The 225338-nt window shown below is 49.1% G+C and carries 252 protein-coding genes, 3 tRNA genes and 10 pseudogenes (2 of these 265 only partly in view); 145 read left to right on the forward strand and 120 right to left on the reverse strand.

Annotated elements, in window-relative coordinates; translation table 11 throughout:
* Positions 1-103, reverse strand: the 5' portion of a protein-coding gene (locus PISL_RS10750; protein ID WP_167827626.1) for a hypothetical protein. Its footprint begins 38 nt before the window's first position; 103 of the gene's 141 nt are visible here — the first part of the coding sequence; it begins with the start codon at positions 101-103; the stop codon falls past the left edge of the window.
* A gap of 200 nt (positions 104-303) precedes the next feature.
* Between PISL_RS10750 and PISL_RS11620 the strand changes: the two genes are divergently transcribed.
* The gene (locus PISL_RS11620) at positions 304-549 is read left to right on the forward strand and encodes a hypothetical protein (protein ID WP_011762805.1); all 246 of its coding nucleotides are present in this window, start codon (positions 304-306) and stop codon (positions 547-549) included.
* Positions 542-682: a hypothetical protein gene (locus PISL_RS11625; protein ID WP_342364416.1), complete on the forward strand. Its 141-nt coding sequence runs from the start codon at positions 542-544 to the stop codon at positions 680-682. Before PISL_RS11620 ends, PISL_RS11625 begins: the two co-directional genes overlap by 8 nt.
* A gap of 225 nt (positions 683-907) precedes the next feature.
* Here PISL_RS11625 and PISL_RS05445 read toward each other — a convergent pair whose 3' ends face one another.
* Both PISL_RS05445 and PISL_RS05450 read right to left on the reverse strand, forming a co-directional pair.
* Positions 908-1078, reverse strand: coding sequence for a hypothetical protein (locus PISL_RS05445; RefSeq protein ID WP_245218327.1), 171 nt, complete (start codon positions 1076-1078; stop codon positions 908-910).
* A 249-nt stretch (positions 1079-1327) separates the two neighbouring features.
* A pseudogene (locus PISL_RS05450) lies at positions 1328-1759 on the reverse strand (zinc ribbon domain-containing protein); the annotation flags it as partial.
* Positions 1760-1927: 168 nt separating this feature from the next.
* Between PISL_RS05450 and PISL_RS05455 the strand changes: the two are divergent.
* Positions 1928-3319 (forward strand): FAD-dependent oxidoreductase, encoded by a 1392-nt coding sequence (locus tag PISL_RS05455; protein ID WP_011762808.1) that lies wholly within the window; start codon positions 1928-1930, stop codon positions 3317-3319.
* A gap of 28 nt (positions 3320-3347) precedes the next feature.
* Here the strand turns inward: PISL_RS05455 and PISL_RS05460 are convergent, their stop codons facing one another.
* A complete protein-coding gene (locus PISL_RS05460; RefSeq protein WP_011762809.1) occupies positions 3348-4637 on the reverse strand; it encodes a phosphomannomutase/phosphoglucomutase in 1290 nt (429 codons plus the stop codon).
* 47 nt (positions 4638-4684) lie between these two features.
* Between PISL_RS05460 and PISL_RS05465 the strand changes: the two genes are divergently transcribed.
* Positions 4685-5806: a DUF763 domain-containing protein gene (locus tag PISL_RS05465; protein ID WP_011762810.1), complete on the forward strand. Its 1122-nt coding sequence runs from the start codon at positions 4685-4687 to the stop codon at positions 5804-5806.
* 86 nt (positions 5807-5892) lie between these two features.
* Here PISL_RS05465 and PISL_RS05470 read toward each other — a convergent pair whose 3' ends face one another.
* From PISL_RS05470 to PISL_RS05480, 3 genes are all read right to left on the reverse strand, one after another.
* The gene (locus PISL_RS05470) at positions 5893-6489 is read right to left on the reverse strand and encodes an orotidine 5'-phosphate decarboxylase / HUMPS family protein (RefSeq protein WP_053240355.1); all 597 of its coding nucleotides are present in this window, start codon (positions 6487-6489) and stop codon (positions 5893-5895) included.
* 103 nt (positions 6490-6592) lie between these two features.
* Positions 6593-6784: a hypothetical protein gene (locus tag PISL_RS05475; protein ID WP_053240356.1), complete on the reverse strand. Its 192-nt coding sequence runs from the start codon at positions 6782-6784 to the stop codon at positions 6593-6595.
* 193 nt (positions 6785-6977) lie between these two features.
* Positions 6978-8243 carry a zinc ribbon domain-containing protein gene (locus PISL_RS05480; protein ID WP_053240549.1) on the reverse strand — a complete coding sequence of 422 codons (1266 nt, stop codon included), beginning with the start codon at positions 8241-8243 and terminating at the stop codon, positions 6978-6980.
* Between PISL_RS05480 and PISL_RS10755 the strand changes: the two genes are divergently transcribed.
* Positions 8242-8517, forward strand: coding sequence for a hypothetical protein (locus tag PISL_RS10755; protein ID WP_167827627.1), 276 nt, complete (start codon positions 8242-8244; stop codon positions 8515-8517). The genes PISL_RS05480 and PISL_RS10755 overlap by 2 nt on opposite strands.
* Positions 8518-8705: 188 nt before the next feature.
* Positions 8706-9071 (forward strand): annotated as a pseudogene (locus tag PISL_RS05485) (zinc ribbon domain-containing protein); the annotation flags it as partial.
* 103 nt (positions 9072-9174) lie between these two features.
* On the opposite strand, the gene PISL_RS10760 reads toward PISL_RS05485, so the two are convergent.
* Complete coding sequence (locus PISL_RS10760; protein ID WP_167827628.1) at positions 9175-9312, reverse strand: hypothetical protein; 138 nt, start codon at positions 9310-9312, stop codon at positions 9175-9177.
* A gap of 187 nt (positions 9313-9499) precedes the next feature.
* On the opposite strand from PISL_RS10760, the gene pyrB reads away from it, so the two are divergent.
* On the forward strand, positions 9500-10414 hold the full coding sequence (gene pyrB, locus PISL_RS05490) for an aspartate carbamoyltransferase (protein ID WP_011762814.1): 915 nt from the start codon (positions 9500-9502) through the stop codon (positions 10412-10414).
* A 474-nt stretch (positions 10415-10888) separates the two neighbouring features.
* Here pyrB and PISL_RS05495 read toward each other — a convergent pair whose 3' ends face one another.
* A complete protein-coding gene (locus tag PISL_RS05495) occupies positions 10889-12139 on the reverse strand; it encodes an RNA-guided endonuclease InsQ/TnpB family protein (RefSeq protein WP_011762815.1) in 1251 nt (416 codons plus the stop codon).
* A 382-nt stretch (positions 12140-12521) separates the two neighbouring features.
* On the opposite strand from PISL_RS05495, the gene rimI reads away from it, so the two are divergent.
* The 6 genes from rimI to tgtA are packed head-to-tail and all read left to right on the forward strand — an operon-like array spanning position 12522 to position 18334.
* Positions 12522-13052, forward strand: a complete 531-nt coding sequence (gene rimI, locus PISL_RS05500; RefSeq protein WP_011762816.1) for a ribosomal protein S18-alanine N-acetyltransferase — start codon at positions 12522-12524, stop codon at positions 13050-13052.
* Between the two features lie 43 nt (positions 13053-13095).
* The gene (locus PISL_RS05505) at positions 13096-14619 is read left to right on the forward strand and encodes a hypothetical protein (protein ID WP_011762817.1); all 1524 of its coding nucleotides are present in this window, start codon (positions 13096-13098) and stop codon (positions 14617-14619) included.
* A gap of 3 nt (positions 14620-14622) precedes the next feature.
* Positions 14623-16107 carry a type II/IV secretion system ATPase subunit gene (locus tag PISL_RS05510; RefSeq protein ID WP_011762818.1) on the forward strand — a complete coding sequence of 495 codons (1485 nt, stop codon included), beginning with the start codon at positions 14623-14625 and terminating at the stop codon, positions 16105-16107.
* Positions 16085-16297: a hypothetical protein gene (locus tag PISL_RS05515; RefSeq protein ID WP_053240358.1), complete on the forward strand. Its 213-nt coding sequence runs from the start codon at positions 16085-16087 to the stop codon at positions 16295-16297. Before PISL_RS05510 ends, PISL_RS05515 begins: the two co-directional genes overlap by 23 nt.
* Positions 16294-16800: a hypothetical protein gene (locus PISL_RS05520; protein ID WP_011762819.1), complete on the forward strand. Its 507-nt coding sequence runs from the start codon at positions 16294-16296 to the stop codon at positions 16798-16800. The genes PISL_RS05515 and PISL_RS05520 overlap by 4 nt, the downstream gene beginning before the upstream one ends.
* A 49-nt stretch (positions 16801-16849) precedes the next feature.
* Positions 16850-18334: a tRNA guanosine(15) transglycosylase TgtA gene (gene tgtA / locus PISL_RS05525; protein WP_011762820.1), complete on the forward strand. Its 1485-nt coding sequence runs from the start codon at positions 16850-16852 to the stop codon at positions 18332-18334.
* Here tgtA and PISL_RS05530 read toward each other — a convergent pair.
* Genes PISL_RS05530 through PISL_RS05545 form a run of 4 tightly spaced genes read right to left on the reverse strand, consistent with a single transcriptional unit; the run spans position 18323 to position 21175 of the window.
* Complete coding sequence (locus tag PISL_RS05530; protein WP_011762821.1) at positions 18323-19039, reverse strand: proteasome assembly chaperone family protein; 717 nt, start codon at positions 19037-19039, stop codon at positions 18323-18325. The two genes, tgtA and PISL_RS05530, sit on opposite strands and share 12 nt — an antisense overlap.
* Positions 19036-19548: a transcription factor gene (locus PISL_RS05535; RefSeq protein WP_011762822.1), complete on the reverse strand. Its 513-nt coding sequence runs from the start codon at positions 19546-19548 to the stop codon at positions 19036-19038. Before PISL_RS05535 ends, PISL_RS05530 begins: the two co-directional genes overlap by 4 nt.
* A gap of 33 nt (positions 19549-19581) precedes the next feature.
* Positions 19582-20700 (reverse strand): GTPase HflX, encoded by a 1119-nt coding sequence (gene hflX, locus PISL_RS05540; protein ID WP_011762823.1) that lies wholly within the window; start codon positions 20698-20700, stop codon positions 19582-19584.
* A complete protein-coding gene (locus tag PISL_RS05545) occupies positions 20690-21175 on the reverse strand; it encodes a multiprotein bridging factor aMBF1 (RefSeq protein ID WP_011762824.1) in 486 nt (161 codons plus the stop codon). Before PISL_RS05545 ends, hflX begins: the two co-directional genes overlap by 11 nt.
* Positions 21176-21221: 46 nt before the next feature.
* Between PISL_RS05545 and PISL_RS05550 the strand changes: the two genes are divergently transcribed.
* Entirely contained in the window at positions 21222-21671 is a 450-nt protein-coding gene (locus PISL_RS05550; RefSeq protein ID WP_011762825.1) for a PUA domain-containing protein, read from the forward strand.
* Positions 21672-21684: 13 nt separating this feature from the next.
* On the opposite strand, the gene PISL_RS05555 is transcribed toward PISL_RS05550, so the two are convergent.
* Positions 21685-21963 (reverse strand): hypothetical protein, encoded by a 279-nt coding sequence (locus tag PISL_RS05555; protein ID WP_053240359.1) that lies wholly within the window; start codon positions 21961-21963, stop codon positions 21685-21687.
* Positions 21947-22240, reverse strand: coding sequence for a tRNA-intron endonuclease family protein (locus PISL_RS05560; RefSeq protein ID WP_053240550.1), 294 nt, complete (start codon positions 22238-22240; stop codon positions 21947-21949). Before PISL_RS05560 ends, PISL_RS05555 begins: the two co-directional genes overlap by 17 nt.
* A gap of 94 nt (positions 22241-22334) precedes the next feature.
* On the opposite strand from PISL_RS05560, the gene PISL_RS05565 reads away from it, so the two are divergent.
* From PISL_RS05565 to PISL_RS05580, 5 genes are all read left to right on the forward strand, one after another.
* Positions 22335-22760: a zinc ribbon domain-containing protein gene (locus PISL_RS05565; RefSeq protein ID WP_053240360.1), complete on the forward strand. Its 426-nt coding sequence runs from the start codon at positions 22335-22337 to the stop codon at positions 22758-22760.
* 205 nt (positions 22761-22965) lie between these two features.
* Entirely contained in the window at positions 22966-23208 is a 243-nt protein-coding gene (locus PISL_RS05570; protein WP_011762828.1) for an LSm family protein, read from the forward strand.
* Complete coding sequence (locus PISL_RS10770; protein WP_011762829.1) at positions 23205-23363, forward strand: 50S ribosomal protein L37e; 159 nt, start codon at positions 23205-23207, stop codon at positions 23361-23363. The genes PISL_RS05570 and PISL_RS10770 overlap by 4 nt, the downstream gene beginning before the upstream one ends.
* Positions 23364-23407: 44 nt before the next feature.
* Positions 23408-24025 carry a MarC family protein gene (locus tag PISL_RS05575; protein ID WP_011762830.1) on the forward strand — a complete coding sequence of 206 codons (618 nt, stop codon included), beginning with the start codon at positions 23408-23410 and terminating at the stop codon, positions 24023-24025.
* A gap of 82 nt (positions 24026-24107) precedes the next feature.
* Positions 24108-25031 carry an Mrp/NBP35 family ATP-binding protein gene (locus PISL_RS05580; protein WP_011762831.1) on the forward strand — a complete coding sequence of 308 codons (924 nt, stop codon included), beginning with the start codon at positions 24108-24110 and terminating at the stop codon, positions 25029-25031.
* Here PISL_RS05580 and cdd read toward each other — a convergent pair.
* Both cdd and PISL_RS05590 read right to left on the reverse strand, forming a co-directional pair.
* The gene (gene cdd, locus PISL_RS05585; protein WP_053240361.1) at positions 25028-25402 is read right to left on the reverse strand and encodes a cytidine deaminase; all 375 of its coding nucleotides are present in this window, start codon (positions 25400-25402) and stop codon (positions 25028-25030) included. The two genes, PISL_RS05580 and cdd, sit on opposite strands and share 4 nt — an antisense overlap.
* Before the next feature lie 234 nt (positions 25403-25636).
* A pseudogene (locus PISL_RS05590) lies at positions 25637-26304 on the reverse strand (zinc ribbon domain-containing protein); the annotation flags it as partial.
* Positions 26305-26933: 629 nt separating this feature from the next.
* Between PISL_RS05590 and PISL_RS05595 the strand changes: the two are divergent.
* A complete protein-coding gene (locus PISL_RS05595) occupies positions 26934-27872 on the forward strand; it encodes a hypothetical protein (RefSeq protein WP_011762835.1) in 939 nt (312 codons plus the stop codon).
* 36 nt (positions 27873-27908) lie between these two features.
* Positions 27909-28691 (forward strand): SDR family oxidoreductase, encoded by a 783-nt coding sequence (locus tag PISL_RS05600; protein ID WP_011762836.1) that lies wholly within the window; start codon positions 27909-27911, stop codon positions 28689-28691.
* Here PISL_RS05600 and glyA read toward each other — a convergent pair.
* The 5 genes from glyA to PISL_RS05625 are packed head-to-tail and all read right to left on the reverse strand — an operon-like array spanning position 28680 to position 32896.
* The gene (gene glyA / locus PISL_RS05605; protein ID WP_011762837.1) at positions 28680-29972 is read right to left on the reverse strand and encodes a serine hydroxymethyltransferase; all 1293 of its coding nucleotides are present in this window, start codon (positions 29970-29972) and stop codon (positions 28680-28682) included. The genes PISL_RS05600 and glyA overlap by 12 nt on opposite strands.
* A 30-nt stretch (positions 29973-30002) precedes the next feature.
* Positions 30003-30737 (reverse strand): cyclic pyranopterin monophosphate synthase MoaC, encoded by a 735-nt coding sequence (locus PISL_RS05610; protein WP_011762838.1) that lies wholly within the window; start codon positions 30735-30737, stop codon positions 30003-30005.
* Positions 30734-31063, reverse strand: a complete 330-nt coding sequence (locus PISL_RS05615; RefSeq protein WP_011762839.1) for a TFIIB-type zinc ribbon-containing protein — start codon at positions 31061-31063, stop codon at positions 30734-30736. The genes PISL_RS05610 and PISL_RS05615 overlap by 4 nt, the downstream gene beginning before the upstream one ends.
* 28 nt (positions 31064-31091) lie before the next feature.
* Positions 31092-32156 (reverse strand): type 2 isopentenyl-diphosphate Delta-isomerase, encoded by a 1065-nt coding sequence (gene fni / locus PISL_RS05620; protein WP_011762840.1) that lies wholly within the window; start codon positions 32154-32156, stop codon positions 31092-31094.
* A complete protein-coding gene (locus PISL_RS05625) occupies positions 32156-32896 on the reverse strand; it encodes a 50S ribosomal protein L2 (protein WP_011762841.1) in 741 nt (246 codons plus the stop codon). The genes fni and PISL_RS05625 overlap by 1 nt, the downstream gene beginning before the upstream one ends.
* 46 nt (positions 32897-32942) lie before the next feature.
* Here PISL_RS05625 and PISL_RS10775 point away from each other — a divergent pair, with 46 nt between their 5' ends.
* The 5 genes from PISL_RS10775 (at position 32943) to eno (ending at position 36964) form a co-directional block, all read left to right on the forward strand.
* Complete coding sequence (locus tag PISL_RS10775) at positions 32943-33134, forward strand: hypothetical protein (RefSeq protein ID WP_167827629.1); 192 nt, start codon at positions 32943-32945, stop codon at positions 33132-33134.
* Positions 33135-33915: 781 nt separating this feature from the next.
* Complete coding sequence (locus PISL_RS05630; protein ID WP_011762842.1) at positions 33916-34131, forward strand: 30S ribosomal protein S17e; 216 nt, start codon at positions 33916-33918, stop codon at positions 34129-34131.
* Between the two features lie 3 nt (positions 34132-34134).
* Positions 34135-34824, forward strand: coding sequence for a peptidylprolyl isomerase (locus tag PISL_RS05635; protein WP_011762843.1), 690 nt, complete (start codon positions 34135-34137; stop codon positions 34822-34824).
* A gap of 114 nt (positions 34825-34938) precedes the next feature.
* The gene (locus tag PISL_RS05640; RefSeq protein ID WP_011762844.1) at positions 34939-35541 is read left to right on the forward strand and encodes an archaeal proteasome endopeptidase complex subunit beta; all 603 of its coding nucleotides are present in this window, start codon (positions 34939-34941) and stop codon (positions 35539-35541) included.
* Positions 35542-35710: 169 nt separating this feature from the next.
* Entirely contained in the window at positions 35711-36964 is a 1254-nt protein-coding gene (gene eno / locus PISL_RS05645; RefSeq protein WP_011762845.1) for a phosphopyruvate hydratase, read from the forward strand.
* Positions 36965-37153: 189 nt separating this feature from the next.
* Here the strand turns inward: eno and PISL_RS10780 are convergent.
* A pseudogene (locus PISL_RS10780) lies at positions 37154-37554 on the reverse strand (zinc ribbon domain-containing protein); the annotation flags it as partial.
* A gap of 191 nt (positions 37555-37745) precedes the next feature.
* Between PISL_RS10780 and PISL_RS05660 the strand changes: the two are divergent.
* A complete protein-coding gene (locus PISL_RS05660; protein WP_053240364.1) occupies positions 37746-38153 on the forward strand; it encodes a winged helix-turn-helix domain-containing protein in 408 nt (135 codons plus the stop codon).
* On the opposite strand, the gene moaA is transcribed toward PISL_RS05660, so the two are convergent.
* Complete coding sequence (moaA, locus tag PISL_RS05665) at positions 38138-39070, reverse strand: GTP 3',8-cyclase MoaA (RefSeq protein WP_011762847.1); 933 nt, start codon at positions 39068-39070, stop codon at positions 38138-38140. The two genes, PISL_RS05660 and moaA, sit on opposite strands and share 16 nt — an antisense overlap.
* A gap of 90 nt (positions 39071-39160) precedes the next feature.
* On the opposite strand from moaA, the gene PISL_RS05670 reads away from it, so the two are divergent.
* From PISL_RS05670 to amrB, 4 genes are all read left to right on the forward strand, one after another.
* Positions 39161-40615 carry a serine/threonine-protein kinase gene (locus PISL_RS05670; protein WP_011762848.1) on the forward strand — a complete coding sequence of 485 codons (1455 nt, stop codon included), beginning with the start codon at positions 39161-39163 and terminating at the stop codon, positions 40613-40615.
* Complete coding sequence (locus PISL_RS05675) at positions 40615-41073, forward strand: FHA domain-containing protein (RefSeq protein WP_011762849.1); 459 nt, start codon at positions 40615-40617, stop codon at positions 41071-41073. The genes PISL_RS05670 and PISL_RS05675 overlap by 1 nt, the downstream gene beginning before the upstream one ends.
* 104 nt (positions 41074-41177) lie before the next feature.
* On the forward strand, positions 41178-41801 hold the full coding sequence (gene rpsB / locus PISL_RS05680) for a 30S ribosomal protein S2 (protein WP_011762850.1): 624 nt from the start codon (positions 41178-41180) through the stop codon (positions 41799-41801).
* On the forward strand, positions 41801-42646 hold the full coding sequence (gene amrB / locus PISL_RS05685) for an AmmeMemoRadiSam system protein B (RefSeq protein ID WP_011762851.1): 846 nt from the start codon (positions 41801-41803) through the stop codon (positions 42644-42646). The genes rpsB and amrB overlap by 1 nt, the downstream gene beginning before the upstream one ends.
* Here amrB and pyk read toward each other — a convergent pair.
* The gene (gene pyk / locus PISL_RS05690; RefSeq protein ID WP_011762852.1) at positions 42643-43989 is read right to left on the reverse strand and encodes a pyruvate kinase; all 1347 of its coding nucleotides are present in this window, start codon (positions 43987-43989) and stop codon (positions 42643-42645) included. The two genes, amrB and pyk, sit on opposite strands and share 4 nt — an antisense overlap.
* Positions 43986-45890 (reverse strand): beta-CASP ribonuclease aCPSF1, encoded by a 1905-nt coding sequence (locus PISL_RS05695; RefSeq protein WP_053240365.1) that lies wholly within the window; start codon positions 45888-45890, stop codon positions 43986-43988. Before PISL_RS05695 ends, pyk begins: the two co-directional genes overlap by 4 nt.
* Positions 45891-45938: 48 nt before the next feature.
* Between PISL_RS05695 and cysS the strand changes: the two genes are divergently transcribed.
* Positions 45939-47360, forward strand: coding sequence for a cysteine--tRNA ligase (cysS, locus tag PISL_RS05700; RefSeq protein WP_011762854.1), 1422 nt, complete (start codon positions 45939-45941; stop codon positions 47358-47360).
* An 11-nt stretch (positions 47361-47371) separates the two neighbouring features.
* Here cysS and PISL_RS05705 read toward each other — a convergent pair whose 3' ends face one another.
* The gene (locus tag PISL_RS05705) at positions 47372-50920 is read right to left on the reverse strand and encodes a hypothetical protein (protein ID WP_011762855.1); all 3549 of its coding nucleotides are present in this window, start codon (positions 50918-50920) and stop codon (positions 47372-47374) included.
* 47 nt (positions 50921-50967) lie between these two features.
* Between PISL_RS05705 and PISL_RS05710 the strand changes: the two genes are divergently transcribed.
* The 6 genes from PISL_RS05710 (at position 50968) to PISL_RS05735 (ending at position 64634) form a co-directional block, all read left to right on the forward strand.
* A complete protein-coding gene (locus tag PISL_RS05710; RefSeq protein WP_011762856.1) occupies positions 50968-52884 on the forward strand; it encodes a hypothetical protein in 1917 nt (638 codons plus the stop codon).
* 38 nt (positions 52885-52922) lie between these two features.
* Positions 52923-60893 carry a hypothetical protein gene (locus PISL_RS05715; protein ID WP_011762857.1) on the forward strand — a complete coding sequence of 2657 codons (7971 nt, stop codon included), beginning with the start codon at positions 52923-52925 and terminating at the stop codon, positions 60891-60893.
* 62 nt (positions 60894-60955) lie between these two features.
* Positions 60956-61552 (forward strand): AMMECR1 domain-containing protein, encoded by a 597-nt coding sequence (locus PISL_RS05720; RefSeq protein ID WP_011762858.1) that lies wholly within the window; start codon positions 60956-60958, stop codon positions 61550-61552.
* Positions 61553-61581: 29 nt separating this feature from the next.
* The gene (locus PISL_RS05725) at positions 61582-62361 is read left to right on the forward strand and encodes a hypothetical protein (protein WP_011762859.1); all 780 of its coding nucleotides are present in this window, start codon (positions 61582-61584) and stop codon (positions 62359-62361) included.
* Complete coding sequence (gene cyaB, locus PISL_RS05730) at positions 62342-62872, forward strand: class IV adenylate cyclase (protein WP_011762860.1); 531 nt, start codon at positions 62342-62344, stop codon at positions 62870-62872. Before PISL_RS05725 ends, cyaB begins: the two co-directional genes overlap by 20 nt.
* 7 nt (positions 62873-62879) lie before the next feature.
* On the forward strand, positions 62880-64634 hold the full coding sequence (locus PISL_RS05735) for an ATP-dependent DNA ligase (protein WP_011762861.1): 1755 nt from the start codon (positions 62880-62882) through the stop codon (positions 64632-64634).
* On the opposite strand, the gene PISL_RS05740 is transcribed toward PISL_RS05735, so the two are convergent.
* Entirely contained in the window at positions 64622-65113 is a 492-nt protein-coding gene (locus PISL_RS05740; protein WP_011762862.1) for a hypothetical protein, read from the reverse strand. The two genes, PISL_RS05735 and PISL_RS05740, sit on opposite strands and share 13 nt — an antisense overlap.
* Before the next feature lie 41 nt (positions 65114-65154).
* Here PISL_RS05740 and PISL_RS05745 point away from each other — a divergent pair, with 41 nt between their 5' ends.
* Genes PISL_RS05745 through PISL_RS05765 form a run of 5 tightly spaced genes read left to right on the forward strand, consistent with a single transcriptional unit; the run spans position 65155 to position 68414 of the window.
* The gene (locus PISL_RS05745) at positions 65155-66072 is read left to right on the forward strand and encodes a carbohydrate kinase family protein (RefSeq protein ID WP_011762863.1); all 918 of its coding nucleotides are present in this window, start codon (positions 65155-65157) and stop codon (positions 66070-66072) included.
* Between the two features lie 19 nt (positions 66073-66091).
* A complete protein-coding gene (locus PISL_RS05750) occupies positions 66092-66433 on the forward strand; it encodes a hypothetical protein (RefSeq protein WP_011762864.1) in 342 nt (113 codons plus the stop codon).
* Complete coding sequence (locus PISL_RS05755; protein ID WP_011762865.1) at positions 66430-67107, forward strand: nucleotidyltransferase family protein; 678 nt, start codon at positions 66430-66432, stop codon at positions 67105-67107. The genes PISL_RS05750 and PISL_RS05755 overlap by 4 nt, the downstream gene beginning before the upstream one ends.
* 30 nt (positions 67108-67137) lie before the next feature.
* Positions 67138-67863 carry a hypothetical protein gene (locus PISL_RS05760; RefSeq protein WP_011762866.1) on the forward strand — a complete coding sequence of 242 codons (726 nt, stop codon included), beginning with the start codon at positions 67138-67140 and terminating at the stop codon, positions 67861-67863.
* Positions 67860-68414 (forward strand): hypothetical protein, encoded by a 555-nt coding sequence (locus PISL_RS05765; RefSeq protein WP_011762867.1) that lies wholly within the window; start codon positions 67860-67862, stop codon positions 68412-68414. Before PISL_RS05760 ends, PISL_RS05765 begins: the two co-directional genes overlap by 4 nt.
* On the opposite strand, the gene PISL_RS05770 is transcribed toward PISL_RS05765, so the two are convergent.
* Complete coding sequence (locus tag PISL_RS05770) at positions 68392-68763, reverse strand: NfeD family protein (RefSeq protein WP_011762868.1); 372 nt, start codon at positions 68761-68763, stop codon at positions 68392-68394. The two genes, PISL_RS05765 and PISL_RS05770, sit on opposite strands and share 23 nt — an antisense overlap.
* Positions 68764-68788: 25 nt before the next feature.
* Between PISL_RS05770 and PISL_RS05775 the strand changes: the two genes are divergently transcribed.
* The gene (locus tag PISL_RS05775) at positions 68789-69850 is read left to right on the forward strand and encodes a Clp1/GlmU family protein (RefSeq protein WP_011762869.1); all 1062 of its coding nucleotides are present in this window, start codon (positions 68789-68791) and stop codon (positions 69848-69850) included.
* Here PISL_RS05775 and PISL_RS05780 read toward each other — a convergent pair.
* The 5 genes from PISL_RS05780 to PISL_RS05795 all read right to left on the reverse strand — a co-directional run bounded on the left by PISL_RS05780 (position 69851) and on the right by PISL_RS05795 (position 71758).
* A tRNA-Arg gene (locus tag PISL_RS05780) sits at positions 69851-69945 on the reverse strand. It lies immediately after the preceding gene.
* An 88-nt stretch (positions 69946-70033) separates the two neighbouring features.
* Positions 70034-70157: transfer RNA gene (locus PISL_RS10785), tRNA-Glu, on the reverse strand.
* 55 nt (positions 70158-70212) lie between these two features.
* Complete coding sequence (locus PISL_RS05785; protein ID WP_011762870.1) at positions 70213-70491, reverse strand: hypothetical protein; 279 nt, start codon at positions 70489-70491, stop codon at positions 70213-70215.
* A complete protein-coding gene (locus PISL_RS05790) occupies positions 70467-71363 on the reverse strand; it encodes an ATP-binding protein (protein ID WP_011762871.1) in 897 nt (298 codons plus the stop codon). Before PISL_RS05790 ends, PISL_RS05785 begins: the two co-directional genes overlap by 25 nt.
* Positions 71357-71758 (reverse strand): YkgJ family cysteine cluster protein, encoded by a 402-nt coding sequence (locus PISL_RS05795; protein ID WP_011762872.1) that lies wholly within the window; start codon positions 71756-71758, stop codon positions 71357-71359. The genes PISL_RS05790 and PISL_RS05795 overlap by 7 nt, the downstream gene beginning before the upstream one ends.
* A gap of 325 nt (positions 71759-72083) precedes the next feature.
* On the opposite strand from PISL_RS05795, the gene PISL_RS05800 reads away from it, so the two are divergent.
* The 6 genes from PISL_RS05800 to PISL_RS05825 all read left to right on the forward strand — a co-directional run bounded on the left by PISL_RS05800 (position 72084) and on the right by PISL_RS05825 (position 76084).
* Positions 72084-72395, forward strand: a complete 312-nt coding sequence (locus PISL_RS05800; protein ID WP_011762873.1) for a 50S ribosomal protein L14e — start codon at positions 72084-72086, stop codon at positions 72393-72395.
* Positions 72392-73378, forward strand: coding sequence for an RNA-guided pseudouridylation complex pseudouridine synthase subunit Cbf5 (locus PISL_RS05805; RefSeq protein WP_011762874.1), 987 nt, complete (start codon positions 72392-72394; stop codon positions 73376-73378). The genes PISL_RS05800 and PISL_RS05805 overlap by 4 nt, the downstream gene beginning before the upstream one ends.
* Before the next feature lie 40 nt (positions 73379-73418).
* Positions 73419-73712, forward strand: coding sequence for a DUF211 domain-containing protein (locus PISL_RS05810; protein ID WP_011762875.1), 294 nt, complete (start codon positions 73419-73421; stop codon positions 73710-73712).
* Positions 73709-74209 (forward strand): hypothetical protein, encoded by a 501-nt coding sequence (locus PISL_RS05815; protein WP_011762876.1) that lies wholly within the window; start codon positions 73709-73711, stop codon positions 74207-74209. Before PISL_RS05810 ends, PISL_RS05815 begins: the two co-directional genes overlap by 4 nt.
* Positions 74210-74568: 359 nt before the next feature.
* A complete protein-coding gene (locus PISL_RS05820; RefSeq protein ID WP_011762877.1) occupies positions 74569-75030 on the forward strand; it encodes a hypothetical protein in 462 nt (153 codons plus the stop codon).
* A 118-nt stretch (positions 75031-75148) separates the two neighbouring features.
* Entirely contained in the window at positions 75149-76084 is a 936-nt protein-coding gene (locus PISL_RS05825) for a Gfo/Idh/MocA family protein (protein WP_011762878.1), read from the forward strand.
* Positions 76085-76133: 49 nt separating this feature from the next.
* Here the strand turns inward: PISL_RS05825 and PISL_RS10790 are convergent, their stop codons facing one another.
* Positions 76134-76274, reverse strand: a complete 141-nt coding sequence (locus tag PISL_RS10790) for a hypothetical protein (protein ID WP_167827630.1) — start codon at positions 76272-76274, stop codon at positions 76134-76136.
* A 63-nt stretch (positions 76275-76337) separates the two neighbouring features.
* Between PISL_RS10790 and PISL_RS05830 the strand changes: the two genes are divergently transcribed.
* A complete protein-coding gene (locus tag PISL_RS05830) occupies positions 76338-76874 on the forward strand; it encodes an ATP-binding protein (RefSeq protein WP_011762879.1) in 537 nt (178 codons plus the stop codon).
* On the opposite strand, the gene PISL_RS05835 is transcribed toward PISL_RS05830, so the two are convergent.
* Positions 76861-77442, reverse strand: a complete 582-nt coding sequence (locus PISL_RS05835; RefSeq protein ID WP_167827631.1) for a CPBP family intramembrane glutamic endopeptidase — start codon at positions 77440-77442, stop codon at positions 76861-76863. The genes PISL_RS05830 and PISL_RS05835 overlap by 14 nt on opposite strands.
* Before the next feature lie 29 nt (positions 77443-77471).
* On the opposite strand from PISL_RS05835, the gene PISL_RS05840 reads away from it, so the two are divergent.
* Positions 77472-77954: a hypothetical protein gene (locus tag PISL_RS05840; protein WP_011762881.1), complete on the forward strand. Its 483-nt coding sequence runs from the start codon at positions 77472-77474 to the stop codon at positions 77952-77954.
* Here PISL_RS05840 and PISL_RS05845 read toward each other — a convergent pair.
* The 4 genes from PISL_RS05845 to PISL_RS05855 all read right to left on the reverse strand — a co-directional run bounded on the left by PISL_RS05845 (position 77935) and on the right by PISL_RS05855 (position 80179).
* A complete protein-coding gene (locus PISL_RS05845; RefSeq protein ID WP_053240366.1) occupies positions 77935-78747 on the reverse strand; it encodes a nicotinamide mononucleotide deamidase-related protein in 813 nt (270 codons plus the stop codon). The genes PISL_RS05840 and PISL_RS05845 overlap by 20 nt on opposite strands.
* Positions 78748-78864: 117 nt before the next feature.
* The gene (locus PISL_RS05850; RefSeq protein WP_011762883.1) at positions 78865-79722 is read right to left on the reverse strand and encodes a DMT family transporter; all 858 of its coding nucleotides are present in this window, start codon (positions 79720-79722) and stop codon (positions 78865-78867) included.
* A gap of 20 nt (positions 79723-79742) precedes the next feature.
* Positions 79743-79985: a hypothetical protein gene (locus tag PISL_RS10795; RefSeq protein ID WP_011762884.1), complete on the reverse strand. Its 243-nt coding sequence runs from the start codon at positions 79983-79985 to the stop codon at positions 79743-79745.
* Positions 79982-80179 carry a hypothetical protein gene (locus PISL_RS05855; RefSeq protein ID WP_167827632.1) on the reverse strand — a complete coding sequence of 66 codons (198 nt, stop codon included), beginning with the start codon at positions 80177-80179 and terminating at the stop codon, positions 79982-79984. The genes PISL_RS10795 and PISL_RS05855 overlap by 4 nt, the downstream gene beginning before the upstream one ends.
* Here PISL_RS05855 and PISL_RS11695 point away from each other — a divergent pair.
* A pseudogene (locus PISL_RS11695) lies at positions 80148-80273 on the forward strand (transposase); the annotation flags it as partial. The gene PISL_RS05855 and the pseudogene PISL_RS11695 sit on opposite strands and share 32 nt — an antisense overlap.
* Positions 80274-80498: 225 nt before the next feature.
* Here PISL_RS11695 and PISL_RS05860 read toward each other — a convergent pair.
* Positions 80499-81167: an endonuclease III domain-containing protein gene (locus tag PISL_RS05860; RefSeq protein ID WP_011762886.1), complete on the reverse strand. Its 669-nt coding sequence runs from the start codon at positions 81165-81167 to the stop codon at positions 80499-80501.
* A 44-nt stretch (positions 81168-81211) separates the two neighbouring features.
* Between PISL_RS05860 and PISL_RS05865 the strand changes: the two genes are divergently transcribed.
* The 3 genes from PISL_RS05865 (at position 81212) to PISL_RS05875 (ending at position 84253) form a co-directional block, all read left to right on the forward strand.
* Positions 81212-81703 carry a hypothetical protein gene (locus PISL_RS05865; protein ID WP_011762887.1) on the forward strand — a complete coding sequence of 164 codons (492 nt, stop codon included), beginning with the start codon at positions 81212-81214 and terminating at the stop codon, positions 81701-81703.
* Between the two features lie 269 nt (positions 81704-81972).
* Positions 81973-82749 (forward strand): ATP-binding protein, encoded by a 777-nt coding sequence (locus tag PISL_RS05870; RefSeq protein ID WP_011762888.1) that lies wholly within the window; start codon positions 81973-81975, stop codon positions 82747-82749.
* 28 nt (positions 82750-82777) lie between these two features.
* Positions 82778-84253, forward strand: a complete 1476-nt coding sequence (locus PISL_RS05875) for a carboxypeptidase M32 (RefSeq protein ID WP_011762889.1) — start codon at positions 82778-82780, stop codon at positions 84251-84253.
* On the opposite strand, the gene PISL_RS05880 is transcribed toward PISL_RS05875, so the two are convergent.
* On the reverse strand, positions 84250-84888 hold the full coding sequence (locus tag PISL_RS05880; RefSeq protein WP_011762890.1) for a tRNA(His) guanylyltransferase Thg1 family protein: 639 nt from the start codon (positions 84886-84888) through the stop codon (positions 84250-84252). The two genes, PISL_RS05875 and PISL_RS05880, sit on opposite strands and share 4 nt — an antisense overlap.
* A 40-nt stretch (positions 84889-84928) precedes the next feature.
* Here PISL_RS05880 and PISL_RS05885 point away from each other — a divergent pair, with 40 nt between their 5' ends.
* On the forward strand, positions 84929-85396 hold the full coding sequence (locus tag PISL_RS05885) for a phosphopantetheine adenylyltransferase (protein ID WP_011762891.1): 468 nt from the start codon (positions 84929-84931) through the stop codon (positions 85394-85396).
* On the opposite strand, the gene PISL_RS05890 is transcribed toward PISL_RS05885, so the two are convergent.
* Entirely contained in the window at positions 85376-86686 is a 1311-nt protein-coding gene (locus tag PISL_RS05890) for a M28 family peptidase (protein ID WP_011762892.1), read from the reverse strand. The two genes, PISL_RS05885 and PISL_RS05890, sit on opposite strands and share 21 nt — an antisense overlap.
* 104 nt (positions 86687-86790) lie before the next feature.
* Positions 86791-87138, reverse strand: coding sequence for a hypothetical protein (locus PISL_RS05895; protein WP_011762893.1), 348 nt, complete (start codon positions 87136-87138; stop codon positions 86791-86793).
* 207 nt (positions 87139-87345) lie between these two features.
* Here PISL_RS05895 and PISL_RS05900 point away from each other — a divergent pair, with 207 nt between their 5' ends.
* Positions 87346-87618: an acylphosphatase gene (locus tag PISL_RS05900; RefSeq protein WP_011762894.1), complete on the forward strand. Its 273-nt coding sequence runs from the start codon at positions 87346-87348 to the stop codon at positions 87616-87618.
* Here the strand turns inward: PISL_RS05900 and PISL_RS05905 are convergent.
* On the reverse strand, positions 87605-88408 hold the full coding sequence (locus tag PISL_RS05905) for an arginase family protein (protein ID WP_053240551.1): 804 nt from the start codon (positions 88406-88408) through the stop codon (positions 87605-87607). The genes PISL_RS05900 and PISL_RS05905 overlap by 14 nt on opposite strands.
* Before the next feature lie 165 nt (positions 88409-88573).
* On the opposite strand from PISL_RS05905, the gene PISL_RS05910 reads away from it, so the two are divergent.
* Entirely contained in the window at positions 88574-89362 is a 789-nt protein-coding gene (locus tag PISL_RS05910) for a prephenate dehydratase (protein ID WP_011762896.1), read from the forward strand.
* Here PISL_RS05910 and PISL_RS05915 read toward each other — a convergent pair.
* The 3 genes from PISL_RS05915 to PISL_RS10800 all read right to left on the reverse strand — a co-directional run bounded on the left by PISL_RS05915 (position 89325) and on the right by PISL_RS10800 (position 94015).
* Complete coding sequence (locus PISL_RS05915) at positions 89325-91445, reverse strand: DEAD/DEAH box helicase (RefSeq protein WP_011762897.1); 2121 nt, start codon at positions 91443-91445, stop codon at positions 89325-89327. The two genes, PISL_RS05910 and PISL_RS05915, sit on opposite strands and share 38 nt — an antisense overlap.
* Before the next feature lie 27 nt (positions 91446-91472).
* Positions 91473-93515, reverse strand: coding sequence for a minichromosome maintenance protein MCM (gene mcm, locus PISL_RS05920; protein WP_011762898.1), 2043 nt, complete (start codon positions 93513-93515; stop codon positions 91473-91475).
* Between the two features lie 353 nt (positions 93516-93868).
* Positions 93869-94015: a hypothetical protein gene (locus PISL_RS10800; protein ID WP_167827633.1), complete on the reverse strand. Its 147-nt coding sequence runs from the start codon at positions 94013-94015 to the stop codon at positions 93869-93871.
* Positions 94016-94271: 256 nt separating this feature from the next.
* On the opposite strand from PISL_RS10800, the gene PISL_RS05925 reads away from it, so the two are divergent.
* Together PISL_RS05925 and PISL_RS10805 are read left to right on the forward strand one after the other, a co-directional pair.
* Positions 94272-94460 (forward strand): hypothetical protein, encoded by a 189-nt coding sequence (locus PISL_RS05925; RefSeq protein ID WP_053240368.1) that lies wholly within the window; start codon positions 94272-94274, stop codon positions 94458-94460.
* On the forward strand, positions 94453-94590 hold the full coding sequence (locus PISL_RS10805; RefSeq protein WP_167827634.1) for a hypothetical protein: 138 nt from the start codon (positions 94453-94455) through the stop codon (positions 94588-94590). Before PISL_RS05925 ends, PISL_RS10805 begins: the two co-directional genes overlap by 8 nt.
* Here PISL_RS10805 and PISL_RS05930 read toward each other — a convergent pair.
* From PISL_RS05930 to PISL_RS10810, 3 genes are all read right to left on the reverse strand, one after another.
* Positions 94542-94757, reverse strand: a complete 216-nt coding sequence (locus tag PISL_RS05930; protein ID WP_053240369.1) for a hypothetical protein — start codon at positions 94755-94757, stop codon at positions 94542-94544. The genes PISL_RS10805 and PISL_RS05930 overlap by 49 nt on opposite strands.
* A 66-nt stretch (positions 94758-94823) precedes the next feature.
* Entirely contained in the window at positions 94824-95891 is a 1068-nt protein-coding gene (locus PISL_RS05935; RefSeq protein WP_011762899.1) for a zinc ribbon domain-containing protein, read from the reverse strand.
* Positions 95878-96045: a hypothetical protein gene (locus PISL_RS10810; RefSeq protein WP_167827635.1), complete on the reverse strand. Its 168-nt coding sequence runs from the start codon at positions 96043-96045 to the stop codon at positions 95878-95880. Before PISL_RS10810 ends, PISL_RS05935 begins: the two co-directional genes overlap by 14 nt.
* A gap of 315 nt (positions 96046-96360) precedes the next feature.
* Here PISL_RS10810 and PISL_RS05940 point away from each other — a divergent pair, with 315 nt between their 5' ends.
* From PISL_RS05940 to PISL_RS05975, 8 genes are all read left to right on the forward strand, one after another.
* Positions 96361-96759: a class III signal peptide gene (locus tag PISL_RS05940; protein WP_245218330.1), complete on the forward strand. Its 399-nt coding sequence runs from the start codon at positions 96361-96363 to the stop codon at positions 96757-96759.
* Positions 96760-96776: 17 nt separating this feature from the next.
* Positions 96777-97178, forward strand: coding sequence for a hypothetical protein (locus tag PISL_RS05945; protein WP_011762901.1), 402 nt, complete (start codon positions 96777-96779; stop codon positions 97176-97178).
* A gap of 44 nt (positions 97179-97222) precedes the next feature.
* Positions 97223-99763 (forward strand): WD40 repeat domain-containing protein, encoded by a 2541-nt coding sequence (locus PISL_RS05950; protein ID WP_011762902.1) that lies wholly within the window; start codon positions 97223-97225, stop codon positions 99761-99763.
* A 61-nt stretch (positions 99764-99824) separates the two neighbouring features.
* Complete coding sequence (locus PISL_RS05955) at positions 99825-101462, forward strand: hypothetical protein (RefSeq protein ID WP_011762903.1); 1638 nt, start codon at positions 99825-99827, stop codon at positions 101460-101462.
* On the forward strand, positions 101459-101824 hold the full coding sequence (locus PISL_RS05960; RefSeq protein WP_011762904.1) for a hypothetical protein: 366 nt from the start codon (positions 101459-101461) through the stop codon (positions 101822-101824). The genes PISL_RS05955 and PISL_RS05960 overlap by 4 nt, the downstream gene beginning before the upstream one ends.
* On the forward strand, positions 101821-103044 hold the full coding sequence (locus PISL_RS05965; protein ID WP_011762905.1) for a hypothetical protein: 1224 nt from the start codon (positions 101821-101823) through the stop codon (positions 103042-103044). The genes PISL_RS05960 and PISL_RS05965 overlap by 4 nt, the downstream gene beginning before the upstream one ends.
* Positions 103041-103637, forward strand: a complete 597-nt coding sequence (locus PISL_RS05970; protein WP_011762906.1) for a hypothetical protein — start codon at positions 103041-103043, stop codon at positions 103635-103637. Before PISL_RS05965 ends, PISL_RS05970 begins: the two co-directional genes overlap by 4 nt.
* A gap of 23 nt (positions 103638-103660) precedes the next feature.
* Positions 103661-104167 carry a hypothetical protein gene (locus tag PISL_RS05975; protein WP_167827636.1) on the forward strand — a complete coding sequence of 169 codons (507 nt, stop codon included), beginning with the start codon at positions 103661-103663 and terminating at the stop codon, positions 104165-104167.
* Here PISL_RS05975 and PISL_RS05980 read toward each other — a convergent pair whose 3' ends face one another.
* The 6 genes from PISL_RS05980 to PISL_RS11545 form a co-directional block, all read right to left on the reverse strand.
* The gene (locus PISL_RS05980) at positions 104168-104473 is read right to left on the reverse strand and encodes a hypothetical protein (RefSeq protein WP_011762908.1); all 306 of its coding nucleotides are present in this window, start codon (positions 104471-104473) and stop codon (positions 104168-104170) included. It abuts the gene before it with no gap.
* A 20-nt stretch (positions 104474-104493) separates the two neighbouring features.
* Entirely contained in the window at positions 104494-105048 is a 555-nt protein-coding gene (locus tag PISL_RS05985; RefSeq protein ID WP_053240373.1) for a class I SAM-dependent methyltransferase, read from the reverse strand.
* 240 nt (positions 105049-105288) lie between these two features.
* Positions 105289-105534, reverse strand: coding sequence for a hypothetical protein (locus PISL_RS11295; RefSeq protein WP_245218332.1), 246 nt, complete (start codon positions 105532-105534; stop codon positions 105289-105291).
* Entirely contained in the window at positions 105500-106258 is a 759-nt protein-coding gene (locus PISL_RS05990) for an ATP-binding protein (RefSeq protein ID WP_245218334.1), read from the reverse strand. Before PISL_RS05990 ends, PISL_RS11295 begins: the two co-directional genes overlap by 35 nt.
* An 88-nt stretch (positions 106259-106346) precedes the next feature.
* Positions 106347-106637: a PaREP1 family protein gene (locus tag PISL_RS11540; RefSeq protein ID WP_342364426.1), complete on the reverse strand. Its 291-nt coding sequence runs from the start codon at positions 106635-106637 to the stop codon at positions 106347-106349.
* Entirely contained in the window at positions 106570-106791 is a 222-nt protein-coding gene (locus PISL_RS11545; protein ID WP_280531755.1) for a PaREP1 family protein, read from the reverse strand. Before PISL_RS11545 ends, PISL_RS11540 begins: the two co-directional genes overlap by 68 nt.
* 180 nt (positions 106792-106971) lie before the next feature.
* Here PISL_RS11545 and PISL_RS06000 point away from each other — a divergent pair, with 180 nt between their 5' ends.
* From PISL_RS06000 to PISL_RS06010, 3 genes are read left to right on the forward strand one after another with little or no spacing between them, the layout of a single operon-like run.
* Positions 106972-108381 carry an elongator complex protein 3 gene (locus PISL_RS06000; RefSeq protein WP_011762910.1) on the forward strand — a complete coding sequence of 470 codons (1410 nt, stop codon included), beginning with the start codon at positions 106972-106974 and terminating at the stop codon, positions 108379-108381.
* Positions 108382-108436: 55 nt separating this feature from the next.
* Positions 108437-109402 (forward strand): pyridoxal phosphate-dependent aminotransferase, encoded by a 966-nt coding sequence (locus PISL_RS06005; protein ID WP_011762911.1) that lies wholly within the window; start codon positions 108437-108439, stop codon positions 109400-109402.
* A gap of 12 nt (positions 109403-109414) precedes the next feature.
* Positions 109415-110527, forward strand: coding sequence for a SufD family Fe-S cluster assembly protein (locus tag PISL_RS06010; RefSeq protein ID WP_011762912.1), 1113 nt, complete (start codon positions 109415-109417; stop codon positions 110525-110527).
* A gap of 233 nt (positions 110528-110760) precedes the next feature.
* Here the strand turns inward: PISL_RS06010 and PISL_RS06015 are convergent, their stop codons facing one another.
* The 3 genes from PISL_RS06015 to PISL_RS06025 form a co-directional block, all read right to left on the reverse strand.
* Positions 110761-112008: a tRNA(Ile)(2)-agmatinylcytidine synthase gene (locus tag PISL_RS06015; RefSeq protein ID WP_011762913.1), complete on the reverse strand. Its 1248-nt coding sequence runs from the start codon at positions 112006-112008 to the stop codon at positions 110761-110763.
* On the reverse strand, positions 112005-112814 hold the full coding sequence (locus tag PISL_RS06020; protein ID WP_011762914.1) for a TroA family protein: 810 nt from the start codon (positions 112812-112814) through the stop codon (positions 112005-112007). Before PISL_RS06020 ends, PISL_RS06015 begins: the two co-directional genes overlap by 4 nt.
* A gap of 268 nt (positions 112815-113082) precedes the next feature.
* The gene (locus tag PISL_RS06025) at positions 113083-113364 is read right to left on the reverse strand and encodes a hypothetical protein (protein ID WP_011762915.1); all 282 of its coding nucleotides are present in this window, start codon (positions 113362-113364) and stop codon (positions 113083-113085) included.
* Positions 113365-113435: 71 nt separating this feature from the next.
* On the opposite strand from PISL_RS06025, the gene PISL_RS06030 reads away from it, so the two are divergent.
* The gene (locus PISL_RS06030; RefSeq protein WP_011762916.1) at positions 113436-114071 is read left to right on the forward strand and encodes a YkgJ family cysteine cluster protein; all 636 of its coding nucleotides are present in this window, start codon (positions 113436-113438) and stop codon (positions 114069-114071) included.
* Here the strand turns inward: PISL_RS06030 and PISL_RS06035 are convergent.
* From PISL_RS06035 to PISL_RS06045, 3 genes and pseudogenes are all read right to left on the reverse strand, one after another.
* The gene (locus tag PISL_RS06035; protein WP_011762917.1) at positions 114068-115009 is read right to left on the reverse strand and encodes a 2-oxoacid:ferredoxin oxidoreductase subunit beta; all 942 of its coding nucleotides are present in this window, start codon (positions 115007-115009) and stop codon (positions 114068-114070) included. The two genes, PISL_RS06030 and PISL_RS06035, sit on opposite strands and share 4 nt — an antisense overlap.
* Positions 115006-116907 (reverse strand): 2-oxoacid:acceptor oxidoreductase family protein, encoded by a 1902-nt coding sequence (locus PISL_RS06040; RefSeq protein WP_053240553.1) that lies wholly within the window; start codon positions 116905-116907, stop codon positions 115006-115008. The genes PISL_RS06035 and PISL_RS06040 overlap by 4 nt, the downstream gene beginning before the upstream one ends.
* Positions 116908-117077: 170 nt before the next feature.
* Positions 117078-117956, reverse strand: a pseudogene (locus PISL_RS06045) (hypothetical protein); the annotation flags it as partial.
* A 153-nt stretch (positions 117957-118109) separates the two neighbouring features.
* Here PISL_RS06045 and PISL_RS06050 point away from each other — a divergent pair.
* The 4 genes from PISL_RS06050 (at position 118110) to PISL_RS06060 (ending at position 120250) form a co-directional block, all read left to right on the forward strand.
* Positions 118110-118349: a hypothetical protein gene (locus PISL_RS06050; protein WP_011762920.1), complete on the forward strand. Its 240-nt coding sequence runs from the start codon at positions 118110-118112 to the stop codon at positions 118347-118349.
* A gap of 54 nt (positions 118350-118403) precedes the next feature.
* On the forward strand, positions 118404-118670 hold the full coding sequence (locus tag PISL_RS06055; protein ID WP_011762921.1) for a hypothetical protein: 267 nt from the start codon (positions 118404-118406) through the stop codon (positions 118668-118670).
* A gap of 60 nt (positions 118671-118730) precedes the next feature.
* On the forward strand, positions 118731-118898 hold the full coding sequence (locus PISL_RS10815; RefSeq protein ID WP_167827637.1) for a hypothetical protein: 168 nt from the start codon (positions 118731-118733) through the stop codon (positions 118896-118898).
* Between the two features lie 101 nt (positions 118899-118999).
* Positions 119000-120250 carry a zinc ribbon domain-containing protein gene (locus PISL_RS06060; protein WP_011762922.1) on the forward strand — a complete coding sequence of 417 codons (1251 nt, stop codon included), beginning with the start codon at positions 119000-119002 and terminating at the stop codon, positions 120248-120250.
* A gap of 183 nt (positions 120251-120433) precedes the next feature.
* Here the strand turns inward: PISL_RS06060 and PISL_RS06065 are convergent, their stop codons facing one another.
* Together PISL_RS06065 and fbp are read right to left on the reverse strand one after the other, a co-directional pair.
* The gene (locus PISL_RS06065; RefSeq protein WP_011762923.1) at positions 120434-121030 is read right to left on the reverse strand and encodes a MarC family protein; all 597 of its coding nucleotides are present in this window, start codon (positions 121028-121030) and stop codon (positions 120434-120436) included.
* 81 nt (positions 121031-121111) lie between these two features.
* Positions 121112-122311 (reverse strand): fructose-1,6-bisphosphate aldolase/phosphatase, encoded by a 1200-nt coding sequence (gene fbp, locus PISL_RS06070; protein ID WP_011762924.1) that lies wholly within the window; start codon positions 122309-122311, stop codon positions 121112-121114.
* Between the two features lie 35 nt (positions 122312-122346).
* Between fbp and PISL_RS06075 the strand changes: the two genes are divergently transcribed.
* From PISL_RS06075 to PISL_RS06090, 4 genes are read left to right on the forward strand one after another with little or no spacing between them, the layout of a single operon-like run.
* Positions 122347-122823 (forward strand): GNAT family N-acetyltransferase, encoded by a 477-nt coding sequence (locus tag PISL_RS06075; protein ID WP_011762925.1) that lies wholly within the window; start codon positions 122347-122349, stop codon positions 122821-122823.
* A gap of 51 nt (positions 122824-122874) precedes the next feature.
* A complete protein-coding gene (gene carA / locus PISL_RS06080; RefSeq protein WP_053240374.1) occupies positions 122875-123936 on the forward strand; it encodes a glutamine-hydrolyzing carbamoyl-phosphate synthase small subunit in 1062 nt (353 codons plus the stop codon).
* On the forward strand, positions 123923-127000 hold the full coding sequence (gene carB, locus PISL_RS06085) for a carbamoyl-phosphate synthase (glutamine-hydrolyzing) large subunit (RefSeq protein WP_011762927.1): 3078 nt from the start codon (positions 123923-123925) through the stop codon (positions 126998-127000). Before carA ends, carB begins: the two co-directional genes overlap by 14 nt.
* Positions 126994-127791, forward strand: coding sequence for an ATP-grasp domain-containing protein (locus PISL_RS06090; RefSeq protein WP_011762928.1), 798 nt, complete (start codon positions 126994-126996; stop codon positions 127789-127791). Before carB ends, PISL_RS06090 begins: the two co-directional genes overlap by 7 nt.
* A 48-nt stretch (positions 127792-127839) precedes the next feature.
* On the opposite strand, the gene PISL_RS06095 is transcribed toward PISL_RS06090, so the two are convergent.
* Positions 127840-128754 carry an AIR synthase family protein gene (locus PISL_RS06095; RefSeq protein ID WP_011762929.1) on the reverse strand — a complete coding sequence of 305 codons (915 nt, stop codon included), beginning with the start codon at positions 128752-128754 and terminating at the stop codon, positions 127840-127842.
* 60 nt (positions 128755-128814) lie between these two features.
* Between PISL_RS06095 and PISL_RS06100 the strand changes: the two genes are divergently transcribed.
* Both PISL_RS06100 and PISL_RS06105 read left to right on the forward strand, forming a co-directional pair.
* The gene (locus PISL_RS06100; RefSeq protein WP_011762930.1) at positions 128815-129453 is read left to right on the forward strand and encodes an endonuclease dU; all 639 of its coding nucleotides are present in this window, start codon (positions 128815-128817) and stop codon (positions 129451-129453) included.
* A 2-nt stretch (positions 129454-129455) separates the two neighbouring features.
* Entirely contained in the window at positions 129456-130595 is a 1140-nt protein-coding gene (locus tag PISL_RS06105) for a polyamine ABC transporter substrate-binding protein (protein ID WP_053240375.1), read from the forward strand.
* A 257-nt stretch (positions 130596-130852) separates the two neighbouring features.
* Here PISL_RS06105 and PISL_RS10820 read toward each other — a convergent pair.
* Positions 130853-131137, reverse strand: a pseudogene (locus PISL_RS10820) (zinc ribbon domain-containing protein); the annotation flags it as partial.
* A 51-nt stretch (positions 131138-131188) separates the two neighbouring features.
* Here PISL_RS10820 and PISL_RS11170 point away from each other — a divergent pair.
* The 3 genes from PISL_RS11170 to PISL_RS06115 all read left to right on the forward strand — a co-directional run bounded on the left by PISL_RS11170 (position 131189) and on the right by PISL_RS06115 (position 132524).
* On the forward strand, positions 131189-131329 hold the full coding sequence (locus PISL_RS11170) for a hypothetical protein (protein ID WP_209319989.1): 141 nt from the start codon (positions 131189-131191) through the stop codon (positions 131327-131329).
* 146 nt (positions 131330-131475) lie between these two features.
* Positions 131476-131997 carry a MogA/MoaB family molybdenum cofactor biosynthesis protein gene (locus tag PISL_RS06110; RefSeq protein ID WP_011762932.1) on the forward strand — a complete coding sequence of 174 codons (522 nt, stop codon included), beginning with the start codon at positions 131476-131478 and terminating at the stop codon, positions 131995-131997.
* A complete protein-coding gene (locus tag PISL_RS06115) occupies positions 131994-132524 on the forward strand; it encodes an SLOG cluster 4 domain-containing protein (RefSeq protein WP_011762933.1) in 531 nt (176 codons plus the stop codon). The genes PISL_RS06110 and PISL_RS06115 overlap by 4 nt, the downstream gene beginning before the upstream one ends.
* Here PISL_RS06115 and PISL_RS06120 read toward each other — a convergent pair.
* Positions 132507-133142 (reverse strand): CPBP family intramembrane glutamic endopeptidase, encoded by a 636-nt coding sequence (locus tag PISL_RS06120; RefSeq protein WP_011762934.1) that lies wholly within the window; start codon positions 133140-133142, stop codon positions 132507-132509. The two genes, PISL_RS06115 and PISL_RS06120, sit on opposite strands and share 18 nt — an antisense overlap.
* Positions 133143-133463: 321 nt before the next feature.
* On the opposite strand from PISL_RS06120, the gene PISL_RS06125 reads away from it, so the two are divergent.
* Complete coding sequence (locus PISL_RS06125; protein ID WP_011762935.1) at positions 133464-133961, forward strand: DNA replication complex GINS family protein; 498 nt, start codon at positions 133464-133466, stop codon at positions 133959-133961.
* On the opposite strand, the gene tmk is transcribed toward PISL_RS06125, so the two are convergent.
* The gene (gene tmk, locus PISL_RS06130; protein ID WP_011762936.1) at positions 133908-134525 is read right to left on the reverse strand and encodes a dTMP kinase; all 618 of its coding nucleotides are present in this window, start codon (positions 134523-134525) and stop codon (positions 133908-133910) included. The genes PISL_RS06125 and tmk overlap by 54 nt on opposite strands.
* Before the next feature lie 30 nt (positions 134526-134555).
* A complete protein-coding gene (locus tag PISL_RS06135) occupies positions 134556-135995 on the reverse strand; it encodes an NAD(P)/FAD-dependent oxidoreductase (RefSeq protein WP_011762937.1) in 1440 nt (479 codons plus the stop codon).
* Positions 135996-136112: 117 nt separating this feature from the next.
* Between PISL_RS06135 and PISL_RS06140 the strand changes: the two genes are divergently transcribed.
* The 4 genes from PISL_RS06140 (at position 136113) to rpiA (ending at position 140350) form a co-directional block, all read left to right on the forward strand.
* On the forward strand, positions 136113-137117 hold the full coding sequence (locus PISL_RS06140; protein WP_011762938.1) for an adenylosuccinate synthetase: 1005 nt from the start codon (positions 136113-136115) through the stop codon (positions 137115-137117).
* A complete protein-coding gene (gene purB, locus PISL_RS06145) occupies positions 137114-138325 on the forward strand; it encodes an adenylosuccinate lyase (RefSeq protein WP_011762939.1) in 1212 nt (403 codons plus the stop codon). The genes PISL_RS06140 and purB overlap by 4 nt, the downstream gene beginning before the upstream one ends.
* Complete coding sequence (hisH, locus tag PISL_RS06150; RefSeq protein WP_011762940.1) at positions 138316-138894, forward strand: imidazole glycerol phosphate synthase subunit HisH; 579 nt, start codon at positions 138316-138318, stop codon at positions 138892-138894. The genes purB and hisH overlap by 10 nt, the downstream gene beginning before the upstream one ends.
* A gap of 784 nt (positions 138895-139678) precedes the next feature.
* The gene (gene rpiA / locus PISL_RS06160; protein ID WP_011762942.1) at positions 139679-140350 is read left to right on the forward strand and encodes a ribose 5-phosphate isomerase A; all 672 of its coding nucleotides are present in this window, start codon (positions 139679-139681) and stop codon (positions 140348-140350) included.
* Here the strand turns inward: rpiA and PISL_RS06165 are convergent.
* The 5 genes from PISL_RS06165 to PISL_RS06190 all read right to left on the reverse strand — a co-directional run bounded on the left by PISL_RS06165 (position 140347) and on the right by PISL_RS06190 (position 143766).
* Positions 140347-141051, reverse strand: a complete 705-nt coding sequence (locus PISL_RS06165) for a hypothetical protein (RefSeq protein ID WP_011762943.1) — start codon at positions 141049-141051, stop codon at positions 140347-140349. The two genes, rpiA and PISL_RS06165, sit on opposite strands and share 4 nt — an antisense overlap.
* A gap of 35 nt (positions 141052-141086) precedes the next feature.
* Entirely contained in the window at positions 141087-141941 is an 855-nt protein-coding gene (locus PISL_RS06170; RefSeq protein ID WP_011762944.1) for an AIR synthase related protein, read from the reverse strand.
* On the reverse strand, positions 141941-142273 hold the full coding sequence (locus PISL_RS06175) for a hypothetical protein (RefSeq protein WP_011762945.1): 333 nt from the start codon (positions 142271-142273) through the stop codon (positions 141941-141943). Before PISL_RS06175 ends, PISL_RS06170 begins: the two co-directional genes overlap by 1 nt.
* 321 nt (positions 142274-142594) lie before the next feature.
* Positions 142595-143005, reverse strand: coding sequence for a secondary thiamine-phosphate synthase enzyme YjbQ (locus PISL_RS06185; protein WP_011762946.1), 411 nt, complete (start codon positions 143003-143005; stop codon positions 142595-142597).
* Positions 143006-143028: 23 nt separating this feature from the next.
* Positions 143029-143766, reverse strand: a complete 738-nt coding sequence (locus PISL_RS06190; RefSeq protein WP_011762947.1) for a DUF92 domain-containing protein — start codon at positions 143764-143766, stop codon at positions 143029-143031.
* 41 nt (positions 143767-143807) lie between these two features.
* Here PISL_RS06190 and PISL_RS06195 point away from each other — a divergent pair, with 41 nt between their 5' ends.
* Entirely contained in the window at positions 143808-144812 is a 1005-nt protein-coding gene (locus PISL_RS06195; RefSeq protein ID WP_011762948.1) for a polyprenyl synthetase family protein, read from the forward strand.
* Positions 144812-145528 (forward strand): isopentenyl phosphate kinase, encoded by a 717-nt coding sequence (locus PISL_RS06200; RefSeq protein WP_011762949.1) that lies wholly within the window; start codon positions 144812-144814, stop codon positions 145526-145528. The genes PISL_RS06195 and PISL_RS06200 overlap by 1 nt, the downstream gene beginning before the upstream one ends.
* Here the strand turns inward: PISL_RS06200 and PISL_RS06205 are convergent.
* Together PISL_RS06205 and PISL_RS06210 are read right to left on the reverse strand one after the other, a co-directional pair.
* On the reverse strand, positions 145525-146091 hold the full coding sequence (locus PISL_RS06205; protein WP_011762950.1) for a hypothetical protein: 567 nt from the start codon (positions 146089-146091) through the stop codon (positions 145525-145527). The two genes, PISL_RS06200 and PISL_RS06205, sit on opposite strands and share 4 nt — an antisense overlap.
* A gap of 29 nt (positions 146092-146120) precedes the next feature.
* On the reverse strand, positions 146121-146387 hold the full coding sequence (locus tag PISL_RS06210; RefSeq protein ID WP_053240378.1) for a hypothetical protein: 267 nt from the start codon (positions 146385-146387) through the stop codon (positions 146121-146123).
* 46 nt (positions 146388-146433) lie between these two features.
* On the opposite strand from PISL_RS06210, the gene PISL_RS06215 reads away from it, so the two are divergent.
* The gene (locus tag PISL_RS06215; RefSeq protein WP_011762952.1) at positions 146434-146961 is read left to right on the forward strand and encodes a ZPR1 zinc finger domain-containing protein; all 528 of its coding nucleotides are present in this window, start codon (positions 146434-146436) and stop codon (positions 146959-146961) included.
* 106 nt (positions 146962-147067) lie between these two features.
* On the opposite strand, the gene hisI is transcribed toward PISL_RS06215, so the two are convergent.
* Complete coding sequence (gene hisI / locus PISL_RS06220; protein WP_053240379.1) at positions 147068-147460, reverse strand: phosphoribosyl-AMP cyclohydrolase; 393 nt, start codon at positions 147458-147460, stop codon at positions 147068-147070.
* Between the two features lie 54 nt (positions 147461-147514).
* Between hisI and PISL_RS06225 the strand changes: the two genes are divergently transcribed.
* Together PISL_RS06225 and hisG are read left to right on the forward strand one after the other, a co-directional pair.
* Positions 147515-148522 carry a pyridoxal phosphate-dependent aminotransferase gene (locus tag PISL_RS06225; RefSeq protein WP_011762954.1) on the forward strand — a complete coding sequence of 336 codons (1008 nt, stop codon included), beginning with the start codon at positions 147515-147517 and terminating at the stop codon, positions 148520-148522.
* A gap of 38 nt (positions 148523-148560) precedes the next feature.
* A complete protein-coding gene (hisG, locus tag PISL_RS06230; protein WP_011762955.1) occupies positions 148561-149409 on the forward strand; it encodes an ATP phosphoribosyltransferase in 849 nt (282 codons plus the stop codon).
* 3 nt (positions 149410-149412) lie between these two features.
* Here hisG and hisE read toward each other — a convergent pair whose 3' ends face one another.
* From hisE to hisF, 3 genes are read right to left on the reverse strand one after another with little or no spacing between them, the layout of a single operon-like run.
* Entirely contained in the window at positions 149413-149697 is a 285-nt protein-coding gene (gene hisE / locus PISL_RS06235) for a phosphoribosyl-ATP diphosphatase (protein ID WP_011762956.1), read from the reverse strand.
* Positions 149694-150803: a histidinol dehydrogenase gene (hisD, locus tag PISL_RS06240; RefSeq protein WP_011762957.1), complete on the reverse strand. Its 1110-nt coding sequence runs from the start codon at positions 150801-150803 to the stop codon at positions 149694-149696. Before hisD ends, hisE begins: the two co-directional genes overlap by 4 nt.
* Complete coding sequence (gene hisF, locus PISL_RS06245) at positions 150800-151558, reverse strand: imidazole glycerol phosphate synthase subunit HisF (RefSeq protein WP_209319990.1); 759 nt, start codon at positions 151556-151558, stop codon at positions 150800-150802. Before hisF ends, hisD begins: the two co-directional genes overlap by 4 nt.
* A 44-nt stretch (positions 151559-151602) precedes the next feature.
* Here hisF and hisB point away from each other — a divergent pair, with 44 nt between their 5' ends.
* On the forward strand, positions 151603-152166 hold the full coding sequence (gene hisB, locus PISL_RS06250) for an imidazoleglycerol-phosphate dehydratase (RefSeq protein WP_011762959.1): 564 nt from the start codon (positions 151603-151605) through the stop codon (positions 152164-152166).
* Complete coding sequence (locus PISL_RS06255) at positions 152163-152855, forward strand: 1-(5-phosphoribosyl)-5-[(5-phosphoribosylamino)methylideneamino] imidazole-4-carboxamide isomerase (protein WP_011762960.1); 693 nt, start codon at positions 152163-152165, stop codon at positions 152853-152855. Before hisB ends, PISL_RS06255 begins: the two co-directional genes overlap by 4 nt.
* Here the strand turns inward: PISL_RS06255 and PISL_RS06260 are convergent.
* A complete protein-coding gene (locus tag PISL_RS06260; RefSeq protein ID WP_011762961.1) occupies positions 152845-154299 on the reverse strand; it encodes an RtcB family protein in 1455 nt (484 codons plus the stop codon). The two genes, PISL_RS06255 and PISL_RS06260, sit on opposite strands and share 11 nt — an antisense overlap.
* Positions 154300-154703: 404 nt before the next feature.
* On the opposite strand from PISL_RS06260, the gene PISL_RS11300 reads away from it, so the two are divergent.
* The 5 genes and pseudogenes from PISL_RS11300 to PISL_RS06290 all read left to right on the forward strand — a co-directional run.
* Entirely contained in the window at positions 154704-154910 is a 207-nt protein-coding gene (locus tag PISL_RS11300; RefSeq protein WP_245218336.1) for a hypothetical protein, read from the forward strand.
* Between the two features lie 65 nt (positions 154911-154975).
* Entirely contained in the window at positions 154976-155146 is a 171-nt protein-coding gene (locus tag PISL_RS11305) for a hypothetical protein (protein ID WP_245218338.1), read from the forward strand.
* 293 nt (positions 155147-155439) lie between these two features.
* On the forward strand, positions 155440-156693 hold the full coding sequence (gene gatD, locus PISL_RS06275; RefSeq protein WP_011762962.1) for a Glu-tRNA(Gln) amidotransferase subunit GatD: 1254 nt from the start codon (positions 155440-155442) through the stop codon (positions 156691-156693).
* Positions 156690-157217, forward strand: coding sequence for an HD domain-containing protein (locus PISL_RS06280; protein ID WP_011762963.1), 528 nt, complete (start codon positions 156690-156692; stop codon positions 157215-157217). Before gatD ends, PISL_RS06280 begins: the two co-directional genes overlap by 4 nt.
* 432 nt (positions 157218-157649) lie before the next feature.
* Positions 157650-158287: pseudogene (locus PISL_RS06290) on the forward strand (zinc ribbon domain-containing protein); the annotation flags it as partial.
* A gap of 179 nt (positions 158288-158466) precedes the next feature.
* Here the strand turns inward: PISL_RS06290 and PISL_RS06295 are convergent.
* Positions 158467-158850 (reverse strand): CBS domain-containing protein, encoded by a 384-nt coding sequence (locus PISL_RS06295; protein ID WP_011762965.1) that lies wholly within the window; start codon positions 158848-158850, stop codon positions 158467-158469.
* A gap of 96 nt (positions 158851-158946) precedes the next feature.
* Here PISL_RS06295 and PISL_RS06300 point away from each other — a divergent pair, with 96 nt between their 5' ends.
* A complete protein-coding gene (locus tag PISL_RS06300) occupies positions 158947-160806 on the forward strand; it encodes an aldehyde ferredoxin oxidoreductase N-terminal domain-containing protein (protein WP_011762966.1) in 1860 nt (619 codons plus the stop codon).
* Positions 160807-161024: 218 nt separating this feature from the next.
* On the opposite strand, the gene PISL_RS06305 is transcribed toward PISL_RS06300, so the two are convergent.
* Entirely contained in the window at positions 161025-162248 is a 1224-nt protein-coding gene (locus PISL_RS06305) for a zinc ribbon domain-containing protein (RefSeq protein ID WP_011762967.1), read from the reverse strand.
* Between PISL_RS06305 and PISL_RS10825 the strand changes: the two genes are divergently transcribed.
* Positions 162247-162492: a hypothetical protein gene (locus tag PISL_RS10825; RefSeq protein WP_167827638.1), complete on the forward strand. Its 246-nt coding sequence runs from the start codon at positions 162247-162249 to the stop codon at positions 162490-162492. The two genes, PISL_RS06305 and PISL_RS10825, sit on opposite strands and share 2 nt — an antisense overlap.
* 105 nt (positions 162493-162597) lie before the next feature.
* Here PISL_RS10825 and PISL_RS06310 read toward each other — a convergent pair whose 3' ends face one another.
* Together PISL_RS06310 and PISL_RS06315 are read right to left on the reverse strand one after the other, a co-directional pair.
* The gene (locus PISL_RS06310) at positions 162598-162984 is read right to left on the reverse strand and encodes a hypothetical protein (protein ID WP_011762968.1); all 387 of its coding nucleotides are present in this window, start codon (positions 162982-162984) and stop codon (positions 162598-162600) included.
* A gap of 96 nt (positions 162985-163080) precedes the next feature.
* The gene (locus tag PISL_RS06315; RefSeq protein ID WP_011762969.1) at positions 163081-163476 is read right to left on the reverse strand and encodes a NifB/NifX family molybdenum-iron cluster-binding protein; all 396 of its coding nucleotides are present in this window, start codon (positions 163474-163476) and stop codon (positions 163081-163083) included.
* Positions 163477-163664: 188 nt separating this feature from the next.
* Between PISL_RS06315 and PISL_RS06320 the strand changes: the two genes are divergently transcribed.
* The 6 genes from PISL_RS06320 to PISL_RS10830 all read left to right on the forward strand — a co-directional run bounded on the left by PISL_RS06320 (position 163665) and on the right by PISL_RS10830 (position 169146).
* On the forward strand, positions 163665-164186 hold the full coding sequence (locus PISL_RS06320) for a 2-oxoacid:acceptor oxidoreductase subunit gamma family protein (RefSeq protein ID WP_011762970.1): 522 nt from the start codon (positions 163665-163667) through the stop codon (positions 164184-164186).
* On the forward strand, positions 164183-164494 hold the full coding sequence (locus PISL_RS06325; RefSeq protein ID WP_011762971.1) for a 4Fe-4S binding protein: 312 nt from the start codon (positions 164183-164185) through the stop codon (positions 164492-164494). Before PISL_RS06320 ends, PISL_RS06325 begins: the two co-directional genes overlap by 4 nt.
* Positions 164494-165672 carry a ferredoxin oxidoreductase gene (locus PISL_RS06330; RefSeq protein ID WP_053240382.1) on the forward strand — a complete coding sequence of 393 codons (1179 nt, stop codon included), beginning with the start codon at positions 164494-164496 and terminating at the stop codon, positions 165670-165672. The genes PISL_RS06325 and PISL_RS06330 overlap by 1 nt, the downstream gene beginning before the upstream one ends.
* Positions 165669-166613, forward strand: a complete 945-nt coding sequence (porB, locus tag PISL_RS06335; RefSeq protein WP_011762973.1) for a pyruvate synthase subunit PorB — start codon at positions 165669-165671, stop codon at positions 166611-166613. The genes PISL_RS06330 and porB overlap by 4 nt, the downstream gene beginning before the upstream one ends.
* Before the next feature lie 264 nt (positions 166614-166877).
* Positions 166878-168758: a carboxypeptidase-like regulatory domain-containing protein gene (locus PISL_RS06340; protein WP_053240556.1), complete on the forward strand. Its 1881-nt coding sequence runs from the start codon at positions 166878-166880 to the stop codon at positions 168756-168758.
* 46 nt (positions 168759-168804) lie between these two features.
* Complete coding sequence (locus PISL_RS10830) at positions 168805-169146, forward strand: hypothetical protein (protein WP_011762975.1); 342 nt, start codon at positions 168805-168807, stop codon at positions 169144-169146.
* Here PISL_RS10830 and PISL_RS06345 read toward each other — a convergent pair.
* Complete coding sequence (locus tag PISL_RS06345; RefSeq protein WP_053240383.1) at positions 169090-169281, reverse strand: hypothetical protein; 192 nt, start codon at positions 169279-169281, stop codon at positions 169090-169092. The genes PISL_RS10830 and PISL_RS06345 overlap by 57 nt on opposite strands.
* A 50-nt stretch (positions 169282-169331) precedes the next feature.
* Here PISL_RS06345 and PISL_RS06350 point away from each other — a divergent pair, with 50 nt between their 5' ends.
* The 3 genes from PISL_RS06350 to PISL_RS06360 are packed head-to-tail and all read left to right on the forward strand — an operon-like array spanning position 169332 to position 173025.
* Positions 169332-170750 carry a DUF3536 domain-containing protein gene (locus PISL_RS06350; RefSeq protein ID WP_011762976.1) on the forward strand — a complete coding sequence of 473 codons (1419 nt, stop codon included), beginning with the start codon at positions 169332-169334 and terminating at the stop codon, positions 170748-170750.
* A gap of 17 nt (positions 170751-170767) precedes the next feature.
* Complete coding sequence (locus PISL_RS06355) at positions 170768-171991, forward strand: MFS transporter (RefSeq protein ID WP_053240384.1); 1224 nt, start codon at positions 170768-170770, stop codon at positions 171989-171991.
* A 38-nt stretch (positions 171992-172029) separates the two neighbouring features.
* On the forward strand, positions 172030-173025 hold the full coding sequence (locus PISL_RS06360; protein WP_011762978.1) for a pyridoxal-phosphate dependent enzyme: 996 nt from the start codon (positions 172030-172032) through the stop codon (positions 173023-173025).
* Here PISL_RS06360 and PISL_RS06365 read toward each other — a convergent pair.
* Positions 173018-173716 carry a hypothetical protein gene (locus PISL_RS06365; RefSeq protein ID WP_011762979.1) on the reverse strand — a complete coding sequence of 233 codons (699 nt, stop codon included), beginning with the start codon at positions 173714-173716 and terminating at the stop codon, positions 173018-173020. The two genes, PISL_RS06360 and PISL_RS06365, sit on opposite strands and share 8 nt — an antisense overlap.
* 179 nt (positions 173717-173895) lie before the next feature.
* Positions 173896-174788, reverse strand: a pseudogene (locus PISL_RS06370) (transposase family protein).
* Positions 174789-175177: 389 nt separating this feature from the next.
* Here PISL_RS06370 and PISL_RS06375 point away from each other — a divergent pair.
* Positions 175178-175564: a hypothetical protein gene (locus PISL_RS06375; protein WP_245218340.1), complete on the forward strand. Its 387-nt coding sequence runs from the start codon at positions 175178-175180 to the stop codon at positions 175562-175564.
* 192 nt (positions 175565-175756) lie between these two features.
* Here the strand turns inward: PISL_RS06375 and PISL_RS06380 are convergent.
* Positions 175757-176557 (reverse strand): annotated as a pseudogene (locus PISL_RS06380) (zinc ribbon domain-containing protein); the annotation flags it as partial.
* Between the two features lie 325 nt (positions 176558-176882).
* A complete protein-coding gene (locus PISL_RS10835) occupies positions 176883-177032 on the reverse strand; it encodes a hypothetical protein (RefSeq protein WP_167827639.1) in 150 nt (49 codons plus the stop codon).
* Between the two features lie 186 nt (positions 177033-177218).
* Between PISL_RS10835 and PISL_RS06385 the strand changes: the two genes are divergently transcribed.
* Together PISL_RS06385 and PISL_RS06390 are read left to right on the forward strand one after the other, a co-directional pair.
* A tRNA-Ile gene (locus PISL_RS06385) sits at positions 177219-177324 on the forward strand.
* A 38-nt stretch (positions 177325-177362) separates the two neighbouring features.
* On the forward strand, positions 177363-177899 hold the full coding sequence (locus tag PISL_RS06390) for an ADP-ribose-binding protein (RefSeq protein WP_011762983.1): 537 nt from the start codon (positions 177363-177365) through the stop codon (positions 177897-177899).
* Here PISL_RS06390 and PISL_RS06395 read toward each other — a convergent pair.
* Positions 177891-178289 carry a hypothetical protein gene (locus PISL_RS06395; RefSeq protein WP_011762984.1) on the reverse strand — a complete coding sequence of 133 codons (399 nt, stop codon included), beginning with the start codon at positions 178287-178289 and terminating at the stop codon, positions 177891-177893. The two genes, PISL_RS06390 and PISL_RS06395, sit on opposite strands and share 9 nt — an antisense overlap.
* A gap of 310 nt (positions 178290-178599) precedes the next feature.
* On the opposite strand from PISL_RS06395, the gene rgy reads away from it, so the two are divergent.
* Positions 178600-182313, forward strand: coding sequence for a reverse gyrase (rgy, locus tag PISL_RS06400; protein ID WP_011762985.1), 3714 nt, complete (start codon positions 178600-178602; stop codon positions 182311-182313).
* A 144-nt stretch (positions 182314-182457) separates the two neighbouring features.
* On the opposite strand, the gene leuS is transcribed toward rgy, so the two are convergent.
* Both leuS and PISL_RS06410 read right to left on the reverse strand, forming a co-directional pair.
* A complete protein-coding gene (gene leuS / locus PISL_RS06405) occupies positions 182458-185295 on the reverse strand; it encodes a leucine--tRNA ligase (protein WP_011762986.1) in 2838 nt (945 codons plus the stop codon).
* A gap of 20 nt (positions 185296-185315) precedes the next feature.
* On the reverse strand, positions 185316-185816 hold the full coding sequence (locus tag PISL_RS06410) for a class I SAM-dependent methyltransferase (RefSeq protein ID WP_053240557.1): 501 nt from the start codon (positions 185814-185816) through the stop codon (positions 185316-185318).
* A 505-nt stretch (positions 185817-186321) separates the two neighbouring features.
* Between PISL_RS06410 and PISL_RS06420 the strand changes: the two genes are divergently transcribed.
* Positions 186322-186588, forward strand: a complete 267-nt coding sequence (locus PISL_RS06420; protein WP_011762988.1) for a winged helix-turn-helix domain-containing protein — start codon at positions 186322-186324, stop codon at positions 186586-186588.
* A 163-nt stretch (positions 186589-186751) separates the two neighbouring features.
* On the opposite strand, the gene PISL_RS06425 is transcribed toward PISL_RS06420, so the two are convergent.
* The 4 genes from PISL_RS06425 to PISL_RS06440 form a co-directional block, all read right to left on the reverse strand.
* The gene (locus PISL_RS06425; RefSeq protein WP_011762989.1) at positions 186752-187447 is read right to left on the reverse strand and encodes a rhomboid family intramembrane serine protease; all 696 of its coding nucleotides are present in this window, start codon (positions 187445-187447) and stop codon (positions 186752-186754) included.
* Between the two features lie 116 nt (positions 187448-187563).
* Complete coding sequence (locus tag PISL_RS06430) at positions 187564-188496, reverse strand: helix-turn-helix transcriptional regulator (protein ID WP_011762990.1); 933 nt, start codon at positions 188494-188496, stop codon at positions 187564-187566.
* Between the two features lie 36 nt (positions 188497-188532).
* Positions 188533-189435, reverse strand: a complete 903-nt coding sequence (locus PISL_RS06435) for a hypothetical protein (protein WP_011762991.1) — start codon at positions 189433-189435, stop codon at positions 188533-188535.
* A gap of 66 nt (positions 189436-189501) precedes the next feature.
* On the reverse strand, positions 189502-190398 hold the full coding sequence (locus tag PISL_RS06440; protein WP_011762992.1) for an SPL family radical SAM protein: 897 nt from the start codon (positions 190396-190398) through the stop codon (positions 189502-189504).
* Positions 190399-190463: 65 nt separating this feature from the next.
* Between PISL_RS06440 and PISL_RS06445 the strand changes: the two genes are divergently transcribed.
* A complete protein-coding gene (locus PISL_RS06445) occupies positions 190464-191234 on the forward strand; it encodes an RAD55 family ATPase (protein ID WP_053240385.1) in 771 nt (256 codons plus the stop codon).
* A gap of 76 nt (positions 191235-191310) precedes the next feature.
* Here PISL_RS06445 and PISL_RS06450 read toward each other — a convergent pair whose 3' ends face one another.
* Together PISL_RS06450 and PISL_RS06455 are read right to left on the reverse strand one after the other, a co-directional pair.
* Positions 191311-191943: a metallophosphoesterase family protein gene (locus tag PISL_RS06450; protein WP_053240558.1), complete on the reverse strand. Its 633-nt coding sequence runs from the start codon at positions 191941-191943 to the stop codon at positions 191311-191313.
* Between the two features lie 4 nt (positions 191944-191947).
* Positions 191948-192679, reverse strand: a complete 732-nt coding sequence (locus PISL_RS06455; protein WP_011762995.1) for a zinc ribbon domain-containing protein — start codon at positions 192677-192679, stop codon at positions 191948-191950.
* 62 nt (positions 192680-192741) lie between these two features.
* Between PISL_RS06455 and PISL_RS06460 the strand changes: the two genes are divergently transcribed.
* Both PISL_RS06460 and PISL_RS06465 read left to right on the forward strand, forming a co-directional pair.
* Positions 192742-193035: a translation initiation factor aIF-1A gene (locus PISL_RS06460; RefSeq protein WP_011762996.1), complete on the forward strand. Its 294-nt coding sequence runs from the start codon at positions 192742-192744 to the stop codon at positions 193033-193035.
* Positions 193036-193427: 392 nt separating this feature from the next.
* Positions 193428-193874 carry an AAA-associated domain-containing protein gene (locus PISL_RS06465; RefSeq protein ID WP_011762997.1) on the forward strand — a complete coding sequence of 149 codons (447 nt, stop codon included), beginning with the start codon at positions 193428-193430 and terminating at the stop codon, positions 193872-193874.
* Positions 193875-194006: 132 nt separating this feature from the next.
* On the opposite strand, the gene PISL_RS06470 is transcribed toward PISL_RS06465, so the two are convergent.
* The 3 genes from PISL_RS06470 to PISL_RS06480 form a co-directional block, all read right to left on the reverse strand.
* The gene (locus PISL_RS06470; protein WP_011762998.1) at positions 194007-194741 is read right to left on the reverse strand and encodes an ABC transporter ATP-binding protein; all 735 of its coding nucleotides are present in this window, start codon (positions 194739-194741) and stop codon (positions 194007-194009) included.
* Complete coding sequence (locus PISL_RS06475; RefSeq protein ID WP_011762999.1) at positions 194729-196108, reverse strand: ABC transporter permease subunit; 1380 nt, start codon at positions 196106-196108, stop codon at positions 194729-194731. Before PISL_RS06475 ends, PISL_RS06470 begins: the two co-directional genes overlap by 13 nt.
* Positions 196109-196231: 123 nt before the next feature.
* Positions 196232-196918: a glycerophosphodiester phosphodiesterase gene (locus PISL_RS06480; RefSeq protein ID WP_011763000.1), complete on the reverse strand. Its 687-nt coding sequence runs from the start codon at positions 196916-196918 to the stop codon at positions 196232-196234.
* A 43-nt stretch (positions 196919-196961) separates the two neighbouring features.
* On the opposite strand from PISL_RS06480, the gene PISL_RS10840 reads away from it, so the two are divergent.
* Both PISL_RS10840 and PISL_RS06485 read left to right on the forward strand, forming a co-directional pair.
* Complete coding sequence (locus PISL_RS10840) at positions 196962-197129, forward strand: hypothetical protein (RefSeq protein ID WP_167827640.1); 168 nt, start codon at positions 196962-196964, stop codon at positions 197127-197129.
* Positions 197107-197847 (forward strand): HesA/MoeB/ThiF family protein, encoded by a 741-nt coding sequence (locus PISL_RS06485; RefSeq protein WP_011763001.1) that lies wholly within the window; start codon positions 197107-197109, stop codon positions 197845-197847. Before PISL_RS10840 ends, PISL_RS06485 begins: the two co-directional genes overlap by 23 nt.
* 244 nt (positions 197848-198091) lie before the next feature.
* Here PISL_RS06485 and PISL_RS11700 read toward each other — a convergent pair whose 3' ends face one another.
* Complete coding sequence (locus PISL_RS11700) at positions 198092-198847, reverse strand: zinc ribbon domain-containing protein (RefSeq protein WP_167827641.1); 756 nt, start codon at positions 198845-198847, stop codon at positions 198092-198094.
* A 25-nt stretch (positions 198848-198872) separates the two neighbouring features.
* Here PISL_RS11700 and PISL_RS11705 point away from each other — a divergent pair, with 25 nt between their 5' ends.
* Positions 198873-199034, forward strand: coding sequence for a hypothetical protein (locus tag PISL_RS11705; protein ID WP_167827642.1), 162 nt, complete (start codon positions 198873-198875; stop codon positions 199032-199034).
* A 112-nt stretch (positions 199035-199146) separates the two neighbouring features.
* Positions 199147-199434: a zinc ribbon domain-containing protein gene (locus PISL_RS11710; RefSeq protein WP_425331201.1), complete on the forward strand. Its 288-nt coding sequence runs from the start codon at positions 199147-199149 to the stop codon at positions 199432-199434.
* 191 nt (positions 199435-199625) lie between these two features.
* Here the strand turns inward: PISL_RS11710 and PISL_RS06495 are convergent, their stop codons facing one another.
* On the reverse strand, positions 199626-201029 hold the full coding sequence (locus tag PISL_RS06495) for a V-type ATP synthase subunit B (RefSeq protein ID WP_011763003.1): 1404 nt from the start codon (positions 201027-201029) through the stop codon (positions 199626-199628).
* 43 nt (positions 201030-201072) lie between these two features.
* Here PISL_RS06495 and PISL_RS06500 point away from each other — a divergent pair, with 43 nt between their 5' ends.
* The 3 genes from PISL_RS06500 (at position 201073) to PISL_RS06510 (ending at position 204429) form a co-directional block, all read left to right on the forward strand.
* Positions 201073-201927, forward strand: coding sequence for an NAD(P)-dependent oxidoreductase (locus PISL_RS06500; RefSeq protein WP_011763004.1), 855 nt, complete (start codon positions 201073-201075; stop codon positions 201925-201927).
* A gap of 79 nt (positions 201928-202006) precedes the next feature.
* Positions 202007-203275, forward strand: a complete 1269-nt coding sequence (locus PISL_RS06505; protein WP_245218341.1) for a CaiB/BaiF CoA transferase family protein — start codon at positions 202007-202009, stop codon at positions 203273-203275.
* Positions 203272-204429, forward strand: a complete 1158-nt coding sequence (locus PISL_RS06510; protein ID WP_011763006.1) for a CoA transferase — start codon at positions 203272-203274, stop codon at positions 204427-204429. Before PISL_RS06505 ends, PISL_RS06510 begins: the two co-directional genes overlap by 4 nt.
* Here the strand turns inward: PISL_RS06510 and PISL_RS06515 are convergent.
* The 5 genes from PISL_RS06515 to PISL_RS06535 form a co-directional block, all read right to left on the reverse strand.
* A complete protein-coding gene (locus PISL_RS06515; RefSeq protein WP_011763007.1) occupies positions 204413-204685 on the reverse strand; it encodes a hypothetical protein in 273 nt (90 codons plus the stop codon). The genes PISL_RS06510 and PISL_RS06515 overlap by 17 nt on opposite strands.
* Before the next feature lie 22 nt (positions 204686-204707).
* Positions 204708-205301 (reverse strand): GNAT family N-acetyltransferase, encoded by a 594-nt coding sequence (locus PISL_RS06520; RefSeq protein ID WP_011763008.1) that lies wholly within the window; start codon positions 205299-205301, stop codon positions 204708-204710.
* A gap of 242 nt (positions 205302-205543) precedes the next feature.
* A complete protein-coding gene (locus PISL_RS06525) occupies positions 205544-206131 on the reverse strand; it encodes a hypothetical protein (RefSeq protein WP_053240386.1) in 588 nt (195 codons plus the stop codon).
* Positions 206132-206165: 34 nt separating this feature from the next.
* Positions 206166-206651, reverse strand: coding sequence for a hypothetical protein (locus tag PISL_RS06530; protein ID WP_011763010.1), 486 nt, complete (start codon positions 206649-206651; stop codon positions 206166-206168).
* A gap of 33 nt (positions 206652-206684) precedes the next feature.
* Entirely contained in the window at positions 206685-207056 is a 372-nt protein-coding gene (locus tag PISL_RS06535; protein WP_011763011.1) for a hypothetical protein, read from the reverse strand.
* 336 nt (positions 207057-207392) lie between these two features.
* Here PISL_RS06535 and PISL_RS10855 point away from each other — a divergent pair, with 336 nt between their 5' ends.
* The 9 genes from PISL_RS10855 (at position 207393) to PISL_RS06585 (ending at position 213587) form a co-directional block, all read left to right on the forward strand.
* A complete protein-coding gene (locus PISL_RS10855) occupies positions 207393-207725 on the forward strand; it encodes a hypothetical protein (protein WP_011763012.1) in 333 nt (110 codons plus the stop codon).
* A 187-nt stretch (positions 207726-207912) separates the two neighbouring features.
* Complete coding sequence (locus tag PISL_RS11175) at positions 207913-208848, forward strand: thermonuclease family protein (RefSeq protein WP_011763013.1); 936 nt, start codon at positions 207913-207915, stop codon at positions 208846-208848.
* A gap of 33 nt (positions 208849-208881) precedes the next feature.
* A complete protein-coding gene (locus PISL_RS06555) occupies positions 208882-209202 on the forward strand; it encodes a hypothetical protein (protein WP_011763014.1) in 321 nt (106 codons plus the stop codon).
* Positions 209203-209258: 56 nt separating this feature from the next.
* Positions 209259-209426, forward strand: a complete 168-nt coding sequence (locus PISL_RS10865; RefSeq protein WP_167827643.1) for a hypothetical protein — start codon at positions 209259-209261, stop codon at positions 209424-209426.
* A 95-nt stretch (positions 209427-209521) separates the two neighbouring features.
* Complete coding sequence (locus PISL_RS06560; protein ID WP_011763016.1) at positions 209522-209785, forward strand: hypothetical protein; 264 nt, start codon at positions 209522-209524, stop codon at positions 209783-209785.
* A 43-nt stretch (positions 209786-209828) separates the two neighbouring features.
* The gene (locus PISL_RS06565; RefSeq protein ID WP_011763017.1) at positions 209829-210173 is read left to right on the forward strand and encodes a DUF5658 family protein; all 345 of its coding nucleotides are present in this window, start codon (positions 209829-209831) and stop codon (positions 210171-210173) included.
* 219 nt (positions 210174-210392) lie between these two features.
* A complete protein-coding gene (locus PISL_RS06570) occupies positions 210393-211664 on the forward strand; it encodes a zinc ribbon domain-containing protein (protein WP_011763018.1) in 1272 nt (423 codons plus the stop codon).
* Positions 211665-211952: 288 nt separating this feature from the next.
* Positions 211953-212720 carry a tRNA pseudouridine(38-40) synthase TruA gene (locus tag PISL_RS06580; protein ID WP_011763019.1) on the forward strand — a complete coding sequence of 256 codons (768 nt, stop codon included), beginning with the start codon at positions 211953-211955 and terminating at the stop codon, positions 212718-212720.
* Positions 212721-212939: 219 nt separating this feature from the next.
* A complete protein-coding gene (locus tag PISL_RS06585) occupies positions 212940-213587 on the forward strand; it encodes a hypothetical protein (RefSeq protein WP_011763020.1) in 648 nt (215 codons plus the stop codon).
* A gap of 2 nt (positions 213588-213589) precedes the next feature.
* Here the strand turns inward: PISL_RS06585 and PISL_RS06590 are convergent, their stop codons facing one another.
* Positions 213590-214069 carry a molybdopterin-binding protein gene (locus PISL_RS06590; RefSeq protein ID WP_011763021.1) on the reverse strand — a complete coding sequence of 160 codons (480 nt, stop codon included), beginning with the start codon at positions 214067-214069 and terminating at the stop codon, positions 213590-213592.
* Positions 214070-214113: 44 nt separating this feature from the next.
* Here PISL_RS06590 and dph5 point away from each other — a divergent pair, with 44 nt between their 5' ends.
* Both dph5 and PISL_RS06600 read left to right on the forward strand, forming a co-directional pair.
* On the forward strand, positions 214114-214863 hold the full coding sequence (gene dph5 / locus PISL_RS06595; RefSeq protein WP_011763022.1) for a diphthine synthase: 750 nt from the start codon (positions 214114-214116) through the stop codon (positions 214861-214863).
* 6 nt (positions 214864-214869) lie between these two features.
* Positions 214870-215394, forward strand: coding sequence for a hypothetical protein (locus PISL_RS06600; protein WP_011763023.1), 525 nt, complete (start codon positions 214870-214872; stop codon positions 215392-215394).
* 15 nt (positions 215395-215409) lie between these two features.
* On the opposite strand, the gene PISL_RS11315 is transcribed toward PISL_RS06600, so the two are convergent.
* The 4 genes from PISL_RS11315 to PISL_RS06620 form a co-directional block, all read right to left on the reverse strand.
* Positions 215410-215772 (reverse strand): zinc ribbon domain-containing protein, encoded by a 363-nt coding sequence (locus PISL_RS11315; RefSeq protein ID WP_053240391.1) that lies wholly within the window; start codon positions 215770-215772, stop codon positions 215410-215412.
* Positions 215773-216566: 794 nt separating this feature from the next.
* Positions 216567-217724 carry a hypothetical protein gene (locus PISL_RS06610; RefSeq protein WP_011763024.1) on the reverse strand — a complete coding sequence of 386 codons (1158 nt, stop codon included), beginning with the start codon at positions 217722-217724 and terminating at the stop codon, positions 216567-216569.
* A 20-nt stretch (positions 217725-217744) separates the two neighbouring features.
* The gene (locus PISL_RS06615) at positions 217745-218620 is read right to left on the reverse strand and encodes a metal ABC transporter permease (RefSeq protein WP_011763025.1); all 876 of its coding nucleotides are present in this window, start codon (positions 218618-218620) and stop codon (positions 217745-217747) included.
* Positions 218604-219335 carry a metal ABC transporter ATP-binding protein gene (locus PISL_RS06620; protein WP_053240392.1) on the reverse strand — a complete coding sequence of 244 codons (732 nt, stop codon included), beginning with the start codon at positions 219333-219335 and terminating at the stop codon, positions 218604-218606. The genes PISL_RS06615 and PISL_RS06620 overlap by 17 nt, the downstream gene beginning before the upstream one ends.
* Before the next feature lie 172 nt (positions 219336-219507).
* Between PISL_RS06620 and PISL_RS06625 the strand changes: the two genes are divergently transcribed.
* Both PISL_RS06625 and PISL_RS06630 read left to right on the forward strand, forming a co-directional pair.
* The gene (locus PISL_RS06625) at positions 219508-220287 is read left to right on the forward strand and encodes an eIF2B alpha/beta/delta subunit family protein (protein ID WP_011763027.1); all 780 of its coding nucleotides are present in this window, start codon (positions 219508-219510) and stop codon (positions 220285-220287) included.
* 16 nt (positions 220288-220303) lie between these two features.
* Positions 220304-220591: an SWIM zinc finger family protein gene (locus tag PISL_RS06630; RefSeq protein ID WP_011763028.1), complete on the forward strand. Its 288-nt coding sequence runs from the start codon at positions 220304-220306 to the stop codon at positions 220589-220591.
* On the opposite strand, the gene lysX is transcribed toward PISL_RS06630, so the two are convergent.
* Positions 220592-221440, reverse strand: a complete 849-nt coding sequence (lysX, locus tag PISL_RS06635; RefSeq protein WP_011763029.1) for a lysine biosynthesis protein LysX — start codon at positions 221438-221440, stop codon at positions 220592-220594.
* 81 nt (positions 221441-221521) lie between these two features.
* On the opposite strand from lysX, the gene PISL_RS06640 reads away from it, so the two are divergent.
* Together PISL_RS06640 and PISL_RS06645 are read left to right on the forward strand one after the other, a co-directional pair.
* Complete coding sequence (locus PISL_RS06640; RefSeq protein WP_011763030.1) at positions 221522-221728, forward strand: hypothetical protein; 207 nt, start codon at positions 221522-221524, stop codon at positions 221726-221728.
* 54 nt (positions 221729-221782) lie between these two features.
* Positions 221783-221974 carry a hypothetical protein gene (locus PISL_RS06645; protein WP_011763031.1) on the forward strand — a complete coding sequence of 64 codons (192 nt, stop codon included), beginning with the start codon at positions 221783-221785 and terminating at the stop codon, positions 221972-221974.
* A 371-nt stretch (positions 221975-222345) separates the two neighbouring features.
* Here the strand turns inward: PISL_RS06645 and PISL_RS06650 are convergent, their stop codons facing one another.
* Entirely contained in the window at positions 222346-222633 is a 288-nt protein-coding gene (locus tag PISL_RS06650; protein ID WP_011763032.1) for an acylphosphatase, read from the reverse strand.
* A 53-nt stretch (positions 222634-222686) separates the two neighbouring features.
* Here PISL_RS06650 and deoC point away from each other — a divergent pair, with 53 nt between their 5' ends.
* Positions 222687-223370 carry a deoxyribose-phosphate aldolase gene (deoC, locus tag PISL_RS06655; RefSeq protein ID WP_011763033.1) on the forward strand — a complete coding sequence of 228 codons (684 nt, stop codon included), beginning with the start codon at positions 222687-222689 and terminating at the stop codon, positions 223368-223370.
* A 483-nt stretch (positions 223371-223853) separates the two neighbouring features.
* Here the strand turns inward: deoC and PISL_RS06660 are convergent, their stop codons facing one another.
* The 3 genes in view from PISL_RS06660 to PISL_RS06670 are tightly spaced (at most 22 nt apart) and all read right to left on the reverse strand, a layout consistent with a single transcriptional unit that may run on beyond the window.
* On the reverse strand, positions 223854-224171 hold the full coding sequence (locus PISL_RS06660) for a winged helix-turn-helix domain-containing protein (protein ID WP_011763034.1): 318 nt from the start codon (positions 224169-224171) through the stop codon (positions 223854-223856).
* Entirely contained in the window at positions 224168-225229 is a 1062-nt protein-coding gene (locus tag PISL_RS06665; protein WP_053240393.1) for a phospholipase D-like domain-containing protein, read from the reverse strand. The genes PISL_RS06660 and PISL_RS06665 overlap by 4 nt, the downstream gene beginning before the upstream one ends.
* Positions 225230-225251: 22 nt before the next feature.
* Positions 225252-225338, reverse strand: partial view of a class I SAM-dependent methyltransferase gene (locus tag PISL_RS06670; protein WP_011763036.1) — the 3' end only. The gene runs 411 nt beyond the window's last position; the window shows 87 of its 498 coding nt (coding positions 412-498); its start codon lies off the right edge, out of view — the gene reads right to left on this strand; its stop codon occupies positions 225252-225254.

Here is a 225338-nt window from a genome sequence, read left to right on the forward strand (position 1 = left end):
CGTCTTTGCCGACGGCAGTTTCCGACTTCACGACCTTGTCGGTGAAAACGTCGTAATACGTATACACGCCGCCCGCGTCGACTATAGCCAGAGACTCAAACATAAACAACGCGCCGTCTAGAAGCCCCTACTCCCGCCTCAGAGTCTCAATCAGTTTAATGAACTGCTCCACCATGAGATTGTACAGTTTTCAAAGTTTGGCCCCACATGTGGCGCGGAGGAGAAAAGCCAGAGACGCCTCTTTCAACTAGTTTTTCTTTCCCATGCCACATACGCCCATGAGCCAAATCTATCGAATACTAAATGTTGGAGATGCCATGGCAGTTGGTAGAGGAGCGTCCGGACGTCTTAGACCTAGTGACAGGGATGCACTTGGCCGTTGAGGAATATATGAAGAGATTGCTCAAGGAGACCACGGGACAGGAGGAGCCGAGGCTAACAACGGAGGAGCTAGACCGCTTGCTTACTCCCGACAGACGGGAGTTGGCGTACCGAATAATTGAGGAAGTGTTTCCCAAATACGGGCTTGGGAAAGTACTTCGTGGATAAAGCCAAAGTGTTTTGGCGCGACGTGGTATTCCACAGGGCGGTTCCGTTAGATGCCCAACTGAGAGCCAAGGACGAGAAAGACGTGAGTAGAGCCGTTTTCGTTGACCTCAAGAGCGGCGTCGTCAGAGTGTGAAAAACCGGCATACTGCCTTTCGCCGTCAAGTTGAAGAAGGGCGATGTCGTTTGGATCAGAAAGCGGTTGGAAGAGGGTGCGAGACTCAAGGTGGCATTTCTCGGCGTAGAGAAATGGAAAGGCAAGAAGGGGCCAACGTACGGTGGCTTGTATATCGCTCTCATCTTTGCTAGAGAAGTAAGTCAGCTAAAGCGTCTCTTCACGATTCAGGAGACCCTTAGTTCGTCACCTGGAAGAACTTGGGTTGGCTTTAAAATGTTTTTGAGCCCTTAGCAAAACTTTCCCAAGCCTATGGAGATTTCCCAGGAATAACATCACAAGGCCGAAAACTACCAATTCAGCCTCATTTCCAACAACGCCCATGGCTAAAACTATGGCGCCATATATTGCCATCATATATATGAACATAATTGAGTTATCTCCTAGCAATATAACACCGGTATTTACATTTGACATGACGTAATAGCAGTACGTCCCCCTATCTCTCTTGGCCCCTCCCTGGGGGACTTAAGGGCCCGCCTCGGGTACACCGGGGCGAGGGGGCGGGTCACCCGGGGGACGGCCGCGAGTCGCTTGTTTTTACAACAGTTTGGCGCCCCCGTCTGCCGCCCCAGGGGCCATGCGTCGTTTATGAAGCAAGAAAACTTACGAGGTTAAAAATGTGATGGCTGTTGGGACGGAGGAAAAAACGGGTTGTTTTGTCTTCTCTATTAACTCCCGGTATCTCTTCTCTGCCCATATCATGGGCACGTTGTCGCGGTGCGCTCTGAAGCCGCAGGCGGGGCAACGTATGAAGCGGCCTTCCTCTTTTGTCATCTTAGTGCCACACTTTGGACAGACTGTTGAATACAGCCGCTCCTCTAGATACGGCAGGCCGTACCACTGCGTCGACTCCTTCAGCCTCCTCCTTAACTGCCCGAGCCCGTCTAGGAAGTGTTTCCTCACGTCGTTTCCGTTGCCCTCCTTCAGCTCTCGGTAACTCTCGTCTTCCATCGTGTCGACGACTATGGCGGCTTGGTGCTCTCTTGCCAGTTTTATGATCTCGCGGGCGGCGTTTATAACGACGTCGCGGATATATGCAAGCTGCGAGGTCGTGCGCCGCTGCGCAATGGAGCCAGTCCCCAACTCACGCCGTACAAGGCCTTGGATATGTCTTCTGGTAGAGACCTAAGCCATGTCATTTCACAGTTATGGACATCCACCTCCTCAGGAGTATAACTTATATAGTATAAAGGTGGATACGCTGTGAGTTGTACATCTGCTGTGTTTTGTACACCTAGAGCATCTCGCGAAGATGAGCTCGTTGCCGATGTGATAATAGTAGGCGGCGGATTTGGGGGTCTTGTAACAGCGTTAGAACTTAAGAGATACGGCTATAGACCTAGGGTAGTTTACATAGGACATTTAGGCGGCCACCATATTTTAGGAAATGCGCCAAGGTACTCGGACTATATAGATGTACAATCAATAATAAGCAAAGCCAGGGAATTAGACGTAATAGAGGGGTTTTTTGATGGAATTTACATATATCATAAAGGTATAAAATATAGAGTACGCTATAAACACCTAGTTTTAGCTACAGGGGGTTTCGATGCGCCGATAACATTTCCAAATAGCATCAAGGCACCTCAGAAGACTGCAGAAGAGGTTCTATTACAACAACCCACAGGTCTTAAAATCGCCGTTTGGGGCACAACCGAGTGGGGGCTACGTACTGCACTTACATTAAAAAGACTTGGCAACGACGTAATAGTTTTAGATAACTCTGCATATATAAGAGATACGAAATATTTTGAAAAGGTCAAGAAGACGATAGATTTCCCCATTGCCACCTCTGTAAGGATTAAGAGTTATGACAGAGGAGTTTTAAAATACAACGTTATAACTGAAAAAAGGACTATAGAGAAAAGAGAGGAGAAACTCGATCTTATAGTGTCGACTGTAAGAATGGTGAACCCGTATGTAGTCACAAAGCTGGGGTTTAAAGTGTATTACAGCTTTGAGTTAAATTCTCTTATACCCAGGCGCACCAACCTCGGCGAACTTTTGACACTAGATGACACAGGTAGAGCCGTCGGCGGGAGTAATATCTACGTGACTGGCCACCTCTATGGCGCAGTGAGAGAAAACCACATCGTAGAACAAGCCAGGTTGCTTGCCATGTACATAGCTTCTAAAGATGGGCTTGAAGATGGGGAAAAAGTTAAAGATGGTTTAGGTAAGTTCCTCGCCACACTTGCGGTAGAAGCCAACTGGCTTTATAACCTTGGCAACAGACTTGAATATGGCACAGATAACACAGGACGATACATAGAGCCTAATGTTATCGACGTCCCACACTGGGCTTCGTATTGGCCACAAGAAGAAGATATAGAAGGCGTCATCATATGCCCCTGTGACAATACGCCTATAGATAAAGTGTTAAAGGAGGTAAAAGAGGCGAATAGGCTGAAAGAGATAAAGACAAAGATAACACATAAAGACGTTGAACTGCTAAGGCAATTAAAGCTTCCACAGCTTTCATTTGGAGAATCTGTATGTGCCGAATCTATGTGCCTACCCTACGCAACAATAATACTAGGGGCACTGTTAGGACAGAAGCCGTCGTACTTTATATACGGCAAACTCCCACAGTAGCCAGAAAATTACGCTAATTGGGTATTTTTTATACAGAAACCAGTTGGCTTAACAACTGTCTTAATTTCTCTAGCCCATCTTTTGAATTAGACTCCAGCTTAACTCTAAGCACAGGCTCTGTGTTGCTAGGCCTAATTAATAGCCTTCCATCCCTAGTTCTTATATCTATTCCGTCTAGCTCATAAAATTCGAAAGAAACAGCCCTCTTTTTTGCCTCTTCGACTGCTTTTCTAGGGTCGGCAACTTTGAGATCTAGACGTTCTTCATAGACCTTAGGCGCCTCCTCTAGTATTTTGTCTAGTGTCGTGTTTCGCTCTTCGAGAATAGAAAGTATTTTTAAAGCCGCATATATACCGTCGTCAAAATAGTTATTTTCTTTAAACCCGATATGTCCACTATACTCTGCCCAGAAAATCGCGTTATATCTCGCCGCCGTGGGCTTTTGGAAACTGTGGCCCACTCTTTGCCTGATTATCTTAACCCCCCGCTCTTCTGCGACTTTCTCTAGATATAGAGGCATAGTGATATCAAACACGACAGTATCGCCTGGTTTTGCATAGTAATTTATGAGTGTATAAACCATTTTTTCAGGCCGAAAAACTTCGCCTCTAGCTGTAACAAGGCCAACTCTGTCGCAGTCGCCATCAAGCGCAATACCTGCATCTAGTCTATTCTCTATTACTAACTTCTGAAGTTGTTTTAGATTTTCCGCCTTCTCTGGATCTGGCAAGTGAGCTGGAAATCTGCCGTCTGGAAAATCGTTTATTGCAACGACCTTTCTAAAACTTCTCTCTAACAGAGGTTTTAATATCACGCCAGCCGCATTAGCCGGGTCAAATCCTATAGATAGATCTAATCTTCTAAACCTCGCCGTTATATAGTCGATGTACTTTGTCAAAATATCGCTGACATATACAACGCCGCGAGTCGCTGGAGGGGGGGACTCTAACATATTTGCTAGTTGTTGAATTTCATGACTCTCTAAATCTACGCCTCCCGGCTTCATGATCTTCATACCGTTGTACTCCGGCGGGTTGTGAGATGCTGTTATCATCACCGCGGGCTTTTGGAATATATACGATGCGTAATGCGTCACAGGGGTTGTAGACGTGCCTATAAACACGATGTTGCCCCCCACGAGAAGCCCTCTAGATAACGCTTCGGCAATTCTAAATGAGTGTGTTCTAACGTCCATACCGACTATAATATCTCCGCCGTTGAAAAACTTCGAAATAGCGTATCCGATCTTCTCAACTAAATCCATCGTCAACTCTCTATCTACTACACCTCTAATATCATATGCCTTAAATACCGTCATCGCAATTTCAATACTGCAAAATTATATATTTTGACGTATATACATCTGTGAGACTTGGCGGAGTCGCAGACTTGCCGCTACACGACGGCCATGTGCCGCCTTGGTTATTTATACGCATGAGGAAACTCGCCTCGTTGATTTTACATGTGATGTACGACCTTTACGGCCCCGACGGCATTATTGAACGTTTTGCACACCCCGTCTTTTTCCAAGCCTTTAACAACATTATAGGCATGGACTGGGATAGTAGCGGTAGCACCACTGTAACTACAGCGGTGGTAAAAGAGGTTTTACGAAATTCTGACGTAATACCTGTGAGAGTGGCTGGGGGGAAAGGTCGTCAAGCCTTAAAAACGCCGAATGAGATAGAAGAAATCGCCAAGCGTTTTGGTCTAGACGCCACACAGCTTATAACAGCTTCTAGACTCACCGCTAAGGTAGATAACACGTTGATACAAGATGGGTACGAGATATACCACCATGCCTTCTTTATATCTGAGACAGGCAGATGGTGTGTTATTCAACAAGGCATGAACCCAGAGGTTAAAATGGCGCGTCGTTACCATTGGATTTCTACTGAGGATTTCTTCAATAGTCCCCACACAGGAATCATCGGATTCCGCCATAACAACGTCCTCAATTTAGCATCTAAAAACAGTAGAGATAATAGGTCGATAATTTTAGAACTCGTAAATGAGGGAGCTACAAAAATTGCAAAGTACCTAGCCCTTCTGCGCGGTCAGACAACCTTGGTAGACACCCCCTACTATCATCCATATGTAAAAACCAGCATCGACATAGACATCAAGACAGTTTTGAAAAATCTACCGCCGCCTAAGTCTGTAGACGATTTTAAAGAACTTCTGCTCAAATATAGAGTGGGGCCTAAGACTTTACGCGCACTTGCCTTAGTTGCAGAAATCATTTTTAAAACTCCCGCAGACTGGAGCGACCCAGCTGTAGACCCGTTTAAATTCTCCTTTGCAGTAGGAGGGAAAGACGGGGTGCCGTATCCAGTTAACAAAAAGGTATACGACGAATTAATTGCCCTACTTGATGCGGTTGTAGAAAAAGCCCATACAAACCCTGGGCTTTATCGCTACCTTGCCCACTTGGCAAAGAAGGCAGAGATGTGGAAATTTCCTGAAGATAAAAAGAGACCTACTTAACAACTTATTTGACAACTACAACAAGCCTAGCCCTTTAAGGCGAGGAGCGCAGTGGAGGTTCCGCTATGTGCTACCTCTTTGGTGGGTCATAGAGTTTCAAAACAGCTGGGTTTATATTGAGACCACTGTGTAACCCTGGACACGTCCTCGAGGATGTATCTCCCAACTATTTCAAAATCGGCTCCTGCTCGTATGGCGTCGCCCGGATTACCGCCTTGCGGTCCTATGCCGGGCGAAATAATTCTGTAGCTACAGCCTAGTTTCCTACGAGCGTGGGCTATAACATCTGGTTGGTTGCCAGGCAAGACGTATCCCCTGACGTCTCCCACATCTAACAACTCCTCCCATATTTTGTCATATAGAGTTGGCGCTGTCATTTTAGCTAGGACGTATATATGTCTGCCCCTTGGGAGAGACGGATATAGGAAGCCGTGGGTAATTACGCAACATGCACCTCTGTTGATAAGTTTCTCGATTACTCTATTTGCCACATGTGGAACGTCAGCAATTTTTAAATCGACAATTACATTACCAAATCTCGCAATCTCGCCAATGATAGATGCACCACTAGCAAGTACTAAGTCCCATCCGACTTTAAATCCTGCGACTAAGTCTTTAAGCGTTTTTGCAACGTCAAGAGCCTTTAAGACCTCCGTATCCAATGCCACCACTACTGGGTACACGAGAATACTCTTGTAACAACTTATATCCTTTGACACTACCCCTTACGTCGACACCGAGAAATGCAAGTCTCAACTTAGCACCTTCTTCCAATCTCTATCTGATTCAAGCGACGTCGCTCTTTTTCAATTTTACAACAAACGTCTCTCTTAATCTCCACACTTTGATGACACCGCTCTTGAGGTCAACGAAAACGACATTGCTTATATCTTTCTCGTCCTCGACTCTCAACTGGGCATTGAGCGGAACCGCCCGGTGGAACACTATGTCGCGCCAAAGAAACTTAGCATAATTCACAAGGGTTTTCCCAATATCCCCCTATCTTTCTCTTGGCCCCTCCCCGGGGGACTTAAGGGCCCGCCCCGGGTGCACCGGGGCGAGAGGGCGGGTCATACGGGGGACGTGGCGCCAAGTCGTTAACTTTCGCCGTCTTCGCGCCCCCGTCTGCCGCCCCGGGGCCAAGTAGATGCCGTTCATGAAATAAGAAAACTTACGAAGTTAAAAATGTGACGGTCGCCGGAGTGGAAAAAGTGGGTTGTTTTACCTTCTCTATCAGCTCCCGGTATCTCCTCTCAGCCCATATCATGGGCACATTGTCGCGGTGCGCTCTGAAGCCGCAGGCAGGGCAACGCATGAAGCGGCCGTTTTCCTCAACCATCTTGACTCCACAGCGGGGGCAGACAGTTGAGTACAACCTCTCCTCCAGATACGGCAAGCCGTACCACTGCGCCGACTCCTTCAGCCTCCTCCTTAACTGCCCAAGCCCGTCTAGGAAGTGTTTCTTATCGTCTCTCCAGTTGCCCTCCCTGAGCTCCCGGTACGTGTCGTCCTCTATTGTATCAACAACGATCGCGGCTTGGCGCTCTCTGGCCAGCTTTATGATCTCGCAGGCGGCGTTTATAACGACGTCGCGGATTATGCCATAGCGCTTTGTCTCAAGTTTCCACAGTTGTCTCTGGAGGTCAAGGGCTCTACGCTGGTCTCTGTCCTCGTCCACACGCGCGAGGGCTCTGCTCAGTTGTCTTATGTGGATATGTATCTTCTCAAGCTTCCGTATCCGCTCTTTCCTAGGAAACTTCAATAGCTCCACGACACGACCGTCGACCACGAGACCAACCTTTACGTAGTGGTCTAGGCGGTTGACGTCGATAACGACAAGCGCCTTGGGCTCCACCGGCGTCACCTCTCTAGCGAACACAAGGGCGATATACAGGCCGCCGTAAGTAGGATCTTTGCCTCTCCTCACGTTGATGTCCAAGAATGCCAACTTCAATTTAGCGCCCTCTTGTAGTCTCTCTCTTATCCAAGTGACGTTGCCCTTCTCCAACCTGATTGCGAAAGGCGGTATGCCGGTCTTCCGCACTCTGACTATGCCACTCTTTAGGTCGACAAAGACCGCCTTACTTGTATCTCTTTCGTCCTCAACTCTCAACTGAACGTTTAACGGAATCGATCTGTGGAACACTACGTCGCGCCAAAACACCTTTCCCTGGTCTATGAAGTACCTCCCCAACCCGTACTTGGGAAACACCTCCTCGATAATCTGGCGCGCCAACTCACGCTTGTCCAACGTGAGGAGTCTGTCCAACTCCTCCGCCGTCAGCTTCGGCTCCTCTTGCCCCGTCAGCTCCTTCAACAGCCTTCTGACGTATTCTTTTGCGGCCAAATGTATTCTTGTCACAAGGTCAAGGACGTCTGGCCGCTCTTCGATGAGTTTCCAGGGGATTTCAACCCTCAGCGTTCTGTATGCGTACATGGCCTTGTATGTGGTGGGGCTGAAATCTCTGTTGGTTATAAAAGGCGCATGGGGGCAGGCCAAAAGTTTTACAAGACAAACCCACAGCGCCGTCGTAAAGGCGGCGTTAGGAGACTTGGCCATGTTGTTGACCTTCGCCGCCACAAGAGCAATCGTTATCATAAGCAACTTGCCGCCCCTCGCGTTGTCCATACCGGCGATACCCACCGCCGTGTTGACGGCGCTCGCGGTAAAACCGCCGCAAACCCGTTTCTTAACCCGTCTACACCTCTAACGCAGTCTCCCACCACTTTCTACTCCCTCGGTTCACCTGCCTGACAGCGACGACGTCAGGCAGGTGAGTCGAAAGAGTTGAAAGGACGTCTCTGGCTTTTTGTAGTGGTGGGGGAGGTATGAAGTTGTCGCATACATTGCCAACGCCGCCGGGCGGATACTAACCGCAATTTCCCCCTATATCCAACAATCGCCGGCGAGATCATAAAATTGGCAAGGGAGTACCAAGCCGCCATAGTGGTAGACACGATAGAGGAGGAGAGCTACCGGGAGCTGAAGGAGAGCAACGGGAGCGGCGAAAAGAAGCACTTATTAGACGGTTTGGGCCAGCTGAGGAGGAGGTTGAAGGAGCTCGCCGAGTGGTACGGACTGCCGTATCTAGAGGAACGGCTGTATTCGACCATCTGCCCCCGCTGTGGCGCGAAAATGAAAGAGCTGAGTAACAGGCGGATGCGTTGTCCTTCTTGCGGTTTCAACGACCACAGAGACAACGTGCCGTTGCTTTGGGCAAAGAGGAGGTACTTGGAGCTCCTCCAGAAACAACCCGTTTTTCCAACCCAGGCCATACTTCTGGAACGCTTCTTCAATAATCTTGTGAGCCAACTCGCGCCTATCTCTTGTAAGCAAGCGGTCTAGCTCCTCTACCGTGAGTTTCGGCTCATCTTGTCCAGACAATTCCTTTAACAACGTTTGGCTCATGGGCGCATATTGCGTAGAGAAGAAAAACTAGGTCGTCGGGACAACCCGCTTTTCCAACCCCGGCGACCACCTTAAACTCGTAAGTCTTTTCGCCCATGGGACAACCGGCCCTAGGGACCCGGCCGGCTGTTGAAGTCCGCCAAGCCCGTCCGCCCGGGCACGGCCGAACCCCCACGCCCCCGGGTTGCCAAACGCGACTCAGGCACGTGCCCCGAGCCCCCCGGGGCCAGTTGTGCAAAGGGGGGCTTTGAAAACGTTTAAAAGACGGTACAGTCCATGTGTAGATGTGGCGTGGGAGAGATGTGATATCTGCACGCGACTTCAATAGAGTAGATCTAGAGGAGCTATTTGAAATGGCTAAATATATGGAGAAGTATGCTAAAAGTCGTGTCGAGTTTTTAAAGGGCAAAATTATGGCTGTGGCGTTTTTCGAACCTTCTACACGTACTAGGCTGAGTTTTGAAGTAGCAATGAAGAGATTGGGCGGAGATGTCATTGGATTCTGGGGGGCTGAAGGCACAAGCGTAGAAAAGGGCGAAACTCTTGCAGATACTATAAGAATGTTAGACGCATACTCTGACATAATTGTCATAAGACATAAGTATGAGGGAGCGGCTAAGCTTGCTGCAGAAGTTGCAGAAAGTCCTGTAATTAACGCCGGCGACGGCGCCTATAACCACCCGACACAAGCCATGTTAGATGTATATACCATATGGAGAGAGTTTGGCACAGTGGATGGATTAAATATAGGTCTCCTAGGCGACTTACGTCATGCACGTACTATAAACAGCCTCCTTGAAATACTTACAAATTTCAAAGTGAGAGTTTATCTAATCTCTCCCGAACTTCTCCGCCCTAGGGTAGAGACGATAAACTACATCCAATCTAGGGGATTAATGCTAAGTTTTCATACAAACATAGAGGAGGTTATACATGAGCTCGACGTTGTATATGTAGTAAGGATTCAAAAAGAGCGGTTTATTGACCCATTGGAATATGAAAGAATAAAGGGGAGCTACAAAATAACACTAGATACTTTGAAAAACGTAAAGAAGAATCTCATAATACTTCACCCTCTGCCACGTGTAGATGAAATAGACCATAGAGTAGATTCAACGCCGTATGCAAAATACTTTAGACAGGCGGCGTTTGGGGTTCCCCTGAGGATGGCACTTCTATACCTTATTCTACAGCCGTGACCCGCCTCTCCGCCCTTTAGGGCGGAGTTTCTCCTCGTTCGCATCTTCATCGACGGCACGACTGTCTCTAACGTGGGGTCGTGGGGCTGGACGGCACGCAGCCCTCCTCCAGCGTCTACACCGCGGCTCTCGCCAAAGTTAGTGAGCAATGGAGCGTCCCTTGCCAGGACAATCTTCGAGTTGACCCGCCAAGCCGTATGGAACATACCTTTATCTCTCTTTACCGCTCTGCCATAGAAAAATATAGACCGCCGGATGTCCCCACTTATGCAAGGTCCGCACTGTAAGGGTCTCGGCTGTCGTCCCTCGTCGGGGTTAATAGGCCGTTTGAGATGGGATAGTAAGTTTCGATTTTCCTTGGCATCGGCGCCCTGTACCCCAGCATAGCGGCGACGTTTCTGGCGGCGTTTACGTCTGCGTTCAAAGCAATGCCAAACCCCTACAGATATAGAGACTGCGGTACACCGTTTGTCCCTAGGCGGTCATAGCTGACAATTCTTGACTAATCGCGCCTAGGGACTTTCTCCTCGCCCACGCCCCCATTGGTAGCCAGGCTACCTCGGGCATGGGGTCATCGGGCATGGGGCCGGGCGGCACGCGGCCCTCCTCGAGTGCCCTCCTTTCGATGTTTATGACGGCGGCGACGTCCCTCCCCCATTCCCGCCCGCAGTGGGGGCACCGGAGGAGCCTCGGGGCAGAGCCCCTCGCAAGCCCCCCGCCACACCGCGGGCAGGTGGAGGAGGTTCTCCTCGGATTGACCTTCACCACGGGGATCCCCCTCTCCCTTGCCTTACGTATAATTTTCCTCAACATACTTCTAAAGCCAGCTTTGTAGATTCTATCTCTTAATACAGGATCATCAACTCTCGATATCATGTTTTTTGGCGCTTCCTTTGGCAAATTTTCGACGGCTATTGCGGCACCTAACCTCTCCGCCTCTCTGACTACGAAATTGGCCGCCTTCCTCCTAATGTCGCTCTTCTTGTTCAGCTCGTTTCTCTTCAGCGCGCGGCTTGTATAGCGGTTGCCCTTGAGAGACTGCATGACCTCCCTACGGCTGTGGTATCCCACAGTGATGTTCCTAATCCCGGTCTCAAGGATGTATACCCTGCCGCCGGCCTTCACAGCCACGTTGTTCTCGTTGAGGTCAACGGCGATGATGCCCTTCGCCGGCCTCTCCTCTACAACCTTCTCGAAGACGAAGTAGACGTAGACCGCCCTCCTCTTTTCGTCCAGCTTTAGCCTCGGCTGCGACTTCAGCCTCCAGCCGCCGTTGAGGTGCTTCCAGAACTGCTTGGTCGGCCAAAGCGGTATCGTTATCCGACCTCTGTGCGTTGACACCCTTATGGCGGTATAGCCCTCTGGCTTCCAGAGGCGGTCGTCAAGCCAGATGCTGATCCTTCGTATTTCTGGCTTTTCCGTCTTCGCCTTGCCCTCGCGCTTCAGCGCCATAAAGCTCTTTACGCGTGTGGCCGCGTCCTGCGCCGCCGTGTAGACGTAGTGGGATGGGAGGTCGGGGTGCCTCCTCCTCAGCTCTCTGTACTTCTTTTCAAGCTCCTTCAACGCGTTGAACTTCCTCCAGCTGAGGCGGGCGCTGGGGATTACGACGGCGCGAGTGAGGACGTGATCCCTCTTCTTCTCCGCGTCTTTCTTCTTGCCTCTCTCGGCGCTTTTCCCGCCGCTCTTTCCGCCCCTCTTCTTCGGCTCGCCCTCCTCTGCTCCCACGTAAAATCATTGTTTTCTAAGCTCCTACGTGTTGTAGACGGCGGAGGTTTCCCAGAACCTCTCGGGCCGCCCGCTGATGACAAAAATGACCATGAAAAAGGAAACACCCCCGTCTTCATACGCCTTGCCGCATGTTGAACATGTCTTTAACATCAACTACGCGCATCCTTATTCCATACTCCGTTAACTCAACGTACATGAAGGAAAAAGTGCAAAATATAGAGGAGAATGTGAGTACAGCAGACCGATAATTATCAAGCGTAAGCTATCGTACCTTGCTGAGCCAGCAACCGAAGTCTAACATGTATAGACAGCCGTAAGCCCTGCTCTTCTGGGCGGGACGCCCTAGACTAAATATTAAATTTGCAAACTTTTACCACATATGACTATCGAAGTTATAATCGATGGACCGCAGAAGTTTACAGGCAAAGATGGAAAAACCGAGTTTATAATACGTGAAGCAACTTTAAAAGATATAAATGACGTTGTTGCTATAAATCGAAAGGTACTCCCAGAAAACTACCCCGTTTGGTTTTTTGTTGAACACTTAGAGCAGTTTCCAAAAGCGTTTATAGTAGCGGAGGTTGGCGGGAAAATCGTCGGATATGTTATGTCACGTGTAGAATACGGCTGGAGTAATATAGAGAGAGGTAAGGTGGTCAAAAAGGGGCATATAGTTTCCGTAGGTGTACTCCCAGAGGCTAGAAGATTAGGCATAGCCACTGCGATGATGCTACGGGCTATGAGAGCAATGAAGATATACTACAGCGCTACAGAAGTCTACTTAGAAGTCCGCGTCTCTAATACGCCGGCAATTTCGCTCTATGAGAAGCTAGGTTATAAAATAGTGGGCAGAATACCGCGTTACTACAGCGACGGAGAAGACGCCTACTTAATGGCTTGTCCACTATAGGAGGCACAAAGCAAAATATTTAACAAAGAGATATACATCATGTGTGCTTAGTACAATTGTTAAATGGCAACTAAGAGGCATTGAACGGACAGACCTTGACCCCCTTAGGTTTAGAGGAACGGCAAGACTTTTCAACCTCTTAGGTCTCGGAATCTTGGGAATAGGAGGCGTCTTCATAGCCTTAAGAGCACTCCCACTCGGACCGCTCTTTCTTGGAGTAGGAGCGCTACTCTTTTTCTTCCCCAAGTTGCTTGTCTCTCTACGCGCCGGCTCTATTCGTGAGCTCTTGACGACAGAGATGGTTTTCTTCACCGCGCTTGTACAAATGGCCTTCGCCACAAAAGCCCACCTGAACTTGGTCATTGAGAGGATGATGCGTTATAGAGAGCTCCCAGGCGTGAGAACCCTCGCGATAGCCGCGTGGAATAACGCCAGGATGATCGGCATGGAGCCTATGGACGCCATGAAGCGCGCCGTGGAGAAGCTGGCTCCCCAGAAGCTGGTGTACCGCTTCAACTCCCTATACACCTCCCTCCGCATCGGCGAAGATATCGTAGCGAAGCTCTCCCTCTACATGGATATGGACATCGTGGAGTTCTCGACGGCTATGCAGAGGCGCATGGATAGGCTGACGTCTCTCATATCGTCCCTAGTAGTGGGCCTCGCAATGCTGTCAGTCACGGCGGTGGTCATCGGGAGAGGCAACCCAGCCATGCTCGTGCTAATGGGCGGCCTCCTCCCCGCCATCTTAGGCGTCGTCATGGCCCTCTTCATAAACGTGCCGCTTATGAAAATGGACTTTAGAATCCCCCCGCTCCTCTTCGGCATAGCTGCCGCTGTCGCCATGATAGTGTTGGGTTTCACGCCGATGTCCTTCTACGCGCCGCTCATCGCCTTCGGCGTAGCATTGGCTGGATGGGTTATCACGCGGGAAAGAGTCGACGCCAAAGCCTTCGAGAGGGGGTTCATGGACTTTGTATATACGGTGTTCGACGAGCTTAAGAGAGCCCCCTCCGTCTACCGCGCAGTTGAAAACGCCATAACCTTTGGGGACTACGGCCCATTTAACAGCAAGGCGGCTGCGCTCTTGCAGACCATGAAGGTGGGAGACAGTAGGCTTGAGGACGTAGCTTTAAAAGGCATGCAACCGGTAATGTCTGTGATATTGAGGATGCTCTTGGACATATACCGCCTCGGCACGTTACCCCGATCCACCATAGACCAGCTACAGAACTTTGTGGTAAAGCTCTTTGAGTACAGATCCGAGATCGGCAGGACGTTAAACATAACCCGCTTCCTCGCGCTCGCGGGAGCCGCCATGGTGGCCTTCGTAAACACTTCGATGATTAGGCTGACCGAGGCGATGTCTAAGATCTCCGGTGGGGCGCAACTAGGCGGCGTGGGCATGAGCATGCTGTATCTAGCGCTCGCCATAATGTCCGTGGGCTACTACTTCCTCTTCACCAAGATAAGCTTCTCCACTAGAGGCGGGCTTCTGTATTTAGCCCTGCTGTATCTGGCCGTATTCGTTGCGTCGTTTGCGGTAGGGGTGTTCCTCAAGGCGTAGGCCATGCTAGACTTTAGACTTGACTCCTGCAGGGGGGCGGTCGTTGAGGAGTACGCCTCTGAGGGGGCCCGCATCCAGATATACAGGTCTGAAGACGGGTACTGCTACAACGTGGCGTACGCCTTCCCCTACTCTGAGAAAGTTGGCGAATACGCCTACAAGGTTGTGGAGTATCTCACGGCCAACCAGATAATCAGGCCTAACCTCACCAGGGAGGAGCTTGGCAAACTTATCGAAATGGCTATGGCCGACATAGGGGTTCCGAGACAATTGCGCGCTGCTGTGAGATACTACGTCCAGCTAGAGGCTGCCGACTACTCCTACCTTACGCCAATTCTATATGATATACGACTAGAAAACGTAAATATAAACGGAACCGACAACCCAATATTCGTAGATCATAGAGACTACGGCTATAATATAAGGACTAATGTAATACCGACAAACAAAGAGACGTTAATTAAAATCGTAGGCAGAGTCTACGCAGAAACCGGACGTCCGCTTAACGAGCAGTATCCCATACAAGACACCTATATACGTCTTAGAAACGGGGCACTTCTGCGCTTCGCCACGGCGATGTCTGGCAGAGTGGCGAGAAACCCACCCTACGTATCCGTCCGTATACAGCCCCCCCACCCCATATCGCCGACAGAGCTGATAAAGAGACGCACCATCTCCGCCTTGGCGATGGCTTATCTATGGTACCTATTCGAGCACCACAAGTCTATAATGATTATCGGCGGCACGGGCACGGGCAAAACTACGTTGTTAAACGCATTGCTTGTCCTTCTGCCCCACAAACGTCTCGCCATAGCGGAGGAGACCCCCGAGATCAGGATGCCTCCTAGCTACCAGAACGTGGTCATGCTTTTCACGTCGCCGATGTACGACTACATGAAGAACCTGCCCGGGTCGGAGTCCGCAATATACCTAATAGACCTCGTCAAGTACCTGCTCCGCGCGAGACCTGACATAATTGTCATAGGCGAGAGCCGCGGCAGAGAGATCCACGAGCTGATACAGGGAGTTTTGACAGGCCACGGCGGCGCTACTACCTTCCACGCCGAGGATATAATGGAGGTGTTTATGCGTCTCACAGGCGAGGCCATGGGAGTATCTCCAGAACATATATCGGCTTTCCACGTGACTGTTACAATTAAGCGGTTTGAATTTGGTAGACGCGTTACATCTATTACTGAAGTTGTTTGGCTAAGGGCGTATCCATACGCCGCACCGGGTAAAATAAAGATTAAAGAAGAGGAGTTTGGATTAATAAACGTGGGTTGGTATGACCAACGTAATGATACTGTCGAAATAGATCTAAGGAGATCCTACTGGCTTCAGAAGCTGGGCGGTTACAATGAAATATTAGAAAGAGCAAAATTCTTGGCCCACTTAGTAGAACGAGGCGTCTTTGACGCAGAGAAAGTAGGAGAGGCTGTAAGAGAGTACTATAGACAGAAGCATGCTGTATTACGGAAAGCCTGAAGATCTTGCTAAAGCCATAATGCGGGAGATCGAATTATTGAATACGCTTTTAAACATCGATGAGAGACTTGATGTATTTATCAAAAAGAAGATAGAATTATTAAATAGATGTCTAGCCCAAGTTGGGAAATTGCCACAGGGGGAGTACCAATTAATAGCGGTAGATATTTGTGAAATCGTACCAATATGATAGATTTTCTCCTCGCCGCGATTATAGCCATTTTATCTGCAATAGGAGGAGTACTTATAAAAGACCTAAAGGCCCTGTCTATATTCACAGTACTTATAGCTACTGCGACTTTTCTAGTGGCACATATCACAAGCATTCCCTTAGTAACATTGGGGTTGCTGGGTCTTTCTACAGCAGTAGTAAGAATGGGCAAAGCGAGTAAACAAATCGTTCAGAAAAGAATACGCACATATAAGTCTTTGAGAAGACTTTCAAAGCTAGAGGAATCCGTAAAAACGCTACCTGAAAATATCATAGACGTAATTCCCGCCGGGGCTGTTAGAGCAGTTCATCCAAAAATCGCAAGCTTGATATCTTTAGTAAACGATGCCTACTCTAAGGGATATACTGTGGAGGAACCCCACTGGTTTAAAATAATTAGGCAATACCTCGCCACAGTAGGTCCGCTATATACAGCCGATAGGACAAAAATAATCTCCGAATATGAGGTTATAGATCTGTAGAAACTTAAACATCAGCAGCATAATTTTAAGGGTCCAACCTTACAGCTTTGTGTCTTTTGAAATTGTAGCTAAGGATATAGCAGGCAGGATTGGGTTGTTATATACAAAAAGCGGAGTTGTAGAGACTCCGGCTCTCTTCCCAGTGGTAGACCCCAGAAGGCAGGAGGTACCGTTGGAAGTTGTAGAGAAGTACTTTAACCAAGTAATCACTAACGCCTATTTTCTGTATAGACTCACAGGAGGTAAAGCAGTTGACATAAAAAAACTCCTCGGGTGGAGGGGCGTTGTTATGACAGACTCGGGAGCTTATCAGATACTGAGATATGGGACTGTAGAGGTAGATCCAGACGAAATTCTATATTTTCAACAGAAAATAGGAAGCGATATTGGAGTAATCCTCGACCTCCCCTTCGACTATGAGGAGCCTTATGAGAGCGCATTGCTTAAAGTAGAAGAGACTATTAGACGGGCCAAAAGAGCTGCGGCTGTTCTAAAAGACCTAGATATGCTAGTCGTGGCGCCTATACAAGGCGCATTGTATACAGACTTGTTGATTAGGTCTGCCAAAGAGCTGTCTAAACTAGGTTTTCATATCTACGCAATCGGCAGCCCCACCACTCTTCTAGAGGAGTATAAGTTTGACCTCATCTTAAAAATAGTCTTAGATGTAAAACTTAACATGATGCGAGAGGCGCCTCTTCATCTCTTCGGCGCAGGTCACCCGCTTGTGCTTCCATTTGCAGTAGCTTTAGGCGTGGATCTATTCGATAGCGCGTCTTACATACTATACGCAAGAGACGATAGGATTATACTTCGAGACCGCACGTTACGTCTAGACGATGTAAAAACGGAGTATCTGCCCTGTAGTACCAAACTCTGTTACACGCCTGTAAAAGAGCTTAGGGAAATGCCGAAACAAGAGCGTATGATGTTAATAGCTGAACACAACCTCGCGGTGTTGAGAGAGGAACTTCTAGAGATAAAACAGAGAATTTACGAGGGCACTCTCTGGGAGTACTTAGAGATAAAGGCAAGAGCCCATCCGGCTCTATATAGATTTCTAAAAAACCTCCACCGCTACCGCCGTCTCTTAGAAGAGTACGACCCAGAGACACACCCAGATCCACACGGGCTTTTCTTTTTCGCAGATACAGCATCCTCCAGACCTGAGCCTATGAGACATTGGACAAGAATGTCGCATGTATCTGCTTTGTCTAAAAAGGCTGTGGTAATTAGGGTAAATGAAAAGCCGTATAACAGAAGCTGGGAGTATATATATCTAAAAGGCATAATAGGCGATAGAGCCCACATACTTTTCTACGACCCCATCTTTGGCATAATCCCCGAGGAATTAGCTGAAATTTACCCACTTTCTCAAAACGAATCAGAGGGCGAAGACGAGGCCGCGCGTGCACGCGCCTATGAGTGGCTAGACCGCTACGACGTTATAATAACATATAACGTCGATATCCCACTAGTTAATAAAAGCGTGATTAAAGCCAGCTCTCTAGAAGAAATCGCTTTATATGTATAATCTAGAGGTCTCCTCCCTTTTACTTTGTTCCTCAAGTCTCCGGCGCATTTCCTCAAGCTCTTTCTCAAGCTCTTCTGCTAACTGTCTTAACCCGCTTGTGTCTATAGGGAAGTCAAAAAGTTTTGAAAAGAAATCTACAGCAACACTTGCGGCATAAGGATCCGCAGGTCTAGAGACATCGGCATACGGCAGTATTACTAACGTAGGAAAGTCTAGCTCCTCAAGAAAAGACACTAAATAGGCCAGCGGCCCCACTATTTGTAAACCTTGTTCTAACACTTTGGCGCCGCCTGTAGGCAACTCCGCCCTCTTATAAGCTGATGTATATACAATACGTAATAGATCTTGGTCTCTACGTAACCTCCCATCCAATCCGCCAAAGAGAACTGCCGCCCTAAATTCATTATTGACGACCCAAGACGCTAAAGCCTTTGTGTAATCGTAGACTGCAGCATCATGAACGCCATAGTTGTTTACTACGCCAACTACCTTTCCACACGAAAAAATCTCGTTTTGAAGCAAAAGCCTACCGCCTTCAATAGACACAACAGGGGGCTCCCCTCTGTATCTCACAACGCCAACAACTTCACAATTTCTAGCTATATACTTAGTGGCAAGGTGGCCAACTATACCTATGCCAGCGAACCCCGTTATAAACAATTCATAGTTTTCTACAGGTTTGAAAACTCTGAATTCTACCCTCATATTTTGTCAACCTCCTCATATACTTTTGTGAGCTTGTTTATTTCTTCTGTATTTTCTACATACTCAAGTTGCGTACCACAGACTGGACATACGCCGCCATAATTAATCGCCTCGTCTAAAGTATAACGCATGTGACAAGTTGGACATATGTAGTACGCCCCCTCTGTCAATGATCTTATAAGTGAAGATATCTTCTCCTTAGCTACTTTTGCCCTATTTTTTATAGCTTGACGTATTATCTCATCGTCTACATACCACGTGTATTCTATTCTATAATCTTCCGTCGTCCTCTTCTTAACACCAACCATATTTTGTTTCATTAAATACTGAAGTATCCTCCTAGTCTCTGCCGTAGATATATTGAGAAAAATCGCAACACGGTCATCTGATAAATCCTCTTTACGCTCGTAGAGGAGTTCAACAACTTTACGCGCTAACCTGCCATATTCAGGGCTGTCAAACTCCCAAGCCACAGATTTCTCCACAATATACAAATAAGCCTCTTTCATACCCTTCATATCCTACAATACATACGGCCATTTTTAAACTAAGATATTGATTCTCGGCGACAGTTCTTTCGTGCTATATGTAGACATGCGACCATTAACTTTTAGGAATAACACAGTTTTCAACGTCTCAATACCGAAGCCTGTAAGCGCCGAGATAGGAACAAACCACTCAAAATATTTACTTACTACATTACGTAAGTGTCGTATTTTTTGAACGCCAATTTTATCAACCTTGTTTATAACAAGTATTACCTTGTCGCGACTTACCCCCACCTCTCCTAGGGTCTCTACTGATGTCTCTAGCTTACGTAGTACCTCTTCCTCCGGCTCGGAGCCGTCTAAAACTAAGAGTATTATGTCGGCATCTATAATCTCTTGAAGTGTAGAATGAAAAGACTCAATTAATACAGGCGGCAGGTCGTCTATAAAGCCTATAGTGTCTGTCAACACAATTCTCCTGCCCCAGAGATCTAGCGCTCTGCTATATGTCTCTAAGGTGGCAAACGGTTTACCATCTACAAGCTTGTTTTCACCTACCATCTTGTTAAACAATGTCGTCTTCCCGGCACTTGTATAGCCGGTAATCACTACCTCAGGCACGCCGGCTTCTCTCCTTTTCAAGATATACATAGCTCTACTCCTACGCACCTCTTCTAGCTTACGTTTAATTGTAGATATTCTTCTCACCATATGGCGGTAGTAAGCATCTACGATATACTCACCTGCGCCCATGAAGCCCAACTGCTCCCCCATCTTTGCCCTCCTTAAATACTCCTTCACCTTTGGCAACTCATATCTCAGCCTAGCTAACTCAATTTGCAACTTCGACTCTATGCTACCTGCTCTTTTTTCAAAAATTGTAAGTATAACTAATATTCTATCTATAACACTACGTTTAAAAAGCTTTTCTAAATTAAAAACTTGCAAAGGGGTTAAGCTATGATACGCGATAAATATGTCAAAATCTCTCTCTGCAACTTCTTTAGCCTTGCCAGACCCAAGATAAAATCTTGTATCTGCTCTGCCAAACTGGGTAACTACGTCAACAATGTCAAAACCTGCCGCCTCTACCAGAGACGTGAATTCCTCTAGTTTATAAGCTAAATTCGGCGTCTTAGGGCCGACGTAAGAAAGAAGCGCCCTATTTCTCATCACTATCTCTAATCTCAGCTACCTCGCCTAGTGTAAGACCTCTATCTATTCTACCACTCCCTGAAGTGGCGCCTTCTTCAGCTATGTTTATCAGTAGTTTTACTCCAAGAGTTTTCTCAAGTTTCTTAGCTAATGCTAAATCGGGCTGTAACTGCCCGGATTCTATCCTCCTTAAGACAGCCTCCTTAATGCCTAACATAGCTGCAAGAGCCTCTCTAGAGAGGCCAAGATTCTCTCTAGCTCTTTTAATAACTTCTCCAAAATTTTCCACAAGATCCACATCGAGAGACTGTAGGCGGGGAGTTGCAGATTTAGGCCGTGGCGGCGTCTTCTTTTGAACTGCTTGTTGTAGCTGCGGCGACACTCTTTTACCATATCTAGCTGCACAACTTTTACATACGTACAGTACAGCTTTATCTACCTCTATCGGTATAGGCTCGCCCTCTATGGGCCTCCCACATATTTCACAATACACGTCTTACAACCTTTTATAATTTATTTAAAACTTCCCTATACGACGTATGAGGGGTATCATAAACATAATCGCCTATCTCTATGGAAGAGAAGCGGCAGAAAAACTACAACGACATGTGGTTGAAATAGAGCGGAATAAAGATGGGCGAATTAGACGCGTTTATATAGATGGGAAACTGGCGTTTGTCCTAAGAAATAACGATGGCTACCTCCTCCCGACAATCCACGGGGCAATGTTTTTAGAGAGAAAAGCCGTAGTAGATTCCGAAGCGGCAAAATATGTTGCAATGGGGAGAAACGTGCCTGCAAAGTATATAATTTCTATAACGCCTGATGTAAGAGCCAATGGAGAAGTAGCGGTAGTAGATCCAAGCGGATCTATCATAGCTGTGGGGAGGTTAATCTACAGTATCAAGGAGTTAACACTTAAGAGGGGCTACGCCATTAGAGTTAGAGAAACTCTAGAGAAAACTACACAACAACCTCCGCCGCCCTAGGCTTGTTAACAGTCTATGTCAAAGCGGAAAGAGCCTCTTCAATAGTGTTATATTCGCCGAGTAATTGAGAGCCTTTGTAAACTTCGACTTTCTTAAGTATACACTGGTGCAATATATTTTGCGGCGTAATCCCTGGAAATATTCTGCCCCATGGCGCCGGCCTCCCCTCTTCATCAAGCGCCTTGATTTCTCTATCTATACCAACTTTACCGCGACATTTAGTAAAATGGAGAACAAAGCGAATTCCCTTACTTCTGGATATTTCCACAAGACGTTCAAACACCCTCAGCATAGACATTACGCGGTAGTCTAATTTTTCTGACGAAGTAATATGTGACAGTGCCATCGTTGCTTACTAACGCCAAAACTGTATCCATAGAAAGAGTCTCTCCCATATTTATAAAACTCAGTAAAGTCTGCGTGGTTACTTCAATCCCCTCTACCATAACATAGAAAAGATATTTACTCTTCTTCTCGGCGATAAACATTCTGTCGTTAAGTCTCTCCAGTATCTTAAATCCTCTCGACATAAGGTCTTTGAAAACCTGTTCTAACAATACGTCATCCACATTTTCCGATGTTTGTCGGTGTTTAAAAATTACAACAGAAAACACCATCACTCGGGCTGGGGTTGTAAAAACGGCAATAGATTATGAGGGCGATATGAAATCTGGCATAAAGACGCTTGCGGTCATAACCGGCCCCTACACAACGGCTAAACTAGGCGCCGCCATTACTCTGGCCTCCACAGCCTTTGGTTGGGCTCTGGCCTATGTAGCGGCTAGAAGTATGCTTAGGGAAATTATACAAAAGGCGAGGGAGCGCGGCGTTCCGGTTGTGAAGGTGAATCCGAGGGGCGCCCCCTCCCTCTGCCCACGGTGCGGGAAGAAACTCGTGAGGGGCAACGCCCCCGAGACTCCTCCTCTGCCCCAACTGCGGGTGGAAAGGGGGGAGGGACGTACCCGAGGTATCTTGGATACCCATGAAGGCGTGGGCGAGGAGAAAGTCCCTAGGCGTAGGGACGGACGGCAGACGGTTGTCTGTATTTATACAAAGAAGTTAAATAAACGCGTTCTGCGGATCGAATAGGCTTTGTCCCCTCGAGCAGAGCCGCGACCGTCTGGCTCCATGCCAGAGCTAGGCTGATAGTAAATGCGCAAAAAGGGGCCCGCGCAAGCGGGGACGCGACAGTTATACTTGCCTAGCATAAATACACAGCCCTAAAATCTCTCTGGGCGCTAATATAAATCTTGTAGAGGCGTAAAACTTTATATACTTACTCCAGTGCACGCCCATGGCTTCGGACGTCTCTAAATGTTTCGCAACTCTAGGCGCCACGTTACAAGATGCCATTGGTAAGCAAGTGTTAGTAAAACTAAGAGATAGTCATGAGATAAGAGGCATACTCCGCTCGTTTGACCAACATGTAAACTTACTCCTAGACGATGCAGAAGAGATAATAGATGGAAATGTATACAAGCGGGGGACTATTGTTATAAGAGGGGAGAACGTGCTCTTCATATCGCCTGTGTCATGAAAGGCACACCGTCAATGGGGAAACATAGCAAGGGGAAAACTCACATAAGATGTCCGCGTTGCGGCAGACACTCATATAACGTATCGAAAAAATATTGTGCTGCATGCGGTTGGGGTAGAACTAAACGTTGGAGGAAATATAATTGGGCAAAGTAAAAAGTATATAACATGGAGAAGGCCCGTCATCGCTGATTATGTGAATGATAAATCTGGGTGCTGACTTAACACCACTTGACTTCCTCACGGCAATAGTCGCGCTTTATGTAGTTGTAGATCCCATCGGTAATGTGCCTCTCTTTGTTGCCCTTACTGCTAAGTTAGATAAAACACGTAAACGTAGAGTGCTTATACTCTCTGTATTAGTCGCCGCCTCTGTTCTTGTACTTTTCGCAACCTTCGGCATTGAGATATTCGGCTATTTTGGCGTAAGACTTGGCGATTTTGTTATCGCCAGTGGGCTTATACTAACGGCTTTTTCTCTGTATCAACTATTGCGGCCTTATGAACAGACTATTTCGTCGAATGGCCTAGAAGTAGCAATAGTGCCTCTGGCAGTCCCGTTTCTAGCGGGGCCGGCGTCTATATCATATGTACTACTGCTGTCTAAATATATGGGCGTCTTCCCCACGCTATTTGTAATCTTCACAGTCTCGGTGCTCACCCTATTTACGCTCTATATATCGGAATTTATACTAAAAATCTTAGGCATGCTCGGAGTCAGAGTACTGGAAAAAATAATGTTAATTATCAGCGTAGCCATCGGGATCTCGTTAATACGTAGAGGACTCCAGTTGTGGTCGGCAGAACTTCTAACATAGGCCCCATATCTCTCTCTTTAATGAGACATTTTTTCTCTAATCCCAGCTAACAGATTTATAAATTCCATACACATTAGATGCCGTGTCTGTAAAAATTAGCGTTAAAGGGCAAGCAACTGCGCCGGGATCTCTCGCCGAAGTTTTAAAAGGGGTAAAACTCAAGCTCGTTACAATATCTGGCAAAGGCGGCGTCGGCAAATCGCTTGTAACTACATCCCTAGCCCTGGGTTTTGCCATGAGGGGGTATAAAGTGGGCATATTAGATGGCGATGTTTATGGGCCTACCGTTCCTAAAATGCTCGGCGTATCAAACAGTATGTTATATGTAGATGAGAAAAGCGGAAAGATAATCCCTGTGACAGGCCCTCTAGGCATTAAAGTCGTTTCTATCGAATTTGCTCTGCCTAGCGACGATACGGCCGTCATATGGAGAGCGCCTCTTGTTAATCAAGCACTACGGGATTTTATAGCACAGGTTGATTGGGGTTCTCTAGATGTCTTAGTAGTAGACCTCCCGCCTGGCACTGGAGACGCCCCGCTTACAATAGCCCAGAGTCTACAAGGGGGGTTAGATGGCAGTGTAGTAGTTACAATTCCGACAGATATCTCTAGGAGAATCGTGTTAAAAGCAATAGACTTTTCACGTAAATTAAACATCAAGGTGGCCGGCGTTGTCGAGAATATGTGTTGTTTTAAATGCCCAGACAATGGAAAGTTGTATTATATCTTTGGAAAAGACGCCGGTAGAAAAATAGCTGAAAGCTCCGGCGTACCATTTCTAGGAGGGATACCAATAGACCCCGATCTTTCCCAATATCTTGACAGCGGTAGACTTCACGAATTTCTCGCGAGTGAAAACGAGACTGCAAAAGCCATATTAGAAGTGGTAGACAAATTGATAGAAATGTATAAAGATAAGTTACAACAGCCCATAGAGGCGGAGAAAAAACCAAGGCGGATTTCCCTCCTTAAATTGCCGGGCGAAGAAGAAGGGGGGAATAGCTAGCGTTTTATAAATGGTCTCGGCAACAATTCGCTAAGTCTCACAGTTATCACCTTAGTCCTGCTCGCCATTACTATAAGCGCATCTGGATTGAACTCTGCTATCACCTGTCTACATGCTCCACAAGGCGGCGTGGGCTCCTCTGTATCTGTATATACAACGACTACGTCAATATCTCTATCACCTTCAGATACCGCTTTAAAAACAGCAACACGTTCAGCACATATAGTCAAGCCATATGATGCATTTTCCACGTTAACTCCTGTATATACCTTTCCACTCTTTGTCTTTACTACAGCCGCCACTTTAAAGTTTGAATATGGGGCATAGGCGTTGTTTATAACAGCCCTGGCCTTCTCTATCAAATCTTCCACGTCTCCACACTTTTGCCTCTTATTAATAATATGCCCACCCATACCACCACGCCTTTTTAAGAGACGCCGTCTACCTAACTTCTAGACTCATAAATCTTTTTACACATCCCCCTACCTCTCTCTTGGCCCCTCCCCGAGGGACTTGGGGGCCGCCTCGGGTGCACCGGGGCAAGGGGGCGGGTCATACGGGGGCCGGCCGCGAGTCGCTTGTTTTGTAACAGCTTGGCGCCCCCGTCTGCCGTCGGCCACGAGGCCAACCTTTATGTAGTGATCCAACCGGTTGACGTCAACAACGACAAGCGCCTTGGGCTCCGTTGGCTTGACTTCTCTAGCGGACACCAAGGCAATATACAGGCCGCCGTAAGTAGGATCCTTCTCACCATCTCTCTTCTCAATGCCCAAAAATGTCAACTTGAGTTTGGCGCCTTCCTGTAGTCTCTCTCTTATCCAAGAGATGCTGCCCTTCTTCAATTTTAAGACAAACGGCGGTATGCCCAACTTCCGCACTCTGACGACACCGCTCTTAAGGTTAACAAAGACGGCCCTACTCATGTCTCTCTCGTTTTCCACTCTCAACTGGCGTTTAACGGAACCGCCCGGTGGAACACCACATCACACCAAAGGAACTTAGCCCACTCTGCAAAGTGTCTCTTAAGTCCATACTTGGAGAACACGTCTTCGATAATCTTATGCGCAAACTCCCGCCTGTCGGGAGTAAGCAAGCAGTCTAGCTCCTCCGACGCGAGCTTGGGCTCCTCCTGTCCCGTGGCCTCTTTCAACAGCCTTTTGGCGTACTCTTCCGTCGCGAGATGTATCCTCGTCGCTAGGTCTAGGACGTCCGGCCGCTCTTCGACGAGTTTCCAAAGGATTCTGATTTTCAACGTCTTGTACGTTTGGCTCATATGCATAAAGGGCGTGGGGGAGGAAAGCTAGTTGAAGAGACTCTCTTTCTACTCCCTCGCTTCACCTGCCTTACAGCGACGACGTGAGGCAGGTGTGTGAAGGAGTCGAAAGGGTGAGTGGGCCGAGCCGCGTCTAGCTTTTTATGCATGTGGCGAGGGAGGTATGGGCCTACTGTTGTTTGTGGTTGGGCTCGTCGTCATGGAGCAACGCCGTGTTGGCTCTGCTCAGTATTCTTCGTGTTTGCTGATACGTTGGCTAAGCTTCTTGCGTGCGACTTCACTTCTCCGATTGAATACATCGTGGCGTTTGACACATTCCTGTTCTGTTTTGCCCTGGTCGTTATTGTATCGTTTATAGATCCCAGACAGGGCACAGACAAATCGCGCGACGCACTTAAAAAGTGACTATGTTCGGCATGTCCGCCACGGCCATCGCCATCTTGTTCATGAACCTCGGATCTCTCACGCCGTTACAAACCGCCAGTCCGGCCCCGGAGAGTCGGCCGGAAGTCATGGTTCAACCGCGCCGACCCCCACCCCCGCGGCCCCAAGGGCGTCAGCGGGAGCGGGCTCGGCGCCACGAGGGGGCGCGATAGTGTAGTTTATATAATGGCTTTTAAAAGCCGCTCGTGCCTACTGCGGAAGATGTTAGGAGGCGAATTGTAGAACATGGCTTGTCTATACGTGATAGAGTTGTGGAAAATCTTCCATATAGCTATAGTGTTATGGTAGAACAGATAAAGTCAATATCGCGCACATATAAGGGTGATTTCGATACATTTTTCTCAAGTCTATCTAACATCAAAGGACTTGACCTATTGATAATATATGTCATGCTTGTAGCATTACTAAGTAGATATAAGGCGCTTAAAGATGATGAACTAAGAAGTCTATCGGCCGCGTTTGAAAAACACATATATGACGTAATTTCTGCGTCAAAACTACGTAGGGTACTTGAAGAAGCCAGTGTAGAAAAAGAGATTTCAAACGAGACAATTTCGGATCTTTTGAGGTCGCTAAACATAGTAAGCAATAAACATAGCACGCTTTATGCTTGGATAGCTAAACAACGGAGACTGTCTAAATTTGAAGATGAGGTTAGAAAGATAATCTTTAAAGGTCGGGGAGGCAGCCGCGTTAGTAGAGGAGCGAGACTCTTCATACGCATTTTTATACATGAAACAAATATACCCCTGGCGTTTAAGATTGTCCATACGCCTGAATACAAAAAATATATACTCCATGGAGATATGTATACGGCGTTAGTTACTTTGAGATCAGGCGCTTTTGAAGATATACCTACTCTTACTTCAGAGAGGATAAAAGCGAGGATTGCCAAGAGGATCCTCTGTGAAGCTAGAGAGGGGGGGTCTAGATGTCGCGATGTAGTATTTAGACTAGAGAGCATACGCGGCTTGATTAGACACGTGGGAAAAATAAGCGGTGACCCCATACTATATGAGAGGGGGGCTTATGACATTGGCATGAAATATTGTAAAGAGCTTAAATGCGACACATGCCCTCTGAGAGATATGTGTAAACGCTATATCTTTATCAAGCTCAAGTAGCATAATGTATTAATAAAGAAGCTATAGCTAAGTCTTATGCTACTAAAAGGAAAGGTCTCTATAGTCACCGCTGCGAGTAGAGGGATAGGGCGTGGCGTTGCGTCTGTACTCGCGAGAGAGGGTTCTGACTTAGTTATCGCCGCCCGCGACTCAGAGAAATTAAAAAATGTAGCCAACGAGTTGTCGTCTAAATATGGAGTTACTGTGATTCCCGTTTCTGCAGATTTGACAAATAGAGGAGATGTAAAACGAGTAGTAGAGGAGACCATCAAGAACTTTGGGAAAGTAGACGTATTAGTCTACAACACAGGACCGCCTAAGCCGGGGACTTTTCTTGAACTCACAGAGGAGGACTGGGACTATGGTGTAAAACTACTATTGATGAGCGCTGTGTGGATAACAAGAGATGTCCTCCCCCATATGATTGAGAGAAGACAAGGCAGATTAATATATATCACATCTAGCACGCTAAAACAGCCGATTCCAACGCTCACACTCTCTAATGTAATTAGAATCTCTCTAGCAGGTTTGGTAAAAACACTAGCATATCAGCTAGGCAGATACAATATCCTCGTCAACGGCATTATGCAGGGATATGTAGACACAGACCGCGTGAGAGAGGTAGCCGCCGCGAGAGCCCAAAGAGAGGGGCGTACCGTCGATGAAGTATTAGAAGAAATGGGAAGAGAGATCCCGCTGGGCAGATTAGCTAAGCCGGAAGAGATAGGAGAGCTCGTGGCCTTCCTAGCCTCCGAAAAAGCTAGCTATATCACAGGCTCTTTAATTTTAATAGACGGGGGACGTACGTTATGTATATAGATTTAACGAGTGGAAAATTTTATCTACAATATCTCTACTTATTTTGAATCCATATTTAATTTCTAGATATGATTTTCTAAATTCAACTACATCACGTTTTATATTGTTGACGTCTTCACCGCGTAATACCCGCGCGATAAATCTCGCAATTTCTCTCATCTCGTCTTTCCCCATGCCGAATCTTGTCATCTCTTGTACGCCTATTCTAATGCCGCTGGGTTTTAACACACTTTTATCCCAAGGTAAGGCGTTTTTATTAACTATGATGTTTGCCTCCTCAAGCAGAGCTGCTACTTTATCGCCTCCGCCGAACTTAGACACATCTACAGCAACTTGATGCGTTTTTGTATAACCCTGTCTCTCGGCCACTGGGGGCACTCCCTCTGCTGCAAGAGCCTCGGCCAGAGCTCTGGCGTTTTCCACAATTCTTGTAGCATATTCTCTTCCAAAAACCTCCATTTCTACAAGTGTTACATATGTTGCGGCATAGCGATGGAGGTGGTAGTTAGAGGTAAAGGTGGGAAAGACCGCTCTCTGTATCTGTGAGTTTTTCTCTTCATCAAGAACAGTGGCTATTACCCCGCCTTGGGGGCCTGGAAATGTCTTATGAGTAGACGCCGTAGTTAAATGCGCGCCTTCTCTCAACGGATTGGGGAAAGCCCCGCCTACGATTAGTCCAAAAACATGTGCAGAGTCGTGAAGTACATATGCCCCTACGGTTTTTGCAACCTCTGCTATTTCTTTAACCGGGTGGGGAAATAGATATAGAGAGGCGCCTAGTATTATTAAGTTAGGCCGTTTCTCCTCTATTAACTTACGTGCCGCATCTACGTCTATGTTAAAGTTTTCCAAATCCCAAGGTAGTTCAACCGCTTTAAGTCTAAGTGCCTTAAGCCCGCCTACAGTGTTATGGCTTATATGGCCGCCGTATTTTATAGGCAACGAAGCCACTGTACCGCCCTCGGGGACTAAGGCAAAGTAGGCCGCTAAGTTAGCTATCGTGCCTGAAATAGGTCTCACATCTACAAACCTCGCGCCTAAGACATTTGCAAATTTTTTCGAAAGCGCGTCTTCCAATATGTCTACATATCTTACACCCTGGTAGTACCTACTCCCAACTATGCCCTCTGCGTATCTACCCGCCAGATCGTTTATATATACCAGTTCCGCAAGTGGCGACATCACATTTTCACTAGCTATTAGATTTATCGTCTCCTTACGTCTCCATGTATTATGCCTAATTACGACATCTAAGATATTTTCCACTTCCTGCGGTAGCATTAAGCCAGCTATAGCCTAGGTTAAATATTTTTACCGAAGTGATACCACTCTTATCTTTGTATATGGGTACTGTCCTCTTTCGTCTTTTTCCCACTTCTTAACCATGTCCCATATGGTGAGAAACGCCACGCCTACTGCAAACAGCGCCTCGGGGCCAGGGGGCACATCCCTAGACTTCACAGTCGCGACAGCAGTAAGTATATCTCTCACATCTATGTCTATTTTGAAGGACTGGATAGATGGACAAGGGCCGCCCATAAGTTCACAAAGCCTTTTTACATTGAGTGCAGCTGCGGTTTGTGCCGCATATATCGGATGTCCTTTATCCACTGGCTTTTTTACTAAGTCAAGGCTCTTTAGCTCCATCTCTCCATACGCCGACGCTACAACATCTCCGTTTCTCACAAGCGGCAACTCCTCCAACTGAGTTATATCTACGGTGGCATAGCCATCGCCTTTTGTTTTAACTTCTACAACGATGTTTTTTATAGTCTCTACGCCAGAGCTCACTGCACCAACTAAAACGCCAAATAACACATCCATTTCGACCCCCGTCTGCCACTCTGTTGAACCCTCGACGTATAATCTCCCATTTTTGCAACTTGCCGAGACAGACAAAGGCAGAGGGTGTAGAAATGGAAGATAGCGATGTGCAAATCTCGCAGCATGTGCCGCAACTGCCGTATTACACCTATCTACTACAACTTCGGCAGACGCTCTCGCATATCTAAATACGTCAGGTTTTCTAGATATATCGACAATCATTGAAAACACCTATCGGCATCTGCGTAATATCTCGCCAGTTCAGCTTTTGTCAACTTACGTCTTTCGGCCCTCTGGATGAGAATTTTGGCTGCCAGAAGCCGCGCGTTTTTTTCATCAAGCTCCTTTAGCAATTGGGTGAGAAGCTCCTCACAGCTTTCAATAGGAGCGTCGATGTATTTCTCAAATAGCTTGGCCTTTTTTATATCTAGCTCAATCCAAGAATAGTCCACCTGCGGTATAGGCCACCTATGCCCACAGCGTTTACATATAAATTCATTACTGGGTAACAACGCAATTTCTCGAGATCCACACTTTGGACAGAACACATGGCGTTAGGTTTCTATGTTTAAAATTTTAACAAACGAGCTTTCTCTGCTCTATCCAATTCCGTAGCCGCGGGCCATAAACCCGTGGCGCCGACTTAAGATCTTCAATTGTACGAGAGCCTGTAAGAAACATGGCAATCTTCACCTCCGCAATCACAGTCTCTATCTCCTCTCTTAGCCTGCCTTCTAGAGCCGCCTTTAAAAACGGCTGTGACATTGTGAAAAAATCTGCGCCTAATGCAAGCGCCTTTGCGCCATCGAGACCACTTCTGATACCCCCTGATGCAATTATATAACCGCGGTAGCCGGACCTCGCCTCACATATAGATGCCGCCGTAGGTATACCCCACGATTTAAATACTTCTGCAACTCTCCGACGCATAGACGAGCCAGACTCTGCAGCTCTGGCGCCCTCAATAGCTATGAAAGAGGTTCCGCCATAGCCTCCGACATCTATAGCGTCTGCAACTTCAACTAGACGGGAAGCCACCTCTTTTGAAATACCATTGCCTACCTCCTTTACTATAACCGGCCGGCCCGCCGCTTTTCTAACGACTTTTATCTTCTCAAATACGCCTCTAAAACGAGGCTCTCCCTCAGGCTGGATAACCTCTTGTGCAGCGTTTAAATGTATAGCTATGGCATATGCATCTATCATGTCTACTGCTTGAGACACCCACTCGGCTAATTTTTCGTCAGATAACTCGGCTAACTGCGGCGCGCCTAAGTTTGCCACTTTCGGCACAGAGGGTGCGTTTTTCTTAACTACTTCAAAAGTCCACCTAACTTCTGGCTTCATCAAGGCCACTCTCTGAGATCCAACATAAATCGGTATCCCAAACTCCTCTGCTATTTTTGCCAACTCGGCGTTTATCTTACCCGCCAGCTCTGTCCCGCCAGTCATAGCGCCTATTCCAAACGGCGCGTTTACTTTAACACCTAAAAAACGCGTTGTAATGTCAACCTCAGAAAGATCTATCTCTGGCAATGCGTTATGTAAGAGGATAACTTCGTCAAACCAGGGAGATCCCACTTGAGAAATTTCAGAACTGGCCAGATATATGTGGTCGTTTTTCCTCTTATCTATCGCCATTATAATTTCTGTTGTGCTCTAGCTCTCACACAGCCGCGGCCAGTACACCTAGACCCGTAGAAGCCCACTTTCTGGCCTGGAGGCGCAGTCTTTGGCACAGGGGTGCCGCCTTTTGGATGTGAGCCGCCGCCGTGTGGATGCGCATATGGCGACATAGCCTTTCCTCTGACGGTTGGATACTTCCACGCCTTTGCCTTAGCTCTATGATATTTCTTCCCAGCTTTGAGAAACGGCTTTTCTATTCTGCCGCCCCCTGCGACAATGCCAACAGTGGCTCTGCCTCTGGAATCTACCTCTACGACTTTTCCGCTGGGTAGTCTAATTATAGTCTTGTTCTCCTCTGGCTTCTGGCCTACTACCACAGCGTAGGTGCCTCCAGCTCTGGCAAATTTGCCGCCGTCGCCAGCTCTCTTTTCAACATTAAAAACCATTGTACCCTCGGGGACTCTCCCCAGGATTACTATGTTACCTGTCTTTGGAGCTGCTAAGTCACCTACTTCAATCTCTTGACCAACATAAAGCCCCTCAGCCGCAAAATTCAAAAATTCCACGCCGTTTTCAAGCCTTATTCTAGCCACGGGGGCGTTTAAACCAGGCTCATGCAGTATTTCTACGACATAGCCCCTCCCAACAGTTACATTAAGAGGCGGATATCTAACTGGGCCGTCTCTCTTCCAACTAGGAGATCTGAACTGCGAGCCGCCTCTCCCCCTCCTCTGCACAAGTATCCTTTTACCCATCGCGCCACGAGAGTAAGGAAGTTTATAAACATTTACTGCCTGCCGTTTGCCGCTTGTCCTTGCGCCTAGGGACTTTCTCCTCGCTCATGCCTTCATCGGCATCTGTGATACCTCTGGCGAGGGGCCGGGCGGCGCGCGGCCCTCCGCAAGTGCCCTCTTCTCAATGTTTATCACGGTTGCCACCCCCCTCTACAGTCTTCACCAGCTCAGCCATGGAAAAATATATTCACCGGCTTAAATCCATCCCCGCCCTAAAGGGCAAGGCTTTCAGTTGTAATGTGATGAAAGAGTTGGGTACTTCTCCCTCAGCATATTATACAGAGCCTTCCTAAGAGAGGTGTGGCTTGTCACCTCGTGTTCAAAGCCATAATTGACGAGCTGGACGACGAGCTCCTTATACTTCTCCTCAAGCTCCCTTAGGAGGTTTATCTTACGCTAGCTGAGGCGGGGGCTGGGAGATGGCGACCGTGCGCGTTATGACGTACTCTTTCTTCTCTTGCTTCTTCTGCGGCTTTCTCCTTCTGTCTCTCGCAACCCTCCTCTACCACAGATAAACACCTAGTTTAAAAACAGCTAGAGAGCCGTCTCTGAAGACCTTGGGGGGCCGCCCGCTCCCTCTCTTTCTCTGCAATCCTCACAGTCTCTGCAGAGCCCACATAGATGGCTAAGAAGTGGGTTAAAGGTCTTGATAACTATATGCTCTTATAGTTTCTTTACGCGGTATCAGAAGAGACCCCTAACACGCCACACAACGTACAAATGGGGAGATCCAGTTGTATAAAATACAGAGATCCGACGAAGTAGAGTGTTAAATACAAAGCTGTGGTGTATATACAACAGAGATGTGACGTAGCCCGACCAAATCTCCTATCACCCAAAGCCATGAGCTTATCAGAAAAGCGACAAAAACTATAAGTAGCTATACATGAGCTCGTAGTGTGATGTAATGCACCTCGTCCGAGAGATGGGGAACTCATGGCGTGCTGAATATTTAAATACACCCAACTGGCTTTGGCGCTATGGGACGTGTTAAACCTAAGTATATCAAATCTCTTGCTAGAAGACTACTCGAGACGTATCCAGACAAATTCACAGATAGCTTTGAGGAGAATAAAAAAGCCGTAGCACAGTTAGCCGACATACCGAGCAAAACTGTGAGAAATAAAGTCGCTGGATATATAACTAGGCTTGTGAAAAGGCTTAAAACGCAGGAAAAAACCGAATCTGCGGCATAGGCTATGCCTCTGGCTAAAGGCGATTATATACTCCTTGACTATACAGTAGTAGTAAAGGACGAGAATAAAGTTATAGAGACGTCGCAAGAAGCTGTGGCAAAAGAAGCCGGCATATATAAACCAGAGGAGGTATACAGCCCCCGTCTGGTGATCCTCGGCGAGACGCCACTGTGGGAGCCCGTGGAAAATACTTTACTAAGTATAGACGAGGGGCAAGACTTTGAAGTAGAGGTCCCGCCTGAAAAGGCGTACGGCGTTAGAGACCCCAACAAAGTAAAGGTTGTGTCGATAAGAGACTTCCATCGCCACGGCATTGTCCCAAGTGTTGGCGACGTGGTAGAGTTCGAAGGACAACGGGCGAGAGTTGTCTCTATATCGGGTGGACGCGTTGTCTTAGACTTCAACCACCCGCTAGCTGGCAAAACCTTCGTAGTAAGAGGGAGAGTAGTAAAAAAGTTAACAACAGCCGAGGAAAAAGCCGTTGCACTCCTGAAGCTATATCTCCCAAGAGTGTCCGAAGAAAAAATAAAGGCGTCTTTTGACGGAGATACCTTAGTACTGAATCTACCCGCCGAGGTATTGTTATATGAACGCATAGGGGGAATTCTTCTCCAATACGCCTCTGAAATTTCCACAAAATTCCCAAATGTCAAAAAAGTTAGATTTATAGAAGAGGTAGAGCTTAGGGCCTAGACGCTTCTCCAAGCCTAACGCCGGCTCTATAGCTGTTGTTAGGCGATTTTTAACACGCTTGACGAGATTTTTACTAAGCAAAGAAATTTATTAACACCGGACAACTAGCGGCTAATGACAACTACAGTTGGCATAGCTGTAAAAGAGGGGGTTGTCCTCGCCACAGATAAACGGGTTACCGCTGGGTATTACATAGCGCATAAACAAGGCGAAAAAATTTGGAAAATAGACGACCACGTCGCCGCGACTATGTCCGGCGGCGTTGCAGATCTACAATCTTTACTGTCTTTTCTCACCCTACGTGCACGTGAATATAAAATAGAATATAAAAGGCCTATCCCAATACGTGCCTTGGTAAACTACGTGTCTCTTATCCTTTTCTACTCTCGGCCTTATATCTACCTAGTACATTCAATAATAGGCGGTGTAGATAGAGAAGAAGGCGCCGTCCTCTATATGGTAGATTGGCTTGGCACAGTAACTAGAGAAAGATATATAGCTACAGGCAGCGGATCGCCCTACGCTAAGGGAGCCCTCGAAGTAGGATATAGAGAAGATATGTCGTTAGAAGACGCAGTAGATCTCGCTATAAGATCCGTAAAAGCAGCTATTAGAAACGACCCAGGCTCCGGCGAGGGTATTGACGTCGTTGTTATAACAAAAGAAGGCTTCAGACGGGTCTTTACGGCACAACAAAAAATTATCATAACAGAATAACCGTTTTAATACACAGCGTCTCCGGCCGTAAACTCGCCAGGAGTAGCAGAGGCCTAGCCCTTCAGGGCTGGAAAGGGGTTATACACCGTACAAGGAACTGCCAGACAACTTAGCGTCTCTAAAGAGGCTGACATGGATAGGGTATAAATATGTATATTTTCCTAGGAACATGCAGATAGAAGATGTATGGATTAGGAAGGTTTTCACCGGACGTGGAGACGTCACGGTAGAGGTAGAGTTGACAGCCGAAGATCCTACAACAGGCGAGGTGGTAATTACAAGAGCCGCCGCACCAGCCGGCGCCTCAAGAGGTACACATGAAGTAGCGTATTTTCCAGAGGGCGGCGTAGATGCTGCTTTGGCGGCTTTTGAAAAACTAGTAGCCCCTGAAATAGTTGGACTCGACGTATCTGAGGCCTATGTGGTAGATGGAAAGCTAGAGGAGGTAGACGGCACTCCTAGATTTGAGCGTATAGGGGGTGCCGTAGCTATAGCTACATCATTTGCCGCCGCTGAGGCGGGGGCCGCTTCTCTGGGGGTTCCCCTGTTTTCTTTCATAGGCGGAGCGTATACAAGAAAGTTGCCGCTGCCTCTAGGCAATGTGATTGGCGGTGGTAGACACAGCAGAGGGCTGGGCCCCGATATACAAGAGTTTTTAACAATACCGCTAAACCCCCCGGATATATTTACCGCGGTGTATACAAACGTAGAGATACACAAAAGGACGCTTAAGTACATTCTTAAGGTAGATAGCTCTTTTACCGGAGGTAAAAACGACGAAGGCGCTTGGACACCTCGAATATCGTCGCATACAGCGCTAAAGATATTGAGAGAAGTCGCTAAAGAGGTGGAGAAAGAGCTAGGCGTAGAGGTGGGGGTGGGAGTTGACGTCGCTGCATCGAGTCTCTGGGATGGCAAAAAGTATGTGTATAAAAACGAGGGGGCTGAGAGAGGGCCTAGAGAACAGATGGAGTTTATAACAAAACTGATAGAAGAATTCGACCTAGTTTACGTAGAGGATCCCTTCCACGAGGAGGACTTTCAATCTTTCGCCGAGCTCTCCGACAGGTTTAGAGACAGGCTCATAGTTGGAGACGACTTATTTGTGACAAACTCAGAACGTATAAAACAAGGCGGTATGTTAAAAGCGGCGACAGGCGTTATAATTAAGCCTGACCAGACGGGGACTTTACTCAGAGCCTACCAAGCTGTGGAAATCGCAAAAAGATACGGCATGAGAATCGTGGTATCACACCGCTCTGGAGATACTGAATATAGGTCATTGGCCCATATAGCAGTGGGGTTTGGGGCAGACATTATAAAAACCGGAATTATGGGCGGCGAGAGAACCGCAAAGTTAAACGAGTTAATTAGAATAGGCGATTACTTAGGCAAGTGGGCCTCTATCTCACACATACGGTAGCTCCTAGATGGGAGATAATTACAAACTTTTCTGTTGTACGTATGCCCCCTTTGCGGCTCCCGGCCCTCCCCGGGAGGGCGCGGGGCCCGCCCGCAGATACGCCTTTCGGCGGCCGCGGGCGAGGGGGCTCGGGTCGTTGGGGGCTGGCTTTGCCCCCTGGTGGCCGGGCCCCAGGGCCGGGGATGTGGCTCATGAATACAAGAAGTTTACGAGGTTAAATGTGAGTTGAGGGGGAAAAGTGGGTTGTTTTGTCTTTTCTATCAACTCCCAGTACCTCCTCTTTGCCCAGAGCAACGGCACATTGTCGCGGTGCGCTCCGAAGCCGCAGGCGGGGCAATGCATTACGCGCCCTTTCTCCTCCGCCATCTTGGCTCCGCATTTGGGGCAGATCGTGCTGTAGAGCCGCTCCTTTAGATACGTGGGCCGTACCACTGCACCGACTCCTTCAACCTCCTCCTCAGCTGGCCGAGACCGTCTAGGAGGTGCTTCTTCTCTCCGCTTCCCTCCTTCAGCTCTCGGTAGCTCTCGTCTTCCATCGTGTCTACCACGACGGCGGCGTTGTGCTCTCTTGCCAGCTTAATTATCTCACTTACAACGTCCTTAACGACACCTGGAAAAATTAGATACGTGGTTACGTCTCCGACTACTGGGGCAGCGGGAGCATTGCTCCAAGCCCTGCGCTGGAGCTGGAGAAGAGTCCTTGGGGCACACCGGCCTAGGGACATGCGGCAAACGGTTGCTCTAGACCTCAATGTATTTTAAATGGAACAAGCTAAGTTTTGTGGTTGTAAAAATAAAAATGCGTATATGGGTTGACAAAGATGGACAGGAGATTTTGGGCCCTGGGATATATACGATTTTAAAAACAGTAGAAGAGACGGGCTCTATTGCCGCCGCTGCGAGAAAGCTTGGATATTCATATAAATTTATCTGGACATATATCAAGAAGTTAGAAGATGTCTTAGGAGCTCCTATTGTTGAATCCCGCCGCGGCGGCAAAGAGAGGGGGGTGACAGAGTTGACAGAAATTGGCAAACTTCTGCTTAGCTACTATGAGTCTATGAATAAGGAGGTAGAACAAGTGACTAAAGCTTGGGAGTCTAGGTTTTCCGAGCTCATCACATCTATTAAGCAATATGCAGAAGTTAAGAAAGAAGAGGAAGAAATCCCCTATTATGAAGAAGAGTAAAGTTTAAACCTAGGCTCTCTCTGAGCCAAGGCGGTTTTTACCGCATATAACAAGCCCTCCACGTCTCTAGCCTTTATATATGGCATAAGATCGACACGGGGCTCTGCGTAGATACACGTCTTTAATTTACCGTCGCTTGTAAGTCTCATAGTGGTACAGCCGCTACAAAACGCCGGGTTGTTATAGTTCTTTATCAACTCTATGGCCACTCCCCCCAGCGTATAGATAGGTCTATTATGAAGCTCTCTCCTCAGCCCTAGAGGTCTCCCGCCTAACTCTGTGATAATCTTGGCGACAGTCTCAATCGGCTCATACAGTTGGTTAAATATCTGCACGCCCTGCCCCGTTGGCATAAGCTCTATAAATTGTAAAGAGGCGTCTAGCGACGCAGCTAGTTTCACCAACTCTTTAACACTCCTCCTGTCGGTGTTTATATCTCTCAACACTACGGCATTTATCTTGACAGAAACCCCACGTGTTTTAATTTCATAAAGCCCGCGTAGAACCGCTCTTAAGAAACCGGGCGGCGTCCCGGTTATCTTTGAGTATTTCTCAGGATCCACCGTATGTATAGAAACGTTGACTCTACGTAATCCCGCGGCGCTAAGTCTCCCAGCCCATTTCTCTAGGAGAAAGCCATTTGTGGTAAGTGTAACTACACCGCCTGTCTTAGCTATATTTGCCACAACTAGATCTATGTCGCGTCTCAACAGAGGCTCTCCTCCTGTGATTTTAAAATCTGTCACTCCCACAGATTTAAAAACTGTAGAGACAAAACCATAGTCCTCTGCAGTTAGATAAACTCCCTGACGGCGTGTCTGTCCTTCAAAATGGCAAAAAACACAGTTGTAGTTACACTCATCATTCACCACATATCTTAACTTCAGGAATGGCCTTCCATATCTATCAAACAACACCGTGAGATACCGAATGGAAGCAATTAAATATTACTACACCGTATACGTAAACTATACGTATACTTATATCTCCGGCCTATTTTTGAGCTAGTGTTAAACCAGCTCTGGTCAGTCCCCGTAGTTCTCATAGCATTAGTAGGCTGGAGACTCTATAGACATTACGTCGCACTGTTGTGGACTCTCTTTGCGATCCTTTTATTTTTTCTCTCAACAGAGAGATTAGCTATATTTCTAAACTCTCTGCTTGTAACCATAGTAGTATTTAGAGTGGTCTTTGATAGATTTAGAAATATTTTAATAATACTATTTATTGTTACTATATTTGTAAAAATAGTATTATTTACAGACTATTACTTAAGTGAGAAATTTAGCTATATATATTACATTATAGATGGAACATATACAGGACTTTCGGCATTTCTACTAGCTGTATACTCTTTTAAACCGCCTAGGTTAGAGGGGGCACACCAACTGTTGTTACCCGCTTCTGCACTTTTATCAACCTATACGTCGCCTATTTCGCCGCTTGTCGGCGTAATCCTTGCGTTGTTAGATACACAGCCTGTGTTTATAGCCGCCTCGGCGGCCTTCAACATATATCTCCTAACTACGTTGGGGGACGTATTGCCTATCCTTCCCGCATCTCTCTTTGTTTTAACATACTTACTTACATACAAGAGAGTGCTATATCTCTCCCAACAGCCGCCAACTGGGTGGCTTTATTCTTGGCTTGGCGGTAGGTATAAAGTAGTGCGGTTGTTGGGAGTGGGCGGCTTTAGCTATGTTTTCGCAGTTAGACACAAGAAGTCTATATATGCAGTTAAAATACTCCGTTATGTAGACGACTACGGAAACCCGCTCGCAAGCGACGAGAATATACTCCGTATATTTGGACAAGAGATGCAGAGATACCTAGAGATAAAGTCTGACTATGTAGTTAAAGCATATGAGGTTTATCTGCCGGCGGTGGGATATAGAGATGTGGTACAATACATGAAAAATCCGCCCTATATACTGCTTGAATATATGGAGGGGGGGACTCTAAGAGATTTGTTGAGAACTAGGAAGAAACTACCTGTGGCGCAAGTAGTGGAGTTGTTTAGACAATTGGCGCAGGGGCTTAGCGACGTGCATAGACACAATGTAGTACACCTAGACATCAAGCCGGAGAACATCATGTTTACAAAAGACAGGAAGACGGCGAAGATAGGAGATATGGGTATAGCCAAGGTAGTAAGCGGAGGGTATGTACGTAGTAGTTATATGTCTCCCGCATATGCAGCGCCTGAGGTTAAGAAAGGACTTGCGTCGTTTGCCTCAGACATATACTCCCTGGGCTGTGTAATCTACGAGATGTTGACAGGGATAAACCCAAACGTGTTTGTCGAAAACGGCTATCAAATACCGCCGCCTAGCACATATAATCCCGAAGTCCCCACGTGGCTTGACCAACTTGTGCTTAAAATGCTAGAGGTAGAGCCAACTAAAAGACCCAGCGCCGAGGAGATAGTCACTTTTTTAAACAAGGTGGTTAGAGACGTGTAATGCCTTGGAAATGTCCCGTCTGCGGCACGATAAATAGAGACGAGGATTTAGTCTGTAGAATATGTGGAGCTTATAAGCCAGAGGCAACTACAAAGAAGATTTCTCAAACGCCTAGAGAGAGTATAGCGGCGGTTGCAATTGTCGAAGTGTTAGAAAGCCCTATCGAATCTTTAATAGGGAGGAAGTTTGAATTTAAAATCAATACGCCTGGGGCTATAATAACTGTAGGTAGAGCTGTGGAAAATCAAGTAGTTATACCAGATCCTGCAGTGTCGCGGAGACATATGCGGTTGATAGTAACTTCAAACGGCGTAGTTGTAGAAGACCTCGGCAGTAGCAACGGGACGTATATAATAGAGGGCAATAACGAGCGTTTAATAAAAGTGGAGAACGTGGGGAGACAAGCCGTTTTAAAAATAGGAAATACAAAACTAAGAATTTATCTCACACACCGTTAATCAACGTCTTATTTAGGAGCGGCGGCAAGGGTCTAGCGACGGAGCTGTATTAAGTTGGACAGAAGCTCTAAATATTTTTAACCCCCACCGTTGGCGCACATTGTATGTCCGAAGAGACGCAGTATGAATATCTAGTGCCGCTGGAGAAGTACTTAAGCGCTGGGGTGAGACTAGGCACGCGTCTCTCAAATAAATACCTAGAGGAGAGGGGGTTTATATATGCTGTTAGGCCAGATGGCTTGAGGATTTTTGACATCAAAAAGATAGATGAACGTCTTAGAATAGCCGCCAAATTTATCTCCAGATACCAACCAGATAGAATACTTGTACATACGACAAGACCCTACGGCTTTAAGCCAGTGCAGATGTTTTGTAAATTTGTAGGCTGTAGAGCTTTAACTGGGAGGTTTATACCAGGGACGCTTACAAACCCGTATCTGCCAAACTATACAGAAATCGACTTACTCTTTGTCGTAGACCCGAAGCTAGATGCGCAAGCAGTTGCAGAAGCTGCTAAAATGGGGATCCCCATAATTGCGTTGGTAGACACCGACACGCCACATCAATATATAGACTTTATGATCCCGTGTAATAACAAGGGGAGGAGAAGTCTAGCGTTAATTTTCTGGATCCTCGCCAGACAAGTGTTGAGAGAAAGGGGAGAGTTAAAGCCAGACCAAGATCTGCCAGTGCCCCCCGAGGAGTTTGAGACTAGGCTTATACAGTAATGCGCGTCAGAAAACCCGCAGTGGCTGGGTATTTCTATGAGTCAGACCGCGAAAAACTTCTACAACAGCTAGAGTGGGCTATTAAACACGAACTGGGACCTAAGGCGCCGCAGATTCCTAAATTAGGCGCCGAGACTTTGGGAGGCGTTGCGCCACACGCCGGCTATATATACTCGGGGCCTGTGGCGGCTTGGGTATATTCAGCTCTAGCAGGGTTTGGAAAACCAGACGTCTTTATAATCATAGGCCCCAACCACTATGGAATTGGAGCGCCTGTGGCAATTATGAAATCCGGTGTCTGGGAGACGCCTCTTGGACGTGTTGAAATAGACGGCGAACTTGCGGAAAAAATAATGCGATATTTTAAAGAGCTAGAAGACGACTTCCACGCGTTTTCTAGAGAACATTCAATAGAGGTTCAGATACCCTTTATACAATATTTCTTTGGCGACGTGAAGATAGTGCCTATAACAATTTGGAGACAGACGCTTTCAACTTCACGCGAGCTTGGCAAAGCGCTTGCCAACGCCATAAGAGAATATGGAAGGAGGGCATACATAATAGCAAGTAGCGATTTTAACCACTACGAGCATCACGACATAACAACTAAAAAAGACGAGATGGCCATAGGGAAAATACTTCAACTAGACGAGACAGGTCTTTTCGAAGTGGCGTCTAAATTTGACATATCTATATGCGGCATTGGGCCAATAGGCGCGCTTATTGTAGCAGCTAAAGAACTAGGCTATAAAAACGTCACACTTCTTAAACACGCCACCTCAGGAGATACAAGCGGCTACAGAGAGGAGACCGTGGGATATGCAAGCATAATTTTCTACCGCTAAAACATCACCTTCACTAGATGGACCCCTCCCCTAATTCCATAAGTTGCTACAAAAGGCGCAGAGCCCCTACTAGCTATCAGCTTCTCTAGGCCATCTTCATAACTATTGGCAGGTATATAGGCCGGTTGTAAAGCCCATATGAGCGAGAGAATACGGGCGGTTTTTACATCTGGCGTACCTACGTGCACCACATTAAGCGGCCTAAATTTCGCAATTCTCTTTGCCAAAGTGCCGCTCATGCTATAGACTAATATCACGGCGCCGATATCATGTGCCATTTCCACAAGCCCTTTTGCAAATCTATCTCGTACATCTCCAGGAGATGGAAGTTTAACTATGTTATACTCCACCTTTTCTAAAATTTTCGAAAGCCATAAGGCGGCGGCAAGTGGGTAACTACCATTTGCTGTCTCATTAGTAAGCCATAGGCTATCTACGCCCATAGAGGCTGTGGTGTATACATCATTTACCTCAGCCCTAGTTGGCGTCGGCGAATTTTGCATAGAATCTAACAACTGTGTCGCCACGGCGACAGGTTTACCATATGAAAGAGATGTATATATAATCTCTCTCTGGACTATCGGTAGCGTATCTAAGCCATAGTGTAAGCCTAAGTCTCCTCTTGCAACCACTATGTAATCTCCACAATAGACAAGCTCTTCTAAATTTCTCACAGCGCTTCTCGTCTCAATTTTTACAACTATTTGGCTTTCAAACCCCAATTCATTTAACAAAGTCCTCACGGCGTCTACATCTTTACAATTCTTTGCAAGACTTACAGAGACGTAGTCAATGTCGTCTTTTAGACGCGATATCTTGTCTAAAATCTCCACGTCGTCTTCAGCTGGGGGAGATACGTCATAGTCTTTACCCTCTACGACGACGGCTTTGCCGCTTGTTACTACGCCGCTAGACTCGGCGACGGCTTCTACAAAATCTACACCGGCGTTGACCACTCTAAGTTTTAACTTGCCGTCTAACATCAAGATGGTATCTCCACGCTCTACCACTTGGAAGAGGGCTCTGGTCGGCACAGGTATATAACTGCCATCGGATCTATCGCCTAGTTTAAACACAACGTGTTGCCCAACCTCTACTGCCACGGGAGGCGTTTTGCCTACTCTAACGCTAGGGCCCTTTAGATCTACGAGAACAGCCAGAGGTCGCCCCCTCTCCCTTTCGTATGCCCTAACGGCGTTTATCCTCCTCTCCACCTCGCCGGGGCTGGCGTGTGCCAAATTTATACGTACCCCGTCTACCAAGTCTAACAATTTGTAAAAATCCTCCTCTGCGAGACGGTCTGTGGAGGGGCCTAGCGTGGCGACTCTTTTTGTTAAACTCACAACGCTCTTATCCTCTCGCCAACTTTTGGTATAATTGTAGTTATCTTATACTTCAGCTCTATAGACGTGGCGAGGCTGATGATTTTAGAAGGCTCCCCGTGTACTAAAACTATTTTCTTAGGCTTAGGCTCTATATGTTCTACATATTTCATAAGCTCTCTCCTATCGCTATGGCCTGAGAAGCCAGGTATAGATACGACCTCCATACGTACCTCAACTTTAGACTCTCCGCCAACTAGACTTCTAATTGTGAACTCCCGCTCGCCGTTTAATATCCTTCTACCAAGCGTCCCCTCCGCCTGGTAGGAGACAAACACAAGCTTATTCCTAGGGTCGTGCGCCAGCTGTGAGAAGTAGTCCACGACAGGCCCGCCGTTTAACATGCCGTGGGGCGCAATTATGACGGCAGGCTCTTCGCTCTGGGCTATCTTAGCCACTTGGTTTATCCTATCCTCCACCCGTTTGGCGCGGTCCACTATGACCACGCTCCCAGAGGTAGTGAAGGGGTTAACCCCGCCGTAGATCTCCTCGGCAACCTCGGGGTTTAGGTAGTGGGGGTACATGAGGTATGCGTTGAGCGTTTCTACAATCATCCCATCTACATAGACGGGCACCCTGGGGATCAAACCCCCCTCAATCATTTTGTTGAGGATGTAGAGGATCTCCTGGCCCCTCCCCGTGCTGAAGGCGGGGATCAGCACCTTGCCGCCTCTCGACACGGCCTCAGCCACGTGTTTAGCCAAGGCGTTCTCAGCCTCAACCCTAGGCGGTTGCACGTCATCTCTACCGCCGTAGGTAGACTCCATTATGAGCATTTCGACCCTCTTGAACTTAGACACAGCGCGGTTCAAAAGTCTCGTCTTGCCGTATTTGAAATCCCCAGTATACAAGATGTTATACCTCCCGTTGCCTATATGTAGATGTGCCATGGCCGACCCAATCTCGTGGCCCGCGTCGTAGAAAGTGAGTTTGACGTCTGGCGCTATGTCTGTGACCTCTTCATAGTCCAGCGTTATAGTGTGGTATATGACGGACTCCACGTCGGCCCTAGAGAAAGCCGGCTCCAGCCCCTCCCTCTCCTTCAGCTCTATGTAATCCATGAGGAGTATAAACGTTTGATACTTAGTAGGGTCGGTCATGTAGACAGGCCCTCTATAGCCGTACTTGTAGAGAAACGGGAGACAGCCCACGTGGTCCATATGGGCGTGGGTTAATACAACGGCGTCTAGCCTATCGATATCTACGGCGTCGAGCAGGGGGAAGTCCTCGTCGTATTGGCCGGGCTTCAGCCCGCAGTCGAGCAGTATGTTGCTCTCGGTGGTGCTGACCAGTATTGCGCTACGGCCTACTTCCATCGCGGCTCCGAGAAAAGTCACAGTTATAGCCCCCTCTTTAACCACCGGCTCTTGGTGTATATACCTCGCCAAGTGCTCCATAAGCTCCCTCCTCTGGGCGTAGGCCCCGTGGAAAATCTGACGCACTCCCACGATCTCGTGGGCGGGGAGCTTAACCTTATCCCGAGGCACCCCGCTCTCTACCACAGCCCTCCAGCCGGTCCTTACAAAAACCTCTCGCGCGATAGCTCTTATCTCCTTCTCCCGCATCGGCTTAGCGAGGTAGATATAGACGTCGCCGCTTTCTTCAAAAACAATGTCGTCAACTTCGCCGACGATTTCCCTAATTATCTGGGAGGCCTTTTTCTCCGGCAGTCTGCTGGAGGCCTCAGTCCTCAAAACTACGCGCTTCTTAAGGGTCTTGGCCACCTCGCCGACCATATCTAGGAGAGCCTCGGAGGGCCTCTTCACGTAGATACAGAGGTTTGGCCCCTCGTAGCTAACTCTAGAGACCTCGGCGCCAGATAGAATAGACCTCACCCTACTTTCAATTTCTGAAAAAGACACGCGCCACAAAATACACATGTATATAAACTATTGTGGTTTAAATCGCATGTGAGAATCTACAACACCGCCACTAGACAGGTGGAGGAGTTCACAACGTACGTCCCCCGCCTGGCCAGGGGGTACGTCTGTGGCATAACCCCCTACGACCACATGCACGTGGGACACGGCAGAGTGTATGTCTTCTTCGACATATTCAGGAGGTATCTAGAGAGACTTGGCTATGAGGTTAGGCTCGTTATAAACTTTACAGACATAGACGACAAGATTATAAACAGAGCAAAAGAGGAGTTCGGCCACGAGGCGTACAAAAGGTGGAGGGAGATCCCCGAGCGCTACATAGCCGAGTACTTCGAGATGACGAAAAAACTCTACATAAAGCCGGCGTATGCATACCCCAGGGTGACAGAAAACGTAGAAGACATGGTGAAGTGGATATCGACTCTCGTGGAGAAGGGATACGCCTACGTCGCCCCCGACGGCTCTGTCTACTTCGAAGTGGCGAAGGTGCCTAACTACGGCGTGTTGTCGAGACAGAAGATAGAGGAGCTCGTGGCGGGGGCCCGCGTCGAGCCAGAGCCCGGCAAGAGAAACCCCCTCGACTTCGCCCTCTGGAAGAGCTGGACCCCCGGCGAGCCTTGGTGGGACTCGCCGTGGTGCCCCGGGAGGCCCGGGTGGCACCTCGAATGTGTCGTCATGTCGACAAAACACCTGGGGGCGCCCTTCGATTTCCACGGCGGCGGCGCCGACCTCATATTTCCACACCACGAAAACGAGATAGCGATAGCGAGGGCCTACTTCGGCGTAGACAACTTCGCGAGGTATTGGATACACGTGGGCTACCTCACTGTTAGAGGCGAGAAGATGTCTAAATCCCTCGGCAACATAATAACGCTGAGGGAGGTCCTCTCTAAACACAGCGGCGAGGCCCTAAGGCTTGCATACGCCATGAGCCACTACAGAAAGCCGATGGAGTTCACCTACGAGCTGTTGCAACAGGCGGAGGACATGGCGAAGACCCTCTACACCGCCTACGACGAGTTGAGCCAAGCCCTCCGAGACGCCGGGGAGAAAGACCAAGAACCCCTCGCCCAAGAGGCGTTGAAATACGCCGAGGCCTTCTACGGCGCGTTAGACGACGATATGTCGACGCCGGAGGCCGTACAACAGCTATACGGCATGGCTAGGTACATAATCTCCACGGTTTTACACAAGATCGAGAAGATTTCGCGCGAGACGGCGCTAACCATATTGAACAAATACGTAGAGATGGCGGACGTCCTAGGCGTGCTGGAAAGACGCCAGATCCCAAAGGAGCTGGAGGAGGTCGTAAAAACGCTGGTAGAGGTTAGGGCAAAACTACGCCAAGAGCGGCAGTACCAGCTGGCGGACTATATCAGGCAGAGGCTGGCTGAGCTCGGCGTAGAACTACACGACTTCGGCCCAAGGACTTATTACACATATAGGCGATAGTATGGCTGACACTAAAGCACTCTCCTTAACATAGCTAAAAACACTCCGCCAACTATGCCTAGTAAAACCGGCTCTATCTTTCTTAAACTCTCAATTACATAGATGTTAGGCTCTCTTCCATCTTCTAGCGCTTTTTCTACCAAGAACCTAGCTACTATAGTGAACGGCGTAGGGATGTCTGAATATAACTTAGAAATTCCATCTACCAGAGACCAGTCTCCAGTGGTTACAGCCTTCTCTATCAGGTATATGAAATAAGGCCTTGCCTTAGGCGAAAGAAGTGCAACTGTTTTATTAGCAGCAATATAACTATTTATAGGCACAGCGAATCCGACAAAAGAAGTCCTATTCACCATACCCATGTACTCCACGTATATAGTATAGTTAACAAACCCCAATTTATCAAAATCTCCCACCACCCTTACATGTCCATCTACGGGAGTGTCGCCTAAAAGGACGGTTACGGAAAAGTTATGTATAGGAAAAATCGGTATATTTCTCAAGACGCCTAACTTATAATACCTAAGTTCGGCAGTTAGAGACGCCCACTCTATCTTAACAACAGCCTTTGTGGTATTTGAAGACACTGTAGCATTAATGGCGCAAGGTCTATCTATTTTTAGAACTAGAGAGCTGTTAAGTCGAACCAGTGACATGTTGCGGATACATCCGTTTAACGTAAGAGACACTCTTACTACACCTGGAGGATTCGTATATCCTTTCACATCTAAGCGAACTGGGTACCCCACGGGTACTTTTGGCAGTGCTATGATAGATATATTAGAAATTTGATAAACTGTTACTTCTGTGTAGTTTACATAGGGGCCTATGGCTATTGACAAGTTATAAACCCCTGGCTTAGATACTTTAGGCACCTCCAGCTTGAACTTGGAAATTCCAGGGTGTAAACTCACTTGTTTTATAAGCCCGAAGTTTGTTGTTAAACTGGCGTTGATATAGAGCTCTGGAGATGTAGGAACTTTCACTTCAACATCTAATGTCGCAGATGTATTAACTTCAAGAAGAATAGGCTTTGTGATTATTTGAAGAGGAGGTCTTGGAATATGTATAGTTCCAAAACCGTACTTCACAACAGCTACACCCCCCGTGGCCTCAACCTCTATACTAAGGCTATCTCTGCCACTGATTTCACGCCCCATCACTACATATGTGTAATTCTTTGCCGCCTCCACTAAGAGATCTACTAATGCTGTCTCCTTATTACCTTGAATAACCCATCGTCTCAACCGATATTCAACCGCGGGCGGCGGAATAAAGAGACGTTGGGAAAATGAGCCAAAAAACGTAGTTAAGTTAAACACCAGCATGGGGCTATAGCTAGACTCAAACTCTACAATCGCGTAGTTAGATGCGCATGTCCCATTTTTCACATGTAAGACAACACGCTTGGAGTCCAGATCGATCTCATACCTGGAATCAACAGAGGGGTTACAGACCTCTACTGTTATATTAAACAAGCCGTTGAACTTCTCTGGAGAAACTACTCCATGTAGAAATGTAATAGAAACACGGGGCTTTGGCAGATACACCTCTCTATATCTCTCCCTGTGGAACGATGTATAACTTACAACTAAAGTATCATTATACTTGCAATTTAATACTACGGCATCTTGTTCTAATAAGTTTAAACGTTTACACATTCCATGAAATTCCACATCGGCATTACCCTCTATGTTATGTTTTATTTCTGCCAGCAGAATTACGTTGTCGTTCCTTACTACGGCGTATTTAGGAATAATCTCAGTCTCCACATTCGGTACATTTATTGTGACCCTAGTTTCTAGTTTGCCTATGGCCACGCCGATATCTCTGGTCACGCCGGGCTGAAGTTGAATGTCTAAACTAAATACGCCGCCAGAGTAACTACCCCTTTCCTCGTTATTTAATCTCACAGTTCCTCTAAATTTCGCCCAGGGAGGCCCCTCCACTTTAAGACGCAGTGTATAGCCGATAGAGTTTCCTACCAGACGTGGAGATGATACATTGACCACCAGTTTTGGCATCGGAATCCTGAGTATTGTAACTATGTAACTGTCGTAGCTAATGCTTATGTTAGCAGGCAATTTCGTAGAATAGTTAAGTATCGTAGAGCCAACTCTAACCGATAACACGCCGCTCCAAGTATCTAAGTTAAAATCTAGGCTATATGTCGGTTTAAACACCGACACCTCAGTTGATGCGGGTCCACAGCGTATTTTTACACGCCCTTGTGGAATGTCAGTTACCCAAAAGCCAAGTTTAAAAGTTGTCGTGTTTCCACTAGGGAGGAAGATATCAATAGGTACAAGTCTTAGACCTGTGCTGTCGAAACTACAACGAACTGCTATGGGATTGGGGTTTTTAAGCGTGACGTTTAACACGCCGTGTCCCCCCTCATCAAGGTATAATATGTTAGGCATAACTGACAGAAGGGGTTGAGATAAATTGAGATATATATAGGCCCTTGAGTCGTTGTATTCAAGCTTAAGTACATAAGGCTTGAGGGGACCTGTGAAATTATATGTAGCTATGCCGTCTAGAAACTCCACAGGCGTGCCATTTACTTTCACCACGCCGTTGACTCTCTCGAGGTTATACGTGGCGTATAGTCTAACTGAAATTTTTCCATCTGCATATAGTCCATCAACTACCTTAGCTTGTAAACTACTTAAATAAAATACGAGAGTTGGACGAAGCGTCTCACTTGAATTATTCACTACCGCAAGGAGGAGAGTTCCGTTTGTGACTAAGATATCTCTATTTAACGCGATGTTTGAAATCATATTATCAACGCCGTCTCCAAAAGCTGTAATTTTCAGCACGCCACTCTGCGGTACAACAACCTCGTAATAAGCCGCGGTAAACCCCGGGAGATCTGGATAAATACGCATGGAGCCTGGAGCTACTTCTACTCTCTCTCTATCGGGCACATACGTCTTTTGCCCCAGCGTAATTCCCTTGTTAAGTGCAAGTAGAAACCTGACATATAACGAGGCGGCGCCTTGTCGTGTTGAAAAGTTTCTCAATATGTCTGCCCACGATTGCGTATTTTGCAAATACCACGCCACTACAGCGCTGTATTTATACCAGTCGTAAATTCTATCTTCGCCAAGGCTAAATGGGTTTACCCTATAGAGCCTATCGCTAAAGTATTTATCTGGGAAATAATAAACGCCGGTGGCAACAGACGCCATAGCCTCCGGCGTAGCCTCGTCTACCCAAAAATAATCATTGCTCAAGTCGTAACTTGCAAAAAATACATGCCCCACCTCATGATATACAAGTCTCATCGTATAAGACGGTTTAAAAACCACCTTGATAATACAGCCACCTCCAAATTCGGTATAGCCATCGTAAGGAGACGACGGGTCAATATAAACCACATACTTGCTTCCCCCACAGGGAGGCGCTGGGCTAAGACCCCTGTCTCTGTAATAACTATAGGCATTCTCTAAGTACTTAGCCAACACGGGGTCGTCTGGGGTAACAATGAAGTGTTCAGTCTCTAGTGCATATAGCACAGCTGCTGTTAAGACAAGAAGCAGTAGAAACAAACGCACGTACCCAACCAATGAGAAAAATATAAAGGTATCAGGTGGGGAGTCTGATGAAGAAAGAAATACTTCTACTCACCCTGGGGCTAATCCTAGTAGCCGTATACTTCACGCCTCAACTCTACACGCCACCCGAAACAACTCACGAAACTACACGCTCTACAACTCTGATTACTCCAACGTCAACAACTACTCCGACATCTCCAGCTCCCAAACCTATTGAAACTACCACTACGACTACGGAAAAACCGCAGATGACTAAGCCCAACGCTGTATATCTGCCGGACATAAGAGTAGAGGTATTGGTGCCGCAAACAATAAACACGACCACACTACCACTTCGGATAAATTACACTATAGTAATAAGAAATGTAGGGAATGGCACGGGGACTGTAATCATATGGGATAAACCGTATAAAATAGCGCCTGGAGAGACGCTGAGGATAAACTCATCGCTATTAGCCAGATGGGCCGGAGACTATACCGTAGAGACTGTGATAAACGGCAGTAAGCATATGAAAGTTATTAAAGTATACTATTACAGAGAAAGGCTAGAGGCCACGCCGCTTTATATCAATGTAACAAAGTTACCCGCCGTGGTAACAACAGGCGTGAGAATTAAAAATGTCGGCAATCTCACGGCGTGGGTAGAGGGGGTTGAGATAAAGCCGGGGGAAGAAAAGGTAATAAACAAAACGCTTAAAATCGACGCGGCGGGAGCCTACGTTGTAAATGTTGGCGGAGTGGCCGTGCCCGTAATGGTTAGTTACTACGCGGCAAACGTTCTATGGAAAATCGGAGGTCAAGGAGACGTAGAGGCAGTGCCAGGTGAGACCTATACAGCGTGGCTCTGGATAAAAAACGTGGGAAACGCCACAGCGAATTTAGACATAGATGGCAGAGCCGTGACGCTAAAGCCACAAGAGGAGGCGAACATATCAAAAGCTGTTACTATATCGGCAGCAGGTTTATACACGGTGAAGTTTAGAATAAGTGGAGACTTAAATACGACGCTATATTACGGAATAAGAGCCAGGGTTATAGCCCCCAGAGTTGAGATTGTTATATGGAGCCCAGAGCTGAGGAGAAGCTGGCCACTTCCAAATTCGACAGATGAGACATCTGTATCAAGCATTGGAAAGACTCTGGCTTTGACCTGGGGCTACGTAATTACCACAAACGCCACAAAGAGAACGGTCAACCTAGCTGTGGAAGATCCAGAGGGAGTTAAGTATTATAGCTTGTCGCCAGGTGAGACAATAGCAAAAAACTTTACAACTACTGTACAAGCTCCTGGCGAAACCACGCTAGAGGTTAAGGTAAATTCTACAAAATATAGCTTAAAAACAGCTGTTCAATTAATCCCTCCAAAAATAACGGTAAAAGACATCTTAAAAATAGAGTTTGAAGACGGTAGAAAACTCTTAGGCTTGAAAATAAGCTGTAGAGCAGGTAGTGTAGCCACTGACGTTGTACTAGATATGTTAAGAGTTTCAGGCGTGCTTACTTATACACAGACGGGCAGGGCTATATATGGGGATTTAACAGTAAATTCAGCACGTGGCATCTCTACGGGGGACTATAGAGGAAAAATCGAGGGAATAAGCGGCCAACTCACGCTAAATATAGCTGGGCATAATATATACCTGGAATTCACTACAGCTCCGTTATCATTAACCAGAGTTTTATTTGACGGTGCTCAATACAGTTGTAACGTACCCACGGAGCTCGTGCCGCCTATTCTGTACAAAGACAAACCAACCGCCGCCGACGAGTTTGCTACAGAGTATGTCTACCGACTACTTTCATCATTTGCAAGAACCGACAGTGATAGACCCCAGTCAATAGTTTGGAACGGAGATTACGTAGAGGTAATAGACAAGGGAGGAAACCTCTTGAGAGTATACATAAGGAGAGGCGAAATACAGATAGAAGGAGCTCTCACAGCGACTATCGTAATATCACAATAGAGGGGAAAACTTTTTAAATACTCTGCATTCAGTGAGTTATGCATAACCAAACAAAGACAATACTGGCACTCCTACTACTGACAGTCCTAACAGCAATCGCCTACGCTCAATATGGCCCCGGCCAGGCCTTACCTTCGGCATTCAACGTAGTAATGCAGATAAACGACGCAAGAGCGGCGGCTGGGTTAGGCTATCCACTCTGCACGCCCTGGTCCAAGGGTCTGGCAAACTACCCGCCATATAGCTTTGCAGCAGGTAAAAATTTCACTCTAATCATACGTGAAACTGCTTCAAGCCCGGTCTACCCACCGGTATTCCAAGACTACAGAGTATCTGCAGTGGCCAACTCTACAGGCTTTGTGACTTTCAACATCAACGTACCGGCTGGTGTAGATGTTACAAAGAGGACAAATTGGTACGTGGCGATTGTCGTCGAGTGGCCTAGGCCCGGTTACTATTTCTTAATCTACAACCAGACGTTCACAAACGCTACGTTTATAGACGTAATTGGCAACCTAAGCGGCAGACCCGACCTAACAGATACGAAGACATACACAGGCCCGTGGGGTGTAATAAAAGTGACAAACGGAGCAAATAGATTCGGCAACCTTTCTTCAAGCGTAATCCACACATACTACATAGGGATTAACACACTAGGCAAGCCCTTCACGTTAACTTTGACAAGAACTATCACAATAGCGGGCACTACAATTACACTTGACGACAACGTCGGCCCCGCCAGAGGGCCGACTAACTATGTGGTGGGCTACGACCCTAATGTAAACGTTGTATTTGGGCCATTTGCATACCTCAGCACGTATGTAATATCTCTGGGAGGCCCAGGCAAAACTGTAACTATAGACCCCACAAAGGTGTTCTTTAACCACTACGTATACATCACAATTGAAGGCTTGAGAGGCGTCGTTATCCAGAGCAAGAATGACCAATTTACTGCCTTCGGAGGCCTTAGGTATGTGGCTATTACATTAAACAAGACCGCAGGCCCTGGCACAAGCGTGAGTGCGCCAATGTCATGTGGTCTCATAATATGGAACATGACCATGTATACGGTAAAAATTACCGGACTCCTTGACCTAAAGGGCAATCCCATATTTAACCCAGAGAACTTTAGATACAAGATCCAGCTTAGAGTTGGAGACAGCTGGGTGACTTTAGATAGGGCACAAGCTTCTTGGAGATTAGATCTATCAGATGTAAAAGCTGTATTAAACCAAGTTTGTGGTACAATAAAAACATTCACAGATATAATGTACTGCTACAGAACTCTAGGCCCCAATGAGTTTAGACAGGCGGTGCTCAAGCTCTACGAACCTGTAACACTTGCGAGATTAGGCGGCCAGTTACAGTTAACAAATGACAATGCTAAAGTATCTACTGCGGACTTAACATCTAAACTTGTGGTTGAATACTCATATACGGCGGGCCAGGACTCTGTAAAGGCAGTTGTACTTGAAGTCGCACTCGCCGAGCTTGCCAACTTCCAGGGTGTATTAAATGTGTCTGTCTTGCCGGTTCAGATAAGGCTGTGGAGATGGAGTAATTACAGTCTGCCGCCGTCGGTGCCTACTCCAAGGGAGTACTTCTATACAGACCCACTTGACTTGGCATCTCTAAGATTTGAAGTAACAGGCGATACGATGTATATTAATAGAATGGCCTACGACGGCGCTATCTCATACGACCCGTGGCTTGGCCAAGTCATCTGGGTACTACCGCCCTACCAGCCGGTTCCCGGCCTTGTCGGGAATGTAAAGGCGTCGTTACTCTCTTTGTTTAACGCAAGTGGATACTTGCCAATGCCGCCTTTAGTCGCCAACCTCACAACTGGCGGTGTGATAAAGTACTTCAATTACTCGGACGTTGCCGCAAACGCGGACTTCTTCAAGCCTTTCCAGATAGGCCTTGTCGGTAGCTACGCATATAAGTTCAGAATCTACAGCGGAGATGCTCTAGTAGGCACAGCCAACGTAGTCGCCTACTATCCAGTTATTAATGCAAGCGGGTTATTATACCACTCTAAGGCTGGGGACGCCTTACAAGCTGTATATGATGATAATATGCATACAGATATGTACGCAGTGCAAATCGTCACGCCAGGCAGATTCTATGATAGGGAACATGTTATACACATAGCAATCGCGAGGATCTTCCAGAACATCTTAATGAAAGACGCATGTGGCAACCCAGTGATGGGCGTGAGCGCTGGGTTTGCAGGCGCCAGTATATCTCTAATAATGAAGATAGGCGGGAAGAACATAACTATTGCCAAACTGCCGGTGGGCAGTGAGGTGCCTGTCGACATAATGGTGCCGATTGATGAATGGGGCAACCCGCAGTTAGATCTCAAAGGTGGGTACATATCGGCCTATGTTGTGCTAAATTACTTCGGCTACACGCTGTATCCAGTGGACGACTTAGCAAAGCTTCCGGCTTCAGCGCCCGTCTGGTTTAACATACCGATTAAGTTTGGCGTTGTTAAGAAGCCTGTGATATATCTACCTATTGCGCCGCTAAACTTCAGAGTTTGGAGCCAAGCTGTATCTGTCGAATACGACCCACTGAAGGAGCCTCTAATGGGCTTTGTAGTAAGGATATTTAGCACTGGAAATGTGGAGATCGCCAGGAGTATTTCTAACAAGGACGGGTACGCCTATATGCCAAATGTACCCATAGGAGTGCCCTTCAAAGTACAGGTAAGGACAATAGTGCCAACTTCTGACAAGAGGTGGTCGTACACCTATGAGCAGATTATCAATAAGAACGACTACAGCTCCTACGCTAAGGCATTGGGCTTCTCGCCTGGAGACAACGTCTATACGCTTGGCACAAGAGGAGTTTTTGACAGCGGCTTGGTAGTTTACAGCAAGACTATGTTACTTGATGCCTCTAATGCTACTAAATATATATGTGCAAAGAGTGCAATAGATCTGCCAGTAGAAGTTTATGACATCGTTGTTAGAGTCTTTGACAAGACTGGGAAGTATCTATTAAGAAGCCAGCCAGTGTTCCTCGGCCCGTACCCACAAGCCACAAGGCCGTTCTTGTTAAATGTAACACTAGTATTAGCAGATGAATACAGTCCATATGACTATGCCTCAATATGGAGAGATTACTCCATCGGCGACTTCAAGATCTTGACAGACTTCCGCGCCATCGGCATCACTGGGATGCGTAGTATCTACCTCAGCTTGGCGTCTAAGTACCTAGATGAGACAAAGAAGGCGCTCGGATGTCCACAGTATACAACAGCTAACTACTCCAGAGCTATAAACGCCTATGCCCTGGCCGCAATGGCGGGCTATATTGCCAATGCGTCGACAGATAGATATGCCGCGGTTTACCTCCTCACTTCGCAACAGCCCAAGGATATAATCGATATATGCCAGATGAAGCCTTCGCAAGCCGGCGCTGTCGAGATCGCCAGGCTATTTATGAAAGGCCAGAGACTGAGGTTTGTCGTATGGTACCTAGGCCAGAAGGTATTTGACGACTACGTCACAATTACAGGACCGTTAGTCGATATAAAGACAGACGTCTACCCGATTAACGTAACGACTTATACAAAGAGTATGAGACTGCCGGTCGACACCTTTGTAGGATTTACAATTACAGATGTATACCTTGGCCTCGCGCTTAATAAGACAGATGGAATGTTTGTAAACAAGTCTCTAGTGCCACAACTAATAGCGCCGTTCAATACAACGTACACCACATACTCGCTTGCTTATTTATTAAACAACGAATTAGTCAAAGGCACGGCTCAGCAATTTAATGACAACGTCACTGCATGGGCTGGCGGGGCTTTGAAAGACAAAGCGCCATATGGAAGTTATGTGCCCGCCCAGTTTGGCGGCGACTTTGTATATCTGCCGAACCTAGTCGTCATCCGCAACGCGACTACGCCCAAGTACCAATTTACCATATTAAACAGATATTCAACAACGACTTACACCTACAGATCATACAGCGATACAACTGCTAGCGGCTCGCTACAAGTGCCGGCGGGCCAGACTCTATCAATTACACTAGTAGGCGCCAAGATAGAGGCGGATCCCTCAAACAACGCGACATATGTAAAGTTAACTTCATATAATGGAGCTGAGAATGTCCAGCCGCAGTTAGTTATCAACGGTAGTCTTGTAGTTATCAACAACGTCTATGTGACGAATTACACGACAACTATAAACGCCAACTATACAATTGTATTGACAATAAATGCTAAATGCGGCAGCATACAGATAGCGCCAGGCACAAATGGCCTAAAAATTACTGTAAATGCCGGAACGTGTCCTGCGGCTGTTAGCTATGTTGCAACTAATAGGACTTATACCACTCAGACTATTACTGTAACTGCTGTGCCTAGCACAGAATATGCTGTGAGCTTTGATAGATGGTTCTTAGTGCCATATGACTGGCGTTTTGCGCAGTACAACGTCCTCTACCACGCTACAAACGTCGTTGAGAGAAACGATATACTAAGAGTCTTAGCTTACACTGGCTTGACACAGAAGTGTGCCACTGCGGCCGGAGTAACACAAGTAGGAGAGGATGACAAATACACCTATACGCTGACGTTGACAGGAGTCGAGGTTGTTAACTACCGCACTTTGAGAGTAGAACTGCCTTGGAAGACGACAGGCGGCGGGAAGGCCTATGTAAACATAACTGCGTACTTTACCAACGGAACTTTAATTGACTACAAGGTGTATAACCTCACTGAGATACTAGCTGGCGCAAGAGGTACGAGGGTGGTAGTAACATTGCCACTAAACTTTGGAAAAGTGGCTGAGAAGGCCTATGCAATTGCTACTAAGAACCTAGCTGTTAGATATGTAATCGACTTCTATATGTCTGACCCCACCGCCGGGCCTTACGACGTCTGTGCAACTAAGCTGGTACCTCTCGCAGCCAACTACAAGACTGTGTCTATGTATGAATGTGCAGTTCCCTCGGCGCCTGGCGCACTTGAGCGTATTGATCCAACGACAGTGGTATACGCAATAGACAAGGATCTATCTAATGCCAGCGGATTCCAAGAGACATTCGACACATATGGTGGGTTTGGGACGCCTATCACCTATGTTGTAAAGGCTGGCGAAATTGCCCTCTTGCCGTCTTGGTACGGCAAGACCTCTGTCGCTGGCTCTCGCATTGCCAGACTGTGGATTATTGCGGCTAATCCAGACTACGGCCAAGGCCCTGCATTAGGCACTAAGTATTATCAATACACTGTCAAAGATGACAAAGTCACGATTAACATATACAAATTCGAGAAGTATCTAGTAGTCAACTACATACCGAATGTATGTCCAGCCGGATGGACTACACAGACCTTCTTAGACGAGTTTGACGGCTTTGGCAGAATTATAGGTCTTGGCTTTGGCGCATCTGGCACAAGCGCATTAGTATTAAGCAACTACACAAAAGTCCCCATGTGGAACTCGACTGCTATGTGGCTTGCTGGTGGAGCCTTCAAACTGCCTACTGTTGCGCTTGATGCATTAACTGTGCAGAACACAGCTGACTTCCCAATTGTCGTCAGCTCGCTAAATGTTAGATACGGCGACTACAAGTATCCGATACCCATGCCGTTGTTACGCGTAGACGCTGGGAAGACCAACAGAACTCTGTTAAGTGCCTATGGCTTTGGCAGAACCTACATGATAAGCGCACAGGATGTATGGAACTTCAGACTTATACAGCCTAACTATGAATATGGCTTAAACGCTTACCACGCCGGACTCTTAGACGCGGCTAAATACTTCGGCCTAGGCGATGTAGATGTAGCTAAATACCTAAGGCCGTTGGAGTCTAAGTACTTCGTCCAGAACGTGCTATATGCGAGCCATGCCGAAACCTCAGAGTGGACTTACAATATACTCGGCAGGAAGATCGCCGAGTGGACTAGAGGCAGATGGGGCGATCTAACTGTGAGAAGCGACGACTTTGACTACAAGTATGTATTCGGATTCCCAACTTTACCGCTGAAAGAAATACGTGATTGGAATGACAGACCGTTGGCTAACCAGACCGTGGCGCTGTTTGACAAATCCGGTAGACTCTACGCAGTGGTCTACAGCAACAGTCTTGGCAGATTGGTATATCCGTTGCCAGATCTATCAAACATCGGGCTCTCCAACGTGGTGAGAGTGGCTTGGTACAATGGCTATCTGGTAGAGTTGTTAAGAGGCAAGCCTGAGTTCACCATATGGATTTACGACCAGTTGATACAGAGAGATGTTACCGAACTTGGCGATGCATCTACGAATAACAAGATTAGAACCTACGTCTATCCGTTGACTGTCACTGTGAAAGATGACGCTGGGAGACCGTTGACGAACATGTACGTTAAAGTAGTTGATACTTCAACTGTCGGCCAGTTGGTAAATGCAGCTAATAAGACCGGCGCCGACGGTGGCGCACAGGTTGTGGATCTGAGGATTTCGAAGTACTCAACTGGCGTGCTGTCGCAGATTCCGCCTACCAGCTACTACTACTTCGTCTATGACCAATCTGGCGCCCTAGTGGCCGCCGGCAGATTTGAGATACAACGCGGCGCCTCGGTGCCGTCCACCGGCTGGAACGTGGTGGCTACTGTGAGGTACGCCACCGAGATACCTGTGAAGAACAGCGCTACTAGAGGCTATTTGTTGATTAAGGGCGTGGAGTTCCTCAACGGCACTAAGAAAGACATCAAGATTCCGTTTACCATATCTGGCGGTGTGATGGTGCTCGGCGGCAAGGTGCCTGTGTCTGTTGAATACCCGGTTGAGATCTATGTGACTCATGTGACGTTGGGCGGCCAGGAGGTGCCTGTTAAGGGCGGCAAGGCGCTTGTGTTCAGCGGCAAGACCACTGACTTACTAGCTGGTCTTGACTTCGCCGAGCTTGGGCTGACCGGCGTAGTGACGATACAAGCTGTTGATGCCAGCGGCGCTCCGAGGAGCGACTGGACTGTGCAAGTGCTCTACGGCAATCTAACCGCCGCCCAAGGTGCCGGCCAGGTGCAAGTTGTATTGCCGAGGACTGATGTGTTAGACCAGCCGTATGTCGTGAGAGTGATTACAAACGCAATTGCGCCAAATGGCAAGGCGTTAGTCAAAGAACAGACGCTTGAGTTAAAACAGAAGGCGCTGTCTCTACAGATTCCTGTGTCTACTGTGAAGGTGGTTGTGCAAGTGATTGACGGCTTTGGTAATGTAAGAAGTGACTGGCCTGTGGTTGTAGAAAACGTCGCCACTGGCATGGGCCAGGTGGCTACTGAGTTGGTAGATGGTCAACAGTATGTAGCTCGTGCAACAGGTCTCGGCTACACCAATACCACAACCTTTGTGGCCAAGGGCCCGCAGATGGTGGTGAGGATCAAGATACCCACTGCTAAGATCGTGGCCCAGGTGGTGGACGGCTTTGGCAACGTGAGGAGCGACTGGACTGTCCAAGTCGTCGGCGTAACAAGCGGTCAGGGTAGCATAGGGCCCGTAGAGGTGCTAGCCGGCACATACACAGTGAAGACTTCAGTCTTCGGCAAGGAGTTCAGCCAGACTGTCAACGTCCAGCCGGGCCAGACCGTGACTGCGGCTGTGCAAGTGCCCACCGCTAAGCTGAGCGTGACTGCCGTTGACGATGACAAAAAGCCTCTTGACCGCTACGTCTCTTCTGTAGAGCTGACTGGCCCACTGTCGTTGATGTTCTCCACGCCGCCGAAGGATGTAGAAGTGCTTGCCGGGACCTACAGTATAAAGGTGCAGGCGCTAGGCAAGGAGGCTTCTGCTCAGATCACGCTGAATCCAGGCGAGGTGAAGAACATACAGGTGGTGGTGCCTGGCACCGCCGGGCTTGACATTGGTGGTACTAGAATTCCGTTGCCGACGCTGGTGCTGTACGGCCTGTTGTTGCTGGTGGTCGTTGTGATACTGGCGATATTGATAATTGAGTACAACAACTGGAGGAGGAGACGTCTAATGCAGATATTAGCCCCGCCGAAGTAATAAACCCCGCTTTTTCTCGTATTACTCCCCAACTTTTTTAACTTCTCTCTCCTCATTTTTCTATGTCTCTCGGTCAGGCGCTTGTCTCTCACGTACGTTCTGCCATGTTGGCTAAGCTCCGCGGCCAGCCCCTCCCCGAGTCTCACCCCCTTCTTTCTGGCATGAAGAGTGGGGTGTTTGTCACTGTGGAGGCTATTGTGAGGTCGGGTGGGTTTGAGAGGAGGGAGGTTAGGGGGTCGCTTGGGGTGGTAGAGCCGTTTAAAGACCTGGCGTATGACACGGCGAAGATTGCGGCTAAGCTTGTATATGCCATCCCCCGGTTTACTGAGTTTGACCTTAGGAGGTCTGTCATAGAGGTCACTCTTGTGGAAGAGCTTAGGGAGTGGGACGGCGGGCTTGCCGGCTTTGAGTGGGGGAGGGAGGGGGTGTACGCAGTGGCTGGCCAGCGGAGGGTTGTCGTACTTCCACAGACTATGATAGAGAGGAAGATCCTTGGCGAGGCTCTCTTGAGGTATATTGAGTCTATGGCGGGGCCCCCCGAGAGGTTGTATAGATTTTCTACACGTATTTTCTACGAGCTACACCCCGAGGGGGAGGTTATTGAACGTGAGCTTTGGAAATCTCGTGTTATTAAACAATTTCTAGAAGTTGTACGTTAAGCTTTTATACTACTGCGCCTTTTTTCCCAATGTACATAGAGTTGTTTGTAGTAGCTGGGCAAAGCGCCGAGCTTGAAAACGCCCTTAAGAAAGTTGTCGAAGAGCTTAGGGCTCATGTCCAAAGGCCTGACAAGGTGAGGCTTGCCACTGTAAAGATAAGGCCCGACGCGGTGGAGCAAGTAATTAAATTAGTGGGAGAGCCGCCGGATAAAGTGCCGCCCCACTATAGATCTTTAGTCAATATGTTGAAGAAATATGGCATTACGAAATTCCCCGCCGTGGTAGTAGACGGAGCTAAAGTGGGGGAGGGCGATTTATCTATAGACGCAGTCCTTAAGGCAGTGCAAGATAGAGCTAGGGCGGAGTTTCCAGAACTCTCTACAATTGAGCTCGTCCCGCCTAGGCCCACGCCGGCGCCTATACAGCCGGTAGAGGTGCGTCCGCTAGAGCCGGCGCCTGAGTCTCTTAAGCCTCCGGAGCCTCCGCGGCCGCCTCCAGTAGAGTTGCCAAAGCCGCCTGAGGCCCCCCGCCCAGTGGAGTTGCCACCCCCCGCTCCAGAGGCCGCGAGGCCGGAGCCCCCACGTCTCCCGGCGGCGGAGGCCCCGCCGGCTAGACCCCCCGAGCCGCCTCGGCTTGTGGAAGCCCCGAGGCCCCTCACTGCAGTTGTAAAACTTGTCCTCGGCCGCCCGGATAACTGCGCCGAGTGTGCGTACTACGGCCAGTTGACCTCGCGGTGTTTCCTCTTTGGATTTACTATTTCTAACCCCGCCTCGCCGCCTTGTAAACAATATGTTAGAAGTGGAGGTTAAATACAGGGCGGATCTAGGCTCTGTTAGAGAGCGTCTAAAGTCGCTTGGTTTTTCTCTCGTGGCGGCTGGGTGGGAGGAGGATATATATTTCCAACACCCCTGTAGAGATTTCGCTTCGACAGACGAGGCGTTGAGAGTGAGAATTTCGGGGGGGCGTGTCGGAGTTACTTATAAAGGTCCCCGCATGGGTTTCGGCGGCAAGACTAGGGTTGAGCTTTCAGCCGCCGCCGACGTTTCAATAGTCGAGATTTTTGAAAAACTGGGGTTTGTGGCTGTGGCTAGGATAAAGAAGAGGCGTGAGTATTACAGAGGCGGGGGTTTTACCATATCTCTTGACCAAGTAGAGGGCCTTGGCGAGTTTGTCGAGATTGAGAAGGTGGTAGAGGGGGAGGGGGAGGTTGCAGAGGCTGTGGCAGAGATTAGGAGACTGGCGGCGAGGCTGGGGGTGGGCGAGGAGGTTAGAGAGACATATCTCGAGCTTTTTCTCAACACTTTTAAATCTGGGAGGTAGGTTATACGTGCAGTTTGGAGAACTTGTCAAAACTCTAGCCGCCGTAGAGTCTACCACCCAGAGGACCACTATGGTTAAGCTTTTAACTTCTCTTTTTAAGAAGGCGCGGCCTGAGGAAATAGATAAAATAATCTACTTTGTCTTAGGCGATTTAAGACCCCCGTGGGAGGGGGTGGAGCTGGGGGTTGCGGAGAAGTTGTGTCTTAGGGCGGTTTCTAAAGCGACGGGAGTTTCTATATCTGAACTCGAGGCGCTTTATAAAAAGACGGGCGACGTAGGAGAGGCGGCTAGAAAAGCGCTGTCAACAGCCAAGCGCCCTGGTCTCTTGGCCTTTGGCCAACAAAAGCCGCTGGAGGTGTCTGAAGTATATGACACACTTCTTAAAGTTGCGCAAGCGTCTGGAGAGGGGGCGCAGGACATGAAGATCTCTCTATTGGCGTCGCTTTTTGCAAAAGCCTCGCCAGAGGAGGCTAAATATATCGCTAGATTTGTCGTAGGCAAACTAAGGCTGGGTGTTGCAGATATGACGTTGATAGAGGCGTTGTCTGACGCCTTTGGCGTAGATAAAGAGGCTCTAGAGAGGGCTTACCACATTTATCCAGACTTGGGCAAACTGGCGCGCCACGTGGCAGAAGGGAGGCCGCTTGAGGAGATTAAAATTACGCCGGGCGTGCCCGTCCTCCCAATGTTGGCGCAGAGACTTTCCTCCTCTTCTGAGATTTTAGCTAAACTGGGGGGCTCTGCCATATGTGAATATAAATACGATGGGGAGAGGGCGCAGATCCATCTAAAAGAGGGCGTTGTGAAGATATTCAGTAGGAGACTTGAAGATATTACACACGCCTACCCAGACGTAGTTAAAGCTGTGAGAGAGGCTGTCTCAGCTAGAGAGGCTATCTTAGAGGGGGAGATTGTAGCTATAGACCCCGACACAGGCGATATGCTGCCGTTTCAAGAACTTATGCATAGAAAGAGAAAACACGAGGTGGCTGTTGCAGTGGAGATGTACCCAGTGGTTCTCAACCTCTTTGACCTACTGTATATAGATGGCGAGGATTTAACAAACGAGCCTCTTATATATCGTAGAGTGAGACTGTCGGAGGTTGTACAAGAGACGGAGAAGGTGTCGATAGCTAAGTGGAGGGTTTTTGACGACGCAGAGGAGATAGATGTGTTTTTCCACGAGGCCGTCTCTCTAGGCATGGAGGGCCTCGTTTGTAAATCGCCTACGTCGGTATATGAAATGGGGGCCAGGGGGTGGAACTGGATTAAATACAAGAGAGATTACAAAAGCGAGATGATAGACACAGTAGATTTAGTAGTAGTAGGCGCTTTCTATGGCAGAGGAAAACGCGCCGGGCTCTACGGCGCTTTTCTCCTCGCGGCGTATGACCCAGCCACAGACATGTTTTACACAGTCTGTAAAGTGGGGAGCGGATTTACAGACGCCGACCTTAAAAAAATGTACGAGATGTTGCAGCCGTATAAAATACCACATAGACATCCGAGAGTTGTCTCTAAGATGGAGCCCGACGTTTGGTTTACGCCTCAGGTTGTAATTGAAGTCATCGGCGCGGAGATTACGCTGTCGCCTCTCCACACTTGTTGTCTAGGGGCTGTAAAGCCGGGGGTCGGCCTGGCCATTAGATTCCCAAGATTTACAGGCCGCTATAGGACAGATAAATCGCCTGAACAAGCCACGACTGTGTCTGAGATGATAGAGCTCTATAAGAGACAGAAAAAGGTAGCTCAGCCCGAGTAGACTTTCTCAAGCGTCCATCTCAAAACCCTAAGTATTTCCCGCCTCCTCTCTTCAGTTCTATAGTTATATATCTTCATCGCTGTTGTCTCAGTCTCGCCGCCCTCTAGCTCATACCTAAGCACCTCCTCTTGTTTTAGCGACCCCTGTCTGACCTCTTTTGCGTCTTCCTCTCTATACTTCTGTAGGAATTTGTCAAGGAAAAACCTCTTGAAGAGGCCGTCTAATTTCACCGGCTCCTTGAACTTAATATAGAGATAGTCTCTATACACCTCTACAGTTGCATATATCTCGCCGCCTCTACCTTTTACCTCTTCCACAGCCTCTGGCTTTGCCACTTGCGCCGCCGTGGAGAAAGACTTCTCTCCAATAGACTTGTCTAAAATCTCCAATAGGGCGGTGTAGAGCTTGAGCTCTTGCTGTAGCTGGGCGATCTTCTCCTCTAGTATCTTCCTAATTTCTAACATCTTTTGGACATCCACATTTAACCCCACAGTATTTATATTTAAAATTTAGAAGAGGTGTGGACGTAGTATCAGTTGGAAATTTAAACTTCGACATATATCTCAAAGTTTCTGAACTGCCAGGGCCTGACGAAAATGTAGAAGTCCTCGATTTATACACAGGCGGGGGAGGCTCGGCGGCTAATTTCTCTGTCGCGGCGGCTAGGCTGGGGCTTGGCGTTAGATTTATAGGCGCAGTCGGCGAAGACCCGCTAGGTGAGCTATCGCTAAGAGAGCTGAGGTCTGAGGGCGTTGATGTCTCCTATGTGAAAAGAGTGGCTGGCGTAAGATCTGGCGTAGTTATTGTGTTAGTACACCCCGACGGGGTAAAAAGAATGTTGTCGTATAGAGGCGCAAACCTAGGCCTATCTCCAGCCGATTTGACAATAGAAAAATTCCGCGGCTTCCGACATATACATTTAGCTACAGGAAGGACAGAGCTTATTCTAAAGGCGAAGGAAATTGCTAAAGAAATAGGAGCCACAGTGTCATTAGATGGGGGGACTGCTCTTGCGAAAAAAGGCCTTGATATAGTTAAAGCTGTTGTAAATGGCATAGATATAGTCTTTATGAATCAGGTAGAGGCTAAGTTACTTGCTAATTCACATGACCACAAGACGGCAGTTGAAAAACTTGCAAAGGAGCTTTCTGTAAGAGAGCTTGTAGTGACCCTGGGGCCTAGGGGCGCGGTGGCTTTTGACGGCAGGAGACTACTACATGTAGACGCCTTTAAGTTAGACGCTGTGGATACAACAGGGGCGGGGGACTGTTTCGCCGCCGCTTATGTAGCCATGTATCTAAGGGGGAGAGATCTATATGAAAAACTGCTCTTTGCTAACGCAGCCGCCGCTATAAAAGTAACTAGGCCGGGGGCGCGGTCTTCTCCCCGCTATAGCGAAGTTGTCGCTTTTCTAGAGTCGCTTGGCTACAAGATTTAAATATATGGTTGTATTATAGATGGTGGCTCAACAAAAAACTTTATGTCTAGGCCCTAGATGCGCCTTCGGCCCAAACGGCACCTCCTTGTTTAGATGTGGAAAGAAGGCCCTCAAGCCTATGATTAAGGGAAATAAAATAGTGTTTTGGTGCACATGGCTAAACGACGAATGTATAGGAGCTAAGTGTCAATACGCCTATTGCGAGGCGAGGGCTATGACGCCGGAGGGGTATTGTACATACAAACCCGCAGGGGGGGAGGAGACGAAAAGAGATATCTTGGCCGAGGTTAAAAAGATAGAGAAGGAGGTTGAGAAAATTAGAGTACATTTAAAAAGACAGGGACTTGGCGACTATTTGTGAAAGCTGTAATTCTGGCGGCCGGCCTCGGCACTAGGTTAAGACCGTTGACTTTTCTAGTGCCTAAAGCTCTAGTTACAATTGGGACAAAGCCCCTCGTTGATTATGTTATCGAGTGGCTTAGGTTAAACGGCGTGAGAGATATAGCTGTCGTGGGGTACCATATGCAAGATGTGTTAGAGAGATATCTCTCGCAGTTTCACCCAGATGTAGTTTTCTTCAAGTCGCGGAAGTTGCTTGGGACCGCCGGCCAGTTGTATTATACAAAAGAGTGGGCCGACGGCGACGTCGTTGTTGTTAATACAGACGTGTTGACAAACCTAGATTTAAAAAAACCGGCTGAGCTTCACAAATCTAGGGGAGCTCTCCTAACTATTGTCGGACAGATACACAAGGTCTCCCTACGCTTTGGGGTTTTGGAGGTAGACGGCGGGATGTTGAAGTCTTGGAGAGAAAAGCCGAGTTTTGAATATATAACGTCAACAGGAGTTTACATAATCTCTGACAAAGTTATAAAAAAGTTGGGGGAGGAGTATTTAGATATGGACGCCCTTGCCAAATCGCTTATTCCAAACGTAGCTGTTTATGTGGCTAAAGAGGCGTTTTTCTACGACGTGGGGACGTTAGAAGATTTGGCAAAAATACAGGAGGTAAGACTAGAGAGTTTGAAGCCGTAACAAATATATATTTTCCACTATTTATATGCGATGAGTGTATGCCCAGCTCTTAGGCGGGTAGAAAGCGGATTTATATGTAGCTACAGTAATAAGCCGATAGACCCGTTTAGTTGGTATTGTATAGGCAACTATACGGAATGTCCTATCTTTATCAGATTTTCGCGAGAGGAGAAGAAGCCAGCGGCGCCCAAGCCTGAGGAGGCGCCGAAGCCTCTTACAGAGGTTATTCCTCTTGCGCCAGAGAAGGCAGAGACTGAGTTTGAAAAGGCGATTAAGCCCGCTGTCGATAATGTTGTTTTAAAATACGACGACTTAGTGAAAAAACTTGACGATATGTGGAAGGAGTATGAAAGCAGCGTGATTGGGGCGAGAAAACAGTGGGAGGTAGAAAAGATGACGCTTGTGAGGGCGCAAGAGATTCTAAATAAAACAATCGGCGACTATGAAAAGATGCTGGCCGAGGTGGAGCTAAAGAAGGACTTTATGCCACAAGACGCCTATGAAAACATCAAGAGAGAGCTTGAGACAAAACTAGAGAGTCTAAAGGGGCTTTTAGACGAGGTTAGATCTAAATACGCCGCCTTGGAGGAAAACCTCGGCGCGCATTTCAAAAGAGTGCTCTCTACTTCTACAAACGCAGAGGTAATCTCACTAAAACTCTCTCTTTCTAAACTCGACGAATTGCTGAAAGAGGGGAAGATATCGCAAGAGACATACGAAAAACTTAAGAAAGAGCTAGAGGAGTTGTTAAAATGAGCTTAGACGTCGCATATTTAGCCCTTGGCGAATTGGAAAAATTACTTTCGCAATATGACGAGAGACTTAAGGGTATTGAAGACACTTGGAGAGCTTTTGTAGAATCTGCCTCAAGAGCCAAGGCCGGGTGGGATGCAGATTTGCCAAAGATAAAAGTTAGAATCGACCAGCTGAAAAACGTCGTAGAGAGCCTAAAGAGAGAGCTTGAGTTATTGTTGGCTAAGAGAGAGCTTGGCTTGATACCGGAAAAAGACTATCTCGACCTTTCTACAGAGCTACAGAAGAAAATTGAGGAGTACCAAGAAAAGCTCAATGCGCTTACACAAAAAGTTTCTGAGATAGAGGGCAGAGTGCTCTACTTCTGGTCCAGGGCGCTTACTAAAGAGTATCTAGCTAAGTTTGACCTTGTCGAGCTTGAGAAAAAAATTGAGGAGGCTAAAGCGGCTGGGAAAATAGATGACGAGACTTATACAAAAATTAAACACGAAATCTCTATAATGAAACATACATGGGAGTTGCTAAACCTCATCACATATCCTGGCAAGGCCTGACATAGGCACGTCCGTTTTTTACGTCAAGAAGTTCAACACATGTGCCGACAGCCGCCTCACAACTGAGACATACGGCTCTCCAATAAACGCCCTCTATTTTCACCACGCCCTCTGGCTTGAGGTCTTCTACCACCACGCCCCTCCCGCCCAGATAGCTGTACTCTCTTGGCGTTTCTTTAAATACCTTAATCCCTATATATGCCGTAATGACTAAAAAAGGCGCCGATAGTACAACGACAATCCAAAGCGGGATTACGCCAAATATATAGAGGAGAAATGCTATAATTACAGGGGCTGAAAAAAGCAATAGTTCGTCAAGCAACGCCACTATTGTGACGAGACGAGACATATATTGCCCCCACCCATAGATTAATATGTCTACAGTAGTAGTACCACAGGGCTATACGGCTCTTCTAAGAGGCCCCGCCACAGTGGAATGTCGAGAGCCATGTAGAGTATTCGGCGGCGTCTTCCACAGATTTGAAATCCCCCCTCACAAACAATATCCCGTCGAAGGCCCTGCGGTTTTTACAATAGAAAGCGGCGTAGTGGCTATTGTAAACGGATCTGCCATACCGCAAGATTGGCATTTAGAACTCAGCGGCGTAGTCGCACTAGTCGGGCCGACAGACGCGGGGAAGAGTAGCCTATCTACATACTTAGTAAATATACACACTTCCCAAGGCAAAAAGGTATGTATAGTCGATGCAGACGTAGGCCAGTCAGACATAGGGCCGCCTGGTTTTGTATCCTATAGTTGTACCACATCCCCCATCCCACATATCTCGGAGCTAGAGCCATACGACGCATATTTCGTCGGTACGACAAATCTCCAGGGAGTCGAGGAGTTACTTGTGGCAGGGGTTGTCTGGGGAGTCAGAAGATCTATTGCGCAATACCCCCACCTAGTTGTAATAAACACCCCCGGGTGGACCACAGGCAGAGGTCTCCAACTACTTAGGGCTGTAGTCGACGCAGTAGAGCCAACAGTGATAAACATTGGAGAGGCCGCCCTTCCCGGCCGCCTCATATCTAAACCACGCCATGTCCTCCCCCGCGGCCCACAAGAGAGGAGAGAATTGCGAAATTTATCATACAGAAGACATGTAAAACTCATAGAAAAGACTCAGATAGATCTAGAAAAAATGGCTGTTTGTAAGTGGGAGAAGGGGCTCGTCTGTCCTTGGGGGAGATACACCCCCGCCGACGTTAGCGAGCCTCAGAAAAAAGGCCGTGAGTTTATAGTGCCGCACCACTATTTAAGACATATATTCGCCGCTTTGTATAAAAACGGGAAGTTGGTTGGATACGCCATAGTGGAAAAATTCGAGCCTAAGATAGTCGCATATGTAACAACAACAGACTTTGACGAGATACGTATTGGAAAAATCAGGTTAGACCCCCAGACTCTAGAAGAGCTAGAGCCGTTACCCTAGCGGGCCCGGTGGGATTTGAACCCACGACCTACGGCTCCGCAGGCTCGGCGGACCACAAGTCCTCCGCCGCTCCATCCAGGCTGAGCTACGGGCCCTCCCAATTACATTTCCCGCCTTTAAAAAACTTTAACATAGCTAACGTGCTGTTAGAAGGATCTACATACAGAGTCGGCACAAAATTAATGGTGCCCCGGCCGGGATTTGAACCCGGGTCACGGGCTCGAAAGTTATGGGGTAGCCTCTCAGCCACCTGCCCACATCCTTGACCGGGCTAGACTACCGGCTGGGGTAGCCGGCTGGCTACGGCCCCCGTCTAGCCGGGGCGTTTTCTAATAAGTCTCTGGGATAAATACTTTTCTTCGTTACTCGCATATAAACTTCAGCAGTCCCTCTGTAAGCGCTCGGTATACTAGACACCTCTCTTCCTCCCCCGTGCACTTGGCCTTACATATAATGTTATATCCATCAACTTCACATTTAATCTCGTAGGGCTTGCCTGTTTTATCGACATGGCGAATGCCAACTCCATATGCCAACGCGGCGAGTAGTAGCTCTATGGGCTTTAGGTCTAGGCCTATTTCTTTCTCATTTATAACTACTTTATCTCTGTCTACCCTTAGTGTATAGCTCCTCTTGTACATAATAACGCACATGCGCCACATCCTGTGCACGTCTGGAGTATTTGTGGCACGCCGAGGGGAGAGGGCGTGATGGCGGGACACGACGTCTTTAGACATTCGCCACATTTATCACAGAGTGAGGGGTCTACGACATATTGTCTCCTCTTGTAACTATAGCCGACGATGCGTCTGGAGAACAACTGGCAGGGATCGCTTGCTTCGTCAAGTATTACGACGTAGCCGCCCATTTCAACAACTTTAGGCGCGAGGTAATCCCGCGTTTTTGCTATAGCAATTACAGGCCCGGCGTTGTATCCGCCGGTTAATATTCCGAGGGCAATTGCCGTAGCTTTAAGCGGGGGCATATATACATCAACGACTTCTGCAACTTCGTTTGGAATGTGCCACGTGGGTATCACCATATAGTCAGGTTGTGAGACGCCGCTGGGCTGTAGTCTTACGTCAGATACGACTATGGGCACGGCGTCTAATAGCTTAAGCTGTCTATATAAACATGCCATAAGCGGTAGAAGATAGTGGCCCACCTCCATTTTCTCTCCACCTCGCGCCCACCTCCATGGCTTGAGATAGTGTTTGTTAAATGTGGAAGTTCTACGCCTCGCGACTTTGGGCAGAGGCCCCTCGTATCCCACAGGTGTGGAATAGACCTCGGAGTAGTTGACGGCGTCTTCAACATCTTTAAAACAGGGAAGATCGCTGGGACATGGCGTTATCAAAAGCGCGCCCCATACGCCGTTTTTTATAGCTTCTAAAGCCTCGGCGCTTGGCCTCGCCTCTACTAACACTTGTCTAAACGTCATAGACAAGCCTACTGCTATAGCTAGTTTATCATCTTCGCTATATCCACTGTAGTTTATTATAAACTCTACCATATCTTTAGCCTAATTGCCAATCTTTTCAACGCCTCTTTTTCACTTGGAAAATATTCGAGGGGTTTTGGCCCGTTTATTTTAACCCATGTACATTTTTCCGATAAATATATCTCGCCAGTTTTTAGATTTAAGACTAGTGGAAACATCCTACAGGAGAGAGGCTTTTTCGTGTGTATTATACACCTCCCCCTATAGAATGGACACCAGCCGTTTATTACCCACTTGTAGAGCTTTACCCCGTTGTATTCGCCATAGGGAATAAAGGTGAGTTTTACGCCTAGTTTTTCAGCTTCTTTTTGAAGCGTTGGAATTTCGTCTTCAAGTACCACGGGCATATCTTCGAGATTTTCAAATTTACAACACTCAGAGGGACAGCTAATGGGGCATGTAAACACACATCTTTACGACATCCCCCTTTTAAGTCATCCGCCTTAGATGTAGATAAAAAGTATTTTCTATCTTCTTAGATTTACTTTAGGATAATGTCCCTAGGATAATTGTAAATATGCTAACTTTTAACATCTCTTGTACATATGTACTATATGTCCTTTGCCCTCATTGAATTCCTAAAGCCCAATTTATATATTTTTAAAGTAACACTTAAATATATTTCACTTGGCGAAAACACATGAAGAAAGAGAAGAAAGAGGAAAAGAAAGAGGAGAAAAAGAAATAAGTGCGTTGCATTAAGACTTTTAAAACCCCCATCTTTTTCCCCCTATGGTTAAGGTTATTGACATAGGTAGAGTAGTTGTAAAAGTTTTAGGTAGAGAGGCTGGGAGAAAGGCTGTTGTGGTAGATATAGTAGATGAAAACTATGTCGTAATTACAGGCCCTAAGCAACTTACAGGCGTGAGACGGAGACGCGTAAATATTAACCATATAGAACCCACAGATAAAAAGATAGATATCAAGAGGGGGGCGTCGGACGAAGAGGTATTAAAGGCTGTCGAAGCCGCAGGCCTTGTGGAGTACATGCGCGAGAAAGTAAAGCCGAAGTTCTTCGGTATAACTAGCGCAGAGGTTAAGTGAAGTGCGGAAATAGAGAGATCTTTGTAAAAACCCAGGAGTCTACAAACCCTGAGTGGGGCAAGCCGCCTTCTAAACGTACGACAGAGGAATATATAAGATACTCGCTGGTTTTAATAGACAAGCCGAGGGGGCCTAGTAGTCATGAAGTTGCCGCGTGGGTTAAGAAAATTCTCGGCGTAGAGCGGGCTGGGCACGCCGGCACGCTGGATCCCAAAGTCTCTGGGGTTTTGCCTATTGCCGTCGCTGAGGGGACTAAGGCCCTGCTTGCTTTATCGCGTTCTGACAAGGTGTATGTAGCCGTGGCGAAATTCCACGGCGATGTAGATGAGGAGAAGCTCAAAGCTGTTTTAAACGAGTTTCAGGGCGTTATATATCAAAAGCCTCCTTTACGTTCCTCTGTAAAAAGACAGCTTAGAACTCGCCACGTGTATTCTCTAGAGCTTCTGGAATTAGACGGCAGATATGCCGTTATAAAAATGCATGTAGAAGCGGGGACATATGCGAGAAAGTTGATTCACGACATAGGCGAGGTGTTGGGCGTGGGAGCTAACATGAGGGAGCTACGCCGTATAGCTGTATCTTGCTATACTGAAGACGAGACTGTGGCTTTACAAGATGTGGCAGATGCGTATTACATATGGAGGAGGTATGGAGATGACACATATTTGAGGAGGGTTCTACTTCCAATTGAAGAAATTGCGCGTCACCTCCCTAAGATATGGGTTAGAGACAGCGCAGTTGACGCATTGTGTAACGGAGCGCCTTTGGCAGCTCCTGGTGTTGTTAAATTTGAAACGCCGTTTTCGAAAGGCGAGCTTGTGGCGTTTTTTACATTAAAAGACGAACTTATAGGGTTTGGCAGAGCGTTGGTTGAAAGTGAGGAGGCTAAAAAAATGGAGAGGGGGCTTGTCGCGCGTGTAGATAGAGTTATTATGCGGCGGGGGACGTACCCCCCTATGTGGAAGAGAAAACAGCAGACGTAGAGCTCAAAAGCTTAAAAAGTAGAAATGTATATAGACAAATGTGGGGGATCGTCCGCCAATACGTCGTATTGTAATAGACGCCGCCATACCTACTAAAGGCGTCACTATAGTAGATGTGGCAAAAGAGCTTTACAAAGTAGAAGGCGTTAAAGCTGTACGTGTTACAGTAGACGACGTAGACGTCGACGTGTTAGGTCTCGCCATTGTAGTAGAGGGCGTAAACGTTGACTACGACGAACTAGAGAAGGCTCTGGAGAAAGTCGGGGGTGTCGTACATTCAATAGATGAAGTTGTTGTAGGCGAGTATATACCGGAGGCCGGGACGACGACGTGAGATATCTAGTCCTCGGCGTGATAGATGGAATGATAAGCGCAGGTACTCTCTCAGCCTCCCTAGTGTTTAAAGGCGGTACGCTAGATCTAGGATTTGCACTCTCTCTTGCAATGGTTGTGGCATCTATAAATGCGCTTACTGTATTTGTGGCAGAGTTTTCACACCAAATGCGCGAGGTGCGTGAGCTCTCTTACAAAGTCTCGCTAAGAGAAGAGACGCGCGGGTGGACGCTTATACATAGCCGCGCTCTCTACTACACATCTAAATCAGCCGTATATAACTTCGTCGCATCATTTCTAGGCGCAACTATTGTGTTAATACCAGCTTGTTTCACAACACATGCGGCTCTATACGCGATCATAGTCGCCGTTTTAACTTCAAGTTACCTACTTGCCGGCGGCTCCTGGAGGGAATTTATAGAATTTGCACTAATGTCTGCTGTCGCAGTTGGAGTGGGCATAGTTATTGGTCTGACATTTCCCGTATTTACAGCTTAAAGTCTCTAACGTCGGCAATATATATTGTCTCTGCCGTGTACGACCGCTTTCCCCGCTTAGGGTTTCTCATTGACTGCACTTTCACTAACAACTAAGCTACCTCTGGCACGGGCGACACGGCCCCCTGCGAGGGGCAGAGCCCCCTTCGTTTCGCAGAACCCATTTCTCTTATATGCCATATAGGCCGTCAGGATGTGGACGTTCCCAAAGGACGAGGCTTTTTGTTGTAAATAGCGGAGGTTATGAAAGAGAGGACAGGTCTACACGGCGGATTCCTAGAGACAGCCAGAACCCCCCGTCGGTGGTTGCCGCCGCATAGGGGCTCATAGGTTTAAATACTAGTCTCTAGATAAAATCACGTGGCTACTTTACCTATTGAGTATTTAAGAACCACGAGACTTTTCAAAGAGAGAATAGGAGACCTAGAGATAATATCTTTTGAGGTCCCCACTCATAAGTACTTTTCTAGAAATGAGATCCCATATTTAGCTACGGCGTTAGATGTAGACCTTAGGAAGTTGGAGAATATGCTATCTGACATGAGATATGGGAGGGTGGCGGTGGAGAAGCTCTGGGCTTATAGACTAGACGGAGATTTAATACGCGAGAGTAAGAAGGTGCTTCTCCCAGACCTAGTGGCTAATAAAGACGTAGATGGAGAGGTAGAGGAGCTAGAAGATACCAAGATTCTAAAGATACATGTGGCTAAGTTAAAAGAGTTTGTGAGAATTTTTGTAAAAAAACGGCAGGGCTTCCGCGAAGTCATCATATATAGAAAGCCCCCACATCCTGCGTTAATTAGATACGTGGCATATCTTTAGACTCGGCGATATATCAATATCTTGTCCCCGCTTACATAAGGTTTCTTCCCATCCAGATCTCGTAATTCATGACGTAGACTTACTTGTAATAGTTATTAATCAGTGGACGTTTTGTGGCGTGAAGGTGGCGGTCGTTGGCATAGGCGGGTGGGGGAAAAACCACCTTCGTGTAGTTTCTCAACTACGAGGCGAGGATCTTGTCGATGAGGTCTACGCCGTTGATATAGACGAGGCAAAGCTCAAGTGGGCTGAGAAAGTATATAAGGCGAGGTCTGTAAAGGGCATAGAGAAAGCATCAGACTTAGATGTAGATGCAACTATAGTGGCAACGCCTACGACGTTACACGCCGCCCACGCCGCTGTCTTTCTCTCGAGAGGAATACCCACGTTAGTTGAGAAGCCATTTGCCGCAAGTTTACGTGAGACGTATGAGTTGTTGGATATTGCTAGGAGAACTCTAGTTACCACTGGGTATTTACTGCGTTTTCACCAAGGCGTTAGATATGTGAAAAACAACTTGGGCAAGCTGGGCCGTTTTTTGACGGCTTATAGCAAGAGGACTTCTAGATGGCCTGTGAGACCTGGCGACGTCGGCGTCGTCAAAGATCTCGTAATTCATGACGTAGATCTACTTGCATATATCACTGGTAGACGGGCGCTTACAGTATACGCCCTGGGCGGCTCAACCAGAGGGACTTACGAAGACCATGTACAAGTTTTTGCAAAATTTGACGAAGCCGCTGCAGTTTTTGAAGCAAATTGGCTCACGCCGTATAAATTTAGAAAACTAGAAATAACAGGCGACCATGGGATATTTGCCATAGACTTCGCCACTGACGAAGTATATTTCTACGGCGAAGATGGAGTATATCGCCCAAGACTGGAAATAGTAGAGCCTCTCGTGGCTCAGGATAGGGAGTTTTTAAAAGCTGCCTCAGGCAGAGGCGGCGAAATTGTAGATAGAGAAGACATAATCTATACAATGAAGTTTTGTGAAGCCGCGGTGTTATCTCTAAAGACAGGCCGCCTTGTGCACCTAGACGAAGTTACGTGATCGCCCCCGTCTAGTGGACAAAGGAGGCCTTGTCCACTAATTAAGTTACCTAAGGCGTGGACTCATGAGGGGATCCTCTGCCGAGGTTGTCTGCGGAGTTGTGCCCTCTTAATAACTGTCTGGCGGAGACCCCCACTCCGAAGGGCGGGGTCTTCAGTTGTAACGCTATTGCATCTCTTTTTAAACGCATAAGGCAAAGTAAACTTGTCCAATTCTACACGCTGTAGTTTTTAAAACGGGGGGTAAGACATGTATGAAGCTGGGCGAAGAGCTGTCGATACATGAGCTAGAGAAACTTGACTTTGGCGAGGACTTCAAGCTGGCCCTCTCTAGAGCTATAAACGGGGCTAACGTCTATATCGTAGGCCCCTCTGGAAGTGGAAAAACTGCCATGTTGAGAAAACTAGGCCTTTATCTCACTAGGTTAGGCAGAGAAGCTCTCTATGTAAAACTCGAGTGGGTGAAATACGGCTGGGGGCTCTCAGACTATTTAAAGAGGTATGGGGATAAAAGCAGAGAGCTTGTCGGAGGCGCCGCAGGCGATATAATACTGTTAGACGACGGAGAGTTGCTCTGGAGCTACAGCTCGGTGTATAGAAATCTAGTCAGAGACTTGAGAGGTAGACAAATAGCGGCGGCTTTTAGAGAATTTGACATAGATACAGCAACTATCTTACTTGGAGATGGATTTACGATATATCTTCAGACTCGACAAACCTCAGCCCATACGGCAAAGATACCACTTGGCTTAAGTTTCTTAGGTAAAACTGCAGAAATTACTGTATTATAGGAGCCAGGGCGAGGAGATTGTTTAAACTATGTAACACCACGGCAGAGACAATCCCACCTCTTTTAAATGCGTACGTGAGGACGACTCCTAGGGCAAAATACAGCGGGATTAACATAGAAGCGCCGTGCGCCATTGCAAAAGCGAGAGAACTTCCAGCGTATCCCGCCACTGCGCCAGCTCTCTTTTCCAACTCCACATAGAGGAGAGCTCTAAACAAAGTCTCTTCTACAAGTGGCGCCAGAACCAGCGCGGTGGTTATAAAATAGGCCTTCCACTGTGGACAGACTGACATAGCTTGTATAAATATCTGAATCGCGCGGCTATACTCTCTAAGATAAGGCTCTGCCGCCGCCTCTAGCGCCCAAATTACGACCATCATAAGCAACGAGACTATGAAGTACCTCAGCCTAAACATAGGGTACCCTCTTGTGTAATATACTACGGGGGTCAACACTAAATATGCCGTGGCAATAGCTATAGGAGCTCCGCAAATTGGCACAACAAAAGCGGCGATTCCCATAGCTATAAACATAATGGGCATAGAAAGCGCTAGTATAACGAGACGCACGAATTTATACACATGTCTTATAAAAATCTGTGGAAGTGTATATAGCGGCCTCTACAGTGGGGAAGAGGAGGTTTTTTATAGACTTGTCAAATTGGGATCGCGTAGGGAGGCTACACAAGCCTTTTCTCATAAACTCAGGCTGGCCCCAGGGCCTTACCCCCAGCGCGGTGGATATTGGGAAGTATATAGGCGAAGTAGAAGAGATATATAGAGAGGCGTCGGGAGCTGTGAGAGCAGCTGAAAAAGACTTTGTTAAAGCCGTTTCTAAACTCTGGCCGTTACGATTTATATTGCCTATGCGGCTTGAAAACGTGGATTTTTTTAGAGACGCTAGAGTCTACTGGGAAGTGAAGACCCACCTAGAAAATGTGTTGGGAAAGAGATTCGACATGTGGGGTGAGGTATATGCCGGCTGGGCGGCTGTAGAAGTGAAAAACGGCGCGGTGTATATAGGGGGCGTGCCTTCTATAGGCCACACGTATCTCAAGATGATTAACGCCCTGTCTCTATAGATATTTGGATTTTTTCACCAAATCTAGTCTTTAATAGTTGTATAAGTTTATCTAAGGCTATATTTACTAAGTTTTCTGCATCTTGCAGCTTAGTTGCACTGGCGTATATATGTATGTACAAGAAGGGGGCTTCTACTTCATAGCCCTTTGGGTGGGATTTTACATAAACCCTGGGGTCTAATTTTAAGACCTCTCGTATGATAGGCGCGACGTCTGCCTCTGGCGCGCCTTTGACTACTAGAGCTTTTTCTGCGAAATATATAGGAGGCCCCCGCGATTTTAGTAGAGGCTCGACATAACTCTCAAATATGGCCTCCATCTCTCTGGGGACTCCCGGCAGTAAAACGGCGATTTTGTCCTCTGCTTCATATAAAATACCTGGCGCCGTGCCCACTGGGTTTGGCAAAGGCCTTGCGCCCGGAGGCATCTTGGCCATTTTAACCCGCTCGGGGGTGAGGGGGTAGCCACGCGTCTCATATTTCTCTTTCACCATTTTTAACGCCTCTTCGTTTACCACAGGCTCAACACCTAGGGCTTTACAAAAGGCTAGGTTTGTAATGTCGTCTGGCGTTGGGCCGAGACCCCCGGTAGATATTACAACGTCTGCCCTCTTTAAGCCATCTCTAAAACTTTCAACTATGTCATCTTCATCATCTGGCACGACCAAAATTCGTTTTACTAAATAGCCTAGAAATGTGAGTTTTCCAGCAAGCCACGCGGCATTTGTATTAACAACTCTGCCAATGAGAAGTTCGTTCCCCACTGTGATAATCCACACAACGCCCTTGTGCATACATAGGTCTATATCTCTCTCTTTTATGTTATACACGGCGTGCCCGGGGCGGGCCCCCGAGTCCCCCGGGGAGGGGCCAAGAGAGGTAGGGGGACGCTGTACAGACGGGGAGTGTGGTCAAGTTTTTAACTCTTCTCTTATCACAAGCAGTAGGCCTATAAGCGTTGTTGTTATCCCAATGGCTTGTAGCGGTATCTCAAAGCCACGCAAGGCCACTGAGCTAGTCGGCATCTCGCCCAAGATCAATATTGCAAGAAGCGTTGCGCCTACGGGTTCGCCGAGAGTACTCGCCGCGATTGTCACAGCGCGATATCTGCCTAAGAGGTAGTTAAATACGGTGTGTCCAGCCATCATGGGGATAGAGGCTATGAGGAGAAACATGACAAAGGTGTAGAAGTCGTAATGTATGAGGTCGACCCCAAGTGCAAGGCCTACGGCTAGAGAGATAAGCGCCGCAGTGCTATAAGACACGGCGACATAGCCTAAAGTCCCTACAGAAGATCTAACTACGCGTCCGGCAGCGAGATATCCTGCAAAAGACAACGCCCCCGCTAACGCAAGGAGATTTCCCAATAGCCCGCCTGGCGATAGAGTAATCAATACGCTGCCAACTACAGCCATTACAACGCCAACGACAGTGTCTTTACTCACACTTTCTCCCAGCTTCTTCGAGAGGAGGAGCATAACTACGGGGTGTATATTGACCAACGTTGTACTCGCCGCAACTGTCGTTAGAAAGAGGGAGGGAATCCAGCTGAGGAAATGCGCCGCTAGAAAGACTCCCGACAGCGTTGAATAAATCAAGGCCCGCCCCCTGGGAAGCTCTAGCTTACGCATCGCGCCGAGAAGAAAGACAATCGCTGTCGCAAAAGCTAGTCTCCAAAAGGTTATTGCCACAGGATGCGCAGGCGTAAGTCTAATTAAAATCGAGGCACTTGATATAGCAAAAATACCCACCGGCAAAAGCCAGAGCATACTACACACCATTAGATAGCTTAAATATACAAAGACGCCCCTCTACTTATGGAGTTCCCAGATTTAGCATATGTGAGGAGAGAGGAGTTCTGCTCTATTGCCCTTTTCACGACGGAGAAATTCTTCGTGTTGAAGAGCCAGAGGAAGATCTTGAGCGCTTCCCTAACTATTTGGGAGATGTTGGCATTGAGCTCCTCCGCGACCTTCTTAAGCTCGTAGAACATCGCAAGAGGGATCCGCACAAAGATCCTCGCCGACCTCATAGCTTCGGCCCCAGAACCAACTCCCTCCGGACTGTGCCGTCCTCTCTAATGACAGTTGCGACTTCAAGCTTCCTCTTCTCCCTCATTGCGCATCTCACTATCGGCAAGTAGTCGTTCTTAACGAGGAGGATCATAAGCTCGGCCGCCTCGCGTACGAGCTCTTCCAACGGCTTCCCAGACCACAGGGACAACATTCCGCTACTCTGGGCCAAGAGGAGGTATTGGGAAATCTTCCAAAAACAACCTTTTCCCCCCGTCCCGGCACCCATCACACTTTTAACCTCGTAAACTTCTTGTATTCATGAGCCGCATCCCCGGCCCTGGGGCCCGGCGACTAGGGGGCAAAGCCAGCCCCCAACGACCCGAGCCCCCTCGCCCGCGGCCGCCGAAAGGCGTATCTGCGAGCGGGCCCCGCGCCCTCCCGGAGAGGGCGGGGAGCCGCAAAGGGGGGGCTTAGGCATAAATATCTGTAGATTATTCTACAAATAGATGACGAGCCAATGCAGGCGGCGATTATATGACCGGTGACCTGCCGGCTGATTTATAAGAGGGGCACCTCTGGCCAATTGGACAGACGTCGCACTTGGGGTTACGCGCCTTGCATATCTCCCGGCCAAACTGTATCAGCTTGAGGTGAAGCTCGAGGTATTTATGTTGGGGCAACCTCTCTATAAACCAGCGGCTGATTTCGTCATAGCTCTTTCCAATGCCCCACCGTCTTGCGATACGGGTTATATGAGTGTCTACTGGAAACGCCGGGAGGCCTAGGTTTACTAATATCACGTCAGCAGTCTTCTTGCCAACTCCTGGGAGAGTTAGGAGGAAGGCTCTAGCTCTCTCGGCGCCCATTTCTAATAGCCTCTGTGGAGTTATATCATATTTCAAAAATGTCTCGGCGAGGTTCTTTAGAACTCTCGCCCTCTGTCTATACATGCCGGCAGGTTTTATCAACTCGGCGAGTTCCCCCTCGGACATTTTATTGAGACTCTCGGGAGTTATAGTCCCTAGCCTCATTTTGAGATTTTCAAATGCTCTAAAAGCGTTTTTATCAGAGGTGTTCTGGCTAAGGATAACTGCGACAAAAAGCTCAAATAAGTTTTTCTCTCTTTGCCAAACAACAGGCGCTATAAATTCGTCAATTCTAAGCTGTATATATTTATCAACCAGCTCGACAAACTCCATGTTTGATAAATCCTGTCCTTATATATCTCTACTGCTGTGTAAGTGTGGAGGAGCTAAGATTTAGCCTCCGTAAGTCAGACTTTGAGAAATTTGCCGAGAGACTTGGGGTCAATCCAGAGGAGCTACTTACGGCGTTGAAGGCGGAGGTGGTAAAAATAGGCCCCGGCTTTCGCTACGTTATCGATATGGAGAATTTCTTCTATTTTGTAGTCTCTAAGCTATATGCACAAAGAAAGACTGAAAAAACTAGCAATGTAACATTAGAGAGTTTTGAAAATGCCATTAACAAAGCTATAGATAGATTTGCAGGAATAAGCGGATATGCAAAACTTTTTGATGTAAAAAACGCAGTTATGCAAGAATTGGGAATAGGCGAGGAAGAATTTGTAAAAAAGCTGACAGAGTTGCTTCAAGTGAAGAAGGGCCACTACGTCTTATTAGAGGGCGGCGACTTAAAAATACAGATAGGGGGAAAGAAATACGGCTTTATAAAGAGGGTCGAGAAGAGGTCTGTTGCAGAGGTGGTATACTATTAATGTCCCCTATCTCTTTCCCGGCCCCTCCCCAGGGGACTTGGGGGCCCGCCTCGGGTACACCGGGGCGAGGGGGCGGGTCACACGGGGGCCGGCCGCGAGTCGCTTGTTTTGTAACAGTTTGGCGCACCTGTCTGCCGCCCAAGTTAACTGGCTCGAGAACCGTAATTGTATTAGACGAGCTTCTCCCCTCTGCGGAGGATCCAAAATTTTTCAGTGATATTTTCAGTGATATACCGATACTAGATTTATTATTGGCAAGCTTAATTCACGTGAATTGTGACATACCCAAGTGGCCTGTGGCCAAGGACGGCCTTAGACTAGGCGGCAGATCTTGGATTAAGGCTGCAGAGGCCTTAGTTAAGTTAACTTCTACATTTCCAATGGCTATACTCTTGGGTAGAGCTGGCATGGGCAAGTCCCAAGTGGCCTACGAGGTGTGTAGAAGGACAAACTGTATATATGTCGATTTGACAGAAGTCGGCGAGAGAAATATAGCTAACGTAGCGGCTATTGTGGCATGGAGGATATTGGCTAGATTTGGGACTAGAGACTCAAAAAACAGGGTGGCGGAGGTCTATAAGAAGTTTGGGTACGAGGGCATTCTTTCGTTAGCTAAAGGCGACCCGGCGTGGACGTTAAAAACTGCGCTTGAGTTAACTGGCTCGAGAACCGTAATTGTATTAGACGAGCTTCTCCCCTCTGCGGAGGATCCAAAATTTTTCGAAGTTGCGTATATACTCCACAGGATTAGAAATATGCACCTCTCTAATGCGGCTTTTCTAGTCACCATGTTGCCAGAGGTCTATGAGAAAATTGTAGAAAGAATACCCCCGCTGGGCAACTTCTTTATACATATCACTGTGCAGTTGCCAGATGTAATACCTGAAGACGAAGTTGAAGAAATAGTGTCTGTATATTGCCCAGAGAAGGCGGATCTCGCCAGGAAAATCCTAGCTGAGAGACCAGACGTCACAGTTAGAGAGCTGTTGCTCGAGCTAAACAATATACCATCTAGGAGATATGTAGAGCTTATCCCCGCAGATTAAACATATAATTACATTTTTTGTCTCCCATGTGATTAGATCAGACACCGTTAAGCAGATACTAGAGCATTACAGAGTCATATGGGCTCTTAGCCATGCCCAGGGACTAATGGGCTGGGATTCAGAGACTTATATGCCTGAGGAGGGCATCAAGGGTCGTGCCGTCGCTAGGGCGGAGATTGCCCAGTTGATACAGAAATTTATGCTTGACGAGAAGTTTGTAAAGTTGGTAGAAAAGGCGGAAGAGGAAAAAGATTTAACAGATGTAGAGAGAGGAATTATAAGAGTCTTAAAGAGAGATTTAAAATTCTACCAGAGGGTGCCGCCGGAGGTTGTAAAAGAGTTTGTCAAAGTTACGTCAGAGGCTTTTATAGTTTGGAAAAATGCGAAAGAAAAGGCGAAATTTGAAATTTTTGCGCCGTATTTAGAAAAAATCGTCGACCTTTCTAGAGTAATAGCTGACAAATTGGGCTATGAACAACATCCATATGACGCATTGCTAGATTTATACGAAGAGGGGCTTACGTCGCGAGATGTAGAATCTATCTTTTCAACACTAGAGCCGGGTATTAAGACGTTGCTCTACAAGTTAGAAAGCCGCGGCTGGCCTAAGAAACATCCGTTGGAGGAGGTTCCCTACGAGAGACAAGCGGTTGAGGCGGCAGTTATAGATGTTTTAAATCTACTGGGGTACCCCAGGGGGAGGTTCAGAGTGGATGTTTCGCCACATCCATTTACGATAGGTATTACATCTCCATACGACGTAAGAATAACTGTGAGGTATAGAGGGGTTGATTTTAAAGAGCCGCTTTTCTCTGCGTTACACGAATACGGCCACGCGCTGTATGAGTTAAATATTGACGAGTCTATCGCCATGACGCCTGTAGGCACGGGGGTGTCGCTTGGAGTTCATGAGAGTCAGTCTAGGTTTATTGAAAACATCGTGGGTAGAAGCCGCGAGTTTGTCTACAAAATTTCGCCAATTCTCCGCAAACATCTCGCCTTTTTGTCAAAATACAGCGACGAGGACTTGTTCTACTATTTCAACGTAGTTAGGCCAAGTCTCATACGTACAGAGGCAGACGAGGTTACCTACAACCTACATATACTTCTGCGTTATAAATTAGAGCGTCTCATGATAACAGGCGAGGTAAAGATTTCTCAACTACCAGAGTTGTGGAATAGCGAAATGGAACGCCTCCTCGGCGTTAGACCTAAAAACGACGCAGAGGGTATATTACAAGATGTACATTGGTCACATGGCTCAATCGGCTACTTCCCGACTTACACACTGGGAAATGTAATAGCTGCGATGATATATTACAAACATGGAAATATACGCGGCCTTATCTCAGAGGGGGACTTTGCCGCAGTGAAGGAGTACCTCCGCGAGAAAATACATAGATGGGGCAGCATCTATCCGCCAAAGGAGCTTCTTATGAAAAACTTCGGCGAGGTATATAACGCCAGCTATTTAGTCAAATACCTAGAGGAGAAATACGTCTAGCATATCTCGCAGAGTGTAGACACCGCGCGGCAGAGGTCTGAGTTTTTTAAATAGCCGTCTTCCTTACTCATAAAACTCCCCCACGCCAGTTCGAAATCGCCTATCTCCACCTTTGGCAACAATTCTTCGATATGCGGCGTCTGCGTCTTTATAAGCCCCGTGGCTCGTGCGAGTTGGACGACGTAGTTATTTAGCCCCACTCTAGCTCTGTATAGTATATATTTTGCAGCATCGCAAGAGCTGTCTAGTTTGATAACTCTCCCGTCGAAATACAGCGGGCGCCCTAATTTTGCCGTAAGTTCCGCGGCGGCTTGAGCTGCCAACACGCTTATGATTTTAAAAGTCCTCCCTCCATACGGCACTACGTTGAGAAACACTAGGTTTATCTCGTCGCTTACAACATGTACAAAACTGGCGCCGTGTTGCATTGCGAGATTTTTCGCAACTTCAACTAAGGCGGCGTGCACAAGTTTGCTCCTAGGCGCGGGGAAGTCTTTCAGTCTCTTCCCAAACCCCACACCGTCTAGTCTCACGGCGATAGGCGGCGAAGAGGGCTCGCATACCGCCTCCCTCTCTCTATAACGCATTTCGAGAAGACGCGGGTTTTCAGAAAGCAGTCTCTTGAGCGAATCCACATGTCACATTAGTCTTTAAAATAAGGATTTGCGAAGAGTTGTGAAGTTAAGATTTCGCAACGTAGTGCTAGGCGGCACGTTTGACACTCTACATTCTGGGCATGTGAAGTTGTTGGCTACAGCCACATTAATAGGAGATAGAATATTAATAGGTTTAACAAGCGACACATTTGCCTCTACGTATAAACAGTACAAGGTGAGGCCATTGTCTATTAGACTTACAAATGTAAAAAACTTAATGAGCCTAATCGCTCCCGATAAAGAGGTTGTTTATGTAGAGATAAACGACCCATATGGACCTGCTGTAATTGATCCAAACCTAGAGGCGATTGTGGCAAGTATAGAAACAGCCCCCCGCGCCCTGGAGATAAACGACCAGAGAGTAAAGGGGGGGTTGAGACCTATGGAGGTGGTCGTAATTTCTACAGTTAGAGACGGATTTGGCCACATACTATCGTCCACATACATCAGGAGGGTACTTGAGAAGCTAGAGCCTGAGCAACGCTAGCTCGCGGTATGTCTCAAAAGCGTTTTCGCAATTGTTTATACATAGCGTGGGGCCTCCCATTAAGTCTATACGTCGGTAACTCCTACTGTCTCTCTTTAGAAATCTAAAGACATTAGTATATATAATGTCAGAATGTGTAAAATCTTTAAAGATAACGAGATAGTTATATATCAATGACCAAGCTATATAATGGTTATTAATTGGCGGGAGGCCATACTCCTCAAGGCTAATCGACGGAATCTGCGGCTTTATTTTGGCCAACCGTTTTGCCAACTCGGCGACGTATAGAATATTGTCGGCGTCGACATTTATATCAAGGGGGCTGTGGTAAATGTCCCAAGTGTCTTTTAGCGATGAGATAGTTATAGAGGGGAGACCCCACCTCTCGTAGTGAACGCTGTCGAAATAAGCCTCTGGCATTTCAACAGGGCCCAGCCCCTTGAGCGTCTCGTGTAGATATGGCATTGCGTACATACGAGGAGTTCCTAGACCTATGGCGTCGATATTAATCAATAGAGTAGGCCTCCATCGTTTTAAATAATTGAGAGAGCCCCACGCCCAGTAAAAAGACGGCACATGTGGCGCCACGCCCTCCTCGGCGGTGAAAAGGCCGAGAGCTATTGGGAACTCTTCAGCCACGAGCTCGCTAAAGGCGAGAACTGCGGCTTCTACGCCGGCGCAGTTATCTGTAGAGCCGACAAGCCAGTGGTCCCAATGTGCCGAGATCATAGGCGTATCTTCAAAACTATTGAAGGCTATGAGACTATAGCTATATGTAATTCTGCTCTTTACCTCTATCTCAAGCCTAACTCTCTTATTTATATATGAGTCTATATTTTCAAAGCTGGCGGCAGGAATTGGGGGAGGCGCCGCGTCGAATTTATAGCCATATTCCCCAGTTATTACAATACGCCGGGGGGGTCTGCCTGTGAAAACCACGGCAGAAGCGCCGCGACGTGCGGCGTCGATAACTATATATTTAGCGTCGTCGACATCCTCGGGGAATTTAGCAACAGCAATATTCCCCTCTACATCTCCGTCAATGGGCACAAGTCTCCCCTCTACATCTATAGAGCTGGAATATGGCAACGCCAAACCTTTGACAGCTGTCTCACCCACCTCCAGTCTCGTCCCCGAGTCTTCCCAGTAGAGAACCTCCACGGGAGATAAGTGAAACCATACAGTTGGCGTATCTAAAAACGTCAAGAGCCACTGTAGAAACTCCCTCTCTAGCGGAGAACCTGCTACTAAATCTCTATATGAGACGCATTTTGTATAAACCTCAGTCACAGCTCGTAGGAGAGAAGATTTTAAATCTGTAGCTATGTATAAAATGGCGGAGTTAGCTGATGTATGTTGAGTTGAACCCGGCCTGACATGTGATGGCGCTCCGCCTAAACCTCCTCTATAGAAAACGCCCCCAGCTTTTCAAGAATCTGGTCAAGTTTTGTATTTACCTCCTTCAACAGCCGCGTGGCCTCGCCTGTCTGTCCCTCCTCAAGGCGGTTGAGAGCTACTTTAAGCTCTTTAACGACTTCAACTAACGCGTCAAGACGCTGGAAGGCTCGCATTATATTGTCTACCTCTTCTCTCAACTCGTCTAGTTTCCTCATATTCAAATACGTGGCCAAGACAACGAGGTCTTGGATATTGTTTATCTTCTTCTTTTTCTCAAACTTATTTAAAATCTCTGTAGCCAACGCCCTCACAACGCCCTCTATTTTCTTTGTCGTCTCTTCCACTGCAATATTTATACCCACAAATAAAAGACTATTGCTGAGTGATGAGGGGATCGATGGAGAGATCTTATGACGATGGAAGAGACGACCTGACACCCGCCACGTGTACCACTCTTTGTGTTTCACAGATTGTAGATATCGAAGGGTCTTACATAGCGCTGAGACTAGCGATAGAGGCCATATTTAAATAATCCAAACCCACCTACATAAGTGAAACGTGTTGTTGTAAGAGCTAGAGGCGATATAGATCTCCCCGGCGTGCCTATTTTAAGAATCCTAAAGAGCGAGGCTATGAAAAATGGGGTCTTTGGCGAAGCTTATGTCAGAGGCGACGTCTTATACGCCGTTTTTGAGGGCCCAGACGAGTCGGTAGATAGACTTGTGAAATTTCTACCAATGGCGTCGCCGGCTATAAAAATTAGGGAGATAGAGATTAGAGAGGAGAAATATCGTGGAGACTATAAAGAGTTTAAACTCTCTTAGCTCGCTTGATTAACATAGCTACTTCTTTCATAACCTCTGTACTTTCTCTATAGATCTCTATTTTGGGAGGCTCTGCGCCTCTAATGCCGTTTAAAAGACTCGCCAAGGCTGAGACAAACACCCTCTGGGTAGAGGGGCATTCGATAGATATGTAGAAGTCGCGTGTGGCAAGCGCCCTCCCCAAGGCGTAGTAGAAATATTCTGAGGCGAAGAAATAGCCTGTCGGATCGTCTCTATGTATATCAAAGCCGAGTTGTAAAACGAGGGGGCCTTCGGCCGCTCTTAGGATAAAACTAACCACTTTTTCAAAACCACGATCTCCAACTCCCGGAGGTAGTGGAAAGACAACTACATTATATCCACGCCTCTTTACATAGCCGTAGGATGGCCCGTCGGCGCCGCCATAGACTAAATAAAGCGGAAATTTATACTCTAGATGGAGCTCCCAAGTCCCAACTGGGAAATGTCTATCTATTGATATAACCGCGGCGTTGAGTTTCTTTGCTATATATACAGCGGCGTTAAATACATTGTTTCTCCTCGGCGTATGTAATCCCGCCATCGCCGTGCCGCCGGCATAAAATATGGCCTGTCTTTTCGTTAACGCAACTTCGGCGACTGCGACTGCGGCTAAGGTCTCCAACTCGCGTTTTGCAACTGCCTTTACAAAATTTTCACTATGTATAAAACGCACGGCGTCCCAAGAGCCTAGGCCTTCTACAACCTCTGCCCCGGCTTCTCTCAAGGCTTTAGACACCCAGTCTGAAAAACTTGTGTGTACTAGTAACACATATATACTTACTATTTCCACTTTATTAATGCAGGGGTTTACAGACTGGAGGAAGAGCTTTATGCCTTACTAAGAGAAAGAGCCAAGTATAAAGTCCCCCCTCTTATTGACGGCCCCCTTGCCCCCATAATTGCGGCAGTAGTATCTAGAACACATAAGCCTGTCGTGGCATATCTAGGGCCAGAACGCTCGTTTACTTGGGAAGCCGCCACGTCTCTATACCCAAATGGAGCGCATGTCGCATATAGAACTGTAACAGAGGTTTTCAAAGCTGTAGAAAGCGGCGTTGTAGACTACGGGGTGGTCCCCTTTATAAACAGCCTCGAGGGGCCTGTGGGAGAGACTGTAGACGCCTTGGCGACACATGAGGTTAAAATCTTGGCCATGGGCGAGATGAGGATAACTCTCTGTCTAGCCAAGAGGGGCAACCCCCGTGTGGTATATACACACCCCCACGCCGCGGCGCAGGCGAGAAAAATTCTCTCTGCATTAGGCGCCGACGTGGTTTATACATCATCTACATCGGAGGCAGTTAGAGAGTTTGAAAGATGTAGAGATTGCGCCGTGATAGCGTCGCCAAGAGCGCTTGAGCAGTACAGTGAAAAAATATGCGGAGTTGAAGACTGGGAGAGCTATACCCGTTTCGCAGTTTTATCTAAAGAGAGTAGCCAAGCTGGAGCTAGGGCGGCGCTTATATTCGCCGTCCCCAACGTGGCCGGGGCTCTCTACAAAGCGCTTGGCCCCATAGCTAAGAGAGGCATAAATATGACTTTGATATATTCAAGGCCGACGAAGCTCTCTCCCTGGGACTACTTCTTTCTTGTAGAAGTGGAGTCTAACGCTGAGCTAAACGCCGCACTTGACGAAATGAGACAACACACCACAATGTTAAAGTTGGCAGGCCGCTATAATATAATCAACTTGTCTCAACCAATTGCCGAGCTTGTTCAATAATAGACTTGGCGAGTTTTTCGCCGAAGCCTGGCAAAGAGGCTATCTCACGTATGGAGGCTCTTGCTATATCTCTAACTGTCCTATAGCCGAAGTTATAAAGCGTCCTGGCTCTCACACGGCCGACTCCCCTCAACGTAGTCACCAATTCCAACAGCTCTTCTCTCACGCCATATATCACACGTGCAGTCACTACCTCCAGCCGCCGTCTGTGTTCCTCCTCGCCTATTATACCCGCCAACTTCGCGGCTGCGTTCCCAAGCCAGTCAAATAAGTCTATATAGACGCGTAAATCGCCGGGGGCGACTTCAAATTTTTCAAAAATTACGTCTTCATCTGCCTCCTCAATCCACGCCATTAACATAGCGACAGTTTTTACAACATCTTCAAACTCCTCATCTTCTTCCACATCTAAAGCCTTAAGTACCTCCTCTACAACACGTTTATCTACTCTGCCACGCCGGACTCTTGGAAAGTCAGGCGCCGTGAGAACTATATAGAGATATGCAGCTGTATTGCCCTCCTTCAGAGATTTTATAAAGTCGATATATCTAGCGGCGGTTTCTGGATCTAGGTACAGTCTGGCCACTTGTCTGCCGAGCTCTGTAGCGTAGACATAGTCGCCGTCTCGCTCTAAAAACCCCCACTCGGCCAATTTCTCAACTGCCGCTGCAATTTTAGACCGCAAGACGGCAGATTTCACAGCTATTTTGCTCTGGAAGTACCCCAGGGTGTTTGAGAAAAACTCCACAAGTTCGTCTATCGACCCTGCGTAGCCCCCGCCGACGGCTCCCAACACATGTGTCCTCAAGTTAGGCTCTAGGAGTATATGTGATTTTATATTCTCAACCTGCCCCTTTATGTACCTCTCCATTAGGTATCCAACTTCGTTTTTACTCCGCGCCACAATCACGGCCTCGCCCACGGCGTCAAGACCAGGCCTCCCCGCGCGGCCGGCCATTTGTTTATACTCAAGCACTGGGATCTCCTCTCTTCCCACCACTGGGTCAAACCGCTCGTAATCCGCTATTACAACTCTCCTCGCGGGTAAATTTACGCCTGCGGCTAAAGTCGTCGTAGAGACAACAACTTTAATAACCCCCCTCCTAAACCCATCTTCGACAAGTCTCCTCACCTCAAGCTCAAGCCCGGCGTTGTGAAAAGCCACCCCCCTCGCCACAACTTCTGCCAACTCTCTCCCAATGATTTTACTAGAGGACACCCTCAAGATCTCCTCAGCCAACGCCTCCGTCTCAGCCACATTGATAAGTTTTGTGGGATACGCCGCAATAGCTCTGGCGATAGCTTTTGCAAGTCTCGCTGTAGAAGATCTGCTATTTGTAAAGACAAGGGCCTGTCCCCCCTCAGCCACTACATCTACTGCGAGGGCAACTTCTGCATCTCCAGACGCCGATACTGCCCTATGGGATCCATCTGAGAAATATATTCTACCTCCATAATAAACACCCTCGCGTAGGGGGACAGGCCTCCAGCTAGAGACCACTAGCCTTGCCCCCAGCCAATCCGCCACCTCAGTTGCGTTGCCGACGGTGGCGCTCAAGCCAATAAACTGAGCGCGTAGGCCTAGGTGTTTAATTTTGGCAATTATAGACTCTAAGACAGCCCCCCTCTTGGGGTCGCCTAGGTAATGTATTTCGTCTATTACCACAGTCTTAACAGAGCTAAGCCACCCCGGCCTATGTCTTAGCAGACTGTCTAGTTTTTCATACGTCACCACAACCACGTCGTATTCATATAGTCTTCTATCGTCAGAATCGAAATCGCCCGTAGAGACGCCGACTTTAACCAAATTACCATAGTGAGAAAAATGTACAAGTTTTTCATAGGCAAGAGCCTTGAGAGGCACGGCGTATAACGCCATGCCCCCCTCCAACGCTGTTTTTACAGAAGCCACCTCTGCCAAGAGAGATTTGCCAGAGGCTGTTGCAGTACATAACAAGACGTGTCTCCCCTCGAAAATCCCGGCTCTCACCGCCTCTGCCTGAGGAGGGAAAAGCCTCCTAACCCCCCTCTCTTTCAACACAGAGATAAGCCTCTCGTCGAGAGAAAGCTCGGAAATTTCCACGGCAAAGGTTGGGGAATGAAATAAAAACTATACAACGCGCTTTATATAGCCAGGCCTCGGCGTATAAGCCTCGCCGTTGCGAATAAGCAAATCGACAACTCTCTGCACCTCTGACGCGGGAATGCCCAATTTCTCCGCCTCGGCTTTTAGCAAATCGATTTTGACAGGCCCCCTCTCCACCTCCTCCAGCTTTTTCAGAAGCTCAACGATTTTTATATATGCCTCTCTCCTCGACGCGGGGACGCCTGTGATAACTGCATCAATATCTATAGCCCCAGATTCCACGTCTATACCTACGGATTTGAGAAAGGCGAGATATAGCTTGATAGCTCTCTCAGCATCTTCGCCAGTGGCGACGGGAGAGAGCCTCATCTTAGCCTCCGCTATTGTGAGACGTATAAGGGCCTCCAGCTGGCGGGCCGTAATGGCAATGGCAGTCCCAGGCCCCTGGTACCTACGGCGCATTTCTAGATAAAACCTCTTGATCTTCTCCTTGGCCTCCTCACTCAAGATAGGTCTTATATACCTCCTGGCGTATATTATATACTTGCGGAGGAAGTCGGGCCTTAGAACATCGCGAAAAGCCTCGGGAGTTCTGCCAGAGTGGAGATCTAGGATATGCCCGGCGACAGAGGCGTCGAAGTCCTCCCTAGGCTCGTCTCTAATTACGAAAATTAAGTCGAAGCGGCTTAGCAAAGACACCGGGAGGTCGATGTTCTCTGCTACAGTTCGGTTGGGGAGGTACCGGCCGAAGGCGGGGTTGGCGGCGGCTAACACGGCAGCCCGCGCGTTGAGAGTAGCCACTATGCCGGCTTTGCTAATCGAGACGGTGTTCTGCTCCATAGCCTCGTGGAGCGCCACTCTGTCTTTGGCATCCATCTTGTCGATCTCGTCTATAACTGCCACCCCCCTGTCGGCCAACACGAGGGCCCCCGCCTCTAGGTAGAACTCGCCTGTCAGCTTATCCCTCACGACAGCCGCCGTGAGGCCAGCCGCCGACGACCCCTTGCCCGTCGTGTAGACAGCCCTCGGCGCTATCTTAGCCACAAACTTGAGCAATTGCGACTTCGCCGTGCCAGGGTCGCCGATTAACAAGATATTTATCTCGCCCCTCACTCTAACGCCATCGGGGTAGACAATCTCATTCCCCCCAAAGAGAAGACAAGCAATGGCCTCCTTTATCTCCTCATAGCCATATATAGAGGGGGCGATGGAGCGGACTATGAGCTCTCTCACGTCGGGTCTACGCGAGATCTCTAAAATCCGTTGCTCGTCCTCCTTTGTGATTTCTTCTACAAGCTCTTTGTTAGAAGTCTCCACGTGGGTCCCCAGGATATAAGATGTCACAATAGGCGGCCTCCCTTTCTTAAGCTCGCTGAGAGTTAAATCGACGATACCTGTCAGAGAGACTATGTCGCCAGGTTTTACAGTATCTACGAGGTCGTCTAGAAGCACCACTTCAACACTCCTCGGCAACTGGCCAGGCGGGAGGTCCTCCGGCCTCTCCTGTATGATAATTTTCTGCCAGTCTATGTACTGGCTCAGCTCAGTCACAAGGGTAAAGCTTTTCGAGGCCCCACAGCGGGGGCACTTGGCGGGGGGCTCCACATGTCTCTCCAGCTCTTGAAGAAGCTCGATCTCGTAGCCACACTGCGTACACCGGTAGAGCGCTCTGTGGAGGAAGTGCTTAGGCGGAGTCTGTCTAGTCACAATCCCCTCGATGCGGATCAGCCGGCCGATGTACTCAGACCTCAGCTTCCTAAGCGGAACAACCAACGGCGACCCCCTAACCCTGAAGTGAAACCGCCTAAGCGCCCTCGCAGTCTCCGGATCCTTCTCCTCCACAATCTCCTGCACCACCTTGTCAGCCTCAGGCAACACAAGCCGAGGCCTCTCGACGAAGAGATCTGCAAGAGACTTGTCAAACAGAAGAATGTCGTGGAAATCCACCTCAAGAGACCTCTTCCGCTGGATAATCATATTGATAACCTCGTCCGACACCTTCTCACTAGACGTAATAAACTCCCTAATCTTATCCCTCACAAGATCAAGCTCCAACTCAACAGTCACACCTACAAGACAGCCCAACAATAAAAAACAAAACAGGTGATATCCAAAGCGACGGAGTTAGCCAAAGGAACAGGCGGCTACCCCTCAACGCCACGCTCTCCCGCCCACTTCCCAACGACGCGCGGCGGCACTGCCGCAAGGATTTCGGCCATCTTGGAGAAGCCGCGCCGCATGTCCCTACGCCTAGGGACTCTGCCAAACCCATCCCCGTCCTAAAGGGCGAGGCTTTCGATGTACAATGTAAAACGCCTTCCCCCGCCGCCATGAGAAGGTCTGGACACAAGCCGTCGACGGGAGAAGAGACGTAGGTTAAGCCGTCACAGACGCAGCCCTCCGGCTCAAGCAGCCGCGACTCAACCCCCAGCGATCCCCAGGCGCCGCCAGGACATGTCTATTAGTCCTCTCCTACACCTCCTCCCGTAGTCCTCCAAAAACTTTTCCCAAGCCTCGTACCAAGCCCCCTCCTCTATCTCTAGAAGCTCCCCCACTCTCTGTACCACCTACGCCACCCCTCTCGCTAAGCTCTACGTACTGGGCCGTCTGGCTTCTTAGGTCTCTCAGTCTTCTCAAAACCCCGCCCAGCCCCAGCAAGCCGGCAACCGCCAGCCTAAACTCCTTGCAGAAGGCGGAGGATCCCCTGACTCTAAAACTCCATACTCTAATTTAAATACTGCGCCGAGATGTTACATACTTACGCCGATAGAATATATATCGATAATTTTTTACGTCTGAATAATTCTCTATAATTCTCTACATGTGTTTGAAGACGTCGTGGGGGAGGAGATCTTGGCAGCCGCAGTCTTGCACAAAAGCGGCTTCGTCGTGAAATACGTGGGCTTAGACAGAGAGGTCTGGACTAGGCTGACGGCTGTGTTAAACAAGGCGAGAGAGCTGGCCTCCGCCTTCCAGGGGGAACCTCCTGGGCATAGACCTAGTCATGGATAGATACAGGGCGGCGGTTAGGGCGGGAAACAGCGTAGTCGCCGCCGTGTTGGCCAAGGCAGAGGTAGACCCCCAGTACCTAGACTACGTCGCCTTCCGGATCGTGGAGAAGTTCGAGGCGGAGCTCAAGTAGGCCTCCAGGAGCTCCCCAGCCCTCAACAGAGCCACCCCCCTGGGCTCCCCGCCCACCTTCACCGCCACGGCGGCGCCGCCCCTAGCCCTCCCCACGTACTCCACCCCCTCGACGGAGATATAGAACTCCTCCACGGCCTCTAGATACTTCTCCGCCGCCTTCAACATAGAGGCGATGAGCTCTGCGTGCCTCTCCTCGACGCCTTCAGCCTTTACAGCCGAAAGCCTCGCCCTTTAGGGCGGGGATGTGTACTTCAGTGCCCACCTAATCGGCACTAGGTCTCTCTTTTCTCTGAATCCACATTGACATACCATTGTTCTGTCGGGCAGTTGTGTCAGCTCGGAACCGCATACTGGACACACGGTGGACGGCAGACGCTTAAATCTGTACGGAATGCCGTACCACGCCAATTGGTTCGTCAACAAGTTGATAAAGCGACGGAGGTAGAGCATGTAGAGCTTGACAAGGTCGCTGGGCAGTTTCTCCTCAATCAGCTCCCTCCTGGACTCCTCCAACATGTCGTCGATCCAAACCTCCGCTCGGCGCTTCACGGCCTTCAGTGCCAATCTGTGCGCCGCCTTTTGCGCAAAGTCTCTGAGGTATGCGTAAAGCCGTCTCCTCTTCTGCTTTATCTGTCTCCACAGCTTCTTGCTGTCTCTGCCCTCGTGGAGACCAAGTCTCTCCAGCTTTCCGTATTTGTGCTCAAGTCTGACGACCTCGCTGTATAGCCGCTCTATGTATCCCAAGTCCGGTCTCACTCGCGCCCACTTTGTTGTTTTTCCGTCTCTGATCAGAGCCCACACAACGCCGTGTCTCCACGAATTGACGTCTACCACTAGGACGCTATTCGTCTGTATCAGCTCGACCTCACGCTCCGCCACCAGCGCTAGGTGCGGCTTCCCCCTCTTGAGACCAAGGAGGGCGAACTTCACGTCGCCGCCCTCGGAGACCCTGTCGTAGGCCCACTTCGGCATGGGCACCTCGGCGTGGCAGATAAACCTCAGCTTCACAACTCCTCTGTCGAAGTCCAACACGACGGGGGCCCCACCGTCGCCGATTTTTTGACCGTTCCCAATCCTAAGGGTTGTGAGAGGAAACCACGTTCTGGCAAGCCACCTCTTCGGCTCTGTGCCAAACGCGAGCTCATGCCTTCTTCTGTACAGCATTATTGACACCGTCTTGGGCAGATCCGGCGGCTCAACGCGGTATCCGCGGTGCGCCAGATTCGCCAACGCCATAAGCCGCTCCACGCCACAGTCCAGCTCCGGCAGTTTAAGCGCAATCGCTCTATAGCTCTTCATCCGGCACCAAGATGACGACAACGACCCTCTTTCCCAAGAGGGGTCTCAGCTCCGGCCTGTTGCCGATCCACACCTTGTAGTACTCGTACTTGTCCTTTCTATCCACTTGAACAGACCCGGTGTAGATGTATATCTTGTCCACAGAGAAGTTCACAGAAGCGATATATGTGCATTTCGCAGAAATACTTAAATTCTTCTGTGAACTGTATACAGAGCTACCGCGCGAGGGAACTGTGAGCGCGGTGGCCCCGCGGCCCCCCGGGGCCTGACGGTGATGCCCCAAGGATGGGGGCGTGGCTCGACAGCCCAGAGCCATGAAGAGGGTCGCCGGGATGCGGGGAGAGGGGCCGAACGTCGAAGAGATAAGAGGAGAAGGCCACAGAGCAGAGGCAAAGGTAGCCCCACGGCCATGCCCCTGACATTACAGCATACAACCCACACAGCAAAATATTTAAAGACAGACGTACACATGCCTATGCCAACGAAACCAAGAGGAATGACATCCCTGGAGATAGCGATAATAGTGGCGATAGTGCTGATAATAGCGGTAGCAGTAGGCTGGTACCTATACACCACATTCGTAGCCTCCACCACAGGACAGCCAAGACTAAACGTTGTGACGGCCACGCTGTATAGCAATGGCACTCTGAAGATCTTTGTAGTGAACCCTGGACCTGTAGATGTACAAGTGTCGGCGATTGAGCTTGCGGGACAAGTCCAGTCAGTGAACCAGAAGATAACGGTGGGTGGAAACGCCACGCTAACTGCCAAGTTCACAGGCCAGTGGACGCCTGGCACTATGTTGCCTGGCCGCGTGATTCTGTCTGGCGGCCAGAGCTTCCCGTTCAACGCGATCGTAAAGCCGTAAGTTCCCTCTTTTTTCCCATGGATTCTCTTGGTTTTTTGGTTGTTTTAGTGGTTGTCCTCGTCATCGCTTTTGTTCTTGGGTTTTGGCTTATCTCTAGCTTTCTGGTGGCTAAGGAGGAGTTTTCGCGGGTGTATTCCATCGCGGCTTATGTAGATGCGGGGGGTGGCTTCCTTCTGTGTGTCTACAACGCGGGTCCTCACGACTTCTATGGGAGGTGGCTGGTGTCTACGAAGTCTGGGAAGTCTGTGGAGGTCTCTCTCGCCGTGCCGGTTGGGAGGACTGTCGCCGTGAGGGGGTCTCTCGGCGAGTCGTTTACGCCGGGGACGTCGCCTGCGCTTATCCTCGTGACGGGCAGTGGGAGGGGGTACGTGGTTAACCCCATCGTCGTGCCGGACATAAGCTCGGTGAGTTGTGGATAGGGGGCTTCACCGTAATACATATATTTAAGGCCTATCGTGGGCCTATGAGGTGGCTTGTTCCTCTTCTGCTGGCGGCTCTGGCCTTCGCCTACGTGGTCCCCTCGGAGGGTCTCGACGTCTACTGGTGGGCCGCGCCCGACAGGGTGGCCGGCGTCGGCATAGATGGGAGAACTCTGTGGCAGATCGACGCGGTTTTTCCCCTGGCGGCGACGGACTCGGTGGGGAGGTGTGTGGCGGTGGTTAACAGGCCGTATCTCTACGTGGTGAGGCAACAGCCTATGGAGCTTAGGGTTTCTATTCCGGCTACTGTCCAGCTTTCTCCTGATCTCGTCAGCACTTTGAGCCAGTACGGCATCTCCTTCCCCAGCGCGGTTAACGTGGTGCTTAACTTCACAATCCCTCTTCCACCGCTTGTTTTGACGAGCGTCTACAAGACGTCGGTTGCCTCGCTTCACACGCCTTATGGCTACCCCCTGTGGGCCGTCTCGCTTGGGCCTAGGGTGAACGCCACCGCCGTAGCCACAAACTGCCGGGATGTGGCCGTGGGGACGATTTCGGGGGAGGTCTACGTGCTTAGGGATGGGAAGGTGTACGCCGTGTATACATACGGCGAGCCGGTGACCGCGCTTGCCTACGGCCGGGACGTCTTGTACGTCGGCACCGCCGGGGGCAAGATCTACGCCGGGGGGAGCCTCGTCGGGTCGTGCTCCGGTTCTGTGTACTACCTCACAGTGAGGCCGGACGGGAGCCCCGTGGCGCTCTGCTTCTCCAAGGGGGCGGCCCCCACGGTCGAGTACTACCCCTACGGCGTTAGGCTGACCCCCTCCTCCTACGTGGACTACGGGATAGATACGCCGAAGGTGCCGGCGGCGCTGAGCCAAGACGGCTCTCTCTTCGTCGCGGCTACCCAGGGCTACGTGGTGGCGTTTAGCGGGGGGCGCGAGCTGTGGAGGGCGAAGGCCCCCTCTCTGCCCACGGCGGTGGCGGCCTCCAACAACGGGTCTATCGTCGTCGTGGGCACCCTAGGCGGCGACGTCTTGGTGTACTGGAACGGGAGGGAGGCGGCGAGGTTCCTCGGCTCGGCCCCCGTCACCTCCGTCGCCGTATCCGCCGACGGGAGGGCCCTGGCGGTGGAGCGGTGGGACACGGTCTCCGGCTTTAGGATCGCCTTCGCCGCGGTGCGCGTCTCGGCGCCTCCCGAGTGCCTCCCCGCCGAGGTGCAGGTGGTGGTGGGCGGCTCGGTGTATAGGTATCTGGTGTCCGGCTCCGGCGTGGTGCTCCTTCCTGTAGGCGACGTGACGGTGGCGCCCCAGTACAAATACCTAGGCGACTTCAGATGCCGCCCCCTCGGCAACGTGACGTTGGCGGTGAGGGGGGACCTGGAGAGCCCCATCGAGATAGGCTACGTCAAGGAGTATAGGGTGCACCTCTCCCCTCCGAACATAACGAGGGGCCCCGCCTGGGCCGCGGGGCCAGCCACCTTCTTCGCAGAGCCCAGCGTAAACGTGCCGGTCTACAACTCGCCGGTTTCCTCCGGCCGTCTCGTCCTAGCGGGCTGGGAGGTAGACGGCAGGAGGATAGATCTGCCGACCCCCACCCTCTCCGTCAACGTGGCTGGGCCGACGACGGTCAAGGCCATATACAGGGTGGAGCTGCCCCAGGCCGTGCCTATAGACGAGCAGAGGCGCTACTGGCTGAAGACCGTGCTGGTCTTCGACGCCTTTGGGAACCCTGTGGCCTCCGGCGTAGCCCCCGAGGTGTCCACCTACCCGGTGGTGGTGAGGGGGGTCTACGTCGAGCAGTACAGGGTGCGCACCTACTACCCCGCCACTGTCAACGGCTCCGACACGCTGTGGGCCGAGGCCGGGACTAAGGCGGTGTTTTACGCCCCCGACGTGGAGTTTAGAAACGGGACGAGGCTTGCCTTCGTCAGGTGGAGGGAGGCCGAGTCGAGGGAGCGGACTCTTGCCGTCACCGTTGAGAGGCCGGTTACGCTTACGCCCATATACGTCACTCAGTACAGGGTGTGGGTGAAGCCGCCGGCTCAGGTGGTGGAGCCGCCAAACGCCACTTGGGCAGACCGCGGCTCTGTGATAAAGGTGGCGGCGCCCCCCGTGTTGAACCAGAGCGGCAACGTCAGAACTGTGGTTGGGCAGTGGCTGGTTAACGGCCTTCCCAACGCCACGGGCGCCGCAGCGTCGTTTAGGGTGACGGCGCCGCTCAACATAACCTACGTAACGAAGAGGCAGTACTTGGTGACCTTCGTCTCGGCCTACGGCACGCCGCCCCCGCCCATGTGGGTCGACGAGGGGTCCACGGCGTCTGCGGTGCCTACGCCGATGGACGTCTGGTCGCCCCCGCCGCTGCACTGGAAGTTCGCCGGCTGGAGAGACAAGGCGACGGGCACCGTCTACAGCTACCCCCAGATGCCCTACGTCTACGGGCCCGCTACCTTCGAGGCCGTCTGGGCCCTAGACCCATTGCCTCTAGCCGCAATAGGCGGCGGGGCGGCCGCGGCAGCGCTCGCCGTGTGGTTCATGAAGAGGAGGCGCCTGGCGAAGCTGATGGCCGAGGTGGCGGAGTAGAGGTCGGCGGAGCCACCACAAAATATTTATCCTTTCTTCAATCTTCTATACTGTGAGAGGTATGGAGTCTATCGACATGCTCATCGCCTTCGGCTTGGTGGCGGCGTTTATGTTGGGAGTATACCTGCTCTCCTACTATTTCACAGATGTGACAAAGCAGACGGAGCTTCAAGCCGCGTCGAAGCTAGATGCCCAGGAGATATTGAAGAAGATAGTTTCGTCTCCCGGCTCGCCGCCGGGTTGGACTGATATAAACAGCGTACAATCTCTTGGGCTTGCAGATCCACAACTCCCTGGTCAGCTTGACTCTAGAAAGCTTCTCGCCCTCGCCGAGGTCTCCGGCGTAACCGCAGAGGCGAATTGTACAATAAATACAGCGGGCCAGGACTACCCCGTAACTAAGGTGGGCTACGGCGTGTATCTATGGGGCGTGCCTACGCCACAGAGTGTAGACCCCGCTGTTTACGAGAGAATATTGAGGTCGCTCTTTGGCGACCAGTGGAATAAATACGACATTGAGATAGTTGCCAAGCCTGCGCTGAACATAAGTATCATGTTGCAGAGTAGCCAGGTTTTCATTAACATAAAGCCCCCTGGCGTATATAGCTACGACGTATGTTACGTCTATTGGGGCGCCGGCTCGCCTGTGTTACAACAGCAGGGGCTTCAGATAATAGGGGCGTACGTGTGGAGTGAAACGAGTCAAACAGGGAAAGACGTCAAAACGACATGGTATCTAAGAATAGATGTCCTGAATACGTATCCGTATGATGTAAACATAGTCGGCATTTCTCTCGGTAATGAGTTCAGCGACAGGCTCAATAAAGTCGTGAGGTCCTACTGCTCTGACTCTTTTAAATATACGCTTCCTGGCGCTCCCTCTTGTCTCCCGTCTTGTACGGTCACTGTGGCGTATACCCTAAACGGCGTAACTATTACTACATCTGCGCCTGTTGTTAACACACAGCCGTCTACCTTCAACCCAAGCTGTATCAAGCTAGAAAGTGCTGTTGCCCCACAGATCGACTGCACCTCTGGTGTTACAGACGAAAACGGCTATGGCGTAGCTTCTGTTGCAGGTGTGCCTAAGTTTGCGTGGGTTAACGCAAGAGGCGTAATGATGAAGTCGGTAAACTACACATATGGAGGAGTGGGGACGGTTTCGCTAGTCGGCTTGGTGGCTAGACCAGATGCAGGTGTCTACCTCATACATAGTAAACTTATTCAAAACGCTGGAAGGGGCGCAAGCCTATGTGGCTGCTATGACCCCGGAGTCTCCGCTTTAGGCTTAAGAGGTCTGTGGACTTACCTCGGCGGGCAGACCGTGCCGTTGCTGAATAATGTCGTGCTTAACCCTGCTTCTAGTATAAATCTCGCAGATTTGTGCCAAAGCGGGGATAAGGATAGAGGCGGTTGCCTTATCCCTTGGCAGTGGTTGGGCAGAGCCAAGTTTCTTATTGCGGCTGTGGAGCGGAATAGTAATGGCGACCCGCCTAAGTGCGGGGGCATCCCTCAGGAGGATGTGATTGTTATGCCACTCACTGGTGGCCTCCCGCCTCTCTACGAAATCCGTTTTGCCACCTGGAGGAGGTGGGCTGAGAGACGCCCAGAGGCTCTTGCAGTGTCTTACGCAAGTGCTCTGGCTGACGCAGGCGAGGTGACGTATAAAGTCGACCTGTGGGTGTTTAGATACCCATGAGGTGGGTTGTGGAGCTTGTATTTGCGTCTTTTCTCCTCGTGTTGGTGTTGGCTCTCTACAACTACACGGCGCCTAGCTCAATCGTGGTGCAGGCGGGGGAGAGAGGCCGTTTTGCCGAGCTTTCGCTTTTTGCCGTGCGGCTGGCCTCCAGCCAGGAGTTCCTCTTCCGGCTGTGGAGAGACTGGGACGGCGCGGTAGAACAGGCAAATGTAGAGGCCAAATCGGTTGACCCCCTGGCGTCTGTAGATGTGGCTCTTCCCAGCGGTGGCGCATGTCCGGCGGCCTCTGCGCCGAGGTTTTCGATATCGCTCGCGACTGTGCTTCCAAACGGCACGACCGTCTGTATAGTTGTGAAGTCATGAGGGGGCAGGTGATCCTCGTAACAGCTTTGGTAATCGCCTTGGCTATCTCCGCCGTATTGATCTTACAGTCGGCGGCGGTCTCTGCGCCAGGCTTCGGCGGCGTCAGAGCGGCGTATGGAGTATTTTCACGCGACGTGGCAAAAGCTGTAGACGCCGTAGCTTCCTACGTCGACTACGTCGGCACGATTTCTCTGCTCAATTTTACAGAAAACGCCGCCGCATATGGGCTACCTGCGGCAGGGCTTGACACATACTGTAGCTGGTTGCATATCAACAAGACTGCAGATATGGTAAACGCCTCGATGAAGTTTTTTGTAGCAAACAGAGCGGCCCTTGGCCTATCTGCAGAAATGCCCACGTGGTTGCGGAGGCCCAACTGCAGATCTATATTGTTCAAAAGCACGAACGGCCTCACCCTCGTGAACATAACTCTGTCTAAACCGCCTAACGGAACTGTGTTTAGAACCCCATTACCTCCGTATGTTGTTGCCGCTTGGCATATAGACAGAGGCATCTTGAGACCTATCTCTTCTTTTGCCATAATTCTGCCAAATAGAACCTATATGGCTTCATATAGTCTATCTATGGTTATGAACATCTCGCTTTTGGCTCTTGTAAATCTTAACATAACTAGGAGTCTTAGCGTAGGTGTCAGAGTACTCGGCGTCGATAGCCAATGTACGCCAGATGTGGTATGTGTAAATATTACTGTATCAAGACCATACGCATGGTCGGCAAAGTTTATAGCCCTCAATAGAACTATGTATCTGCAAGACGGTTGGACTATAAACTATACAGTGGCATATCCGAGAGTGAATGTAGTAAACTACACAGAGCGAAGCGCCGTGTATAGCATAAATACCCAGGGGCTTAACGAATACGTCTTAAAGGCGTACGTTGGCGGAATTCCGCTGTACGTTCTGCCAAGAGATTTCACATATATCTGCAAAAGCGGGGTGTTATCCAATGGTAAACCCTGGAGCTCTCTGAATAATCCTTCCCACATTCCAATTGTCCTCTATAATTTTACAAATAGTGCGGTAGTGAGCAAATTCAACACGATATATGCCAATGTAACAATCGTAGATGTGAAGATAAGGGATGCATCTATCACCTATTGGGTTATACATAGAAACGGATACCTCAATTTTACGGAGAACATATGTAGTAATGTTAAGGGGATTCTTCAAAGTTATGGTTTATACTGGCTGTACCCATGACGTCTCTTGAGTTGTTGATTATTACGGCTTTTGCGCTTCTGGCTATTTTTGCGGCTGTTCCGATTGTTCTTCAACAGATTTATCAATATCAGGCGTTGGTGGAGGCGCGTGCGGCTCTTGCCTTTCTTAACGTGTTGGCTGACGGTATAGAGTCGGATATGGGCGCGGCGTATGCGCAGAAGGTTTTGAATCTTCCGACGTTGCGCTTTGGTGGGTTGGACTACCGCGTTGCGGTTGTTGGTACGTGTGGAGGCGCGCCTGTGTATAACACCACGTTGATCTACCGCTCTCAGTATCTCTCTCTGTTTGGCCAGTTTAGAGGTACTGTGTGGGGGCGTGTTGTAGATGCTCCAGAGCCTCCGCTGGCGGTGTACGGCTGGGGAACTTCGGCGTCGTTGACGCCGCGTGTGGTTAGATATGGCAGAGTAGCGGTTGTGCTTAATATAACATATACGGCATCTCCTAGCGCCTCTGGGGCTGGGGTGTACTACGAGGTGAAGGCGCCGCGGGTCTACAGCGTGGATCAATGTACTATAGGAGTCCAAGGCGTCGACTCCGTCGTGGTTGTTCCGGTTAGGGTCGAATTGCGATGAACGCCTTACAGACCGCCGTAGCTATGGCTTTTGCTGGTGTTTTGGCGGTTATAATTGCGTGGCTTGTCGACGTGCAGGCGCAGGCTGTGTTTGAGGAGGAGGTGCGCGCCGCGGCGCAAGCTCTTCTAGATTCTGTGGCTAACCAGGTGAGGGTAGGCGTCTCTACGGCGTTGCTTCCCGGCGTCTATGGCTTTAGGCAACAGATGTCTTTGCCTAGCTATGCTCCGCCGTTTGACGCGTTTTACTACTCTATAACTTTTCGTAACGTCGGCGGCGTTTTAGTGGTCACTGTAGACATGACGGCGTATAGAGGCAAAGCGAGCGCCAGAGTCTCTGTTTCAAGAGCGGTCTATTACCTGGGCGATCTAGTAAAGCCCGAGGGGGTTGTAAAAGTGTATGCCGAGAAGGGGCAGAACTACGACTGCGCAGTTGGAGACTGGGTTGATCTAACGCGGGACGGTTGCTACACCAGTTGGGTTATGCCAAGTCCCTACTACGTGAGGTACTTCAACTACACTGTCGCACGGTGACTACGTCCCCTCTATTATCACGCCGGCTGCAAACAGCACGTTCCCCAGCTCCTCCGGGGTCGGCGGCATTCTGTAGGTGGCGGCGTGGCTGATTATCAAGGCCTTGAGGATCTCCCACTGTTGTGGATCCGCGCTGTATCTCCCGTAGCTCGTCTCCACGTGCCCGCCGGCGTATCTGGCGTAGAAGTCCCCCATCCTCAGCTCGTTTGGCCCAGCTCTGAGGCCGGCACTCTCGGCGTTTTTCAGCGCCTCCGAGGTGGCGTCTTCCCCGAATCTGGCCTTGTCCGCCGGGTTTATGTACGCCACGGCGCCTCTCCGTTTCGTAGTTAAAAAAGTATGTAGTAGTTGGTCTGGCGCCTCCTCCTCGCCACGCCTGCCGAGAGCGGGGCGGCGGGGGCCATGGCTATTAGGTCCTCCAGCTCGTATCTGTAATATATGCGGGTGGCTCTGTCTCCCCAGGGCACCTCGTACACCCCCGGCGCGACCTCTCGGCCTCTGGCGGGAGCCCAGGCCGTCGCCACCACGAGGCGGGCGGCCCTCTTAGCCTCCGCCAGAGCCCTCCGGGCGGCCTCGGGGGGCATGTGGTGTATCACCGCCACTAGGTAGGCGGCGTCGAAGGCGCCGTCTCTGAAGGGGAGCATGGTGGCTTCGCACTCCACGAAGTCCCCGCCTGGGCTGAGCCTCCTGTCGAGGTCGCAGTGCACCACGTAGGGGTGCTCGTGCTCTAGGTACCTCGGCTGCGCGCCGGTGCCCGACCCCACGTCCAACGCCTTTGGCCCAGCCGTGGCGAAGTCGGCCACCGGAAGAGGCCTAGCCCTCGTCGCGCCGTACTCCCGGCCTATGGCGAGGTAAGCCTCCCTAGCCCGCCTAGCCCACTCCATACGCAGCAAGCCACACGAGGAGGACAATAGAGTCTGCCGCACTCCTGGCGCCTCCGAGATCTTCGTCGTAGTAAACCGCCACATACATATCTATGTTGAAGTTTAAAAGCTAAGTACGCTCCTCCGGCGGCGCAACCTCTCGGTGGAGGGCGCCCGCGCTCCTGCAGATATAAGTGGGCCATCTCCGAGACGGCCACACACCCGGTACAAATGTTACCAGCAGGGTGGAGGCAGCGAAGGTCAAAGCGCTTTGGCTACCGCGTCTCTTAGCGCTGGCCAATGCCAGGCGTAGTATTCGCCGACACCGAGCGCGGGGTCTCTCGGCGGCCTCCCGCCTGCGATTGTCTCCGTCAGCTCCAACACTTTGTTGTACTTGTAGAGCAGTCTCTCCAGCCTCTCGGCTCCCGGCTTGTCGAGGACGTCTGGGTCTTCCACCGCCCGCTTGAGCAATTCAACAACTCCGAGCTTGGCGACCTCTCTCGCCATCTTGTCTACCCCCTCCCTCTTGACGATGGCCTTTACGTACCTCTCCACGTCCCAGCCCACCCTCTTCAAGTCGCCTACGCACCTGGGGTTTCCTCCGCATGTCCGCCATAGCGTCTCGAAGTCTATAGGCGGGTTGAGGGCGTCGTAGAGCTCTCTCCTCCCGCGCCAGATTCCAGACCATGTACGGATCGGCGTAGCCCTTAGGGAGTATCTTCTCGACAGCGGTGTACTCAGACGTAATGAGGACGACGTTGAGTGTTATGTTTCTGAGTTCTTCGTCCCTCAGGGAGGGGTGTTCCATTAGGTCCATGTAGTATTTGACCCAGCCGACTGGGTCGTCTCTGTAGGCTCGGTGGAATTCGTCCACAACGAGGAGTATGTCTTTAGAGGTCTTTTCTACGAAGTATAGGGCGATGTCTACCGCGGTTCTGGCCAGGAACTCGCCTACTTCGCCGGCCGCCGCCTTTGCGAATTTTGAAAGCGCCTCCTTCAGCCACTGCACCGCGTTTGTGAAGAGGGCGTTTCTAGCTCTCTTTGCCCTCGCGTTTATGTAGAGAACCACCACGTCGCCAAAGAGCTCCTCCGCCCTCTCCGCGACCTTCTGCGCCAACGTCGTCTTACCACAGCCGAGAGGGCCGTAGAGGAGAAAGGGGTAGGTATGTTGCTCCCCCATAACCTCCCTAAACCACCTAAGCTCCCGGACACGGCCGACGAAGATATCCACGTCTCTCCCTGTGGCTTGTTTTATATAGATTTTGTGTAGCGTTTTATCTGTGTCAAGTGTGGCGCGGGGGTATCGCGTTGTGGTGGGTCTACGGATCTCCCGGCGGTGGCTGTTGGATCTTTTTGGCCCATTCTTTGGTCTTCTGGGCGAGGTGTCGTATGTCTTTTTCGACGTTGCGTATGTCTGTGTAGCGGCTTGCGACCCCCTCTGAGTCTAGCCCGTTGTATTGGAACTCGTGGAGGTTTATCGCCAAGTCTGTAAGATATACTATCTCCACGCCGTATATGTCTGCTAGGATAGACGCGACCTCTCTAGCCCTCGTTGTCGGTATATATGCGATGATTATATCCGACTTTTGCCTGGCCTCTCCTGTTTTTATCTTTCACAACGCCGCCGAATCTGCTGGCGATTGCCTCTCTGTTTTGCGCCGCGGCGGCCGCCAGAAGCGCTTTCCAAGCCTGCCACGCCTTGCCTGCGGCGTTTCTCATAAGGCCCTGCTCTAGAAATCTAACGGCGAGCTCCGCCTCTAACACGGCCTCTTCTGTTCTCAGCTTGGCGTATTGTTTAGCACCGCGCCACGCATTGGAGGCGGCCAGGCGTCGAATGCCACGAGATAGCCCGCGGTAATGTATTTATGTCTTGTCGTAGCCGTTTCGCAGACGGCGGCGCCGGGCTTGGCCGCGTTGGTTTTTTAATGGTTTGTCATTTGTCTTGTGGAAAAGCCTCTGCGGTTTATTAGGATGGCCAGTGGGGTTCACGTAGTTGCCGTGATGACGCATCCCTTTCCCTGCCCGGGGAGGTGTAGCTTTTGCCCCTCTGCGGCTGGGGTTCCCAAGTCGTATATGCCGGATAGTCCGGTGGTTTTGAGGGCTGGGCGTAGTGGTTTTGACCCCTACCGGCAGGTGGTGGGGCGGGTGAAGGTGTATCTCGACAACGGCCACATGCCCTCTAAGGTGGAGGTGGTGGTTATGGGCGGGACCTTCTCGGCTTTGCCTAGGTGGTATAGGGAGTGGTTTATTGGCAACGTGTTTAAGGCTCTCAACGACTACCCCAGCTGGGCGGCTGGGGCCGACCCTTCGCCTGACCTCGAGCTTGAGCAGCGGCGTAACGAGGGGGCGCGGATCCGGCTGGTGGCTTTGACTGTGGAGACGCGCCCCGACTACGTCGACGTGGGAGAGGTGGACTTCCTCCTTAGGCTTGGGGTGACGCGGGTAGAGCTGGGAGTCCAGTCTATCTACGACGACGTGTTGGCCCGGGTCGATAGAGGCCACGGCGTTGCCGAGGTGGTGAGAGCCACGGCGCTTCTGAAGGACTCGGCGTATAAGGTGTGTTACCACCTAATGCCGGGGCTCCCCGGAAGCGACCCGGACCGCGACCTGGAGATGTTTAGGGAGGTTTTTTCAAATCCAGACTTCATGCCGGACTGCGTCAAGATATATCCCACGTACGTCGTCCCCGGGACGAGGCTGTATGAGGAGTGGAGGCGGGGCGGCTATAGGAGCTACGGCGAGGATACGTGGCTCGATCTGTTGGCGAAAATCTACGCCTCTGTGCCGAGGTGGGCCAGGGTTATGAGGCTGGGGAGGGATATACCTCTGCACCATGTCGTCGACGGCCCGAGGTGGGGCAATATGAGACAGGTGGTGCTTAAGCGGATGGAGCAGCTAGGTCTTAAATGTGTCGAAATAAGGTGTAGAGAGGTTGGCATAAAGCTTGCCAACGGCGTTTACGTAGAGCCGGGGCCTGTGGAAATAAAGAGACATATCTATGAAGCTTCTCGCGGCGTGGAGGTCTTTTTAGAGGCTGTGGGGCCGGACGACACTCTATATGGCATACTTAGGCTGAGGATGCCGTATAAGCCGCATAGGCCGGAGCTCGTTGGGCAGACGGCGTTGGTGAGAGAAATACATGTATATGGCCCAGAGGTGCCGGTGGGGGAGGAGGGGGTCTGGTGGCAGCACGTGGGCATAGGCAGATCTCTCATGGAGAGGGCTGAGGAAATTGCCGCGTTGGAGTTCTCAGCAAAGAAAGTCGCTGTGATAAGCGGCGTGGGGGCCAGGCCCTACTTCAGGAAGCTCGGCTATGAGAGATGTGGCCCCTACATGTGTAAAGAGCTTAGATAAGACGCCGGCGGCTTTGTCGTCTGCTGTTGTTTAATTTTGTAAATTTGTGTATCTCATGCTTCCCCCTCCTGCCGGCGTGCTTAAGCTAGATCAAAACGAGGTGCCTATTCAACCGCCTGATTATGTAGTAGAGGCGGCGTCTTATATGTCGCGTTTTGTCAATTGGTATCCGCCTAGAGAGCTTTATGACGAGGTGAAGACGCTTTATGCAGAATATGCGGGAGTAAAGCCTGAATATGTCGTGTTGTTTCCAGGGGTAGACGGCTTTTTCGAGCTATTTCTCCGCGGCGTAAAAAAGCTTGTAGCCCCCGCGCCTTGTTTCTATAAGTTTGAAGAATATGCGAGGTCTCTGGGGGTTGAAATCCTCGGCGCCTCTATCGCCGGGAGGTTTAGGCTTGAGCTTTCCGAGTTTTTAGATCTAGCTAAGAGGGCAGATGCCATATATATAGACAGCCCCAATGACCCAAGCGGCCAGTTGTTAATCTCGCCGAGAGATCTAGAGGAGGTACTCGCCTTGGGGAAGCCGACGGTGGTAGACGAGGCGTTTTTTGAATTTTCTGGCGTGTCTATAGTAGACCTCGTCGAGAGTTGGCCTAACCTCGCAGTAGTGAGAACAATGTCGAAAGCGTTTCTACTGGCGGGCTTTAGAATAACGCCTGTGGTCTTTGGAAGACAGTTTAAATTACATGACGGCCTCTGGATTTCCCTCCCATCTCTAGCCGCCGCCAGAGCAGCCCTCTATAAGAGGGATTATGTCGACGACGTAGTTAAAACTGTCAAGGGCGAGGCGCAGTTTCTCTTCGGCGAGCTCCAGAGGCTTGGCTTTGACGTGTTGCCTACCTACGCCAATTTTATTCTGGCGAAGGGGCCTCCGGGCTTGGCGAGGGGGTTGAGGAAATTCGGCGTGTGGGTTAGGGACGAGGAGGAGAGGCTTGGGCCTGGCTATGTACGTATTACTGTAGGCACTAGGGGGATGAATCTACAGCTTGTCAGAACGTTGGCCTTGCTTATTAATTCATAACGCAGTTTTACCATGGACTTAAACACTGCAAGGGCGCTTGGGTTAGAGCTCGCGGGTAAACTGCCGTGGCAAGAGATAGCAGATTCGCCAACTATTAGATACTACACAGATTGGTCTAAGTTTGAGGGTTTTAAACCGTTGAGAGACGTCACGCCTCAGAAACATCCGCCCGGCCCTTGCGAAATTGTTGTTATAAACGGCCGTTTGGCCGGCTGGGGCGTTTGCAACGGCGTAGAGACGGCCTTGGCGAATGACATATTTAGGCAAGTGGAGATAAATAGCAAGATTTTAGCTCTACACGCCTCTGCGCTTTCAGAGGCTGTCTATGTGGGGGTGAAGAGCCGGGTGGAGCCTCTCGTAATTAAATTAATTGCAGATTTGCAAAGAGCCCATGTTGCCAGCCATTTACTACTTGACGTAGACAAATCTGCGTCAGGCTCTATAGTGGTGTATGTCGAAAGTGGTGTAGATACAATGCATACGGCGGTTGTAGAGGGCGATGTGAGGGGGCCTGTTGAATATGTCCTTGTTTCTAGAGGCGGCGGCCCCCAGTATGTACACTCTACACTGTCTATTCGCTCTTCTATATATGGGAGGCCGTTTGTAGTAGGCGGAGTTATGAACGCCGTCAGAGAGGAGTATATACTTGGGGAGGAGACTTACGCCGAGGTTGTGGGGCTGGAGTTGGGGCTTGGCGAGAGTAGGATAGATCACGTGGTTTCTCTCGTCAACAACGCGCCTAGGGGCCGGAGTTTTGCAAAACTCTACGCAGTAGCCGCCGACAGATCTTTTGTCGCGCAACGCGCGGTGGGCAGAATTACCCAGAGGGGGGTCGGCAGCGAGAGCTCTGTCGACGGGGTGGCCTATATTGCAGGAGATGAGGCTGTGGTAAATACACAACCTGTGATTTTGGTGGAGACAGGCGATGTGGCAGGCGCTAGACACTCAGCGGCTGACGCGGCGTTAGACGAGGAGAAGGAGTTTTTCCTAAGGGCCCGCGGGATAAAAAAAGAGGACATCTCTAGGTTGTTGATAGCTAGCCTTATAGATCAATACCTCTCTACGCTGTCTGACAGGGCTCGAGATTTTGTAAACTCTGTGTTTAAATCCGTCGGCATGTTTTAGCTAGATCTAAACGAGGTGCTTAACCGCCTGAAGTAGAGACGGCGTCTTATATGCTGCGTTTATCCTACTTTCTCGTAAATTATCTCTCCTATGAGCCGCTACCCTGGCTCTGGGGCTTGGCGACTAGGGGGCGCCGCCAGCCCCAACGACCCTACTTGCCCGGGGTTGCCCAAGCGACTCGGGGCGGGCCCCGCGCCCTCCCGGGGAGGACCGGCGTCGCAGAGGGGGCTGTTTTAGCGAATCCACTCTACGCCCTCTGGCGTGAAGAAATTTGGAATTGTGGGGTCTATCTCCGGCGGTTTTAAGAGATGGCGCCACTCGCCTGGCCGCGGCAGTAGTATATCTTGCGGCGATATATCGTATAGCCACTTTGTCGCTACGTGGTAAAAAATAGTTCCACACCCTCTACATCTCCACCCCTTGCCCCTCCCCAGACTCTCAAGCGACCCTCCGCAGTATGGACATCGTCCTTTCTCGGCGAGGTATCTGCCCAATATATAGGCCCTCTCTACATATAGATATAGGGACTCCCCCCTGGGTTTTACCCCGCCGTAGAGTACGACGTCACAGCCTATACATCTTTCCAATCTTGCGGCTAGTTTTCCCAAGTGTCTATACACAACAAATTCAATGCCGTTGTCTAATCTGCCGGCTAAATGTCTGCCACTAATCCTCCTAGTCTCTACAATAATCCCTCTTGTTCTATAGAATGAGTAGGGGTATGGGTCTTGGAAGAAGACGCCGAGTTCTATATGTGCGTCTGTTGCTTGGTTTGTCCTGTATATTACCCACCCCACCGGCTTATAGCCCCATTTCTCTAAGAGGGCCAATGCATATCTAAGGTGTTGTGGCGTAAGTCCACGTATGCCGTAATATACAGGGTCAGGCCCCCTGGGCTCTATCAACACACGTCTTTTGTCTAAGTTGTGGAAAGTGTAGGGGTATGTAAACAATTCCATGGCTTGTACAAGCTCAGGCGCTACTGGGGCTCTCTCCCCCTCTCTATATGCTATTAGTTCAAAAGTGGATTTTGGAAACGCCGCGCCTACTGCCGCAACGGCGCCGACTCTCCCTCTGCCGCCCCATGTGCGAACGCCGACTCTATCTGCCGCACTTGCGCTCACCACTTGTGTTAGGGCCATGCGGTATAAGAGACGGGCCCGCTCTGGTATTTCGCCAACTGCCACAGCCACCCCCGGGTCTGTCTTTCCCTCGCGTCTGGCATATATGTTTACTATGTCAATTACGAGTTTCCAAAGCTCTTCTATATCGCCTTCTGGGATATCTAAGTCTAATGCCACCGCAGCGTTCCCTCTGGTTTTAAATGGGATATTTGGATTTAGCCGGACGAGGTGGGGAAAGTCTCTAAACGCGCGGGGCCCCCATTTTTTCATTATCTCCTTAGCTAACACATAGCCTACATATGTCGTACATCCACCTCTGTGGCTATCTGTATCGTCTATACCTACTACAACTCTCATCTATATGGAGAATACCACCTGTCTCTTAGGCTCGGCCTAGAGACGCTGGAGGTTTTATCTACAAATCTCATGTCTTTTGCAACTGCGTTTAAAAGCAGTTGGAGATCTAACGGAAGCGAAGGCCCGTAGTGGGCTAACGTGTCGTTGGGAGTTACGACATACGGCTTCTCTCTAAGAAACTGAACCTCTTTTTCGTAATACATCTTCCCCTTGGCTTCATAAACTACAAATTTTGCTCTTTCTATCAACTCGGTTGGGGGGCTTTCGTTTTGTCTAAACACACAAGGGAGGCCCCTCATATATCTCAAGCCTATATGTGTCAACGCGTCTGCGACATAGGAGTTGCTACAAGCCACGTCGTAAACGCCTAGGTTTATAATTGCCAAGACGTCGTCATATAGCGGTACGCCTTTAAACAACTCTCGGTATATACCTGCGACTCTATCCCCTTCCTCGTCTTTATCAAATATTCTTGCAAAAAATCTAAAGATGGCCACGACATGGTCTATATTTGTCGGCGTTGGAACTGCTATAACTGCCTTGGCAATTTTCGTTACTTCGTCTAATAAATGTTTTTGGACTGGGTAGTATAAAATTACGAGATCTGGCCGAATTTTCTCTAGCACATCCATATTAACGTCTACGAAGGTTCCGACAATCGGCACTCTGAGTAATTCCGCAGGTCTATATGAAAAAGCGTCGCGGCCTGCCAAACTTATGTTAAGTATAGCCAGAAACTCGTTTACAGAGGGGTTTAAACTAACCACTTTCTCTGGCACGCCGTCTAACGCCCCTCTAAAAATCACATATGGTGATCAATAGCGCTATAAAAAGATGGGGGTGCCGCATACCCCCGCTTCTGTTGGGGTATCAATCTAACCCCCTACCCGGGCCTCGCCGCGGCCTCATAGGCCCTGCTTGGGGGCCGTGGCGCCGGCTGGTTTTTACCCCCGCCTTGCGGCGGCCCGCCGGCACCCTCCGCGGACGGTGCGGGAGGTTCCAGAGGGGGCCCGTCTCCGGGCGCCCCCCGTCCCCTCGGCACCCCCAGTTATTTTCTCCTAAGCAGTATTTATGTTATCCACGCCACAAACCTAGGGCCAGCCCTAGGAGGAAGGCTATAGATGAGTAGGGGATTGTGTCTTTTATTTTCATGGCGTAGTATATTGCGTCTTTTGTTGCATAGCCGAGCTGTTGTAACACTGCAGTTATTTGTTGTGGCGAGATATAGCCCAATGCCGCTAATACTAGAACCAGCGCAGTAAGTATGAGGGCGGCTGACAAAATTCTTTTGGCTAAGGCGCCGACTAAAAACCCCACTATAAATGGGCCGACGAGCGCCAGTAGTTGATCTAGCATATAATTAGCGGCGTGGATGTTTTTAAGACTTTCTAGAATAGTTTATAAAGTATGTACGATGGAGAGCCACTGTGACTTTCCACTGCCAGCCGGACTGCGCCTTATGTTGTAGAGCAAGTCCCGTCACAGTGTTGCCCCACGAAGTTTATGTATTGCAGAGGTTAGCCAAGGAGCTTGGCGTCGCGGTTGTTTTTACGCCTGCATATAGAGTTGCAGATTTGAAATCTGGGCTGAGAATTGCGTTGAGCTACCTAATGCATTTAAATGAAGAGGGGAAGTGTCCCTTCCTAGAGGGCACTAAGTGTAAAATCCACGACCTCTATAAGCCGCTGACTTGCCGCTCTTTTCCCTATTTGCCAAAGGTTATTAAATACAGCGTCGACCCAATAGCCCGTGAAATACATATAGAGGTGAGATTTGTCATGTCTACGTTATGCCCTGTGATCCGCCGCGATCTCACGCCGAAAGATGTAGTCAAGATGTCGAATATAAATATCGCGGTTAAATACGCACCAAGAGAGACCGAAGTGGCTTTAAAAACGCTGGAGGAGAGGTACTTCTATGCAAAGGTTTTGTCAGAGCTGTGGAAAAGGGGGCTGGTCGAACTGGCGGAGGAGGATAAATACCCGTTTTTCCCAGTGGTAAACGGCTTTGCGTTTATTAGGCGTTTTTACCCAGAGCTAACGCTAGAAAAGTTGTTACGCTAGAGCAATCTATCGGCTACAAGTTTTTCAAAATCGACCACAGGCTTGCCATCTATCTCTATTGGCTGGAGCGCAGGAGGCATCTTGCGGTAGTTGGGGTCGTATATGCTTTCATATCTCTCCTCAAAGGTGGGGACAAGCTCGTTTTTGTAGAATATACCTAGCGGCAGTCTGTCCCGTTCCACGATTTTATCTAGGGCTTTGCGTATTTTTACATCAACTTCTTTTTCGTCATGTACAACGGGGTCCCACGTTGGATCTGCTTCGTCAAGTTTATATATTCTCTTTTCGTACCACTCTCTCGTCATTACGTTGTTATAGGTGACGCATGGACTATATATCTGTACAAAGGCAGACCCCTTGTGTCTTATAGCCTCGACAATAAGTCTCGTCGTGTATTTTATATCGTAGGCATACCCCCTTGCTATAAATGTAAACCCTGCTGTTAGAGCCAGGAGTAGCGGATTTATCTCGCTCTGTGGGTTGGCCTTTGGTATAGCTTTAACTTTAATGCCAGCCGGGAGAGTGGGCCCAGCCTGTCCTCTCGTGAGTCCATATACAGAATTGTCCATTAAAATTACTGTCATATCTACATTACGTCTGCCTAAGTGAAGGAGGTGGTTCCCTCCTATGGCCATCAAGTCCCCATCGCCGCCGACTACAATCACTTCGAGAGACGGATTGGCCAGCTTTATCCCAAGGGCGTAGGGAATTGCTCTGCCATGGATTGCGTGGACACTTGTGGTACGTACAAAATGGGGTAGGCGGGAGGAACACCCAATCCCCGAGACTAACACTAAGTTTGCTGGGTCGAGATTTAGCTCTGCAAAGGCGTTATACAAGGCTTGTAATACGCCAAAGTGGCCACAGCCGGGACACCACTCAGGAGTCCTAACCCATCTGTAGTCGGCGACTGTTCTTTTAACTGTCTGCATAGTCATAAGTCTGTCTCTATTTTAATAGTCTTTTGACCTTCTACAAATTTTCTGTATGCGTAGATGACATCATCTGTTGTTATAGGTCTCCCGTTGAACTTCACAGCCACAGCTGTCGGCTCTATTCCGGCAAACATCTGGGTAATCATGGCGAGTTGGCCTAGGTAATTATTTTCTATGAAGAGCGTCTCCCTACCCTGTAGATATTTCTTAACGAGTTCTACTGGATATGGGTAAAGCATTTTAACATAGAGAAAGCCGACGTCTTTTAATTCCTCAAGCGCTGTGAGAACCGCGGGTTTTACAGACCCCCACCCCACTATCACCCTCTTGGCGTCTTGAGGCCCAAAATACAACACCTTCTCCTCTGGTGAAATCTCGCTTTCAATAAGCTTTAGCTTTGCCATTCTTCTTTCAAACATCTTGGTTACAACCACGGGATCTTCTTCTGGATCGCCCTCCGGATCGTGTTCTAAGCTGTTTAAGTGGAAAATTGCGTTTGAGATGCCTGGTAGTAACTTAGGCGGTAGTATTTCTTCAAGTGGATATGCTTCTGCGTCTTTTGTCTGTGGGAAGACGACTGGTTTTTCAGTTTGTATCTTTACTTTTGCAGGATCTGGAAGCGGCATTACTGCGAATGTGTTAGACAGATTTTTGTCGACGAGGTGTATCACTGGAACGCGGTAGCGTTCTGCCCAATTTGCAACTCTAATATTGTCAAGAAACACCTCCTCTAAGTCTCCACTGGCATATACGATTTTTGGATACTCGCCATGGCCTATGAAGAGGGAGAATAGAAGGTCTTGTTGAGCTTGTCTAGTGGCTTGGCCTGTACTTGGCCCTGCGCGCATCCATACAGTGACCACCACCCCAACCTCCATCATTCCAGCCATTGAGAGCGCCTCCGCCATTAGACTAAAGCCAGGGCCGGACGTGACTGTAGCAGCTCTTGCCCCTGCAATCGCGCCGCCGGTAGCTATAGCTATAGCTGATAGTTCATCTTCAGCTTGAAACGCCATTGCGCCGATTTTCTCAAACTTTGCCAACTCACCTGCGTTTCTATCCACTGGAAATGGTATAAGTCTTTCAAATGTCATTGCGTCGTCTGTGGCAGGCGTTATCGGGTAATATGCAACAAATCTTATCCCACCAACTACCTTACCGTAGCCAGACGCCTCATTGCCGTTCCAAAATATCCGCTTAACGCCAGGGTTGCGGGGCTTAAGTGTAGTTATCCGCTTATCAACGAGTTTTATGGCCTCGGCAGCGATTTTTTTATTTTGCTCTATCACCTCTGCCTTTCTGCCAAGGGCAAAACCGACGCCTCTAGCTACATACTCCTCGTCAAGACCTAGAAGAGCCGCGCCGAGAGCTACGACAAAGGTGTTAACAAATCTAGCCAACATAACCGGCGATGTAACACCAATTTTTCTTCCTATTTCGCTTATATGTTTATTATAGGGGAGCCCTAATACTTCAACGCCGTTTTGTCTTAGATATTCTACAAAACCCTTTACCGTCGGTTCAAACCCATGTTCTTTAGCGAATTTTTTGAGTCTCTCCGCAAGGGGTTTTGCGAGCATTTGATAACTATCTGGAGTCTTGGGGTCTTCTTCTGTATTATATACGAGGAAGCTGCCTTTCTTTAGATGATGGATATGTTCTAATACGGCATGTCCGTCGAATGTCAACGCCAACTCTACGCTGTTTCCAGGCGCTGGGGCGGGCCAGTTTTCGGAGATTGTACCAACTACATAGCTATGGCGACCTCCCGCTATATTACTCCAAAACTCTCGTCGCGCGTATACATAATATCCCGCAGCGCCTACGCCATATATGAACATAAAAGAAGCAGTCTCTACTCCTCTGCCTTGTGGACCCCCTATTAAGAAACTTATTTTCATTAGAACAAGAATAATATACATATTTATATTTTTTATCAAGATTGTTGCCACGCCATCACTCTATAAAACGTGTATGCTGTATGTTGTCATAAAAATTTATATCTTATAGTTTCTACGTTTGACGTAGTTAATTTTTTCAAAAGTCTAATTTAGTCTTCTCTTTTGTTCCGCTCGATTATTTCTCTAGCGATATGCGCCACAATGCCCCTTATCTTCCTAAACCGCTTAGACGCGAGATAACGTGCTCTGTCTTCGAGACGTCTCCTTCTGACGGGATCCGCCTCCCTAGCGGCTTTTCCGTCAAGACGGCTTATCTCCTCGTGGAGTCTCCTCAGTTCTCTTACCGCGCTCTCGTCGGGAAGTCTCAACGTCTGTCTCAGTTTTCCGTCCACGAGGAGACCCGCCGTGACGCCGTTGTCGAGACGGTTCACGTCAACGACAACAACGGCCCTGGGCTCCACTGGCGTTACCTCCCTAGCGAAGATGAGAACAACATATAGCTTTCCGTAGGTCGGTTCCTTCTTGCCCTTCCGCTTTTCTATGTTCAAGAACGCCAACTTCAACTTAGCATCCTCTTTTAACCGTTTTCTGATCCAAGAGATGTCGCCCTTTTTCAACTTAATGACAAAAGGCGGTATGCCGAGCTTACGCACTCTGACTACGCCGCTCTTTAGGTCGACGAAAACCGCCCTGCCCACGTCTCTCTCGTTCTCAACTCTAAGTTGGGCGTTGAGCGGAACCGCCCTGTAGAACGCAATATCACGCCAAAACACCCTGGCTTGCTTTACGAAGTACCTCCCCAACCCGTACTTGGGAAACACCTCCTCGATAATCCGGTGCGCCAGCTCCCGCCTGTCTGGCGTGAGGAGACGGTCAAGCTCCTCCGGCGCGAGTCTGGGCTCTCCCTTTCCCGTCAACTCCTTCAACAGCCTTCTGACGTACTCCTCCGCCGCTAGGCGCATCCTCGTCACTAGGTCAAGGACGTCGGGGCGTTCCTCCACTAGTTTCCAGGGGATTTTGATCTTTAGTACTCTGTATGCTTGGTTCATGTGCATGCTTGGCATGGGGAAGAAAAACTAGTGTAAGGGAGTAGGGAAAAAACTATTGTTTTACCCTCTGGAGGAGTTCCCAATAACGCTTTTCGGCCCACGCCGTGGGCACGTCGTCTCTGTCCGCCGCAAAGTTGCAAGAGAGACTGGTGTGTGGAGGAGAACTGCGACGAGTGGGACGACGGCAGTTGCCGGCGCGCTTGCGGAGAACACGTGAGACGCGTCATGGAGCCCATACTCCAAGACCTAAAGCGGAGGAAGACGGCAGAGGCCATAGAGTTGGCGAAAAAGGCGGGGCTCCTCCCACAAGACTTCGACATAGAACAGTACAGGAAGATAGCCGCGAAATACGCCAAGCCGGCCGAGACCGGCGCCCCCGAAGCGCCACAGTAGGCCACGCTGCCGACGCCAAAGTTCTCCCTTTTCTCCCGGCCCCCAGATGTGCATATGAGCCAAACCCAACTCCCTATAGAAAAAAAGCTAATTGAAAACGCTATCCGCGAATTGGGAGGAGCTCTGGTCAGCATGGGGTCATGCGGCGACGTGGCATACATAGAAACAACTGAAGACAGTGGGTGTTTTGCCCTAACGCCAGATCCATTCGCCTCGGAATACCCGATACCCGTCTCGTGCCAAGAGTATTGTCCATCTAAGAAAGAAGAGTATGAAGACGAAGAGGAGGAGTTGTGGGAAGAGTTCGAGGAGGAGTGGTAGGATCAACCCCCTTTTTCTCCGTCTCTCTGCTTGCTTTTCTCCCGCCTGTGTAGTCATGGCATGCGGATTCTAGACGTGTTTCTGGCGGCGATGGCCGTCGCCACAGTCGCGGTGTGGGGCGTCGCCTACGCCATCACACGCCCTGAGAGAGTCCTCTGGGCGTTTGTGGCGGTGTCGGCGCTCTCCGCCGCGACCCTCGGCACACTCTGGGCCCTCCGCCGGAGTTGAAACGTTCACCTGCCTCACGGCGTCGCTGTCAGGCAGGTGAGTCGAAAGAGTAGAAAGAGAGTCTCTTCAACTAGTTTTTCTTCTCCGCGCCGGGCACATATATGAACCAAGTCTATAGGGTGCTAAAGATCAAAATCCCTTGGAAGCTCGTCGAGGAGCGGCCGGACGTCCTAGACCTCGCCGTAAGGATGCGCCTTGCGGTTGAGGAGTACGCCAAAACATTGCTCAAAGAAATCACGGGACAAGAGGAGCCGAGACTCACGGCGGAGGAGTTGGACAGACTCCTCACGCCAGACAGGCGTGAGTTGGCGCGCCGGATTATCGAGGAGGTGTTTCCCAAGTACGGACTTAAGAGATATATCGCAGAGTGGGCTAAGTTCTTCTGGCGCGACGTAGTGTTCCACCGGGCGGTTCCGCTCAACGCCCAACTTAGAGTTGGGAACGAAAGAGACATGAGTATGGCGGTCTTTGTCGACCTAAAGAGCTGTATTGTTAGAGTAAGAAAACTCGGCATACCGCCTTTCGCCATCGAGTTGAAGAAGGGCAACGTCGCTTGGATAAGGGAGAGACTAGAAGAGGGCGCCAAATTGAAGTTGGCGTTCCTCGGCGTAGAGAGGCGGAAGGGCAAGGAACTGACCTACGGCAAGCTATACATCGCCCTAGTATTCGCCCGCGAGGTGGCGTCTGTGGAGTCAAAGGCCATTGTTGCCGTTGATGTGAACAGATTGGATCATGGAGTCATGATGGGTCTCCTCGTGGACGGAAAACTGAGACAGACACTAAAACTCCCCGACAGACGAACAATTAAGGAGTTGAGGAAACTCCACGAGGAGATAAGTAGCCTTGAAAGACGGGTTGCAAGAGAGACGGATTCCGCCAGAAGGATGCTCCTTGAGGAGAGAGTTAACCGACTCAAATCAAAACGTTACGGAAAGATACGTAGCGTTGTGATACAGATCGTAAAAGAAATCATCGAACTCGCCAGACAGAACAACGCCGTCATCGTAGTGGATACGATGGACGACGAGACGTACCAAGGGTTGAAGGAGGGCAACTGGAGCGGGGAGAAGAAGCACTACTTGGACGGCCTAGGACAGTTGAGGAGGAGGTTGAAGGAGCTCGCCGAGTGGTATGGGCTGCCATATCTCGAGGAGCGGTTGTATTCAACCATCTGTCCCCGTTGTGGGGCCAAGATGGCGGAGGAGAAAAACCGCATAATGCGTTGCACCGTTTGCGGTTACTCCGACCACAGAGATAGAGTTCCGTTGCTATGGGCAAAAAAGCGATATTGGGAAATCCTTCGGAAAAAACAACCAGTTTTTCCTCAATTTCGGCGACCATCTTACTTTTAACCTCGTAAATCTTCTTCACTTATGAACCACATCCCCGGCTCTAGGGACGCGACCGAAACGCCGAGCCCGTGCGCACGGGCACGGTCGCGTCCCTCTCGCCCTGGGGTTGCCTCGCGCGACTCCGGGGCGGGCTCGGAGCCCCCAGAGAGGGCCGGGCGCCGCTAAGGGGGCATTTCAGAGAGATTATCTGCTACATAGGCTTTGTGTATAGTTCCTAATGCCCGTCAGTATCATTTCTGTTGCGACTGAGGCTATTATAAGCGACATGAATCTACCGACTAGTCTCAGAGGGGTGGCGCCGATGTATTTTACAGCTCTGATGCCTACTATCAACGTTATTGCGACAGCTGTTGAGGCAGTAAGCGCAATGAATAGAGTTATTAAGGGGCCGTAGATAGATGACATAACTATCAGCGCTGTTATAGTGCCTGGGCCTACAATAAGCGGTGTTGCTAGCGGTACAACGGCATGTTCCTCTGTTATCTCAATTCTGCCTACATAAGAGCCAGAGAGTAGGGTAGTAACTGAGATAGTCATTAATACAATGCCGCCTGCTATTCTAAAACTATTGATGCTGACGCCAAATGCGGACAATATAAATCCCCCGCTTACTGCAAAAATTGCGGCGAGTATGTATACAACGGCTATTACAACTGTGGTGATTTTTCTTACATATGCAGGCCTTTCAACAGCCAGAGGCCCCACTACTGCGAGCTTACCGATTGGGTTCATAATGGCGTAAAGCTGTCCTACAAGCCCTAAAAACTCCAAAGGAGTCACGTTGTTAAGCTAAAATGGTCAGTTTTAAAAACCTCTTCACAAATCCGGCCTCACGCGCTACATCATCCGAAGTGGGAAAATTTAGTCGTGTTGTGTCTCTTCTGCTTTCACACCTTTTACAACGGCTTCTATGTATTTTTTCCTCTCTTTTTCGAACTGATCAGCTGGATAAGATTTGACTTTTGCCAATATCTTTGGTAGCGCTGTATATTCCATTTCTTCGGGCGGTAGCCTATGTGGTTGGAATGGCCCCATGCGGCGGATGTAATCTGCTATCTGCGCCGCGGTCTGTCTCACATAGTCAAAGGCAGGGTCGTCAAAGAGGTCGACGCCGCCTTCTAAATACCCGTCGTGTAACTGAAAGCCCAAAGCGCCGACTTTTGGAGGGCCGTCAAATCTAGTCATTTTCGGGCCCAGCGCGATCCTTCTCTCTGGGTCTATTGAGACAAAGCGCGCTGGCATGAGAGGACCTGCGTGACTTCCGCGCATCCACCCGTGGACTAGGTGGGGATGTGCGAAGGCTTCTAGTATTTCGCCGATGGCGGGGAGGCCTGATTGAGCTCTTACGATCATGACTGGGTCGTCTTTGCCGACGTATCTGCCGGCTATGAGGGATAGTCTCTCTACGCTGTTTGCAGCGGCGGGAATTCCATCTGATCGTCTAAACACTTTTCTGATTATATACCTACCAGTGGTGCCTATTAAGCCGAGTAGAGAATAAGAGTCTTCTGGAGTCTTCAGTAGATATACCTTGTGCTCTATTACGTCTAAGACCTCAAAGATAAAGCCTTCGTGCATCGAGGGGTCTATGACAAGACCTGCGGTGGTGAAGGGGTCTGCAAACATTTTGTAAAGCGGGAGGTTGAAGGCGCCAGGTTCTGTCTTGTCTGCGGCAAATACAACTATAGGCTCGCTGGGCCTCTCTTCAATTTCCATTTCTGCGACCTGGGGCCCTAACCCCCTTATGTTACCAGAGAAGGCCTCCTTTAGTAGATCTTGACCAGCGCCATATAGTTTATATCTCTTGGCTACCTGCTCAGTTACCTCCTTAAAGGTCTCCCATGCCAGTCCATGTATTTCCGGGTTATCTTCGCCCTTTGTGTGTGTCATTAGTAAAGAGATGTCGTCGCCGACGTTGTAGACAAAATAGTCAATTATCACTCCTTTTCTCTGCGCCTCTTTTAGTTTTGCTGCGGCATATTCAAGCATCTTGGGATGTACATAGGCGTGGCCTGGAAAACCTCCGACGTCAGCTTTTATTATAGAAACTGTTACCTTCATGCAAGCAGAGCGGAGTTTTATTTAAAAATGTTCTCATGCCTGTGGTAAGCTTTGATTATGTAGAATCGACGGGATGGCTTTCTAAAATCCAAGATGTTTATAGAAGAGCCTCGCTTAATAGTGTAGTATTTAGATTTTTACACCCTGTTGCCGATGTTACTTATATATATAAATACCTTTGGAGCCGTGGTTGTACGACTTTTCTTATATACTATGAAAATAAACCCATAGGCGTAATAGACCTAACTCCTTGTGGCGAAGGCGTAGAGGTAGCTATTTTGATTATCGACGCTTTCCAAGGGAAGGGTTTGGGAACCGCCGTAGTTTTTGACTTTGCAAATAGAATTAGAAAGATGGGTTTTAAATACGCCCTAGCTTATGTATTGCCAGATAATTACAGAGCACTGGCAATTGCTAGAAAGATAGGCGCCGAAGTTAAGTGTAGAGATCTCTGCATGATTAGGTACAAATTTTCAGAGACACAAGAGGGGTCTATAGGAAGGTGTGGCTAGATAAAGTTTATATAACCGTCTAATTTGGCTATTGATGTCTAAGGGGCGAATATCAAGGCCTATCTCGTTCTTGAAGATGGTTCAGTCTTTGTAGGCAAGCAGATCGGCGTCGAGAAGACGGTGGTTGGAGAGGTCGTCTTTACAACCTCTGTAGTTGGCTACCCACAAGTGTTGACAGACCCGAGCTACAAGGGGCAAATAATTACTTTTACAATGCCTCTCATTGGGAACTATGGCGTTTCTGAAGACCAGCTTGAGTCAGACGGCATAAAGGCTGAGGGTGTTGTGGTTTTTGAAGCAACGGTGCCGAGCCATTACAAATCGGTGATGTCCTTAGACGAGTGGTTAAAGGCCGAGGGGATTCCTGGCGTTGCCAGGGTAGACACAAGGGCGCTTGCTATCAAGCTTAGGGAATACGGCGTTATGATGGGGGCGCTGGGGCCTGAGGAGCCCGAGGAGCTTTTAAAGCGGCTGAGGTCGTCTCCACGCTACGACGAGGTGAACTACGTCGACCTCGTGTCGGTTAAAGAGCCGCGTGAGTTGGGAAATGGAAAGCTTTGCATCGGCGTGGTGGACTGCGGCGTAAAGAAATCTATAGTCATGGAATTTCTAAAGAGGGGGGTAAGGATTAAGCTCGTGCCTTGTCGTTCTCCAGAGCTGGCGTTTGACTGCGATGGCCTCTTTTTGAGCAACGGGCCGGGTAACCCCAAGTTACTGGGTTCGCTTGTGGAGAAGGTGAGGGAGTACGCCGAGTACAAAAAGCCCCTCACCGGCATATGCCTGGGCCACCAGGTGATCGCCCTTGCCATGGGCGCCAGCGTGTACAAGCTCAAGTTTGGACATAGGGCTAGCAACAAGCCCGTGCGGGACCTCCGCTTCACAGGGAAGACCTATATTACAGTCCACAACCACGGCTACGCCGTGGATCCAAAAGACAGCGGGCTGAGGGTCTGGGCTGTTCAGCCAGACGACGGCACCGTGGAGGGTCTCTACCACGAGTCTCTCCCCATCTTGACGACGCAGTTCCACCCCGAGGCCTCCCCAGGGCCGCAGGACACAAGGTGGATCTTCGACATGTTCGTCAAGCTTGTCCAGCGCCATGCCGAACATTAGGAAAATCTTGGTGATAGGGTCCGGCGCTATTAAAATTGCTGAAGCGGCGGAGTTTGACTACTCGGGCTCGCAGGCCCTGAAGGCGTTTAGGGAGGAGGGGATAGAGACGGTGCTTGTCAACCCCAACATAGCCACTATACAGACGTCGAAGTTTCTGGCGGATAGGGTCTACTTCGTGCCTATACAGAGGCAGTTCTTGGCGGAGGTCATAGAGAGGGAGAGGCCTGACGCAATTGCGTGTGGCTTTGGCGGACAGACGGCGCTGTCGGCCTGCGTAGATCTACACGACTCCGGTGTCTTGGATAAATACGGCGTTAAGGTTGTGGGAACGCCGATACGGGGAATAAAGAGGGCACTATCGAGGGATTTATTTCAAAAGGCCATGAGGGAGGTCGGCATACCGATCCCGCCCAGTAGCCCCGCGAGATCGCCCGAGGAGGCGCTGAAGGTCGCGCGGGAGATAGGCTATCCGGTGGTGGTGAGAGTGAGCTTCAACCTAGGCGGGGCGGGCGCCTTCGTTGCCAGGAGTGAGGAGGACCTAAGGGCCAGGGTGTATAAGGCCTTCGCCCAATCTGCAATTGGGGAAGTCCTTGTGGAGAAGTACTTGGAGGGGTGGAAGGAGATAGAGTTTGAGGTTGTGCGCGACGCCTACGACAACGTCGCCGCAGTGGTCTGTATGGAGAACGTGGACCCCATGGGCGTACACACGGGGGACTCCATAGTGGTGGCCCCCTGTCTCACTTTGACAGATGAGGAGTACCAGAAGGCTAGGAATATCTCCATCGGCGTGGCGCGCGCCATCGAGCTAGTGGGCGAGGGCAACGTCCAAGTGGCGGTCAACTACGCTGGACCTGAGCAGTACGCCATAGAGACAAACCCACGTATGTCCCGCTCTAGCGCCCTTGCCTCCAAGGCCTCGGGCTATCCGCTTGCCTTCATCGCAGCTAAGTTGGCCTTGGGCTACCGTCTGGACGAGGTTTTGAACCAGGTGACGAGGCGGACGGTGGCGGCGTTTGAGCCCGCGCTTGACTACATAGTGGTCAAACACCCGAGGTGGGAGAACGACAGATTCGGCGTATCCGAGGGCCTGGGGCCAGAGATGATGTCTATCGGCGAGGCCATGGCGGTGGGGAGGACGCTGGAGGAGGCTTGGCAGAAGGCGGTTAGGATGATCGACATAGGCGAGCCCGGCCTAGTGGGCGGGCCTATGTTTAAAGAACTGACGCTTGAGGAGGCGAGACGGTGTCTAGAGGGGTATAAGCCCTACTGGCCGATATGCGCCGCCAAGGCCATGTACCTAGGCCTATCCATAGACGAGGTGTACAGCTACGTGAAGGTGGATAGGTTCTTCCTAAGGGCTATACAACGCGTCGTAGAGGCCTACAAGGCGCTTGAGCAAGGCCGGTACGACCTGGAGGAGCTGAAGGTGTTGGGCTTCTCAGACAGTCAGATAGCCAAGGCGCTGGGGGTTGAGGAGGAGGAGGTGAGACGGGCGAGGAGGCGGCCAGTGGTGAAGAGGATAGATACGCTTGCCGGGGAGTGGCCAGCCGAGACGAACTACCTCTACCTCACCTATGGCGGCGTATACGACGATGACGTGCCACCGGCGGACTACTTGGTGGTGGGCGCCGGCGTCTTTAGAATAGGCGTAAGCGTGGAGTTCGACTGGTCTACCGTAAACCTGGCGCAGGAGCTGAGAAACAGGGGATTCAAAGTGGCTATCTTGAACTACAACCCCGAGACGGTATCGACGGACTGGGACATAGTGGATAAGCTCTACTTCGACGAGATCTCCTATGAAAGGATACTAGACATAGTGGAGAAGGAGGGCAGCGGCATTACGGTTGTCCTCTATGCGGGCGGCCAGATAGGCCAGAGATTGTATAAGCGTCTTGAGGCGGCGGGAGTAAAGATCGGGGGGACCCGCGCCGCGTCTATAGATGTGGCAGAGGACCGGAGTAAGTTTTCGGAGCTCCTAGAGAAACTCGGTATAAAACAACCGCCGTGGTTCGCCGCTAGATCCCTAGAAGAGGCGGCTAAACTCGCCGAGGCGCTGGGCTATCCCGTGTTGGTGAGGCCCAGCTACGTCTTAGGCGGCACCTACATGGCCGTGGCTTACGACAGAGAGGGGCTCCTGAGCTTTCTTACAAAGGCGGCTAAAGTGAGCGGGGAGTACCCGGTGGTCGTGTCCAAGTTCATACCTCGCGGCATTGAGGCAGAGGTAGACGCCGTGTCTGACGGAGTTCGGCTCGTCGCCACTCCCATCGAGCATGTGGAGCCGCCTGGCGTACACTCTGGCGACTCCACCATGGTGCTCCCGCCGAGGAGGCTGGAGGAGGGGGCCGTTAAAAAGATGGTCGAAGCAACGCAGAGGATCGCTAGCGAACTCGGGGTCAAGGGTCCTCTCAACGTCCAGTTTATAGTCTACGATGACGTGTACGTAATAGAGGCGAACCTCAGGGTAAGCCGCTCTATGCCCTTTGTAAGCAAGGCCACGGGGGTGAACTACATGTCTCTGACAGCAGATGTGTTGGTGAATGGCCGTCTCGCCGTAGATGAGGAGACTGTGGTGCTTAAGCCGACTAAGTGGTGGGTGAAGTCTCCACAGTTCTCTTGGTCTAGGCTGAGGGGGGCATACCCGCGGCTGGGGCCTGTTATGTATAGCACGGGGGAGGTGGCCTCAAACGGGGCCACCTATGAGGAGGCATTGCTTAAGAGTTGGCTATCTGCAACGCCTAATAAAATACCGGAGAGATCTGCCCTAGTATATACATACGATAAGCATAGCGAAGAAACTATTTTACAAGTTGCGTCTCTACTCTCCACAAGGCTTGAAGTATATACGCCGGAGCAATTAGGCGAGAAGATCGTGGATATGTTAAAATGGAAGAAGATAGATATTGTGATGACGGCAGGTGTAACGCCAGAGAGAGACTTCTTAATTAGGAGGACTGCTGCAGATACCAATACCCCTCTTGTATTAGACGCCACACTAGCTCTAGAGCTCACTAAGGCGTTTATCTGGTATTATAAAAACGGGAAGTTTGAAATATCGCCGTGGTAGCTATAGTATACGACGTAATTAGAGAGGAAGAGAAAATGCTTATTAAAGCCGCTGAGAGAATGGGAATACAGTTGAGATTTGTAAAAGTGGGTGAAGCTATGGATATAAACGGCTGGGAGCCCGATGTCTACCTCATACGTACGTTGAGCCATAACAAGGGGATTATAGCGGCGGCGGTTGTTGAAGGTAACGGCGGAATATCTGTTAACTCTTCTGTGGCGATTGCGACAAGTTGGAATAAAGCGGTATCTCTTGCAAAATTAAAGAGGGCAGGTTTGCCCATACCTAAGACAACAGTTTTATTTGGCGAGACAGATATAGAGATCAGAAAGAGATCTATTGTAAAGACCGTGAGCGGTAGTTGGGGTAGAAAAGTCGCACTTGTGTCAACGCCAGAGGAGCTCAAGCTATTACTTAGATCGGCGGAGGGCGAAGTGTTGATGCTCCAGGAGATGATAGGCACTGGTGAGGATATTAGAATTTTTGTTGTAGGAGATAGAGCGGTTGCAGCCATGAGGAGGATACCGCCTGAGGGCGATTGGAGGAGTAACGCAGCGCGCGGAGGCAAAACACTTCCGCAAGACATAGACGGCGAGTTAGAAGAGCTTGCTATAAAAGCGGCTAAGGCCGTCGGCGCGTTTTATGCAGGCGTGGATATTTTAATCGGCGATAGGTTATACGTCAACGAGGTTAATGGGATACCGGAGTTTAAAGCTTTGACAAAGACAACCGGGGTAGATATAGCAAGTCATATAGTACAAATGTTGCTAGAACTTAAGAAAAGAGGCTGAATAGCCTATCTCTTACATATGGCTCTTTGTAAAGTCTATCTCCAATTTTCACAAGGAAGTTGCCACGGGGGTCACCCTACCGATTTGTGAATATGGGATGCCGAGTTTCTTAAGTCTTTCCTCGGCCTCTTGTACAGAGTCGGGCGGCAATGTGGCTAATAAAACGCCGGAGCTTAAAGTCTCCAAGGGATCTATCCCAAAGGCAGAACACAACTCTTCAACCTCCCTGTACACAATTACTTTACTGGGATCCACCTCTATAGATACCCCAGAAGCATATGCAATTTCGGCTAGTCCGTTGGCAATTCCGCCCTCAGTCGGGTCGTGCATAGATGTAGCTAAATCCGCAAGGGCGAGAGCCTCCCTCAACACAGAAACAGCTTTTGCCAACTCTTTAGCTCTGTCTAACACCTCCTTATTTATCCCCTTTTTGAGGGCCTCGTTTTCAAAATCTGTGGCGAGTATAGACGCGGTTTCTTGACCGGCGGATTTCGTCATGAATACAACGTCGCCGGGCTTAGCTCCGGAGGTAGAGATATAACGCCTTCCTACGCCTATTGCTGTTGCTATAGCCACCGGTCTACCAACTGCGGATGTAACCTCAGTGTGACCTCCAACTATAGCCACATTGACCTCTCTAGCGGCTAGATCTATTTGTTTTGTCACTTCGTCAAGGAGGGTCTCGTCAGTTTCTGGAGGGAAGAGGAGAGCTATAGAAAGCCACATCGGGGGGATTCCCCTTACAGCTATGTCATTAGTAGGCACATACACCGCGAGATAGCCGAGCAGTTTTATAGAGCCAGATATGGGGTCTGTGTGAATTGCCAAATAGTAACCTCCTAAGTCGATTATCGCCGCGTCTTCGCCTATAGCTGGGCCCACCAGCACCTCCCGCCTAGGCGCCCCCCTTCTGTTAAAAACAAGGCGCTCAAGCACATCGGGCGGGATTTTGCCAATTTTCATAAGATAGGAGAGTTAATGGTATTAATACAATAGTCTCTACTTTTTGTGCAGAACGGAGATATGTCGCATTGGACTTCGTTAGTGCAGCCAAGGAGAGATACCCGCGTACTTCTCCCACGTCTTTTACAGAAGAACTTCAAGGTTGTAGCTATAGCGGAGAGCTTTAGTCTTGAAGACGGTTACTCAATATACGCGGGAGTTCTAGCGCGTAGAGATGGCGTAGTAGAAGAAGTGGCGTTTGACATAGCAACTCTAGGAGGCACAGACGGCACAGAGTCTGTCTCTAGGATTCTAAAGGCTGTGCTTAGGCCCGACGTCGGCTTAGTCATGTTAGACGGCTGTGTAGTCTCTTTCTACAACTGGATAGACGGTGAGGAGCTGTGGAAGAGATTTAGAAAGCCTGTAGCTTGTTACGTCTTCGAAGAACCCGAGGGGAGGGTGGAGGAGGCTGTGAGAAAGCTTTTTACAGACTGGGAGAAGAGAGTGGAGGCATACAGAAGATTAGGCCCGCCGGTGCCTTATTATATGCGAAGCGGCTATAAGATATATGTGAGGGCTTGGGGGATAGACCCAATAGATGCCGGAAGGGCGGCCGAGCTGTGTACAAAATTCGGCAAGATGCCAGAACCGCTCCGCATAGCTAAGATAGTAGCTAGCGGGGCTAGACAATTCTTAAAAACCATCCGTATGAAGATATGACAATGGTAACTAGGAGGAGGTTTCTCGTCGGCGTAGTTGCCGCTACTGTTATAGTTGCTGTAGGAGGCAGCCTTCTGTTTTTCACGCGTAGACAAGAGACGCCGCCGGTTACAACAAAGGCGCCGCGCGGTGGACACTTAGCTGTCTATAACTACTCTTATTACATAGATAAAGATCTGCTTGTCGAGTTTGAGAAAGAGACCGGCATCAAGGTGATATACCAAGAGTTTGAAAGCGGGGAGGAGGCCTACGCCGCTCTCCTCAGAGGTGGGGGTGGATACGATCTTATTGTAGTGCCAGACACGTACCTAAAGGACGTGATTAAGAGGGGCTACGTGAGGAAGATAGACCACGGCAGACTTACAAACATTGGCAATATTGATCTAGCGTTTTTCGAAAACCCAAATGACCCTGGCCTTCAACACTCTGTTCCCTACGCCTTTGGTACTACGGGCTTTGCTGTCAATTACTACTCCATGGCTGTAGACGTTGGCAGAAGGCTTGACAGTTGGAGCGACCTCTTTGACTTCGACCTATTAGAGAAGATGAAGAACAGAGTAGCCATGCTAGAGGAGTTTATAGAGCCTGTCATGGCGGCTAAATACGCCCTCGGGATAGATCCCAACGACTGGAGCCAGGAGGCGGTGGATAAGGTGACGGATCTTCTAAAGAGACAGAAAGGCTACATCAGGGGGTACATGGGGATAAGCCAGATCGTGCCGGCTATAGCCGCCGGCGAGCTGTGGGTTTCGCAAATCTGGAGCGGAGACGCTGCCACAGCCCGCGACGAGTTTATTAAACACGCCGGCGAGAAAAACGCCGATAAGTTCGAGTACGTACTGCCAAAGCCCATGACGCACAGATGGGTCGACTTTATGGTCATCCCCCGCGACGCGAAAAACATCGACGCGGCATACGCCTTCATAGACTTCCTGCTTAGACCCGAGAACTCAGCCAGGATCACCAAGGCCTCCTACTACCCAACTGCGTTGAAGAGACAGCTAATAGAGAAATACCTCGATCCAGACATACTCCAAGATCCCGCAGTCTTTCCGCCTGAGGGGGCTAAGCTGATTTACCTAAACTACACGGAGGAGATGATTAAGGCGGTGGAGAAGATAAGCTACGCTGTTAAAGGCTAAACCAACCGTATTTAAACGGTTCACTGAACCGCCGCCCTAGAGGGCGGAGGCTTTCTGTTTGTAATATCCATTACAGTCATTACGGCTTATAAAGTCGTCCCCTTGTCTTTTTCTTGGCCCCTCTCCGGGGGCTCAGGGGCCCGCCTCGGGTGCGCCGGGGCGAGGGGGCGGGTCATACGGGGGCTGGCCGCTGATTGTTTATATTGCATCTGTCTCCGTGCCCCCGTCTGCCGCCCCAGGGGCCAAGTAGACGCCGTTCATGTGAAGAGTGTAGTTACGAGGTTATAAAGTTTGATAGTTCGGAGTGGAAAAATGGGTTGTTTTGTCTTTTCTATCAACTCTTGGTATCTCTTCTCTGCCCATGTCATGGGCACGTTGTCTCTGTGCGCTCTGAGACCACAAGAGGGACAACGTATGAAACGGCCGATCTCCACAGCCATCTTCGCGCCACACTTTAGACAGATGGCCGAATACAACCTTTCTTCCAGATACGGAAGACCGTGCCACTGAGCCAGCTTCTTCAACTTTCTTCTCTCTTGACCCCTCGCTCCCCCTGCCCCCTCTGGCGTATATGCCTAAAGACCGCGATATATATGGCAGTGGGCTTGGAGCTTAAAGACGCCGAAAGAGACCTCAAGAGCCTTGTTGTTAGAGTCTGGCAGAGTTGCCATATCAAAATTTCCAAGGTAGATGGGGTAGCGAGTATGCCAAGGCTTTGTCAAAATAGGAATTGACTTCTGTTTGAGGCTTGATCTGGGGAACTAGCCTTGCCAAGAGCCGGCTTTGAAACTCGTTGACTCCATACTGTTGACGCTTGATATTGATAGAGAGGCGGAGAGGATGGTTGGATATGTTTAAAACCCATGAGGTTACATAAGCTATGGCTCACGAGGAGCATAGGGCTAAGGGGCAACGCGTCGCAAGGTTCTATATTGTGACTGTGAGTACCTCTAGATACCGGGAGAAGGCAGAGGGGCGTACCCCTGTGGACGAGTCTGGAGACCTGGCGGAGAAGATGGCTAGAGAGGCCGGACATCAGGTCGTCGGCAGAGACTTAATTCCAGACGACCTCTACCTAATAAGGCGTAAAACCTTGGAGCTTATCTCGCGGGAGGACGTAGACATAGTGGTGTTCACTGGCGGCACCGGCCTTACTAAGACCGACGTCACTATAGAGGCCGTGAGACCGCTGTTTGAAAAAGAGATAGAGGGCTTTGGCGATGTGTTTAGATATTACAGTATACAAGAGGTGGGGACTGCCGCCTTTTTAACAAGGGCGACTGGGGGCATAGTCGGCGGCAAGGCCATCTTCCTACTGCCGGGTTCCCCCAACGCGGTGAAAGTCGGCATGAGGATAATCTTGGCCGAGGTCTCCCACATCCTCTACCTAATCAAGCAATGAGACAGATCGCAGTTGCAGTACATAGTGACTACATCCCTGGCCTGAGGGAGAGGGCCAGGCTTTTTGTACATGCTTTAGCGGACAGATGTCCAGACGCCGTTTTGCTGGTGGGCGGCTATTGGGGTCACATGAGAGATGTCGTCGACAGTGCGCTTGAAAGAGGTATGAAGGTTGTGATTTTTCTGCCAATTGAAAAAGAGGGGGTACAACTGCCGGAGCGGGTTGTAGTTATAAAAACGGGTTGTGAGTTTAGATGTCGGTCTGTTATAATGGTGCGTTCTGCAGATGTGGTAGCTGTCCTCGGGGGTGGCGTGGGGACGATGATCGAGGCGTTCATGGCTTATGCCATGGGCAAGCCTCTGTATGTGTTAATAGACACGGGGGCTTCAAGCGACAGACTTTCTCAAACATATCCCGAGTATTTTGACGATAGGAGAGTACTAAAGGTGGTTTATGTAAGCGACCCAGTAGCTTTAGCCGAGGGTGTCTGCGGCGCCGGTCCCGGCGTTTTAACTAGCTTTGGATAACCATAGCGCGGCGGCGTTTTGTATAAAATGTAGTAAAACAGAGGCGGGTAGTCCATATCTGTTATAAGCAAAGGCAAGGGCTAGGGCTATAATAAAAATGGGCACGGCGCCGAGACCTGGTTTATGTAAAAACGCGAAGAGAATAGACGATAGTAAATAAGCCGCAGTTGTACCCAGCCTACCTTTTACTTCTTCAAAAACAATTCCTCTAAACACTACCTCCTCTACCAACGGGGCTAGCGCCAAAGCTTGGATCACAGCCAGAATTTTGCCGAGGGGACATGCCAAGACTTCTACAAAGAACTTCTCTTGTGATCTACTCAACTCTATATATTCAGCACGTATGGGGGGCACAGCTATGACTACCGCCCCTGCTGCAAGTAGAGAAAGGAAGTAGACCACAAAAGCCAGAGGAAACCTCTTGCTTAGCCTCCATTTAACTAATAGCCCAGCTGGGATAAACGCCGTGTATATCGCCGTACCAGCATATAGAGTTATACAGATAGGTGGCTTTAATAATATCAACACCATCGCTATGGCGATAAACGCTACGGCGACTGCCACCTTCAGAAGGCCCATGTCCCATCTGGCAGAGTAGGCTCTCGGACATTGGCTCATGGCCTATCTAATGGAGTAGGTAAAAACGATTGCCGCCGTTACTCTGTCTTTTGTTTTCTCATTTCTTGTCCTCTCTGACTAGTTTTGACTTACAAACTCCTCTATTTCACGAACGGCTTACCTGGCCCCCAGAGGGCGGTAGCGAGGGCGCCGATTAGCGATAAAACCAACGCTCTGTCTCCCAGATGGGCCGCTCTCACCCGGCGCACCCAGGACGGGCCCCCAAGCCCCTGGGCCAGGAAAAAGATTGGTAGATAATATATAGTTTCTGAATCACATGTGAAGAGAGATCTTTATAATTGACATCTTGTAGATCATTATGTGAGTTTTGGCGGTATAACAAACTGGCGTCCCGTTAGAGTTGTGTTTAAGAGAGACGTAGATCTACCTCTGTTGGGGATTTCGCATAAAGCTGGCACTGAGACCGAAGTGCCTCTATATCTTGCGTTAAGACTAGATGAGATGGGGGCTGTAGAAATAGACGAGAGTAACGCTGTCCAGCCTAGAGATGTTGCGTCTCTGAAATATTTAGAGCAGAGAGAGAGCTACCCGGTTAAATTACCTGAGGATTTTTATCCAAGAGTTAGACTTACCATCTATCTGCTTAACAAAAAGGGTGATGTAAAAACTCTACGGACGGTAGTACAGGATGTAAGAGAGTTAGTTATTGAACGTATTAAGAAAATCTCTGTCCTCGTGGCCACAAAGCCTGACATAGTAAATGACCAAGACTTTGTAAGCCGGCTTACGCCTGAGGAAAAAGCGCTATTGTTGTCTATTCACGCAGCTATTACCTCCTTTATATTTTCTATAGTTTAACATCTGTGTAATAATTTCAGCGACGTCTTTAGCAACGACGTTGGGCGGCCTTGACGCGTCTACAACCGGGTATCCCTCCTCTCTTGCCCTCTGGAGATAGATTTCGCGTACCCGTTTTAAAAAGGCGCTGTGTTCGTACTTTTCTGAGTCCCCCCTCTGTTTTATACGAGCTATAGCTATCTCTGGGTCTACGTCAAGTATTATTGTGATGTCTGCCTTGGGAACTGCGGAATTTATAATCTTTATAAAGTCTATAGGGACGCCGGCTGCGCCTTGGTATGCTATTGAAGATTCTATATATCGTTCGCTGATTACTATATATCCTTCTCTAACCTTTGGCTCTATCTCTCTCTTATAGTGTTCTATTCTATCTGCGGCGAAAAGTAACGCATCTACATGTGGGTCAATTGTGCCGCCTTTTAAAGCCCATTCTTTTATTAATCTTCCAATAGGCCCTCCGCTGGGCTCTCTGGTGACATAGACCTTAGGTAACATCTCTGCGAGTTGTAAAATTACAGTGCTTTTGCCCGAGCCGTCGATGCCCTCTATTGCTACAAATGCCATAGTAATGACTTGAGTTATTGTTTTAAGCGATTAGGCTCGGCCTAGGTAATTTAGAATCCCTCTTGCCGCCAACACGCCGGTGGCGGCCGCTACGTTTATTCCTCTGGAAAGGCCAGCTCCGTCTCCCGCTACAAAAAGCCCGGGCACTGTCGTCATGAGGTTTTTATCTACCACAGGCCGTAGCGAATAGTATTTAATCTCAGGGGCGTAGATAAGCGTCTGGGGGCTTGCCACGCCAGGCGCAAGTTCGTCAAGTTTCTTAAGCCCCTCTATTATGTCCTCTACAACTCTATGGGGCAACGCCAGAGATATATCGCCGGGAGTTACATCTTTTAAAGTCGGCGATATGCTAGATCTTCTGATTCTATCCCAGGTAGACCTCTGTCCACGTTCTAAATCGTAGAGACGTTGTATAAGAGGCTTGCCGCCCCCCAGCTTAGTGGCTAGCTTGGCTATAGATTTACCATATTCTATAGTATCTTCCATCGGGTCTGTAAGCCTGAGCGTAACTAAGAAGGCGAAGTTTGTATTTTCGCTTTTCCTCTCTAGATAGGTCTCTCCATTTACTCCAACAGTCCCGTCTGCATATACTTCTTTTACTACAAAACCACGGGGGTTTGTACAAAATGTTCTAACCTTGTCGTCGTATTTAGAAGTGTAGAGAATTATCTTAGGGTCGCGTATTGCGTCTGTAAGAGGCTTCATGACGTGGTAAGGCACTTCTACTCTAACTCCAATATCTATAGGGCCGAAGCTAAACGAGGCGCCTAGTTTCTTTAGTTGAGAAATAAGCCACTCGGCGCCGCCGCGGCCTGGCGCTAAAAGAACGGCTCTGGCATTTAGAACTCCTCTTGTTGTTTTTACTGTAAATAACCCATTGTCTCCTTTCTCAACTTCAAGAGCCCATGTGGCATACATTATAGCCACACCTGCTTTTTCAAGGTATTGGGTTATATTCTCTACGACAGCTCTTGACCCATCTGTTCCAATATGTCTCTGGCGTATGGGTATTATCCTGGCGTTAACTCTAGCCGCTAGTGCAGAGAGCCTTTGTATGAGTTCCATTTGTGGCTCGTAGACTGCTCCAGGCGCTCCAAACTCTACGAAGGTCTTGTCTATGTAATTTATCAATTCCATTGCCTTGTCCCAATCGCCAACCAGTTCGTGAAGATCTCCTCCCACGTCTGGTCTGAGATTTATGAGACCGGAGCTCAAAGTGCCGGCTCCCCCAATTCCGTAGACAATATGACAAGGCACGCAGAAAGTACACTTCTCTAGGGGCGTTTGGAGGGGACAACGTCTCTGTGATGCTCTATACCCCCCGTCTATTAATGCAACTCTCACTCCGCCTGCCTTTGCGAGCTCAAGCGCGGCGAATAACCCGGCGGGTCCTGCTCCTACTATTACAACGTCGTAGTCTCCGACGTATTTCTCAAGAGTTCGTAGACGGGAGAGATACTGGGTGACCACCTTTGCATAGAGATGTACGCTATATATAAAGTGTTTGCAGTAAAAAATTCAATATTGTGCGATGGGTAGATATGTTAAACCTAGGCAACTTTTTATAATCTAAAGTCTTGTCAGATCGTGCTTTATGTAGTAGTAGATGGGTTCTTTGGCGATACTGGAAAGGGCAAGGTAGTAGCTTATTTAGCTCAAGCAGATAGCCCAGCACTGTGTGTAAGAACCGGCGCGCCAAATGCTGGACATACTGTAGTTCTAGGGGGTCAGACTGTCGTGTTGAGGTCTCTTCCAACCTGTTTTGTAAACCAACAGACAAAGTTAGCTGTGGCGCCAGGCGCGCTCATAAAATTAGATGTATTTCTTCTTGAGGTTGAAAAATTCGGCGGTGGGAGGACATATGTCGATTATCAAACAGGGGTGATAGAAGATAAACATGTCGAGATGGAGAGACAAGACGAGTACCTCATGAAGGTTGTGGGCTCTACTGGGCAAGGCGTGGGCGCGGCGATGGTTGATAGAGTATTGAGAAGGCTGAAACTTGCGAGAGACTTCGAAATTCTTAAGCCCTTTTTGGCAGACGTACCAACTATGATATATGAAAACAGAGGTAATGGTGTGATTATTGAGGGTACTCAGGGAACTTTTCTATCTCTATATCACGGCACATATCCGTATGTCACAAGTAGAGATGTTACGGCAAGCGGAGTTTTAAGTGAGGCGGGCGTTGGGCCGAAGGCTGTAGACGAGGTCATATTGGTCTTTAAGGCATATGTCACTAGAGTAGGCGCAGGGCCTTTGCCAGGCGAGTTGCCGCCGGATGAAATAGAGAGGAGGGGCTGGGCAGAGAGGGGGGCTGTGACAGGTAGGCCGAGGAGAGCAGCTCCGTTTAATATAGAATTGGCAAAGAGAGCTGTGCTTCTCAATACGCCAACGCAAATAGCCATTACGAAGGTAGATGTGTTATTTAAAGATGCGACAAGCAAGACACGTTGGAGTGACTTGCCGCCGGAGGCGCGTAAGTGGGTTGATGAGCTAGAAGAGACGCTGAAAGTGCCAGTGACGCTTATAGGGACGGGACCCGAGCCGCGTCACATGGTTGATTTAAGGAGAGAGAAGGGGAGGTTGTGATTTCGCCTTTTGACTGGCGCTACGGTAGTGAAGAAATCAGGGCTTTATTTACGCCACAATCTTTTATCGATACATACATAGAAGTGGAGAGGGCCCTTGTCTGCGTTTTGGAAGAGTTAGGCGTCGCTGAGAGAGGCTGTTGTAAATCGCTAGACGGCGTAAAAATAAGCGCTGAGGAGGTCTATAAACTAGAGAGAGAGACGGGACACGATATTTTAAGCCTTGTCTTTCTCTTGGAGCAGAAGAGTGGTTGCCGGTTTGTGCACTACGGTGCTACATCAAATGATATAATAGACACGGCATGGGCGTTGTTAATACGTCGCGCTCTTTCTATAGTAAAAAGGAAGCTAGATATAGCAGGTGAAGAGTTGAAACGCCTTGCTAGGAGGTATAAAAAACTTGTGATGGTGGGGCGGACTCATGGCCAGTGGGCAGAGCCAATAACTCTAGGTTTTAAATTCGCTAATTACTATTATGAGCTGTATATGGCCTGTAGATTTTTAACACAAGCTGAGGATTTCATAAGGGCTAAGATTGGGGGCGCTGTGGGAACTATGGCCGCTTGGGGAGAGCTGGGGCTTGAGATAAGGCGCCGGGTTGCAGAGAGGTTAGGCTTGCCCTACCACATAATTACGACTCAAGTAGCGCCGAGGGAGAGCTTTGCGGCTTTGGCTTCTGCGCTAGCGGTGTTAGCTACTGTTTTTGAGCGTCTAGCTACTGAAATACGTGAATTATCTAGACCTGAGATAGGCGAAGTAATAGAGAGAGGCGGAGGCTCGTCGGCAATGCCACATAAGACAAATCCTACAGTCTCAGAGAGAGTAGTGAGTCTTGCTAGATATGTTAGATCGCTTATAGACGTTGCGTTAGAAAACGTAGCTCTGTGGCATGAACGCGATCTTACCAATTCGGCAAATGAGAGAGTGTGGATACCAGAGGTTTTTCTAGCTATTGACGAAATTTTAAACAGCGTAGCCAAGGTTCTGCGTAATATAGAGATAAACGAGGCTAGAATCGAGGAGAACTTACAGAAGGCCTTGCCGTATATACTCACAGAGTTTCATATGAATAGACTGGTTAGAGAAGGTTTTTCTAGAGCCGAGGCCTATCGTAGGGCTAGAGAAATAAAAGAAGTAACTTTCGAATACGAGAGGTGGCCGATTGAAAAACTTATCGAGGACGCCCTTTCATTGAAGTTATGCGGGTAGGCGTTGTTGATTATACTGTTGGAAATATTGGTAGTGTTATAAATGCGCTAAAGAGAGCGGGGGCGGAGCCGTTGGTAATTAAAAACCCTGAGGAAACATCGTCTGTAGACGTGTTAGTACTTCCAGGAGTTGGTACATACGAAGTCGCTTATAAGATGGCACACGCATTTAGAGATTCTATATTGCAGAAACCAACGTTAGCAATATGTCTCGGCATGCAACTCCTCTTTGAATCTAGCGAAGAGGGCGGCGGCCGCGGCCTCGCCATATTTAGGGGGTCTGTAAAAAGAATTGAAGCGAGAAAAATACCTCATATAGGGTGGAGTTATACAAAAGTAGTGAGACCACAGCCGTTTGTGGAAAGCGGCTATTACTACTATATGCATAGCTACGGAGTGCTCTGGGATGAAAACGACGAAAGCCATGTGGCATATGTAGAGCTCGGGAGGAGATATGTAGCGGCGGTGTTATACAAGGGGATTCTCGGCCTTCAGTTTCACCCAGAGAGAAGTGGAAGAGGAGGGATAGAGTTAATCAGGCGGTTTTTAAAGGAAATGGCAAGACGTTGACTTTCAACATTCTCTACGCGTTCTATAGGGCAATTCGTACCGCCGACTCAAAGAGTCTAACGGAGACGGGGCAGAAATATATGTACGAGGGATAAATACACCGACGTCTTCAATACTCGGGCTCCCCTTTGTATAACCGGCCTTCCCCGGGAGGGCTCGGGGCACGCGCACGAGTCGCGCTGGGCAATCCAGGGCGTAGGGGTCCCGCCGTGCCCGTGCGGACGGGCTTGGCGAATGTAGCAGTCGGCCGGATCCCTATGTCCGGGGCCACGGCTCCGGACATGTCCCGAGCTCCCCGGGGAATGCCGGCGTCACAAAAGGGGTAAACATTTTGTGCGTTGAGGAGCGTTATACCCGTTTTTACTTCTCGTAATGTAGCCTGGTCTTTGACCCCATATCTTTTTCTTGGCCCCTCCCTGGGGGACTTGGGGGCCCGTCTCGGGTACACCGGGGCGAGGGGGCGGGTCATACGGGGGCCGGCCGCCGGTTGTTTATATTGTAACAGCTTGGCGCCCCCGTCGGCCGCCCCAGGGGCCAGACGCCGTTCGTAAGAAGTAGTTACGAGGTTAAAAGTTCGATAGTCGCAAGGGTAGAAAAAGCGGGTTGTTTGTCTTCTGGAGTAGCTCCCGGTATCTCTTCTCTGCCCATATCACGGGGACGTACCCGATGGCTCATGGGTAGACTATCGGCAAGGATGCAGGCGAGGGAAAAACTCTACTATTTAAGGCGGGGAAGCGGCCATACGGTCTTGATTTGTTTAAAAGATAAAAAATCTGTCTCTAATGTGTTGAAAACTATACTTGCTAGAGAGGCTGTGAAATATATAGAAAGCGGTATGACTGTGGGACTCGGCTCTGGTACAACTGCGCGAGAGTTTGTTAAAGCCCTAGCGGAGTTTGGCCCTCGCGACGTCGTCCTTGTAGCTACGTCTATTGACAGTGAGTTGTTAGCCATAGAGGTGGGGTTGGGCGATAGGCTGAGGCCTCTGTGGGCTGTGGAGACTATCGACATTGCAGTAGATGGGGCAGATGAGGCGACGCGAGATAAAGTGTTGCTAAAGGGCAGAGGCGGCGCTTTGTTAAGAGAAAAGATAGTTGACTATTTAGCCAGGCGGTTTGTTGTGTTAGTTGAGGAATATAAAGTTGTCCAGTATATCCCCACGAGAAACCCCATACCTATAGAAGTGGTGCCTTGGGCATGGCGACATGTGGCAAAGGCTATTAAAGATAGGTATGGCGGCGTAGCTAAACTTAGACAAGACGGCGGAAAGCTAGGGCCTGTGGTAACAGATAATGGCAATTATATTATCGATTGGGAGCCGTCAGCGCCAATACAACCCTCGTTAGAAGACGAGCTAAAGCTAATCCCCGGTGTTGTAGAGACGGGAATTTTTTCAAAGAGACGTGATGCTATTGTCATAGTAGCTAGAGAAAACAGCTCTGTATATACATTTTAGTTATTGATGGATATCTCGTAATAAACATAGATATAGGGCGATGTTTCATTTACTGTTAGTGTTGCATAATGCGTAGCATAAAATCTCACAGATATGTGTCCGTCTGTACACTTCAGCTCTCTCCTATCTATAAGTACATAGTCTCCGTGTAGATATCCCGTATATGTCCCATTACCATATAAGTAGCCATAGACAACTCCCTCTAATGTCGCACCGTTTGGCACTAGAGGTTTTAACACGTCGTAGACCGTAGACGTAGTCAAGTCAAAAGATGTCCCCCTTATTGCATTTACTGTATTTATCAGCGCCGAGGGCCTCAACCAGTCTATAACTCCGCCAGCTCTATATCTACGAAATGTGACATTCCACATAAAGACGTCTCCCCAGAAAGCCCAGCTGAAGTTTAGCCTCTTGAGGAGACTCCTCTCTCTTACCTTAGACATGGCTTGTTCAAACAATGCGCCAAGCTCTAGATATTTACTTATGTTTAAAGTCCCAACGGCCTCCCTAGCTCTTGACTCAGCCGCTAGACATATGGTATAGTTTAGACGTGAAGTAAGAGAGCTCCATTGGTCTAGGGCAAATTTTGCAATTCTATAGGCCTCTAATGTGTTTGAATATGCCTCAGTTAACACCAACAAAACACCGACTGTAGACACCAGCGCGATTACAACAATTGAGAAGTATATCAGCCACCACACTTATACCTGGCGCTTTATAAGGCGCTAAAGCGTTGTTAACTAGTGCGGAAATACGCCCAACCTCTCCACTTCAACTCTCTACCGTCCCACCAGACAACGCCGCGGCCCTCGGCTACTTTAGCAAATGTGACATAGGGCTCTTTTACATCGCAATCTCGCCTTATGGCAAACACTGGGAGAAACTCCTCGCCGCCGTTGAAAACTAATTCGCCAATATCTAGGCCCCTTTCTTTTGCAAAACTTAACACCTCCTCTGGTACAGGGAGAGATTCCACTATTATGTCTACGCCATTTGCCATAGTCCAAAGCACATCGGCTAAGCCATCTGACGAGTCCATACTAGCTGTAACACATTCAGGCGGGGGGAGGGGCCACAGAGGCTCTGGCCTCTTTAACATTTCCACACCCTTAGCTACAACAGGATCATCGTCCCTCCAGTATCTATAGGCTAGAGATGTGTAGCCAAATTTAGGTATTGTCACGAGAATATCGCCTGGCTTAGGCGTGCGGCCTATTCTGTAGGTAGCTCTGCCTATAATCGCGACGTCTACTACCACATCGCCGCCCTGGTTTAAATCGCCTCCTACATATCTCAGAGAGAGACGCGTCGCTGCCTCCCTCGCCCCCTCTATAATCTCCGCGGCTTCCTCAAGGCGGGGGGCTGTGACTGAGACAAGCATATAGAGAGGCTCTACATATTTTACTCTTATATCGCTGTAAGCCGCGGCTACGTTTCTCCAACCGAAGTCTCTCCAAGTCTGGAACGGGAGTTTTGAAGTAGATGCCGCAGAGCCGTCGATTTTAAGCGCCCATCCGTCTATGTATACTACGTCGTTGTCCTCAAGTCCAAGAGCCGATATTAGGCCTTTTAGAAATTTCTTCTCATCCACTATTCGGCTGTAACCTGTTCTAATAACTTCAGTGTATCAACATCTTCGTCTCTCAACTTTTGCCAAAGCGGCGAGTTTTTACACAGTACATAGCGGGTTCTAGCTCTTGTATCGTCTCTCTGCATAAGACCTGACTCCACAAGTTTTTCCAGTATGTGTTTTACTAAGGTAAGCGCCACTGGAGCTGTTGTATCTATTCCGCCAAATTCTAATACCTTCCTCGGTGTAAATGAGACACAAGACCCCCTGGCCTCTCCTACTATTTTCCGCATCCCTGTGTAGACCGTTCTAAGGACTGTTTTGAAGTCTGATAGATTAAAGCGATGATTCATGGAAATTTACTCTGTCCAAAATTTAACTCCACCAAATATCTTTGCCCCCAGGTATTACATTCTATCCTGTATAACACCTGTATCTATGGCCATCACACTTTTTGTAACTATTTCGTACTCATGAGCCACATCCCCGGCCCTGGGGCCCGGCGACCAGGGGGCAAAGCCAGCCCCCAATGACCCAAGCCCCTCGCCAGCGGCCGCCGAAAGGCGTCTCCGCAGGCGGGCCCCGAGCCCCCGGGGAGGCCGGGAGCCGCAAAAAAGGGGGCTCTCTACACAAGTGTGCATGACATAGAGAAGAAAAACTAGATTCTAAATTTCTCACTCGCCTACGACTATTACAACGACATTACGTCTACGGGGCCCATCCATTTCGATAAGCATAATTTCTTGCCAAGTCCCACGTCTAAGTTCGCCGTTTACCACGGGCATTACCAAGTGGAATCCCAAGAAAATGTTAGCTAAGTGGGCGTTGGCATTGTCGTCAATTTCGTCGTGGCGATAGCCGGCGCCGCGGGGAAACAAAGCTCTCACTTTGTTAAGAATATCTTCTTTAAGCCTGGGCTCGTTTTCATTAGCGGTTATAATCGCCGTGGCGTGAGGCACGTAAATTAACGCTATGCCGTTTTTCACACCGCTTTTTTCTACAGCTTTTTCAACCTGCTCGCTTATGACAACGATCTCCTCTCTTGACCGAGTAGATATTTGAAACTCCTCTACATATACTTTCACGACTTTCTGAGTCTCTACGTTTTTTAAGTTATGACGTAGAGAAAGCCAACCATCACGCCGCTCACTAAATTGACGCTCTCATTTGTTAAAAAGCCTTTCTTACGACAGCCAGTTACATAAGTTTCCAATATTTTGCCATTACAAACATACTTTATCTGGAGAGCTGCGCCTAATATACTGTCTAAGAGCTCGCCTAAATATCCAAAAAGAGCGATTTTCCAAAACGGCTGTGGTATCCAAAGGAGGGGTGATAGAGCCGCTATAGTAAAAGCTCCTGCCACAGACGCCATAGTGCCTATAAGCGTTATGCCGCCAGAAGTCCCAGGTTCTACCCGTCTCCACGGTGCAAGAATATACCTCGGCGTTCCGCCATATGCCACGCCGACCTCGCTTGCCCATGTATCTGCAGTAGCAATGGCCACTGCCACAGCCGCCGCGCCCAAAAACTTAGCGTCGCCTGTCAAAAGATAGATAGATGCAAACATAGCAATTGGCGTGCCGACGCCCACTACCTGTCTCAGCGAGCGGCCAGAGACGTCTTTGAGACCCCTTTCCAACTTCCACTGGGCCCTGAGTTTTGTAAGGAGCGAAGATGTAACAAAGAATACCGCCATCAGTAGAAAGAGGCCCATATGAGCTATTGCGACGGCTACTCCCACGGCTATTGCAGAGAGCGTGCCTCTTGTAGTGAGAAAGCCTTTCTTTAATGCCAGAATAGCCAAAATTACAACAGAGGGCACTGTAATAATGTAGAGATCCATCGCCACCGCTATTACATATATATTTATTGGTTTTCTACACTATGGACATAGTAACTAAGTTACATCAGAAATACGGGGGGGCGATAGAAAGAGCTTTAGAACACTATCTCTCAATAGATGTAGCGCCAGATTTTAGAGAAGAAGTGCTGTATCAGATAAAAACCGGCGGGAAGAGACTAAGGCCTTTGTTAACATTGGCAATAGCTGAGGCAGTCTCAGGGCAGTGGGAGCCGGCTCTGCCTGCTGCAACTATAGTGGAGTTAATTCATAACTACTCTCTTATATATGACGATATTATAGACAGAGGAGATGTGAGAAGAGGCATGCCGACAGTTAGAAAAGCCTTTGGAGACAACGCCGCTATTTTAATTGGCATATGGTATAGAGAGGCTATTGAAGAGGCTGTATTAGATACGCCGAAGCCTCTTGTTTTTGCAAAAGAGGTGGCCAAGGTAATTAAGGCAATAGACGAGGGAGAGAGACTAGACATCCTTTTTGAATACGCCGGGCGAGACGACCCGTATTTTATAAAAGCTAGAAAGAGAGACGTGACGGTAGAAGACTATATACACATGGTGTCGCTTAAGACAGGCGTATTAATTGCAGCTGCTGCAAAATGGGGAGTTTTATCAGTCAGCGACAGTAAGGAGCTCGCCGAGACAGCTTGGAACTTCGGCTTAAATGCTGGCATAGCCTTTCAAATTATCGATGACGTACTTGATATATACGGCGATCCGAAAAAATTCGGCAAAGAGATTGGCAAAGATATTAAGGAACACAAAAGGGGAAATGCGGTTGTGGCCATAGCGCTTTCAAAACTCCCGCACTCCGATAGAGAGCGTCTACTTTCAATATTATCAAAAGCAGAAGTAGGCGAGGCCGATATAAAAAACGCTGTCGCTTTACTAGACTCTGTGAAAGCTAGAGAAGAGGCTCTTTCACTTGCTGAAAAGTATAGAAGAGAGGCAGAACGCTATCTGGAGAATATCCCAAACAATGGTACGTTGAAAGAATTGTTAGATTTTATACTAGAAAGACAATACTGATGTATATAGTCAAATTTGGCGGTTCTGCAATAACAGATAAAACAAAGCCATATACCTACGTCAAGGGGCGTATTTCATATATAGCGTCTACACTTCGCGGTAGACCAGCTGTGCTTATACATGGCGCTGGCTCTTTTGCACATCCTCACGTTAAGACATATGGCCTAACTCCCCTAGGGATAGCGTATACAAAGGCAGCTCTCAAACGTCTTACTTCATATGTAATAGAAGAGCTGGCAGAGGCTGGGGTATACGCCATGCCGATAGAGCCTAGCGATATCTTCTGGAGAGACACCCCAACTAGACTTGAGCCTATTAAACACGCCCTCGAAAATGGTCTATATCCGCTTCTCCACGGCGATATAGTTCCCGCAGATGTGGGGTATGTTGTCATAAGTGGCGACGACATAGCTCTCCAACTTACAAAAGCTCTTAAGCCAAACGCCGTGGTTTTCCTAATGGATGTAGACGGCATATATACAGCGCCGCCGGGCACGCCTGGGGCTTCTAAAATTCAGAGGATAGAAAGCGACATAGATATAGAGGGCACCGCAGGCATAGATGTAACGGGGGGTGTTAGAAAGAAGATCGCGGTGGGTCTTGCGATAGCGGCTTTGGGAATTCCAGTCTTCTATTGTTCAATTATGGATAGAGAGGCAGTAGAGAAGATATTAGAAGGCAAGACCCCGGAGAGTTGCACCATGGCTGAGCCTTAGAAAAATTTTACGCTTTTTGGAAGCCCATCTGCCAGCTCCACTCTTATATAACTACCGCTTAACGTGGCATGTAATGTATTTTCCACGCCAATAATCCACGACTGTATTTTTTCAAATTTGTCCATAGTATATGTGAGAAGAATCACGGGTTTTTTTGCATTGGTTGGCAGCGCTTCGGCAAAATCGGCGGGGTTTATCGGCGTATTGTACTCCAACACCGGCAAGACATATACAGGTCTCTCTGCGGCGTCTAGAGATATTTGTTGAGTCAACGCCTGGGGGAGCTGTATACCAGGCCTGTATAAAACTAGGTAGACATAGGCGTTATCGTATCGCGGAGGTGTTGTAACAGCTGAGACTGTGCCGTTGAAAAAGACATAGGCCTGGCTGACTGAGAGCACAGTAGTAAAGTCTGTGGTTGGAGAAGCGCCTCTATGGCCGATGATCATCCAGCCCAAGCCTGTGGTACCTAAGATATATCCAGTTTCGGCAAATATAAGGGCGATGAGGGCTATGATAAATATCTTCCCGCGCCTTCTTCTCTTTTCGCTTTTAGTAACCATGCCCTCGCTGTTGTCTAATTATATAAGTTTTAACAGTTGGCAAGATAGCCAGGGCTTACATAAGTTATCCACATTGTTAAGAGATAGAGCAGTGTAAATATAATACCTATAGTCTCAAGTTGTTTATACCACCGGCTGAGGAGTAAGAGTGTGCCTGCGAGAGAGCCGAGAAGAACGTAGCCCACTAGCGTTGTACATAACTGCGTATTTGGCCCAAAAATACTCCAAAATCCGCTTAAGACAAGAGAGACAAACGCTACGACAGCCAGTCCAACTACGACGTCGAACTTTTCCATATGTAGCAGTAGAAACACCTTTTTAAGTTGTCAACAAGTGAAGATTATGTCGATAATATATAGCGGCGAAATAACTTGTCCAGTCTGTGGAACAAAGACATTTAGATATGTGGAGATACTATATGAGACTCCCTTTTTCGGCAACGTGTTACTTCAAAGCGGCTACTGTAGCAATTGCGGCTACCGCCTTTTTGACGTCGAATATGCAGAAGTTGGACGGCCAATTCGCGTAATTTTTAAAGCCAAAGACGGCATAGATGTTGCAAAATCTCTTCTCATCCGTAGCAAGACTGGAGTCATATATTCGCCAGATTTAGGCTTTTCACTAGAGCCGGGGAGCCACGGAGAGCCTATGATAACTACAGTAGAGGGCTTTATGTATAAGATAATTGACTATGCGGAAAGACTAAAAGCCCTAGAGCCTGAAAATGCCGCTAAAATAGACGGATTTATAAATACCGTATATGAGAAGATAGAGAAAGGCGGTTTTACCCTAATAGTTGAGGACTCGCTAGGGAAGTCGTTTATACAGCCGTATAGGCCAGAAACAGTAACAGTAGAATACCTAGAGTAGGCCCCCTTTGCACAACCGGCCCCCCGTCCTGGGGTTGCCGAAAAGGCGGCTCCGGGGCGGGCTCGGAGCCCCCCAGAGAGGGCCGGGAGATGCAGAGGGGGCGAGACTATAGTCTTATCCTAAAGGAGTTGGGCGACTCAAAACAACTGCGTGTCCCTAGGTGACACGCGACTCCTATCTGTACTACTTTTAATAAGACAGCATCTCTATCGCAATCAGTTCTAAACTCCTTTACTATCTGGAAGTGTCCGCTGGTCTCTCCCTTTAGCCATATTCTATTACGTGAAGTAGAGTAGTAGTGGGCCAAGCCTGTCGTCAACGTTAAAACGACAGCCACCGGGTCCATATAGCCGACCATTAAGATGTCTCTGGTTTCAATATCTTGTGCCACGGCGACTACTGTACCTCCTATGTGGCGATAGTTTAGCAATCTGGCTATTTTCCACGCCTCTTCTGGCGTTGCTAACGGCTTTGTCTCTAGATCGTCGAATACGCGCATCAGTTGTCTCACAGTTGAAGATTTATTAGCTTGACACTCCCGAGGGCTGTGCATATGCCTATATTCGACTTCGCATACGAAGAACCAGACGTTGGCTATAGTAAGATTAGGCTTCATTTTAACGAAAATCTCTTTCTCCCAGAGGAGTATTATAGAGAGATCATGCCGTCTGTAGAGCCCCAAGAGCTGAGATACTACACAGATCCCAATAACAAGAGGTTGGCTGAAAAAATCGAAATTTTCCACGGCTTACCCCAAGGATCTGTTGTCGTGACGGCCGGCGCCGATGAGGGGCTAAGGCTTGCGATGCAGCTAAGTGTACATATAGACGGCGGCTTGGCTATTGTAGAACCTACATATGGCATGGCGCATGTAATAGCTCGACAAGTTGGACTCAAGCCGACGGTGATTACATATAATAGCGACCTATCGCTAGATATAGATAGAGTAATTAAATCGGGGGTCTCTTCTGTGTATATATGTTCGCCAAACAATCCAACAGCACATTTAGTGAAAGAGGTTGAAGAACTCGTTGCAAGATTTAGTGGGCTGGTTATTCTTGACAGCGCATATGCTGAGTTTGCTGGTCTATGGACGCCTAAGTTATACGAGTATGGCAACGTGATCGAAATTAGGACGTTTTCTAAAGCCTGGGGACTTGCCGGCGCTAGAGTTGGCTATATAGTAGCTGAGAGAAAGTTAGCTCAGTCTCTTAGAGTTTTGTCGCCGCCGCATCCCATATCTTCTTTCTCTGCCAAGGTGATTGAAAATGCGCTAGAGAAGGGAAGACCCTATGTGGAACGGTCTATACAAGCCCTCAGTGTGGTACGTGAGTGGGTTTTGTCTAAGATTAAACTAGAAAAGTATTACGGCCCTGTCAACTTCGTTACTGTAAGAGTCACAAAAGCAGAGTCTATAGCGTCTAGGCTAGAGAGTGAGGGATTTGTGGTAAGAGTATTGGGGGGTAAGCCGCTTTGTTCTTCGTGTATACGTTTTACACTAGCGCCTATGGCAATAATGGAGAAATTCATATTGGCGTTTGACAAAGCATTGAAAAGTTAAAAGGTAGAGCTATTGCACTGATATGACCCCCCATCCCCATGCTTCTTGCAATACCCTCTAAAGGGAGACTACAAGAGCCTACTCTGAGGTTGTTAGAGGCTGTGGGGATAAAGCCTCTTGCCTCAGATGAAAGAGCGCTTGTACTACCAACCTCATGGAATGACGTAAATATAATCAAGGCGAGACCTGAGGATATTCCATATCTAGTAGATTCTGGTAGAATATGGGCTGGAATTACAGGCCATGATTACATAATTGAGTCTGGGTCAAATGTGGTTGAAGTACTTGACTTAGAATTCGGCAAGGGTAAGCTCGTGGTGGCTGTGCCAAAGACCAGCGGTATAAAGTCTATAGACGAACTGCCGCCAGGGGCAAGAGTTGCGACAAAGTTTGTAAACATCGCCTACAACTACTTCGCAGAGTTGGGTAAACGGGTGAGGATAGTCAGAGTTGCAGGTTCTGTCGAGATCCTACCTCAGCTAGGTATTGCAGATGCAATTTTAGACGTTATGGCTACAGGTACAACACTTGAAATACATGGGCTAACGCCCATAGCCACAGTGTTAGAGACATCTGCCAGATTAATAGTCCACCCGAACTACGTCAACCATGAGCTGACGAAAAAACTCGTGACTTTTATAAAAGGCTATTATGCCGCCCAGGGGAGAAAAATGATTTTTCTAAATGTGCCAGCTACAAAGCTGGAGGATGTGTTATCTATTCTCCCAGCTATGGAGGCCCCCAGCGTTACAAAATTAGCGAAGGGAGACGTCTACGAGGTTTTCAGCGTAGTTCCAGAGGATATTCTACCTGACCTAGTTATGAAGTTGAAAAACGCAGGGGCAAAAGACATTGTAGTTACATCTATAGAGAAATTGATTAGTTGAGTCTCAGCGCATCCGTCTCTCTAACTCGGCACACACATCGCCAAGGGATAGGCCTGTGGAATTGAGGAGGACGAGGAGGTGGTATAACAGGTCTGCCGCCTCTTCAACAATACGGCTTTTGCCCTCTGCCAATGCCGCCACGGCCACCTCCACCGCCTCCTCGCCGACTTTCCTCGCCACGTTGTGGATCCCCGAGGAGTACAGGCGGTAGGTGTAACTCTCCGGGTTCTTCTCCTCGATCCTCCTCCTTATGACTTCCTCCAGCTTCCTAAGAATTTCGCAGCTCATGCTAACGCTTGTCTGTGGTATCTGAAGCCTTCATACTCCGCCAACCTTCTGGCGGCCTCTAGAAGCTCTAAACGTCCCACAGCCTCCGCCACGCCGATTGGCTTCATGAAAGTGGCGGGCGTAATTATCCCACGCCACCTGGCCGAACCCCCGGTGGGCAACACGTGGCTTATGCCGGCGGCGTAGTCAAGGTAGGGGCTCGGCATATTTACTGAGACAGCTCCCACGTTTCTCACGCGGTACGCCACCTCCCTGGCGCCCCACACCTCGAGATGCTCAGGGGCTATCGAGTCTATGAGCCTCACCGCCTCTTCTACATCGTGGACCTTTCTAACCTCGAGAGGTCCCATGGAGGAGGTTCTCTCGCGTCTGTATATCTCGGCGGCGGCCTCCAGCAGTCCGCTGTCTGTTGAGACTAGGTAGGCGAAGGAGGTGGGGCCGTGCTCTAGTTGCGCCAACGCCCCGGCCACCGCCTTCTCCGGCGGAACCCCCTCTGCATATACCACAAGCTCTGTCGGCCCCTCTATGCCGTCGATACCCACGTGTAGAGACAATACGTACTTAGCCGCTTGGACATAGAGCCCCCCGGGCCCCGCCACCATGTCTACGCCCATGTGAAATACGGCGTAGGCGAGACCGTGTGGGCCTCCGATGGGGATCACGCCGGCAACGTCAAGCTCCTTCGCCACGGCAAGGAGCTCGCCGGTGGCGCCCTTGGGCGGGGTGACGACGTATATCTTCTCAACGCCGGCTGCCCTTGCAGGGACTGCAAGCATCACGAGAGTCGACACATATCTAGCCGGGACGTAGAGAGCCACCGACCTCACCGGTCTCCAGAAGACCGACCTGAGAACGCCGCCGTAGAAATCTACAGCCTCGGGCGGCTTGAGCTTACTGTAGAGCATCTCTAGGGATTTGGCCACCTCCAGCGCTGCAGCCACCACGTCTGGATCTCCGCCGGGCCTGGGTTCTAGGAGGGCTCTCTCTGGCACAACGCCGTCAAAACGCCTTGAGTACTCCAGGGCCGCCTGTAGCCCCCTCTCCGTTACGTCGTCTACTATCTCCTCCACAGACTTTACCACGTCGCGAGGGAGAATGCGCCTCATAGCCTAACCTCCACCCCAAGCCTGTTGAGGTAACGCTTGACCTCCGCCACATCTATAATCTTAAAGTGGAAGAGACTTGCTGCCAAGACCGCGTCGGCCCCCGCGGCGACGGCCTCGTAGAAGTGTTTAAGCTCGCCGGCCCCCCCGGAGGCGATCACCGGGATTTTGACGGAGTGAGCGACCCTCCTGAGGAGCTCGACGTCGTAGCCCAGCTTTGTCCCATCTCTATCTATAGAAGTCAGCAGTATCTCCCCAGCCCCCAACTCCTCTACCTTTTTCGCCCACTCCACGGCGTCTAGGCCCGTGGGGTCGCGGCCCCCTCGGACATAGACCTCATATCTATCGCCCACGAGCTTAGCGTCTATCGCCACCACCGTGGACTGGGAGCCGAACTCCCTAGCCATCTCCGCCACCAGCTGCGGGTTTTTGACGGCGGCTGTGTTCACCGAGACCTTGTCGGCGCCGGCTTTAAACAACGCCTCTGCGTCTGACAGACTCCTCACGCCGCCGCCGACGAGGACGGGTATCGTCACGGCGGAGGCGACCCTCCTCACAGAATCTATAAACGTGCCTCTGCCCTCCGGCGTAGCTGTTATATCTAACACGGCGATTTCGTCGGCGCCCTCCTCCTCATATCTAACGGCCATCTCCACGGGATCTCCCACCTCCTTAATGCCCATGAAGTTGACGCCCTTTACCACCACCCCCGCCTTTCCGTCCATGTCTAAGCAAGGTATCACTCTGACGGCCGGCATCGGCCACACATAATACATTTTTAAAAATGTATATCGGAGACAATATGTCCTACGTCAGAGAGACGGCGGAGACTTACGTCGCCATGTCTCTAAAAGCGGGCGAAAGGCCGCGGGTTGAGACACCGATTCCATTTCTTACACACATGCTGGAGACCTTCCTCCTATACGCCGGGTTAGGCGGGACTGTAGAGGCTAGGGAAAAGAGGAGGCTGGACGACGGCCACCACCTCATCGAAGATGTGGCCATTGCGCTGGGCAGAGCGCTGGACCAGATGCTGGGGGATCGGGGGAGGATAGCGAGGTTCGGCTGGGCGGCGGTGCCCATGGACGACGCGTTTGCGTTGGCGGCGGTGGACCTAGGCGGCAGGGCGTACTGTGTTGTGAAAGCTAAGCTCCCCCCTGTCGATCTGGGGGGCTATCCCCTCTGGATGTTTCCACACTGGGTCTGCACACTCGCTTCGGAGGCAAGAGCCACTATACATGTGTATACACGCGGCAGAGACCCGCACCACAAGGTAGAGACGGCGCACAAGGCGCTCGGGCTGGCCTTTAGACAAGCCATGTCTCCCGGGAGTGACGTCCTATCTACAAAGGGGGTGTTGGGATGATCATCCCTTCCATCGATATAGAGGGCGGCAGAGCGGTAAAGAGGGTTCAGGGGAAGAGGGGGGAGTACATATTCGTGGGGGATCCCCTCGAGCTCGCGCGTAGGTTCAGCAGAGCTGACCTAGTCCACGTGGTTGACCTAGACGGCGCTGAGGCCGGCCGCCCAGTGAACACAAACGTCGTAAAGCAGGTCGCCCACGAGCTTGGCGGCCGGTGCCAGTTGGGGGGCGGACTCAGGTCGGCGGAGGCAGTGGAGTGGGCTCTATCTCTCTGTAGATACGCGGTGATTGGCTCTATGCCGTTTAAAAACCCGTCTCTGTTCGCCTCTGTTGCGGCTAAATACAGAAGCCGTCTTGTGGTTTCGCTGGACGTGAAAGGTGGCGTTGTTGTCACAGACGGTTGGACTAAGGCGGCCGCCACACCAGAGGAGGCAGCCGCGGCGCTCAAGCCCCACGGTCCCCTCGCTGCGTTGGTCATAACTTCCGTCGACGTGGAGGGGACAGGGGCCGGCTTTAGGCTACCGGTGGATCTAGCGAAGTTGAGAGACGTCGCGATCCGCCTCTACTACGCAGGAGGCGTAAACAACTGTGTAGATGTGAAAAAGGCGTTGGAGGCGGGCTTCGACGGCGTTATCGTCGGCTACGCCCTCTACAAGGGAGATCTGAAAAACTGCGCCGGCTTTATCCCTTGACCACGCCGATGGGCCTCTGCCTAACTACCTTCTTCGCAAAGCCCACCTGGTGGGTTGACTCCACTACCCTGTCCACGTCCTTGTAGGCCCACGGCGCCTCCTCGCTTATCACCTCGGTCTCCGCGCTTCTCACAATGATACCACGCTTCGTCATCTCCTCTTGCACCTTGTGCGGCGGGTACATCCTAATGGCGGCCTCTCTGCTCAAGACGCGGCCTGCGCCATGCGGCGCCGTGCCGAAGGTGAGCTTCATAGCTTCAGGGGTGCCTACCAGTATCCAGGAAGCCGTGCCCATGCTACCCGGTATTAAAACTGGCTGGCCCACCTGTCTATATTTTGCAGGTATCTCAGGGTTTCCGGGCGGAAAGGCTCTAGTTGCTCCTTTGCGGTGTACCCACACTCTTCTCACTGTGCCTTTGTCGTCTACTATGTGTTCTTCAAGTTTTGCGATGTTGTGCGCAACGTCGTAGATAAGCTCCAGTCCCACCTTCTCTATAGAGCCAAACACCTTCTTAAAGGCTTCTCTAACCCAATGCATAATTATATGGCGGTTTGTCCAAGCAAAATTGGCGGCTGCGGCCATAGCCTTGATATAATCCTCGGCAACTTTATCATTGAGAGGAGCCGCTGCCAGCTCTCTGTCAGGCAGATTTAAGCCCCACCTCCTCATATTTCTTTCCATAATCAAAAGATAATCTGTTGCCACCTGGTGTCCAAGGCCGCGGCTCCCGGTGTGTATCATCACGAGAACTTGTCCCTCCCTCTCTATGCCAAACACTTTGGCCACTTTCTCGTCAAAAATCTTGTCTACTACCTGAATCTCTAGGAAGTGGTTCCCAGAGCCTAAGGTGCCTAACTGATCTTTGCCCCTCGCCTTGGCCTTTTCGCTGACTTTAGAGGGGTCTGCAAGCTTCCAAGACCCCCTCTCCTCTATATACTCCATATCTTCAGCCCAGCCGTACCCCTTTTGTACTGCCCACTCTACGCCTTCTGCAAGTACTCTTTCAAATTCGCCAGGCGACAGCTTGAGGTGGCCTGTGCCTCCCACTCCAGGCGGCACGAGTCTAAATATAGTGTCTACAAGCTCCTTAAGCTTCGGCCTGACCTCCTCCTCTGTGAGATTAGTCCTTAAGACGCGGACCCCACAGTTGATATCGTAACCAATGCCTCCAGGCGAAATTACACCGTTTTCTGCGTCAATTGCAGCTACGCCGCCTATGGGAAAGCCGTAACCCTGATGTCCGTCTGGGAGAATTATGCTGTATTTATAAATGCCGGGGAGACAGCCTACGTTAATGCCTTGCTCGATGGTGAGGTCGGCCTTCATTTTTTCAAGTAGTACACTATCAGCAAATATCCTGACTGGAACTTTTTGACACGGCTTTACGCCAGGTGGAATCTCCCACACATAATCATTAACTTTGTTAATAGGGAAGTTTCCCATGTAGCTACTCACGCTATGAACTTAAAAGTTTTTAGCCTCGGCGCAAAGTTTTTAAAAAAGTTATACATAACATACTGCCGGGACTACGCCGGATAAGAGCGGCTATATGCCGCGCTGTGAATCCGGCGGGGTTTTACTCTTATTCGTGCTGTAAGTGGAAGACATGTGATGGCAATTATAGACACCTAGTCAAAGCGATTTCGCATCGTTGAGTTTGTGAATACTCTAGAGATATGTGTAGATCAATCACTGACGGCAGGGAGAAAACCGCCATGGAAAACCCCAGCCCTTTGGAACGTAAAAGAAGTTGCTGACGGGAGCGTCATTTTGACGATGAGAATAGGTAATTTTAATCCTACGAGGTAGTGCAACTTAATAATTATTAAGAAGTGTATAAGAGGGGCATGAGGGGCGCTGTTGTTAGTATACAAATTGTCGTATTAATGCCTATAATCTTAGCGATTGCTATCGCTCTCGCCGCATACCTATATACAACTCTCTACTCTTCGCTACAATACACTTATATAGCTGTGACGCAAGCCTATGTTTATCCCAGAGAGGGGGCTCAGAGGTTAAAGTATGTTTTATCACAAGAGGCTCCGGAGGATTAGAAATTACTAACGTAGAGCTTAACGGGAAGATCGCCTCCAATGTAAGAATTTATATAAACGGTTCTGTGAGAGACGTCATAAAGGCTGGGGATGTGGGATATATAAAAGCGTATTTCCCAGATGTCACTGTTGTAGCCGACCAAATGCCTGTCGGCCGTGTAGTAACATCACGAGGCTTTAGCTTTATATTTACACCTATAGTGTCAAATTCTGAGGGGGCTTGTCCAGGGGGTTAGATATAGCCAAGGGCTTTTATTTTCGGCATCAGTTAATCAATAGGAAGAGGTAGATGGGTCTAGCTACCTATCTAGTCCACTTTTTGTCTGTTTTCGGCAGTATGTATTTTAACTCAGCATCTTACAGCTCTGTCTCAGAGGTAGTGGAATCGCCATGGGTGGGCAGGCAGGAGAGAGATCCCACACCCGAGGTGTCTTGGATACCGATGAAGACGTGGGCGAGGAGAAAGTCCCTAGGCAACACCTAGGGACAAGCGAAAACTTTAAGGAGATCTCAAATCTCGTTTGACAATATGTATAGGAGAGTAAGAGTGGTGTTGGAAAATGGCGATGTTTTTGAAGGCGTTTTAATACCGCCTACACAATTTAGTGACCCAGATATTGTGGTGTTAAAGTTGAGAAATGGTTATAACGTTGGTTTTAAAAAGAGTCGTATACGCGAAATTGTAGACTTAGGCGAAGTTGTCAGTGGCGAGCCGGCTCCGCCACGTGTGCCAGAGTTAAAGGGTGAGAAAGTTTGGCTACTAGCCACTGGGGGGACTATTCTCTCACGGGTTGATTATGTAACTGGCGGCGTATACCCGACGCTTAGTGTTGAATATCTCTTTGAAGTTTTAGGCGGCTTGGAAGCCTCTGTTGAAGCTGAACAAGTGGCGGCGAAATTTAGCGAAGACATGACTCCTGCCATGTGGTCTTACATAGCGGCCAGAGTTGGCGACGCATTTAAGAGGGGGGCTAGAGGTGTTGTGGTGCTCCACGGAACAGACACTATGCACTATACGGCAGCGGCGCTGGCTTTTGCTTTTAAAAGCGCGCCCGGGCCTATAGCGCTCGTGGGGGCGCAGAGGTCAAGCGACAGGCCTTCTACAGATGCGGTCCTTAATCTAAAGGCCGCCATGGCAGTTGCCACAAGAGCGCCATTTGCGGAGTCTGTAGTAGTTATGCATAAAGCCAGTAGCGACAGTATAATTGCCGTACATAGGGGGACAAGGGTTAGAAAAATGCATACGTCTAGGCGTGATGCTTTCCAGTCGATAAACACAACGCCCCTGGCTGAATATTATGTTGAAAAAGATCTTTTACAGATACTCGCCGAGGAGTACAAAGAGAGGGGGGCTTTAGAGTATACAGATAGATTTGAGGAGGCGGTTGCACTTGTGAAATTTTTCCCAGGGATGCACCCCAGGATGTTAGACGTGTTGCTAGAGATAGGGACCAAGGGCGTTGTTATTGAGGGCACGGGCTTTGGCCACGTTGGAGAGTATTTACTCCCCTCCGTAAAGCGGTTGGTAGATGCCGGGGTGATTGTAGCTATGACCAGCCAGACTATCTACGGCAGGGTAAATCTCTACGTCTACCGGAGGGGGAGAGAGCTCCTTTCCCTAGGCGTAGTGCCTCTAGAAGACATGCTTCCTGAGGTGGCGTATGTCAAAATGTCGTGGGCTTTGGCAAACTTTAGGCGAGAGGAGGTGCCGCAAGTTCTCAAAACGCCTTTTGCATATGAGATAAGTCCAAGATCCGACCCTACAGCATTTGGCGCCCTATGACCGACATACTAACTGTGGTAGATACGCTTTGTAAAACGCCGCGGGTCGGCTGGCTTCAAAGAGGGGTTACAGACGCCGAGACTGTATGTGCCCACTCTCTGCTTGTCACACTTTTAGCAGGCGAAATAGCGGCGAGATTAAACACCGAGGGAGTCGATATAAACATGGCAGAGGTTCTGGCGGTAGCCGCCGTTCATGACCTGGCGGAGGCCGTGTTGGGCCACCCCGGGCGCGAGGTACGTGACAGACTCCGTTGGGAGGAGCTCGAAGAGGAGGTCTTCAAGAGAGAGTTTCCACACCTGGCCGAGTTTTTTAGATGGTATAGATATGAGACAAATACTGTAGGTAGAATAGTGGCGTTTGCAGATAAGTTAGCCACTCTCATAAGAGCTTGTCGCTATAGCCAGTTGGGCTATCCGACAGAGGATTTGGCGAGGTCTTTGTACAAAAAATTAATGGCTTACGACGATTTTGCACATATTTTAGACTACTACGTCAGTAAATACTGCCGAGGGTTGAGCTAATACTTTTTTCTTCTAGTTCGCAAAAGTCTGTAGCACATTGTACAATCGGGTCTATATCTCCCCGTTTGTACTCGTCGGGTGGCGTGTCTGCTCTGTCGAGCATAGCGTTTCAGAGGCGGCTCTTCAGCTGTTTTAAGCTGTAGAGAAGTCCTACAGTCTAAACTCGTAAAACTCTCTCACCTATGAACCAACCGGCCTTGGAGACCGGCCGGCTATTGCGGTCTGACGCGCCCGTCCGCGCGGGCACGGCCGGCCCCCACGCCCGCGGCCGCCAAAAGGCGTACCCACGGGCGCGTCCCGAGCCCTCCCGAAGAAGGCCTGCGTCATAAAGGAGGGGCTCTAGTCCCGGGTATGGTTCATGGAGATTTACGAGTTTTTAAACTAGACCCCCATCTTGAAGGGCTGAGCTTTCGGTTGATAAACACAATAAGCCTCACGCCAGACAAGCGGGAGTTGACGCACCGGATTATCGAGGAGGTGTTCCCTAAGTACGGGCTTAAAAAGTATTTCATAGATAAAGCCAAGGTGTTTTGGCGCGACGTAGTGTTCTACAGGGCAGTTCCGTTAAACGTCCAACTGAAGATCGAGGACGAGAAAGGCGTGGGAACGTCTGTCTTCGTCGACTTAAAGAAGGGCGTAGTCTAATCCGAGACATCGTGGTAGACGCGGCGCGTGAAATCATAAAGTTGGCCAGAGAGCACCAAGCCGCCGTCGTAGTTGACGCAGTGGAGGACGAGAGCTACAGAGAGCTGAAGGAGGACAATGGTAGTGGAGAGAAGAAGCACTTCCTAGACGGGCTTGGGCAGTTGAGGAAGATGTTGAAGGAGTTATCCCAGTGGTATGGCATTCCGTACTTGGAGGAGCGATTGTATTCGATCGTTCGCCCCCGTTGCGGGGCTAAGATGGCGGTGGAGAACAGCCGTTTCATGCACTGTCCCGCCTGCGGCTTCAGAGCGCACCGCGACAACGTGCCCGTGATTTGGGCAGAGAAGAGGTACTGGGAGCTACTCCAGAAGACAAAACAACCCACTTTCCCCACTCCGGCGACTACTACATTTTTAATCTCGTAACTCTCTCTATTTCATGAACGACGCATGGCCCCTGGGGCGGCAGACGGGGGCGCGCAAATGGCGAGAATTAATGACTTGGCGCCACGTCCCCCGTATGACCCGCCCCCTCGCCCCGGCACACCCGAGGCGGGCCCCCGAGTCCCCCAGGGAGGGGCCAAGAAAGAGATAGGGGGACGATTTCAGGGAAATGCCTCTGTTGTTAACAACGCCCGTAGCACATCTCTTATGCTTATAACGCCTATGATCTTACCTTGGTCTACTACAGGCATGTGGCGTATGTTGTGTTCTATCATTTTTACAGCGGCGGAAATTATGGAGTCTTCCACTGATGCGGTGATCAAAGTCTTACGTGCGACTTTCTCTAGCGGGGTTTTTAAATCGATTTCTTGAGCTAAAAATCTGACTATGTCCCGCTCAGTAACTATTCCGACAGGGTTACCAGATCTATCTAGCACCACAACGCTTCCGACATTTGCAGCATACATCTTAGCAATGGCACACTCAATGGGTTCGTCAATATAGCAAGAGATTACAGAATTTTTCACGAGATCTTTTACCTTCATAGTAATATTATAATTCAGAATTTAAAAGTATTACTAAGTTAAACGAGTAGACCTAGGAATAACAAAAGACTTAATAAGAAAGCCGAGCATATTTCCATGTTATTATTAACAATAGACGTTGGAAGTCAGAAGGTAGGTAAAAAAGAGCTTAATGTCTCCGGTATTCTTGAAATAGCGTTAACAGTACATAAAGAGGCAGAGTCATGGCGCTTAGACCCCCTATCTCCTGAAGCCCCCGTGGTATTCGGCTTCGGCCCTTTCGTAGGCGGAAGACTATACGGAGTACACAGACTTGTGTTTGTATTTAAAAGCCCGCAGACAAAGACTCTTCATATATCTGCTATAGGCGGCGTTGCATATAAAGCGATGGGCATGGGCGCTCAAGCCGTTTCTATTGTCGGAAAGGCGGAGAGGCCGATCGCTTTGTTTATTGCAAACGGCGATGTGAAATTTATAGAGGTAAACCCAAGCGATGCATATGAAACAGCTAGACAATTATACGAGCGCTATATAGACTTTTTTAAACAATATGATGCGAGAGCGCTTGTCGTAGGACCTGCGGCATATACCACATACAACGGCGCTGTTATATCTATAGATATAGACGTTAAAAAAGGTGAGTTTAAACTAGGCGCGGAAGACTTTGCCGCGCGAGGCGGCCCAGGCACGGCGCTTGCCCAAGGGCACAACGTTGCAGCAATTGTGTTGGGGGGCTTTAAAAAGCCGTTGTATGAAAAAATATCAGATCCAGAGGCTATAGACAAGATATTTCTCTATAAGTTTGGAAAACGTTATATCGATGTTGTACAAGAGAAGACTATTAAATATAGATTCGACCCGAAGCTAGGGACGGGAGGCACCTTTGGCGTAAATTATCTACACTACCGCGACCTTCTCCCCCTTTTCGGCTATAAATCCATATATATGTCTAAGGAGGAGAGAATAAAACATGCGGACTTGATAGTAGAGCTGTTCTGGAGGCCCTTCCAGAGAGAGGTATTTGAAAAATCAAAAAGTTGGTATAACTGCGGAGAGCCCTGTCCAGTCGTCTGTAAAAAAGTGTGGCGCGGCAAGAAGGTCGACTATGAGTCATTCCACGCCGCCGGGCCCTTCATAGGCAACTACCTATTTGAAGAGGCTGTTCCTCTCGTCGATAAGATAGATAGACTCGGTCTAGACGCCATAGAGACTGGACATATAGTTGCCTGGCTCTTTGACGCCGTATATGTAGGCCTTTTAAAGCCAGAAGAGGTGGGCATAGACGAAATTCCAGCATTTGACCCACAGAGTTTTAACCCGGTGGAGGACTCTAGAAAAAACGCCCGGCTTGCGATAAAGCTTGTGGAAAATTTTGTAAATAACACTACCGAGGTGTTGTCGCTTGTTGCAAAGTACGGAATTAGGAAGGCCGCGCGGGAGTTAGAAAGAAAATTTCACGACAGAGTAGTAACTACTGGCCATAGGTTTAGAGACCTTGCAGTATATGCGGCATATGGTACCGAGGGGTATATGACGCCTAACTTCTACTGGGCGCCCGGCCTAGTGGCGCCGATGTATATACAAGGCCGCTACTGGACAAACTACAACCCCACCTTCATGGCGCCTGAGGACTTCGCAAAGTCATCTTACGAGAGGGCGGTGGCCGAGGCCTATATAGACAACGCAGGGATATGTAGATTCCACCGCGGATGGGCAGAGCCCGTGTTGAAAGAGCTATACACACTCGTGGGTCTCGACCCCCCGACCCCTGAGATCTACAGAGGGTTTGCCCAGTATGCGAAGTTAGCAGGGGCAGAGCCCATGCCCTGGGAGAGCAAAAGGGCGAGAGACCTCGTCTCCACGCTGGCGAGGGAGCTAGGCTCAAAAGAGTGGCAGTTCCAAGACTATGACGACTACTACGAGTGGTGGATTAGGTTCAAGGACGCGCTTGACAAGCTCATCAGTGGGGGTGCCTAGTGTCCCCCTACCTCTCTCTTGGCCCCTCCCCGGGGGACTCGGGGGCCCGCCCCGGGTACACCGGGGCGAGGGGGCGGGTCATACGGGGGTCGGCCACGAGTCGCTTGTTTTTACAACAGTTTGGCGTCCCCGTCTGCCGCTCCAGGGGCCGTGCGTCGTTCATGAAATAGAGAGAGTTACGAGGTTAAAAGTGTGATGGTTCGGAGTGGAAAAATGGGTTATTTTGTCTTCTGGAGTAGTTCCCAATACCTCCTCTCAGCCCATATCACCGGCACGTTGTCGCGGTGTGCTCTGAAGCCGCAGGCGGGGCAACGCATGAAGCGGCCGTTCTCAACCGCCATCTTGGCTCCACAGCGGGGACACACTGTGCTGTAGAGTCTCTCCTCTAGATACGGCAATCCATACCATTGTGCGAGCGCCTGTAGGCGCTTCCTTAGTTGTCCCAAACCGTCTAGGAGGTGTTTCCTCACGCCGTTTCCGCCCCTCTCCTTCAACTCCCGGTAGCTCTCGTCTTCCATTGTGTCGACGACTATGGCGGCTTGGTGCTCTCTTGCCAACTTTATGATCTCGCGGGCGGCGTTTATAACAACGTCGAGGATTACGCCGTAGCGCTTTGTCTCAAGCTTCCACAGCTGTCTCTGGAGATCCAACGCTCTACGCGGGTCTCTGTCCTCGTCCACACGCGCGAGAGCTCTGCTTAATTGACTTATGTGGGCGTGGATCTTCTCAAGCTTCCGTATCCGCTCTTTCCTAGGAAACTTCAGTAGCTTTACGACTCTGCCGTCGGCCACGAGACCAACCTTTATGTAGTGGTCAAGGCGGTTGACATCGACGACGACAAGCGCCCTGGGCTCTATCTGCGTCACCTCTCTAGCGAATACGAGAGCGACATATAAACCACAGTATGTCTGCTCCTCCTTATCGTCTCTCTTCTCAATGCCCAAATATCCCAACTTGAGTCTGGCGCCTTCTTCCAACCGCTTTTTAATCCAAGCGACGTCGCTTTTCTTCAGCTCGATGGCGAAAGGCGGTATGCCCAACCTCCGCACTCTGAGGACACCGCTCTTTAGGTCAACGAAGACCGCTCTACTCATATCTTTCTCGTTTTCAACCCTAAGTTGCGCATTCAGCGGAATTGCCTTGTGGAACACCACGTCGCGCCAGAAGAACTTAGCTTTATGTACCAAGTACCTCCCCAACCCGTACTTGGGAAACACCTCATCTATTATCTTGACAGCCAGCTCCCGCCTGTCTGGCGTGAGGAGTCTGTCCAACTCCTCCGCCGTGAGTCTCGGCTCCTCTTGCCCCGTGATTTCTTTGAGCAATGTTTTGGCGTACTCCTCTGCCGCTAGATGCATACGCGTCACTAGGTCTAGGACGTCTGGCCGCTCCTCGACGAGACGCCAAGGTATTTCAACCTTCAGCGTTCTATATGCGTACATGGCCTTGTATGTGGCGGAGACTGGAATATCTGTTGGTTATAGAAGGCGCATGGGGGCAGGCCAAAAGTTTCACAAGACAAACCCACAGCGCCGACGTGAAGGCGGCGTCGAGAGACACTTGTCGGCCATGTTGTTGACCTTCGCCGCCACAAGAACAACCGTCGTCGTAAGCAACGTGTTGACACCCGCCGGCGTCATACGCCGCCGTTGCCGCCCCTCGCGTTGTTCATACCAGTGCCGATAGTCGCGGCGTTGGCGACACTCACGACGATAACCGCCGTAAACCCGTTTCTTAACCCACCCACACCTCTAAACAACGCAACCACACACCACTTTCTACTACCTCGGTTCACCTGCCTGACAGCGGCGACGTCAGGCAGGTGTGTGGGGGAGTTGAAAGGGCGCTTCTGGCTTTTCTCCTCCTCGCCACGTGTAGGGCCGAACCGCCGAAGAGACGGCGCCCTCGGAGCAGGCCCTCACGCTTAGGCAGATCGCCAAGCTGATCGAGACTCTGCGGAAGGAGGGGCTCCCAGACAGTGCTCTTGTAGTATTCCGAGAGCTGTATATAGTCCACGGAAAGGGCGGCGTGTATGACTATTATACCGTCGTGGGCGGCAACGTCGAAATAGACTCTCTCGCCGTTGAAGACGGAACATTCGACGACGTTCAGTCCGACGAATACCGGTGAGACGCCGACCGAGACGAGTGGGTTTTTGTGCCCAAACGCCGGTAACACCCCCTTTTCCTCCCAACTTTCGCTTTTCTCTCTCTAATTGTTTTTGGCGTATGAACTTGAGAACGACGACAATGGGGTTGGGTTTTTGCAGAGACTTTATTTACCGCTGTCTTGTAGTTTCGTTGAGGTGAACTTGCTTTCACCAACGTGCCTAGGCTCGTGGACTAGCTCGAGTGGAAATTCTTTCAGTTCGCCTCTTTTTAATTTTTCCAATGCCTCAACTACGGTGGCGCCTTCTGCAAGATATATCTTGACTCCCCTTGCCTTGAAGGCATAGTAGGCGGGCCTCCCAATTTCCCTAGTGATCACTACATCGGGCTTGAGCCTGAGGATCTCCTCCCACCTGTGCCCGCGCCCAGTGATCACTTCGTCGTTTTTATAACTCTCAACTCTATCGCCATCTACTACCAAGAAATACGGCGCTTCTCCAAACTCGTCAGAGATCGGGGAATTGAGGCCTTTAAGTTCGTTTACCGGAATCAGTATACGCATGACAAAAATATTCGTTTCCCATTTTTAACAATATCCAGTGAATAACAACTATATACTCTATATATTATTAAAAATGTATATAAAAATCGTTTTGTACCATGTATATTTAACTTTATAATAACTTAGCGTATTAATTTGCAACAAGTGCGAAATAGATAAAGTTAAATAGTGATAGTTATTCACATCCTATGTTAGAGTTTCGTTTTCACGGCCGCGGCGGCCAGGGTATGGTTACCGCAGCACAAGTTCTTGCGACAGCGGCAATACTAGAGGGTAAATACGCACAAGCATTTCCTGAGTTTGGCCCAGAACGTAGAGGGGCTCCTGTAAAATCCTACCTCCGTATCTCCGACAATCCGATATACTTGCGTGAGCCTGTCTTAAACCCAGATGTTATTGTAGTGGCGGACCACTCACTCTTTGTTGCCGAAAATCCTCTTGATGGGGCGAAGCCCACGACTATTCTAGTTGTAAACGGCGTATATAAGACATCTTTAAAGACTTATTACATAGATGCAACTTCCCTCTCTATGAAAATCTTAGGGAGGCCTATTGTAAACACGGCTTTGATAGGCGCGGTTATTAAGGCAACAAGTGTGGTTTCGTTAAGCTCGGTAATTGAAGCATTGAGAAAATACTTCTCAGGCAAGCTATACGATCTAAATGTAAAACTAATAGAGACGGCATACCAGGAGACAAAAGAGCTATGACACTTCCTAAGGCAACTCAGTTGCCTATAGGGGCGGTAATACCTGAGCCTGGCTCTACTAGGAAAAACATTACAGCCGGTTGGAGGACTTTGAGACCTGTGATAAACGACGAAAGATGTATAAGATGCCAGCTCTGTTGGCTCTACTGCCCCGAGGGTACTATAGTAGAAAAGAGGGGCGTGTTTAAAGTTGGAAATAGAACCTACGATGTAAAGTATGAAATAAATTATGACTATTGCAAAGGTTGTGGTATTTGTGCAAACGAATGTCCTACCAAGGCAATAGAGATGGTTCCAGAGACGACATGATGCAGATACAGGAGGTAAAACATAAAGAAGCGTTGACTAGCAACTACGCCGTTGCATATGCGGTAAAAGCTGCAGATGTAGACGTCATTGCTGTATATCCAATCACGCCGCAGACCACAATAGTTGAGAAACTAGCTGAATTTGTAGCCAACGGCGAGTTAAACGCAGAGCTTATACATGTGGAGTCTGAACACTCAGCTCTCTCGGCTGTAGTAGGCGCGTCGGCGACAGGCGCTAGAGTTTTTACAGCGACGTCAAGCCAGGGGTTGGAATATGCACACGAGATACTCCATATTGCAAGCGCCTTGAGACTCCCCATAGTCATGGCCGTTCCCGCAAGGGCGCTTTCTGCGCCAATTAGTATACACGGCGATTATAGTGATGTCATGAACGCAAGAGATACCGGTTGGGTCATTTATATTGTCGCATCTGCCCAAGAGGCTTACGACACTATTATACAAGCGTATAGGCTAGCCGAGTCTGTATATTTACCAGTCATGGTGGCGTACGACGGCTTCTTAATGAGCCATACGGTAGAGCCTGTAGAACTTAACGATGAGAGTGAAGTCAGAAAATTCCTCCCACGCCAAATAAGGCCATATACGCTTAACCCCAAACGCCCAGTTACCATGGGTCCTCTTGCATCTCCAGATTGGTATTACGAGTTCAAGTACCAACAAGTGTTGGCGCTTAGAGAGGCTTATAAAGTCGCAAAAGAGGTAGATGTCGCATATGGCTCAAAATTTGGCCGTAGCTACGGCGTAGTTGAAACATATAAGATTGAAGACGCCGACTATGCATTAGTTACATACGGCGGCGCGGCTTACGGCAATGCGAGAATAGCCGCAGATAGAGCAAGAGAGAAAGGTATTGCAGCTGGAGTTATAAGAGTGAGGTTATACAGGCCGTTTCCCACTTTGGAGATTCTAAAGGCGTTAGAAGGGGTCAAGGCCTTTGCAGTAGTCGACCGGGCGATAATGTTTGGCAGTCCCGCCGAGGGACCGTTATATAAAGACATAGCAACGGCTATGTATATGAACGGCATAGATAAACCGGCGATAAATATAATCCACGGCATAGGGCAGCGCACGATATATGTCGAAGATTTATACAAGGTGTATACAATGCTAAAAGATAGGCCGGGTAAAGAAGTCGTATTTATGGGCGTGAGGATATGAAGCTCTACTATAGGACTCTAAGAGATTTACCACGTGAGGAGCTCTTTGCCCCTGGCCATAGGATGTGCGCCGGTTGTGGCGCCGCAATTGCCATGAGGTGGATAACAAAAACGGTAGGTCCTAACGCAATAATAGTCAATGCGACCGGCTGTGTTGAAGTTACAACAACGCCGTATCCAGAAACGGCGTGGATGCACCCCTATATACACGTGGCGTTTGAAAACTCTGCAGCAGTGGCATCCGGCGTGGAGGCCGCGATAAAAACTCTCAAGAGAAAGGGTATGTGGGATGCGGGGGATACAAAAGTAGTTGTGATTGCAGGAGACGGCGGGACATACGATATAGGTTTACAGTCGCTCAGTGGGATGCTTGAACGGAGACACGGCGTTTTGTACATACTCTACGACAACGAGGCCTACATGAACACAGGCATACAAAGAAGCGGTTCCACGCCAAAATTTGCCTGGACAACAACAACGCCTGTGGGTACTGCAATTAGAGGGAAAATACAATGGAAAAAAGACATCATGGGCATAGTAATGGCCCACAGAGTGCCTTATGCTGCAACAGCAAGTGTAGCGTATGTATTAGATATGGTAAATAAGATAAAGACGGCGCTTGAATATACCGCGGAGGGTCCCACATTCCTACATATCTTTACCCCCTGTGTCCCCGGTTGGCGCTATCCAGAAAATAAGACAGTTGAAGTTGCTAGACTAGCGGTAGAGACCGGCTATTTTCCACTTTACGAATGGGACCATGGCAAGTTGATACTAAATCCGCCGAGTAACAATCACATAGACAAATCGAGAAGAAAGCCGTTAAAAGAATATTTAAAACTTCAGGGGAGATTTGCTCACCTCACCGAAGAGGAAATAACAGAGCTAGAAAAAGAACTTGATGCCTATTGGCAATATCTCGCAAAATTAGCTCAATTATAGCCTTGGTCTCGGCAGGCTATATTTTCTATAACAGAATTGTGAAGAAAGACTTGACGTAATCTCTCTATTCTTCGTGGAGAGCATAGCGCCATCCGGCTTGTGTACGATGGCTTTACGCCACGACCGGACTACTAATTATGTGAGCCCCACAGCTCAAGGCGACGGCAGTTCAACTTTAAAGGGCTTATCATATTATCAATGTATTTCTCTTATCTGAGCGTGTTTATATGCGTAGCTCTTAAAAAATATGCGAGTGTAGTTGTCATGACAAGAACGATCCTGCTTACACTAGGGCTAGCCGCATTAATCCTAGCAGCGACAACTGTAGTCATACCTCCCACGGCAAAACTTGAACAAATTGCCTATAAGGTAGAGGAGACCACGCTGAAGATACAGGGCGCTGGCGTGGCGACACTGGCGAGACCATATGTGACACCTGGTGAGGGCTACGTATACGCGGGTATGAAGATAGAGTTTCTCGGCGCATACCCCTCCATCCAGGTGGGAGCTGACGGCCAGATAAGCAAGACCTTTGACCAAAATGGCTTCGTGTCCGCCGTATATGTCGGCCCCGACGCCTCCAAGGTCACCCTGGTAAACACAGCAAAGGACCAGGTGGAGGTGAAGGTGAGGATCACCTACACCTACGTCAAGGCGAGCTACATCCCGCTCAACGGAGACACCACCCTTGAGGTCAACGTCCCCGATGGCAAGCTTGCGCAAGGCTTCAACGCCATGGCTAGGCTCACCATCGAGCCCTACGCCTCCTACGTCGTTAAGTCCGTGGAGAGGCCCGACGGCACCCCCGCCACCGTCTATAGAGTTGAGCCTAAGGTGGTGGAGATAAACACCCCGGGCAAGTACAAGATTGTCATCGGCCAAGGCCCGGCGATGCCCGCTGCCATGTTGGTCAAAAGCCTCTCTAAGCAGACCGCTTCCGTGGCGCCCAACGGAGAGTTCGCTGTCTCCGGCGCAGAGGTGGGCGTCCCCCAGGGCTGGAAGCTACTTGGCTACGTGGTGTTCGCCTACACCGCAGACGCCAACCTAATCGGCAAGGAGGTGACCGGCGACATGGCCATCTCCGGCGGCCTGGTGGACACGGTGACAGACGTCAACCAGAACATCATAGTTAGAAGCGTCTCGTACCTAATACCGCCCGTCTGGAACTTCAACATCAGGTACAAGATCGCGATAGTCTATGGCGAAGGCTTCAAGATAACCTCCACCTTGCCCAGCACCGTCAATGTGATATACATACCCATCGTGTACAAGGAGGCCCAGGTCAAGTGGTTGCCCGACAGAGCTTTGGTCAACATAACAGACGTCGACGTGGCAGACGGCCAGTGGACAGCCATAGTGATGCAGTTGCCCGAGCTGGCCAGGATCGTGGCCATCAGAACCCCCGGCAACGCCATGATATCCAACGCCACAGACGTTAAGCTGGTGTGGGGCGGCGGTCTGAGGGCGGCCTCCATATCGCCCGACGGAAGGCAGGCCTACCTAGTGGTGCAGATGGGAGACACCAAGGAGGTCGGAACCTACACCTTCATAATCAACTGGAGGCCCATGAGGATACCTGTGGTAGACACCAAGGGCCGTCCCGTGTCGCAGCTATCTGCTGTCTCTGACAAATTCGAGGCGGCTGCCTCTACCGGCTACGTCGAGGTGAAGGTCTACAAACCCGAGCCCTTCGCCCTAGACATTAGCTACAAGGGAGTCAAGGCGGTCCACGTCGAGGTGAACTCCCTGATCGCCAGTCCGCAGCCGGTGACGTTGGGCATATACACCGTCAAGATAGTGGTGGTCGGCGCCTTGAACCAGCCGATAGCGGAGGCGTCTGTGGCTATTGAGGGCTTCCCGGCCTCCGGCAAAACCGACAGCTCTGGAGCTGTGAGGTTCCCAGACGTGCTGGCCGGCACGTACAAGGTTAACGTCGACGTCGGAGGAAGGGTCAAGGTAAGCGATACAATCGACGTCAACGGAGACGTAGAGAAAGTCATAAAGACGCCTATAGTGGCCGTGGTAGGCGGCGTGCCCATAACTACGCTAGACGCCCTGGCAACCGTCGGCGGGCTCTCCGCAGCTGGGCTGTACTTCGCCTTTGCAAGAAGAAGAGAGCCTGTTGCCGAGGTAGAACAAATATAACCCCTCTTTACCCTAAATCTTCTTTTTAAAAGGTTCTATTTTTTATGTGCCCATAGTTAGAACTTACGTAGATGAAAAAGGGGAACCTAGGGCACGTATCATAGATGAGGGTGGGAGATATGTTATTTCTTTTGATGTATTTGAGCCGGTTGTAGAACCTCCTTCAGATGCCGAAGTTTTATACATTGGAGAGCGTTACAGAGTGTTTATAAGAAGGCGTAATCTGTTAAATGGTATATGTGAATTTCTCTATTTTCAATTCCACGGTGGAGTTCAATTAATAAATGTAAAATATGTCGGACCTGATGATCCAGATACAGTAATACCGGCGCTACTTAAGGCTTATGAGGAGGAGGTATCCCAACATAAAAAAGATGACAGAAATTAGAAGTATCACAAGGACCTCTTTTATCTTTGGTCTTCTATACTCTGGCGGCGATTTTACCACAAACACGAGGTAGGTAATTGTGAGTACAATGGCGTACGCCATGGTGGCAACGACTAGGGCAAGTATTGGTTCCATATGTCGCGAATTTTAAAGTGGTCTCTTATATATAGATTCTTTTTAACTCTGTGCTAGCTTTTCACCTCCACCTCTATCAGCCAGAGAGAGCCGACCCGTGGCTCGAGATTATTTTTCCTGAGCCGTCCGCATCTCCCTATAGACACTGGAATGAGCGCATATCACATGAATGTTATGAGCCAAATGCCGAGCTTGGGAACTATCAGTGGGTGAGTTTTGACGTGGGGCCGACACTACTTAATTGGCTTCGTCAAAATAAGCCGCTTGTATACATGGCGTTGTTAGAGGCAGATAGAGCGGGAGCGGAGAGGTGGGGCCATGGCAATGCGCTTGCGCATCCATATTATCACGTCATCCTTCCGCTCCTTCCGAGGCGAGATAGAGAAGTGCTCATCTACTGGGGGATAGAGTATTTCAAGAGACACTTTAGGAGGAGTCCTGAGGGTATGTGGCTCCCAGAGATGGCCGTCGATTACGAGACGCTGGAGGTTTTAGTTGACTACGGCATTTCCTATACAGTGTTGACACAAAGTCAGATAAAGGACAGAAGGTCTGGGGGGCCTTATAAAGTGGTGCTTCCAAGCGGTAGGAATATTGCCGTTTTTGTCCGAAATGAGACTCTCTCTAATAATTTGGCATTTGGCGGATTTGAGAAATTTGTAGAAGCTCTAAGAGGAGTCTCTGGAGATATAGTCATAGCTCTTGATGGAGAGACTTTTGGTCACCATATAAAAGGCGCAGAGAAAGCGTTGGCGCAATTTATTGCCAGCCGCCGTGGGGAATTGACAAACTTGGGGAAGCTTTACGAAAATGGCTATATCGGCGAGGTGGAGATTATTGAAAAAACTTCGTGGAGTTGTCCACACGGCCTCGGAAGATGGAGTAGAGACTGTGGATGCGACGGCCCCGCCCCTTGGAGAGAGGGGCTGAGGAAGCTAGTGGATTGGGTAGGCGAGGTGGTGGATAAAGTTTTTGATGAAAAATTTGGGGTGCGCGGCTGGCAGATGTTAAAAGAATATATAAACGTGATTTTAGGCGGTGATAACTCGGCGTTTTCTCCAGAGGAGCTTAGACTTCTTGAGGCAGAGAGGGCTAAGCTTGCCGCCAATACCAGCGACGCGTGGTTTTTTGCAAAAGTTGGGATAGAGTTTGGCATCGCTGTGAAATGGGCGCTTAGAGCTGTGGAACTTCTCGGCGATTTGTCGTTACTTGAAGAATTTACGAAGAGACTTGGCGAGATTGTTTTTGACGGCAAGACGGCCCTAGCCTACTGCCCCATGATTAGAGGCCCGCTTATGGCTGCGATGATGTATATCTCGCTCCTTACCTCTGGACATACGCCAGAGAAGGTCGGGCCGTATGTAATACGGCAGGTAAACGACGAATTTGAAATTTTTGACGTTAGGACTCGAGACTCATTTCGTTTTCGCCATGACTTATTATGGGGATTTTTAGAAAGTTTTAAATAATGTGTAGAGATTGCGCCATGAAACTTACAGTCTCTTATGTACCTATTTTCGTTGCGCGTATAGGTTCAGGGGCAAGCGCCTTTTTAGTTGTTAAACTTGCAAGTGGCGGCCATCTAGAGGCCGGTGTTGTTTTGGCTGCCTACCCGTTTCTAGAAGCGTTAGGTGCATTAATAGCCGGCCGTTGGTCAGATACCCTTGGCCGTAAGAAGACGCTGGTGGTCGGCTATGTGGTGAGGTCGTTGGCCATGCTTATGTTGGCTTGGGCTTTTTTTACACATACATCTCCTGTCTTGGAGGCGTTTTTAAACGGCGTGATTGGGCTTACGACGGCGTTTATACTCACAGCATCGCTTACAATGGCTACGGACTTAACTGAGGTTAAAAATAGGGGGGTGGGCATGGGCGGTTTTGAATTTATAAATCTTGCTAGCTATGGCGTTGGGTATCTAATTGGTTCGGCGTTATATACATTATTTAAAGGGCCGGCGGCTTATTTGACAATAGCGATAGTCACAGCGTTGGCAACACCTATTTTTGCAAAATTTCTCATAGAAACTAGGCCGGTCGCGCCGGTCGGCGGTAAATTTTTGTTGTCAGTTCTACCGCCCTCTGCTGTAGTTCTGTTGCCGGTTTGGTTTGCCCTTACTACAATTATAGGTCTCGGGATGTTTGCCCCGAGAGTTCTTCAAGTGAGCCGTGAAACAAGTAGCATAGCTGAAAGCATAGTGGGAAGACTTGGCGAGAGTCTTATAGTTGGTGTTTTATTTATTGGGGCATTGTCTCTCCTAGGCGTAGGCGCTATTTTCTTTGGCAGACTCGCGGATAGATGGGGGCGCGTGAAGACATTTAGACTCGGCCTTGTTGGCGGTCTTGCGGCTCTCTTAGTCTTAAACATTGCGCTTCACCTTGGGCTGGGGCCTCTTGAGTCTATAGCTTTAACAGCGCCCCTACTCTTTTTAACATCTGCGATAGGGCCTAGTATTTTGGCGTTGATAGGAGACGAGGCTGATATTAGATACAGGGGAACCACCATGGGGATATACAGTGTAGTACTAGGCCTTGGCATAGGCATAGGTAGTCTCCTCGGCGGTGCTATATCCTCTATAAGCCGTCAATACGCGATTAACGGCCTTGCGACAGCCGCGTTAGGAGTTTATGTCGTTATGACAACAATACATATATTATTGGCAAAGACATATAAAACCTATGTAAAAGACACTATATTTGTAGCGACGCGATAATCTTATAAACCTGGGGATTTACGTTAGGCAATGCTGGGGTGTGTATTGACTACTATAGGGAACTTATAAGGGGGGGTAGTTATAAGGTCTCTACTGCAGAAGAGGCAAGGTGCTTCTCAATTCTTTTCGATAGAGAAGTGGCTCCTGGCGAGGAGATCTCTCTCGGCGAGCTTGCGCCAAGGCCTAGACACAATCGTGTTTTTGAAAACTCTCTGGAGTTATTTACTGCCGGCCTGCCGACTCCTCTTCTGAAAATTTCTGGAGAGCCTAAGGAGGCCTACGCCAAGCTCGAGTGGTATAATCCCTTTAGCGCAAGTGTCAAAGATAGAACTGTCTACTACCTATTGAAATCGACATACGGCGATTGGGTTGTAGAGGTGTCAAGTGGTAATGTGGCGATTGCGCTGTCTGCTCTAGGTAATGTATTCAGAAAGAGAGTGAAGGTATATCTCCCAACTGCCGGGAGATACGTAGTGCCTTTCTTAGACTACCTAGGTGCTGAATATCAACTCTTAGATGTGTCTATGACAATAGAGGCTCTTGAACTTCTTGAAAAAGATATTAGGGAGGGCGCGGCGCACCCAAACCAGTTTTTTAACGATATAAACTTTATAGCGCATTTACGCACCGCCGCCGAGTTAGATTGGCAACTCTCCTCAGTAGGGAAAAAGCCCAGCCATATCATAGCTGCCTTAGGCACCTCCGGCCATGCCTCAGCACTAGGTTTTTACTTCGGCGCTAGATATGGAACCAAGCTAATTGCTGTACAGCCCAGAGACTGGATACCTGGAATCAGGAGAGTAGAGAGCGGTATGAAATGGATTAAATTAGTCGACGCCGAGATTGTCGAAGTTTCGCTAAGAGAGGCTCTTGAAGGTGTACGTAAATTTGCCAAGAGCTTCGGCCTGTTAATAGGCCCGAGCGCAGGCGCCGTCTATACCGCGTTTCTAAGACAGAGCGCTTCGGGAGTCTATGCTATGGTTTTTCCAGATAATCTATTTAAATATTCTCTGTTGTTAGAGCAGTTTAAGTAGTCTCCCTCCTTTTTAATATAATTAGCTCGGCCTTTCTCCCTCCACAACCTTCTACCGTTATTGACCCGACAATATCGTATTGGTCAAGTAACTTACCTATATCAGGCGTAGGCGATTTTATTTTAATAGTCTTCAGATCTATATCTACGTTGCCACATGTGAGGCAGACCCCTACGGCTTTATCTAGCGCGTTTGACGCACAAATATACCTAGCTTTTGGAGCAAGCGGCGCCACTTTATCCCAATCTAACAGGGAGTTAAAAACTATAGCAATAGAACGTGCGTTAGGTATCTCGCCTGTAAAACGTTCAAGTCTCTTTGCAATGCTTTCCAGGCGTTTTGTAGACACAGAGTCTGTATATAAGACGACGTCAACTTTGCTCAATATAGCAACAGCATCTGGCGTCAGTACATCGCCAGCCACATCTATTAGATAGATACCTTCGAGCTCCGGCTCTGGTAAAATTCTCTCAAGCCTAAGCCTATGTAACAACCGCCTACCTCTCCCAGGTATTAGATAGCTCTCGACAAATCCCTGTTTTCTCAGAGAGACAAGCGCGGCCCTTAGAGTCCTCGTCGCAAGCCCAGTCCCCCTTTGTATATCTTCAAAAGTAAACCAAGTCTTGCCATGGTAAATAACTTCAAATGCCATGTAGTAAAGTACTAATCTCTGTGATGGTGTTAAACCCACGGAGTCTATAGTATTGACGTCTTATAAAACTATAGGTGGGAGAGCTCCCTCTGCGGCGCCGAACGCCCCAACGGGCGGGGCAGGGGCGAGAGGGATTGGCCGTGCCCGCGCAGACGGGCTCGGCAGAATCAGCCGGCCCCCAGGGCCAAGTGGCTCATGGAAGTGAGAAGTTTACAAGTTTAAAAGCTAGTCGCCGAAAAAGCGGGTTGTTTCTGGAGGAGCTCCCAGTACCTCCTCTTTGTCCACAATAGCGGAATTCTGTCTCTGTGGTCGGCGAAGCCGCAGGAGGGGCATCGCGTTACGCGTCTCCTCTCCTCTACCATATTTACGCCGCAACGAGGGCAGACCGTGTTGTATAGCCTGTTCTTCGAGACGGCTTATCTCCTCGTGAAGTCTCTCCAACTCCCTTTATCGTGGACTCGTCCGGCAGACGCAGAACTCTCCTACTAAGCATCCTATCTCTCACGATGCTGACCACTATGCCGTAGTCGAGATGGTTGATGTCTACGACGACAATCGCCTTGGACTCCGCCGGCTGAACCTCTCTGGCAAAGACGAGGGCGACGTAAAGTTTGTTGTAGGTCGGCTCCTTGCCCTTCCGTCTCTCCATGCTGAAGAATGCGAGCTTAAGTCTCGCGCCATCCTGGAGTCTCTTCTTTATCCACTCAACGGTCTGCCGTCGGAGACGGACAGCGAACGGCGACATTCCGCACTCTAATAATGCCACTCTTGAGGTCGACGAAGACCGCTCTACTTACGTCTCTCTCGTCCTCGACCCTAAGTTGGGTGTTCAACGGGACTGCCCTGTAGAACGCCACATCGCGCTAGAGGAATTTGGCGTAATTCACGATGGTCCTCCCCAACCCATACTTGGAAAATACCTCCTCTATTATCCTATGGGCGAGCTCTTGCTTGTCCGGCATCAACGTGGCATCTAGCTCCTCCGTCGTGAGTTTCAGCTCTTCTTGCCCCGTTCATTAAGTAGTCTTCTCACATACTCCTCTACTGCTAGGCACATCCTAGCGGCGAGGTTTAGGACGTCTGGCCTCTTCTTGGCAAACCGCCACGGTATCTCTACCTTTAGCGTTCATGTGCGTATATGGATGGGCTGAAATTTCCGTTGGTTATGAAAAGCGCATGGGGCAAGCCAAAAGTTCCGGCCACGAAAGCGACGAAGATAATTGTCGGCGCTGTCCACGCGACAAACTAAAACAACCCCCTTTTCCGCCCTAGACCCCCTTGCTTCACCTGCTGGACCCGGCCTGGGTTTGGCAAGTGTGCCGCACCTCTCGCTTTTCTCTCTCGGCGGAGCATGCGGACGTTGGTCGCATTCCTAGCGACGATGGCAAGGAGCATAGTCGCGACATGGTATACGGCCAACACGCTTGCAAACCGTCCTCCAAATGTTTACACTCTGCAAGAAAACAACAAACTTTATTTCTTACAAGTTGCCCATATTTCATGCTAAAAATGCGTTGTGGAGAGGAGGTTTGCCTAAAAGTGGAAAAGGTATCTAGCCCCGTTTTTGAGGCGCCAAGTGGCGCCTTAACTATTTGCGTAAAGCCCGGCACCTTTTCGCACTGGCTTGAGTTGGCCCAGGCGCTGTATTACGCCTACCACTGGAGAGGTCCCGCAAGAAACCCCAACATCTCAGCCCTCATGTTTCTCAGTGGGAAAGAGCAAATCAGAGATGCGCTAACTATCTCTGCCACTTCTGGAGAAGCTATATGCGCTACCCTAGGCACAAGGGAAGTCCTGGAAGAGGTCTCAAAAGGAGAGCCGTACTATCCAGAGGAGTCTTTTGACCCGTGGAAAATCACAAGATTTGCACTAGACCTAGCCTCTTAGGTTTTTCACCGCTATATGTCCCCCTATCTCTCTCTTGGCCCCTCCCCGGGGGACTTAAGGGCCCGCCTCGGGTACACCGGGGCGAGAGGGCGGGTCATGCGGGGGCCGGCCGCGAGTCGCTTGTTTTTACAACAGTTTGGCGCCCCCGTCTGCCGCCCCAGGGGCCAAACGCCGTTCATGAAATAAGAAAACTTACGAGGTTAAAAATGTGACGGCCGCCGAAAAAGTGGGTTGTTTTGTTTTCTGGAGGATTTCCCAGTAGCGTTTTTCTGCCCATATCACCGGCACGTTGTCTCTATGTGCCTTGAAGCCGCAGGCGGGACAGCGCATGAAGCGGCCGTTTTCCTCAACCATCTTAGCGTTGCATTTGGGGCAGATGGTCGAATACAGTCGCTCCTCCAAATACGGCAGTCCGTACCACTGCGCGAGCGCCTGTAGGCGCTTCCTTAGTTGTCCCAAACCGTCTAGGAGGTGCTTCTTCACTCCGTCTCCGTTCCTCTCCTTCAGCTCCCGGTAGGTGTCGTCTTCCATCGTGTCCAACGCGATCGCGGCTTGGTGCTCTCTGGCCAGCTTTATAATCTCACGCGTAGCGTTTATAACGATGTCTCGGATTATGCCATAGCGCTTCGTCTTAAGCTTCCACAGCTGTCTCTGGAGGTCTAACGCTCTACGCGGGTCTCTGTCCTCGTCTACCTTAGCCAAAGCTCTACTCAGCTGTCTTATGTGGACGTGGATCCTCTCCAGTTTCTGAACCCGCCCCCTCTTGGGGAACTTCAATAGCTCCACGACACGACCGTCGACCACGAGACCAACTTTTATGTAGTGGTCCAACCGGTTGACGTCAACAACGACAATAGCCCTGGGCTCCACCGGCGTCACCTCTCTAGCGAACACCAACGCGACGTATAGGCCACCAAATGTCGGCTCCTTCTTACCACCTCTCTTCTCAACGCCGAGGAACGCTAGTTTCAACTCGGCGCCCTCTTCCATCCTTACGGCGGGGTCTAGGACGTCTGGCCTCTCTTCTACCAACTGCCAGGGGATTTCAACCCTCAGTGTCCGGTAGACTTGGCCCATGGGCGTACATGTGGCGGAGGGTGAAATCTCTGTTGGTTATGGAGGGCGCATGGGGGCAGGCCGAAAGTTTTACAAGACAAACCCACGGCGCCGTGCCCCGCCTCAGAGCTGGTGAAACCCGCCCCTCCCCTCCGGCGCCGTCGTGAAGGCGGCGTTGAGAGACGCGTGCCGGCCATGTTGTTGACCTTCGCCGCCACAAGAACAACCGTCGTCGTAAGCAACGTGTTGATACCCGCCGGCGTCATACGCCGCCGTTGCCGCCCCTCGCGTTGTTCATACCAGTGCCGATAGTCGCGGCGTTGGCGACACTCACGACGATAACCGCCGTAAACCCGTTTTTTTTTAACCCGTCTACACCTCTAACGCAATCTCTCGCCAACCTCTTTGCCACTTTCTACTCCCTCGGTTCACCTGCCTGACGACGCCGCTGTTAGGCAGGTGAGTCGAAATAGTTGAAAGAATGTTCCTGGCTTTTTCGCACATGTGGAGAGGGAGGTGTGAAGATGTCGCATACATTGCAAAAGCCCCCACTACGGATTAGGGGAAAAATTTAAAAACTATAGTGAGGTAACAAACAGGGCCCGTAGCTTAGCCCGGCAGAGCGCCCATGGACAAGCCCGGCTGGGCTGTCCAGCGTAAGGCTCATAACCGGGAAGTCCCGGGTTCAAATCCCGGCGGGCCCACTTTTGTAAATCTTTAAAGCCCGTAGCATTACAAATCTATGGATTTCACCATAGGCGCTGTGTCTGTAATAATAACCAAGGGAGATATAACTGAGGTTGAGGCAGATGCTATAGTTAATGCTGCGAATTCCTATCTTGAACACGGAGGGGGCGTTGCCGGCGCAATTGTAAGAAAAGGCGGCCAGATAATACAGGAGGAGAGTAGAGAGTGGGTTAGGAGATACGGCCCAGTGCCAGTCGGCGGCGTGGCTGTAACATCTGCAGGTCGTCTAAAGGCCAAATATGTAATTCACGCAGTGGGACCGCGTTGCAGCGTTGAGCCCATTGAGAAATTAGGCGAGGCTGTAAGGAATGCGCTTCTTAAGGCAGACGAGCTTGGGTTAAGCTCCATAGCGTTTCCAGCCATAAGCACGGGGATTTTTGGATGCCCATATGAAGATGCCGCATATCAAATGGCCAAGACTATTAGAGACATAGCGCCCTCTTTAAAATACGTTAGAAAGATCTTAGTTGTTCTCTACGGAGACGAGGCCTATAGGAAATTTGAAGAGGTTTTTAAAAAAGTCTTAAGTTGATGTATTTGAAAAGCTCTGTATAACTGCCTCTAGCAATGTTATAAAATCTCCCTCGTTTTTTATAGATTTTATAAAGCCAATAAGCTCTGGATCATTTCCCAAGTCGAGTTTTTCTACAATAGACTTTGTATAATCCGCATTGTACCCCGTCTGTGTAGCGCATTTTTTATATGTCCCGCTTGACATTTCTAACACAGCTCTGTTACCTGTCATTGTGACTGTTGCCATTGCAAACGCGCCGTCTCTACAGTCTCCCTTGGCAGAGACTTCCTCAAGAGTGAGGACTGCATTTACAAACTCCTCGCTTTTCTCTATGAGGAAGCTATGGAAGTTGTTCTCACGTCTTGCAATGTCATTGAATACGTCTACCCATCTCATTATTCTTTCCATCTGTACCCCTTTGGGCAGTTATATATATGTTTCGAGACTTCCCCCAGGACCGAAGACGGACATTTATAACCAAAAGATTCGCTTTCTAGGGCAGAGATAGAGGGCGCTATCTGTCGCAGAGCTATAAAAAGAGAATTAAAAAATCTAGCGCATTCCACACTCTGAGGGTGGCTCTGCCCAGTCTTGTGAAGAGCGGTGTTGCTAACGAAGAATAGACGAGAAGCCGCCTTCTAGGGTAGTGGAGATGTTGTTATATAGTAGATGACGCCGTTTAAACTAACCTTTATTTATTCCCCACATCCTGCGTTTTGTGGATGTGCCACATGTGGTATATCTTCACAGCTGTCCTAACTGCGGTGGGCCTATCACATCTGATAGACTTGCTGCCGGTCTTCCCTGTTATGAATGTCTTCCAAAAGAGCCTCAGGCAAAGGCTATAGGTGAAGTTGTAGAGGCTTTACGTAGGAGAAAGGCGTTAAAGGAATTAGCACGGGTTGCAGAGTATCTACGGGAGTACAATAAGTTTTCGGCGTTTTTCAAGGAAATAATCGGCTACGAAATGTGGGGTGCCCAGCGACTTTGGGCAAGGAGATTGGTCAGAGGAAAAAGTTTTGCAATAGTAGCGCCAACTGGGTCTGGAAAAACCACCTTTATCCTAGTGGCAACTCTATATATGGCGCTGAGGGGGAAAAAGACGTTGTTAATATTTCCCACATCTGCTTTAGCACATCAGGCGTATAAAAAATTGATGTCTTTTGCTGAAAAAGTCGGTGCGTCTGTTAAAACATTGGCGTATCATTCTCTACTCACCGAGAAGGAAAAAGACGAGGTTCTAGCAGCAATTGAGAGGGGAGAATTTGACGTTTTAATTATAACATCGGCATTCCTCCCCCGCCGCTTTGACCTACTTAGTAGGTATAAATTCGAATTCATCGCTGCAGATGATGTCGATAGTATACTCAGAGCGACTAGCAAAAACATTGATAGAATCTTAAAACTGCTAGGCGTGTCGGATGAGGTTTTAAAAACCGCACTAGACATAATTAGTCTAACTAAACAAATTAGAAAGGCTGAAGTCGTAGGCGATTTAAAAGAGGTGGAGCGTCTCGAACAAGAGCTGTCCTCTGCCAGGGCGAAACTACAGGAGGAGGTACGTAAGCTAAAACTTGGCATCTTTATAGCATCTGGAGCTTTAGCTAAAGCTAGGAGAACTACACGCCTACTTTTATTTAGAGAGCTTCTTGGATTTGATGTAGGCGGCAGAGCCGAAGGTCTTCGTAATGTGACAGACGTCTATATAGATATGTCACAAGATGTAGTAATGCAGACAATAGAAATTTTAAAGAGATTGGGCCCCGGCGGAATTGTTTATGTACAAGACAGAGAGTTGGGGATAGCCATAGCGGAGAAAGCTAAAGAACGGGGCCTTTCTGTAGAACATTTCTTCAAGCCCCGCCGCGGCATATTAGAGAGTTTTGAAAAGGGGGAGATCTACGCATTGGTGGGACTGGCGTCGCCACGTTCCCCACTTGTGAGGGGGATAGATTTACCACATGTAATTAGATACGTCGTCTTCGTCGGAGTGCCGAAGTATAGATTTAGAGTTAGACTTGAGGAATTTTCAATACCAGCATACCTCACCTTTTTATACAACGTACGAACTGTTTTGACAGGCGAGCTAAGATATAAAGCCGACAGATTAATAGGCCAGCTTAAACGTCTTGCCCCCTATGCAATAAGTGTACAAGAGGCGCTTAGAAAGGCTTCTGAGGGCGCAGAGCTTACAGGCTTTGATAGACATGTAGTAGATGTTGTAAAATCAGCCGTCGATTTCGTAAATAATCTACTTATGAGAGACGATTTGAGACAAGCTATAGAGAGCTCCACCGAGGTAAAGCTAACGCGTATAGACGACGAGTTCTACGTCCTTGTGCCAGATGTCACAACCTATATCCAAGGCAGTGGGAGAACTTCACGTCTTTACGCAGGCGGGCTTTCTAAAGGCCTTAGCGTTGTCATCGTAGACGACAAAAAAGTCTTCCACGCCCTAAAGAGGGAGTTAAAACTTAGGTTTGACGAGGCGGAGTTTAAACATATAGATGAGGTCGATCTAAACGCCGTACTTGCTGAAATAGATAAAGACAGAAAAGCCATCAGAGATATCTTAGAGGGGAGAGTTACCCCGGCAACCAAAGGCGTTGAGCTACTAAAGACTGTGCTTATGATTGTAGAATCTCCCACAAAGGCCAGGACAATAGCAAACTTCTTCGGTAGGCCAAGTCTGATAGTTACAGATGGCGTTCCCATATATGAGGTTTCAACTGGTGACGCTGTCCTTATGATTACTGCGTCGCTTGGCCATATATATGAACTACCTACCTCGCTCAAGAGAATAGACTCTAGACAACGCGAGATTTTAGCCAAGTGGTTTGGAGAGTTTAAATATGACAGTTACAATGGCGAGGAATATGCGGTAATTGTAAAAGAGGGCAGCTTCATTCCAGTTTATAACAAGATCTGGAGATGTCGCAATGCCGTATATATAGACGACACAGATGTACCCCCAGACTGCAAACCGCTTGATGTCTTGTCGGCAATTAGAAACATAGCTATAGAGGTAGATACAGTACTCATCGGCACAGATCCAGACTCAGAAGGTGAAAAGATAGCATTTGATTTATACCTCGGGCTAAGGCCTTACGTCTCAGACATAAAGAGAGTAGAGTTTCACGAGGTGACTAGGAGAGCTATACTTAATGCGCTAGCCAATCCACGCGACATCAACTACTCACTTGTAAAAGCCCAGATAGTCCGGAGAGTTGAGGATAGATGGCTCGGCTTTGGGCTCAGCAAGATATTACAGACGAAATTTGGAAATCCAAACCTGTCGGCAGGCAGAGTTCAATCTCCAGTCTTGGGCTGGATTGTAAAAACTTATGAAGAATCTCTAAAAAACAGGGTCTATAACGTAGATCTACAGCTAGACGCCGCCTACTGCGTAGAGCCCTCTTCCTGCGTCTTAAGACTTCAAATACCTGGTGATATACTACAGACGTTAAAGAAAAAGAAGAGAGTAGCTATCAAAAAAGAGTCTGAAGAGGAGAGAGTTGTAAATCCGCTGCCACCATATACGACAGATGAACTGCTGAGAGACGCTGTAAATAGGCTCGGACTTTCAGCTGACTATGCCATGAAGGTAGCACAAGATTTATTTGAAAGCGGCCTCATCACCTACCATCGCACAGATAGCACTAGGGTCTCTGCCGCTGGAATAGCTATCGCAAAAGAGTATATTACAAAGAGGTTTGGAGAGGGCGTATTTAAGCCAAGAAGCTGGGGCGAGGCGACGGAAGGAGCTCATGAGGCGATTAGACCCACAAGACCGCTAGACGTAGAAGAACTAAGGGGGCTAGTCAACGCTGGAGTTATACAACTCGCCATCCAATTAAGGAGAGAACATTACCAACTCTATGATTGGATCTTTAGGAGATTTATGGCAAGTCAGATGGAGCCTAGTGTTGTAAAAGCTATTAAGTACGTAATAGAGATAGACGGGCACTCTCTAGAGCTAGAGAGAGTTGTAGAGACTATCCGCCCGGGTTTCCAACAGCTTTACCCACTCACTCCCGTGGAGCCTGAGTTACCGACTGGGACAATAGAGGTAGCTATTAAGAGATACCGAGTAGTGAGAAAAGTACTTTCGCAAGCTGATATTCTAGCGCTGATGCGTCAGAGAGGCATTGGGAGACCTAGTACGTATGCGCGGATACTCCAAGTGCTTGCAAAAAGATATTATGTATATGTCGTCGGACGTAGGAAACTCATGGTGCCTACTAAGAGAGGTATTGAAGTGTATCATTTCCTAGAGAATAACTTTAGCAATTTAGTATCTGAGGAGAGGACGCGGTTAATAGAACAATATATGGACGCGATAGAGGTGGGAAACGCAGAGTATGAAGGCGTATTGAAAGAACTATTTGATGAATTTACAAGAGAGATACTATCGCGAGCCCCCCTTACGTGACGCCAACCTTTTCCGGGGGAGCGCGAGGCGCGCCCCGAGCCCCCCTGAGAAGGTTGGTTGTACAAAGGGGAGTTGATAGGTATAAACAAGGACGGTACCGATTAAGGCATAAAGAGAAAAGTTCTCAGGCAGAGGGTGGTACTTCTATCTTTCTATATAGATACCTGGCTTTAACGGCAGGGCTGCCCTCTTTTTGCCTCCCAGATCGGGGGCTGAGGGGTCGTCTACACTGTAAATCTCTATGGGTGTGCCAAGCGTTCTTTCTATATAGGCTTTGTATGATTTCAAAGTCTCTAGCTCGTCGAATTGTTCCGTAGATGCTAAAAGCGTTCTGACTTCATCTCCTAGCGTCTTTACCAGGTCTATTAACCGCTTGGCTACTTGAGGCGGCGCGCCAGCCGTAACCACAGTTTTTACATCGCCGTTAAGAGCCGCCTTTGCCCACGAAAAATTCCTATTTACATATATGACGATGCGTCTTGCGCCTGGGCCAAAGGCTGGGATGTTTTTCACATCTTCTATCAACATATCAACATATCTCTTTGCTAACAAAGCTGCTGACTCTGCCTTTAGCCTAGGCCACGGCGCTGTGGCTACAAAACCAGAACCACCTAGCAATGCCCAAAGCTCTTCGGCTATATGCGGCACTATAGGCTCCATAGCCACTACCCACGCCCGGGCTGCCTCAAGCGCCAATTTTGTCGGTTTCTCTACCATGGCGAGGTATTGGTCAAAAACCGCTTTGGCATTATATATCACTTCAACAGCGGCTTGTCTCACCCTGACTTTTTCATATGCCTCTCTCGCCTTATCTAAAATCCGCGAGATCTCCGCTATCAGCCATTGATCTATCCAGCCGGCCGGCCGATTTTCAGCATTTTGTATAAGTCTCTGCACTAGGGTGTATATAGCCATCAGCTGTTGGGCGTTTCTCCTGGCCTCAGCATCTCTAAAGTCGAGGTCTTGTTCCACCTCGGCTGCAAGCGCTAGCGTGGCCCTAAGCGGATCCGGGCCGTACATCTCCACGGCTCTATCAAGAGGTAGGACATTGCGCTTAGACTTCGACATCTTCTCGCCCTCTCTAAGCACCCAGCCGTTAGCCACAATTTGCCGCGGCCACTTCTCCCTGGGGAATATGGCCACGTGGTTAAAGATGAAGAAGGTCAGGTGATTGGGGATCAGATCCTTGCCGGAGTTCCTCGAGTCCAGGGGGTACCAATACTCAAACTCCTCTCTGATGGCCTTGAGGGCCTCAACCGGCACCCCCGTCTTCTTAGATACTTCATCTGCCGAGCCCTGCCCCAAGAAGACAAAGTCCCAAAACTCCTCAGTCAGTTGCTCCGGCCTTATGCCAAATTGTCTAATCTTCTTTATCACTGTGTAAAACGCCATGTAAATTGTTGAATCACTTAGGCTTTCTATAATCCAGCCAGAGCTCCAAGGAAGTGGCGTACCCAAGCCCCGTGTCCTAGCACATGCTCTCTTGTCTAGCCAGTCTATAGTGGCGAAAAAGTGGGCCTTTGCCTCTCCAGGTATAATAACCATTTCATCTACTAATTTACGCGCTGTTTCCTTCCATTTGGGATCGCCATAGTTTATGAACCACTGATCTTCCAACACTTTAACTACAATTTCTGTGCCACAACGGCAGTAGACTGGCTTGTTCATTATGTCATACATAACGCCGCCGAGACGGGCTTCTACAAGCCACTTGGCGATAAACTCCCGGGCCTCTCTTACCGGCCTCCCTGCGAAATACATCTTAAATACAGCCCGTAGCATAGACCTAGCAGGTTCCTGTAGATGGATGCCTATACGTTCGGTAACGTCTTCTCTCATGACGCCTCTTGTGTATTCTGTAGAATACACCTCTTTAGTAGCCTCTTCGAGAGCTGGATCTGTCTGGCTTTTTATCCCCATCCTCTCTACGACCTCCTTAGCTGGGTAGTCGCCATATCCCTCCACCTTTATCAACGGAATCAGCTTTTCAATGCCTAAATCGCGGAGGGCGACGTAGTCATAAGGTGCGTGAGCCGGCACAGACATTACCACGCCGGTTCCCACCCTGGGGTCTACAAACCAGGCCTCGTATATAGGCACCCACTCTCCGGTGACAGGATTTTGTACACTACGACCTACAAACTCTCTGCCTCTAGCCTCTCTTAGAATTTTCACCTCCGCCTGGAAGGAGAGGCGGTATGCCGCATCTCTGCTAATTACGACACGCTTCCCGTCGAATTCGGCCACTACGTACTCGGCGTCTGGGTTAATCCAGAGGTTAGTGACGCCCGGCACTGTCTCAGGCCTAAGTGTGGCCGCGGGGAAGGTCAGCCCTTCTGAGTCTGTGAAATATATCAGCGTCCACTGGCCGATCTCAGGCTCTTTGTCGTCTTTAGTGTCATGGGCGCCCACAGGCATTGAGTGCCTTGGACACCAGCCCACGGGGTGTCTCCCCCTCACGATCAGCCCCTTCTTCCTCAGCTTCTCGAACTGCCACTGGATGAAGCGCTGGTACTCCGGGTCTATGGTTGTGAACTCTCTAGTCCAATCTATGCTTAAGCCGAACCTCTCCATCGCCATCTTGGACCGGTTGTGGAAGTAGCGGGCGAGGTAGAGGGGGTCTCCCATCTTCTTTATCTCCTCTTCAGGCACGCCGTATATCTCCATGTACTCCTCTATAACTGTCTTGTCTCCAGCCGCAATAACCTCGGCTATTGTAAGTATCGGCGTGCCTGTGTAATGAAAGCCCATGGGATATAATACAACTCTCCCCATGTGTCTATAGAACCTAGCTAACACGTCCGCAATTAAGTAGGTCCGCCCGTGTCCGATATGCACAGCCCCGTTGGGATAAGGATATGCCGCCGTGATAAAATACTTCGCCACACCTGGGGTTGGCTCCGGTTCAAAAACCCGCGACTCTTTCCACCTTTTCTGCCACCTCTCTGCAATCTCTATGAAGAACCGCGAAAGCTCACTCATGACATAGAAATGCCGCCAGTTTAAAAGTTAGATTCCCCAACTCTATATATATATACTCTAAGCTCTGGGTTATGTTCCACAAGCTTAAGCCCCGGCACCTCCCACATGTAAGATACGACAAATGCATCACGTCTCAACTCTCGCATAAATTTTACAGCAAGACGGATGTTTACAGAAGGCCACTGGAAAATATATACAACATCGGCATCAGACAGAGGAATCTTAAACATATCCCCTAGTAATACTTTACAGCGACATCTTAAAACACATATAAACCATCTCAGCGGGTCGATCTCAACGCCCACTACCACAGCACCTAGGCGTTTTGCCAAAGTCAACACCCGCCCATAGCCACAGCCCAAGTCATATACCTTCTTCCCATATACGCCAATACGCTTAAATGCCCACAACGCCGCCTCGGCGCTGGAGGTACTATATGCCCCACCCCGCCTAACGACAAAAGGCCAGATAAAGTGGAGAATTATGACAAGAGCCGCTGTAAAAATCACAAGCCATATCATAATCTTCTTTACAACAAGCCCCGTATCGCCTACTTCCACCACCTCTACCACATCTCCAGGCAGACAGCCTATACAATAGGCTCTCCAATACACGCCCTCTATCTTAACTATAGCCCAACCATTTTCAACCCCAGCCACGATCCCTCTCTTGCCTATAATATCTAGAGGAGATCTCTTGTCTCTAGGAGCTCTAAGCCCCGCAATCACAATAATGGCGTAGATAGATAAAAGAGTGCCGCCTACCGAATATCCGAGCCATGGCGGGATGCTGCCTAAAAATGTAAAAACCGCTATCAAGCCGCCAAGTAGACCAAGTATAGATGCGGAAACTACAACATCCACATCTAAAGCGGAGGCTGTATATAAAATATCTGCCCCTCGGAGGGGGCGTTTTCATAGCCGCCAACACGGCGCCTCGACACCCCACGCCAGGGGCAGATATTTTGTCTCCCCACGATTTAAATTTAACCTCGCAAGATATAAAAAAGAAAAAACAGTACATCTTGTGCTTGATAATACGAAGGTACAAATTCTTAAGAAAGTTGCGACACAAGGCTATACTACAGTTGGCGAAGTGGTAAAAGAGCTTGGAATTAGCTGGGGGGCTGCACAGTGGCACCTTTTTTGGCTTGAAAACAACGGCTATATAAAGTCTGTAAATATAAACGGCACAACTATATACATACTCAACTGTGCCAACGTCTTAAGAAAACTAGAAACTATAGAAAAGATGCTAAACGAGACTAGAAATGCCAAGGCGTTCACTAGGTAGCACATCCACATCTCTCCGACTTATCTCCAAGAGATTTGCGAACCAACCAGCGTAAGCTAAAACGATGTCGTCTCATCTGATTTTCCGCCATATAGGACAGGGCTTGCTGCCGTTGTCATACCGTAGGTTAATATGCCGTCTGCTGTCCAGCGTCGAAAAATTCCTACGGAAAGAAAGTCGAAGGGTAGTAATACCGTCTTCTACGTCTGTATACCAGTGCCGTAAGAAAGCCGGCAACAAATCCCCCTATGTGTGCAAAATAAGCAACTCCGCCGGCTTGGAGAGTAAAGAGCTCAAAGAAGCCATAGAAGAGTTGATAGAGGAACCAGAAGCCTATATAAGCCCAGGCGGGGACTTCAATAAGTGTAATAACTATGAAGAATGTAAGCGTAAGTATTCTAGCCCTTGGATATAAAACCATATATGCGCCGAGGACTCCACTGATAGCCCCAGAGGCCCCCACCGCCGGTACATACATGGGGTTTCCCAAAAGCCCAAACGCACTTAAAAGCGTCGCTTGAGCTGCGGTGGCCCAGTAGTGTGTAAACGCCGCCGCAACTCCCCAAAATATGTAAAGGGCTAGGAAACGCCCGTGTCCATAGTGATCCTCTACGTTATCTCCAAAAACCCAGAGATAAATCATGTTGCCCACTATGTGGAGAAGGCCCCCGTGGAGAAACATATGTGTAACCCAACGATAAGGTTCTATCCAAGCTAGAGCAGGTACAAAGGCGTATTTCTGAACGATCTCTGGATTTAAAAGCTCGTAGATAAAGACGACAATATTTATAAAGACTAGCGCCTTTGTAACAAACGGAAATGACGACGTGGGATTTATATCACGTATAGGCAACGCCACTTAGCCCACTAAACCTTGTGTTAAAAATTCTATCCATACGTCGCCGCTTTTCATAAGTCTACGTCTCTCCCCTAGGGGCCAGGAGACTCTTCACCGGGCTCTAAATACCCCCGTCTCTAAGAGTCCGCGGGCGCCACCCAATTTCTCCCATTTCTCTTTTCCAAAACCACAAGGCCTTGCTCTGCAAGTCTTCTCACAGCTCTAAAAACCGTAGTGCGGGGGATCCCGAGGTCTCTAGCTATGTCGGCCTCATAAGCTCCGCCTGTCTTCTTTACATATTCAAATATCTGCCTATCCACATCCCCCAACTTTGCTACCTCCCTCGCCCCCCTCTTCAATACTAGGAGGGCCGTTGCAAAAGCCGCCGCGCCGGCTAAAGCCGCCAGCCACCAACCTGCTAGCCAGAGCGGGCTCTCTACAGAACCTCCTACCGTAGCTGATGTAGTTTGCAGAGGAGACTCGCTTGGGGGAGAAACTCGTTGAGATCGATTATTTTGTGAAGTAGTGTGAGAAGCCGGCAGTTGTTGCACGGCAGACGTATTTTGTTGCGACGTGGCAGTGGCGGGCTGTGTTTTGTTTAGTTGGGAGACGGCTGCGGCCGGTGTAGTCGTGTTGTTTTGTCTAGCGGCAGCATAGGGCGGCGAGATTGGGCGTGGAATTGCATAGGCAATATAGCCTGGCCCCTTTGTCACGATTACAAGAGATTTGTCTACCCTTGTATAGTTAAAGATTTTAATGTTTGGAATCACAAGAAGAGAGCCGTTTGCCCATATTATAACGACGTCACTTGTCGTAATGTTTATAGCTGGCAGTCCGCCTATTTCGTCGATTTTTGGCACATATCTAATAGTTACTAAGCCTCGGCCTCCTGTAACAACAGAGACCGTCTTGCCATCAAACAACGCAGGCACTGGCACTCTGTCTAACTCTACTACGGGGGCTGAAAGCGGCTGAACTGGCAGAGTGATATTAAAAACGGCGGCTGTTACAGTAGCGTTAAATACCATCAGTGCCGTGCCATTTGCAAAAAGCAAGAGAGCCCAAATCACATGAAAATGGAAAAAGAAGGAAATATATCGGTTTCTCTACTTGCCTTTCTTCTTGTTAGACTCCTCTTTTCTAGACTTTTCGTCGTCTCTCTCTTTCTCGTTCTTTTTGTCTCTTTCACCAGACTTCTCGTCTTTCTCGTCAGAATTGTCGCTCTTGTTGGACTTCTTCTCATCCTTTGCTTCTTCGTCTTTATCTCTTGACTTATTATCAGACTTATGCTTGCCATCTTCTTTTTCAATTTCTATTTTGTAGTAATTCTTGTCGAATTTTATTTCTACCTTTGTGCCGTTGATATACATTTCGAGTTTTTTCACAGACGTAGAGAGTTCCTTAAGACGTTGGGCGATATAGAGCAAAGTCTTCGCGTCGCTTATGTTGTACTTTTCCAATCTGGCCGCTATTGCAGAAAGTAACGCTGCGGTTTTATTGAGGTCTTTTGTCATTAGTTTGATTTCCCACTCATCCTCCTTTGTTAATGTCTTGTTAAATTTCGAAAGTTTTTTCTCTAATTCATACTCAAGCCTCATCTTTAGATATGTAGCATTTGGCGCGGTCTTATTTAATGACGCCGCTGTTAACATGGCCTTTGCCTTAAGTTTTTCTGTCTGGTTGCTGTCTACCAACAACTTAAAGACTTGTATAAGGCTGTCTATCTTGCCCTGCCTAGTCTGATTTAGCAAAGCTAGTAGCTGGCTGATTGTGGCATTGGTAAACTGACCCTTGGCTTGGCCTACTATGTGTAGATAGTACTGCTCGCCTGCAATTGTGACGTTGGCCTTTATATTTGCCGTAATTACTCTGTAGTTGTTGATATTTACTATTATCTGGGTGCCATTGTCTATGTACGTAATGTGTATATTTCCAGAGGGCGTAGTTATCACTGTCATGTTTGCCGCCATTGCCAATGCAGCTAGTAGCAGTAGTGGAGTCCACCTCATAGTCGCACAGCCGCTTGCTGTTTTTAAGGAATGTTTTTCTTCCTCATGTGGAATGTTGCCGTTGTCTTATTCCGCCTGTGAAAATAGGTGGCTCCCATCGCAGTATGTGCCAGGCGTGTTAAGGTCTATAAACTCCTCGCGGCAGATGGTAAATTGTAACCTTAGCCTATTCGCTATTTTAGCTACTGTTTCTAGAACTTTCCGCCTGTAGCTCTCGGCGGCGTACCACTGGCCGTGGAAGTATTTCCCCTCTTTAAAATAGAGCTGTTGCCAAAGAGATAGCTTCTCCGGGAATGCCTTGGCCATACGGGCGAAATTATCTGGCTTGGCCTTGTAGGTGCTGGCGACTAGATGCACAGCGCCCGCAGCCGCGGCAGCTGACACTACCTCCTCTATATTGTCAATGTCGTCATTTATATAAGGTATCAGTGGATCAAGTCTAACACTAACTGGTATACCTACAGACGCCAAACGGCGTACTGCTTCTAATCTTCCCGCAGGGCGAGGCGCCCTCGGTTCTAAAACAGCAGCAAGATCCTCGCGGAGGGTAGTAATTGTAATCTGCACTACTACCCTCCCTCTATTACGCGTAAATATGTCTAGGTCTCTAAGCACAAGGGGGGATTTTGTCGTGATAATCACTTTATAACCTCTCTCAAGTAAAATCTGCAACACCTTTCTCGTAAGGCCGAGAGTCGCCTCAGGAGGAGTGTATGGGTCTGAAGAATTAGATAGGGCAACTATAGAGCCTCTTGGGATTTTCTCTAAATCTCTCCTAATTTTTTCCACTAAATCCTCCTTTGGCCTTGGGTTAAACGCGTTGGAGATATATGACGTTATATAGCAATATAGACAGCCGTGGCCACACCCCGTGTATGGGTTTACTCCATATTTCACAGGGCATGTACAAAGTGGGTTTTTCCAGGGGTCGAACGGCCTTACGACATATAAAGAAATACGCATGTATCATAGAGAATATGGCCAATAAAACCTGGTTACATTTATTAAAATAGATGCACTCTTTTTTCGTGGGTTTTAAAACAGGTATTGACCCGATAGACGAACAAATACCGGAGGGCATTCCGCCAGGCTACGTCGTATTAATTGAGGGCTTTCTAGGAGTGGGAAAGACGTTTTTTGCCACCACAATAGCGGCCACCGCGGCTAAAGCCGGCGCGTCTATCCTATTCTTTGCTATAGATAGTATGGCTGACGAAGTTTTAGAAGACGTCAAGAGGAGGGGGGCGCCTGTTTCAAATATAACTATTGTAGACGGCTTCGCCGCCCCCAATGAGCGCTATTCTAAACTTAAGCCTCCTGTAAAACACAGACTAGAAAACCCGGATGCATATGCTCTTTTGAATAAACTAGCGGAATTTACAAACGATTTTAGAAATGGAGTTGTAATTATAGACTCGCTTAATGAGATATTAATGCGGAGCCCAGGGTCGGCTCTAGATATATTCCGTGCTTTTAAAATTTTTGCAAAATATACAAACTCTATTGTAGTCGCTACGGCGCATACAGACGTAGAGGAGGTCTACGGTATTTTAACAACGGCAGAACATCTGGCAGATATGATAATTCAAATAGAGGTTGATCCAAACTTAGAGGAAATGGGGCTCTATGTTCGACGTATGAGAATAGCCAGAGCGAGAAGAATGAAGGTAGTACACGACTGGATACATTTTGAAGTGTCTAACGGCCGCGTGGTAGAAATCGACGTAAAAACGATGTTAAAAATGCTAAATAAACAACTTAGAGAAATGGGCATTGAAATAAGACGTCCTCCTTCGTAGCGCCCGACTCTCCCTGAGGTCTGTGAGTGGGGGTAACATATGACGCTGCCGTATCCACATACGGAGCCGTAATGCGCTAAATCTTGATTGAGCGTAGTTGTACAATAATCTTAGTGCCGTCTAGCGTAGCCTCTGCATAGTGGCCGTCTTTTAAAGAACCTGGGTTGACTAATATGGTGTCGCCTAAGACATCTAAGCTTCTGTCTTCATGTATATGTCCATGTACAGAGAGTAGCGGTTGTTTCTCCTCTATATACCTCTTTACGGCAATACTGCCCACCGGCTTTACACCACCTACTTTATCTAAGTGCCCCCTTGGCGGATTGTGGACAACTAAAATCTGTGGAGTTGGATTTAAAGATCGTAGGAGCGTCTCAAGTTCTTCTTCAGAAACTCGAAAGAGGTCGTTAAATGGCGTGGGTAAACTGCCGCCGGCGCCGCCTATAGTATACGGGCCTAATTTTTGCGTCCTCCCATGGAGCGGCTTTATGACGTTAGTCTCGTAATTAGCCAGCTCTGGGGGGTCTGTATTGCCTGGTACAAAATAGACAGGGGCTATCTGGGCCAAAGCCTCTAATACTTCTATGGCGGCGCTTAAACTTTTACGGTATGTGAAGTCGCCGGCGGCAATAACTGCGTCGTAATTGCCGCCTACGGCTTTTATATTTCTTATCCCGTCGTGTATATCCGCTACTAAGAGAAGTTTCATCATACTACACATTTGGGTAGTAGAGCCGGAAGATCTCCCTGAGTTCGGCTAACTGTTGCTCCCGGCCGAGTCTCCTAACTATATTCCTTGCGAGAGTCCACACGGCGTTGACATCTCTACTTAACTGGATTTTACAAACAGGACATCTGACAAGTCTCCCACGTCTCTCCATTCTTCCTCCACAGAGCGGACAGACGTCTGAGATCATTGTCGTATGTAGCTCAACATAGTGCTCTCTAGCCAGCTCTAACACTTCTGTCAGTAGATGTTGAAACTTCTGCGTAAGTGGGAGGTCTACCACTAGGATATTTACGCCTTTCTTGGGGTAAAAGGCCTCTTTTATCCCCCCGGCTACCCCCCTTGCGGCGAGTTCTACATAGCCGCCCATTCTAAATACGCGGTATACAACGCCGTTTTCATTTACGTCCATCGCATGTACTACAAATGGAGTGCTTTCGACAAGTTCGGGAAGACCTATCTTCTCATCTGGTCTAATAAGTCTAACTATTGCGCCATCTTTCCTAAGGAGAACCTCCGCCTTGGCTATCCCAAATTGCATTGGGTCTGCATATGTCATTCTCCAACTTTTATAAACACAGAGGGGGAGGTCGCTGGCATATATAGCTACGAAACTTTCGATTAGTTTAACAACACTCCCAAGCTCAAATATTCTATATTCGCCGCCTAGTATCTCTCTTAATCTACCTACATCACAACGTAGATAGTACGTAAACATAAAAACCCCTGCTCTACTATTAAAATGCGTTACGTTTTTAAAGTAGTCCCGATCGCATCATCATGTCAGAGTTTAGAACGCCCGGAGAGGGGGAGGTTCTTGGCAAAATTGTTGAGATGCTTGGCGATGGTAGGTTCAAAGTTATTTGCGCAGATGGTCAGATTAGAGTAGCGCGGCTCCCCGGACGGTTGAGAAAAAGACTGTGGCTTAAGGCGGGCGACTACGTGATAGTGGCTCTATGGGATTTCGACCCGGCTAAAGGCGATATTGTACATAAATATGAGAAAAGAGACATAGAGGAACTCAAGCGGAGAGGTTATGCGGAGACCATAGAAAACCTTGACCGTTACGTGTGACGAAAAGGTCGGAGTGCTGATAATATGAAGAAAAGCGGCGTGCTGATATTTTCAGTATTTAACTCTCTGCAACATGGTATGCTATATAAGTGCGAAGGAGACGGCTAAGTCTTGTTGCCCAATAGATATATCGCATTGGTTGTGCCGTTTAATATGTTACCAACAAATCCCCCTATATGGCGCCCGGCCCTCCCTAGAGAGCTTGGACCAGCCCGTAGAAACACTCACTCGGGATACAAGCGCTCCGGGTCACAGAAGACTAGCGACATTTCACTTTTACGCCGGAACTCAGAGCCAGGGGTGGGGGTACCACGTGGAGCTGTCTGTAGTTTGTCTAGGTGTAGAAACAGGGCCGGTGGACAAAATTTAGATTTGAAATCCAAAAAGATATTGTGAAATTTCCCGCGGTCACAGTTGACCAAGTTCTAGGGCTTCTAAAAGTTGTCCATAACCTCGGTGGTAGAGTTGACGCTATGCATGTAAATGATGCCATAGATGTCGATATGGGCGATCTATCGCACGTTATCGACGCTGCGGAGATCTTAGGTTTGTTGAAAACTAGCAACGGCGACTTAGTTTTAACAGAAGAGGGGAGATCAGCCGTAGAGAAGCCAGTGAGAGAATTTCAAAAACGTTTAAGAAAAACGCTCATGGCGCTAGAGCCCTTTACAAGTTTAGTAGGTCTTGTATCTAAGTCTGGCAGAGTTAGACTTGATGAGGTACTTAAGTTGCTTATAGAGTACGGTTATGACGAAGAGGGAGCCAGGAAAATTTTAGGTTGGGCTGTTTTCGCGCAATTAGTCGAAATCGACAATGGAGAGTGGGTTGTACCAACTTAGCTGTAACAAGCGGCAAAACTGTCGACCTTAGCCTAAATATACTGCACCTCTGGCTCTGGGACAACGACTCTGGAGAAGCCCACGTTGAGTAGGAAACTCGCCGTTATGTATTCCAAAGTATGAGTATGGCGGTTAAATATAGGCATATATCTGATCTAGGTATTTCTGAAATTCCGGGCTTCTCCTATTCCTGGGGTATGGCAGATCTATCTTTATGTCAGCTACTACTTTTGCGGGGCGGGGGCTAAATACAACAACTCTGTTGGCCATGTATACGGCTTCGTCTACTGAATGTGTAACCATAACCACTGTATGTATTGTGGTAAGGTTGTCATGCCATAATTTGACAATCTCGGCTCTTAGGCTCTCTGCTGTGAGGGGGTCAAGCGCTGAGAAAGGCTCGTCTAGTAACAAAACCTCTGGCTCTACTGCGAGAGCTCTCGCAAGCGCCACTCTTTGTTGCATACCTCCCGACAGCTGACGTGGATATGCTTCCTCAAAGCCCGAGAGGCCGACAAAAGATAGATATCTCATTGCTATCTCTCTTGCCTCATTCCAGCTCATACCTCTGGCCACTAGCGGCAAGGCCACATTGTCAAGCGCAGTTTTCCAAGGCAATAACGTGGGCGATTGAAACATAAGCGCAATCTCACGTCTAGGCCCTCGAATTAATTCGTCCCTGAATTTAATTATGCCAGCATCTGGCTTCTCCAAACCAGCTATCATCCTTAATAATGTGCTTTTGCCACATCCAGAGGGGCCAAGTAAGGCGGCAAACTCGCCTTTAGCTATAGACATCGTAAGATCGTTAAACACTACTACGTTTCCATAGCTCTTCCTGACTTTTATTATCTCTATGAGTGCCATTGCGCCACCAGATTATAGAGCCTTTTCCACACTAATTTGTTTACAGTAATTACCACGCCGCTCATAACAATAACTGAGATTATAAGCGCCGGTATGTTGCCGAGTTGCGCGACTTGCGCCATATATGCCCCCAGTCCGTTTACATTTGCAAGAGACTCTGCGACAATTGTGGCATTCCACGCGCCGCCCCATGCGGTTAATAAGCCGGTTATTAGATACGGCAGTGTAGCCGGTATTAGGATGTGGATGAAATAGACAGCGCCTCCAATGCCGTAGGCTCTTGCTAGATCTTTAGGCACGTCGCGCCAAGCGGCAACAGCGTTTAGCACTGTGTATACAATGCTACCAGGCAGTAAGAGGGCCACGGAGAGAGCTTCGCCCCTCACCACAGATCCTATCAGCGGGTATAAAAATACAGCCGGTATCGACGATAGAATCGAAAGAGCGATAAACACCGTAGTCTCTAGTTGTGGATTCTTCACAACTAAAGCTACAGAGAGAAGACCAGCCAAGGCGCTGATAGTAAGCGTCATAACGACTCTAGCTAGGGTCGGCAAGACGTCTATTAGGGAATTCACCAGGTATGATAAAAGTTCCCACTGTTGTGACGCTGGGGTAAAATTACGTAAGATATAGTAAATAGATACGGCAGATAACAACATAGTAGCTGTAAATATCACATATATGCCGTATTTCATCCAGACGGAAAGTATTTTGGAAAGGACGTAGGGCGGCTGTGGCATCTCTCTTATTAACCTACGCCAGAGGAATAAATATAGGGCAATGTTTCCGGCGGTTCCTATCGCTATTCCCACATATGCTGCTGTAGTGTCGCCTTTTTCAAAAGCGTCTACAACAAAGCTACCTATGCCGAACAGTTTTACCTCAGTTCCCAGAGTTATCACTTCTGAAGCAGTTATAAAAAAGAAGGCGTTTGACCAAGACACGGCGGCGTTGTAATAAACGCTTCTTAAAGCAACGGGTAGAAACACATGGGCCAGCGCCAATCTCTCGGTGAGATATACTTGAGACATCTCAATAAGTTCTCTAGGTAGAGTTTTGAAACTTTGATATATCCCAAAGATTATGTTCCACGCCATAGATGTAAAAATCAGAAACTGAGCCGCCAATTCTGCACCAATCTGCGGCATTATGAAAACAAAGACATATAGGGCAATGGGGAAAAACCCCAGTATAGGAACCGACTGTAACACATCTAGAAGAGGCAGTAAGACTGCCTCAACGCGCCTAGATTTGTACATAGCATATGCCAAGGCATAGGCTATAGCCACAGTAGATAACAAAGCCAAGGCCATCCTCCCAAAGGTCGCTAAGAGAGCTAAAACGGCGATGGCAATACTTTCCACAACCCCATAGCGTTAGGCTACACATATGTATATAACACTTGCTATGCTCATCCTTTTAATATAGTTTGTCAGCACTCGGCAAAATCCTCACGCGTCGGGCGAGGTCTCCCACACATCACTGTTTCAACTCCTCAAACCCTCTTTTATACTTTCAACGTCGTCTGTAGCAATGCCGTCTACGCCTATTTTCCACAAGCGCAAAGCTAAATCTACGCTATTTATCGTCCAAGCGACAACAAAGAGACCCAGGCGGTGCGCCAAAGCCACCGCCTTCTCTGTCGCCAAGGCGTAGTGGGGAAGCACAATATGGCAACCGAGTCTCTTCGCATCTATAACACGGCCAGGAGGTTTTGCATAAATAAGCCCCTTGTAGAGCCCAACCCCCTCTAGAGCTTCGTCGTGGAAACTAATTATGGCGCTCCATTTCTGTGCACCAACTTCTCTAATCGTAGCAATAACAGTTTGTTTGTCCTCTGGGTGCTTAATCTCAATAAATACACCAGCGCGTTCTGCAACAAGCTCAAGCGCCTCTCTAAGCGTGGGGACTCTATACCTGCCCTTTTCCACCTTCTTAACCTCCTCCCAGGTGGCCCTTCTGACATTAAGCAAGATGCCAAAGGTTCTCTCTAGCGTATCGTCGTGACTTAGGACAGCTACGCCATCTGCCGTGACTTGTACATCAACCTCCACGATGTCAGCCCCATGTTTAATCGCCGACTCTATGGAGGGGAGAGTGTTCTCTAATTCTCTCTTTGGAAACCCCCTATGGCCCACGACAACGCGATGTCTTAATATTTCAAGTAAATCCATAATATTCTGTAGAAGAGTTATATATTACAAAGGTGTCAGACATATGGGCCTCTTCTCTTCGTTAAAAATGGCGATGTTAGGCACGCTCGTTGTCATAGTCTTAGCTCCTGCCACAAGCGCGTCTTTTCTCAAGAGAGTCTTACTCTTGTTGATAGGTCTAGGTCTAATAACCACTATATATGTGAAAAATGAGGTTAGTCGAGCGTTATAGTAGACAAATCCCTGTAATTGGAGAGGAGGGCCAAGGCAGACTGAGGGCAACGGCTGTAGCAGTATTTGGAATCGGCGGCCTCGGCACTTTAGTTGCTAGATATGTGGCGGGCGGGGGGTTTAGAAAAGTCGTTGTTATAGACCATGACGTTGTTTCGATACCGGATATACACCGCCAGATCTTATATACAACTAAAGACGTGGGGAAGCCGAAGGCAGAAGTTGCCGCTAGAGTTTTAAGCGAGGTAAATCCAGAGGTTGAGGTTGTCCCTATCGCCGAGCCCATAAGCCCTGACTTAGCAGATAGCATACTCAAGGAAGTAGATATTGCTGTAGACGCGCTGGATAATTGGGCGTCTAGACATGTGGTTAATAAGGCGGCGGTAAGACATGGAAAACCTCTTATCCACGGCGCAGTTCAAGAGTGGTATGGTCACGTCACCACAATTATACCGCGAAAAACGCCATGTTTAGAAGACATATTTGGGCGTTTTAAATCGTTGCCGTCTTGTGCCATGGGCTTCTGCCCAGTGTTAGGCCCAGCAGTAGGAGTGGTGGCTTCAATTATGGCACTTGAGGTTTTTAAAACCGCACTTGGGGCGCCTTCTTTAGTAGGCAGATTATTGGTAGTAGATCTAAAACATATGACTTTCGACCTCTTAGAAATTGAGAGAAATCCAAACTGCCCTGTGTGCGGAGTCTCCCACAGCATGACTTGACAATCAGAGACGCTCAATGTCAAGTCTGCCGAAGTAACAGAACTCTTCAATATTTGAAGACAGGTGAGAGTGGGAAAAATAGGTTGTTTTGTTACGTGAGAGACGCCCCCTCGCGTCTCCCGGCCCTCTCTGGGGGCTACGGGCCCGCCCCCGCTGACGCCTTTGGGGCCGCGGGGGCGAGGGAGGCCGGCCGTGCCCGTGCGTACGGGCTCGGCGTAACGGCCGGTCGCCAGGGCCGGTTGGTTCATAAGTGAAGAAACTTACGAGTTAGAAGTGTGATTGCCGAAAAAACGGGTTGTTTCTGGAGGATCTCCCAGTACCTCCTCTTGGCCCAGTATATGGGTATGTTGTCTCTGTGGTCTGAGAAGCCGCAGGCGGGGCACTGCATCCGCCTACCCCCCGCTTCTCTCATCTTTGCTCCGCAACGGGGACACACTGTGCTGTAGAGTCGCACCTCTCTGTATGGAAGGCCGTACCACTGCGCCAAGCGTTGTAGACGTCTTCTCAGTTGTCCAAGGCCGTCGTAGAGGTGCTTCCTCGCGCCGCCTTCGCCGCTCTGCTTCCTCGCCGAGTACGTCCTTTCGTCTATGCCGTCGACCACAATTGCGGCATGATATTTGACGGCCAAGCCGACGAGCTCCTTAGCCATCTTCACCACGGCGTCGCGAATTACGCCAAACCTCTTGCTCTTGAGGCGGCCAACCTCCTCCTCAAGTCGTGCCCTCCCGGCGGGGTCTATCTCCCTCGCGGCCCGCTTCTCAAGCTCCCTAACCCTCTGGTGCAACCTCTTCAACTCCTTTACAACAGACACGTCGGGCAACTTCAACCACTTGACAATCTTACCATCAACAATAACACCAGCCACAACTCCGTGGTCAAGGCGGTTGATATTGACGATAACAAGCACCTTAGGCTTCACCGGCGTTACATCTCTAGCGAAGACGAGGGCGACGTAGAGCCCAAGGCGATGGTCGCCGTGGATGTCAACCGCCTTGATCACGGCGTTGTCGTCGGCGTGGTGAGAGGTGGGATGCCCAGTAGGAGGGTTCTGCGTCTGCATAAGGGAGTTGAGGAGGTTGCACGAGGAGATAAGCTGGCTCGAGGAGAGAGCCGCTAGGGAGGCGGACCCCGCCAAGAGGAGGCGGCTCGAAGATAGAGTCAATTACCTCAAATCCAGGCGGTTTTAAGGACGTTGCAGAGGAGATAATTAAACTGGCGAGGGAGAACAACGCCGCCATAGTCGTTGATACAATAGAGGACGAGAGCTACCGGAAGTTAAAGGAGAGGAACGGAGACGGAGTGAAGAAGCACTTTCTAGACAGTTTGGGACAACTAAGGAGACGCCTACAACGCTTGGCGCAGTGGTACGGGTTGCCGTATCTAGAGGTGCGACTCTACAGCACAGTGTGTCCCCGTTGCGAAGCCAAGATGGCAGAGGAGAAAAACCGCATAACACGCTGTCTTGTCTGCGGCTTCACCGACCATAGGGACAACATACCGTTGCTCTGGGCCAAGAGAAGGTATTGGGAACTCCTTCAGAAAGCCAGAACTAATTTTTCTACCCCAATTACGGCATCTAGCTTTTAAGCTTGTAAATTCTTTTAATCACGAACCGACACCCCGGCCCTGGGGCCCGGCTAGTTAGGGGTATCACAAACTCTCAATGACCCAACCCCTTCGCCCACGCCGACGCGGCCGGACCCCCATGTCCGGGGCCACGGCTCCGGACATGCCCAGAGCTCCTCTGGGAAGGGCCGGGCGCAACAAAAGGGAGCTATTTAGAGCTTTACACTTTCGAAGATGTGTCTACGGTAGAACTTCTGCGTGATCTGCGGCCTGGCGTTTGTAAGTTCATCCTCCGGCAATATGGAGAGGACATCCCATCCGATATCTAATGTTTCTTCAAAGGAGCGTCTCTCGTAGTAGCCCTGTTTTATGAACTTCTGTTCAAAGGCGTCTGCGAAGCGGAGATACCGTCTTTCTCTCCAGCCGAGGTTGCGCTCGCCGACAAGCGTAGCGAGATTTCTAATCTCCAGAGCCTTCGAGTAGGCGGATATGAGCGTGTTAGCTACGTCTTTGTGATCCTCTCTAGTCTTCCCCTCGCCGATTGCGTCTTTGGCGAGACGGGATAGCGACATAATGACGTCGAAGGGCGGATAGATGCCCTTGCCCCACATGGCGCGGCTGAGCACTAGCTGGCCTTCGGTGATGTATCCTGTCAAGTCGGGAATGGGGTGGGTGATATCGTCATGCGGCATTGTGAGAATTGGGAACTGAGTGATAGAGCCCTTCTTTCCATGTGCCTTCCCCGCTCTCTCGTAGATTGTGGCCAGGTCTGTGTACATATAGCCTGGGTAACCGCGTCTCCCCGGCAGTTCGCCTCTGCCGGAAGAAAGCTCTCTAAGACCCTCGCAGTAGTTAGTCATGTCTGTGATTACTACCAACACGTGGTAGCCCAACTGCCAGGCTAAATACTCGGCAATTGTCAAACCTACACGTGGCGCTAAGATGCGTTCCGCCACTGGGTCAGACGCTAGGTTGAGTACAGCTACTGCCCTCCTTAACGCGCCTGTTCTCCTGAATTCGTCCATAAAGAAGAGCGCCTCTTCGGTTTTTATACCAACGCCGACGAAAACTACTGCAAACTCTTCCTCAGAGCCTCTTACTGTGGATTGTCTAACTACCTGGGCAGCCATCATGTTATGAGGTAAGCCCGTGCCGGAGAATATAGGTAGCTTCTGCCCTCTAACTAGTGTATAAAGGCCATCTATGGCGGAGATTCCTGTCTCTATTGGCTCTTCAGGGTACTCCCGAGAATAGGGGTTTAAAGGCTCTCCATTGACATCTCGGAAATCCTCTGGCGGGGGAAGCGGCATATGATCTCTTGGCTGTCCCTTCCCATCTAAAATCCTCCCTATTAATTCCTCTGATACGGGCATTTTGAGAGTTTTGCCGTAAAATCTCACCGTTGAGCCCTTCGCCGGCAACCCAAGGGTGCCGCCTAGTACTTGAGCTATGGCGTAGTCTGTGCCAACTTCGATAACCTGTACCTTTCTAGGCTCTCCATCTGGCCCAATGACTTCGCCAATTTCGCCATATGAAACGCCTCTAGTCTTTTCAATAACTATTAGAGGGCCCTTCACCTCCCTTACAGTAGAATAAGAAACTACAGGCGTTAGCATACTTGCTTGATAGTTCTTATTTTTATATATTAACTTTCAGCACATGAGAGTTGGTGTAATCGGGCTTGGAATAATGGGGGCGCCCATGGCTATGCATCTCCACAGAGCGGGCCTACTAGCGGCTGTGTATAATAGAACGAAATCTAAAGCGGAGCCTTTTGAAAAACTTGGAGTCTACGTTGCAAGCTCTCCTGCCGATTTGGCACAAAGAGTAGATGTAGTAATTATTATGGTGTCAGACGCGCCAGATGTGGAACAAGCGCTTTTTGGATCCCGCGGAGTGGTAGAGGGCGCCAAGCCGGGTCTAGTGGTAGTAGATATGTCGACGAATTCTCCTGAGTGGGCCAGGAGATTTGCAGAGAGATTAGCACAATACGGAGTGAAGTTTCTCGACGCGCCTGTTACAGGCGGGCAGAAGGGCGCAATTGAGGGAACTCTCACTATTATGGTCGGGGGAGATGAGGAGTTGTTTCAGAAGTTACTTCCAGTCTTTAAGGCCTTTGGAAAGACTGTAGTACATGTGGGGCCTGTGGGATATGGGCAAGCTATGAAGTTGGTAAATCAAATCGTAATAGCGTTAAATACTATTGCAATGGTAGAGGGGTTACGCCTAGCGAAAGCTCTTGGCCTTGACATAGATAAGGTTGCCCAAGTGCTTTTTAGTGGTGCTGCAAAATCTGGGTCTATAGAGCTTTATCTACCGAAGCTATTAAAGGGCGATTTATCTCCTGGTTTTAAGGCAGCCCATCTAAAGAAGGACTTGGCATATGCCATGGAGATAGCAAATAAGTTAAACATATCTCTCCCAGGCGCTGCACTTGCATTAGAACTCTATAAGAAGATGGTAGAGAGGGGATTAGGCGAACTGGGTATACATGCATTAAGTGAAATATATTAGATACAATATTTAAAAGAACTATTTTTCAAGTCTTTTAATGGATTACTTCAATAGTTTAAAAAATATTTTCCTTAATTCTATGGATAATAGGCCGCTAGAGGGTGTCAGAGTTGTTGAGTTTGCCCACTATATTCTTGGTCCTAACATACCCAGGTTATTAGCTCAGCTTGGTGCCGAAGTTATAAAGATAGAGCCTCCTCCAAGAGGAGATAGATGGAAGTATGCCCCCATGTGGGGCGGCAAAGGGTTTTTCAAAGGTATGAGAATTGATTACTTGTATTTAAACTCTAACAAATATTTTGTTGGTATAGACTTTAGAAAAGAGGAGGGTTATAAGCTCATTGTAGAACTTGTAAAGAAAGCCGATGTATTTGTTGAAAATATGGAGCCTGGCACTCTAGATAAATATGGGTTGGGATATCTCCAATTGAGAGAGATAAACCCACGTCTAATTTACGTAAGTGCGTCGGGCTATGGTCAATTTGGCCCTCTACATAAACTTCCCAGCTATGATATAATTGGACAAGCCGAGTCTGGGATTATGGATACAACAGGTTGGGAAAATAGCATAAATGAAATATATAGACTGCCCGATTACCCAGGGGATTGGCTTCCGTCTACTATGGCCGTCAGCGCGATTATTGCTGCGTTAATATATAGAGAAAAGACGGGGCGGGGGCAGTATATAGATTTATCTCAAGCAGCAAGTCTTCAAAGGTTCATGTACCACTTTGTCTATATGAGCGCAACTGGGAGGAGGTTAAAGAGAAGCGGCTTTTTTGACCCCTTTGCTCCAGTGTCTGGAGTTTTCAAAACTTACGATGGAAAATACGTAGCTGTGTCTGCTATGACAGAATCGCAAGTTAGAACTCTTGCAAAAGAGGTAAATGGACTCTTAGACGCTTTGGGAGATAGATGGAAAGTCTATGAGATCTTACAGAAGTGGATCTCTCAAAAGACTCTTGTAGAGATTCTAGAAATTGGTAAAAGACTTAAAGTGCCTATTCAACCTGTAATGACAGATTTTGATGTATTAAACGATCCGTGGCGGTGGGAACGCGGATCTATTGTAAAAATACGCGATAGACTATATGGAGAAATCGTGGTGCCAGGTCCCGTAGTTAAAATTGCCGGCGTAAATCTTAACGTTAGATGGGTGGCGAGACCTGTTGGTTATCATAACAAGCTTGTTTTAAGAAAATGGCTAGGTATAAAGGCTGAGGAGGTTGACAAACTGGTGGAGCACGGGGTTTTGGGCTATTGGGACGGACAAATTGGCAATATGCCGCCGCCCGGTTGGAAAGCAGAAGAAGATCCAGTATTTCAGGGAGAGAGAGATGAGATATGAGCGATAGAGAGACAGTATTAAGGGAGTTATTTACGCCACATGGGAAGCCGAGTGCGCTAGAGGGTGTAAAAGTCTTGGAGATATGTGGAATAAACTTCGGCTGTATGATTGCCGGCTCTCTTTTGGCGGAGCTAGGCGCAGAGGTTTATACGGTGCCAGACGAAGAGGCGGCTAAGATTACGACAGATGGAGTCTATATAAATGGCGTAGGCATACCATACTTTGTTGAGAGTAGAGGAAAAAAGAGAGTAAAGTGGGAAGACTTAAGCTCGTTAATTAAGGATATCGATATTCTTTTAGACGGTCTTGGGCCTGGGAAATTATCAGAGCAGGGCATGGGATACCCCGAGTTAGCTGAAAAATATCCGAAGCTCATATACGTCGCTATATCGCCCTTTGGTCACTACCCCACTGCAAAATCCATAGAATACAGAGATGTTCCAGATTCAGATCTAATTGGACAGGCATATAATGGTTATATGGCAATGTTAGGAAATCCAAATCTCCCAGAGCCGTATTCATACCCTATAAGAGCAGGTATCTGGCTCGCCTGGGCTTTCGCGGGAGCCGCTGCAGCTTTAGGCGCGCTAGCCGCTTATTGGTGGAGGATGAAGACAGGGAGGGGGACTTTTGTTGACGTAGCTACAAACGACGTGTTGTCTGTGGATCATCCTTATCAAATCGGTGCTGCGTTTGTACTAGGAGCTAGTAGGCGTAGATCGCCTACAATAGACGCCAATTTATTCGTAACATATACTACTGCCAAGGCGAAGGACAGATTTGTAGCTATAGCGACAGTAATCTGGCCAGAGATTGAGGCATTTTTCGAAATCATAGGCAGGCCGGATCTGGCTGAGAAATGGAGAGACGCCATGGCTCAAGTTGAGAAAAATCCAGACATACTTAAGCCGCTTGAAAAAGAGGTATTTTCAATTGTAAAAGAATTTCCAGCAGAAGAACTAATAAGGAGGAGCAGAGAGAAGGGGAGACCGCCTATGGCGATAATAAAAACACTAGAAGAGGTGGCTTCACAAGAACACTGGCGTTTAAGAAGGGCTATTATAGAAGTTACATGTGGGGAGAGAAAACTCTTAATGCCTGGCACTCCGTATGTTATGTCAGAGACTCCGGGCAGAGTTAACTCTCCTTGTTGATTTTATAAACACCCTCTTCCACCTTTTTGAAAGCATAGACGCCATCCTCCGTTCTCACCACTATCTGCCTAGGCCATGCCGATATGTCAACAAAGACTTCCCTATAGCCTGCCTCTCTAAAGATTTCCTCTATATCGCCCTTAGGTAAATCCTCTGGTATTAACACGGCGTAATCAAAAACGCCGACCCTGATAAGTCTAGCAAGCTCCTTCCGATCTTCGCTCTCTGTTACGTCGTAGAACGACCTAGTTTCCATAAGGTCTCACAATAAGGGGGGACTAAAATTTTTCCTGTAGCTCTATGGCATAGAGTATATATGTCGTATATCTCTCTCTATATCCGTCTAGGCTTAGAGAAGTTACATCTATGTCTGGATCTCCTATCGCAGATCCAAAGGAAAATCTGCCTATATATAAAGATTTATCTATGCAGGGACGTCCCCTCGCAAGCAGCTCCCAGGGCGTTACAGCCGTACAAACCCACGGCTCGTCAGGTAAACATGCATAACCTCTACTTCTTCCGAGAGCTTCTGACACGGCCTCATACGCCTCTAAGCTTGAGAGACATTTACTTTCTCCTCTTCGCGCAGGTTTGCCTCCATAGATATACATACGTGGTTTAAATCCGACTTTCTTCACTAACGCGTGGCTTGGCGTATTCCATTCGGCTACTAAAAGCGTGGCGACAACGGCGCCTCTCCGTCGCGCCTCTTCCAGGAGAAACCTCGTAGTAGTCTCTCCTACACCTCTACCCCGTAGCTCAGGTCTTACGCGAAGTCCCTGTAGATAAGCCGATTTGCCTATGAGGACTAGTGCAGCAACTGCAACTATCCTCCCGTTCAAAACCGCCACATACGCCCTCCCCTCTCTCACCCACTTGCCTATAACCTGCGGTATGTAGTCGCATCAGCAAGTATTAGGGCAGTTGTTGCATACGTTGCCGTCTTTAGTTGGTTCATGCCCCACACGTCTCAGAAGAAGAAAGGCGAGAAGGATGCGAGATGGAGGGAAAAAAGGGGTTAGATGTATTGCGGAAGTTGTTCAAGTTGAATAGCTTCGGAATCAATAACGACCCAGTATATTCTCGCAACGCCGCGCTTAGTCATTTCGGCCATTTACTCTGCGTCCAACCGCCCCGTTATACCGGGGAATGAAATCTGAATGCCTGCAATCCTATTTGCGGTGGGCGGTATGCCAACGGTGACATCGGCTCTGCCCTCTTTTGTGAATAGTGCTTCTATTCCGCGCTCTTGTGCTAGTTTTTGCAACGCCTCCCGCATTACGTCGTTAAACACAGCTATCGTCTTCTTGTTGAACATCAACAACATCTCATCTACAGACAAGTACCGTATTTCCGCTCTGTTTATTTTCTGAACGACCAGTGCTTGTCTTATGACCTCTGGCGGGTATTCTTCCTTGGGGTTGTATGGTCTGCCTGTTATTTCTTCAACTTTTTTGCCGTCAAGCCTTGTCAGATAGATACTATAACCGCGTAATATCAACTCAGCCGCGGAGTCTAACGGCATCACTCCCACGATTGTGGTGCCTGGTTGATACCTTGTCGTTATCTCCTCCACCGGGCTCTTACTCCTGTCTGGGATCCTCACCTCCGCCCCAGGCAAGACGGAGGTGAGAATCTGAATCGTAGGCTGATGATTTGTATAGACTATTACTCTTCTTTTGGTTTGTTCGGTTTGGCTCATGTCCTTTGAAGTTTTCTGGAGAGAAAAAGGTGTATTAGCAGACATGTGGACGGAATATGCGCCTGGTGAAGGTGATGCGCCACGCCCCGTCCTCGTACCGGAGGCCGAGGGCCGCGAGTTGTCTGTTGAGCGACAGGAACTCCTCTCTGGGGAGCCACCTCGCGGGCTTGACTACGATTGTATAGTAGAGCACCGCCGGCGCGGTACCCCTCGCGTCTTTCTCCACCGACACCCTCACGCCGTCAAGCGTCTTCACGGCGAACAGCGTCTCGGCGTATTGCCTCATAGTCTCGCGCTCTCTGGCAACTATCTCTCTGCACATCCGGATCCTCTTTTGCAAGACGGTCTCCGCTTCGGGCGTCAGCTTGACGACGTCTCTGCCGTAGCGCATGAGACGGCGGACGGCCGCGAGCGAGAGCCGCCGCGCCATGTCTCCATCCACCACCAACGTCTCGCCGCGTCTCCTTAACTCTCTCATAAACTTCCTCAACTCACTCCCGTCTAGAAGAAGTTCGTCCATGGTCAAGAGCGGAGGTGGGGAAAAAGGGTGGTGCTACTTCCTCACGACGTCGGCAGTGATGGCGGCGATGGGGATTGCGAATAGAAACGTGGCTTGTGGCGTGAGCAGGGGCGTGTCTATGGCGCCGAGGAGGTGGAGCACGTTGTTGACGGCGGCGAGAGCGCGCGCCGAGGCGGCGATCAACATGGCCGCGGCGAGGTGGCGCGAATGGCGTTGTAGATAGTGTCCACGCCTCTCCACGAGGTAGAGCAAGACGGCGACGTTAAGCACAATGGCGAGCCACGGCGCGCCGGCGAACAGCGGGTTCAACCTGACAAAGCCCATGGCCAACCCAACCGCCGTAGTCAACACGTCTAGGGCGGCCGACACGGCAAGCGCATACGCCGCCGTCTTAACCCGCCACACGTCTCCACAAACCCAGAGGGCGAAATAGGAGAATCACGGCACATGGCGGCGGCAAAGAAGTAGAATAGTAAACAACACCAAAGGAGGAAAAAATGGGGATGTTAAAGTGGACGGAGCTCGGCGACGATAGTGCCGTCTCTGGTTATATACAATTTCTTCTTGCCGTTCATGGACCCCTTCTCTTTCTGGTGCAAAAAGCTAGGGTTCTCCTTTCAATTATTTCGACTCACCTGCCTGATGTCGTCGCTGTCAAGCAGGTGAAGCGGAGGAGCTGAAAGCATGTCTGTGTGGCCCTAGCTTTTCTCTCCCGCCACGTAAAGTGGCACGACCCAAATAATGGAGAGGGAGAAGTTCTGGAGGTTCGTTAGGGAGAATGATTTGGTTTTGCTGAAGCCCCTGAGGCTCCTCCAAGTTGATGCCTTAGACGTCGCCTACAACTACTCGCCTGTCGCCGCCGCTTTGTTACGGCCGGTGAGACATGTCGATTTCCATGTCGCCAGATGTGTCCACGACTACGACCCTGTCACTGATGACTATTCCAATATCTTCTGTGGCGAGAGAGATCTTCGTTGCGTCGACAGAGACGGCTATTTCTGTTTCGACCCGGAATACTTCGACGTCGCCTACCGCGCCGTCAAGGCCGGCGACTTCTACTTGGTTACACTCTAGTTTTTTCTCTCCCGTCTCGTTTAGAGCTAAGTAGCTTCTTTTTACCCAGCCCCCACTCCACCACATATGCTCAACCAAAGAGAGAGAATAGTGCCGCCTATACGCCATAAAAGATGCCGAGGAGAAACACGGCCCGCTCCTGGAGAAGCCGTGGTAACGTTTTTTTATCGCGAACAACGATTTCTACATGAGGGAGGTCGTATTGGCGTTGTTGGCGCTTGCGGCTCTGGCGATCAGTGCAACTGTCGTCGTTGTGGAGATGCCAGACGTAGACGCGCAAAAAGTTATCGTGTGGAGAGCAATTGACGGCGATACTGTGGAAACGTCCGTGGGCAGAGTTAGGCTTGTGGGCTACGACGCTTGGGAGTGGGACGAGCCGCGCGGCCCAGAGGCCAGATATTTCCTCAACTATTTGTGCGGTGGCACAGATTACTTAGACGTAGACGACCTAGAGCCGAGAGATAGATATGGGCGTATACTTGGCTACCTCTGGTGTGGCCGCGTCTTTGAGGTCGGCGGCATCTATTATACGGCGTATGCCTCTGTACAGAAGGCCTTTCTACTCGTAAGACCTGACCTCGTGAAGAGGCCGCTCTACATCCCGCCAGATGAGCACCCATATTGGCACTGGCTCAAGCGTTTTACTGTCGCCTTCGACCGCCCCGTCAAATTAGTTGTCTTAAACACAACGTCAGTCGCGACTGGCCGAATCTTCAAATTCGACAATGCGACACAAATCGTGCTCACTTGTGGCGTCTACAAAGTGTATATAGATGGGTATGAGATTGCCAATTTGACGTCGTGTCAAGACACAAAGCTTTCAATAGAGGGGGCGCCGGCTACAACCACCACGACTATGCCCACTGTGGCCACCGTCACGGAGACCGTGACTGTCACAACGACCGTTACGAGGCCTATCACGGTAACTAGGACAGAGACGTTGACAGTGACTAAGACGGAGACGTCTACAGTCACTAAGACGGCGACGCAATACGTCACGACCACGGCGACGGTCACGCAGACGGTCTACGTGCCGTACGTCGACCCCATCAGCTACGTCGTGTTGGGAGTCGGAGTTGTCCTAGGGATAGTTGGGGCGGTTGCACTTGCGAAAAGAAGATAACTCTCCCTTTTCCCCCGGCCCCCAACCACACACATGAGCCAGATCCAAATACCTCCAGAACTAGAAAAACGCCGTTTGATAGAAAGCGCCGTGAAAGAGTTGGGAGGGGCGTTAATTAGCATAGAGCAATGTTTTGGAGATGTCGTAAAAATAGAGACAACGGAGGACAGTGGGTGTTTTGCCCTAACGCCAGATCCATTTGCGCCGGGGTATCCGATACCTGTGTCTTGTGAGGAATATTGCAAGCAAGAAGAAGAGGACGAGGAAGAGGAGGAGCTGTGGGAAGAGTTTGAAGAAGAGTGGGAACAAGAGGACGAGTGGGAAGAGGAGTGGGAGGAAGAAGAGGAGTGGTAGATCACCCCCTTTTTCCGTCTCTCTGCTTGCTTTTCTCCCGCCTGTGTAGTCATGGCATGCGGATTCTAGACGTGTTTCTGGCGGCGATGGCCGTCGCCACAGTCGCGGTGTGGGGCGTCGCCTACGCCATCACACGCTCTGAGAGAGTCCTCTGGGCGTTTGTGGCGGTGTCGGCGCTCTCCGCCGCGACCCTCGGCACACTCTGGGCCCTCCACCGGAGTTGAAACGTTCACCTGCCTCACGTCGCCGCTGTCAGACAAGTGAGTCGAAATAGTTGAAAGTACGTTTCTAGCTTTTCTCCTCCGCGCCACGTGTGGACATGGGCCAAACTGAACACTACCTCACTGTAAAACAGTTTGTAAAGTTAATCGAGACTCTGAAGCGAGAGGAGGGGCTTTCAGACGATTCGCTGATTATGTTTGAGTCTCTGTCTATAGTCAACGCGAGGGGCGGCGTAAACACGTACTACGACGTCTTCACCGACGAGGTCGTTAAGTCGGAAGTTGTCGTCGGCGAAGACGGCACGTTTGACGACGCCGTCCTCGGCAAATATCGGCGGGACGGCGAAAAGTGGGCGCGGTAAATAGCCCCTTTCCTCGCTTTTCACTCTCTGTCCCATCTGCCGCATGCGCCTAAAGAAGGCGATATACGCGGCAGTGGGCTTGGGTCTCGCCGACGTGTTGACTACCTACGTTGCGTTGTCTAGAGACTTCGCCGAGGTGAACCCGCTTTTCGCCGGCAGTCCATGGGCCGCCGTGTGGGCCAACGTCATAATGGCCGCCGTCGTACTTGCCCTAGGCGGCGCCGCCGCGAGGGCGGTGAAAATGTTCAACGTCGAGAGACACGTGTTGGCCATGTTTGCGGTCTTTGCCGCCACGAGAACAACCGTCGTCGTAAGCAACGTGTTGATACCCGCCGGCGTCATACGCCGCCGTTGCCGCCCCTCGCGTTGTTCATACCAGTGCCGATAGTCGCGGCGTTGGCGGCGCTCGTGGTAAAAACCGCCGTAAAACAAACCAGTTTTTAACCCACCCGGGTCTCTAAACACGTGAACAACCCACGCTCCTCATTTCACACTCCCTACGCCAACCAACGCTTCACTTGCCTCACAGCGCCGCTGTCAGGCAGGTGTGTCGAGATAACTGAAAGAGACATCTCTCTAGCTTTTCTCCCCTACGCCTTATACGCATATGAACCAAGTATACAGAACGTTGAAGGTGGAAATCCCCTGGCGTCTCATCGAGGAGAGGCCAGACGTCTTAGACACTGTAACGCGTATGTATTTAGCCGTCGGGGAATATGTAAAGAGACTGCTAAAGGAGTTGACAGGAAAGGAAGAACCCAGACTCACGGCGGAGGAGCTAAACCGTCTGCTCACTCCCGACAGGCGGGAGTTTGCGCGCCGGACTATTGAGGAGGTGTTTCCCAAGTACGGTCTCAAGAGGTACTTCGTAGATCAAGCCAAGGTGTTCTGGCGTGATGTCGTGTTCTACCGGGCGGTTCCATTAAACGCCCAATTGAGGGTTGAGGACGAGAGAGACATGAGTATGGCAGTCCTCGTTGACCTAAAGAGCGGCGTAGTCAGAGTGCGTAAGCTCGGCATACCGCCTTTCGCCGTCGAGTTGGAGAAGAGCAACGTCGCCTGGATTAGGCGGAGGTTAGAGGAGGGCGCCAGACTCAAGTTGGCATTCGTCAGCGTTGATGTAAAGAGAGGAAAAGATCCTACTTACGGCGGCCTGTATATCGCCCTTGTGTTTGCTAGAGAGGTGACGCCGGTGGAGCCCAAGGCGCTTGTCGTTGTTGATGTCAACCGCCTTGACCACTACATAAAGGTCGGCCTTGTGGCCGACGGGAGGGTCGTGGAGTTGTGGAAGTTGCCCAAGAAGGAGCGTATCCAAAAGTTGGAGAGGATACACATCCACATAAGCCAATTAAGCAAAGCCCTCGCACGTGTAGACGAGGACATAGACCCACGCAGAGCGTTAGACCTCCAGAGACAACTGTGGAAGCTTGAGACAAAGCGCTATGACATAATCCGAGACATCGTGGTAGACGCGGCGCGTGAAATCATAAAGTTGGCGAGGGAGCACCAAGCCGCGATCGTGGTGGACACGGTGGAGGACGGCACGTACCGAGAGCTGAAGGAGGGGAACTGGAGTGGAGTGAAGAAGCACCTCCTCGACGGTCTCGGCCAGCTGAGGAGGAGGTTGAAGGAGTCGGCGCAGTGGTACGGCCTGCCGTATCTGGAGGAGAGGTTGTACTCAGCCGTCTGCCCGAAGTGCGGCGCGAAGATGAAAGAGCTGAATAACAGACGGATGCATTGCCCCGCCTGCGGCTTCAGAGCGCACCGCGACAACGTGCCCATGATATGGGCAGAGAAGAGATACCAAGAGCTGATAGAGAAGACAAAACAACCCGTTTTTTCCTCCGTCCCAACAGCCACCACATTTTTAACTTTGTAAGTTTTCTCACTCATGAACGGCGTCTACTTGGCCCCGGGGCGGCAGACGGGGGCGCGAAGACGGCGAAAGTTAACGACTTGGCGCCACGTCCCCCGGGTGACCCGCCCCCTCGCCCCGGTGTACCCGGGGCGGGCCCCCGAGTCCCCCAGGGAAGGGCCAAGAGAGAGGTAGGGGGACGTGTAGTCGCCCCATTCCCAAGTGTTTAGTGTAAACGAAATAATCTCAGGGATATCCTCTTCTACAGCTTTACGAAATGTGAGCATAAAAAGTAGTTGTAAATTCTTATATATGCCTTATTTATACCGTATCGCTTACGACGGAACGTTGTTTTATGGATTTACCGGACACTCGCGATCTCTCGAGCCAGCCTTAAAAAGGGTTTTTGGCGAGATCCTTGGCCGAGGCAGTAGGACAGACCCAGGCGTTTCAGCTGTGGCAAATACGGTGATGGTCTCCCAGAAGTTGCCAATAGCTCTTGTAAATTCGAAGTTGCCGCGGGGGGTCTGGGCATGGGCTATAGCAGAAGTGCCACAGAGTTTTAACCCTAGACGCGCTAAATTTAGGCATTATCTATATGTGGCGCCTCATTGGGGCGAGGACTTAGGATCTATGCACGAGGCGGCAGAAGTCCTCGCCGGAACTCACGACTTTGCCTCATTTATACAAAGGAGGGGAGAGAAGATTTCAACCATTGCTACAGTTATGGAGATCAAAGTAGAGCTAAGGGGGGATCTAATTTATATGCACTTCGTAGGGCGGGGTTTCAAAAACAAGATGATTAGAAAACTTGCATGGGCAATATTAGCCGCTGGCCGCGGCATATTTAATATACGTGATATAAGAGAACTATTGGAGAGACCAAGGCCGGGCGTTGTGCCTAGTGCGCCAGCCGAAGGCCTTGTCTTGCTTAATATAGAGTACGATGTTGATTTCCAGATAGATTATACTGCTTTAAGATCGGCATATGTGTATTTTCTCTCAAAGTATAGACATGCTGTAGCTCACGCAGCGGCTTTAAAAGCTGTTGGAGAGACTTTGGCCACGTGGGAGCAGTGACCGTCCTCTGCCCTAGAGGGCAAGGCTTTTGGTTATAACGTCGTTGCAACAATCTACACTGAGAGACGCTTGCAGAGAGGACGATACATTGTCTAGCCAGATGTCTAGTCTAGAGTAACCTGGTTGTCTGCGACAGCATGGACGAAAGGGAAGCCCTTAGTCGTCACAGTCTAGGGATGTATGGCAATAAGTCTTTAAATATGGAATTGGTTAATAACCATGGAATACTACTGCGACTTTGATGCTGTTGCGGCAGCTATAGACAACATGTTGGGAGAGTTAATAAGAGAACATTTTAACGACATGCCGCCTGGCGAGATAGAGACAATAAGGGAATTTGTATTTAGAGATTTTATGCACTATTTAGCGACGCGCGCAGGCATATACAGTTGGAGGAAGTTTTCTGAATTTAAAGCTCGCCAGAGACTTTGTATATACGCAGAGAGGATGTGGAATAGGCTGTGGGATATAGCGTCTGAGTGGTTTGCCCTGTGGAAAATAAAGTGGAATCAAAGGGTGAGACTTGTCTTTTCAGAAGAGGAGTTTAAAAGAGCGACTCAGTCGGTTAGGTGGTCTAACGAGCTTGACAAAGTTCTAAAGAAAATAAATCTACAGGAAGTTAAGCTCTTTGTAATATCGAATCTCATTAGAATTGGCGAAGTCGCAGGAGTAGAACAAATCGCAGAATACTTAGTGAGAGACGAGATAAATTCAATTGTGGAAAGAGTAGGCCCTGAGAAAGCGGTTGAGATGTACAAATCAGGTCAGCTGGCAGCAAGACTATTGGAGAGAGTAAATTCGCTTAAGAACACGTCAGATCCACTTTTGTTACTTAAGTTCGATTTTAGTAGGATTTACCCCAGGTGAGTCTATTTCACGAAGATTTTCGTCTCTCTAGACATATAGGCTGGCTCTCTAGGAGAGACCTCTTTTACAACTATCCTTATCCATCTGCCGTCTACGTCCTGGAGAAACCCTGAGAAATTTGTAAAAACAGGGACTCTATACGCTATTAACAAATTTATGAGCGCCGTCAGTTGTTCAATATTAACTGACTGTGCCGTTTCTACGCCAAGGGAAATAGACTGCGCCTCAAAGACCCTCGGCAGTTTTTTCACTAAGACAGTACGGAGTCCCGCCACAGCCATATAGACGTCAAGAGAGAGGAATAGGCCGGCTTTTGTGTCGTCTCGCACTTCTACAACACGTGCAGAAGAAACGCCTGTTTTGCTCTCCACTCTAATCCCATCGCCTACTTTTACACCGAGAGCCATAGCTATATCACGGCTTATCCATGCCTTAAACCCTATCTCCTCTGTGTAACCGTATAGCCTCGCAACTGCATACATCTAAGGCGGCTACTTATTTATAATTAAAAAACTTTAGTCACGGTGTGTTCTATATAGTTGGCATAGGCCCTGGCCCTGGGTATATCACAGAGAGGGCAATACAGATACTACAGGAAGTTGAATGTATCTTTTACGAAGACTACACAGGCCCCTTAGATGTAGCTACTTTACGTAGATATGCGAGGGTAGAGCCTGTCAAATTGGCGAGAAGAGATCTTGAAGACGAATCAGGACGTAAGATCTTTGAATGTCTTCAAGAGGGCAAAAAGGCCGCATTGGTCACAGCGGGGGACCCGATGTTAGCCACGTCGCATGCCGCTTTAATAACTCTAGCTAAGGCGAAAGGCTACTCTGTAGAAGTGGTGCCAGGGGTTTCGATAATATGTGCGGCTTTCTCCGCGAGTTGTCTCTCTATATATAAACTGGGGGGTGTGGCGACAGTGACTTACCCAAGAGGCGGCGTTTATTCTGTCAGGCCTTACGAGCTTGTAGAACAAAACCTTGCGAGGGGGCTTCATACACTTCTTCTACTAGACATTAGAGACGACGGCGTTTTTATGTCTCCTAGAGACGCGGCGGAGGTCCTCCTGACGCTAGAGGGAAGAGAACGCCGCGGTGTATTTACGAGAGACAGACGAGTTGTAGTGGTGTCAAAATTAGGCTGGGGCGGCTCAGTGCTGTACGCTCCACTTGGAGAAATTGTCCAAAGTGAGATGGAGGGCCCCGCCGTATTTATCGTACCGGCCGGGTTAAATCCTGTAGAAAGGGAATGTATTAAGACATTTAGCAAATAGTAGGATATGGGAGAGGAAATTACCCCAGTATATGCCCAGGGATTCTACGTCGTTAACCCCGGTATTGTAAATATGATAATAATCTTTGATTACTTAGACAAGGGACAGTACTACTACCGTCTTTTAAAAAGGGGAGGAGAAGAGTTATCAAAGGAGATATCTACTGTGTGGGAGAATATGCAGAGGTTTATGGACGAAGAGGTTGTGAGAATAAATGGGGAGAGAGTGAGGCCTATGATAAACGATGTTTATATTGGCTTGAGAGGCTCGCCAAATAGGCCGTATATAACGTTTATAGGATTCTTCCCCGCACCGCTTAAAAGCGGAGAGAATATATACGAAAACTACTACGAAGAGGAGGTAGCCGAATATGACTACGAGGCGATATGGATATTTCCACAAAACGTCGAAATTTTTGAATGGCACTTCGGCGGCAATGTAGAGACGCCAGAGCCTTACATCCTCCGTGTGTATGTAGAAAAGGGCACTAACGTCGGCGGGAGAGAATACATAAAATTCAGACTGCAGTAAAAACTCCGTCCGTCCCTAGGCGTTGCCTAGGGACTTTCTCCTCGCCCACGCCTTCATGGGTAGCCAGGCTACCTCGGGCGTGGGGCCGGGCGGCACGCGGCCCTCCTTGAGTGCTCGTTTTTCGATGTTTATGACGGCCGCCACGTCTCTCCCCCACTCCCGCCCGCAGCATGGGCAGAGGGAGGGGGTGCCCCTCGGGTCCACCTTCACGACTGGGATGCCGTGTTCTCTTGCCTTTTGTATAATTTCTCTCAACGTGCTCTTGAAGCCGGCTCTGTAGATTCTATCTCTCAACACGGGGTCGTCTATTCTCGATATCATGTTTTTCGGCGCCTCCTTTGGCAGATTTTCAACGTCCGCCTTTCCCTTCAGCGTCATGAAGCTCTTTAGTAGCCGCGTCCTGCGCCGCTGTGTAAATGAAGTGCAATGGGAGGTCCGGATGCCTTCAGCTCGTCGTACAGAGCTTTACGGAGCGAGACCTGCCCCGTCACCCCGTGCTCAAAGCCGTATTCGACGAACTCGACGACGAGCTCTCTATACCTCTCCTCCAGCTCCTTTAGGAGGCACGCCAGCTCAGCCGCGGGCTGGGGACGACGACTGTGCGGGTGAGGACGTGTTCCTTCTTTTTGGCGTCCTCCTTTTCCTTCTCCTCAGCGTCCCTCTTGTTTTTCTGCCCTTCTTTCTCTTCTTCGGCTTATCCTCCTCTGCTCCCACGTAAAATCATTATTTTTTAAGCTCCTACGTGTTGTAGACGGCAGAGGTTTCCCAAGACCTCTCGGGCCGCCCGCTGATGACAAAAATGACCATGAAAAAGGAAACAGCCCCTCAGGGCGCGAGGGCAGGCTATGCTTCCAAGTTGCTGTACACTCCTTTGGCGGCTGTCGGGGGTCAGCCTGCGTCTGGCACGTGGCGCCAGAGCTGGCCGAGGAGGCGTCGAACTGCATGGCGCTGTTAGCACACACCGGAGACACCTTCTGCAGTTGTCAGCAAGTGCAGAGGTGCTTAAATTGCGGCTTCAGCCCCACTGTCGTGTACAACGTACAAACGGGGGGACGTAGACCCGATTGAAAAAACGTACAACATGTTCCGTGATATTGAAGAAAAATATATAAAAGACTGGCCGATTATAGGAAACATCTTCTACGGAGTATCAATGCCAAAAACTCCCCCGATTACTCCCTGGTTGTTGGCCACCTAACTAACTCTTCTTTAACACCCTCGGGCTTTACTACAATTGTTTTAATCTGAGTTTGCGGAGTTGTTGGCGGCGTCTGTCTCTTTCGTGTTGCCACTAGGGCTATTACAAAGAGGAGCGCCACGGCGAGAGCCGTGGCAATGTTTATCGCCCAGGTAAAGCCCGTGTTTAACTCAGAGTATCTATTCTGTAATACAGCCTTTTCCTGTAGAGCTTGTCTATAGGCCTTGTCTAATTCGTCATATCTACCGGAGAGCTCACTGTACTTCGCAGATAGGCTATAGTAGCTATCTCTCAGTTGTTGCTCAGCCCTACGCAACTCGTCGTACTGTCTCTGGAGGTCAGCCAACCTAGTCTGTAGCTCTGCTATGGTTTTTTGCGCTTCTGTATATCGACCAGAAAGTTTGTCGTAGGCAGTTTTCATTTCCTCTAGCTGTCTCCTCGCGTCTGCTAACTGAGCTTCAAGTGAAGCTTTGGCTTGACTTACTGAGTTTAGCTGGGCTTGTAACTGATCTAGCTGTGCTCTCAGAGTATCGCGTTCGGCTTTTACTTGGGCAAGTGCAGTCGCAAGCCTATCGTTGTCCGTTTTAGCAACTGCAAGGATAGTTGAAAGGTTTGCGAGACGCATTTGTAGATTTGCAATCTGTTGTTTTAGTTGCTCTACTTGAGCAGTAAGCTCCTTCACCTTCTGTTCTAGAGACGCGGCATAGTTGGCGAGGTCTTCGTAGGTGGTTGGTAAAACTCTCCCTATGTAATAGTTATAGGTGAGCGTCTCGTTGGGGAGGTATATAGCTATTTCAAGAAGTATCAGAGGGTCTAACCGCCGTTGGGGACAGTAGTTAAAAACAGCATAGGCTTGCCATATCTGGCCGGTGTTTAATACAAAGCCGTCATAGGCTTTTGACTGGATTGTAGGAACTAGGGTGCCTTCTGGGAAGAACTTCGCCGTTATTGTAACTTTGTTTATTGCGACAGGGGCAGTCGCCTTTATTTGGATAGTAATGCCATAGTCTTGGCAGAAGAGCCATTGGTCTGTCCTAATTACGAGAACTTCAATGGGGGGAGAGGAGAAGTGATCGGTGAGGGTGCCGGCGGCGACAAGCATTGTTAATAGAAGTGCCATTAACCGCCACATGCCTCTAGATTAGCTATAGGTTATTTATACCTTTTTGCCAAAAGGAGAGCTAACATCACCAGTCCAAGAGCTGCGCTTGGCCAGAGCCAGGGCAGCGCTGTATAAAGAAGGTGTGCTACTGCTGAAGCTAACACCGCTATGGAGATGGCTAGGGGTATCTGGTCGGTTAGTTTCGGGCTGTATCTAGCGGCGATTGCTCCAGGCAGAACTAACAACACTGCCGGCATAAGAGAGCCCAATGTATAAACGGTTGCAGACACCGCCAGTGACATAGACGCTAGAAATAGATAGTCAAGTCGTCTCGTTTTTATGCCGAGAGACTCTGTGAATTGTTCATCAACCGCAGCATATAAATATTTAATACCGTAGGCCAACGGAAAGATGAGGGCTAGGGCTAACATAGGTAGCTGAGTCAAAACATCTCCAAACCCAATCAATACATACTCACCAGTTATAAGGGCTAGTGGGTCCAATGTGGTGGCATAGAGAGTCCGTATAACATAAAGCAACGCAATTGTAGTTGTCAACTGAAAAGACATAACTATGCCAGTGGCGACGTCTTTTCTATAGCCAAGACGTTCGGTGGTTAAAACAGCGAAATTTAACAAAACTACAAAAAGTAGCGTAAATAGATAGAACATCGCTGAGGATAAACTCTGCTTAAATACGACGGTGGGTATGGCGGCAGCAAGTGCGGCTGTTAAAATATTATGCCCCTGGGCGTGGGCAAGAAAAGTCATTCTCCGGCTGATGGCCAACGGGCTGTGTGCCGCCAGCGCTATGGCTGATAAAACTAGAGATGTCAATGGCCAAAAGAGAAGCGGCGTATAGAAGTGGGCGTGTATCAGCGTGGCAGTAGCTAAAACTGCGGCAACAACTTCAATGGGGATGCGCATAGTCCTCAGTAACACAGACGTAACCTGTGGGGGTTTGGGCTATGCGGACATAGCGATAGACTTTGTATAACACCTCTTCTTTTAATACCTCACTTGGCGGGCCGTAGGCTATAAGTTTTCTGTTTAATAAGAGTATTTTATCGGCGAGATTTGTGGGAAGCGTAAGTTCGTGAGACGTCATGAGTATAGTCCTCTCTCTCTTTAACTCTCTTAATAAAGCTAGAAGCTCCACACGGCCTTGGGGGTCGACGTTTGCCAAGGGTTCGTCCAATAGGAGAACCTCCCCGCCGACTGCAAGCGCTCTTGCAATAGCCGCTCTTTGTAGCTGGCCTCCCGAGAGGGTAGTTATGGGTTTGTCTCTGAGTTCGAAAAGCTCTACAGTTTTTAAGGCCTCTTCCACAGTTTTTTCTACATTTTTCACACCTCTAAATTTGGCAGGGAGATAGACGTATTCCCACACAGTTGCGTTAGTCTCGACTCTAATCGCTTGCGGCACATAGCCAACTTTTCTCGTACGTTCGATATCGCAAACTCCTCCAACACATATCTCTCCTCTGTAAGGTAGAAGACCCAACACTGCTAGAAACAACGTCGTTTTACCAGCGCCATTGGGGCCAGCCACAAGCACAAACTCTCGACTCGCTGAAAATGTCACATCCTCTACAATTGGCTTTCCACTACGGAAGACGGTTACGTTCCTAATTACAAGAGACACGTGGAAATGTCGATCTGTATTTAAATGCACACAACCGCCGTTTAAAATGACGTTATTAAGAGCTGCTGTGCACGGCGTTGGTCAAATAAGTTCTCTGCCACTTGAAAATACCGAAACCAAGGTCTCACCCTTTGCGGCAATGGCTTTTTAGATCATAATAACTTTACACGATGTGGAGCTCTTAGAGAGGGAGTGGGTAAGGGGGGCTAGTTGGTATTTAGAGAAAGCTATAGAACTAGTCTCGAAGGCGGAAGATCCTCTTAAAGTTGTGGAGAGTCTGAGAAATATCAGACCTGGAATGGCGTCACTTGACTTCCTTTATCTGGTGTTAAAGGAGGCCGCCGCCAGAGGTATAGATGTTAGAGCTGTTGCGACAAGAGTAGGCTTGTATGCTGAAGAAGCCAAGAGGAGGCTCGACGACGTGATAGCTAGCTTAGAGTGTCCACGCCGCGTTATTACATTAAGCTTCAGCAGAGCCGTCACAAGATTTATTGAGAGATTTGGTAGATGTATTGAAGTGGTATATCTTGCAGAGAGCAAACCCGGCGTAGAGTTCTCCGAGGCATATGCCACATACTCCCAATATGCGGAAGTAGTCCCTATTCCAGACTCGGCACTGGGGGCTTTTAAATACGATGTAGCTGTTATCGGCCTCGACGGCCTTTATATAAACGCCGCCGTAAATAAAGTAGGCTCTCTTCCATTACTTGCAACAGCTAAGGCGAGAGACGCTGTGACCATCGCAGTTTTTGAAAGCTACAAGGCTGTGCCATTGGAGACGCCTTGGCCACCTAGGATTACAATTGAGATTGCGGGGAGAGTCGTTGAAGTTCCGTTATTTGACCACATCCCTCATAGCCTAATAAACATGTATGTGACAGATTTCGGAATTTTTCACATAGCCAACAGTAGAGATATATTCCAGAGGGCACTAGAAAAAATATTTATGTAGTCTCGGCGGTTGAAAAGTGCTGTGTAAAGATGTAGCTAAACGCGCCGTGTATAAACTAGGTGAGGAGGTATACATAGAGAGTGTAGAGAAGAGGGGAGCTTGGCTTGTAGCTATATGCTATGTAAGATCTCAGACGAGAAGAGAGGAGTGCTACCAAGTTGTGTTAAAACTTAAACTCGGCACTAGATATTTCATAGGCCATTGCGAATGTCCAGACTTTAAATATAGAGGGGGGCCTTGTAAACATATAGTTAAAGCTAAGGTGGCACTGAGAGAATACATGAAGTTAAAGAGACGAGTTTAACTACTTTTTTGCAGTTTCAATAACTAGCCTGGCGATCTCTCCAGCGACATCTACGCCAGTTACCCTCTGTACATTCTTAAACTCGGGCACTCCGTTTACTTCCAACACCATGTACCCCCTCTCGGATTCAACAACATCGACGCCCGAGTAATAAGTTCCAACAGCCTTGCTGGCCTTTACGGCTATGTCCTCCAGCTCTGGGTCTATTTTCACAGGCTCGGCCCTCCCCCCACGTGCTGTGTTCGTACGCCAGTCTGTAGAGACTATCCTATATATGGCGGCAACAGCTCTCTCGCCCACTACTGTTACCCTAATGTCTCGGCCTGGCTTTTCCACATACTCCTGCACTAGATATATATGTAGATCGCTCTCCATCGCCTGCCGATGCAAAATTACAGTCTCTAAATCCTCTACTGACTTTGCCAAGCTGACGAATCTGCCCCAAGAGCCGTCTGTAGGTTTAATAATCACAGGGTAAGACAGCCGTCTCGCCACCGACTTCGCTGCCTCTAGTCCAAAAACAAGATATGTCCGCGGCGTGGGTACGCCAGCTTCTCTCAGCCGTAGATACGTCAGATATTTGTCGTGTGATAGAACAAGTGACTGTGCCGTGTTAATGGAAATCCCGCCATTTGCCTCGTAAGTAAAAGCAGTTGGTATCACTCTGGATCTAGCCGCGAGCCTAATCACGCCAACTCTGCCAAGACCCTCCGGAGCTATCAACTCTTCTGCATTTATCAACCGTAGAGATACTCCGAGGTTTTTAAAGGCGTTGATTAAGAGCTTTTCGTCAAGTCTAGCAACGTCGTATACAAAGTCAATTTCCCCATGTCGCATTGAAACAGTCATCTTTATAAATCTGATATGCCTATAACAGAATATCTAGGTATTCTCTAGGCTCTCCTTATATATTCCACATCTCCTATAGCTATGAAGACAGGCCTTATCATTGTACTAAGTCTTATCGCGGTTACCCTCGGCGGCCTTTACTTGGTGTCAACCCTTAGCAACCCCTCGTTAGATCCCCTAATCCTAGCTAGAGATTTGGGTATTTCCGTAGTCTCATTAACCGCCGGCATAACAGCCCCCCTTCTCCATAGGAGATTTACTGAAGGCGACGAGGAGATAAACGCCTAAGATACAACAGTATAACGACAGTAAACACTTATAAGGCCTTATAATCCCCCCTCTATGAATACAAAGCCGTTAGTCTATACACTAAGTGCTGTTGCGGTGGTTCTAGGCTTTCTCTTTCTTATAAGCACAATTTCAGCCCCTTCTCTAGACCCCCTTGTGTTTATACGTGACTTAGTCACCTCCGTACTGGCTATAGTCCTCGGTATTTTAGCCCCAATTTTAATAAGGAGGTTTGCTACAGAGTGATAAATTAAGAGCTATATTTAATAATACACAAGTATTCTTGTCTAAGAAGTCTAGATCCTGTACTTACCTACTTCCTCTCATACCGTCTTAAAAAGTTTGGATTTGAATTAGATTCGCTAGAGGAAGACCAGGCTTTAGAAATTATAGCAAAAGCCACGGGGTCTCATATTGCCGAAGTTTTATACACTATGTATCTACAGGAGTCGTCTAAACTAGAGAGAGCCGTAATAGCCGAGCTATAATCTACGTCTCTGTTTAAGTCTGAGGTAGACGAGTTATATTACATGTGTACACTCGGCCGCGGGCGGGCTTGTCATACAACCGCAGACGCGGCTGTCAAGCCCAGAACTTTGGATATTCTAAAATTTAAACTATACCGTTGGGAGAATTCTAAAGTCTTGAAACTCTCCCTTGTACTCCTCCCAATCTACCTCTACTTCTTCTACTCTAGCCCCGGGGGGTCCTACCTTAGCCCACTCAATTACTTTAGCCACGGCGTCGCGCGGCCCCTCTAGCACTGCCTCTACAGTTCTTCCATCTGATCTATTTCTTACCCATCCCCTAACGCCGTATCTTACGGCTATCTCTTTCATAGACTGGCGGAAGAATACGCCTTGAACTTTCCCTTTGATGTAGAGGTGGGCCCGTACGTTTTCCACATGGCGTCTTTATAGTCGTCTTATAAGTTTTAAAGACTTACATTACGGTCTATATGCTACATTTAGTCGATTACGCCCTTCTTAAGCCGTATCTAACTTTAGAAGAGGTGGTGAGAGGCGCCCAGAGGGCTGAGGAGCTTGGGGTGGCGGCTTACTGTGTAAACCCAGTGTATGTGCCTTATGTACGTAGGGTGTTACGTCGTGTGAAATTATGCGCTGTCGTAGACTTTCCCTTTGGCGCCATGCCTACGGCAGTTAGAGCGGCGCTTGTGGAGAGACTAGCCGACTATGTTGAAGAGCTAGACATAGTAGCGCCTATAGGTTTGGTTAAATCTCATATGTGGGCTGACGTGAGACGAGATTTAATCACAGTTGTAGGAGCTGCGGGTGGCAGGGTGGTGAAAGTGATTGTCGAAGAGCCTTACCTAACCGACGAGGAGAGATATAGGCTCTATGACATAGTGGCAGAATCGGGAGCCCACTTTATCAAAAGCTCCACAGGCTTCGCCGAGGAGGGGTATGCGAAACAGCTGGGAAACCCCATATATTCTACGCCAGAGAGGGCAGCCGCGATTGCAAGATATATCAGAGAGAGAGGCTATAAACTCGGTGTAAAAATGGCGGGCGGGATTAGAACTGCCGAACAAGCAAAGGCGATTATAGACGCCATAGGCTTTGGGATAGATCCCACGCGTGTAAGATTAGGCACCTCTACTCCTGAGGTGTTAAAAACCTGACTTTTCCCTACTGCCCCTTACGCGGCGCCAGCCCCCGGTGGGCTCGGGTGCGCCCGGAGCCGTGGCTCCATTGGCGCCGCCCATGAGACAAACACGGCGAGAGTATTGGGCGAAGTCAACACGGCATCGCTGGCCGTTACAACGGCAAGCCCGACTATAAACAGTACTGCGCCCATACCTTCCTTTCAACTCCTTCACTTTCGCATGAGCCACATCCGCGGCCCTGGGGCCTGACGACTAGGGGGCACCGCCAGCCCCAATGACCCGAGCCCCCTCGCCCGCGGCTGCCCAAGCGACTCCGGGCGGGTCCCAAGCTCCCCGGGGAGGGCCGGGTTGCAAAAGGGGGCAAACAACCCTCTCCTATTTTCTGATTTTAAAATCCTTCTGTATTTGACTTTAAGCGTCTCTGAACATCAAGTGAAGCGTTTTTTCAATTGCACTTCTGAATCTTAATCTTCATAAAAACAGCGATATACGCGACTGTCAACGTGGGGTTTGCTTCCCTATAAGCAACTTCAACGCCACTGTAAGGGCTGTGAAGCCAAGTCCGATAAGCGCCAGAGGGAGTAGTCGTTCAAGAGATTTGACAGGCCTATCTCCTCCCAATAACTCTAGGCCTTTCTCCGTTAGTGTGTATTTAGTACCAAATAATGTACGTATCTTCTTGGCTAAACCCTGGGCTTCTAGAGACTCTAATACTGCTTGGACATCATGAAATTCTAGGTTAAACATCTCGGCTATTTCCTCTGGTTCTGCGTCATTGGCTATAGCTTCTAGGATGAGGCGTTGTATTTCGTTCATGGCTTCTTTCTATTCATCCACATTACAAACAAAATAGCTAGCAGAATAACAACTAGCCAAAAGACTATATGCCAGGAGATCCCACTTTCTTTAGACACCGGCGTGGTAGTTGTAGAAGTAGGTATATGTGTCGGCGCGTGTTCTGCGGTGTTCTGTGATTGTGACGTCTCTATCTTGCCTCCCGCCTCTTTATACCACTGGATGATTAAGGACTTTAGTCTCTGGGCTAGCTGGGGGTTGTGTATCAGAAGCCCCACTTCTCTGTTTCTCTGGATGGAGTAGTAGCCTATGTTTATTGAGCCGACGTAGACGTAGTCTCCCACTACGATTATCTTTGCGACGAGGTCCTCGTCTACGGCAGCCCTTATGTCTGCATCCGTCCTAGCGACTACGGCGTAGTAGGTGAGGTGCTGGACTATATACTGCACAAGGCCTGAGTCCATGTATATCTGTTCCATGGCGATGTAGAGGTCGCCCTTCTGCTGGAGGATCCAGAGGAGGCCCTCCTCCGAGTTTATCGGCGATACCAAGACGCCGGGGTAGTTGTAGTTGGGGTAGACCCTCCTGTAGTCGTTGAGTACGATTGTGGCTAGTTGCTTAGCCAAGGTGGCGTTTTTGATGACCAACATGACGCCCTTATTCCTCTGGAAGCCTGAGGCGGTCGGGTTTATATTTCCTATTATGACCGTCTCGTTGTCGATTACATACAGCTTGGTGTGGACGTTGGGGAAGTCGTTGTTCCACGCCACCTTTACGCCGTTTTCCTCCATGTACTTAGCCAGCTCTTTAGCCTGTGGCGGCACCCCGCCGTATACCCTCGCCGATAGGACCACGTAAACCTCTACGCCTCTCTTAGCCGCGGACACAAGCGCATCTGCCAGCTCCCTATAGGTGAGGACATACACCTCCACGTATACAGACTTCTTAGCCGCTTTCACGTAGTCCACTATCTTGGTTGTGTTTATGGGCGAGACGAGGACGCTCTGGACGTCCAGCCTAATGGGCGATACCGCCAGCGCCAACAACGCAAGCAGAAGTGCCAGAGCTAGAACGCGCATAGGCATATATACACTACATCTTTTAACTTTTGCGTTTTGTGAGCCTATACCAGAGACTTTCTCTCACGAGGGTGTAGCCGAGGGCTTCTGCAACTGCAACGGCCTCTCG

Source organism: Pyrobaculum islandicum DSM 4184, assembly GCF_000015205.1.
GTDB classification, from domain to species: Archaea; Thermoproteota; Thermoprotei; order Thermoproteales; family Thermoproteaceae; genus Pyrobaculum; species Pyrobaculum islandicum.

Excerpts from the sequence above, each read along its gene's own strand:
- PISL_RS06055 (WP_011762921.1), top strand. The coding sequence starts at position 118,404 with ATGAGCCAAACCCAACTCCCTATAGAAAAAAAGCTAATTGAAAACGCT.
- PISL_RS05940 (WP_245218330.1), top strand. The coding sequence starts at position 96,361 with ATGCCTATGCCAACGAAACCAAGAGGAATGACATCCCTGGAGATAGCG.
- PISL_RS05535 (WP_011762822.1), bottom strand. The coding sequence starts at position 19,548 with ATGAAAGAGGCTTATTTGTATATTGTGGAGAAATCTGTGGCTTGGGAG.
- PISL_RS06645 (WP_011763031.1), top strand. The coding sequence starts at position 221,783 with ATGAATACAAAGCCGTTAGTCTATACACTAAGTGCTGTTGCGGTGGTT.
- PISL_RS06075 (WP_011762925.1), top strand. The coding sequence starts at position 122,347 with ATGCCTGTGGTAAGCTTTGATTATGTAGAATCGACGGGATGGCTTTCT.
- amrB (WP_011762851.1), top strand. The coding sequence starts at position 41,801 with ATGCGCGTCAGAAAACCCGCAGTGGCTGGGTATTTCTATGAGTCAGAC.
- lysX (WP_011763029.1), bottom strand. The coding sequence starts at position 221,440 with ATGACTGTTTCAATGCGACATGGGGAAATTGACTTTGTATACGACGTT.
- PISL_RS05790 (WP_011762871.1), bottom strand. The coding sequence starts at position 71,363 with ATGGTAGAGTTTATAATAAACTACAGTGGATATAGCGAAGATGATAAA.
- porB (WP_011762973.1), top strand. The coding sequence starts at position 165,669 with ATGAAGCTCTACTATAGGACTCTAAGAGATTTACCACGTGAGGAGCTC.
- PISL_RS06500 (WP_011763004.1), top strand. The coding sequence starts at position 201,073 with ATGAGAGTTGGTGTAATCGGGCTTGGAATAATGGGGGCGCCCATGGCT.
- PISL_RS06205 (WP_011762950.1), bottom strand. The coding sequence starts at position 146,091 with ATGGTTACTAAAAGCGAAAAGAGAAGAAGGCGCGGGAAGATATTTATC.
- PISL_RS06320 (WP_011762970.1), top strand. The coding sequence starts at position 163,665 with ATGTTAGAGTTTCGTTTTCACGGCCGCGGCGGCCAGGGTATGGTTACC.
- PISL_RS05575 (WP_011762830.1), top strand. The coding sequence starts at position 23,408 with ATGATAAATCTGGGTGCTGACTTAACACCACTTGACTTCCTCACGGCA.
- PISL_RS05765 (WP_011762867.1), top strand. The coding sequence starts at position 67,860 with ATGAGCTTAGACGTCGCATATTTAGCCCTTGGCGAATTGGAAAAATTA.
- PISL_RS05785 (WP_011762870.1), bottom strand. The coding sequence starts at position 70,491 with ATGTACAAGAGGAGCTATACACTAAGGGTAGACAGAGATAAAGTAGTT.
- PISL_RS06195 (WP_011762948.1), top strand. The coding sequence starts at position 143,808 with ATGGACATAGTAACTAAGTTACATCAGAAATACGGGGGGGCGATAGAA.
- PISL_RS06110 (WP_011762932.1), top strand. The coding sequence starts at position 131,476 with ATGGCTCACGAGGAGCATAGGGCTAAGGGGCAACGCGTCGCAAGGTTC.
- PISL_RS10855 (WP_011763012.1), top strand. The coding sequence starts at position 207,393 with ATGGAGAGGGAGAAGTTCTGGAGGTTCGTTAGGGAGAATGATTTGGTT.
- fni (WP_011762840.1), bottom strand. The coding sequence starts at position 32,156 with ATGGCGATAGATAAGAGGAAAAACGACCACATATATCTGGCCAGTTCT.
- PISL_RS05860 (WP_011762886.1), bottom strand. The coding sequence starts at position 81,167 with ATGGAGTTTGTCGAGCTGGTTGATAAATATATACAGCTTAGAATTGAC.
- PISL_RS06260 (WP_011762961.1), bottom strand. The coding sequence starts at position 154,299 with ATGGGAAACTTCCCTATTAACAAAGTTAATGATTATGTGTGGGAGATT.
- PISL_RS06325 (WP_011762971.1), top strand. The coding sequence starts at position 164,183 with ATGACACTTCCTAAGGCAACTCAGTTGCCTATAGGGGCGGTAATACCT.
- leuS (WP_011762986.1), bottom strand. The coding sequence starts at position 185,295 with ATGAGTGAGCTTTCGCGGTTCTTCATAGAGATTGCAGAGAGGTGGCAG.
- PISL_RS06035 (WP_011762917.1), bottom strand. The coding sequence starts at position 115,009 with ATGACTATGCAGACAGTTAAAAGAACAGTCGCCGACTACAGATGGGTT.
- PISL_RS06660 (WP_011763034.1), bottom strand. The coding sequence starts at position 224,171 with ATGAACGAAATACAACGCCTCATCCTAGAAGCTATAGCCAATGACGCA.
- PISL_RS05675 (WP_011762849.1), top strand. The coding sequence starts at position 40,615 with ATGCCTTGGAAATGTCCCGTCTGCGGCACGATAAATAGAGACGAGGAT.
- PISL_RS05725 (WP_011762859.1), top strand. The coding sequence starts at position 61,582 with ATGTACATAGAGTTGTTTGTAGTAGCTGGGCAAAGCGCCGAGCTTGAA.
- PISL_RS05855 (WP_167827632.1), bottom strand. The coding sequence starts at position 80,179 with ATGTTGTCCCTGTGGTCTGGGAAGCCGTTGGAAGAGCTCGTACGCGAG.
- PISL_RS06640 (WP_011763030.1), top strand. The coding sequence starts at position 221,522 with ATGAAGACAGGCCTTATCATTGTACTAAGTCTTATCGCGGTTACCCTC.
- PISL_RS06190 (WP_011762947.1), bottom strand. The coding sequence starts at position 143,766 with ATGGATCTCTACATTATTACAGTGCCCTCTGTTGTAATTTTGGCTATT.
- PISL_RS06410 (WP_053240557.1), bottom strand. The coding sequence starts at position 185,816 with ATGATATGGCTTGTGATTTTTACAGCGGCTCTTGTCATAATTCTCCAC.
- hisB (WP_011762959.1), top strand. The coding sequence starts at position 151,603 with ATGTCCTACGTCAGAGAGACGGCGGAGACTTACGTCGCCATGTCTCTA.
- PISL_RS06340 (WP_053240556.1), top strand. The coding sequence starts at position 166,878 with ATGACAAGAACGATCCTGCTTACACTAGGGCTAGCCGCATTAATCCTA.
- hisD (WP_011762957.1), bottom strand. The coding sequence starts at position 150,803 with ATGAGGCGCATTCTCCCTCGCGACGTGGTAAAGTCTGTGGAGGAGATA.
- PISL_RS06215 (WP_011762952.1), top strand. The coding sequence starts at position 146,434 with ATGTCGATAATATATAGCGGCGAAATAACTTGTCCAGTCTGTGGAACA.
- eno (WP_011762845.1), top strand. The coding sequence starts at position 35,711 with ATGCAGATAGAAGATGTATGGATTAGGAAGGTTTTCACCGGACGTGGA.
- PISL_RS06470 (WP_011762998.1), bottom strand. The coding sequence starts at position 194,741 with ATGGCACTCATAGAGATAATAAAAGTCAGGAAGAGCTATGGAAACGTA.
- PISL_RS05555 (WP_053240359.1), bottom strand. The coding sequence starts at position 21,963 with ATGCTGAGGGTGTTTGAACGTCTTGTGGAAATATCCAGAAGTAAGGGA.
- hisF (WP_209319990.1), bottom strand. The coding sequence starts at position 151,558 with ATGCCGGCCGTCAGAGTGATACCTTGCTTAGACATGGACGGAAAGGCG.
- PISL_RS06200 (WP_011762949.1), top strand. The coding sequence starts at position 144,812 with ATGTATATAGTCAAATTTGGCGGTTCTGCAATAACAGATAAAACAAAG.
- PISL_RS06515 (WP_011763007.1), bottom strand. The coding sequence starts at position 204,685 with ATGGAAACTAGGTCGTTCTACGACGTAACAGAGAGCGAAGATCGGAAG.
- PISL_RS06100 (WP_011762930.1), top strand. The coding sequence starts at position 128,815 with ATGTCGCATTGGACTTCGTTAGTGCAGCCAAGGAGAGATACCCGCGTA.
- PISL_RS05800 (WP_011762873.1), top strand. The coding sequence starts at position 72,084 with ATGGTTAAGGTTATTGACATAGGTAGAGTAGTTGTAAAAGTTTTAGGT.
- PISL_RS05850 (WP_011762883.1), bottom strand. The coding sequence starts at position 79,722 with ATGCTCTGGCTTTTGCCGGTGGGTATTTTTGCTATATCAAGTGCCTCG.
- hisI (WP_053240379.1), bottom strand. The coding sequence starts at position 147,460 with ATGCGCGTATTCGACGATCTAGAGACAAAGCCGTTAGCAACGCCAGAA.
- PISL_RS05600 (WP_011762836.1), top strand. The coding sequence starts at position 27,909 with ATGCTACTAAAAGGAAAGGTCTCTATAGTCACCGCTGCGAGTAGAGGG.
- gatD (WP_011762962.1), top strand. The coding sequence starts at position 155,440 with ATGTATAGGAGAGTAAGAGTGGTGTTGGAAAATGGCGATGTTTTTGAA.
- PISL_RS05935 (WP_011762899.1), bottom strand. The coding sequence starts at position 95,891 with ATGAAGAGCTATAGAGCGATTGCGCTTAAACTGCCGGAGCTGGACTGT.
- hisG (WP_011762955.1), top strand. The coding sequence starts at position 148,561 with ATGCTTCTTGCAATACCCTCTAAAGGGAGACTACAAGAGCCTACTCTG.
- PISL_RS06315 (WP_011762969.1), bottom strand. The coding sequence starts at position 163,476 with ATGCGTATACTGATTCCGGTAAACGAACTTAAAGGCCTCAATTCCCCG.
- PISL_RS05945 (WP_011762901.1), top strand. The coding sequence starts at position 96,777 with ATGGATTCTCTTGGTTTTTTGGTTGTTTTAGTGGTTGTCCTCGTCATC.
- PISL_RS06175 (WP_011762945.1), bottom strand. The coding sequence starts at position 142,273 with ATGAATCATCGCTTTAATCTATCAGACTTCAAAACAGTCCTTAGAACG.
- PISL_RS06005 (WP_011762911.1), top strand. The coding sequence starts at position 108,437 with ATGCTTCCCCCTCCTGCCGGCGTGCTTAAGCTAGATCAAAACGAGGTG.
- PISL_RS06590 (WP_011763021.1), bottom strand. The coding sequence starts at position 214,069 with ATGTATGCAGTTGCGAGGCTATACGGTTACACAGAGGAGATAGGGTTT.
- PISL_RS05515 (WP_053240358.1), top strand. The coding sequence starts at position 16,085 with ATGCTGTATTACGGAAAGCCTGAAGATCTTGCTAAAGCCATAATGCGG.
- PISL_RS05830 (WP_011762879.1), top strand. The coding sequence starts at position 76,338 with ATGAAGCTGGGCGAAGAGCTGTCGATACATGAGCTAGAGAAACTTGAC.
- deoC (WP_011763033.1), top strand. The coding sequence starts at position 222,687 with ATGCTACATTTAGTCGATTACGCCCTTCTTAAGCCGTATCTAACTTTA.
- PISL_RS11620 (WP_011762805.1), top strand. The coding sequence starts at position 304 with ATGTTGGAGATGCCATGGCAGTTGGTAGAGGAGCGTCCGGACGTCTTA.
- PISL_RS05760 (WP_011762866.1), top strand. The coding sequence starts at position 67,138 with ATGAGTGTATGCCCAGCTCTTAGGCGGGTAGAAAGCGGATTTATATGT.
- PISL_RS06455 (WP_011762995.1), bottom strand. The coding sequence starts at position 192,679 with ATGTTTACGTACTATCTACGTTGTGATGTAGGTAGATTAAGAGAGATA.
- PISL_RS06025 (WP_011762915.1), bottom strand. The coding sequence starts at position 113,364 with ATGCTAGATCAACTACTGGCGCTCGTCGGCCCATTTATAGTGGGGTTT.
- PISL_RS06010 (WP_011762912.1), top strand. The coding sequence starts at position 109,415 with ATGGACTTAAACACTGCAAGGGCGCTTGGGTTAGAGCTCGCGGGTAAA.
- PISL_RS06610 (WP_011763024.1), bottom strand. The coding sequence starts at position 217,724 with ATGTGGCGGTTAATGGCACTTCTATTAACAATGCTTGTCGCCGCCGGC.
- PISL_RS06450 (WP_053240558.1), bottom strand. The coding sequence starts at position 191,943 with ATGAAACTTCTCTTAGTAGCGGATATACACGACGGGATAAGAAATATA.
- PISL_RS06440 (WP_011762992.1), bottom strand. The coding sequence starts at position 190,398 with ATGCGTATTTCTTTATATGTCGTAAGGCCGTTCGACCCCTGGAAAAAC.
- PISL_RS06565 (WP_011763017.1), top strand. The coding sequence starts at position 209,829 with ATGCGCCTAAAGAAGGCGATATACGCGGCAGTGGGCTTGGGTCTCGCC.
- PISL_RS06040 (WP_053240553.1), bottom strand. The coding sequence starts at position 116,907 with ATGAAAATAAGTTTCTTAATAGGGGGTCCACAAGGCAGAGGAGTAGAG.
- PISL_RS06355 (WP_053240384.1), top strand. The coding sequence starts at position 170,768 with ATGAAACTTACAGTCTCTTATGTACCTATTTTCGTTGCGCGTATAGGT.
- PISL_RS05630 (WP_011762842.1), top strand. The coding sequence starts at position 33,916 with ATGGGACGTGTTAAACCTAAGTATATCAAATCTCTTGCTAGAAGACTA.
- PISL_RS10790 (WP_167827630.1), bottom strand. The coding sequence starts at position 76,274 with ATGCGTTTAAAAAGAGATGCAATAGCGTTACAACTGAAGACCCCGCCC.
- PISL_RS05965 (WP_011762905.1), top strand. The coding sequence starts at position 101,821 with ATGAGGGGGCAGGTGATCCTCGTAACAGCTTTGGTAATCGCCTTGGCT.
- PISL_RS06570 (WP_011763018.1), top strand. The coding sequence starts at position 210,393 with ATGAACCAAGTATACAGAACGTTGAAGGTGGAAATCCCCTGGCGTCTC.
- PISL_RS10805 (WP_167827634.1), top strand. The coding sequence starts at position 94,453 with ATGGATAGATACAGGGCGGCGGTTAGGGCGGGAAACAGCGTAGTCGCC.
- PISL_RS10815 (WP_167827637.1), top strand. The coding sequence starts at position 118,731 with ATGCGGATTCTAGACGTGTTTCTGGCGGCGATGGCCGTCGCCACAGTC.
- PISL_RS10795 (WP_011762884.1), bottom strand. The coding sequence starts at position 79,985 with ATGAGGTCGGCGAGGATCTTTGTGCGGATCCCTCTTGCGATGTTCTAC.
- PISL_RS05445 (WP_245218327.1), bottom strand. The coding sequence starts at position 1,078 with ATGATGGCAATATATGGCGCCATAGTTTTAGCCATGGGCGTTGTTGGA.
- rpsB (WP_011762850.1), top strand. The coding sequence starts at position 41,178 with ATGTCCGAAGAGACGCAGTATGAATATCTAGTGCCGCTGGAGAAGTAC.
- fbp (WP_011762924.1), bottom strand. The coding sequence starts at position 122,311 with ATGAAGGTAACAGTTTCTATAATAAAAGCTGACGTCGGAGGTTTTCCA.
- PISL_RS05550 (WP_011762825.1), top strand. The coding sequence starts at position 21,222 with ATGAGGGGTATCATAAACATAATCGCCTATCTCTATGGAAGAGAAGCG.
- PISL_RS10760 (WP_167827628.1), bottom strand. The coding sequence starts at position 9,312 with ATGGGCGAAAAGACTTACGAGTTTAAGGTGGTCGCCGGGGTTGGAAAA.
- PISL_RS11300 (WP_245218336.1), top strand. The coding sequence starts at position 154,704 with ATGAGGGGCGCTGTTGTTAGTATACAAATTGTCGTATTAATGCCTATA.
- PISL_RS06115 (WP_011762933.1), top strand. The coding sequence starts at position 131,994 with ATGAGACAGATCGCAGTTGCAGTACATAGTGACTACATCCCTGGCCTG.
- PISL_RS06375 (WP_245218340.1), top strand. The coding sequence starts at position 175,178 with ATGCTAAAAATGCGTTGTGGAGAGGAGGTTTGCCTAAAAGTGGAAAAG.
- PISL_RS05950 (WP_011762902.1), top strand. The coding sequence starts at position 97,223 with ATGAGGTGGCTTGTTCCTCTTCTGCTGGCGGCTCTGGCCTTCGCCTAC.
- PISL_RS05530 (WP_011762821.1), bottom strand. The coding sequence starts at position 19,039 with ATGAGGGTAGAATTCAGAGTTTTCAAACCTGTAGAAAACTATGAATTG.
- PISL_RS05570 (WP_011762828.1), top strand. The coding sequence starts at position 22,966 with ATGGCTTCGGACGTCTCTAAATGTTTCGCAACTCTAGGCGCCACGTTA.
- PISL_RS05770 (WP_011762868.1), bottom strand. The coding sequence starts at position 68,763 with ATGTCTCGTCTCGTCACAATAGTGGCGTTGCTTGACGAACTATTGCTT.
- rimI (WP_011762816.1), top strand. The coding sequence starts at position 12,522 with ATGACTATCGAAGTTATAATCGATGGACCGCAGAAGTTTACAGGCAAA.
- PISL_RS05970 (WP_011762906.1), top strand. The coding sequence starts at position 103,041 with ATGACGTCTCTTGAGTTGTTGATTATTACGGCTTTTGCGCTTCTGGCT.
- PISL_RS05720 (WP_011762858.1), top strand. The coding sequence starts at position 60,956 with ATGTCTCTCGGTCAGGCGCTTGTCTCTCACGTACGTTCTGCCATGTTG.
- hisH (WP_011762940.1), top strand. The coding sequence starts at position 138,316 with ATGCGGGTAGGCGTTGTTGATTATACTGTTGGAAATATTGGTAGTGTT.
- PISL_RS06395 (WP_011762984.1), bottom strand. The coding sequence starts at position 178,289 with ATGGAAAGAATAATGAGATGGGTAGACGTATTCAATGACATTGCAAGA.
- PISL_RS06300 (WP_011762966.1), top strand. The coding sequence starts at position 158,947 with ATGTTATTATTAACAATAGACGTTGGAAGTCAGAAGGTAGGTAAAAAA.
- PISL_RS05750 (WP_011762864.1), top strand. The coding sequence starts at position 66,092 with ATGGTGGCTCAACAAAAAACTTTATGTCTAGGCCCTAGATGCGCCTTC.
- PISL_RS06560 (WP_011763016.1), top strand. The coding sequence starts at position 209,522 with ATGGGCCAAACTGAACACTACCTCACTGTAAAACAGTTTGTAAAGTTA.
- PISL_RS06505 (WP_245218341.1), top strand. The coding sequence starts at position 202,007 with ATGGATAATAGGCCGCTAGAGGGTGTCAGAGTTGTTGAGTTTGCCCAC.
- pyrB (WP_011762814.1), top strand. The coding sequence starts at position 9,500 with ATGTGGCGTGGGAGAGATGTGATATCTGCACGCGACTTCAATAGAGTA.
- PISL_RS06510 (WP_011763006.1), top strand. The coding sequence starts at position 203,272 with ATGAGCGATAGAGAGACAGTATTAAGGGAGTTATTTACGCCACATGGG.
- hisE (WP_011762956.1), bottom strand. The coding sequence starts at position 149,697 with ATGAGCTGCGAAATTCTTAGGAAGCTGGAGGAAGTCATAAGGAGGAGG.
- PISL_RS06060 (WP_011762922.1), top strand. The coding sequence starts at position 119,000 with ATGAACCAAGTCTATAGGGTGCTAAAGATCAAAATCCCTTGGAAGCTC.
- PISL_RS05635 (WP_011762843.1), top strand. The coding sequence starts at position 34,135 with ATGCCTCTGGCTAAAGGCGATTATATACTCCTTGACTATACAGTAGTA.
- PISL_RS05930 (WP_053240369.1), bottom strand. The coding sequence starts at position 94,757 with ATGTTGAAGGCGGCGGAGAAGTATCTAGAGGCCGTGGAGGAGTTCTAT.
- PISL_RS05520 (WP_011762819.1), top strand. The coding sequence starts at position 16,294 with ATGATAGATTTTCTCCTCGCCGCGATTATAGCCATTTTATCTGCAATA.
- glyA (WP_011762837.1), bottom strand. The coding sequence starts at position 29,972 with ATGCTACCGCAGGAAGTGGAAAATATCTTAGATGTCGTAATTAGGCAT.
- PISL_RS05710 (WP_011762856.1), top strand. The coding sequence starts at position 50,968 with ATGAAGAAAGAAATACTTCTACTCACCCTGGGGCTAATCCTAGTAGCC.
- PISL_RS10755 (WP_167827627.1), top strand. The coding sequence starts at position 8,242 with ATGGCCTTGTATGTGGTGGGGCTGAAATCTCTGTTGGTTATAAAAGGC.
- PISL_RS10770 (WP_011762829.1), top strand. The coding sequence starts at position 23,205 with ATGAAAGGCACACCGTCAATGGGGAAACATAGCAAGGGGAAAACTCAC.
- PISL_RS11170 (WP_209319989.1), top strand. The coding sequence starts at position 131,189 with ATGGCAGTGGGCTTGGAGCTTAAAGACGCCGAAAGAGACCTCAAGAGC.
- PISL_RS06120 (WP_011762934.1), bottom strand. The coding sequence starts at position 133,142 with ATGAGCCAATGTCCGAGAGCCTACTCTGCCAGATGGGACATGGGCCTT.
- carB (WP_011762927.1), top strand. The coding sequence starts at position 123,923 with ATGCCGAACATTAGGAAAATCTTGGTGATAGGGTCCGGCGCTATTAAA.
- PISL_RS05985 (WP_053240373.1), bottom strand. The coding sequence starts at position 105,048 with ATGGAGTGGGCTAGGCGGGCTAGGGAGGCTTACCTCGCCATAGGCCGG.
- PISL_RS06615 (WP_011763025.1), bottom strand. The coding sequence starts at position 218,620 with ATGCGCATCCCCATTGAAGTTGTTGCCGCAGTTTTAGCTACTGCCACG.
- PISL_RS06460 (WP_011762996.1), top strand. The coding sequence starts at position 192,742 with ATGTCAGAGTTTAGAACGCCCGGAGAGGGGGAGGTTCTTGGCAAAATT.
- PISL_RS05480 (WP_053240549.1), bottom strand. The coding sequence starts at position 8,243 with ATGTACGCATACAGAACGCTGAGGGTTGAAATCCCCTGGAAACTCATC.
- PISL_RS05775 (WP_011762869.1), top strand. The coding sequence starts at position 68,789 with ATGTCTACAGTAGTAGTACCACAGGGCTATACGGCTCTTCTAAGAGGC.
- PISL_RS06105 (WP_053240375.1), top strand. The coding sequence starts at position 129,456 with ATGGTAACTAGGAGGAGGTTTCTCGTCGGCGTAGTTGCCGCTACTGTT.
- PISL_RS06345 (WP_053240383.1), bottom strand. The coding sequence starts at position 169,281 with ATGGAACCAATACTTGCCCTAGTCGTTGCCACCATGGCGTACGCCATT.
- PISL_RS06555 (WP_011763014.1), top strand. The coding sequence starts at position 208,882 with ATGAGCCAGATCCAAATACCTCCAGAACTAGAAAAACGCCGTTTGATA.
- PISL_RS11315 (WP_053240391.1), bottom strand. The coding sequence starts at position 215,772 with ATGACGCTGAAGGGAAAGGCGGACGTTGAAAATCTGCCAAAGGAGGCG.
- cyaB (WP_011762860.1), top strand. The coding sequence starts at position 62,342 with ATGTTAGAAGTGGAGGTTAAATACAGGGCGGATCTAGGCTCTGTTAGA.
- PISL_RS05510 (WP_011762818.1), top strand. The coding sequence starts at position 14,623 with ATGCTAGACTTTAGACTTGACTCCTGCAGGGGGGCGGTCGTTGAGGAG.
- PISL_RS06015 (WP_011762913.1), bottom strand. The coding sequence starts at position 112,008 with ATGAGAGTTGTAGTAGGTATAGACGATACAGATAGCCACAGAGGTGGA.
- PISL_RS06095 (WP_011762929.1), bottom strand. The coding sequence starts at position 128,754 with ATGAAAATTGGCAAAATCCCGCCCGATGTGCTTGAGCGCCTTGTTTTT.
- PISL_RS11175 (WP_011763013.1), top strand. The coding sequence starts at position 207,913 with ATGAGGGAGGTCGTATTGGCGTTGTTGGCGCTTGCGGCTCTGGCGATC.
- PISL_RS06435 (WP_011762991.1), bottom strand. The coding sequence starts at position 189,435 with ATGAGGTGGACTCCACTACTGCTACTAGCTGCATTGGCAATGGCGGCA.
- PISL_RS10825 (WP_167827638.1), top strand. The coding sequence starts at position 162,247 with ATGGCCTTGTATGTGGCGGAGACTGGAATATCTGTTGGTTATAGAAGG.
- PISL_RS06495 (WP_011763003.1), bottom strand. The coding sequence starts at position 201,029 with ATGCTAACGCCTGTAGTTTCTTATTCTACTGTAAGGGAGGTGAAGGGC.
- PISL_RS05625 (WP_011762841.1), bottom strand. The coding sequence starts at position 32,896 with ATGGGTAAAAGGATACTTGTGCAGAGGAGGGGGAGAGGCGGCTCGCAG.
- PISL_RS11295 (WP_245218332.1), bottom strand. The coding sequence starts at position 105,534 with ATGGCGAGAGAGGTCGCCAAGCTCGGAGTTGTTGAATTGCTCAAGCGG.
- PISL_RS05565 (WP_053240360.1), top strand. The coding sequence starts at position 22,335 with ATGAAATCTGGCATAAAGACGCTTGCGGTCATAACCGGCCCCTACACA.
- PISL_RS06295 (WP_011762965.1), bottom strand. The coding sequence starts at position 158,850 with ATGAAGGTAAAAGATCTCGTGAAAAATTCTGTAATCTCTTGCTATATT.
- PISL_RS05845 (WP_053240366.1), bottom strand. The coding sequence starts at position 78,747 with ATGCACAAGGGCGTTGTGTGGATTATCACAGTGGGGAACGAACTTCTC.
- PISL_RS05955 (WP_011762903.1), top strand. The coding sequence starts at position 99,825 with ATGGAGTCTATCGACATGCTCATCGCCTTCGGCTTGGTGGCGGCGTTT.
- PISL_RS06525 (WP_053240386.1), bottom strand. The coding sequence starts at position 206,131 with ATGAGCCAAACCGAACAAACCAAAAGAAGAGTAATAGTCTATACAAAT.
- PISL_RS06210 (WP_053240378.1), bottom strand. The coding sequence starts at position 146,387 with ATGGAAAAGTTCGACGTCGTAGTTGGACTGGCTGTCGTAGCGTTTGTC.
- PISL_RS06600 (WP_011763023.1), top strand. The coding sequence starts at position 214,870 with ATGGGAGAGGAAATTACCCCAGTATATGCCCAGGGATTCTACGTCGTT.
- PISL_RS06225 (WP_011762954.1), top strand. The coding sequence starts at position 147,515 with ATGCCTATATTCGACTTCGCATACGAAGAACCAGACGTTGGCTATAGT.
- tmk (WP_011762936.1), bottom strand. The coding sequence starts at position 134,525 with ATGGCATTTGTAGCAATAGAGGGCATCGACGGCTCGGGCAAAAGCACT.
- PISL_RS05715 (WP_011762857.1), top strand. The coding sequence starts at position 52,923 with ATGCATAACCAAACAAAGACAATACTGGCACTCCTACTACTGACAGTC.
- PISL_RS06305 (WP_011762967.1), bottom strand. The coding sequence starts at position 162,248 with ATGTACGCATATAGAACGCTGAAGGTTGAAATACCTTGGCGTCTCGTC.
- PISL_RS05610 (WP_011762838.1), bottom strand. The coding sequence starts at position 30,737 with ATGATTGTCGATATATCTAGAAAACCTGACGTATTTAGATATGCGAGA.
- PISL_RS06480 (WP_011763000.1), bottom strand. The coding sequence starts at position 196,918 with ATGGATTTACTTGAAATATTAAGACATCGCGTTGTCGTGGGCCATAGG.
- PISL_RS06330 (WP_053240382.1), top strand. The coding sequence starts at position 164,494 with ATGCAGATACAGGAGGTAAAACATAAAGAAGCGTTGACTAGCAACTAC.
- PISL_RS10840 (WP_167827640.1), top strand. The coding sequence starts at position 196,962 with ATGGGCCTCTTCTCTTCGTTAAAAATGGCGATGTTAGGCACGCTCGTT.
- PISL_RS06255 (WP_011762960.1), top strand. The coding sequence starts at position 152,163 with ATGATCATCCCTTCCATCGATATAGAGGGCGGCAGAGCGGTAAAGAGG.
- PISL_RS05960 (WP_011762904.1), top strand. The coding sequence starts at position 101,459 with ATGAGGTGGGTTGTGGAGCTTGTATTTGCGTCTTTTCTCCTCGTGTTG.
- PISL_RS06280 (WP_011762963.1), top strand. The coding sequence starts at position 156,690 with ATGACCGACATACTAACTGTGGTAGATACGCTTTGTAAAACGCCGCGG.
- PISL_RS05640 (WP_011762844.1), top strand. The coding sequence starts at position 34,939 with ATGACAACTACAGTTGGCATAGCTGTAAAAGAGGGGGTTGTCCTCGCC.
- PISL_RS05460 (WP_011762809.1), bottom strand. The coding sequence starts at position 4,637 with ATGACGGTATTTAAGGCATATGATATTAGAGGTGTAGTAGATAGAGAG.
- PISL_RS06485 (WP_011763001.1), top strand. The coding sequence starts at position 197,107 with ATGAGGTTAGTCGAGCGTTATAGTAGACAAATCCCTGTAATTGGAGAG.
- PISL_RS06530 (WP_011763010.1), bottom strand. The coding sequence starts at position 206,651 with ATGGACGAACTTCTTCTAGACGGGAGTGAGTTGAGGAAGTTTATGAGA.
- PISL_RS06390 (WP_011762983.1), top strand. The coding sequence starts at position 177,363 with ATGGATTTCACCATAGGCGCTGTGTCTGTAATAATAACCAAGGGAGAT.
- PISL_RS06580 (WP_011763019.1), top strand. The coding sequence starts at position 211,953 with ATGCCTTATTTATACCGTATCGCTTACGACGGAACGTTGTTTTATGGA.
- PISL_RS06665 (WP_053240393.1), bottom strand. The coding sequence starts at position 225,229 with ATGCGCGTTCTAGCTCTGGCACTTCTGCTTGCGTTGTTGGCGCTGGCG.
- PISL_RS10865 (WP_167827643.1), top strand. The coding sequence starts at position 209,259 with ATGCGGATTCTAGACGTGTTTCTGGCGGCGATGGCCGTCGCCACAGTC.
- PISL_RS06585 (WP_011763020.1), top strand. The coding sequence starts at position 212,940 with ATGGAATACTACTGCGACTTTGATGCTGTTGCGGCAGCTATAGACAAC.
- hflX (WP_011762823.1), bottom strand. The coding sequence starts at position 20,700 with ATGAGAAATAGGGCGCTTCTTTCTTACGTCGGCCCTAAGACGCCGAAT.
- PISL_RS05975 (WP_167827636.1), top strand. The coding sequence starts at position 103,661 with ATGGCTTTTGCTGGTGTTTTGGCGGTTATAATTGCGTGGCTTGTCGAC.